Genomic DNA, 176,951 nt, shown 5'->3' on the forward strand with positions numbered 1-176,951 from the left:
AGTCGATCGCCGCGGCCGGCCTTCACGTCGGTAATGAACTGCTCATGGGTCGACGAGAGGACCGATTCCCAGAAGGCTCGTTGATCCTCTGTCACCGGGGAGAACGGGTCCATGAACGCCTTGTTTTCGCCGGCAGTGAAGACCCGACGCTCGACACCGAGCTTGTCGATGGCATCACGGAAGCCGAAGCCGGACGAGATGACCCCGATCGAGCCTACCAGGCTGGAAGGCGCCGCGTAGATCTCGCGGGCGGCGGAGGCGACGTAGTAGGCGCCGCTGGCGCCCATGTCCTCGATCCAGGCGAGAATCGGGGTGTCGGGGTGCTGCTCTTCCAGGAAACGGATCTCTTCATAGACGCGCTGGGACTGCACCGGACTGCCGCCGGGGCTATTGATGCGGAGCACCACGGCCGCGATCTTGTCTGCCTCCAGGGCCCGGCGAAGTCCCTCGTTGATGCGTGAGGCGGTGGCCTCTTCATCAGCATCGATCACCCCCTTCACGTCGACGATCCCCAGGTGGCGTTCCACGAGCTCGTCCTTGCCCGCGGCAGCGAAGTGAAGAAAGTAGACCGTATTGGCCAGTGAGGCGAACAGGAAGGTGATGAAGAGCAGGCGGAAGAAGATCTTCCAACGCCTGGAACGCCGGCGCTCGGTGATGGTGCTCTCCATCCACTTGTCGAAGGTCTGCCACTGCTGCTGGCGCAATGCCTCATCGGGACCGACCATCTGGCTGTCGCCAGTACCATGGTTCATTTGGTTCATCTCTCGTTCCTTGTGCAGGGGATCTATCCGGTGCTGACGAGGTGTCATGCAGTCGTGGTGCGCTTGCGCTTGTAGGGCAGCCGGCCCTTGCACTCTGGGTAGCCGGAGCATCCCCAGAACTTCGTGGCACGCGTTTTGCCGGGGGCCTTGCCGCTACGCAGGCGCATGGTCTTCCCGCAGTCAGGACAATCGGGCCCATCCTCGGGCTCGGTGCGTTGCTGCGGCTTGCCGCGGTTGTCAGGGAAGGTCTTCTTGCAGCTCGGGCTCTGGCAGCCCCAGAAGAAGCCGTTCTTGCCCTTGATCCGCTTGAGCGGACTGCCGCAGGTGAAGCAGGGGTGGGTCGTGCCCTTGGCGTCGGCGAAGGCCGCCTTGAGGCCGCTGTCCTGTTGAGTAAGCTGCTCGGCGTTGGTCTTGACCGTGGTCACCATGGTCGAGACCCAGCCGGTGATCTGCTCCATGAAGGTGGTCATGCGTGCCTCGCCGGCAGCGATCTTCTCGAGCTGCTGCTCCCAGGCGGCCGTCATGCCCGGGGACTTCACGGCCTCGGGCAGGATGGTCACCAGGGCGTGGGCCTTGTCGGTGGCGTGCAGGGTCTTCTTCTTTCGCTGCAGGTAGCCCCGGTCCACGGCGCCCTGGATGGTGCCGGCACGTGTGGCTGGCGTCCCCAGGCCGGCGGTGTCCTTGAGGATCTGCTTGAAGCGCGGCTCGGTGACGAAGCGTGCGATGTTCTCCATGGCCGCCAGCAGTGTGGCTTCGGTGAAGTGGGGCGGGGGCGGGTGAGCTTGTCGGCGAGCTCGGCCCCGTTGATCACCGCCGGCTCGCCCTGGCGCATCGGTGGCAGCTGGTCCTGTTCGGGGTTCTCATCCTTCGTCTCGCCCTCATCCTCGGGGGCGGACTCCAGATCCGAGTTGAAGATCACCTTCCAGCCCTGCTTGAGCGGCGTCTTGCCGCGGGCATTGAAGAGGTGCTGGCCGGCCGTTACCTGGATCTTGGTGCGGTTGAACTCGCAGGGGGCATAGAACTGGGCCACGTAGAAGCGGCGGATGCAGTCGTAGAGGTTGAACTCGAGCTCCGACATCTTGGAAATGTCGGTGCGGGCCGGCGTCGGGATGATCGCGTGGTGGGCGGTGACCTTGCTGTCGTTGTAGGCCCTGGAGCTGCGCTGGGGATCGGCGCCGGCCACCAGGCCCGAGAAGGACTGGTCGGTCAGCATCAGGCCCTGCAGGGTGTCGGCAATGTCCTCGCGCTGAGACTCGGGCAGGTAGCGTGAGTCGGTACGCGGGTAGGTGGTGGCCTTGTGGGTCTCGTAGAGCGCCTGGGCGCCATCGAGGACCTGCTGCGCCGTGTAGCCCCAGCGCTTGGCGGCATACTGCTGCAGCGAGGTCAGGTCGAAGGGCAGGGGGCGGACTCCTTTCCGGCCTTGGTCTCGGCCGTACTGATGACGGCACTGACCCCGCGCACCTGCTGCGCCACTTGCTCGGCGAAAGCCTTGTTGATACAGCGGCCCTGGTCGTCGGCCAGCTCTTCCGGCACTTCCCAGACGGCGCGGAACGCCCCGCTCTGTACCGACACGTCAACGCTCAGCACGTAGTAGGGCGCCGGGGTGAAGTTGGCGATCTCCTTGTCACGTTGACACACCAGCGCCACGGTCGGGGTGATGACCCGGCCGACGTGCAGTGTCTCGTCGTAACCGATCTTCCGCGCCAGCACGGTGTACAGACGTGACATGTTCATGCCGATCAACCAGTCTGCCCGGGAGCGGGCCATGGCCGCGTGATACAGGGCACGGTCTCGTCGCCGGGGCGGATGTCGGCCAGGGCCTTACGGATGCTGGTCTCGTCGAGGGCTCGGAGGCACACGCGCTTGACGGCACCGCGGTAACGGCACCGGTCCATCAGCGACCGGGCAATGGCTTCTCCTCCCGGTCATGGTCGGTGGCGATGAAGACCTGATTGGCCTTGCCGAGCAGCTCCTTGATCACCTTGAACTGCTTGGCCCCGGACTTCTTCACGTGGTAGCGCCACTGGTCGGGGGCGATCGGCAGCGTCTCCATGTTCCAAGACTTCAGCGCGGGGTCGTAGGCGTCGGGCATGTCGAGCTCGAGCAGATGGCCGAAGGCCCAGGTCACCATCCGGTCGCCGCCATCATGGAGGTACCCCTCGGCTCGCTTGGAGATGCGCAGTACCTGTGCCAGGTCTTTGGCCTGACTGGGCTTCTCGCAGATGTAAAGGTCCATTGGTTCCTCCTGTGGCGGTCGGCCACGTCATGATGATGACGGTCGGCCGAAGGTCAGCTGGAATCGCTGAAGCAGGCCGCGTGAGTGTTCCGAGACCTCCTGGATCTCGGTGAAGGGCTGCGCACGCTCGACGGCACGACGTACCGAGGCGTCGAACTCGCGATTACCCGATGAGGCGGTGATGTCGATACCGCGAACCTCGCCCCGGGCATCGAGCTCGACGCGGACCTTGGCACCTCGCGACACCTGCACCGGTGATGCCCACCGCCAGTGCTCCCCGGTTCTGGCGCCGATCCGGCGCATGGCGGACTGGAAATCGGCCCGGCTACGCACCTCTACCTCGCTGACACAGCCAGACGTCGTGCAGATCGATGCCGTGACGTGACAGGAGGCATCATCTTCGTCCTGTGCCGGGAGGCGCCCCAGCGGGTCAACCAGACCGCCATCGCACTCTTTGATGTCCTGCCGGTACACCGAGCAGTCTGCCGACAGGCAGGTCTTGGGGCCCTCACTGGCGCCTCGAGTCACGAGCCGCTGGGGGTGGGCGTTTCGCCATCCAGCGACTCGTCATCACCAAGGCGTGTCCCCTGGAAGACGATGAACAACCCCACGAGGGTGCCAATAGCAATGAAGGTGGTGACGGGCACGTTGTTGCTCTGGTCGCTGGCCATCAGGGTTCTCCCTCTGTAGCCGAGGCGGCGGCCACGCCGCCGAACGACAAGTTGATGCGAGTCAGCAGAACCCGCATCTCTGGGGCCATCTGCCGAATCTCGTGATAGGGGGCGCTCCGCTCAATGGCGGCCAGAGCCTGGCTGTCGAAGGTGCTGCTTCCCGACGACCGCAGGATTTCGGTCCCGCGTAGCTCGCCCTCTTCGGTGAGCGTGACGCGGACACGCGCCCCACGATGGCTCGACATCCGGCCTTCCCAGTTCCGCCAGGTGCGATCACCGATCTGGTCCACGGTGGCGGTGAACTCATCAGAATTGCGAATCTCGCGCTCCGTCGCACAGTCCTTCACGACGCAGATGTAAGCCTCCTGGCGACACCTCGCGTTCTCGAGGTCCCCCTGAGCATGGCGTCTCGCATCGGCGGCACTGGCACAGTGCAGCTGATGGGTCCGGTAGACCCAGCAATCGTCGCTCAAGCACTCCTCGTCCTCCTGAGTAGGGAGAGGGAGATCGATCGGGGCAGGGCCGGCTCGTCCCGATCCGCTTCCGCCGAGTTCAGGATGTAGTAGCCGGCGGCACCTAGGCCGCCGAGCACGACACAGGATGTGATGAAGGTCCGAATCAGTGACATCTGTCCCCCGTCTTCGTCCGGTGGACGTCATGCCACGCGGCATGTCCTGGTGGTCATCTGGGCCCACTGCGCAGCCAGCTGCTTCAGCTCCTCTCGCTGATCGGCGATATCTGCCAGTGTCCCGGCGATCACCACGGCAGCATCTTCCGGATTGCCACGTGAGGCGGCTTCCTCCAGCACGATCAGGAGGTCCTGGCCCAGCCGGTCCTTGCCTTCGGTGTCTGCCGCCATCATCGAATCCCCTCTGCTCGGAAATGCAGGTTGAACTGCTGCAGCTCCTGCTGCTCCTTCAGTGACAGCTGGCGAATCCCGTCAAACGGTGAGGCTGAACGGATCGCATCGCTGATGCTGTCGTTGATCGCCTCATCGTCGCTGGGGCGCAGATAGTTGATAGCCAGCACGTTGCCGAACGGGACGGCCAGGCGAATCTGGACGGAGACTTCGCTGTCCGCGTCGAAACTGTCGGGGCGGTCCCATTCGGCCTCGATCATCCGTCTCACCTGCGCCGCATAGCTGGGGTCCTCTTCGACGACCTCTTCCTGTACCTCAGCAGGCTCATGCACGGTCCACTGGGCTTCCCACGCCTCGATGGCGTCTCGCGACCCGAAGGTCAGGGAGAAGTCCGTCAACAGCGCCTGGGCTGTCTCGTCGAGCTCCAGCACTTCCTGGAAGGGGCTGAGGCCTGTGCCGCGGCAAGCACCGATGCATCGTAGGCGTCGTTGCCGGAAGAGCGTGAGATGGTGATGTCAGCGGCCTCACCCGCGTTTTCGAGGTGCACCTTGACGATGGCGCCATGCTCGGAGTAGTCATCCCCCTCATAGCGCCATGACTGGCCGACGCGACGCCCGATGGCCACGATGGTGTCAGTGAACTCGGGGGACTCGATGATCTGCTGGCGCTCTTCCGGGCTCAGCGTTGCAGCATCGCCCGAGGCTGCCGGAATGGAATCGCCAGCCTCACTGCCCTCGATGGCGGTTGGCGTGTCGCGTTCCGACATGATGCGGGCCAGCTCTGCTTCCATCTCCTCAGGCTCGGGGATCGATGCCGAGCCCTCATCGGATTCTTGGGGCTCCGAGGGGGATGTCGGCACGGTTGTCGAAACATCGGCGGTGTCACCACTTGCGGCAGAACTTGCCGTGCTACGGCCACCCCCGAAGTCGAGCTGGTAGTCGTCAGTGGCGCCGCCGGCATCTGCGGTCTCATCACCGGCGCCCCCGTAGTAGGGCTCTTGAGAGGAGCCGCGACTCAGATCGTCGAGGTAGCGGGAGCTGCCCGTGACGGTCCCCGGAGCCTCTTCAACGGCGTTGCCGGGCGCGTCGTCCAGCGCCAGCGGGGATGCTGATGTGTCAGCACGGTGTTCTGGCGATGGCACGTCGTACCCCGTTGCCTCGGTGTCGGGGTAAGTCGGCTCATAGTCATCGGGGAATAGGTTGGGCGTCGCGCCGTTGCGACGTTCTGTCGGCTCCAGCTCGCTCGATGATGAAGCAAAGAGCTCGGTGGGATTGCCCACCTTATCGATCCCCTGGCCCACCCAGTCGGTCACACTGCCGGTATAGATGCCATAGGCCCCCACGCCGGCCAGGCCGAGAACGAGGGCTGTGGGCACCAGGCTCTTTTTCTTGCTAGCCGTGGGCTCCTGGGGGGTGGGGGTGTTTTTTCACTCATGAGTCGTTATTCCTGAGCTCGTGTCACTGGAGGGCGCGGCAAGGGTTGACCACTGACCGAGGGCGGACGGAGTCGCTCACGATGTCCCGATCTGCCCGAGAGGGATTGTCGGACTCGCAGAAACGGGTCCAGGCACGCAGGTAGTCCTGATAGTCGTAGCTGGGTGGCCGGCAGTGGCTGACAAGCGCGTCAGGGATGTTGCGGCGGCCACCGGCGCGGGTCACGAAAGTCCAGTCGGGCTCGTCCATTCCCTTGCCGGCATTGCAGAAACGCTCCCAGCGCTCCATCTCGTAGAGGGAATAGCCCTGGCTCCAGGGGAGTCATCCTTGCGCAGCTCGCCAAGCCGGGCCAGCGCTTCGCGGACGGTGTCCTCGTCTGTGCCGGTCTGGTCGGCGATGTCCGCCGTGCTGGCATAGCGGTCGTTGAACGGTTCGCCCAGCACGTGGATGTAGGCCGGCTGTCGAATCGCCGCCCCGCCACGCCCCATGTTGTCCCATGCGAGGGTGAGCTGACGGTCAACTTGAAGCATCTTGGCCTGGGCCCGCCCCTGGTGGTCAGCCCAGGCCTCGAGGCGTTCCACGGCTTCGCGGTTCTCCTTCGAGGGATGACGCTCCGCCTCGGCCCGAAACTCGGGCAAATGCTCGTTGACCCACTCCGCGGTGGGGTACTCAGGAATTTCAGGCAGTGTGCTCCCCACTGCGCACCCGGCCAGCGCGATGGCGGCAGCCAGAGGTAGAAGTTGTTTCATCATTGCGCCTTCTCCGTTTCCGAGAGGGAGTGCTGTCGACCAGGGCGATGTGGGGTCGTGGGTCACTGACGCGGCCTGGCATGGGTTCAAAGTGGATGGCACCGCTGACGTGCTGCTGATGGTGCAGGAGCAGCTCGGTGGTCTCCCGGGGCACGTTCATCTCGCCGTTCTCCAGGGCTTTGACGAAGACCGGAGAAACATGGGGTGCAAGCAGCTCGTACAGCCCCTCACGCTCATCAGCCGGGCAGGAGAAGATGTTGCGCATGGTGGCGGGGCCACCACTGACATGCCCGGCCAGCACCCAGAGGCCATCGATCTCGCGCTGCGTCTCGAGCTCGATGCTGACGTGGCCGTTGCTCGTGAGATGAACCTTCATGCCTTGTTCTCTTCTGGTGATGGATGAATTGCGAGCGAGTGTATCGGGTCATGCGCATGTCACTGGGGTGCCAAAGTGACCATGAAGGGCGCGACGAGAGGGGAGTGCTCGGCTGAATCTCTGTCACCATGTCGGCAAATTGAAGAACCAGGACATGACCCGAGATGCTGAGTGCACTGACGCGATGGCTGCCCTTTGCTGGGGTAAAAGTACCGGAGGGGAAGCTACGCCTGACGCCGGCGGGTGACCTGGAGGATGACGAGATTCCGCGCTATCCCCCTTCGCCAAGGGCCTGCCTGCGGCCCCTATTGAGAAGGTGCTGCTGACGCAGCGCGAGTTGATCGCTCGTATTCAGCAGACCCTCGGGCTGTCGAATGAAGAGTTCGAGCGGCTGATGCGCCCGGTGCTGCATAACTACGCGGAGTTCGTCCACCTTCTCCCTGCCTCGGAAGCCCACCACCATCGTGGTGCTGGGGGACTGTTCCGCCATGGCCTGGAGGTTGCCTTCTGGGCGACCCAGGCCTCTGAGGCGGTGATCTTTGTTCGTGATGGCACCCCGCGAGAACGCCGCAACCTGGAGCCGTGCTGGCGCTTGGCCGTGTGCCTGGCCGCCTTGCTCCATGACCTGGGCAAGCCGTTGTCCGATGTCACCGTGACGGACAAGCTCGGCAAGACCGAGTGGAACCCCTACGCCGAATCGCTGATGGATTGGGCCCGTGAGAACGGTATCGAGCGGTATTTCCTGCGCTGGAACAAGGGGCGGCATGAGCGACATGAACGCTTGGCCACGCTGGCGCTGAACATGGTGCTGACCCCGGACGTGCGTCGTTACCTGCGTGCACCGGGACCCGATCTCATGAAGGCGGTGGTAGAGGCGATCTCTGGGACGAGCGCCCTCCATCCGGTGACGCAGCTTGTGCTGAAAGCCGATCAGGAGAGCGTCAAGCGTGACCTGAAGGAGAGCCGACTCAACATCGATGAGCACTCGATTGGCTTGTCTATCGAGCCTTACATCATCGATGCCATTCGCTCTCTGGTCGTCTCCAAGCGCTGGAAGGTCAATGTGGCTGGCGCACAGGTCTGGCACCTGACCCAGGGCGCCTTCATTGCCTGGAAGGCAGCAGCACCCAGTCTGGTCAAGCACCTGCAGGACAACAATGTACCGGCCGTGCCGCATGATCCGGACACCCTGGCGGACTACCTGATTGACCGGGGCTTCGCGGTTCCCCGCCCTGTGCCCAATAGCGATGCCGACAGCGAAGCCTACTATCGGTACTGGGAAGTGGCACCTTCCGCGCTCGAGGAAGGTGAGATTGCCATGAACGCCAAGATCCTCATGCTCCGCATGGAGGACATCTCGCTGGTGTTTGGAAACAGCGAGAATCCGCCTGCACCCATCGAGGCGACGATCACGGGCGAGGATGGGAAAGAGGGTCAGGCCAGCACGACGGTCGGGGCCTCTCCGCAAGAGTCGGTCGCTGAGGCGGGTAACGGCGCGGCGTGTGTTCCGCATGCGGAACGCTCGACAGAAGAGTACAACGGCGACGATGCCGCCGAGGAGCCCTGGCCAATGCCCTAGCAACACTTGGTGGCACGGTGGTGCCAGAGCCAACGGATCAGGCTGATGATGCTGACGTTGACGATCGGACTGCCAACGACCCGGGTTCTGAAGCCGAGGTCCCGAGCAGCGTGCCAACCGTGGCCCCGGTGAAGCAGAGCCCCTCGCCAGGTCTACTCGATCGTAAGGGCCCGCAGAGTGGCGGAGCATCGGCGCCCGTCATCGATCTGGGGCCCTCAAGGTCACCGTCTGCGCGGCGCGATGCTGCTGCCGTTCCCTCCTCAGAGCCCCGGGCCAAGGCCGAGACCACCGCGCCGGAAGTGCAAGCGCCCGCAAAGCCCCCTTGATGCACCCGATGTCGGGGACACGGCTATGAATGTGTCACCGCCATCCGCTGAGCCGCTCGGTGGTGTCGAGGATTTTGCCGCCAAGCTGAGCCAGGGCCTGGGCATGGACCTGCCTTTTGATATGCCGGAGCCTCAAGCTGCGACGCAACAGAACGAAGGCGCTGCACAGGAGAGGAAGAAGCAGGATGATACCCAGCACATCGAGGAAGGCCCCGTCTCATCGCCGGCTGACGCTGAGAGCGATGTGCCACGGCAGACACCGACATCAATGCCGCCGTCGCCACCCCTCGGTTTCCTGGATATGCCGTTCCCTGGGATGAGTGCTGGCGCAAGCGACGATGCGGTGCCGGAGCCAGCACCGGATGTTCAACCGACAGCCTCACCCGCGCCGAAGGCGAAGGTTGAAGAAGTCCAGTTGTCTCCTGAGGTCCGTCCCTCTGCCCCCCAGCCTACGAACCCCGCCCCCGTCACGGCGGACATCGACCTGACGCCGGGTGGAAGTCGGCACCAGAGCGACACCTCAAAGAAAAAGCGTAAGCCGAAGACGAAGCGCACATCCCGACCGGAAGCCCAGCATGAGCGGGTAGCGTCGGTGCCGACATCCGAGGTGGAGACGGTGTCGGAGCCTGCCATCATCAACGAGCCCCTGGCGATGCCTGTGAATTCTGAGTCAGGGACAGCACCCCCTGAACCATCCCCGGCCGACTCAAGCTACGTGAAGGATATCCCGTGGCGCCTCTATGGGGAGGCTGGGGCTGCCCTTCGCCGTTTGGTGAAGCCGGTACTGAAAGGGACGGCCACCCTGGGGAGGCCGTTATCCGGAGCGGGGACGACCTGTGCTTGCTCTGGCCGGCGGCAGCTGAGTCGGCAGGGGTCGGGGCTGAAGCACTGAAGGATCTCCTGGGTGATCAGAGCATGCTGGCAGTCGCCGAGGGGGATCGATCGTGCATGAACGTGATGGGCTCGATGTACTGGTGTTGCAAGGCGACTTGGTCGACGTGATCTGTCAGCGTTTCGCGGCACGCGAAGCCGATCTCGAGGCGGCGCTTGTCGCGGCAGCGCCCGACACCTCTCCTGCTGCTGAGGAAGAAAAGAGCGCGGTGCAAGAGGAGTCAGAACCGAAGGGCAGCGACCCGGAAAAGCTCGAGACTACTCCGCCGGCATCGCTCCCCGGGCAGCTGAGAAGCCATCCACGCCTATCGTGAGGCGGCGTAGCGCTACGGAAAAGCCCCCTGGTGCTGACTATGACGAGCTGACGGCGCCCCTCCACGGGTTCGCCGGCGCTATCCCGGACTTCGATGTCATGACCCCGATCGAGGTGGATGACGAACACGACGCCATGGATGCCTTCTCCGTGGACGACTCGGCAATAGACATCGGGCTCACCCCCGACACGATGACCGCCAAGGAAGCCCTACTGCGGCTCAAGGCCATGATTGTCCAGGGAGAGGGGAGTGGCTGGTGGGCAGCGTTCGTCGGGATGGCGACATGCTGGTGGTCAATGACCACGCCTTGGACAGGATCGGTGTCGACTACCCCGACCTGACCCGCAACCGGTTGAGAACCGTCGTGAAAACCCATGCGTTGGGCATTTCGCTCGTGGGCAAAGAGAACAAGCTGCTGGTGAGGAAGCCAACATGAGTGGTGATCTTGAATATGAAATGCCGTGGCGGCCCAACTATGAGGCCATGGCTATCGGTGGCTGGGCCGGCGCCTCTGTGCTGGCGCTGGGTATCAACCAGCTCAGCCAGATGCCGCCGGAGCCCTTCTACTGGATGACGGGCGTATGCGGGGTCATGGCCATGGCGCGAATCCCCAAAGCCATCAAGCTGCACACCTTGAAAAAGCACCTGGGCGGGCGTGAGCTGGAGTTCCTGAAGATCGACAAGCTCCAGAAGGTCATCGCCAAGCATCCTGATGAGATGTGGTTGGGATACGGCTTCCACTGGGAGGCACGGCATGCGCAGCGTGCCTTCGAGATCCTCAAGCGGGACTGGTCGTCCATTGTGGGTCCACACGGGGGGCGCCATAACGGCAAGGAGATGCCCATTGGTCAGTCGTGGATTCATGGACTGGAACCGAAAGAGCAGAAGATCTACCAGCCCCTCAAGCACAGCGAGGGCCATACGCTGATCGTCGGGACCACGGGGTCAGGCAAGACGAGGATGTTCGACATCCTGATCTCCCAGGCGATCATGCGCGGTGAAGCAGTGATCATCATCGATCCCAAGGGCGACCAGGAGATGCGTGATAACGCACGGCGAGCATGTGAGGCGCTAGGTACCCCCGAGAGGTTCGTGGCCTTCCACCCCGCATTCCCCGAGGAGTCAGCGAGGATCAATCCCCTGCGCAACTACTCACGAGTGACTGAGATCGCCTCGCGGATCGCGGCGCTGATCCCCTCGGAGGCTGGCGCGGACCCCTTCAAGAGCTTCGGTTGGCAGGCACTGAACAACATTGCCCAAGGCCTGGAGCTCGTCTACGAACGGCCGAGCCTGGTGAACCTGAGGCGCTTCCTCGAGGGTGGTGCGGACGGTTTGGTGATCCAGGCCATCAGCTCCTACGCCGCCCGCCACGTCGAGGGCTGGGAGGCAGACGCCAAGCCGTACCTCGAGAAGGCTAGCGGTGGCCCCCGCGAGAAGCGGGCCCGGATGCTCAGCCGCTACTACTTCGAGCGTATTCAGCCGACCAAGCCCTCGACCGAGCTGGAGGGCCTGCTGTCGATGTTCCTCCACGACAACACCCACTTCGGCAAGATGGTGGCCTCGCTGCTGCCGATCATGAACATGCTGACCTCCGGATCGCTGGGGGAGCTGCTTTCCCCGGACCCCTCCGACACCAGCGATTCGCGCCCGATCACGGACTCTGCCAAAATCATCAACAACGCCATGGTGGCCTATATCGGCCTGGACTCACTCACCGATAACATGGTGGCGAGTGCGATCGGCTCGATCTTCCTCAGCGACCTCACGGCGGTGGCGGGGGACCGGTACAACTTTGGCGAGAACAACCAGCAGGTCAACATCTTCGTCGATGAAGCGGCGGAGGTGATCAACGACCCCTTCATCCAGCTCCTGAACAAGGGCCGCGGTGCCAAGCTGCGACTCTTTGTGGCGACGCAGACGTTCGCGGACTTCGCCGCCCGCATGGGGAGCCAGGAGAAAGCGCTGCAGGTGCTGGGCAACATCAATAATACGGTGGCGCTCCGTGTCAAAGATGCGGATACGCAAGAGTACGTCACCAAAGGCGTGCCACCCACACGCGTCAAATATGTGATGCGCACGCAGGGCAAAATACGGATGGTGAACAACCGATCATGCATGGGGGTAACCAGGGCGAGCGCCTCATGGAAGAGGAGAGCGAGCTATTTCCCTCACAGCTGCTCGGCATGCTGCCGAACCTCGAATACATCGCCAATATCTCTGGCGGGCAACTTATCAAGGGGCGGCTTCCCATCCTCACCGGGTGACGGGATGCCATGAACGAAGATAGTTATACGAAAAGAAACCAGGGCACTGACCTGGAGGTCGTCAGAGTGATCACAGAAGAACGCCGTTTTGGCATGACCGAAGCCATCAGGCAGCGAGGTCGGCGCTACGCCGACATCGTGGACCTGCTCTTTTTGATTGGCCCAAGGCCAAGGACGTCATTGAAAACCTGCGTGCCTACGTCTCAGAGCATATCCAGCGTCACGATGATCCAGTGATCTACACCATCATTACCGAGGCGCTGGATGAGTACCACGACGCGGTCTACAACCCCGGCGGCCGGAAGCTGGAAGACCCGTTGCGCCTGGCGGTCTTCATCAATGCGCTTGTAACGGCCACGTGCCGGGAGCTCCAGATTGTCATCACGAATGATGCCGGCAACTCCTGGTCTCTGGCCAGTGGCACCCTTTCGCGTCCTGGCTGATGGCCAACGATGGAGAGCTGACGATCTACAGCCAGGCGCCGTCTGACGAGAGCTCTCTGCGCGAGGTGATCTATTCGCTGCTGACCAGTGAGTCGGTGAAACGGATTTTGAAGAGGGCTGGCCATGAAGACGCCGTTCTGGCTAATCGCGTGGTTACTGATCGCTGAGATGTTCGTGATCCTCGTGTTTGTGCCCGGCCACTGGACGGAGCGTGTCATCGAGAAGGAGTCTGCCATGGTGCAGAGCCAGCTTGGGCGCAACACGGTCGAGTGGATCGATCAGAAGGCGCTCAACTGGTACAACATCTCCATGTGGGAAAGTGGCGTCTACAAGACCCTGCACACATTGCTGATCCCCACCCCCGAGGAACGGGCCTCAAGTCGCGGCATGCAGAACATGGGAAGCCAGATTTTCCCCTGGGTCGAGGACCGCCTAGCGTCTCTGATGCATGTCGTCTACCAGGTCTGCGCTCGTATTGCGCTGCTGGCAGTCTGGGCACCCTACATGCTGATCCTGCTGATCCCCGCCGTCTGGGACGGCTACATGGGCTGGAAGATCAAGCGGACCAACTTCGACTACGCCAGTCCGGTTCTGCATCGCTATGGGATACGGGGGGTATTGCTGGTAGCACAGTGCCTGCTCATCGCCTTCTTCGCCCCCATCGCCCTCAACCCCATCATTATCCCACTGACCATGATGGTGGCGTGCGTCATGTTCGGCTTGGCGCTAGCGAACCTCCAGAAGCGGGTGTAAGCCTCCATCGAAACTCCTGCCTGACCTCAGCGCCCCTCCCGGGGGCGCTCGTCGTTGCCGGGGTGTTCCGCATGCGGAACACCTGCTCCCCTAAAAATCTTGCGAATCCCTGTCGACGTACCCCTCAAGGGCGTTTCTGCGCAGGGGTAATGCTGCCGCGATCAGTGATGATGGCGCCAACTCAGGCATTACCTCCGGAGACGCTTGTATGGAGCCAGTCAAAATCCCCAGTCGTATCGACGACCCGATCCACGTCCTTATGTGGAGCCTCGATGAGATGGCCCCGATCTTTGCCGGCCTGATCCTCGGTATCGCGGTGGGTCAGGCGATGATCGGATTCGGTATCGGCCTGGTCGTGACCAACCAGTACCGCAAGTACCGGGACAACCATCCTGATGGCTACCTCATCCACATTGCCTACTGGGGTGGGCTCATGTTCACCAAGGCTCGCTCCATGGTGAACCCCTACATCCGGAGGTTCCTGCCGTGAAGCTCGATAATTTCCTCAAGACCTGGAACGGCGCCCTCGCTGAAAACCGCTTCTCTCGCATCGTGATGCTGGTGATGGCTGTTGCTCTTGTGCTGGCGCTGATCAAGGCCTTCACCCGCGAGACGGTGGTGACGATCCAGCCCTACACCCTCAAGAGCGAGGCATGGGTCACCCAGAACAAGGCGTCCCAATCCTACAAGGAGTCTTGGGGCATGCTCCTCGCCTCCCTGACGGGGAACGTGACGCCGGGCAGTGTCGGCTTCGTCAAGGAGCGTATCGAGCCACTGCTTTCACCGGAGATCTATCGACCGGTAATGGAGGCCATCGAGATCCAGTCTCAGCGGATTCAGAACGATCGCGTCACCATGCGCTTCGAGCCTCGCTCCGTCGAGTACGAGCCGAGTAGCGACATCGTCTACGTCTATGGGCACTCCTACGTAACGGGTGCCGCCGGTGAGACCTCGCGTGACGAGCGAACCTACGAATACATCATCGACATCAAGGATTACGCCCCCGTGGTAACCCATATCGATACCTATGCTGGCCGCCCCCGGACAGAGCGGATTCGTGAGCAGATGGAGCGTCAGGAGCAGCGTCGTCAGGAGCAGCGTGGTCAGGAGCGAGCAAATGGTTAAGAAAGTACTTGCAGTCGCCTTGGCCGCCGCCTTTGGTGGATTCGGTAGCGCTGGCGCATCCGAAGTCGAAATCCCTGTCGAGCCTGTCAACTTCAGCGTGCCGGCCAACGTGATGAGCAACAACGTGCCACGTCCGACTGGCGCTTCAGGTGGCAGCTCAAGTCAGCGCAACGCCGTGAACGAGAGCCCCCAGCTGACCATGGCACCTGGCGTTAACGAAATCGTGCCGGTGGCAATCGGCCACCTGAACCGGATCGTGACGCCGTTCGGTGAGCCACAGGTCACCACTACCTCGGATGCTACGACTGAGATTCGAGACAACGTTGTGTACGTGGCAACGGATCAGCAAGCCCCCGTCACGATGTTCATTACGCAGAAGGGGAGTGAGGCCAAAGCCCTCTCGCTGACGCTGGTGCCACGACGCATTCCGCCGCGTGAGCTGTTCATCGAGCTGGAAGGTGCAGCCTTTACGCCGGGCCTGGTGAGTAGCCCGAAGGCGGAGCGCTGGGAAACCTCCCAACCCTATATCGACACCCTGCGGTCGCTCATGCGCAGCATCGCGCTCGGCGAGATCCCCCAGGGCTACACGCTGCATGAGACGGACCCCCGGACGACGCTGCCGTCCTGCTCACAGCCCGGTGTCACCTATGACTTCGTCAACGGGCAGACCATGACCGGCCACAAGCTCTCGGTCTCGATCGGTGTGGCACGAAACGTGTCAGGACAGCCGCTTGAGATAAAGGAACAGGCATGTGGCAACTGGAACGTTGCTGCCGTGGCCGCTTGGCCTCGCAACGTCCTGGGCCCCAACCAGAAAACCGAGCTCTATGTGGTGACGAAAATCGGCGAGCGGCCTGAACCCACTAGCCAGCGGCCATCCCTTCTCGGAGGTGTCCAATGATCGGTCAGCACTGGGAGCAGTTGTCACCCCGGAATAAGCGCATCATCGCCGTCGGCGGAGGGCTGGCACTTCTGCTAGGCGTCATTGCCATCTTCTCGAGTGGGGGCGAAGAGCGTGATCGCCGCGGACCCGATCGGGATACGGTGCGCCACGTACTCACCGATCGTGACACCCGAGACGTCTCCATCGATGGCCTGGCGGCCCAAATCCAGATCGCCAAGGGGCAGAACGACGATTTGCGTCAGGAGCTGGACTCCGTGCGACGTGTGCTTGAGCGCACCGAGCGTAGCACTGAAGGCTCTCAGGAGATGCGTAAGGAGATTGAGTCGCTCCAGGCGCAGATCGAGATGCTCATCGACCAGAACATGGACTTGATGAGCATGGCCAACGAACCTCGTCGCACCGGCGCCCAGGGCGGTGGGGTAGAGGATCGCTTCCAGAGCAATGGCACAGCCGCCGTTGACTTCACTGTCGCACAGGAAGAGGAAGAGCAGAACGCCTATGAGGTAGATCCTGAGACGGTATTCAAGAATGCGCCTCTGCCCCGTCGCAATACCGCTGCAGAGGCCGAAGCAGCAGATCCCCGTCGACGCTCTGGCGACGCTGAGGATGCCGGCGAGGAAGCCGGGAGCCCCCAGAACGGGGTGCAGATCATCAGCTCTTACCAAGCCGAGACCGAAGAGGAGCGGAAAGCCCGCGAGGCCGCTGAGAGTGATGATGAGGGCGCGTACCTGCCAGCAGGTTCAATCCTCACGGGGGTGATGCTGAACGGCATGGATGCTCCTACCTCCCAGGGCAGCCGGCGCGACCCGTTCCCGTCGACCCTGCGCATCCAGCATGAGGCGATTCTGCCTAACCGATTCCGGGCCGATGTGAAGGAGTGCTTCCTGATCGTCTCTGGGTACGGCGACCTGAGCTCGGAGAGGGCATACCTGCGCGGCGAGACCATTTCATGCATCCGTGATGATGGCGGTGTCATCGAGGCTCGCGTCGATTCCTATGCCGTCGGCGAGGATGGAAAGGCCGGTGTGCGGGGGCGGCTGGTTTCCAAGCAGGGCGCGATGATCGCCAGATCCATGATGGCCGGTTTCATGTCCGGTGCTGCCAATGCCTTTGATGTCGATGCTGTACCGGTGATTCAGACAGGGACCGTCGGCAATCAGACTCAGTATCAGTCCAACTTCAGCCCCAGCATGTTCCAGGGGCAGCTGCTCAAGGTGCCTCCAACGCGCTCGATCGCATTGCCCAGTTCTACGTCGATATGGCGGAAGGCATCTTCCCGGTCATCGAAGTGGATGCAGGCCGTCAGATCGAGTTGATCCTGACACGTGGTACCAAGCTCCAGATCAAGTAACCAGAAATCAGCGAAACGCCCTTGAAAGGCATTTCGGCGCAAGGAGGTTCCATGACCCGATCCATATCATCACCGCTGAAGCTGGTTGCGAGCCTGGGTATTGCCTCGGTGATCAGCGGGTGTGCCGCTTTCAACATCGGCGAGTCCGAATACAGCTGTTCGGGCATCCCCGAAGGGTCCAGTGCATGTCCACGAAGGACGTCTACAACCTCACCAATAACGGCAATGTGCCGGTGTCCCTGGACGGTGGTTCCGTCGAGAGCGCCAACCAGGTCGCCCAGGGCCAGCGAGGGGCATGCCCAGAGCCGGTGCCAGCCCGAATGATGTCGTGAGCAATTACGTTTCACCCCGGCTCCCGGATCGGCCGGTACCGGTTCGCACCCCGGCGGAGGTGATGCGTATCTGGATCGCGCCTTGGGAGGATGATGCGGGCGACCTGATAGTGACGGGCCATCTGTATACCGAGATTGAGCCCCGGCGCTGGGTAATTGGCGAACCGACCTCGAATACTCAGCCATCGCTGAGACCGCTGCAGAGCATCCAGCGAGACGATGCTCAGTAATCTGCCATCGCAACCCTAGACCACAGAAGGAGCACTACCATGCAGCTTGATTCTCTTATGCAGCGTAAGGGTGCCATCATCTCGATGGCCGCAGTTATCGGCGCTGCCGCACTCGTTATTTCTGATTCCTCGTTCGCTGGCACTGGCGGCGGCGAGTTTGACGACGTCTGGTACCTCCTCGAGGAGTGGACCCAAGGCACCCTCGGACGAATCATTACACTTGCCATCATCCTTGTGGGAGCCGTCATGGGTGTGGTCAGGCAGAGCCTGATGACCTTCGCCGTGGGTTTCGCGATGGGCATGGGGCTCTATAACGCTCCGTTGATCATCGACGCAATTGTGGGGGCAACCCTCACCAACGCTGACGCGGTCATGACGACCGGTCAGCAAATCACCAACGGTCTGGGCCTCTAACGCTCACGGCATATCGACTGGGCAGCGCGGTGTTGCCCCACAAAACAGGACTACGATCATGCAAATGATTACTCTCATGCAACGCAAGGGCACCATCATTTCGATGGCCGCAGTTTTCGGTGCCGCCGCGCTTGTTCTCTCGGATGCCTCGTTCGCTGGTACCGGTGGCGGCGAGTTCGATGACGTTTGGTACCTCCTCGAGGAGTGGACCCAAGGCACCCTCGGACGAATCATTACACTTGCCATCATCCTTGTGGGAGCCGTCATGGGTGTGGTCAGGCAGAGCCTGATGACCTTTGCCGTGGGTTTCGCGATGGGCATGGGGCTCTATAACGCTCCGTTGATCATCGACGCAATTGTGGGGGCAACCCTCACCAACGCTGGCGCGATCATCACGACAGGCCAGCAAATTACCAACGGCCTGGGGCTCTAACCCTCATCACCCTCAGATCCCTGCGTATTTGGGCAGCCTCTTGCTGCCCTTTTTCGAAGACGCAGGACAGGGGGCTAGCGCTTGAGGGGTAGGCTGCGACGTGAAAAGCCCTGCCTCGCGTAGACAGATGCGAACGCTGGACGGTGGACGGAGAGCCCTCTGGGCGCACCGGGTACCGACTGTCGGTCAACAAGCGCGACTGCGAGGCGCTGCCGCAGGTGGCAGTGATCGCGGTAGATGACGCCGGTACCGAGTCCGCACCGGTGCTGGTGCCCTGACCCCAGGCCCCGTGCCTGATCGTTTGCCCGGCCTCGTGCCGGGCTTTTTTGTCCTTCGTTGCGCCCTTGAAGGGCATCTCCTGACCGGGTGACTTACGAAAGTCAGCGGTAGGCTGTCGGGTGAAAAAATCTGTCTCGTGCAGTGAGGAAAGGCACGGATATAGACCATCGGGGGATCAACCATGGGTCACAACCACAAATACAGCGCTGCTCGTCGAGCCCTAATGGCCGCGCTCCTGGGGGTTTCCACCCTTGTCACGGGGTTGGCCAATGCAGAGCTGATCGAATACAGCATTACCACGCGGGAGGGCGAAGCGCGCAAGCTGCCTGCGGATACTCGCTATGCCAACCCTACCGGGGATATCGGGTTCGCTGTCAGTGCTGGTATTGATCGCCGGGTGAGGGTGACGATCCTTCGCCCTGACGGCTCTCAGGTCAGCACGGTTTCCAGTCACCTCCTTGGTGCAGATGATCGGATCACCGCCGCGGATGGGGAATACTATGGGGCGATTCTGAACTTGGCAGCGCCGGGGGATGGTGAGTACCTGATCAAGACGGAGACCCTGGACTCCTCGGGAAATCCCCTAGAAATAGACGAGTATCCACTGTATATCGATACAACAGCGCCCACCACAAATGGCATCGAAGCTATTTCATTAAGTTATGGGCAGTACAAGGACGGATCGATATGGAAACTCGGAAGTGGGGGAGTGGGCCTGGCTATATCCAATATAAGGCCAGTGCTTCAGGAGCCCCGATTGATGAGGTTAGGATGCGGCTTTATCGAGGGGATGGCTCCCTCCACTTTGATCGCAAGATGGATTTCGATATTCCCAAAGGTGAGGGGCTCGTAAACTATGAAGCCGGGTGGTTTTTCCCAAAAACCAACTTGGACGAGGTTTTTGAGCTGCAATTCATCGCCATTGATCGTGCTGGGAATACCCATAAATCTCCTCGCCAGAGATTGATGTACGATAATGTGGTGGACGCGCCTAGCGAACCGTTTGGTGTCTATGATCCAAACGCATCGGGAAGCATTGGTCCCGGGCTCTCTAAATATGTCCCTTATCAGGCTGGGATGACGGTAAAGACGAATCCCATCCGCTTGGCTTATCGAGTGCCGAAAAGCAATTGGCACACATACAATGAGGCTGGCCTGAGAATCGTCAACTCAGTTGGTGATGTCAATGTTGTCGGAACTGACAGCAGTTACGTCTACATCACCATCAGCAAGCCTATGGACTTTAATAACAATAACCAGCTGCGCTGGGTAAACTTCGGTCAATGGGGCGGCGGGACATTCCCATACGACTTGGTGTTGTCTTCCTCTGCCCCCAAGACTCCGGTTCTCCTGGGGGTAGATTACCGATACAGTGACGTTGGCTGGTCAAGTTTCTACCGCATGAACATCCAAAATGATCAGCTCCCGATCGCGATTGATCGTGTCAGGGTCAGAGTTGAGCCCCGCCCCTTCGTGCAGCAGGCCACCCACATGGGGTCATGCAACATACCTGCAGGAGCCAGTTCCTGTGAGTTTGCTATAACGCGTAATCTTGCGAAAGGGACGACTGGCTACCTTCATGATATTGCAAGAGTGTGGAACGAGAACAAGACGCTCGTCTCAACAACAAGATATGCAGAAGTGAATTGGAACGACAAGCACTATCCTGCTATCACTCATCGCTACCATGATGGTGATAAATTCCTCGAGGTGGATATTTATCAAGAAGGTCGAGGGTCCTATTTTGATCGACTGCGTCTTAAAGACTCCTGGCTCGAAGATGCATCTGGAGTCCGGCTGTCCGTGCCTGGGGGTAAATCAGTTGAGAACAACAAGAACTACACCTACGCATGGGATTTGACGGATCTCCCAGAAGAATTCCTGACGCTCTATGCTGTCGCTCAGGAAAATCATGGGCCTAAGACTAGGGTCAAGCTATTTGATTTCCAAGGTGATCGTACACCACCAGAAATTGATATCGTGTCCTCGGACATTATTACATCGTTGGATGACATTAGAATTCATGTCATCGATGCGATCGATGACTCTCCGCGAATCACGAATATCGGTCTTCAGGGCGGGCCCGCGGATGATTCAGTCTCGTTATCCTCCCGACGCCTGGGGGATGGTGAATTCCAGCTGGAATATCCGATCATGTTCCCGTCACTGACCGAGGGCGAGGAGTACACCTTGACGGTGGTGGCGCGTGACGCCCATCGGAACGAGTCGTCTGAAGAAGTGAGCTTCATCTACAGCCCTCCTCAGGTCGCCCTGCAGGGCGGCGTCGACGGCAAGCTGATGATCCCGGCGGTCCAGCACGAGTTCAAGCACCTCGACGGCCGGCGCATCATCGAGACCCAGCCGCTGACCCTGGCCGACGGCAGCACCGTGGCCGGCACCTACGACGTCTTCGCCAGCCTGCGCTCGGATGCCGAGGTGCCGCTGATCGTCAACGGCGTGCGCATCGAGCCGGGCGATACCACCCAGATCATGTCGCGCCATGACTTCGGGGCCAGCGAGGGGCGCCTGTCGCTGCCGCTGCTCGCCGCCGAACAGGGCCTGGAGGGCGTCTCCAGCCTGCTGATCTCCACCGCGGCGCCCAACGCCCCGGTGCTGCTGCTCGACGTGCACACCTGGATGGGCGAGGCCCAGCTCTCCGCCGAGGCCTGGGAGGTGCGCCAGGTGATCGACCCGGTGCGCCTCACCGCCACCCCCAAGAACGGCGCCATGTGCCGCTTCACCGCCGCCGAGTCGGAGGCCCGCAGCGCCGATCCGATCCATGACCCGGTGTGCTACCTGCAGTGGGAGGCGCTGCCCGACGAGACCGAGCCGGTCGCGCTCACCGACGGCGGTGCCAATACGCCCCAGGCCGAGGGCCAAGCGGTGGCGCTGGGCGAGCAGCCCGTGGCCTACAGCCTGTGGCTGTTCTCCGGCGACGGCAGCAAGGTCAAGGTCGGCGAGGGCAGCCGCCCGGTCAACGTCGAGAGCCCCTACGGCAGCGTCACGCTGCGCCCCCGCGAGGACTACTCGGCGGTCGACCGCATCCTGCACGAGTTCGACCTGCGCCTGACCCAAAGCGGCGGGCCGACCTGCTCGCTGACCCTGAGTGCCAGCGAGGCGATCGAGGCCGCGGCCAACCGCAAGCACGATGCGCAGCGCCTGACCTGCCTGCTCGACTGGCAGGAGATGCCCGACGGGCTGTCGCAGAAGGGCGGCACCAACCAGCCCCAGCTCAACGGCCGCCTGGCCGAGAACGGCGAGCACCTGCTGGGCTGGCGGACCAGCGTGTTCTCGAAGAGCGGCACCCGGGTGACCCTCAACCACGAGACCACGCCGCTGGTGGTGGTCGACCCCGAGGCGCCTCGGCTCACCATGACCCCGAGTCGCCACACCACCCAGGTCGACGACGGCCGCTTCGTGGTGCCGATCGCCGGCAGCTACTTCGGTGACGTCGAGATCAACACCCTGCCCACCGAGGTCGACGTGCGCCTCGAGCGCGACGACACCGTGCTCGAGGCCGAGACCTACGGGTCCGGCTGGGCGAGCCGCAACATCCTGACCCGCCGCCTGCAGGCCGAGGGCGCGGCGCTGTGGGAAGAGAGTGAGCACCGCGTGCAGGCCCGCTACCAGCGTGTGCCCGACATCGAGACCACCCAGACCTATCGCACCATCACTGGCCCGGCGGCCAACCTCTATCCGATGATCGCGCTGGACGCCACCGAGGTGCTCGATAACGAGCCGCTGCCGATCGAGGTGACCATCCAGGACATTTACGCGACCGACGCGAGCTACGACCCGTCGGTGATGGGGGAGTGGGACGTGCGACTGGTCAATCAGCACTCGCTCAACGAGCGCGAGGCCCTCAGCGACTGGCAGTACGCCGAGGACGGCACCGCCCGCTTCACCCTCGACCTGGAAGGCCGCGACAACGCCGGTATGCGCCTGCTCGCCGAGGCCCGGCTGCGTTCGTCGATCGCCGGCTATGAGCGCACTGAGTTCAGCCAACGCCCGACCTTCCTCACCGTACTGCGCGGCGGAGCCCTGGACGGCGACGTTGAGATCCGCACCCTGTCAGGGAAGCGCCGTTTATCGCCGTGTTCCAGCTCGGCTTCGAAAGCCGCCTCGACCAGGCCGCCATGGGCGACGTGCACTGGGAGATCAGTGACGACGGCGGGGCCAGCTGGACGACTCATCCGGCCAACGAGCGGCGCAAGACGATGTTCATGCAGACCTTTGAGGAGGGCGTCTACCAGGTGCGGGCGCATGTCACCAACCGCCACTCCGGCCTCGAGTCCTATACCGAGGCGGTGGAAGTGATCGCCTATCCGGTGCCCAAGCTCAGCATCCTGGGGACGCAGACCGTGTTCGTCGGCGACAGCTGGACCTACGAGGTCGACCTGGCGCTGCCCGAGGACACCGCCGCCCAGCCCGACGACGTGGTGATTGAGTGGTCCGAGGACCGGGGCGAGACCTGGCCGCACCGCGGACCGACGCTGACCCTGACCCGCGACCACGAGGACCGCATCGGCCTGCAAGTGCGGGCACGGACCAATATTGCCCCCGAGGACGACCGTGACGCCTACGCCATAGACCGCTTGGGTGTCGAGTTCCGCGACGTGCACCCCCACGGGCCGGCGTGCGCGGCCCCGGCGCGTCGAACCGGGCCAGGCCTACACCTTCACCGCCCGGCTATCGATGCCGTATCGCGGCATGGCCTATGAGATGGATGGCTACTTCACCCTGCCCGACGGCACGGTGGTGGAAGGGGTCACCGAGGTCGAGTACACCCCTACCGCCGAAGACGTCGAGCAGGGGCGTATCGAGGTCTTCTACACCGGCTGGTTCGAGGGCTACCAGGACGAAACGACGGTCGAGGCCAGCCACCGCACCACCGCCTGGGAATACGTGTGGCCCGACTTCTACTTCCTGGAGCGGCTGTCGGCGGATGTCGCGCCGGCAGAGATCTCGCTGACCGTCCGCCACCGCAACGGCGCCCGTCGCCTCGAGGAACCGACCTACGCCTGGACGCTGCCCGATGCAGCGACCCAGGTTGAGGCCAGCGGTGACGCCAAGCGGGTGTTCTGGCTCGAGGAGCCCGGGGTCTACCCGATCGAGGTCATCGTGCGTGATGCCCGTGGCCACGAGACCGTGGTTGAGCAAGAGATCGTGCTGGGCCGGCCCGCCCCCTACGACATCGAGCTCAGCTACACCGCCAGCAACCGCTACGAGCGGGCGCCGCTCGAGGTGCGGGTACGGCCCTCGGTGCGCGGCGGTCACCCACGAGATCGGGTCATCCACCACCGGTACTACAGCAACGGTGAAGTGATCACCGACGGCTCGATGTACGGCACCACCACCCTGGAGGCCGGCACGCACTACCTGATGTACGAGCTGGAGACCCAGATGGGGACCACAGCGCGGCAGATCCTGCCGATCGAGGTGGCCGAGAACCAGGTGCCGGTGTGCGAGCTCGAGGTCAGCGAATCCAGCCGCGACTGGCGCATCAGCGCGGACTGCCAGGACCCGGACGGCCGGGTGCGGGAGTACCGCTGGACGGTGGACGGCGAGCCCACCGGGCGCACCGGGTACCGGCTGTCGGTCAACAAGCGCGACTACGAGGCGCTGCCGCTGGTGGAAGTGATCGCGGTGGATGACGCCGGTGCCGAGTCGGCGCCGGTGCAGGTGCCCTGACCCCAGGCCCCGTGCCTGATCGTTTGCCCGGCCATGTGCCGGGCTTTTTCTGGGTACCTTCTCGTCGTACCCCCCAAGGGCATCTCGACGCAGGGGTGGTTGGTCGCACAGGGGATATCCTGACCCCCATTCCAACGTTCTCCCTGGATGGGGTATCTGATGCGAGCACTACTCACCTCTGGACTGGTAGCCGGGATCTTGGCGGCGCAGCCGACCATGGCGCAAACAAGCTTTGAAGACTTCAACTTTTCGGACCTGGATATCCGCGGGGTCGTGGAGCTCCCGATCTCCGGCATGAGCGCCGTCGATAACGGCGGACAGGTGTTCTTCACCTCAAGCAATGGTCGCTTCGTGATCGTCGGGGAGATCTACGATCTCTGGAAAGGGGGCTCACTGGATACCATGAGCCAGATCCAGGATGCTGCTACCCGAATTCATCTCGATGGATTGGCCATCGATACGGCCAACCTGAACACGGTCTCGTTCGGTAGCGGTGAGCGCACTGTCACCATCTTTACTGATCCGCTCTGCGAGCACTGTCATGCACTGAGCCATGAAGCCAAGCAGTACGCCGATGACTTCACCTTCGAGCTAGTAGTGGTCCCGGCGCTCGGTGATCGCTCTCATGAGCTGGCAAAGCAGCTGTACTGTGCCGAGGCGAAAGAGACGCAAGGCGCGGAAGCGTTGCTGAACGGCACCATCGCCACCATGCCCACGGTCTCCGACTGCGACACCACTGGCTATGATCGCACCCTGATGACGGCCGAGCTGCTGGGCGTCGACGGGGTGCCGTTTGTTATTGCAGACGATGGGAGGGTCAATCGCGGTCGCCCGTCGAATTTTGCCGATTGGCTATATGCCGGGGAGGATCGCTGATGGAAGTCATCATCAACCAGGGCCGTCGTGACAAGCTGATCTCCAAGGAACAGCGGGCTGGGTCGTTGATCCCTGTTCTGGCCTACGACCCTACTAACCAGCTATTCCTGAATGATGATCAGACCCTGGGGTTTGCCTTTCTCTGCGAGCCACTGACATACGGCGACGAGAAGATCCAAGAGCGGGTTTCGGGCCTGCTAAATCAGCAGTTTCCTGCCGAAACCACCCTGCAGTTCATTATGTTCAGGTCACCCGATGTGACCAACAAGCTCAATAACATGCTGACCCTGAGAGACGGGTTCAAGCACCCGCTGCTGAGCAAGGTGGTTGAAGAGCGAGCGGAGTTCCTGCGCAAGCACACCATGGAGAACCTCCATTCAGCCTCGAACAAGGGCGTCTTTGACAACGGGCTGGTGCAAGACCTCAAGCTGATCATTACCTGTAAATGCCCGATCCGCAACCACAAGCCGGACAACGACGAGATTGAGGAGATGGTCCACCTGAGGACCAAGATCGAATCGGCGCTCAAGACAATTGGCACCAACCCGCAGCCCATGACGGCAAAAGGCTTCGTGAGGGTGATGGGTACCATGCTGAATTGGGGACCGGGTGCGTCGTGGAGGTCGGGGCCGGATGGCTGGGATGAGGACAAGCCGCTGTGCGACCAGGTCTTTGATTACGGCACTGACATCACCGTCACGAAAGACAAGCTGACGCTTGGTGACTATCACGTGAAGGTGATGAGTGCTAAGAAGCTTCCGCCCATGTTCTATTTTGGCAATGCCTTGTCCTACGTTGGCGATATCTCAGGGGGGACATCCTCGGTTCGTGAGAACTACATGGTGGTGACCAACGTTTTCTATCCGGTGCCTCAGAAAACAAAGGACAAGCTGGAGCAGAAGCGTAAATTCACCATCAACCAGGCTTACGGACCACTGTTGAAGTTCGTCCCCATCCTGGCGGAGAAAAAGGGAAGCTTCGACATTCTTTATGACTCCATCAACGATGGGGCTACGCCGCTGCAGATTAGCTATTCCGCTGTCATCTTCGCCCCAACAGAAAAGAGAGCGCAGGCCGCCGCTACTTCTTTGGCAGGGTATTGGCGAGAGAATCGCTTCTCGCTGCTTGAGGACAAGTTCGTAAGCCTGCCGATGTTCATCAACTGCCTACCGATGTGCACCGATCGCGCTGCGGTGCGCGACCTGAATCGCTACAAGACCATGACCAGCGAGCAGGCAACGGTGTTGCTGCCGATCTTTGGCGAGTGGAAGGGGACCGGGACGTTCCATGCTGGTTTGTTGTCCCGCAACGGGCAGTTGATGTCGATGTCGCTCCATGACTCGAACACCAACAAGAACCTGGTGATCGCGGCCGAGTCAGGTTCTGGTAAATCTTTTTGGGCTAACGAGCTTCTGCTCTCCTATCTCTCGGAGGGTGCCCAGGTGTGGGTCATCGATGCCGGCAAGTCCTACCAGAACCTCTGTTCGGTCTTGGACGGCGACTTCCTTCAATTCTCGGACGGTGCCGACATCTGTCTGAGCCCCTTTGAGCTGATCCAGAACTACGAGGACGAAGAAGACGCCCTGGTCTCATTGGTCAGTGCCATGGCATCGGCGAAAGGCCAGCTGGATGAGTTTCAGATCGCATCACTGAAGCAGGTCATGTCCCACCTCTGGCTCGAGCATCAACAGCAGCTGAAGGTGGACCATATTGCTGAGCGGTGCCTCGAATCGGACGACCAGCGTATCCGGGATATTGGGGCGCAGCTCTTTGTGTTCACGTCAAAGGGAAGCTACGGCAAGTATTTCGCTCATGCCAACAATGTGAAGTTCAAGAATCAGTTCACGGTCCTCGAACTGGACGAACTTCAGGGGCGTAAGCACCTTCGCCAGGTGGTGCTTCTGCAGCTTATCTACCAGATCCAGCAAGAAGTCTTCCTTGGCGAAAGGGACAAGAAGAAGATTGTGTTCATTGATGAGGCCTGGGACCTACTGAAGGAAGGCGAGGTGTCGGTGTTCATCGAGCATGCCTACCGTAAGTTCCGGAAATATGGCGGCAGCATGATCATTGCCACTCAGAGTATCAATGACCTCTACGAAAATGCGGTCGGTCGAGCCATCGCAGAAAACTCAGCATCGATGCATCTTCTCGGCCAGACGGAGGAAACCGTCGAATCAGTTCGGCGTAGTGGTCGTCTGACGCTGTCCGAGGGTGGTTTCAACATGCTCCGCTCCGTTCATACCGTTGCCGGGGTCTACTCGGAGATATTTGTGAAATCCAAGAGTGGGATGGGTGTTGGCCGCCTGATCGTGGGTGAGTTCCAGAAGCTCCTCTACTCTACCGATCCGGTCGACGTCAACGACATTGCCCGATACAGCCGTCAGGGCATGCCGGTTCCAGATGCCATTAACCAAGTGCTGCGAGACAGGGGCTTGCCCATGACTGATCCCATTAAGACGACCTCCCAGCGTGGACCCGGAGGAATGACGCTGTTTACCCTCTTTGCGCTCGTGGCGATTCTGGTCATGGGTTTCTTCCTGCATCAGCGGCTCAATGATCTGGAAGCAAGTGGCAGCGAATCCGCTCCTCCAGTCCTTATTGTCGATTACGACCAGGTATTTGCGAGCTTCCCCAGTAATGCGACTGATGAGCAGATGGAGGCACTGATCATCAACCTGAATCAGCGGATCATCGGACTCCAACAGGCCGGCTACCTTGTGCTCTCCGCCGATGCGGTCCTGGGCGCACCTAACACCCTGCGTGTATCGACCGACTACCTGCTGAGCGAGGAGGGCGGTGATGAGTAAGCGCGAGCGCCAGTCAACGCCACGTTTCGTTGCCAAGATGGGGGTCGTGGCCACCCTGATCTTCGCTACTGGGTACGCCTTTGTCAGCCGGTACCACTTCGGTATCGATTCCCAGGAAGTGAAGTGCATCGGCGACTACAGCCTTTTCCTCGTTGACCGTCATGACAAGGATCTTCAGCGCGGCAACATCTACGCCTTTTCAGCACAAGGCGTTGAGCCCTACTTCGACGAAGGGACGCAGATGGTGAAGATCCTTCGAGGCCTTCCCGGCGACCATGTGCGCATCACCGAATCGGGTGACGTGTTCGTCAATGACGAGCTCGTTGGGGAAGGGCTGATCCTTGCCGAGGAAGTGGGAGCCAATCCGGCGGACTTCGCTGGTGAGACGATTCTTGAAGAAGGTAGCTACTGGTTCATGGGTGAAACCCCTTACAGCTTCGACTCCCGTTATTGGGGTACCGTCTCTGAGGAGCAGATCATTGGACAAGCACGCCCGATCATTTAAGCCTTCACGCTTGGCCGCTGCCATCCTCCTGGCCATCACCCCTCTGGCTGTTACTGCCGGCGAGCGCGGCGCGGCCAATCCGCTGACGGACGAGGATCTGCGCTGGATCGAGCGCGGGGAGGAGATCATCGAGCAGTCGCAGGAGATTGTGGGGCAGGAGACTCTGTTCCCAGACAACTACGAGCGTGCTGAAGATGATGCTCAGCAGTTCTTCTCTGACCTGCGGCGTACCAACCCCACGCTGAAGGCCATGGATGCCCAGCAGCCCCCGGAGGGCAAGCGATACGCCAACTACAGTACGCTGATCTTCGCTTCTTACTCCCTGGAACGTGAAGGCCTGGAGGACATTCTCGAACTCGCCTCCAAGGATGAGCAGCTTGTCGTCGCTTTCAGGGGCATTCCTGATGACATGGAGGTCGCTGAAGGGGTTCGCTTCCTCCAGGAGCTGGCTCTCCAGTATGACCCCATCCCCAACATCGTCCTTGATCCCACCCTGTTTCAGGAGCATGGCGTAACGTCGGTGCCCACCATCGTTCGGCTTGAGCAGCGGACTACCGTTGAGGGCGGAGACAGGGAGGTTGTGGCGCGGGTCACCGGGCTCTCCGATCCAGCATGGCTGGAGCGCCAGATTGAGTTGGGCGAGAACGGTGACCTTGGGGTGCGTGGACCAGTAGCCGAGATTGCCGAGCGTGACCTGGTAGAGGTCATGCAAGAGCGAGTCATGGCCATTGACTGGGATCTGAAGCGAGAACAAGCGCTCGAGCGGTTCTGGTCCAACCAGAATTTCGAATGGCTACCACCGGCCACGCGGTCGAGGACGCGGCGTCTCGATCCCAGAGTCCATGTTCTCGAAGACATCGTGGGGCCCAACGGAGAGGTCATCGCCGAACAGGGCCAGATCATCAATCCGCTCGATTCTGTCCCCTTTACTCAGGCCATCGTGGTGATGAACGCCACTGATCCTCGTGAAATTGAGTTGGTTCAGGAGGCGCTACACGGCATTTCCAGCCAGCCTGGCGTCGCCCGGGTCACGTTCATCGCTACGGAACTTGATGCTGACGAGGGCTGGGACAGCTACACCGCGGTCTCTGACGCCTTTGATGCCCCGATCTATCTGCTCACCCCGGACGTCAAGGAGCGCTTTGCCCTGGAGTTCACACCATCCGTGATTACCAGTGATGGCGAGGACTTCATCGTTCGGGAGCTCACCTGGGAGGACGTATGATGACTGGAAGCCTCCTTGCACTGCAGCCTATCGTCTGCGGGAAGGCCCGTTCGCACAGAGCCTACGAGGCGCTGGCCCGCTTCCCGGGTCCCAACGGGCTGCGTGGTCCCTACGAAACGCTGGCGGATGGGCAGTGGGCTACCCTGGACCGGGAGATGATTGCCCATCTGCGCGATTGGACTCTGCAGGGCAATCGTCGATTGTCTCCTTTGTTCATCAACCTCTCCGCTGAAACCCTAGCCTGCGACGATAACTTCGACGCCTGGCTGGAAGATTTCAAAGGCTTCCAGGCTGATGCGCCGGCCCCTGTGACGCTAGAGGTAAGCGAGTTCGTCGATGACGACTTGCTCGATAGGCGCTGGCCAAAACTCGCCGCCCTCAGCCATGGCATCGCCCTTGATGACTTCGGGGCCCGCTATGCGTCTCTGGACCGACTCAAGCGCTATCCCTGGGCCATTTGCAAATTTGAATGTGCCTCTCTTGACGCACCGGCGACCCAGGAGGCCATGTCCTTCTGCCGCAGCCATGGCATTCAGCAGGTGGTCGAGCGCATCGAGTCATCCAGTGATGCGGCCCGGGCTAGCGGGGTGGACCTGCACCAAGGGTACTTCTACGGCCGTCCACAGGCGGTCGCCATGGATTTCAGCATTCGCAAGGTGGGGGTGGCATGAAACGACTTCTCAGTGGGGCTCTCCTCGCGATTACCCTTGGCCTGGGCACCAGCAATGCTCTTGCCTCAGATCCCGGCTGCTCCAACTCGAACCTGATCGGTCCCAAGCTCGTGACGGACGTGTGCTGGAATTGCCTATTCCCCATTCGGGTCGCCGGCGTGCCGCTGGGAGGCAGCAGCAACACGGTTCCCGAGGACGCTGCGGATCGCCAGATTTGCGCCTGCCAGGACAACCAAGGCGTGCCCCATCCAGGTGTGGTCACTTCGTTCTGGGAGCCCGCCCGTCTGGTCGAATTCCAGCGGGTACCAGGCTGCTCGTCCGTGCTGAACGGCACAAGATTCCCCATGGATCGCACGTTCCAGGGCATGCACGGTGGGACCGATTACGACGGTGGTGATGGTTCGTTCATGCACTATCACTACTACGCCTTCCCGCTGATGCTGATCATGGACATGTTTGTCTCCGGCAAGTGCAACGCGGACGGCTATACCGACCTGGATCTGATGTATCTCAGCGAGCTCGACCCGACCTGGAACAACTCCGAGCTGGCTTTCTTCACCAATCCCGAAGCCGCGGCTGTGGCTAACCCGATCGCCGCGGCGGCCTGCACCGCTGATGCCGTGTCATCCACTGCCGGGCGTCCGCTGACCTCGATGTTCTGGTGCGCCGGCGCGTGGGGCGCCATCTATCCGATATCGGGCCATCAGACGGGTGGCGATGACGTGATGCGCACCAGCAGCCTGCTCAAGACGCGGGTGATGGCCGCGCTCCATCGCCGGGGCCTGGCGTGGCAGACCATGGGCACCTCTGCCATGTGTGGCGGTGGCCATATCCGCCCGACCCTGCCGAAGAGCCAGTACAAGTTCAGCCTGATCTACCCGCTCCCCGAAACAGAGCGTGCTCATGTGATTGGTGAGTCCACGCTGCGCTGGGGCCTGGGTAGGACGATCCCTGGTATCGGCAACGATCCCATCTACACGATCTGGCGCTGGAATGACTGCTGCAACTGGTGAGGTGTGGGTATGACAGAGCTCTGGATCGCTGGCGGGCTGCTCGTCGCCGTTGTGCTGGGGGTTGCCGGTTGGCGAACGAGATATCCCTACAAGGCTCAGAAACGGCTGTTCACCAATGCCGAGTGGCGTTTCTACCAGCATCTGGAACGGGCGATCGGCGGCAGCCACCTGGTCATGGCCAAGGTGCGCATCGCCGATGTACTGACAGTACATGGTCGCAAGTCCCAGACCCGAGGGTGGTGGCGTGCCTTCACGCGTATCAGCTCCAAGCATATCGACTTCATCATCTGCGATCGTGACAACGGCACCATCCTCTGCGGTATTGAACTGGACGACCGTTCTCACTTCCGTGGGGACCGCCGGCGCCGTGATCGCTTTGTCAACGGCGCCTTTGAGAAAGCCGGTTTGCCTCTTCTCAGGTATCCCGTCCAGCGCCGTGGCTATGACATCCACGGGCTGAGGCGTTCTGTCCTTCAGGCCATCGCTGCGGCTCGCCCTCAAGGAGGTATCGCATGACCCGCCACGGAATGTTCTATCGTGCCATTGCTTGGATGATGGTCATGCTGATGTGCTACATGCCGGTGGCGGCATTCGCGCAATCAGTCGGCAACCTCCCAACTCCCGCCGATACCGCTCGACAAGCCAACGAGGGGCAGGGCTTCGGTGAAACCATAGCCCCGAGCGACATCGGCAGCTTCGACAACGGCAAGGTCACATTCCCGGGCGGTGGGGACATTTCTCTCAACGAGCTTTTTCCGGATGCCCAGAGCGAGGAGGGTGGAAGCTCGAACTTCCCGCACTCGCAGCCAGAGAGCAACCTCAAGTCCGAGGCGTCATCGGACCCGGGCCTGAATGCTATTGGTGGAACAGCGCTTTCCGGCATGCGTTCCGAGGTCACCCGCCCTGGCGGGCCTACCTCCATACAGGGCATGGCCTATGAGGTCATCCATAAGGCCGGCGAGCAGTCCCGTCCGGACTTCTCCAATGACCCCATGCTCAACTCCAGTCGGGACACCTACGACAACATCGACCTGATCACGGAGGGGTTCGCTGACTGCAGCGTCGACGAGCAGATGAAGGAGTCCTCGTTCGAGGCGCACGTCCCTGATTACTACCAGTGCACACGTCGCAACAAGCCGGAAGGCGATTGCACCATCACCCACCATATCGAGATCGACACTGAGCCCACGGACCTGGTGTTCATCATTGACCGTTCGGCATCGATGGATGCCGAGATCGCGGCGCTGCGCGAGGGGTGAGCAACTTCGCCACCCTGCTTAGCCAGGGGCGTAGCGCCAACCTGCGTGTCGGTGGCGTTGCCATGCGCAACGACAACCACCTGACCATGCACCGCAAGCTGACCTACGACATCAATGCCTTCCAGCGCTGGATCAATGGCATTGGTACCGAGGGCGGTCAGACCAGCTCCTGGAACGTGATCAACTGGACAGCCCAGAACTTCAACTGGCGCTCCGATCCAGAGGTCCACAAGGTCATCGTCATCATCGGTAACGACGACGACTGGGGGAGCACGTCGCCGGCCGTGCAGAACCTGATGGCCAAGGGTATCGATCTCTTCGTGTTCCACAACAACTACAAGAAGAGCTGGTACGGCACTCATGTCGATGACACCTTCGACAGCCGTACCTTCATGCGGCTCGCCCAGTTCTTTACGGTGGTTTATGACTACTGGGCTCCGGATGGCTGTATCGACGATGCCGTTGCGACTCTGGAAGAGTTCTGTGATGGCTCCTACTCCCAATACCCGGCGAACCCTCGGAACTGCGTCGACATCGATGGTTTCTATGTCTGCCCAGGAGATCCGATCTACAAGCAGCTGACAGCGCCGCCGATCCCCAATGTTGATCGCCTGGCGGCTCGTGTCGATGTGACGCCCCTGACCTGCGATTACGACCAGGGCACCGAGACCTGCTGGACTGACCAGTATGGTGACACTCAGTGCGTCTCCAGCGGTGAGGCCATCGAGGAGTGCGCACAGTACGAGAATGACCCCCAGTGCGGCTTCGTGAAGTCCGAGTGCGTCGATGGTGCTGAGGGATCGAAGGGTACCTGCTACGTTCACGACGAGACATGGGACTGCGGCGAGAGCTACGAAATCCCCACCCTGGAGAAGGAAGGCGAATATACCTGCGCGGGCCCGATCCGCTGCATGGGTAGCGAGTGTTTCGACTTCCAGCCTGAGCAGAGCCAGGACTTCGCCCGGGCCACGGCCATGATGAATGCGGCCAACAACATGGTCTCCGACATGACCTGCGCCGAGGGGCAGACCGGCCAGGCCTGCACAGTCTTCAAGGGCGATGCCGGCGAGTGCAAGAAGGCCGTCGGTGGAGTGGTGGACTGCTGCGAAAAGCCGTCTGGGGTATCCCTCAAGGACTACCTTACCTTGATCATGGCGGTGCCCAAGATCGACTCGGCCATCATGGGTTTGGAAGACGGCAGCTCGTTCAGTGCCATGAAAGGGGCCTACCAGCTGCTGCGCGATCCGGCCGTGGATAGCTGGTCCACGGTGACCCAGCCCTTTACCTCTCGCCTGGATAGCGTGACAGGTGCCTTCGACACCATGAAAGGCACGGTACAGGATGCCATCCTCGATGCCGTACAGCCGCTCAAGGAAAAGGTCGCCGAGATGACCGGCAAGACTCTGACCAATGCGGCAACATCTGCGGGTGGCAGCGGAGGCGGTGCAGCGGTTGGTGGTGAGGCCGCCACGTCATTCAGCGAGCAGCTCCTCGGCGCCCAGGGCGCCAGCTTCCTCAGCATGGCCATGACCGCCTACCAGATCTACGTCGTGACCATGCTGGTGATCCAGCTGATCTGGAAATGTGAGGAGGAAGAGTTCGAGATGAACGCCAAGCGCCAGCTCAAGTCGGCCCACTACGTCGGCTCCTACTGCAAGACGAAGGTCCTTGGGGCGTGCATCGAGAAGCGCGAGGTCTACTGCACCTTCAACTCTCCTCTGTCGCGCATCATGCAGCAGCAGGTTCGCAGCCAGTTGGGCATGAGCTGGGGTAGCCCGGAAAGCCCCAATTGCGGCGGTATCCCCATCGCCAGCTTGGATCAGGTCAACTGGGACAACGTGAACCTCGATGAATGGCTCGGTATCCTTCAGTCCAACGGGCTTTACAAGGGCACCATGGACTTCGACCTGGAGTCGATCACCGGCACGGGCTCACACCTCGACATCGATGCCAATCGCAACGATGCCATCGATCGGACCCTGGGCCGCTTCGAGGATACCGACCTCGACGAGTTCCGGGCCAACGCTCGCGATGAGCTGAGAATCGAAAACAGTCGCTGATGCAAAGGGGCCGGTCGCCATCGGCGGCCGGCCCCTGTGGGTCAAATTGGGATCGAGCTTATGCTCGCTTGATGAACAGCTCCGGCTCACCCTTTTCGAGGATCATCGGCGGCTGGTCGTCCTCCGGTGACAGGTAGAGGAAGAACCACTCCGGCATGTGTTCGGAGATCTTCACCGCCAATGGCAGTTTGGCCATAGTGGCGTCCTCGTTGGGCAGGAAGAAGAAGCGCATGGATTTCTGGTGGTCCGTGGCGGGGTAGGAGTAGACCTGGCCTTGCACGTTGCTGGCCTCGGGGGCTGCAATTGTCCTCTCGCCTCGCTCTGGAATCTGCAGTGAGACGTAGCAACCGTACGCCTTGGCATCGTCACCACTCTTGATCCGCTCATACCCGTAGCAGCCGTTTTCCTCGTCGACTACTGCAATGCTCATTGCAGTGCGGCCGTGGGCTGCTGGGTGGCGAAGATCATTGCCTTCGTGTTCGATGGTGTAGCCCAGCTCCTCTGCAGCCTGCTGCACAGCCTGGTAGAAGCTGTCCCGCAGCAACTCGTTCGCTTCCTCCCGAGACGCCGCTTCGCTGGTGGGAACGAAGGCAAAGGCGCTGTCCTGCTCCATGTGCCCCGGTGCGGCAAACAGTGCGCCAGCAAGCCCCAGGCCCAGTGAGGCTCCACCGGACAGCCCCAGGCCCGCGGAGCTGTTGAATAGAGCTGCGTCGCTGAATGCGTTGGTGATGTTGGTCATCGCCGAGCTGTATTCATCGTCCCCGAGGGCGGTATCACGCGCCTTGTGCAGACCACCTGCCTGCGCCAGGTTGTAGGCGCGGCTGTTGTCCTCGCTGTACCTAGCGGTCGTGGTGGTGGTGGCACAGCCGGCCATGGTGGTCGCCAGCAGGGCAATCCCGGTTAGCTTGGTGAGAGTCTTCATCGTCCTGTCCCCTTGTTTCTGCCCCGGCGGGGCGTGTTGGTGTCGTCTTCTGGTTCCATTCTACTGATCGACGCGATTACGCAAGCCCTCGATATGGGCAAATAACCAGGCCCAAAAAGCCCCTGCGACCACGGTGGGCGAGGGGCTATGAAGCGTCGTGACGGGCTATCAGGTGCTCGACGCCACTTCGGCAGTGGCCTTGGTGGCATCGTCAGCCTTCTCCCCATCCTTGTCGGCCTTGGTGGCGGAGGCCTTCTTGGCGCCGGCGGCGGGCTTGTCCGCTGCCTTGGCATCTTCCTCGTCGTCGATGTCGCCATCCACCTCGCTGTCATGGCGATACGGCGCGGCGGCGTCCACCTCCTCGTGCTTGCCCTGGTTATGGGCGGCCACGCGGGCACGCTTCTCGACCCCGATGATGCGGGAGGCCAGGCGGTTGAGCAGCTGCTGCCACTCCAGCCCGGCCTGGGTACGCTGCTTGCTGGTCAGCAGGCCATGCAGCCACAGGCTGTCGATCTTGGCCATCAGGCTGTCGAGCTTGCGCACAAGCCGCAGGAACTGGGCCACCTGGGGGAGGTGATCTCGACGTCGAGGCTGATGGGGTTGGTGTAGCTGGGTACGTCCTGGATCTCATGCTGCGTGAACAGGACATCCATCTGCTGGATCTTCTCCTCCAGCTGCTCGTCAGCCTTGGCGATGTGGCCCTGGACGATCTGGGACACTTCGTCGACCTGCTCGCGGACGCCGATGATCTGCAGGATCACGTCCAGAGAGAACAGGCTGTAGCTGACCCGAGTCAGGGAGCGCTCGACCACGCGCTGCGCCTGCAAGGTGTAGACGGTGAGGTTCTGCTTGAAGACCGGACGCGAGTAGACCGGCTTCGGCTCGGACTTCTGGGACTTCCCCGGGTGGGGGCGGTGGTTTGAGCGGCGGCCTGAGCGCTGGGGCTCTGAGCGACGGCGGTGTCAGTCATGGCGAATCCATCCATAGTGACAGGTTTTTGGTAAACGCCCCGTCACCATACCTCCGTGTCAACTCCCGCCCCCTGTCGGGAAACGCCCTTTAAGGGCACGACGAGAGGGGTGTCACCCCGGGAATGATGGTTTATATTGGGGGTGTTAAGTCGCTCTGCGGCTTGCACCTGAAGGTAGCGCTGGCCTTCCCAAACAATCAGCAATTTTCCCCGCCACGTTCTGTGGCACCTCTCGCTCCGGCGAGACCCCTGCGATGATGCTGCTTGCAGCTTTGTCGTGTCCCGTGGAGTCGTGCGCCCTGCGTTCACCTCCCGGCGGCCCGTTGTTCAGGCCGTTACCCCCATGGTTCGCTCAGCACCCCTCAGTCATCTGACTGTGGCGCTGTTGTGTCCGCTACCTGCTCGTTCTCGCTTCGGTGAGTTCGTTCCGGTGCATCCTTGCCAGACCCTCGGACTCGTCTGAGGTCATTACCTACCCACTAGGGAGGCCCACTCCCTATATGGGAGTGCCCTCTGCCAATTGATGAGGAATCTCTCATGAGCAACGTTGAAGCTTTCACCCTGCAAATCCTGATCGGTGGTCTGATCCTGTGTGCAGCCATCCTGTGGCTCACCGTCAAACTGCTGGTCAAGACGGCACGACAGGCCATCCCTGTCATTGCCAAGGGCATTGCTAAGTCGACCCCGGCCGTTTATGCCGGAGTCTCCAAGGGCGTCGTCACCGCAGCCTCTGCGGCTCGTCGCTCCGGGGTTCACCACACGGTAGCTAACGCTGCCAATGTGGCGTCTCTTCGCTGTGTCGCTTCTCTGCAGGCCCTGGCCTGCCAGAAGAAGCAGCAGTCTGAGGAAGCAGCACCTGTCGATCTCGGCAGCTGCTGGGACCAGTACGATGCTCCCGCCTACCAGCGGAAGGGTGTTGTGCTGTCCTTCTGATGCATGTTTGACCCACGCCGGGACACTTCTCCCGGCAGGGGGCGGTGTCCTCCCAACCTGGAGATCGCCCTCATGGATCAACTGCCGACGCTGCTGTTCGGTATCAGCATCGCATCTCTGGCCTGCGCTGCCTTCAGCTACGCCTGGGCAACCGCGGACTGACCTCTGGCCTCTGGCCTTTTCAACCCTCACGGGGAGCACCTCCCGTGATGGGGAGTGCTCCCTGCCTTGCTTGGAGCACTTCCCATGGAACGCTTGACTCGTATCTACGTAGAAATGGACATCCTTACCTGGCTCGCCATGAGCAGCATTCTGATGCTGCTGGTCGGTGCGGTCTTGGTATGGGTGGCTCGCCTCGCGGCTCGGAAAATCTCCTACGCCCTCTGGGAGCGTCGGATTCGTCGCGTCCAGAACGGCCGCCGTGAGCCGATTCTGCGCAGATCTTGAAGAGAAGGACACAGAGGGGGCATCGCCCCTCTGCTGTTCCCTCGCGACACCGGCCCATGCGGGCCCGATGGTCGTATGCCCAAGCGGTGTTGTGCCGTCGTAACAGCACCCCTCGGACATCCGATTCTCGTGATGCTTCGGCATCGCAGAAGGAGGTAGCGCTGGCCTCCCGAAACAATCAGCAACTTTCGTCTGACCTTACCTGCCCTTGCCGGGAGCCCACTCCCGCAAGGGGATGGGTGTCTCTCGGCTCAAGGCCAACTTGACTGGAGATCTACCCATGACCGTTTCAGCCCCTTACCAGGAGTTCCCCGTTGCCACCACGTTTGGCCTCGAAGTTCCGGCCAAGGTGATGGCGCTCGGCTTTGCCGATGCCAGCAACCCGCATATCCCCGCCAAGAGCGACGGCTATGCGTTCCGCCGAGTGTTCCTTCGGGAGCTCTTGGCCTTCCTGCGAGACCCGTCCGGTGACGCGCTGTATGTCACTGGCCCGACGGGTTCAGGCAAGACCTCCGGGATCTGCGAAGTGGCCGCCAGGCTCAACTGGCCGGTCCAGCAGGTGACCTGCCACGGCCGGATGGAAGTGACGGATCTCATCGGTCATCACACCCTGATGTCCCGTGTCCCTGGAGAGACGCCTGTCATGACCTTCCAGCACGGCCCCCTCGCGGTGGCCATGCGTGAAGGGCACATCCTCCTCCTGAACGAGGTGGACATGATGGACCCCGGCGAGTTGTCCGGCCTCAACGACGTGCTGGAAGGGCGGCCCCTGGTCATCCCCCAGAACGCCGGCGAGGTCATCAAGCCTCACCCGATGTTCCGGGTGGTGGTGACCGGCAACTCGGTCGGCAATGGTGACGCCACGGGCCTGTACCAGGGCATCGCCATGCAGAACCTGGCTGCCATGGACCGCTACCGCATCGTGGAAGTGGACTATGCCAAGCCGGAGGTGGAAGCCAAGATCCTCGCCGCTGTGGCGGGGCGGCTGCCCGAGAACCTTCGTGATCGCATGATCAGCGTTGCCAATGAAATCCGTCGCCTGTTCAAGGGCGAGGAGGGCATGGGTGGCGAAATCGCTATCACGATGTCGACTCGGACACTGGTTCGCTGGGCCAAGCTCTCGATCCGGTTCCACAAGGCGGTCAATCCCCAAGGGAGCGCAACGCGCTGGCCTATGCCCTTGATCAAGCCCTGCTGCGCCGGGCACGCCCTGAGGAGAAGGAGGCCATCGTTCGCATCGCGAGCGATACCTTCGGCGACCAATGGGTGGACGGCGATCAGGGGGACGATTAAGGCCCTGGCCTGCCCTCGGTACACGCTGGGCACTTCGGTGCCCGGCGTGGCCTTCCACCCAGGCTTCCGGCCTGAACGTGTGTCCCGGAAGTGCTGGGTGTCTCACGACCCCTGGCACCGAGGCCATTCTTCCCATCTCATCACCGCCGCGATCCAAGTGGGCAGGTGGTAAACGCAGATGACGTGAGGTTGATATGAGTGACGTTGCACAGGAAATGAATGCCCAGCCGGGCATGGCAGAGTGGAGCTGGCTGCTGTTTCCCCCAAGGATCAGTCAACTATTCCGCTCAGGAAGGGGTTCATTCGCGGTGTGTTCGTTGAGGCAGCCAAGCGGCTGGGCTTCAAACACGGCGAGGATGCCCCTAACGTTGAAAAAAACGATGCTGACGGGTATCTCCCCAACGTCCTGATGGACACCGGTGCGGCCCGTATCGTTGTGGATCGCAAGATGCAGGTCAACGAAGTGAACCCCGACACCCTCGAGGGAGGCGGGTCGTTCACAGCAGTAGCCGGCCACAAGCCGTTCCTGATGCTGTTGTACCTGCAGAAGCGGTGGCGCGAGGAGTTCAATACCAGCGAGGGCGACACGATCGAGATCTGCGATGGGCAGCTTGATCTGATCAACTTCACCAACTGGGAATCCCTCCAGCCGTTCATCGAGAGGTTCGAGTTCGATGCACCATCCATGCGCGTGGACGCTGAGGCCCTGGGCCTGGTGGTGCCCATGCTGGATTACGATGCCATCGGCTGCACCGAGATGGACGCTTACTTCTAACCAACGGCTCCGGCCGTGACCTGCTAGCCGCTACCACCCGGTAGCGGCTCCCCTGGGGGACACCACGCCCCTCGGGGCGTGGTATCTCCGCTTTCTGCATGAGGAGACTGCCATGAGCAATGCAACTGTCCACCAGCATCCCGCCGCTCAGAACGAGAAGCGGAAGCTGCTGACCCGTTTCGCCGAGCGATTCGAGATCGAAGAAAAGGTCCTGCTGGACACGCTGAAGACCACGGTCTTCAAGCAGCGTGATGGCTCAGCCCCGACCAACGAGCAGATGGTGATGCTCATGATCGTGGCCGACCAGTACCAGCTGAACCCCTTCACGAAGGAAATCTACGCCTTCCCTGACCAGCAGAACGGCATCGTGCCAGTGGTTGGGGTCGACGGTTGGGCACGCATCATCAACAACCACCCCCAGTACGCGGGGATGGAGTTCGTCTATTCCGACGAGATGGTGAGGATGCCCGGCGCCAAGGTAGATGGCCATGTGTGGATCGAGTGCGTGATGTACCGCAAGGACATCGACCGCCCGATCCGGGTCCGCGAATACCTCGACGAGGTGTACCGCGAACCCTTCGTGAAGAATGGCTACACCAAGAACGGGCCGTGGCAGACGCACATCAAACGGTTTCATCGCCACAAGGCGATGATCCAGTGCTCTCGCCTGGCCTTTGGCTTCACGGGGATCTACGACAACGACGAGGCAGAACGCATCGTTGGCGGCGAGGTCGACGTGACCCAACAGGGTAGTCATAGCTTCCAGCGCCCCCAGGGCAGCGAGCAGGACGAGGCCCCGCTTCGTGAGCTCACTGATCCTGAGAAGGCAGCGATCGAGCCCATGCTCCAGAAGGCCATCCAGCGTTCCCAGCAGTTGAACAACTGGACGCCGGCAGAGCAGTGGGTAAGGGAGAGCTTCCCGAGTGCCGAGCAGAAGGCGTATGCCCTGTCTCGCCTCGAGCAGGCCAAGGCCGCCACCCAGGCGGATCAACCTCCCCAGGAACCCCAAGACGCCACGGCGCGGCAGGGTTCTGCCACACCGGAACAGCAAGCGGCACCTGCTGAACCGGCCAAGCACCACGCCCCTGGTCACGATGAGTTCCCTCGTCCCGAGGATCGCTTCGATGATGAGGATGGCGTTGGTTTCTGACCCCGCCCCGGGTGGAGCTCCCGCCTGACGGCGGGGCTCTGCCCTCTGATCCAGAGAGGAGGGCTACATGAAGATCGTCGATCTGACCCAAGGCGATGACGCCTGGTTGGCATGGCGGAAGGGCGGTATCACCGCCACCGACGCGGCCATCCTGCTGGACCGCTCGCCCTACAAGACGCGCTGGCGCTTGTGGGCCGAGAAGTCCGGCTTCGCCCGGGAAGTCGATCTCAGCCTCAATCCTCTGGTTCGCCGGGGAGAGAGAACGAGGCGCTTGCCCGCAAGGCGTACGAGGAGCATGCCGACGACATCGTGTTCCCGGTCTGTGTCGAGTCATCCGTGCACCCTCTGATGAGGGCCTCACTGGACGGCTTGAACTCAGCCAACGAACCGGTGGAGTTGAAGTGCCCCAGCGACAAGGTGTGGGCCGAAGTGATGGCCGACGGCCGGCAGAGCCGAGCGTTCAAGCTCTACTACTGCCAGGTCCAGCACCAGATTTTGGTGACAGGGGCCAAGCGTGGCTGGCTGGTGTTCTGGCATCAGCAGCATGGCCTTGAGGTCTTCGAGATCCAGCTGAACGAGCTCCTGCTCAGGAAGCTGATCCAGGCTGCCGCCGAGTTCTGGCGGCAGGTGCTCGACCACAAGGAGCCACCCAAGGACCCGGAGCGCGACCTGTTCATCCCCGAGGGGACGTGGCGAAGGAGTGGATCTACGCCGCGGAGCAGTATCGCTCTTATCAGACGGAGCTGGATGAGCTCGAGGCACGCATCAAGGTGCTCAAGGGCCATCAGGCACCGCATCTGGACCGTCTCAAGGAGTTGATGGGGGAATACTTCTACGCCGACTACGCCGGCGTGATGGTGACCCGCTACAAGGCCAAGGGACGTATCAACTACTCCCGGCTGCTCAACGAGCAAGCCGGCAACCTCCAGGAGGGTGATGTAGAGCAGTACCGGAGCCCGCCGTCAGAGCGCTACCGTGTCACCGTCACGGAGTCGCTGGCGCCACGTAACATCGTCGATGAAGAGGCGCTCGCGCCACTTGACGAGGCAATAGAAGACGTGGACTCTTGTTTCTGGTAACTTCAAGGAAGGGGCGAGCAATGCTCGCCTTTTTCCAGAACCGCTTCGCCGCTGAGGCGATTCTGGAAAAAGGTTTCCTCTCCTCTGGAGAGCGAAAAACGTGGTAGCGCTGGCCACGTTCAACTAAACAATCAGCAATATACCTTCCATGACCTAGCCCATCGGGTGCCACCACCCGACAGGGCAGGTGCATCTGGTGGGCTTCTTTCGTTAAGGAGCACCACCATGATCTCTCCCTCTACTACCACTACCGCGTCTCAGATCCAGCATCTGGACCAGGTGTGCGTGATCCATGCCGACTTCGATATCTGGAGCGGCCAAACCCGTCTTGATCCGAAGGACCTGAAGTTGGGTGTCGGAGGTGAAATTCCTCCGGAGAAGCTGGCGCTGTTGGGTAGCAAGAAGATCTGCGACCCCGCTCGCCTCAAGGGCTTCTCTCGACTCAAGACCAAGGCTCGCCGCGTGCTGGCGCACTATGGCTTGCCTTTCATGAGCGGATGGGCGGTACCGGCCGAGCGGCTGGATACCATCATGAAGCAGCTCGACCAGATCAAGGACGAGTTCGAGGAGGTCCGCCAGACCTTCCTGACGCAGTACGACACCGCCGTTGAGGCGTGGATTGCCGACAACCCGGGCTACGAGGACATCATCCGCGCAGGCGCGATGCCCCGTAGCGTGGTAGAGAAGCGGATCGGGTTCGATTACGCGGTCTACCACATCCGGCCCGCCGGCGCTGCCTCTGAGCAACAGCTCGGCCGGCAGGTGGAAAGCCTTGGCAATGATCTCTTCTCGGAGATCGTCAAGGAGGCCAACACCTTCTACGAAGAGAAGCTTCGCGGTGCGTCAGAACTGCTGACATCCACGCGGCCGACCCTTCAGAAGCTGTACGACAAGGTGGATGGCCTGTCCTTCCTCAACGCAGCGTTCGACCCGCTTGCCCGTCTGCTGAACGAGACGATCAAGGGGTACGCGACGTATGCCTCTGGAGGTCGCATCCTGGCGCCCTACCTGTACCAGGTGGTGGCGGCAGTGTTGATCTGCTGTGACCGGCAAAAGATCGAGGGCTATGCCAACGGCACCGTCCAGGTGCAGGACATGGCGCCTGATCCCAGCAGCCTCGCTGCAGACCAGGCTCCGGCCCCGTCTGCTGCCGATGTTGCACCGGCCACCACGGCTACCGAGCCGACCCCCGAACCGTCTGCCCCCGACGTTGCTGGCGCTGATGCTCAGCCCCAGTCGCCGGACCAGCCGGCACAGGGTTCAAGCCCGGTGGAAACGCCGCAACAGGCGGAGTCGCCAAGCTCGCATCGCGCCAGCGATGAGAAGGAGGTGGCGTCCGAGGCTCCCGCCCAGGAGGCAGAGCCCACCATGCCTGTGACGGAAGCCGAGCCGGCGCTGGATGCCTCACCTGAGGCGCTCCAGGCGTCGATGGATCGCTTCTTCGCTGATTTCGAGACCGACGATTCCCCTGCGCCCGACGCAGAGGAGGAAGCGGTCGAGAGCAGCGCAGTCGCGCTCCCCACGCCGGCCCCGGCGCCTGTCCAGCCAGCTGCACCGGCCATGCCGATGCAGGCGGCTCCCGCTCCTGAACCGGTCCCGGTCCCGGAGCTGGATGATGACGACGACTGGGCCTGGTAAGGCCCGCTCACGCGCCACCTTCGGGTGGCGCAGTCATCACCTTTCTTGCCACCCAGGCGGGGCGTCGTTCCCGCCTGGGGACGTGGCCTCGCACGCCTTGGAGACGTGCCATGCGCTACGTGCACTACTACACCCAGAAGGCCTCTGTTCCCGAGGAGCAGTGGGCCGACTTCAAGAGCAAGCTGAAACTCGCCTTCAACAACCTCCCGGACAGCTCGACCAGTGCCGGAGGGTTCTACAAGGACCGCCCGTTGGTTCTGTGCTCCGGCACGGGGCAGCAGGGGGTCCAGGAGGCAGACAAGCTGTTCGTCACCGGGCAGGGGGATGACTTCGAGGGTGAGGCCGTCTGGATCAACGGGTCCCGGCTGCTGGACCTCGATGCCGAAACCTTCATCCTGCCCAACGTGCTCGACCCCGATAACCAGGAGTGGATGCACTGCAATACCGAGTGCAAGCCCTACGACTGGTTCGTGGTCACCGCACTGATCCTCATCCACCACGAAGCCCCGGGCTGTTTCGAGATCTCCTCGGACGGTGGCAGGGAGCACTGGGAACCGGTCATTCGCTGGCTGGTCCCGGTCGTGGGGCGTGTGTTGTCGCTGCCTCCGGCAGTGGATGGCATCGGGAAGCGGTACTACCCCGATGATCAGAGTGCTTTCGACAAATTCGGAAGCGCCCTGGCAGAAGAGCCGGAGCCGAAGCCCCGGCCGGTCGTCGATCCGTTCGAGAACCGGCTGGTCGGCATTCCGAGCTTCTATTTCTAAACCCTTGAGGGGCACCACACCCTCCGGGGGTGGTCTGTCCCGCCTTTGATGCAGGAGCACCACCATGAAACCCATGAAGCGACGCACTATCGAGAATGCCCTTCCCATCGTGGCTGCCGCCTACGGGCGCAAGTTCGGCGTGAAGGTCAAGATCGGTCAGGACATGGCGTACACCGATGGCAAGAGCATCGTGGTACCCAACATTCCTGAAGACTGGCCCCACAAGGATGCCCTGTGGGGTTACCTGGCGCATGAGGCGGCCCACATCCGGTTCACCGACTTCTCGGTGGACATGGGCAAGGGGACGCTGAAGCACCTGCTCAACATCGTCGAGGATGCCCGGATCGAGCGCGAGATGATCGCGATCTATCCCGGCACCGCCCGTTCCCTGAACGAGGTGGCGCGGTACATGGCGGCAGCAGGCCATTACCAGATCCCCAACGATGACTCCCCGGCGGCCTCCATCCTGGAGGGTTTCTGTCTCTACCACCTGCAATGCCGCGTGGTGGGGCAGGACGCCATCTCGGACATCCTCGAGGCCACCCGCGTGGTGTTCGAGAGGAAGTTCCCGAGGGGGTGCAAGTACGGCTCCATGCGCTTCTGCGCAAGGTGCCGGCCCTGAGCAACACGGCTGATGCGATGGACCTGGCCCGTGAAATCCTGAAGATGATTCAGGAGGAAGCGGAGAAGGAACGCCAGCAACAGCAGCAGGGCGATCAAGGTGATTCGCAGCAGGCACAGCAACATGCCGGCGGCGGTGATCCTGATGACAGTGCTTCCCAGGGCTCTGGGTCACCCGGTCAGGATGATCAGGGTGATCAGGATGACGGCGACGACAGCCAGAAGGCCGGCGGTAACGGCCAGCAGGGTGACGACGCCGATGACCAGGATGGTCAGGCTGGGAAGGGCGGTGACGATGCCTCTCAGGGTGACGACGCTTCGCAACAGCGAGGTGCTGGCGCCGGTGAGGGGGATGGTGATGATGCGAACGGCCAACAGGCCTCTGGCGATGACCAGGGGCAGGGCGGTCAAGCGGACGCCTCGAAAGGGGATGATGCGAGTTCGCAGCCGGCAGGCAGCCGCGGCGCCGGGGCAAAGGATGCCCCATCTGGCGACGATGCTGCTCAGGTCTTGCAGCAGGTGCTTGCGGCAGGAGACGGCGACCACATCGGCGATGCTCATCAGTCGCTCCGTGAGGAGCTGGATGGTGTCGCACGACGTGGTGGAGATGCGAGTTACCGGACCGTGCGGGAAGCAACCGACATCATCTCTCGAGATGCTGCCGGGAATGCGCTGCGCGATGAGGTGAAGCGCACCACCAGTCGTATCCGCACGCAGCTGCAGGGGATGGTGCAGGCCAGCCAACGGGTGGCCCGGCGCACCGTTCGCCACGGCAAGCGGGTCGATGCCAGTCGTCTTCATCGCCTGCAGTCCGGCGATACCCGAGTGTTCCAGCGCAACACGACCAAGCGGCGTCCGAACACCGCGGTCCACCTCCTGGTGGATGCCAGCGGATCGATGAACCGTCAGGCCGACTGTGGCGATCGCATGTACCAGGTGGCCAGCAAGGCGGCCATGGCGATCGGCATGGCGCTGGAGGCGATCAACGGGGTCAACCCGGCGGTCACCTACTTCGGGGGCGATGGACACCAGCCGGTGTTCAGCGCTGTGCGACATGGTGAGAGGGTGGCGCCCAACGCGGGAAAGTTCACCTTCGCGCCGACCGGCACCACGCCCATGGCAGAAGCGCTCTGGTACTCCGCCTTCGAGCTGGTTCAGACGAAGGAGGAGCGCAAGATGCTGATCATCGTGACGGACGGCGACCCGGATGACCCGGAAGCCACCCAGGCGGTGATCGATCTTTGCACCGCCAGCGGCGTGGAGGTCATCGGCATCGGTGTCGTGTCCGGTGCCATCGCGAGGTTCGTCTCGAACCACGTGGTGATCGACCAGGTCGAGGACTTGCAGAAGACCCTGTTCCGGCTGATGGAGCAGACCCTGACGGCAGAATTGGCTGCCTGATGGGTGTTCCGCCCTAGTGGCGATCAGGCTGTCTCCCGCGCAAGCGGGGGCAGCCTCTCTTTTCACGCGCCCTTGAGGGGCACGTCGGCAGGGTGTCATCAGGTCGACGACGCGCTAGAGTCATGATGTCTTTGGTTGCCCTTGCCGGTTGTCGAGAGCCGGCAACGGCAACCCCAGATTCACTCTCCTCTTGGAGAGAGATCAGTGGAAGCGCTGGCCACTGTCAAAACAATCAGCATTTTCCCAACCCACTGCGGGCGCCAGCTGGCGCTCGAGCAGTTCCCAGCCTGGCGGGCACCTTCCCGTCAGGGAGGGCGTGCGCCTGGCCACAACCAAGGAGCACACCCATGTCCGCTTTCACCCCCGCCCCGACGCTCGTCCATGGTGCACTGACGCCGTTCCCGATCATGTGCCTGACTGTCGGCGCGGCAACGCTGCTGGAGGTCGTCGATCAGTACGAGGTGCTGGATAACCTCTTCGGCCCCTCGGAAGGTCTGGTGGTCGATTTCGTGGCGTCAGGAGAGGACGAGGCCAGCGAGCTGGCAGAACTCGTCGGCTACCCCGGCGCTCCGAGCGATCTTCAAGGTCACTGGCTGGTGCTGGAATGCGCCATGCCACACTGCGAGACCGAGCTGGAGACCCTGGCCTACGCCAGTGCCATCGCCCCCTTGGCCTCGTTCGAGAGCTACGGCCGCAAGATGTCCCCCGGGAAGCCATTGAGCTTTTCGAGACTGGCATCAAGGGGCTGCCCCTGCTGGTCAAGGCTGGGATGCTCTCAGGCGCCATCGGCGAGGCTGAGCGTACCTACGCGGCCATGCAGCACGTCCTGGGCCTGGCCGAGGATGCGCTGAAGACCGATAAGCGTGACGACGGCAACCGTGCACAGCATGGGACCCTGTCGGCGCGTCTCGAGGCGTTCCTGGTGGAGCGCCACAACAAGGCGGCGTGATCGCTGCTTGACCCCCGGAGGGCCCTACCCTTCGGGGTAGGCCTCTTCGCATTTCGATGAAGGAGAGTCCCATGACCAAGCAAGACTATGTTCCCCGCCCGCAGCTGTGCGAGGCCGTGGCGCTAGGCATCCCCGCCGATCGCCTCGAGGCCCTCCAAGAGCACTTCGAGGTTTATACCTCCAGTGACACGAAGGAGATAATCCTCGACATGAGCGCGATCGGTGTCGAGCGGATGGCTGAGCTGGAAGAGGCCCTGGGCTTCGATGCTGCCGTCCTCGGGTCGGGCCTGGTGAATCTGTGGGCCGAGTCCCCGCAGCCACTCCAGCCCTATGCGGTGCTCTACCGTGACCCCGAGCAGTCCGTGCTCGACCCGCCCGCCATGTTCCGCTGCCTGGCGGAAGATGCCGACCATGCGGAGGAGCAGTGCCTGTTCGACAATCCCGACGCAGACGTTGTCTGGCTCGTGGATGTTCATGATCCGGCAAAGTCGGATCTCGAGGTCATCGAGCATGCCCTGATGATGTACTACACAGCCGATATCGGAGGAGGCCTTGATGTCGCTGCTAACCAATGAGCACCTTGCCCTGGGAAGGGTAAAGCGCATGGGCGTGGAGGCGGCCCGAGTACGTCTCGACCGACTCTGCGCCGATGCCGAGGCCCGCATGCAGCAGGCCCTGGAGAATGCGCCCATCGGTGCGGTGCCGAGCGGGTATACCCTGCTGAACTACATGAGCGATGCCGAGCTGGTGCTTCGCCACGAGCTCATCCTCGGGCTCTCTCTCTGCACCGATGAACAGCAGGAGGCCTCGCGCCGAGTGTCCGCCCGCCTGATGGCGCGGCGCCAGCAACGCCAGAGCCTACGGTCCCGCCGCCAGGCCTGAGCGTTCCAGCACACGACTTGTGTGCTCCACCCACCCTGACGGGGACTTCCCCGTCAGGGGCGGCCTCCGAGCAGGTAACCGAGAGGAGGCCGGTTATGGCGACTGACCCGATGTTGGGCAAGCTGGTGCCCGCCTGTGGCGGTGCAGAGCAGCCCTTCACAGTGAAAGGTCGGCGTTGGCTCTACTGCTGGCACCCCAGCTCGGGGCGTCACGCCTACCTGGATGTCGATAATGATCGCGTGGTCTGGAACCGGAGCTTTCATCCGGTGACGGCACCACATCTCGAGTTCGAGGAGGAGGCCATGCCACCCCTCGACCTGCACCACGGGTCGAGCCTGAGCCTGACCCGTTCTACTGGTAGCCCGCCGGGCTGCTGGATTACCCCCACGGGGCCACGCGCCCCTGGGGGAGCTGTGGCCCTTCTTCATGAAAGGAGGCTGTCATGGCTGCCAAGCGTCGTATTCGCGTGCTACGCGAGGAGGTCCAGCTTTCCTGGACCTGAGTGCCCCGGCACCCGATGAGCGGTCATCACCGCCATCGGCCCGGGTCGTCCCGTTCCCTAAGCCAGTCGCGGTACCCGACGTACCGGCAACGCCAAAAGAGCCCGAGGCTCGACAGGCTGCGCCACTCGTCGAGGAAAAACCGTTCTGGTCGGAGCAGGACATCCGAGTGCTCCGCGAAGAGCTGCTGCACCACACCCTGCATCAGCTGGGTGACCCCCGCGTGACCGAGGCCACCAAGGCTGAGATCAGGCTGTGGGTGGCGTCAGACGAAGTGGGACCTTTCTCCTTCGCCGTCTGCGCGGGTGCCTGTGGCTATGACCACGAGGACCTTCGCGAGCGTCTCCACGACCTGCTGGATCTTATCCGGTCGTGATGCGAAAGTAGCCAGGAGGGGGCATTGCCCCCTCCCGGCTTTCCCCGCTGCCTCTGGCTGTTCCGCATGCGGAACAGGGGTACCGAGGAAAGCCGAGATTCACTCTCCTCTGGAGAGCGAACAGTGGAAGCGCTGGCCACTGTCAAAATAATCAGCATTTTTCCCACCCTCACCGGGGTACTGCCCCGGACAGGGGCGTGCCTCGTCTCAATGGAGACGCTTATGTATTCCCGCACGACCCCTCACTCGATGCAGCAGCTGGTGCTTTGCCCAGCGCAGCCTGCACCGCATGTCCTGCGCATCACCTTCGCCGAGAACGACGAGCTGTGGTGCTACGAGATCCTGCGAACCCCGCCCTCCGGGCTCAGCAGTCATCGGCTCACCGAGTGGATCGATGACCTGACCTACGCGCTCAATGCACGGCATCGCGTCGCATTGGCCAGGGAAGCCAGCGCCAAGCTCTATCAATCGGTAGAGGAGCGCCAGGTCCACGCGGCATGGCTACATGCGCATGCCGATGCCTTGACCCGCGAGGCCAAGCTGGCTCGCACCCTGGCCACTCGCCTGGGTGCGGCATGCGAGGCGGCGTAACGTCGGCACGCCGACGCTGATCAGTACATTTTCTCCCCTATCGGGGCCGCGTCCCCGATACCGGGGCCGGCTCCTGTCTTCACGAAAGGAGCACGATGATGAAATCCAACCAGAACTCTCTCGCACAGCGGGTAATGGCCCCTGGTGGGTATGCGGTGACGCCTGACCTTGCCGAGGCACTGAATTGGGCTCGGAAAAGCGTCGCCTGTTTCATGGAGAGCACCGATGAGGCGCGTATCGACAACTACCTAGGGGCGCGTATGGCGGTCAGCAAGCTGGTCTTCAGCTCGCGTGCCGTACAGCTTCTCGAAGGTGTTGAGGTGCCTGTACCGGATGACCTTGTGTCTTGGGGTGGCCCCGATCCGTCCTCGACATGGCAACAGGTGCAGACCTGGTGCAGTTGGCGCCTTGGTAACTTTGCCGGGGTGACCTACCCCGAGTGGCAAGCAGCACTGTCCGCCACCGACGGCCTGACGCGGCTGGCGGGGCTGATGGCGCTGATTGATGAGCTGCCGGAGGAGATGTTGGACCTCAAGCAGTTCGACGGTGACCACAGCGGAATCGAGACGCTTCGCAAGGCGATGCGTCGAGAGGCCGTGTCACTGGTGGCAAGTGAGCAGCATCTCGTGCACATCCTGGAGCTCTGGGATGCCGCGGTGACCGCTCTTCCGGGTGACGACGCGATCGCGGCGTAACCCTCACAACGTTTGTTCCCCACGGGGGCTGTCTTGGCCCCTGGGGTCATGCGGCCCTCGCTATCCCAGGAGAATCGCATGAACCATCAAACGCCTCACCGTGTTGTCGTGACCGTGACCGAGACCCGCACCTATGAGCGTGTCCTCGAGATCTCCGACGAACAGTACGACGCCCTGTGCGTTCGTGACACCGATGATCAGCTGATGGAGCTGATGGACGGGGTTCAGCCGCAGTGCTGCATCTCGGACACCTCCATCAACCTGGTCTCTCCCCTGTGTCCGTTGACGCCGGTCGATGATTCGCCGGTCGAGGCGACACTGACCTTGCTGATGGAAGGCGGGGTCATCCAGAACATGTCGGCGGACAAGCCGCTGCGTGTCTTGGTGGCCGATCTCGATCTGGACGAGGACAGCCTTGCCGAATACCGCGAACCCGCAGACGGGACAGTGGTCATCGGCGATGCCCTTGTCACCGATCATCGCCCCCAGGTAACTCGGGAGGCGGTGAGCAGCGAAGTGCTGGCCTACCGTGTCGCCATGAAGCATGGCGGTGCGGTAGTCGATGCCCTGGAGAAGCTTGGCCTTTCGGAAACCGAGCTCGCTCGGGAGCTGGAGGCCTCCGCCGCTCGAGGCGCCTTGCACCACTGGCAGGGAATGGACCTGGAGAAGCCCGCCGTGCGCCAGCTACTGGTGGACGAGCTTCTGCAGGTGGCCATGTCGCTTCCGGTCCAGGAGGGATTGGACTGGAAAGACGTGTGGCGTGAACTGGAGCAGGCCAACCGCGCCTCCGCGGCGGCGTAGCCCCAGGAGCTGGACCTTGCATCATCATTCAACCCGACAGGGGGACGCTCTCCCTGTCGGGGGAGGTCTCCCGTGCACCGCAATGGAGATCCACCATGACGATGTCATCACGCAACACCGAGCCTCAGCAGGCTGATCATCCCCACTACGCCTGGCTGCGTGAGCAGCTGGACGAAGCACGGCGGGACGGGGATCAAGGCCTGATTCTGCTGCTCTCCGATGGGCTCGAGTTTGCCCAGGCATGCAATGCCGCCTGGCACCGCATCCTCGAGGCCGCCCAGGGCAACCTGGTCGGCATGGAGGTCGTCGACAAGACGCTGTCTCGTTACGCCGCCATCCTGCAGGACGCCTCGGAGCCGGGTCGGTTTCGGGCACAGTTCTTCGATGCCAATGGCTTCAGTGGCCATGCCACCTACGACACGCCGGAAGATGTCCTCGAGCGCCTCGTCCAAGACGGGTATCGGGAGCCGGCAGCAGGCGCCATGAATACGCTGAGCCAGACGCGAGAATGGTCCTGGGGACCCTCATGGCCCATCTCATTGCCAAGGTGAACGCTGGCAAAATGACCTACCGCGAGATGCAGGACGAAATGCACGCGGCAGACGCCAGACTCACCTGACCCAACAGGGGCTCCTCCGCCGGCCGGCGGCGGGGCTCCTGCCTACCATGGAGAATCCCATGTCTTACATGACGAACGTACCGCCACAACCTGCCGTAGAGGATCACTCCTACGGGCTCTACGAGGTGACCCTCCCGGGGTTCGATGGCGGCACCGATCAGACCGATGACCTCGTGCTCTGGATGGTGCTGTCCGACGAAGAGGCGGTGGCCATCAAGCGGATGTGCTGCTGGACGCCCAACGCCTTCGGCAAGATGCCGGGCATCGAGCTCGACGCTGCTGGCATTGACTTCGATACCCGCAAGCCTGGGCAATGGGACGCCCTGAAGGAACGGCTGTCACCGGCGCGACTCGAGCGTGACCGGCTGGCGCAGGCAGTGTGACGCCTGCGACCTATCGGTAAAACTACGGTACTACGGAAATATCAATGTACCGTAGTTGCTGCCTAGCCCTCGCGAGGGGCTTTCCCTTCCGGGGCGGCCGTCGCCGGCCCTGAGCGGAAAGCCAAGTTTCTCTCTCCACTGGAGAGTGATCAGTGGAAGCGCTGGCCACTGTCAAAACAATCAGCATTTTACCCAACCCACTGCGGGCGCCAGCTGGCGCTTGAGCAGTACCCCAGCCTGGCGGGCGACCTTCCCGTCAGGGATGGCGTGCGCCTGGCGATCACCATGGAGCACGACCATGACCACAACGCATCGAGACGACCACGCATCGGCCCAGGACCTTGAGACACTGAAAAGGCTCTGGAAGGCATTGGGGGAGACCCTGCGGATGCCGACGGCTGCCTGGAGGAGGCGTTTCAGCACTTCCCGGCAGGCACTCAGCGTGAGGAGGTCTGGCACTGGTTCGAGGCTCAGAACCCAGCGTTCTGCGTCGGCGAGCTGATGAATCCAGGCCAAGGCACCTGACCGAGTGATCGCTGCTCCCACCTCACCTGGGAGGCGGCTTGTCTTACCCATTGAACTGCCACCTCCCTGGAGGCAGTGACCTGCCTGGCGGGCGACCTTCCCGTCAGGGATGGCGTGCGCCTGGCTCCTACCAAGGAGTACATCCATGACTGCTGTGTATTTGACCGACCTCGACTGGGTAGGCATTGATGCCTTCGATCGTCCGGTGTGGAAGCGCGGATCGGACGGCCAGCATTTCTGTCTCGTCGACACGTTGCTTGATGACACGCCCCAGGCGCGTCACCAGGCAATGGAAGCGCTGATGCTCAACCCGTTCACTGAGCTCTATGCCAAGGGCGGGAAACGAGATGGCGAGCCGTCGCATCCCGTGGACTTCCGCCACCGTCCCTCGGCGCTTCGGTGTGTCTACGCACCGCAGGGGCAGGGGATGTTCTCTGCTGGCCGGACCTATGAGCTGCATCCGCCTATCCACACCGGCGTCCAGCCTCATGATCCCCGCAACGCAGAGGTCCATGACGATCTGGGCCATCCGCGGATGATCCGGCTTGAGCCGGATTTACCCAGAACCTTCCACACCGGAGTCTCCGCGCCCGGAGGGCGCAGCTTGCCGTGTTGGAGGAGGTGCGCCATGACGACTAAGTGGCACTACAACGTCATCGCCAGCGCCACTGCCAAGGCGCTGGCCCACCTGCCCGCCGCAGTGGGTGCCGAGACGGGGTGGCAGCCGGCGTCGAGCCTCACCAGAGCCAAGCGATCGGCCGCCAGCATTGCCCACGCCTTTGCCCAGCTTACGGGTGACATGGGGTTTGAGCCTTGCTGGCGCCGGGTCAGCCCGGATCGTTACGAAGCGTCCTCGTCGAGTGGCGAGGTACACGTGATCGTAGCGCGTGCCGGGTCCTGTGCCGGAGAAACCGACGCTACCCACGGGTTTCGCCGAGGTGTCGCCTCGAAATGAGACGGCCGAATCGGACCTGTGGCGTGACGTGACAGTGATCTCGATCGGCTTCACGCCCTTCGGGGTCACGACTAGCCAGTGGCACCCCCGCCCGGGGGTGCTATTGTCCCTTCAAGCCCTCGCGAGGGGCTTTCCCTTCTGGGGCGGTCGGTACCGGCCCTGAGCGGAAAGCCGAGTTTCTCTCTCCCTGGAGAGCGATCAGTGGAAGCGCTGGCCACTGCATAAACAATCAGCATTTTCCCAACCCACTGCGGGCGCCAGCTGGCGCTTGAGCAGTTCCCCAGCCTGGCGGGCGACCTTCCCGTCAGGGATGGCGTGCGCCTGGCGATCACAAAGGAGCACGACCATGATCAATGATCCCACCACCCTCGCGTTTCTGGCGGCTGGCTTCCTCGGCAGCGAACAGGCAGATGCTGCCAGCAAGCTTGGCTTGTCCCGAATCGATGTGGTTGAACGACTGACCGCTCTCGCCCCGGCCCTGGATGCCCTCTACGAGCAGCACGGGGAGGACTATGAAGGCTGCTTCGCCTACGACGTGGCGGAGCCGATGGGCGGTTGGTATGCCCTCTACATGGACGAGCATGGCCAGCTTCCCAACGAGGAGGAATTCCTCGAGGAGGGCTGCCGTTACCTCGGCCTTGAGCCACGCAGCCCGGAAGCCAAGGCACTCGATGCCATCCAGGCAGTGCTGAGTGGCCAAGAGTGGAACCCCGATCACCTGGACGCCGTGGCAGCGATCGTCCGCGGCACTGGCCGTGAGATCAAGGACTGCGACGACACCCTGGATGATGCCGCTTAACCCCCGACCCGCTCGGGTTACCCGCCGGCTGTGCCGGCTTCGGTGGTCCCCGCCCCTGGGCGGGGCCACTGCCCATGACCAAGGAGACATGACCATGTCCTTTTCCCAAGTGACCCTCTCGCAGGTAGAGCTTGATACCGTGCTGGCCGCCCTTCGCCTGTTCCAGGCCACACCCCGGAACCAGGTCCCGGAGGCCATCATGGAGATCGCCACGGACCACAGCGCCTCGGCGCTTCACCCCGAGGAGATCGACGAGCTCTGCGAGCGCCTGAACGTCTCCCCGGAGGAGCCGGCAGGTGCAGGGCAGGGCGACTACCACCTGGTGAGCTATGGCCACGGTGAGCATGGCGAGGAAAGCCTGGCGGTAGTGGATAGCCAGCAGTTGCCGATCCTTGAAGGATTGTGCGCTGACCAGTCCATGCCGTGCGGGGTGGTAGCCGCTGGGTTGAACGTCGCGCCCGACGGCCTGGAGCGCCTCCACGCGGGGCTGGATCACGCGGTGATCCAGCTGATCGGGATGCAGACGCTCTTCCGCTATGCCTGCGGTCGCTGTGACCACGCATGGACACAGCTGCTGACCGGCGAGCGCTGGCGCCAGCAGTGTCCCATCGAGGACTGTGAAGGTGAGGCCGTGGCGGCATCGCCCACCGATGCCGGTCTCGCGCCACCTGAGGGTGTGCGGGTCGAAGAGGTCCCCGCCTCAGGTGGTGACGGCGTTCGGTACCGCTGGGTCTCACCCTGTGGCGAGACAACGGGCCAACCCGAGCGCACCCTCGCCAGGCGCATTACGACGCCTGGGCGTGGTTCCTCAGGGCGGATGCCTACCCGGGCGTTGGTTGAGGCTGGCCGCACATTCCCGGCAGCGGTATGCTGGGGCTATTCGATGCACGTTCAAGCTCACCCCTCGGGGTGGGCTTTCCCCAGCGGGTTGGTGCTCAAGGCGCCAGCTCGATGCGGAAAGCCAAGTTTCTCTCTCCTCTGGAGAGCGATCAGTGGAAGCGCTGGCCACTGCATAAACAATCAGCATTTTCCCTTCCGGCAACGTTCGCCTGCGTGTGAACCGAGCTTCCCTCGATGCTTCGGCATCTTCCCCTTGTGGGCCATCGCGCCCATGAGGGTGCATGGCCCCATGAATCCTCATGGAGCTTTCTTATGTGTGATGACTTCAAGTGCCCGAAATGTGGCGCCACTGATGACTTCGAAATCACTGTCGAGGCGTTCGCCTCTGTCAGTGGTGATCAGGTAGTTGACCTGACGGCCGGTGAGAACGATTGGTATCCGGCAAGCAGCATTGCCTGCAGTGCCTGTCGTCACGCTGGTTTAGTCTGTGACTTCCTTGGCGACCGTGTCCCCGGAGAAGAACTTCCCCCTCCGGCTACGGCATCGAGTCGAACGGCAAGATGGGGCCTGAGCGTCTCTGGCGCTGGTTTCATCCCGCGCCGCACTGTGGCCATGGCAACTGGTTGCCGACGGACATCGAGGCTTGCGTCGATGCCCACTGCAACGCTGGCTGGCCGTGCCGCACGACTGAATAGCGTTACCCCAGGCTGCTGAATGGCAGCTTCCAACCCTATCGGGGCCCTCTCGCCCCTGGGGTGATGGCCTCTCTCGCAAGGAGAAAGACCATGTCTGCTGAAAACACCAACTGCCTGGAAGGAATGGCCTGTCCGGAGTGTGGTTACACCGAGCGCTTCAAGATCATTGCGCTCACCACGGCCACCATCGCCGATGATGGCTGTGAGGACCATGCCGATTTCGAGTATGACGAAAGTGCTCGTTGTGAATGCGTCGGCTGTGGCCATGTTGCCACGGTGGGCGCCTTCTACGGCCGGCCGCCTAAGCTTGCCTTCCCTGAGGAGCAACGCATGGCGGTGATCTCCACCGGGCATGTGACCGAGGAGGACAGCGAAGCGATACCTCGGCTGATCCGCAACGGCACCATCAACGGGATGACCCGCGAGCATGGCTGGATGATCTCTGTCAGCAGCAACGACGGCGATCTGCCCAGGCTCCACGCGATCCTGAACGCCGCTCGCGAGAGTGGCTTCCACTGGGTGCTGCTGGACTGTGACGGCGACACTGTCGATGGCCTCGAGGTCTTTGACTGGTAGCCGGGGCAGTCCCTTCCCCCTTGGTCCACTGATCTGCTACTGCCGCCCAGTCGCCCTTCGCGGCGGCCGGGCGGCTTCCAGGAGGCATATCCATGGCTCGCTATGTGATGAATGAACACGGCCATTTCTTCGTCGTTGAACTCTGCATCGATGAGGCAAAGCTGAGCGGCTGCGAGCTCTACGCCACCTACGACGACCTGATGGACGCAGTTTGCCGGCGTCACTCGCTGAGTCGAGAGGAAGTGGAGGCGTGTGAATACGTGGTGAAGGACACGAAAGATGGCCCGGCCATCTTCGAGGATCGAGGTTTCAGCGAACCGGTGACGGGTAGCGTCGAGGCCGCGATCAGTCAGTACATCATGTGATGTCAGAAAGCCGTCGTTCGATGATCACGAGCGACGGGCGATGACCCACAGTCCCGGCGATCGGGACTTTCCCCCGGGGGCACACCACGCCCTCGGGGGTGGTGTGCTCCTCTCTACCCGAAGGAGCAACACCATGACCAAGCCAATCGGTTTCTACGTGACCTTCCAGCGCTTCACCCCTGAGTCCATCGATATGGGCGACGCGGAGAGCCGCGGCTGGTGGGACAGAGGCAACTGGATGACCGATGACAAGCCGGAGGCACCCGCCTTCATCTTCGACCCTGTCCTCGACTTCGATGAAGACGAGCATCAGAGCGTCGATGACGCCGCGGTGCAATGGGCCGTCGACCGCCTCAAGCGGGAGGGCGCCACTCAACCGTCTTCCACGGAAGACCCGGAGTGGTGGTCCACCGAGTCAGAGGTGGAGGACTTCGGCACCGGCGCCACACTGGTTCGCAGCTTCCACTTCGAAGGGTTCACCCCGGAGCAGCAGGAGGCGATCAACCGGACGATGTTCGGACAGGACACCAAGCCGATGGCGACCCGCAAGGTCGAGATCACGCTGCGTGCCCTGACGGCCATGGAGTACACCGTCACAGTGGACGTGCCTGAAGATGCCGAAGATGAGGATCTCCAGGAGATCGCTCGGGAGCTCTACAGCAACACTGACGGCAGTGAGTTCCATGACGATGAGGTGACCTGGGACGAGGGCACGCACACCTGGCAGGAGGTCGACGACGATACGTCCGAGACCCAATCCAGCGTGCTGCACCTGACCTTCCGGATCACCGTGCCAGAGCCGGTGGAGGAAGACTTCGAGACCCTGATCAACGAGGCGGACTACACGGTCAGCCACGACCTGATCGAGGGAACGGAGATCACCGAGGTGGACGAGTCGTCACAGCGTGTCATCGTGGCGGCGTCCCTCCACCACACGGTAACGGAGCAGGGGGCCCAGGAGATCGCTCATGGGCTACACCACCTGTTCCAGGCTGCGGATGCGAGCCTCCAGTATGCATCGGAGCTCGTTGACGTGGACTTCCCGGCATGGGTCTGACCCTGTCCTGGTAGTGGCCTGCCAAGGGCACTACCCCATGGGGCCTTCGGCCCCCTCAACACCTTCTGGAGGCCATCCGGCCTCTTCCCCGGCGGGCCCACTTCCCGTCAGGGGTGGTGCCCGCCTCATCCATGAGGAGCAGCACCATGAAGCGTGATTTCATCACTGAGCGTCAGTTCATCACCGTGACCCTGCGCAGTAATGAGTGGGCGGACATTGAACGCCTGCTGGAAAGGGGCATGACGACCTGTCGCACTACCTCGAGCACGGTGACCCCGTCGAGGATGACATCGAGCCGGAAGCGGTTGAGGAGCTTGAGCGTCTGAGCCAGGGCAGCGTCTCCAGCGAACTGGAGCGCCGCCTGTCCGCAGCCCGCCAGGGGAGCCCTTGGTCTGTGGATGATGAGGCTGCCGCAAGCAGGGAGGGGTGGAATCTCTTCCGTGCCGATGGCAGCCAACTCGCGTCGTCCTTCTGGGACATCGAGCGCGAGGACGAGCAGGACCCTGCGGTGTTCCAAGATGACACCGAGGCCCTCAAGCACGTCATGCAACAGGCGGATGCCGGCAGCGAGCTTCATTGCCGCGCTCTCGGTCTGTACATGACGATTGCTGACTGACCACTTCCCATCGGGGCTCTCTCCCGCTGGGGAGCTGAGCCCCTTCTGACTGCAGAAGGAGTTTGACCAATGACTACCGACATCAGCTGGATTCGCGGTGCCAACTACGAGTTCTCGGTGCAGGCCGTTGTGGTGGAGGAGGGCGAAGCCCACCGTCTTGCCATGGCTGGCCAGGACGCGCCGGATGGCTGGGTGATCTATCGCCGCTTGCGCGGTGCCGAGGTTGAGGGCCGCCCCTTGCTTGAGTCCCATGGCGTCTATCGCGATGAGACCCAGGCGCTGCTCAACGCCTCAGCGCTGGCGCTCGAGGAGTACCACGTCCAGGAGGCCTCACCCGAGGAAGAGGACGACGAGCATCCGCATGACGAGCGATTCCGACAGGTTGCCGCGGAGATGTACGAGGAGGAAGGAAGCCTCGAGATCGATGCCAATGCCCCGGTAAGCCGTGGTGACGACCCTGGAGCCTACGTTCAGGCGTGGGTCTGGGTCGCCTACAGCGATGTCCCGGATCTTGAGTTCGACGACGCCGAAGACGACGCCGCCTGACCAAGATCACTGCCGGCCGCCATGGTGGCGGCCGGTCATTCAACCCCGCGGGGTCTCACCCCGCTGGGGGTGAGCCCTGCTTATCTACCTGCTGAAGGAGATGAAGCATGGCCTATCGCACTTATACCGGTGTCTCACACCATTTCGAGGTGGAAGCCATCGTGCTGGAGGGTCCCGGCAATGACGTGACCGTCGTCGATCCTGACGTCACCACGCCGACGGAGTGGGCGGTCTACCGCCGTCCCATCGAGCCGGACGCCGATGGCTTCCGTCGCGCTGAGCACCACAGTGATGCCGCCAGCAGTGAGGAAGCTAGCCGCATTGCGGCCGAGCTGGCGCTGGAGGAGCTGTCCCAGCCGGTGGTTCCGCAGGTGCTGACCGAGCAGGAACGGCAGCGATACCTCCAGGCTCACGGCGCCCATTGCCCGATCTGCCAAGCCTCTGAGATCGAGAGCGGGGCGGCAGAGTTCCAGGGGCATCAGGTCGTCCAGGAGGTCTCCTGCCGCCGCTGCAAGAGTGAGTGGATCGACGAGTTCCGCTTGGACGATGTCTCGCTGCAGCGCCGTCGTGCTGCACGCTAACCCTTAAACCCTCTCGGGGCACGATCCCCGAGAGGGGATGCGTGCCCTCCCTGACTGTTGGGAGATACGCATGAAAGACATGATCTACTTCAACTGCTGTGTGGACTGGGACCCGAAGGATGTTCACGTGGATGGCGGCCTCTGCGACATGATCGATGAGGAAGTCTCCATCACGCGCCGGACGTTCCTGGCCCATGTTGACCCCACCGATCTCCACCACGTGGAATCGATGCTGGGTTATGCCAAGCACCCTCGCCAGGGGCTGACGATGGCTGGGGACTTCCATGTCTCCTACCACCGCTCCCGGCTCCATGGCGAGTGTGTCTACTACTTCAAGCATTCGGCGATCGAGTATGTCTTCATCGATCCCGAAAGCCGCTTGAGGCCCCGCTGGCTGAATCACTACGAGTGCTCCGAATGCGGCAACGAATGGAGCGACGAGTGGAGCTGCCAGTGTGATGACCGCTGTCCTGCCTGCGACACGAGCTGCTCCCCCATCGAATCCGATGATCTACGGGAAGCGGCATAGCGGGGCAGCCATGGTCGGCCTGGGGGTGACCCCGGGCTGCACCGTGCTACGCTAGGCTTGGCTCCGCATCGCGGAGCCGGGCTTTCCTTCCGGGTTGGCTAGCGCCAGCCTGGAACGGAAAGCCGAGTTTCTCTCCCTCTGGGAGCGAATCAGTGGAAGCGCTGGCCACTGTCAAAACAATCAGCATTTTTCCCATCCCACTGCGGGCGCCAGCTGGCGCTTGAGCAGTCCTCAGCCTGGCGGGCGTCCTTCCCGTCAGGGGCGGCGTGCGTCTGGGCTATCTGCCTGGAGGCATTATGAATACCGCAATCCATACCATTCCCACCGTGGAAATCGCCCAATGGCCGAGCGTCGATTATGCACCGCACTTCGCGGGCATCGTCGAGAAGGCAGAAGTAGCGATCCGTCGCATCGGCGAGATCATTGACGCTGGCTACACCCTGTCCGGGGCGATCAGCTTCGGTAAGGACAGCTCGGTGATCCTCGTGTTGATGCTCGAGGCCATCAAGCGCCGTATCGACGCGGGCATTCAGGTACCCACCTGCTATGTCTCGCACAGCAACACCCTCGTGGAGAATCCCGCCATGGATACCTACACGGAAGGAATGCTGGTGGAACTGGAGGCCTACACGCAACGCCATGGCCTGCCAGTCGAGGTGGTGAAGGTGACCCCTTCGATCACTTCGTCCTTTGCGTATAGCACCATCGGCCGCGGCAAGCTGCCGGTGTTTGCCGGCGCATCACGTGCCTGCTCCATCGACTGGAAGCTGCGTCCACAGCAGAAGGCGTTGAAGCAGATCCTGACCACCCTGCAGAACCCGGGTGACCTGGTGACCCTGCTGGGTACGCGCTTCTCGGAATCCGCAACACGTGGCAACAACATGCGTGGCCGCGGCGAGAATGCGACAGACCTGGTGCCGACAGAAGGAGGTGGCTACACCTGTTCGGTGATCGCCGAATGGGAGGTCACCGACGTCTGGGAGCTTCTGATGGCCTGTGAGGGGCGCCGCAACGGCCCCTACCGGACCTATGTGGAGGACTTCTCCTGGTGTCTTGAGCTGTACAAGGATGCCAATGAGGGGCTCTGCGCGATCATCACCGGCGACGGTGGCAATCGTGCGTCGTGCGGTAGCCGGCATGGCTGCTGGAACTGCACGTCCACCGGCGATCGTGACAAGAGCATGGAGGCGATGATCGACTCGGCGCCGGAAAAGCACGGGCACCTGGATGGGGTGAACCAGCTGCGTAACTTCCTGATCCAGACCCGCTGGGACATGTCCCGTCGGGAGATCCTGGGCAGGAAGGTGTCGGAGGCGGGGCACTTTGGCGTAGGGCCGACGAACTACTCGGCCGATATGCGCCGCGAGTTGCTGCGCTACCTGCTGACCCTGGATGTGCTCGAGGAGGAGCGTGCCGAAGCGCATGATGCGGCGATGTTCCGAGGTGACATCACGGATGGCGGCCTGGAGATGATCCAGAGCCTTCGTGGTATAACGTTCCAGCACATCACGCCCAAGCAGTTGATCGCGATCGACTTCGCCTGGAGCCTGAGCCACGGGTTCGGACATGCCTTCCCCGCACTGCGGGAATGGTATGAGATCCGTGTCCTGGGTAAGCGCTATCCCATCCCGCCGCTTAACGCGGTGCAGAAGTCGGGGGTGCCGGCCATGTGCTGGTATCCGATCCCTGAAGGTGAGGGGCCGGCTTACGAGGAAGGCTTGCAGGATGCCTTCATTGCCGCGGCCAACCGTGAGCAGTACCCGTCACGTCCGCCCATGCGGACCATCCGGGACCGCTACCAGGGAAGCCCCGGCAGGTCGTGTACTACGAAGAAGCCGATGAAATGGAGATCGATGCGGCGGAGGCCACGCTGTTCGTCGAGGCCTTTGACGAAGAGCGCTACCTGGTGTCGCAGTCGTTCCCAGCCTGGGACTCAGCCAAGATCTACCTGAACCATGGGCTGATTAAGCTAGGCCGGGGCAAGGCGGCTGACTACGACGAGCTGGCACGCCGGGCGCAGTATTGGTCTCGTGTGCAGCGACGTCTGGGTGGTGATGACCTGGGGGAATACCTCATGGCCAACGCCATCACCGATGCCGAGCACAAGCGCCTGCTCGAGGCGCTGGCGCCGGCGCAAGCCGAGGAGCCTCAGGGCGGGCAGGTCTACGATCTGTTCGCATGACCCTTTGCGGGGACTCTGAGTGACGGCTTTCGCGGCTGAAACGCCCTTGAAGGGTGCCACGGGGCCTGCCCCTGCTGGTATCACTTGGGTAAACTTCAACCTGTCCAGCCCCCCACCGGGGGCTTTCCCTGCGGGTTGCCGGTGGATCATCCAGCCTGCAGCGGAAAGCATGGTTTCTCTCCCTCCGGGAGTGAATCAGTGGAAGCGCTGGCCACTGTCAAAACAATCAGCATTTTCCCAACCCACTGCGGGCGCCAGCTGGCGCTTGAGCAGTTCCCCAGCCTGGCGGGCGACCTTCCCGTCAGGGATGGCGTGCGCCTGGCGATCACCGAGGAGCACGACCATGCCGAACTACGTTGCCATCAACTTGAACGTTACCTGCAAGAACGCCGAGCAGCTCAACACCTTCCTGGAAGCTATCCAGCAAGACCCTGTCCCTGAGGGCCATGAGCGTGCTGTTCTTTGTTTCAACCGCATCATCCCGATGCCGGAATGCCTGCGTGACACCGTTGAGGGGGCATCACCGGCGTTGGATACGATGCTTGGTACGGTGATCCCTCAAGCGTCCGCTCTTACCTCTGGGTGAAAGAGGCTGGCGTGACTACGCGAGAAGAGCTCCAGGCCTTCCTGGATAAGCTGAGTCCCGACTACCGTCACCAAGCTGACCAGGCGAAGGCGGCGGAGGATGCTACCGGGGCGCGGTCGTGGTACCACTGGCGTTTGAATCACTGGAACACCAAGTGGAATGCCGTAGGCCCACGCATCACGGACAAAAGTGACACGTCTGTGATTATCAAGTTCGACGCTGCTGACTCGGTGCCTATACCGATCTTTTCCGCTCTTGCTGTGCGCTTTCCGGACCTCGAGTTCAAAGGCGAATTTCTCGAAGAGTGCTTGAATTTCCAAGGAACATTTGAAAAAACCCCCGATGGGGTTAGTTTTAAAATCGAGGAGGTGGAGTTCGACTTTAATGAGGTCGAGACGTCCATTCTCCCATCCGATGAGTAAACTAAAGCCGTGCCAGCCCCCACCGGGGGCTTTCCCTGCGGGTTGACGATGGACCATCCAGCCTGCAGCGGAAAGCAAGGTTTCTCTCCCTCCGGGAGCGAATCAGTGGAAGCGCTGGCCACTGTCAAAACAATCAGCATTTTCCCAACCCACTGCGGGCGCCAGCTGGCGCTTGAGCAGTTCCCCAGCCTGGCGGGCGACCTTCCCGTCAGGGATGGCGTGCGCCTGGCAATCATCAAGGAGCACGACCATGCAAACTACCCAACTCGACCAGACCGCCTCCACCCGCGCTGCCGCTTCTTACCAGCTGCTGCGCATCCATGGGCCGGAGCAGGTCTCAGACGACAACCTCACCGCTAGTGGCCTCACCCAGCTGACGCTGGTGGACCGCTCCCTCGAGAGTCGTCGAGGCACGCTGGCGGATCTCCAACAGCATGTCTTCCCATCCGAGGGCCAGGCCATTGCCTATGCGCGTGACTGGGCCATTGAAAAGCTCAGTGAGCAGATCGCCGGGGACGACCTGGTAGCCTGCGACATACTGCACCCCATCGTCGCTACCCTTAGCGATGTCAGCGAGGAGGACTTCCTCCGCCAGCTGTCGATGCAGAGCTCTGACGAGCCCCATGCCCTGGGCATTGAGCGCGTCATGAAGCGCCATGCAGAAGTGGCGTCGCGGGACTCGATCCTCGAGTTCATCGATGCTGCCCTGATGTTCCTGGAGGACGACCTGACCGAGGTGAGGGCAGCGATCACGCCGGTGATGGTGGCCGACACGTCGGCCGCCGATAGCCTGCCGGTTGACCCCGCCGCCGTGGCCGACTGGCTGGTGCACTGTCTCGCGCCTTCCGACTGCTTCCACCTCACCCACGAGCGGGTTGAGGCTGAGCAGCTGCTCATCGAGGCCTTCGACGAGCTGGTCTTCCAGCACATCGGCACCAGCAGAAGCGTCTCTGATGGCATCAACAACCGGGGCCTGGAGGCCCAAGTGGAGGCGCTCTTGCGCTCTGGCGTTTATGGTGAGGCCCCGCTGGGGTCACTCGTCGCCGAGCTGTCCCAAGAGCTTGAGGGATTCCAGGCCGACGCTTCGACGTTCGATGCCTGGGTCTCAACGGCTCGTGAGACGCTGGTGCAGAGTGTGTGTGCCGACGAGGCGGATAACATGGCCAGTGTGGTCCTGAGTTCCAGCCCCGGAGAACTGCGCGGCTATGCACGCAGTGATCTCGGCCTCAGCGAGAAGTCCTACGCCGAGGTGCGTGAGATGGCCATGGATCGTGGCCTGCTCGATGGCTAAGGGCGAGAGTCCTTGCCGTGCCTACCGTTGCTCCGGCGTCATGCCGGAGCAGCGTCCTGCCCTGTGGTGGCCGTCTGGTCGCCCAGGGTTCTTCCAAGGAGCCATCACATGATGGCCATGAACGACCTCACCCCGCAGGAAGCGCTTCTCACGGCAATACCATTCGGTATACTGGTTGCATGGTGAGCCCCTCTGCGAAGGGAGCTTTCCTTCAGGACTGGCCCGCGCCAGCCCAGAACGGAAAGCCGAGTTTCTCTCTCCACTGGAGAGCGATCAGTGGAAGCGCTGGCCACTGCTTAAACAATCAGCATATTACCTTCCGCAGCGAGCGGCCCTGCCGTGCTCTGCGTTACCACCGGTGCGACAGCACCTCTCATGGTCGAGCGTGTCCCTACGCGAGACCTGAACCTCAGCCTTCACGGGAAGACATCTTCCCGGCGGGGGTGTCCTTCCTGTGACTCACCAGGAGGGCACCATGGGCATGAAGCGAGCTCGCGAGCTGATGCTGCGTGCTATGCTGGATGTGGTGGATAGATCGGCTGCGACGATGTCGGCAGCCTGCTTGGTGGCGGCACTGCTGGGTACGGTCATCCGTCCCGACAAGCAGGCCACCGCCTACGCGGGATCTGTCCTGTTCTTCCTGCTGGCCTGTGCGGCAAGCACCATCAAGGCCATGCTCGACATGGATACGGAGGAGGAGTCATGAATGACCTGCTTGAGTTCCTGGTCGGCGTGTCTCCCATTCTGCTGATCATGTTCGGCACCCTGGGTGCAGGGCTCTATGTCCTGATCCGGCGCAGGAAACACCACCACTGAATTTCCTACCACAGTGATCGGCTCTGCCGTGATCTGACCTTTCCCCTGGCGCTGAGCGCCAATCCCATCGCTCATGGAGCGATTTGACCCTGCCCGGCGGGCGTTGCCCCCGCTGGGGCGACGTGTGCTTGGGCGTTACCCAAGGAGCATGTCATGACTACCACCCTTACTTCCGATCAGGCCCAGCGCATCCTCGAGATCCTCAGTGATGTCCATGATGAGCAGCAGCCTGACAACCCGGAGTATGCGGCAGAGGTCGACGCCCTGTGTGCTGCCTTGCAGCCACAGACGTCGCATCTCTACACCGTCGTCTACCAGAACGAGGAGGGCTACTTCTTCGAGTTCACCGCTCGAGCGGAGAAGCACGACGACGTTCTGGCGATGCTGGAGGATCACCCCCATCTTCCGCAGGTGGAAGGTAAGCCGATCACCATCGTGGTTCACCACGCCGAGTACCTGCTCCCAACGGTGGATGCAGAGCACCCGGCCATGGTGGGCGAGCACCTCTACTACCGTGATCCCGATGACGATGCTTCCTCCGGTCTGTACCGGGTGGCCTCGGCGCCGGAGCTGGTGGAGGAGGAGTGCAGCGACGAGGAGTATGCCGGAAGCGTGATCCGGCTCGTCAATGATGCCGGTGCCGAGCTCGAGGCCTATCCCAACGAGCTGCGCCGTATCGCCTGACACCTCTGCCTTGCCCATTGCGGGCATTCTGAACTTTGCCCTATCGGGACACCGAGCCCGACAGGGCAGGTGTCCCCATGTCCAGGAGACACCTCATGACTACCCAGCCCCAAGAGCTGTACCTGATTGACGCCCATGAGTTCAATGGGACCAATATCAATCCGTTAACCCCTGATCATCGAGTCGCCTACACCGGCTATCTCTACAACGACAAGGGGCCGAACCTGACCGTTGAGGAGTATCTGGCCCACCCCAGGACCACGGCGTTCGAATCGCCAAAGGTGGTCACCTGGGATGAGCTGGAGCCCTTGATCAAGGCGGCACACCGTCGCCTGTACACCGACAAGCCGGCACAGCCCGTCAGCGACGACACTTACGTGGAGATGCTGTCTGCCTTGCCGCCGGCGAAGATGGGTACCCGTGAGGGCATGGAGTTCTTCCTGATGTCCGAACGCCTCACGGGTTCGATCACGGCCATGTACGCCCGCAAGGGCGAGCATTGCCTGACCAAGTCGGTCGATCTCTACGATCGCTCGACCTGGATCACACCGGCCGACTTCGCGTCGGACCACGCCGCTGCTTGACCCACCCCGCCGGGAGCCCTCTCCCGCCGGGGGAGGCTCCCTCATCGATGAGAGAGGAAGCCATGAAGAAGCGACTGACCATTACCTACCAGGTGGCGGATGATGCCACTGGCAAGGCGCCCCACCCGGATCATGAGGAGTTCCTCGAGGAGCACGCCCAGGCGTGTCTCGCCGAGATGATCCAGGAGGGCTACCGAGAAGGGCAGCTTTTCAACTCGCTGCGCGTGACCACGGGCGACGAGGGTGAAGAGGTGTCGCGTTGCTACAGCGCGACATGGCAGTGCCTCTACGAGGACGTCGATGATGAGATGTCCGAGGAAGGCCCTGCCGAGGTCGCCCCGGGAGACGACGAGCAACCGCTCGAGTTCAACCAGGACACCGACTACTCCCTGAAGGATGGCCACCCCAGCTGTTGGATCACAGTGCTGGATGCCGCCAGCGTCTACGTCAGGACCGATGGCGAAGCGGTTGCTGTGGAAATCTATCCGCGCAACCACGAGGACGGTCCCTCCGTTGCGGAGGCCTGCGCGACCATCGCCGAGATCGACGCTGTGGCCGATGCCACTGACGACACAACTGACCAGGAGTGATTGCCATGCCCCGTGTACTGAAGAAAGCCTTGAAGGCTGCCCGTCGCCGCTTCCGTGATTCACTGCCCTACGCCTATGCGCAGGGGTGCTGGGAGCGAGCACGCTGGGGGGACGGTTACGGCCGCACCCACGAGACGAACGCAAGCTGGTCTGACGCCTATGACTATGGCGCCAACCTGGCGGATCGTCTGATGTTCTGGCGGGCTGTCTAGCCTTGCCTGACGGCTCCCTCTTCTCAGGAAGAGGGGCTTTCCCTTGCTGGCGCTGATGCCGGCAGCGGAAAGCCTGCGTCGTCATGCCCTCCAAGCGCACCACCGGTCAGGTGAGGCGCGAGGTGAGGACGTAGGATGACCCTATCAGACTGGCATTGCCGGTCTCGATGAAGGTAGCGCTGGCCTTCTCAAACAAGCAGCAGATTTCACCCACTACAAGCCGCAAGCACCGTTGTGCCCCGGGCCGGCGTCTGCGGCATTGCCAGCAGGAGATTCCCATGACTCACGACCCCTCATTCATTGGGTTCGGTTCCCTCGATGCAGCCCTGGAGTACCAGGTCGACCATGGCGGCTGGGTGTTCGATGCCCAGGATGTGGAGGAGGCCATCTGGTTTCCGCCGTCCACACCGCCCAGCAAGATCATGCTGCATCCCGCCACCCGGGGCTTCTCGGGTCGGTTGCTCAGTGACCCCGCTGACTCCTCGGCGTTGTCGTTCCAGCCGGCGTCCGAAGCGGCATAACCCCATCACGCTGTAATGAGCGGTCATCGTGCGATGGCCGACTTCCAACCCCGGGGGCCATGTCCTCCGGGGATGGCCCTGTCATGACAGAGAGGTGATCCACCATGACCGACCACGTGCTGAAGCTGGTCGAGCATCAACGCGACAGCAACCAGGAAGAACTGGAACGGGCCCTGCACCGTGTAGGGCAGCTGGAGCGCGAGCTCGATGAGGCCAGACTGCAACATCGTCAGCATGTCGAGCCGCTCATCGAGGCCCTGAAGCCCTTCGCCACTGCCTGGGAGGGCACCAAGCCGACCCCGGACTGTACCGAGCGGGCCTATTGGCGCCGGCTTGAGCGGGCGCTTGCGGGGTTCCACTCGGTGAGGACGCCGTCAGGAGAGCGATTCGTGCTGACCGGCGAGCACCTTCGCCAGGCGGCGGACGCCCTGGAAGGCGCTGCACTGTCCGATGCCGAATAGCCCAGTTCATGCCTTCGGCACCAGGCCGATTCGGTGACCTTCGCACTCGACGAGAGCGTTCACGCCCTTGAAGGGTGCGACGGCCCCTTTCCCCCACCCACCCCGTGGGTATACTGACTGCAGAACCAGCCCCTTCTGCGAGGGGGCTTTCCCTTACAGGTTGCCGTCGTTCAGCCTGCAGCGGAAAGCAAGGTTTCTCTCCTCCGGGAGCGAATCAGTGGAAGCGCTGGCCACTGTCAAAACAATCAGCATTTTCCTGTACTGCCTCTGGGCGCACCTGCCCAGGCGGCATGGTGCGTCCCCTAATCGATGGAGATGACCCATGTCGCACGCAGAATCCCTCGTGGATTATTCAGAAAGCTTCCAGGCGGCGCTTATTGCGCAGGGCAAGGGCAGCAACTTCCTTTCCCTGACCCGCCTCGATGAACCCTATGAGCGCTTTGACGGTAAGCGAGCCTCCTATGAGCTCAACTACCGTTGGCTCAGCACTGACTGCCAGGAAGAGGATGATCAGGCTTGGGCCTGTGTCCAGGGTGCCGAGTGCACCTACTGGCAGCACAAGGAGATCACCAAGCTCCTTCGCCAGCTGAAGCGCCATGACGACGTCGACCTGTTCGAGCACTTCGACCTGTTCGGCTGATCGTTCCTTCCCCCACCCCGCTGATCGGGCCACCGCGCCCGGGAGGGTAGGTGGCTCCGCTCGATAAGGAGACACCTCATGACCACTGCAGTGACCCGCGTGTCGGTTCGCCACACCGGGGCCCCTAGCATCAAGCTGCAATTCCATCCCAGGGCGACCATGCCCGAGCGGTTGGAGGCGCGAGCAAGCCAGCTCGGTATCACCACCGAGCAGCTGATCCATCGCTTCATCAGCGATGGGATGCGTGAACACAGAGACGACTTTTCACCGGCTGCGCTGGGAACCTCGATCGAGGACTTCCTGGTGCAGAACGGTGTGCTGAAGGCCGCGTGATCTCGCCTTAACCACAACTGTGCCCACTGGGCAGGAGGACGCTATGGCTAGCCCCTCTCTGCCCTTGTGGGCGGAGTGCTGCTGGTCTGGTGGCCAGAGGACGAAAATCCTCGCCATCCAGGCCCCAAGTTCCGCCCGGGATATGTGATGGATCTCGACGTCGCCAATCGACGCGTTCGGATCGCGTATGGCACCAGCCAGCGTACCGAGTGCCAAGGCGCCGGAGAGATCGTGATCACCCATGCGGAAATGCCGACGCTCAAGCTGGATACGAAGTTCTGCCTGCGGCGATCCAAGTGGATTCCGCTGGCGCCTGAGTTCCTGTCGAAGAGCCAATCTGGTGCTGACGTCGTGTACCTCGGGCCACCGCCCGTGGCTCGTGCTGATGACTTCCTCAATGCGCTTGCGGAGGCGGGTCAGCTGGACGACTGACGCATGACTGAACCAGCCGGACCCTAGGGTCCGGCTTTCCCCTGCGGGGCCTCCACCCCGCCATGGGGCGGTTGTGGCCCTGCACTCTCTGATGGAGTAGACCCATGACCACAATCGTCAACACCAAGCTGGGCGAGACCCGCGGCAAGCGCCGCATCTACCTGGACGGCGCCAAGCTGGCTCGTGAAGGGTACCAACCTGGCGACCGGTATGACCTGGCCCTCGAGGATGCACGCGTCGTCATCAAGCTCCACGATGACGGCAAGTACATGGTCTCGAAGCGCCAACGCAACGGCACCCTTTATCCCGTTATCGACATCACCCGCGCTGAACTGGCGGAGCTGTTCGATGGCGTGGCCATGCTGCGAGTGCTGATTGCCAAGGGCAAGATCGTTGTCACGGCCCACCACCAGGAAGGCAAGGTGGCTGAGCGGGTGGAGCGACTGCTCTCGAAGATCAGGACCGGGGAGCCCCTGCGCGTAGCGAGCCTCTTCCACGGTGCGGGGGCCTGGATGCAGGGCTTCACTCCGGGTTGGATCGTGTCGGCGTCGCGTCAAAGATCGGCGTTGCCGTCGAAATCGAATCGACCTACCTGAACGCGAGCCTGGAGAACAATCCCGAGCTCTGGGATGACACTTCCATCCCGATCGAGTCTCCCGTGCAGCATGTCGACCTTGGTAGAAACCCACCGCAGATGGATGTTCTGTGCGGCGGGGTGCCATGCACCGGAGCCAGCCGGAGCGGGCGTTCGAAGAACAAGCTCGAGCATGCAGAGGATCATCAAGCCGCCGGCGCGATGTTCTTTTCGTTCCTCGAGTTCATCAAGGTGCTCAACCCTGCCGTGGTGATTGGCGAGAACGTACCGGAATATCAGAGCTCTGCCAGCATGTCCGTGATTCGCTCTGTCCTGAATGACCTGGGATATGAGCTTCAAGAGCGGGTGCTGAACGGCAATGAGTTCGGCGTTCTCGAAGATCGCAATCGCCTGTGCTTCGTGGCGATATCGAAGGGGCTGGAAGGTGCCTTTGATCTGGATGCGGTGACACCACACAGGGCCAAGGAAGCCTGCCTCGACGATATTCTGGAGCCATTCGAGCGCATCGCTGAGGACCGCTGGAAGTCTTTCGACTACCTGGCCGACAAGGCGAAGCGGGACGAAGCGGCTGGCAAGGGCTTCAAGCGCCAATTGCTGACCGGCGCCGAGGCCTCCTGTGGCACCGTGGGGCGCGGCTACGCCAAGGCCCGCAGCACGGAGCCGTTCCTGGTGCATCCGCACGATAGCTCACTGTCACGTCTGTTCACTCCCCGCGAGCACGCTCGCATCAAGGGAGTGCCGGAGACGCTGATTCGTGGCCTGTCGGATACCCGAGCCCATGAGGTGCTGGGCCAATCCGTCTGCTTCCCGAAGTTCGAAGCTGTCGGTATGGCTCTGGGAAGGTCGCTGCGAGCTGCAGCCGGTCTTCCTCATGACCACCTCCTGGAGGTCGAGGTGCAGGTGTTGGACCCTGAGAACGACGGCACGATTGGTGGCGAAGACCTGGACTGGGTCCCCGCCACCCTGGATGTCCTCTCAGGACGGCTGGCGCTGGTTGGCGAGGGTCGCCGCCAGGGTTGGCCGATGGCCGTCTCGCAGCATGGCGTTGAGCTCCGTCTGCAAGGACAGGTCTTCGCGTTGCCTGTGATCAGCGGTGGTCCCGAGCCTGAATGTCCTGGCGCCCCAGTGGGCGTCTACGACGCGGATCACATCCGTGAGCATGGCGAGTCGGTCATTACCGATCTCGCCAGCGTTCCTGCCCGGCACGTGCTGGGGAAGGGCGCTTCGTCGATCGCCGGCCAGGCCTTGTCCTGTGCTGCGTGATCTCAGCCGTCGTCCCCGAGAGGGGGCGGCGGTTTTCTTCCACCCTGTCGGGGGCCACTCCCGCCAGGGAATGCCTCGACATCCACGTTAGGAGAAAGGCCATGTGGATCGAGACGGTTGTCCGCCTGCCGCCGGAAGATTCCGGTCTGCAACACTCCATCATCCGGCTGCACAACAGCTGGGTGGACTCGAAGCGGATCGACAAGCGTCGATTCTTTCGGCGTGAGCCGGTGGTCATCATCAACCCGGAGACGGGCGACAAGGTGATGCGCTACGTCATGGGCTCTGCGGGGCTGCCGGGGGTAGGGCGCACCTCTGTGGCACTTGACTACGATGCCGTGGATTCGCTGAACATCAAGTTCAAGGAGCTCGTGCGGCTCGAAGTCCGTCGTGCTCGCATGCATGAGGTGTATCTCTGGTTCTGGAATCATCAGGATCTCAGTGTCCGCCACTCCCTGCGCTTGGGGCTCATCGGTGCAGGACTGGGTGTGCTGGGTTTCCTGGTGGGCACAGTGCCCTTGCTCTTCTAGTGGCCTTGGCCACATACCTCAACCCCCGCTGGTCGCTATGACCGGCGGGGGTTTTTCTTTGCCTGGCCTTTCTCTGGCCATCGCTGAATGGCCTGGGGGCATACGGGAAACCTGCTCCGTAGACACTCCTGCACCGAAACGCCCTTGAAGGTCACTACCCGACCCGGGTCACAGTCGCCATCGGCTCGATACTGTGCCGACCCTCGGTCGGCATTCAAGGAGCCATCATGTCCCGTTTCCCACGTCGCGCCACGCTGGCGATGCTGCTGCTGGCGCCGGTGCCGGCCATGGCCAACTGGTACATCACCGGGGTCAGCACCGAGGTCCGGGACCTGCGCTTCGCCACGCCTGAGCTCGCTCAGGACTATGTAGTGGACTACCGCTCCATCGCCGAGTCGCTGACCGGTACCTACCTGAACGACTGGATCGAGGAGACGCCGTACTCCGACGGCCGCCTGGTGTCCCGGGTGTGCTTCCTGTACCTGGACAACAGCGGTGGGGACTACGACCCCGCCACCTGCACTGGCGATCCCTCGATGGTTTACCAACGCACGGCGCAGCTGCGCCCGGACACCGGGACCATGGCGGACTCGCCGTTCCTCAACCGCGATCTGGGCCGGCCCGACGATGGCCTGTGCGTCGGCAACCCGATCCACGCCGGTACCGGCAACCAGTTCGAGGCGGCGGTGGACGTGGCCACCGCCGGCGCCGAGCCGCTGGTCTTCGAGCGCGTCTACAACAGCCAGGACACTGACGGCGGCCAGGACCTGGGCCTGTGGCGCCATTCGTTCGAGCGCACCCTCGAGGTCGACCCCGAGCGCTACGGCGACTACATGGTGGTGCTGGTGCGCCAGGACGGCCAGCGCCTGGCGTTCTACCAGGCCGGCGACGCCTGGCTGCCCACCTGGCACTCGGGCGACCGGCTCATTCAGGGTGAGTCAGACGGCGGGGCGCCCCGGTGGCACTACCACCGCGCCGACGGCCACACCGAGACCTATGACGCCGAGGGCCGGCTGCTGCGGATCGAGCGCTCCAGCGGCAATGTCCTCAGCCTGAGCTACCAGGGCGACCAGCTGCAGGCGGTCGACGATGCCTATGGCCGCGCCCTGACCTTCCAGTGGGCGAGCGACCAGCTGGTGGGCGTGATCGACCCCGCCGGCGAGCTCACCCAGTACGGCTACACCGGCGAGGCCCTGACCCAGGTCACCTTCCCCGACGGCACCGCGCAGCAGTATGTCTATGACGATCCCCGCGACCCGGCGCTGCTGACCGGCTGGATCGACGAGCGCGGCATCCGTGTTGCCACCTGGGCCTATGACGACCAGGGCAGGGCGGTGCTCAGCGAGCACGCCGACGGCGCCAACCGCACCACCCTCGAGTACAGCGCCCCGGGCCAGACCGTTGTCACCAACGCCCTGGGTCACGAGCAGACCCTGACCTACGCCCGTCACAATGGCCGGCTCTCGCCCGAGGCCATCGAGGGCGCCCCCTGCACCGGCTTCGACGGCGGGATTCGCACCTTCGAGTACGATAGCCGCGGCCTCGTCTCGCGCATCACCGACGAGGAAGGCCAGCGTCGCGATTTCCAGCACAACGACCGCGGCCTCGAGACCCGTGCCCCCAATGCCCACGGCGGCACCGTGACCACCAGCTGGCACCCCGAGGTGGCGCTGCCGATCGCCATCACCGAGCCCCAGCGGGTCACCACCCTGGGCTACGACGATCGCTACCGCCTCACCAGCCGCCGCGTGGCCGAGCGCTACGGCGACGACGAGCGCACCTGGACCTACACCTACCATCCCGACGACGTCGATGGCACGCCCGGGCAGCTGGCCAGCATCGACGGCCCGCGCAGCGACGTCACCGACCTGACCACCCTCGTCTACGACGGCCAGGGCAACCTGACCACCCTCACCAACGCCCTGGGCCATGTCACCCAACTCGCCGGCCACGACGCCCATGGCCGTCCCCAGACCCTCACCGACGCCAACGACGTCACCTGGACCCTGGCCTACGACGATCGCCAGCGGCTCATCAGCCTCACCGGCCCGACAGGCACCACCAGCTTCACCTTCGACCCTGCCGGCCTGCTGATCGGCGAGACCCTGCCCAACGGCGCCACGCTGACCCATCACTACGACGACGCCCAGCGGCGGGTGGCCACCACCGATGCCAGCGGCAATCGCCTCGAGCACGACCTCAACGATCTGGGCGATCCCGAGCTCTCCCGCCTGCTCGATGCGCAGGACGCCGTGCACTGGCAGGAAACGCGCCAGTACGGCGAGAACGGCTGGCTGCTGGCCATCACCAATGCCCTGGGCCACACCACTCAGCGTGATCATGACCGCGTGGCCAACCTGATCCGCCAGGAAGATCCCGCCGGGGATGCCTACGGTGTCGACTACGACGGCTTCCACCAGCCGACTCGGGTCACCAACCCGCTCGGCCGCCGCGCCGACCTGCGCTACGACGACGCCGGCAACCTCATCCAGGTCAGTGACTACCGGCTGCGCAGCACCAGCTACTACCACAACGGCTTCGGCGACGTGACCCGGCTGGTCAGCCCCGACAGCGGCGAGACGCTGTTCACCGTTGACGAAGCCGGCAACCCGGCCACCCGCACCGATGCCCTGGGCCAGGTCACCACCTACAGCCATGACGCCCTCAACCGGCTCACCCGCATCGCCACCGACGACCCGGCCGAGCCTGACGTCATCCTCGGTTACGACGATCCCAGCGCCGAATACGGCATCGGCCGTCTCACCTCGGTCACCGACGGGGCAGGGGTCACCACCTACGACTACCACCCCAGCGGCGAGGTGAAGCGCGAGACCCGCAGCGTCGACGGCGAGACCCACATCCTGAGCTACAGCTACGACGGGGCAGGGCAGATCGACACCATCACCTACCCCAGCGGGCGAGTGGTGACCTACCAGCGCGACAGCGCCGGCCGGGTGGAGCAGGTCACCACCGAGAAGGACGGTACCAGCACCACACTGGCCAGCCAGATTGAGCGGGCCCCGTTCGGCCCGATCACCCGCTTGACCCGCGGCAACGGCCTCACCGAGACCCGGACGCTGGATCAGGCCTACCAGGTCGACGCCATCACCGTGCCCGGTATCCTGGAGCGGGACTACGGGCACACCGTGGACGCCAACGTCGCCACCATCGACGACCTGCTGGCCTCGGCCCGGCATCAGGCATTCGGCTACGACGCCGCCGATCGGCTCGCCTCGGCCACCGGCGGCTACGGCGCCCTGGGCTTCGAGTACGACCACAACGCTAACCGCACGGCACGGCTCAGCGACGGCCAGCGGCACGGCTACCAGGTCAACCGCAGCAACAACTGGCTGCTCGAGGCCGAAACCCAGAGCTACCAGCATGACGCCGCCGGCAACCTCGTGCAGCGTGGCCAGGACAGCTTCGTCTATGACAGCCACCACCGGCTGATCGAGGCCACGGTGGACGGCACCACGGCGACCTACGCCTACAACGTCCACCACCAGCGCACCGAGAAGCGCGTGGGTGGAACCACGACCCGCTTCTTCTACGGCCCCGGGGGCGAGCTGCTCAGCGAAATGGTGGTCGGCACCGGCCTCGGCCCCAACGAGATCGTGTGGCTGGACGGCACCCCGCTGGCCTACCTCACCGACGACGCGATCTATCACATCCACGTCGACCACCTGGGCACGCCCCAGGTGCTGACCGATGCCACCGGCGCCATCGCCTGGCAAGCCCACTACCGGCCCTTCGGTGAGGCCATCACCAGCGGCAGCCTGACGTTCAACCTGCGCTTCCCGGGCCAGTACCACGACGCCGAGACCGGCCTGCACTACAACTGGCACCGCTATTACGACCCGCAGACCGGGCGGTACTTGACCAGTGATCCGATCGGGTTGGTGGGTGGGCTGAACCCCTACGCCTACGCGCACGGCAACCCGATCGCCAACACCGATCCGACTGGGGAGATCGTCCCAGCCCTGGTGGGTGCCTATGTGGCCGTCGACATGGCTCTGACCGCCTGGGACCTCTACGACACCTACCGCATCTTCACCGATGAATGTGCTACAACGAATGAGAAGTGGGTTTCGGGTGGGATGCTCGCGGCTGGTATTGTTCTACCAGGGCGGTATGGGTGGGCTGATGATTTAGTCAGATCCACCGGATCACACAGGCAACTGAGAAACGCTGGATTAGCCGATTCACATCATATAATCCAGGACGCAGCGATGAAAAATATCCCAGGATATAATCGTATGAATGCTCCAGCCGTACAGCTAAGAGGCCCTTCTACTTTAAAAGGATCTGAGCATTACATTGCAACACAGATTCAAAGGCAGCGTGGCGGAGGAACTTATGGATCTGAGCGAAGAATTGCATATAAAGCTCTTAGGAAGGCAGGGGTTGGAAATGTTGACGCTAGGCGCTACATCGAGCAGGCAGACAACTATTTCCTAGAAGAGCTTGGAATTTCCCCAAGCACTCCTGTCCGCACAGTTAGGAATAGAAGGTGATTGAGGTCATGGATAAAAAAGAAATTCAATTGTTAAGAGCGTTGGTTGAAAGATTGTCTAAAAATGAAGTGGATGAAATTGTGCGGTTAGGTCAGAACGGGGCGCTTTCTAAAGTTGAAATTGAAGGAGCGATTAATGATTACCCAGGGGCAATCGCGCCTCCTCCCGCCGAAGCTTACGATAATATTGTTGAGTATGACATCTACGACATGTGCAGTGGTGCCCGAAAAGTGGAGTTCGATCTATGGTACGATGGTGAAGAAAGTGATCTGACACTTTTGGTTGATATTAGCAGGAGCTGTAATGGTGGTTATGTTATCAGAATAGACGACATTCATGTGCTCTAGGTTATGCTGTAAGCACGACTTAGAAACCCGTTTTCCGGCCCTGGTGGGTGCCTATGGGACCGTCGATAATGTCATGCAGCGGGGCCGGGACACCTTCGGCGACGACAGCCACCACCGGCTGATCGAGGCCAGCGTGGACAACACCACCACCGCGACCTACGCCTACAACGTCCACCACCAGCGCACCAGCAAGACCGTGGGTGCAACCACGACCCGATTCTTCTACGGCCCGGGCGGCGAGCTGCTGGCGGAGGTCGACGCCGATAGCGGCGCCACCCTGGCGGAGTATGCCTGGCTGGATGGCACCCCGCTGGCCTACCTCAGCGGCGGCGAGATCTACCACATCCACGTCGACCACCTGGGCACGCCCCAGGTCCTGACTGATGACACCGGCGCCATCGCCTGGGAAGCGCACGACCGGCCCTTCGGCGAGGCCATCACCACCGGTAGCCTGACGTTCAACCTGCGCTTCCCGGGGCAGTATCACGACGCCGAGACCGGGCTGCACTACAACTGGCACCGCTACTACGACCCGCAGACCGGGCGCTATCTATCTGACCAGTGATCCGATTGGGCTGGCGGGCGGGCTGAATCCCTATCTGTATGCCGAGGCGAACCCCCTGTACTTCACTGACCCTGAGGGGCTTTGCCCGTGGTGTCTGTACGGAGCAGTGATTGGAGGCGGTCTCAATGTGCTAGCTCAGCTGAGTTCAGACGAAGCCTTTAGTTGGAGTTCGCTCGCTGCGTCAACGGCTACCGGCGCGGCTGGGGGAGGGCTCGGCACAATCACCAGCGGGTTGGTCTGGCGCACGAACATCATCGTCAATACCGTAGGCAGTGGGGCCATTGGCGCGGGGGTGGCAGCGGCTAAAAATGAGCTCACCGGAAGCTGTGATGACCCATGGGCCGCTGCGCACACTGCTATCTTGCTAGGTGGTGCGGGGTCTCTGGCAGGCACAGGGATTGGGGGAATTATTAGAGGTGCCGGACGTGCTAAATATGAAAGACTTCCTGAGGAAGTCAAAAGCTTACTCAATTCGAACGCGATACACGAACTGCCTAAAAACCCATACCAAAAATTTGGGGTTACGCTTGGTGATGCACTTGGCGGGGCGGTAAGTAATCTGCCGTCAGATTTATGGGGTCAGGAATGAAGCTATTAAAAATATTTGCCTTGTATTTGATAGCGATCCCTTTTGTTGGGTTTGCTACAGGGCTTGTGTCTTATAGTGCGCTTAGGCTCACGGGGTATCCAGAATCTAGCTTTATGCTAAAAATGATGCTGGGTGTATGGGGTGGCGGATGTATTGTCATAGGCGTGTATGAGTCCGCGAAAACGATAAGAGAAATTAGAGCAGTTCAGAGGATTTCGAAGGAGAAATAGAGCATCACTGTATATGAGGCAAGGATAAGGCTCAGAGATGGCCAGTGCCATCGCTACCAGCACGACGACGCCGGCAACCTCGTGCAGCGTGGCCAGGACAGCTTCGTCTACGACAGCCACCACCGGCTGATCAAGGCCACGGTGGACGGCACCACGGCGACCTACGCCTACAACGTCCACCACCAGCGCACCCGCAAGACCGTCAACGGCACCACGACCCAGTTTTTCTACGGCCCGGACGGCGATCTGCTGGCGGAGATCGAAGCCGCCAGCGGCGCCACCCAGGCCGAATATGTCTGGCTGGATGGCACCCCGCTGGCCTATCTCGCAGACGGCGATATCTACCATGTCCACGTCGACCACCTGGGCACGCCCCAGGTGCTGACCGATGCCACCGGCGCCATCGCCTGGGAAGCGCACGACCGGCCCTTCGGCGAGGCCATCACCAGCGGCAGCCTGACGTTCAACCTGCGCTTCCCGGGCCAATACCACGACGCCGAGACGGGGCTTCACTACAACTGGCACCGCTACTACGACCCGCAGACCGGGCGCTATCTGACCAGTGATCCGATCGGGTTGGTGGGTGGGCTGAATCCCTATCTGTATGCCGAGGCTAACCCGCTCTATTTCACTGATCCTGAGGGGCTGATGGCGCCTCAGCTAATTGGGGGAGGTGTAGGGTTCATCGTTGGGTATGCCACTACCTCAGGCAGTACCTACGAAGCTATCATGAACGGTGTACAAGCTGGAGCTGCAGGTTTTATTAGTGGCGGAGGTTCCCTTGCTCTTGGGTTTACTGCTTCTGCAGGAGCCTCTTTGTTTAGGTCTCAGTTTGAGTGCAGAGAGGTTGGTGTAAACCAAATTGTTGATGCTGGAGTCATGGGAGGTGCTGCTGTAGTCGGTGGAGTTGCTGGAAGAGGTCTTTCGACAATGCTAGTAAGACCTAAATGGCAATATGAAGAGCGGCGAGGAATTTCAAGCGTGGTTGCAAAAATATTACGCCTCGCCCCCAAAAGGGTAGATGCAAATGCATCAGCCAGGACAAATACTGCAGCTTTTTTTGGTGCCGGAACCGAAAACTACATCGCTAGCAAGTATGATGCCTGCGTTTGCATGAGGGGCGAATGATGCCGAGGATGTTCAAGTATGGGTATAGGCTGGCATCATTATCGGTTGTTATTTTAGGCGTCATGGTCGCTGGGGATCTATTAGATAAATTTTTGCTTGTATGTATCGATATTGGGTGGGTGATGACCCCTAGGAAGTTCTTTATAAACACATTCTACCTAGGGCTTGCCATGATGGTATGTGGTGGTCTCATCGATCGATTTCGGAATAGGCAGTGACGACCCCAGTGCCGAGCATGGCATCGGCCGTCTCACCTCGGAAAGCTGGGCTATCCCAAGTTGAAGCCAGGGCGGCAATTAGAAGGGCGGATAAATATTTTGAAACGATAGGTGTGAGCATGACTACGCCTACGCGTGTACCGCGCCGTTACTTGCCAAGGGAGTGAAAGATAATGGAGCTGGAACCCAAGGTGAAAGCAGCGGTGAAGCATGTGGTAAAACTGCTTGCGGACCATGATTATGATGGACTTGTAGAGTTCACTAAAGGGGTTCGGCTACCCAAGACTGAAATTGAGTACGCAATTGATGACTACGGCTGTGAAGTGGTAATGCCACCTGATTATATATTCGATGAATTAGATGTTATCGAGGTAGAGGGCGGGAGCCAAAATGAGTGGTCGGTTAGGCTCCCGCTTTGGACTGAAGAGGAAGGTAGGTCTGATCTTAGTGTCGAGCTTTCAGTTATTGACGCTGGTGAAAAAGGCCTTGTCGTGGAATTAGACAATATAATCGTCTTTTGATCGGCTGGCTGTGCGCACCACCGTGCTCGCCACCCATATCGACCGGGCCCCGTTCGGCCCGGTGACATCGCTGACCCGTGGCAATGGCCTCACCGAGACCCGGACCCTCGATCAGGCCTATCAGGTCGACGCCATCACCGTGCCCGGTATCCTGGAGCGCGACTACGGCCACACCGTGGACGCCAACGTCGCCAGCATCGACGACCTGCTGGCCTCAGCCCGGCACCAGGCCTTCGGCTACGACGCCGCCGATCGGCTCACCTCGGCCACCGGCGGCTACGGCGCCCTGGGCTTTGATCACCGAAAATCACCTCCCCGCCCTTAAAGGTCACTACCTGACGGTAGCCCCTACCGCAGATGCTCTACCCTGAAGCCATCTCGTCCCTCCGTGGACTTGATGAAGGTAGCGCTGGCCTTCCCAAACAATCAGCATTTTCCGACCCGCCCTGCGGCACACCTGCCGCTAGGCAATGGTGTGTCGCCTCTATGATGGAGATACACCATGTCCTACGGATTCATTGGCTTGGCCATGCGCCAGCACCTGATCCGCCGCTGGTCCCTGATGCGTTGCGTGTCCCCGGAATCTGTTCTGGAGCACACCGCGTCCGTGACCATGCTCACCCTCATCGCCGGCACCATTGCTCGTGAACGCGGCAAGGTCATCGACCTTGAACGCCTCATGGGACACGCCGTGGTCCACGATCTCTCCGAAGTGCTGTGTTCAGACATCGTGACCCCGGTGAAAAATGCCACGCCGGCCCTTCGAGCTGAGTTCCGCAAGCTCGAGGACGCTGCTGAGAAGCAGCTTATCGGCACGCTGCCGGACAGCCTCCAGGACCCCATCCAGAGCTACTTCGAGCTGGAAGGGTACGAGGAGACCCTGTTCAAGGCGTGTGACGTCTATGCCGCGTTCATCAAGTGCAAGCTTGAGATCGCTGCAGGCAACTCCGCTGAGTTCCAGCAGGCATTCGACACCCTGTCGAGCACGCTGGAGGCGCTCAAGGGGAGTGCGAGGAAATCGAGATCTTGGACGACTGGTTCGGAGGCTCGATCGGCGTATCCGTCGATCAGCTCATGGCCCGTCCCGAGATGACCTTCTGACCACACAACCCAACCAGCCAACCCCCAGCCTCATCAGGAGAAACACCCATGTCTGTCGCTCAGTTCGGAATTCCAGCCCTGCAGGACAACGGCGCCACCGCGGTGGTGCTCAACGAAGAAGGTCGACCGGCCATCTTCATCGAGGAAGTCGAGGTTGATGCCTCTGTGTTCGATCCTCGTGGAGAGAACTGGCAGGCCCGCGTGACCGAACGGGAGCTCGAGGAGGCCGTCAATGCGCTCTTCCTCTGAGGTGGCGTTCACCATCAAGGCCTTCGGGAATGATCGGTCCTGCCACGATGTGGCAGGGCTCGAGAAGACCCTCAGGGCCGAGTATGCCGATCAGTCGGTGGCGATCCATTACCGCAGCGGCAGGACAGGCCTGACCAAGGTGCTGTTCGTCGACGTCGATGTGGACGCTGTCCGGCAGAGCTACGGGGAGCGCCCTGTAGTCGATTTTTCCCATCTCGCCTGTGACGCCCAGCAGTAATGGCGACGCTTGCGTTCTACCTACCCCGTGGGGGCACCAGCCCCGACAGGGGAGGTGCCTCCAGTCCCGCTATTGGAGGTTGTCATGACAGCAATTGCTCAATTCGGTATGCCCGCAGTTCGTGTTGCACCCGTTCCTCGGGAGCGTGGTGTCACCTTTCACACTTACTGCCCGCGAGGTGAGCTGAAAATGGAGACCACTGCCGTGGAGCTCGATGCGAAGGAACTGAAGGCCTTCCAGGACTTCAACAACGACCGCATCTGCCGCGCTGAACTGGACCAGATCCTCAGCACACTGCAGCTCTGACCCAGCCCCGGCAATGCCGGGGCTCTTTGTCTTCCCTACCGGGGCACTCACCCCGCTAGGGGATGGTGCCCCATCATGCAGATGGAGCCTGACCATGACTCACTACCAGACCTATATGCGGAACCGCCTACAGGCCTTCAGCTACCCGGCGGAGGAGTTGGACCTCAACGAGTGTTCCGGTTTCTGCCAGGGTGACGGGATCGCCTGGTACGGCATCCTCGACTCGGCTGCGCTGCGGGCCCTGTCCCAACGGCAGCAGAGTGGCATTGAGGGCAATGAGGCTCAGCAGTCCGCCTTCCAGCGCCTGCGTAGCCGGATCAACAGCAAGCACCTCGCTGAGCTGTTCGATCTCTATGACGGCCTTGGCCAGGAGCTCTCGCTCGAGATCTACCTCAAGGGCGACGGCCGCTACCACCACTGGAACTCCATGGGGGTGGCTTACCCCGAGAACGCTCTGGACATGGAGCAGCTGAAGGAGTTGGTCGAAGAGGACACCACGGAGCCTGATCTTCACCTGACGCGCTGGACTGCCTATGAGCGGGCTTGGGACCACTTCTTCGCCTGGCTGGAAGAGGACCTGAAGCGCACCTCGCGAGCCATCGAGGGGGAGCTTCAGAACATCAAGCTGGCGGAGTATGTCGAGGAGGCAGAGGTGTGGTCCTTCGAGACGGCACGTTATCGCTTCGAGCTCCACGAGTTCAACGATGACGACCTGGTCGGCATCGGCCCCAGCGAATGGGACGAAGAAGCGATGATGGACTTCCTCGCCACCCTGGCGGCCGACGAAGGGCGCGTCACCAACCTGAAGGCGGTGATCCTCGATCGAGAAACCGGCGATGAGCTTGCCTCCGACTGCATCTGGTACTGGTTCGTGCCCAAGAACGAGAAGGGCATGGGCTTCAACCAGGGCCGGCGTTCGGTCTTTGCCGATGCGATCGATGAAGTGCGCCGTCAAGTGTCTGCTGCCGAGGTTGGCAGCTTCGACGAAGCGGCGTGATGTAGCAGCGGGTGCTCAGCCGAGCCCTTGCTTATTCGAGGGTCCTGCTCCCGTCAGGGGTAGGGCCCTCCTGGATGACAGGAGGTCCCATGGGACATTACTCGTACTATCTGAAATGCCGGCTCCAGGAGCTGGGCTACCCGGCACTGAGCCTGGAACTGCATGAGTGCTCGGGGTTTGTGCAGGGTAGTGGGGTGGCCTGGTATGGGCGCCTCGCTGCCATGGATCTGCATGCCCTTGCCAGGCGCATGATCAGCGAGCAGGCCCGTTCGCCTCACGACTCTTTCTTTGCACGCCTTCTCGGGCGCAAGGAGGGGAAGAGGCTGCTGGAGCTGCTGACCTTCATGGACACCTTGAAGACCGGCACGGTCGAGATCTACACCAAGGGTGAGAAGGGGGGCGACCACCACGCCTACTCGATGGGGATCGATGATCAGCTGGACTGGGATCAAATCTCCGCCATGACAACCCAAGGCCAAGGGGAGCTCGAGATCTACCAACGCCAGTGGCAACGCCTTATCGAATGGCTGCAGGAGGATCTTGAGCGCAGCTCCTCGCCATCGACTCCGAGCTTCGCAACATCAAGCTCTCGGAAGGTGATGAGGGGACCGTGGTCTGGGTGCGACACACCGCCCGCTTCAAGGTGGAGGTCATCAAGACGCGCATCGCCGATTTCGACCTCGAGTATGAAGAGGGCGAATCCGTGATGGAGCTGCTCACTGAGGTGGCTAAGGGACAGAGGGAGCTGTTCGGGCTGAGTGCCTACGTGGAGACGCTTGACACTAAGCTGGAGCTGGCAGGGGTGCATTCCGCGCCATTCACTCGATCGCTGACCGACCGCTTCTTCGACGGCGTGCTGTCGGATGTGGTCTACGAGGCGATCGACGAGGCCCGTGATGTACTGAACGAACTGGAAGCTGCCTAAGCAGCTTGATACCGGCCGGCTCCTCTGGGGCCGTTCACTCAGGAGCCTTGCCCCCACCGGGGGCTGGCTCTTTCTATGTCCAAGGAGGCTTTCCATGACGCTCACGATCAATGTCCCAGCGGAACGCTGGAAGAGCTCGCGAACATCAACTCCTGCATGGCCGCGTCCAGCTTCGATCCGAAGAAGGGCAAGCCACTGGCAGTGAAGTCGGATGTCTTTCAGGGCCGCCGCTATACGGCCTTCGGCAATGTCTTCGGCCCCTGGGGTGTGAAGCACAAGCCGACCATCTGGGCCTATCGGCTGGTGCCGGAAGCCCTGTATGACGGTGAGACGACTCTGGTCTACCACGACGAGGCTGCGATTGCCGAGGGCCGGCGAGCCCGCGGCGATCATGCAGGCCTGGTGGTAACCGTGAATGGTCACCGCATGGTGTGTGGCGAGAGGGTAAACCTGGTGTCCGGCTTGCCGGGCACGCCGCCGCTGTCACTGCCTGAAGCACAGGCATGGCGGGAGCGGGTCATGGCCACAGCATTCGCCGATGACCGAGAGGCCACCTGGCATGCCTATGCGGGACACCCGGTCATCCGGTACCACACAGGACGTGGCATCTCATCGGCACTGCTCTGGTCGATCGACGGCCGGCAGGTCACCGAGATGTGGCTGGAGAAGGAGCTCGAGCTGGACTCACCCGATAGCCTCGCGGCGGTTCCTTCGGTCCCTGCTGGGGCCCAAGGGCAGCTGGGGATGCTGTTCTGACGTAGCGCCGATTGGCGCTGACCACCTATCGGGCCTCCCTCCCTACGGGGAGAGGGCCCGAAGCCGATGATGAGGAGACTCACATGACTGCAAGCACAGCGACAGGGTTCATCCGTCGCCAGATGGAAGCGCGTGGCTACCCGATGGCCAGCATCTTCTGCTCCGTCGCTTACGAGCCAGAGGAGGTGGCGGGAATGGCCCTGGAGGGCAAGTTCTACCATATCGATCTCATCCCGCTGCTGGAGATCTGTTATCCCAGCCAGGGATATGATGAAACGCCCCAGGTGAGGATCAGGAACCGGTTCCGGCAAGCCCGGGTCCGCCAGGCCCTGGATCTCATCGATCAGGCGTATCGCGGACTGTGTCTTGACGTCTGGGTCGACCCTTCGAAGGGGCCGCTCCTGACCGACCAGACCACAGTGAACGATGACTACGACTTCGTCACGTGGGCCAAGGAGACCGAGGAGGGCAAGAAGCTGCTTAGCGCCTCGCTGGCCGAGGCTCGCAGCCAGTTCGTCAAGGATCTGCGCCGACGTGTCGTTGCCGACTGTGGCGAGGTGTTCAAGGAGCTGATGGCGGTGAGTAAAGCCTGAAGGTGCTGGACGCATCGTCCATCGCCGCTGTTCCTTTTCACCCACCGCGTTATACTGACCCAAGCTCACCCCTCGGGGTGGGCTTTCCTCAGCGGGTTGTCGCCCAAGGCGCCAGCTCGATGCGGAAAGCCAAGTTTCTCTCTCCTCTGGAGAGCGAATCAGTGGAAGCGCTGGCCACTGTCAAAACAATCAGCATTTTCCTCACCATGACCCCAGGCCAGGCCTGCCAGGTCATTCTCAAGCGACCCCTGTCGCCCCGGCACCATCGTGTCGTTCCCCTGTCGGTGACGCTCTGAGCTCTCCACGGCCATCCGGCCGCGGCGTCCTTGGCGTGTTCCCCAACCACGACCCGCATTCGCGGTGTCGTTCTCTATGGTACTGGCTCCCCTTGTGGGGTGACCGGCCCCATGCTGCTATCCAGGAGGTAGTTCCATGTTCGATATCAGCACCGATGACAGCCTCTTCATCCGTCAGCGCCTTCGGGAGCTCGGATACCCGGATGGGTTGGCGTTCGGCGCAGAGCCATATTCCTTCCAAGAACCCGACGGCCCGCCGTTGGTCACGCTACAGGGGAACCTGCAGCGAGAACGACTGCTGGCGCTGGTTCAACTACCGGTGACGGCAGGAGGGGCGCCCACGGCCTTCCGGGAGCTCGCTGCGAAGCGACGCCGGCGGGACATGGCGCTGGCATGCGATGCCTATGAGCTGTTTCATGACAGAGATGTTCGGGTCCATATCGAAGCCGATATGTCGGCCCCTCCCCGGAGCCCCGAGGAGATCGCCTTTCGTGACACGGATCTTCTACTGATCGCCACCATGGCGAAGAGCCTCAAGATCGGTATCAGGAGTGACCTGGCCTCGGAAGAGCGCCTGTCTCTCACCACGCTGCAACGACTTGACCGAGTCTGGCAGCAGTCCCTCCAAGCTCTTGCCGAGCAGATGCGCCACGATGCGCGAATGCTGACGGAGGAGCTTTGGTCGCGTCTCGACGTGGCTGCCTGAAGCCACCTGCCCTGGGCAGGTTCCAACCCCCATGGGGCGACTCGCCCCTCGGGGCGGTCGTGCCCCTTTGATCGAAAGGAGCATCACCATGACGAATCCAGCCCGGAATCATGACGGACAGCGCCCCTCGAGCACCCGATATGTGGTGCTGCATGAACACACCCTGGGGTACCTGTCCGGCTCGATGGTGGGTGTGCTGCGCTCGTCCATCCTGCGCGGCGCCCCTACACGCTCGAGCCGGGTGTTGTCCCGCTTCCTCGTGATCCCGCTGCTATACGAGACGCCACTCTCAAGGACTTCGAGGACTTCCGGGTCGCCGTGCCACCGGACTTCGGCAATGCCGAGGCCGGATGCGCGGCGCACGAGATCCAGCCTGGGACCTGAGATACCGGCATGTCTTGCCCGAGCCTCCCACTGGGGGCTCTTACCCCCATGGGGCGACTCGCCCCTGGGGCGGTCGTGTCCCTTCTGCTGAAAGGAGCACCACCATGATCCAAGAGACCGTAGCGGTCGAAAAACCGCCACTGCAGGCGCACCTAGAGCTCTGCCTGAGCCAGCTGCATCACTTCCCGACGCATCTGGTGAAGGTGTTTCCCGTGTTTGACGGAGGGGATCGGTTCGACCCCGGCGCAGGCTCCGAGACCTTCCTCGGTCTGGAGCTTGCCGGCGATCTGGATCTGACCTCGATCGAGCAAAAGCTGCAGCAACTCCTGCATCCCAATAACCAGCCCGCGGAGCTTTCCGGCTTTCAGTCGGTCTTGCTGGCTCGGCGTCGCCGGATGCTGGAGAAACTGCACATCATCGTCAAAGGAATCGATGACGATGATGCCGAGCTGATCGTGCCGATCATACCTTTCGTCGAGCCAACCTACGGGCCCGGCTCGTGCAGCCTGCTAGTGCCATACAAGCTACCGGAATGGACGGCCCACTGGCTGTCCTGGTGTGATGACCCGGGTGAGCTGACGCCAGAGGCGATGCTTGAGGCCATCCGCTTCTGCATCGACCTGATGAGCAATGAGCTCTCCGGCATCCTGGCGGATCTGGAGACCCATGCCAGAGCCTTCCTCGATAATCTGCCCACGCCGGCGTCTATCGCGGCCTGACGCTCTTGCCCACCCCAGCCGGGGCTCTCTCCCCGGCTGGGGCGAGGGTCCCTCCTATCCCTGGAGGACACCATGACCGAGAGCCAACGACACGACGAGTGGGGCGCCCTGCAGCGCTACGCCGAGCAGGTGCTCACTCGACGCGGATTGCCTCGCATAAAGCTTGAACTGACCTGTGATGGAGATGGCCTGCCTTGTGGCATCCGTTCTGTCGGAGGGCAGTTGACGATTCCAACCCTTCGTCACCAGCTGGATCGGCTGACCGAAGAGAAGGTCCATGACATGGGCATCAGCTCCTTCCGCCGTATCCACGCGAGACGGATGCGCAAGGAGGTCAGTGCCATCCTCCACCGTGTCGAAGCAGCGGAGCCATCGATGGCCATGGAGGTCAAGACGCCCTCGCTGCCTCAAGAGCGCCCCACGCTGTCCCGTCGGTTCACTCTGTCCGGGGTGCTACCCATCGTCGAAGCTGCCGGTGGGGCTTCGATGCCGGCAGCGCAGGAGCGGCTTCTGATCCAGTTCCTGGATGAGGTTCATGAACGGCTGGCGCTGGACGTTGAGGAGATCACCGGTGTGTGCCGCAGGGTCGTGCCGGCAAAAGCTGACTCAGGCGCTTGGCGCACCGTGCGGGTCTATCGGACACCTCGCTACACGGTGGAGATCCGATGCTACACGTCGCACCTCGACTTCCTTGCTGAAGACAGGCTGAAATCATGGTCCCTTGAGCAGTTGGTCGATGACATCGATGCCATTGCAGATGGGCAGAAGCAGTTGCGCAGTCTGCAGTGCCTTATCTCACGACGTGACACCGGAGAAGGCCTGGAAGACGCCATGCTCTTCGCCTATGTCGACTCCCCTGGAGAGCGCTCACGCGAGCGTAGGGTGGTTGCCAGGGCGATCCGGCAACTCCGTAGGGAACATGGTGGCAGGGACGGCCTTCGTCCTCAGGCTTCCATTAGCGCAAGCGCGGCCTGAGGCCGCCTCGTTGTCTCAATCCTTCCCGGGGTGCTTCCCCGTAAGGGGAGGCCTCCTGGAATCCATCTCTCAGGAGGTATCCATGACCAACGCCTTCGACATTCCGGCGGTAACGCGAGAGCTGATGATCGCTGCGGGGCTCCCCGTGGACATCGGCTATGTGAAGTCCGGTGTTGAGTGCCAGGCGTCTGGCCGGCTGTATCCCGATGAAGCAAGAATTTGCTTCCATGGGGTCCTGTCCTGGGCGGCTGTCTGCACGCTTGCGACTGAGTTGTACCAGGGTGGAACTTATACCGGTATCTACCCTGTCAGGGCTCAGCGACAGAACCGATTGCTGCTCGGACTGGCAAATGCCTTGGCCGCCAGAGACAGCAGCATTTCGATCACGCTCACCGAGGATGGTGATCTCCGATCGTCGGTCAGCCCCAAGGGGCTGGGCGTTGTGCTCGAGCAATCGACCATCAAGGGGCCAATGCCTCCGGGGCCAGGGATCACACCCCATGAGGCGACTCGCTTCCTGGCGGCCCTGGAGAACGACATCCGTCGCTATCTGTGGCACCTCTCTGTCGCCATCCTGGCACAGCTGGAGCGGCGCTATGCGGCCTGGCGGTTGGAATCAATCGCCAAGGCATGAGGAAGGGTAGTAGCCAGCGGATGTCTCGCTGGCGCGTACCTTCACTGACAAGGCGCCGAATCCCTTCTCGGGATGCTGGCGCTTACAACCAAAGGAGGTTGCCATGACACACGATGACGCCGTCAGGCGCATGAAGAACCGACTTCGCCTGTGGGGCTTCCCCGCGGATGCGAAGACAACACGGCTGCACTACCACCTGACGCTCGATGACCCTGATCAGGAGCCCTTCGTGAGTATGCAGTTCCAGTGCCACTCAGCGGCGGTTCTCCGACCCCTCATGGCTCGGATTTACCGGCCACGTCGTGAGACGTCCGCCTTCCGTCGCTTGTACGTAGCTCAGCAGGAACGGGGCATGTTGAGCCTGCTCGGGATCTTTGACCAGGACCATGCCGCCGCGTGGGAGCTGGGCATCTTCGTCAGCCATGCACCGGGTATCTTCACCGGGAAGGGGAAGGCGGAGACGGCTCAACCCCTGATGGAGCTGGTGCCGACCCAGACCGCCGGCACCATCGAGGTGCTCGTCAACAAGGCCTACCGGTCTATTGGCGTCAGCTACCCTGAACGCGCCCGCACACTCGGGGTTGTCTGGGGGCGCTTCCTACGTGATCTCGAAAGTGAACTCGAGGACACCGCGGAGGCCCTGGTGAGAGAGCTGGTGGAGAGCCTGGAGCGCTCTGGAGAAACGGCCGTCACCGACGAGCCGATGACCGCCGCCGCTTAGGTAGGCGAGTAGGGAAGGGGCTCGACGAGCCCCTATTTCCCCACCCGAGGCCTCTTTACCATGGCTCGAGATCGTGCCATGCTAATAGGGCTTCTCTGCCTCTGGCAGTGAAATGAAGGTAGCGCTGGCCTTCCCAAACAATCAGCATTTTTCCTACCACCCTACTGCGGGCACATGCCCAGTAGGGAGTGTGCTCTTCTTCATTGGAGGCACACTGATGAATTCTCATACCCCCTATCGTCTTCGTTACCAGGCTGGCCTCGTTGCCCCCGGCGAGTATCTTTTCGTCCGTTGGCTGAACGAGCACCAGCGCGTAGCGATTGTGCGATCTGTGGAGCGGCGTACCGAGCATGTGCTCAATGCTGCTCATCTTGCTTGATCTCTGACCAGGTGTCCTGACGCCATCCTGCGCTTCTGCGTAGGCGTCATTTTGGGCACCCATTCTGACCCCACCCCTGCCGGGAGGCACTCTCCCGACAGGGGGAGTCCTCCTTGGTTCCGGTGTCGGGGTTTCCCTGAATCCCGCACCGTGCCGGGCTTCAGGGAAGCCTCGATCCCGGCTTCTTCGCCAAGGAGACTGTCATGAACGACAACACCTACTTCAAGACCGACGACGTGCGCGAAGCAGCCACTGGTCGCTGGCCCCTGATTCTTGGGGCGCTGGCGCCTCAGCTGGAAACTGCTATGCGCAAGGTCGGCCGTCATGTGTCCTGTCCGGTCCATGGTGGCAAAGACGGCTTTCGTCTCTTCAAGAAAGACTTCGCCGAGCACGGCGGGGGCATCTGCAACACCTGCGGTCCCAAGAAAGATGGCTTCGAGCTGCTGATGTGGCTCAACCACTGGGACTTTCGGATGGCCGTCGAGGAGGTGGGCAAGACTCTTGGAGTCGAACCCCGCCATCGCCGGCCGACTGGGAATGCCTCTGGCCCGTCTCGCGGCAAGTCCTTCAAGCAGCAGCATGCTGATCGCTCGAACAGCCCGGCACCGGCAATCGCCAGGCCTACCTCGAGTGCTCCATCAGCAGCTGGCGCTGTACAGGCGACCTCAGATCCTCGCATGGCCTCGGCCGAGAGCAGGGAGCCTGAGGTATCCACCTCCCCGGCCTCTAAGGTGGTCTCCCTCGAGGAGCGCTCACCCGAGTGGCTCAGGGAGCTTCAGGAACGGATGTCGAAGCAGTCCCAGGTCGACAACGCCAAGATCCAGGAGCGTATCGAGCGCGTCTGGTACGAGGCAGTTCCCATTACCAGCCCGAGTGCACAGCCGGCCATGAAGTACCTGGCCAGCAGGAAGATCGTACTCCGCAACCTGAGCGTCCTCGTTGATGGCGACTGTGTGCGGTTCCATCCCGGCCTCCCGTACTTCGAGGAAGTCGAGGAAACGATCACTCAGGAAGGCAATGAAACCACCATCACGAAGTGGAAGAAGAAGGGCGACTACCCCGCAATCATCTGCGCAATTCGTAACGTGGATGGCGAGATCGTCACGCTTCACCGCACCTACCTCTCCCAGTCTGGCAACAAGGCCAGGGTGGAGAGCGCTCGAAAGATGATGAGCGTGCCGGACAACAAGTCCGTTGTAGGTGGGGCCATTCGGATGGGTACCCCGGTGGATGGTGTCCTCGGCGTTGCCGAAGGCCTCGAGACCGCTCTCAGCGGCTTTCGTGCCACGGGCATGCCGACCTGGAGTTTGGTCAATACGACCCTTCTCGAAGGGTTCGAGCCTCCCCAGGACGTCCATACGGTCATTATCTGGGCCGACAAGGACAAGAGCCACGCAGGGGAGCGCTCAGCCAATGTGCTGAAGTCTCGCCTCGAGGCTCAAGGCCTTAACGTCGTGGTCCTGATTCCGCAGCAGCCCATCCCGGCTCGCGCCAAGGGCGTCGACTGGAATGATGTGATGCGGACCCAGGGTTTGCTCGGGTTCCCTAACCCCAGGCTCCTGCGTCAGCAGGTCAACCCACAAGCGCTGGTGAACAGCTGAAGTTGTCACTGGCGACTGACATGCCTCCTTTCTCTGCCGATCGGCAGAGGAGGGAGGTCCACTATGGAGATTGATATGAATACCCACGCTTTTCCCCGAGGATTCGGGTCCTATCGCGAGGTACATACTCAACCAGGTGCATGCCTCGATGATCCCTTCTGCCCGCCAACAGGCTGGGATGGAGGGCGTCAGGAGTACGTAGCGCTCATGCAGGAGCGCTGGAACGATATGGATTGGGGGCAATGCCTACGTTTAAACGTGGCCATCGCCATGAACAATGCTGTGACTGCAGATGGGCCGTTCGCCGATGTGGCGGCCGACCTGCTCAGCCAACTTCTTACCCAGCGGGGTGGGATAGCTGATATCAAGGTCATCAAGCACTGAAAATTATCCGCACGATTGCGGTTAATCCACCAGCAGCGATGGAATTCCCCATGGTGCTGAGTTATCTGGGTATTACGTTGAGTACCCATACAGCTGCGATCGGTTCGCAGTTCAACCCTCGGAGGGGCCTGACCCCTCACGGGGAAGGCTTCTCCTTAATTATGAAAAAGGAGACGCCTATGTTGCTCAAAATGAAACGAAAGTTACTTCGCTGGTTAAAAGCTCGCCCTCCAAAAGTCGGCGCAGGCACTATCAAGGTAGTTGCAGGAGACCTTCGCAAGATGGGTCTTGGTGCAATGTCCGCAGGGCTTGTCGCAGTCTTCAACCCGACCGGAAGCTTCACCATAGCTGGTGCAGCCTTCTTGTTCGGGGTGGGGTTCGCCATTTGGGCTGTAGCCGTTGTGCTGCATGCCCTGGCAGAAAGAGTTAAACCCAAGGAGTAATACCATGAGCTCCGCATTCTATCTTACGGTAGGAACATGCGCTTTACTGATTCTAACGGTGGGAGGCTACTTCATTATTCAGGCGTTACGTCTGTTGGTGAGAGGTGACTGCCATGACGAAGAACAGTGACTCAGTGGTTGTTACAAAACGCCAGGGGATACCCCCTGGCGTTTTTTATTTCTAGTCCTCGACTCGGACAAGCCAAGACTCCACAGTTTCGTCGCCGAACTCATCCTTCCAAGCCTTTAATGTTTTCTGATTACCTCCACGGGTTTCAACCACCTCGCCAGTGTTCGGGTTCTTGTATACCTTCAACTTCCTCTTGCGACGCTGAGTCTGATTGCTAGACCCGCTCTTTCTCGAAGCGGCACCGCAGGGATCAAGAAGAGCAAAAACATCAGCTGCGGACTTGTCGAATTCCTTCATCAGGCTGACAAGCCTGTCCTTGAACTCAAGCTCCTTCTGAAGACGTTGGTCGGACTCCAACTTTGCCATTTCTTCCTTGAGGTGCTGAATCTCCTGCTCCATCGCAGTATACTTGGTGATCAGTGAGCTCATGGTGTCATACCTGTCTGAATGAATTGAAAGCCGGCGCAACTGTTATACAACAGATGCTCGTATTAGGGAACAGCGTGGGATGCCAGGCACGCTTACAGCCGGCACTTGCATCCTCAGGCATCCCGGTATACTGGAACCGTACCATCAATCACGGGTGGCTGGAGGAAACTCGACCCCACCTGAAATAACAGAGGAATATCAACATGATGCAGATAGAAACCCGAGCCATCGACCATTCCGGACAAACCGTCACCGTTGCCTGGTGGACCGGTTACTCACGACATGGTGTCTTGAATGTGACACTCCCTGACATCTCTCAAGATCTCGAGATCGCCGCAGAGCTGGTAGCCCTAAGGCACTTGCTGTTTGAGGAGCAGGTCTTCGACAGGGTGCCTTCGTCTAGCAAAGGATATGCCTTGAAGGTGTCGAAAGGGGCCATAAAAAAACTTGTTCAGGGGAAGTCCTCCAAGAAGCACTTACTTCCCTATGCAGCTTTCCTGAGACAAAGAATGGAAGGCGTTATCATTGACGTTAGCCGAAACTCTGAATGGGTAGAAATGGCCTGTGAAGGTAGCCGTCGAGACATAACTGTCAGTATCGATGATTTAGATATCCATGAGTATCTCGACACTCCCGCGCTGGGGCGGATTTACATTACACGGCACGCAGTGAAACGCTATGAAGAGCGCCACCCAGGTGAGGAGATGAGCAATCCCTGGCGCAGTCTTACAACCAGGCTTATGAACCCGAACCTGGGAGGAGTCGAGATCCCCAGGAAGGCTCTTCTGCATAAAGCCATGCGCCATGGTAGAGCTGATAATGTCGAGGCATGGGGGCATCCTGACAGCCGGTTTGTATATCTGGTTGTCGCTGATCATGGCCGCAAGACACTCGTTACCGTATTCCGAAAAGCCCCTAGTAAGGGCAAGTAGTAATCAGATATATACCGTTAGCTCAACTCCACACGAGCTGGAGGCTACCGAAATAACCCGGGCATAACTGGCACATCCTGGTCAGCACAAAGCATGGGTTCCGATCGATGGCGAGGAGCGGTCATGACCGACGCCGCCTGGCATAAGCCTCCGTAGACGCGGTCAACGGCCACCAAAAACGCGCTTCTACGCGAAATCCGGGGCACCACACCCCTGGCGGCGGCTCAGATTTGGCGTAGCGCCGTCAGAATATTGGCGGAAAAACGCCTAAGCCACTGATCAGGAATACGAAAACCGGACAGGAGCCGCCAAGATACCATGACAGTCGAATCCGGCCGCACGAAGGACCTGGCAGGATGAAAGTCCCGCCAGCCACGAAGTGAGGCGCCAGACGCGTCCAGGCGGGTAGGTGACAGGCATGGAGGGTTTCGTCTACCCTGTATTCAATATTGATATAATACCTCTTATAGATAGTTTGAAAGGCAGTAAGGCAGGGCGGTTGGCAGCCACTGCCTTGGTAACCACAAGGGCTCGCTCCATGGATGACACTGATCACCCGCTCGTTCCGACACCGAACCGACCGCCGGCTCATGCTGGTCAGCCTGCCCACCAGGTGGATCATCAGGTCGTCGACTATTCTGAAGTGCCGATCCGGATCTCGCCGGTCCCGCTGCCGCGGGCTACGAACCCGGCTTTTCGACACCTTCGCTCCCAGGCCGCGCACACCTCACGGGTCAGCAAGCGCTCCCAGCTCAATCGCATCGCCGAGATGCTCGGTGCCCCGATTCCTCCGAGGCTCGAGGTCGCCGGCGACTCACGAAAGCTCCACCCCCAGCAGCTCTTCCCGATGGACTATGTCCACTGGGAGGATCTCACCCAGGATGTGGTCAGCGAAATCATCTTCAACCTGGAGCGCAAGCCCACCCGGGATGGCGAGCAGGTTCGTGATCTGTCCCCCGCCACCAGGAACACCTACCGCGCACTGCTACGCGGCGTTGCCCAAGAGGCATGGGGTCTCAAGAAGATGTCCTATGAGGATGTGGAGCGCATCCGGGCTCTCAAGGCTCAGAAGTTCAAGCGCCTGCCAGGTGGACGAGCACACCCGGAGGACGTCATCAAGGCCCTCCTCGAGGAATGCGATTCCGAGGATACCGCTCTACACTGTCGAGACGGCCTGATGATTGCCATGCTGGTCACCACCGGCATGCGCCGGGCTGAACTCGTCGGTATCCAGCTCGAGGACATCGATGAGCGGACACACGAAGTGAAGATCACCGGCAAGGGGAGCAAGGAGCGGGTGATCGAGATTCCCGAGGGGGTCTGGGAGCGGCTGATTGACTATCTCGACCGCTACCGCGGCTACGAGCCAGGCGCCCTCCTCACTCCTATCTGGAACAACCGCAACACCCCGAAAGTGACAAAAAAGGGCTCAGCGAAGCCACCATTAATCAGCGCCTAGAGGTTGTCAGGCTGCGAGCCAACAGCATCAATGGTACCACCATTGCGCCACACGATATGCGACGGACTTTCGCCACCGACCTGTACAATCTGGGGATGACAATCCGGGAAATTCAGACCCTATTAGGCCACGCTTCTGCCACAACAACTGAAACCTACCTGTTCGATGACAGCAAGGAGTACCGCCAGAAAGCGGCCAAGTTGAACGCGAATAGGTTCGGAATGACGCAACGCAGTGAGGGGAATCATGAAGATGGAAGCTAGCTTTGATGTCCTGCTTGAGACGGACATGTTCATCATCATCGCCGACCGTGATGACGGGGGTCGATCGGTAACCAATGACGCCATTAACGTGGTAGATAGAGTTAGCCACCTGGTTGGCGGGATTGGTAAGCGCCACCTCTACTACCGCGATTCTACCGGTCATTACGATGAAATAGCTGTCCTGGATGAAGCCTTCAAATGCTTCTCTCCTTGCACCGATAATCAACAAAAGGCTCTGAGCAACTGGGTCTCGTTTCGCCCACAAAACTTGGTTGCCGGCTGCCTCTGATCCCGGGGCAAAACGAACCCTGTCGATACGCTCGATGTCACGACGATACATCGAGCGTCGCTGCCAGTATTTCCACAACAATTCAAGCAAAATGTGGTGTCATTGTCGCCCCTACAGCTATACTGTTTAGAAATCCAGTCTTCTGGTGACGGCAATGAACAGACAGTACAAGCTGCTCCATGACATTGAGGAGGCGTTCGACCAGGTGGTTGATGCCTCCGGACGCCTGGTGGAACAGCTTCGCCACGATCCCACCCAAGCATGGGCCCTGGATACCCCTAGGCCTGATGCCGACTGGCTGGGCGCTGCCCTCATGGACTTCTGGTACACCGATGGTCAAGACGGACGCACTACCCGTCCCTACGTTGGACTGGTGGCTGCGCTCCCCTGTCATGGACGCGGTTACGATCGCGAATTCGGCAAAACGTCACTTTGCCGAGACCCTTGCCGCGATCAAGGAGGAGGACCAGCGACTGGTGGCCGAGCTGAAGGCCTCCCTCCCCTTCCGCCACTCCTATCTCCACGCCCACATGAAGGGATCTGGACTGGCGCGTTTGCACCTGAAGCAGTGCTGGCGACACATTCCTGTCGCGGAGCAGGCGCTGCAGCGTGTGCGGTTCGCCTGGTACACCAGCGGCCGGTCGATCCGGCGAGTTACCGTGCGCGAAGCTGAGCAAATGCTCGTTGCCCTCGGCGACGATCAGCCACACATCCAGATTCAACTCCGTTCCCTCGCCGGACTGCCCTCCAGCGAGCCGCTGGCCCAAGTCCAGCAGCAAGCCCCGCTGATGCGGGCCAACCTTTTCTACGAGGAACCTCTCCCGGATGGGCGCATGCGCCGGGCAATGAACCTAGCTCTCCCGCTGTTCATTCCGAGTGAAAGTGGGCTGCTCCCACATCACAATCAACCGCCGCCCTTCCCGCCTGAGTCCCGTACTCGCAAGGTTCGCAGCGATGAGCGCCTCGAGCAGGTGCCATTCCTGCCATCGCTCAGAATCTTCCGCTACAAGACCATAGCAGCCTGAACGCCACCACTAGCCACGCCATGCCGACAGACTGCGTCATAACTGCCCGCTATTCGCACCTTTGTTGACGTGATTCTCGTGGTTTCATGGATGACCCTAGGCAGTAGTGGTCAACCCGGAGACTCACAATGCTCTTAGGCACAGCGGCCCTCGCCGTGTTCACATTCGCAATGCTATGTTTGAGCGCAGTGCTCATCGTGCTGCTCCGGCGAGAAAGTGCGAGCCTGGTGCTCCAGGAGGGTGAGCGCGGTTGCGCTGTAGATGGTCCAGATACTGAGAAGTTCGACTAGCGGGTTATTTCGCCGCGTCTTCGATCGCGGCTTCGCTTTCTGCGGCCCTTTTGGATCTCTCCCGTGCTCGTTCGGTCAGCACGGCATCCACCGCGGCCTTCCTCATAGCGAGCCCCTCCGGCAAGCCACGGCAGATCCACCTCAGCGCCTTGCGCATATCGGCCTCCGGGAACGAGGAAATGGCACTCGGTACTGACTCGAGGTTCAGCGAGACCAAGAGATCGTCCACCGAGGCGCGAGAATACTGATCCCGACCCGATCTCAGCTTCGCAAAGTCCTGAAAGCGAGCTTTCCCTTGGAGGCTTCGCTTAATCAGCTCTCGCACTTCCGGTGAGCGTTCTGTCGCTCTGCGTACCGTAGGTAACGGTATCAAGTTGCTCGACTGCAATGCCTGTTGCCACCCCGCGTAGTGAGAGCCCGCCTCGAGCTGGCCTTTGCTCCAATCATCCAGCATTCGGCAGAATGCAGCTGAGGCTGCTTCAGCTGCGCGTGGCTGGGTCATCTGGACCGCGACGCGGATTTCACCGCACGACACCCTGAAGCCAGCGCTGCCGGCAACAGCCTCAAGCTCAGGAGGGAGATGATCCGCGGTCACGTAGGCTCGCGATGCCGCGCCGCCTGAACACGCCGCTTTGGTACGAAAACCCTGTGCATTCAAAGTCCATATCGCCTCAGCGATGGGCTTGGCCACTACAACCTGGTCACCCTCCCCCGGCACGGGGATCACCACCGTATCGTGATGCTGAACGGCGTTGCCGATTTTGTAGAAATCATCGGCCGCTGATCGGAAGTCTCGGTCATTCTGATATTGCCCCCAGAAACGACGAAGCCAGCCTGAATCAAAGTCCCGCAGGGGCAAGACGAAAGTGCCGATCGGTGCCAACGGTGCTCCTTCCTCGTCGCAGTAGTAGAGATGCACGTCGACCTCGCCTTCGCCATCAGCAAGGTTCACTGCGTACACCGCATAATCGAGGCAGGCTCGCATACCCTCGACTATGCCCTCAATCTTACATGCTGCTAGAAGCGACAAAGCTGTCTCCCAGGAGATGCCACTTTATGTTAACGGTATAACAGCAACTGGTTGGTTGCGGTCACGACTTGTGTTGATCACTCGCCAGCCGGTTTCCCGGGCTAACGCCATCCGAGCGGCCTGGTGTTCCGCATGCGGAACACCCTTGTGATTGGCTCCAGTTCATATCAACCAAGGTAAGAGATGACTTGGGTGGTGTTCGTCGCGAAGCCATGGAGCCTTGCTAGGCGTCGGACAGTGGCTGTCGCGGTCTTGCCGGGTGTCTCCTCGAGGGCCTGGTGGAATCTCTCCGACAATGCGTCCGCGTTATCATCGATAGCGCGGCGAAGCCGCGTTCCCTTGACCGGGTAGCCAAGACCCTGTTCACGGATGAACTGGTCAAGCTCGCGGCCAATGGCGCTTGAACGTGCCCCTGTTCCTCTGAATCGACGGACCTGAGGTCACTCACGCCCTCACCCTCGGCTGCATCATGTCGGCCGCGAGCCTTGTAAACTGTTACGCTGGCCGGCTTACTTTCGTGCAGTGGCAAGTACCCAAGGGTTCTGACACGGAAGCTCTGAAGGCATGAGAGCAACGCCTGGAGGGTCTGGTCCTGGGTGATGACCAGCCATGGGACGTGGCGCAACTCCGGTCTCTGCGCTAGCAGAGCGCCAGCATGGAAAACCAGTGCCGTATCGGTCGCCAACTCCTCCTCCGGCGCCACTAGGCACTGGAGCGTTGCCTGGGGATGCTGGTAATGCCCCCATCGATGCATGGAGGTCAGTTGCCCGCACACAACCACATGGTCATTTCGCAGCCCCAGCAGATCGAGCACTCTGGGGCTGCGGTAACAGTCGGCGTTCACAATAAGCACTCGCTCCGGAAGCTCCCCTCAAGTGGGCAAGCCTCGTTGGCGGCGGCAGATCCGATGCATCTCGATTGAAGGTTGGACATGGGCTCTCCTCCGTAGATGGCCGTAGATTACCCTTCCCCAATCGACTGACCACTGCTCCGGAACGCCCTTGGGGGCTGTTTCGCCTGTTTGATAACCGAGCCCACCCTGGTTGACGCCTACTTCCTCGCCGATCTATGCTTCTTCGCGAGCGTCCCCTCGGGGGCGAGGCCCACGCGGGGGATGAACCCAAAGCGGTCTCTGGCACTTCAACCGATCGACAAACACCATTCTCTGATGCCGGCAGAGTTCCGGGCAGCGTTAATTCATCCCTGTGCCCTGGAGCGACGATGCCGCTCATACAGAGGATTATCCGATGTCTGTCGATTTCCTGAAGACCGCAGCCAAGGCCCTTCGACTCCGCCTCCCCGGGCCCAATACACCCTGCCACTCCCACTGTCGCCAGCTTGTCGCCGCTGGCTTTGGCAGAAAGACAGCCGAATCCACCTACCCCCTCGACGAGCTCTTTGGCCTCACGAGAGCACCGCGTGGCGTGACGACGACAACTCCATGCTATTTGCTGAGGCCATCATTCTTGATCGCGACACCCTGCTCGAACGCTGTGTAGGGCTTGGGCTGTCTCACCTGGTTGGGGTCATCCTTCAGACCACGCGTGACGCAGTATCCCAAGCTGCCCTGGAGCTCAACCCTTCCTCGCCGCCCGGGGTGTACTTCCGCCTCAAGGACTTCATGGCAGTTCGAACGCAAGGCGCCCTCTGGCACGTCCCAGGGTCTCTGCTCGTCGGCACCTGGCAGGGGCCGGGCTTCTTCCTGCACTACCCTTACGCCTCCCTCGATGCCGACACCGCCCCTGAAATGCCAGCAGGCTATGCGCCAGGGGATGACGGCCAATTCCATGATTGGCATTTCCCAGCTCTCATGAGAATCGGAGATGAGTATTGGCCCCACCTTACTCCAGAGGCACAGCAGCGCTTCCCGAACCAGCGCTACTCCACTGAGGTCGTTGTCACCGTGGCAGGGGCGCGAGGAGTGAGTTTCGGCGACTGCATTGAGCCCCAAGGGCATCGCCGCAGTTGGAAGACGATTGGGATGACGAGGAGCATGAGGAAGACGAAGGTCCGGACGATATGATCCCAGCGCCCGGTGCCACGTGCGAGAACCACCCTGACCGACCGGCGGTTATCGATGTCGAGTATGGGCCTCTGTGCGATGACTGTGCCGAGCACTACCTCTCGGGTTACATCCGCGACTGATCCACCCCGCCTTACTCCGGGCTCATGGTGAGCCCGGTTTCGGTGCCGCCTAGTGGTGGTCGAGTGGTAAATCACACTGGATCTGACCTCGCCAGACTCCCTCCACCAGGCCTTCTCGATCCAACCCTCGGCGATACGCCTGAGGCGTCGCTGTCACCTCAGCACAACGCTTTGCGCCCCACTCGAGATCCAACTCTGTCGGGCATATTCTCACCGTGACTCCATCGAAACCGGCGTACCCGATGTGAGTAAAGCGCCCATCCCGAGACGTCACAGCCACTTCATCCCTCCATCCGGCGACGATATCCACCCAGGCTGGACTGGCATCGCGCCATTGGCCGCCAGCTCTGACCTCGCCCGTCAACAAGCATTGCACTCGACTGCCGGGACTGGCTGTCGACCTTGCCATTGACTGGAACGCTTCATAGCGCCTCCGCTCTTCGGCACGAGCTTGAACCTCGGCAGCCCGACGCAGCGCTCGCGCCTCATCTATCTCTGCCTGCTGCTTGCGGGCATCCAGCTTCTCTTCAGCCGACAGAGCAAGCCACTCGGCCTCATCCATTCCGAGTGGATACTTGCTCGCACAGCCCGCAAGCATGATGGCCATTACGGTAGCGGCCAGGAGCATGTTGTAGCGCATATCACCTCCAAAACTATCCTCTACGCCGTCGGGCGAGGTTGTAATCTACAATATACCGTACTACAGTATACGCAACTACGATACATTGAGGAATTCAGGCCATGGCTCGCAAACTGGTCAACCGAGAAGACGTTTACTCCATCGCAGATGCACTTTCTGCCGAAGGGGTCACACCAAGCTCAACTAGCATCTATAAGCGGCTCGGCCATGGGTCCCTTTCGACCATTACCCGCTACCTCCGCACCTGGGAGCTCGAGCGGGCAACAGACGAGCGTCTTGACGCAGCAACGAACAGCGTTCCCTCCAGCATCTTCAGCGCTTCATCGCGACTCGCTACCAAGCTGTGGCAGACAGCACGCGAAGAAGCAGACAACGCACTTTCCGAGCAGAGACGGTCCCTCGAGGAACGAGAGGCAGGCTGGCGCCAGGAGATCGAGTCCGCACAAGCCCTCGCTGATCAAGCCCTCGAGGCTCGAGCTAAGGCAGAGGAAGAGGCCTTTGAGGACCGCCAGAAACTGGAGAGCATGCAACAGGCATTCAGCGAGCTCATGGAGAGTTACGACAGCCTTGCTGCTGAGCGAGTCCGGCTGAGGCACAAGACCGAGACGCAAGGTGAGAAGCTCGCCACGCTTCAGCGGGACCTCGCGGAAAGCGAAAGACAGAGCCAAGAGCGGCTCTGGCAGAATAATCAGCAGGTGAAGGAGCTCGAGGCGCTGACCTCCCGGGCTGAGCAGCTCGATCGTCAACTACGTGACGCTCAGAACCATCTGGCAAAGGTAAGCCAGCACCGTGATGACCTTCAGCAGCACGCTGACGATCTCAGCCAACGACTGGTCGCGTGTCAGGACCACAGCAACCAGCTGGAACACGAGGCCAAAGAGACCAAGCTGGCCCTTGCCGAGTCTCAGCATGCCGCCCGGACTGCTGAGCAAGCTTCAGCATCCAACGCGGCTGCACTGCAGGAAGCACAGCGGTCGGTTGCTCGCCTGGAGGCCACTCTGTCACACCGTGACGAAGCCTTGCAGGAGGCTCGAGCAGAGAAGGAAGAACTCACCACCCGTCTTCGGGACACCGAGCAAGCTGCCTCCGAGCTCAATGGCCGCTTGCTGGCGCAACAGGACCAGGTGCGCCAGCTCTATCGCGAGCTGGGGAAGTGCCAGCGCCAGCTGAGGCCTACAGGATGGTGATGAGGGAGTCGACTGAGGCTACCCCATTAGGGAGTCACCCTTTGATTGAGCCGCCCTGCCCGCTCCAAGTGTTAGGATGCATGAACAACGAAAATCGTACTGCTCAGGAGCCCCGCATGGATGCCGCCGTCAAACCATTCGCTGCGCCTGCTGCTGTAACCGAGTTCGTCGCCCGCTGGAAGGGCAACACCGGCAGCGAGCGGGCCAACTTCCAGTCGTTCATGCGCGAGCTGTGCGAGCTGCTAGAGCTGCCGCTGCCCGATCCGGGCAAGGCCGAGAACGACCACAACGCCTACGTCTTCGAGCGCTTCATTGCCCCGCAGCGGGCCGACTCCACCACCGAGAAGCGCTACATCGACCTCTATCGCCGCGACTGCTTCGTGCTCGAGGGCAAGCAGACCGGCAAGACGCTAGCCACCCAGAGCCACCAAAACGCCATCAATGCGGCGGTGAGCCAGGCCGAGCGCTACGTGCGCGGCCTGCCCCTGGAGGAGGTCGAGCACGGCCGGCCGCCCTTCGTGGTGGTGGTCGACGTGGGCAACGCCATCTACCTGTTCGCGGAGTTCTCGCGCACCGGCGGCAACTACGTCGCCTACCCCGATCCGCGGCACCACGAGATCCGTCTGGACGACCTGCACAAGCCCGAGGTGCAGGACCGCCTGCGCCGGCTGTGGCTCGACCCGCACAGTCTGGACCCCAGCAAGCACGCGGCGCGGGTCACCAAGCAGGTGAGTGCCACCCTGGCGCAGCTGGCCAAGTCCCTGGAACAGGGTGGCTTCGAGGTGGAGCGAGTGGCCAACTTCCTCAAGCGCTGCCTGTTCACCATGTTCGCCGAGGACGTGGAGCTGCTGCCCAAGGGCTCTTTCCATGACCTGCTGGTCGACATCAAGGACCGCAACCCCGAAGCCTTCCCCCACGCAGTAAAGGATCTTTGGGAGCGGATGAATGCCGGCGGCTACGACAGTCGTCTGATGCGCCAGGTCAAGCGCTTCAACGGAGGCCTGTTCAAGGGCATTGACCCTATCCCGCTGACCGTCGAGCAGATCCAGCTACTCATCGATGCCTCCAAGGCTGACTGGCGATTCGTGGAGCCGGCGATCTTCGGCACGTTGCTGGAACGCGCCTTGGACCCACGGGAGCGCCACAAGCTTGGTGCCCACTACACACCACGGGCTTACGTTGAGCGCCTGGTCATGCCGACCCTGATCGAGCCGCTTCGTGAGGAGTGGGGCGATGTGCGCGGCGCTGCCGAGACCTTGCTGCGCCAGGGCAGGTCCGACAAGGCCCTGCAGGAGGTCGAGGGCTTCCACTACCGGTTGTGCCAGACCCGGGTGCTCGACCCAGCCTGCGGCAGTGCCAACTTCCTCTACGTCGCCCTGGAGCACATGAAGCGCCTGGAGGGCGAGGTGCTGGCTTTCATCGCCGAGCAGAGCCAGGGCCAGGGAATGCTCGAGACCGAGGGCCTGACCGTCGACCCCCACCAGTTCCTGGGCATGGAGATCAACCCGCGGGCCGCGGCCATCGCCGAACTGGTGCTGTGGATCGGCTACCTGCAGTGGCACTACCGGCTAAACGACCGCCTCGATCTGCCCGAGCCGATCCTGCGCGACTTCAAGAACATCGAGTGTCGGGATGCACTGATCGACTACGACAGCCGTGAGCCGGAGCTGGACGAGAACGGCGACCCAGTGACCATCTGGGACGGCATCGCCATGAAGGTGAGCCCGACCACCGGCGAACTGATCCCCGACGAGACCAGTCGCACCACCGTCTACCGCTACCACAATCCGCGGCGGGCCGAATGGCCGGAGGCGGACTACATCGTCGGCAACCCGCCGTTCATCGGTGCCTCGACCATGCGCCGTTCCCTCGGGGATGGCTACGTCGATGCCGTGCGGCAGGTGTTCAAGGGCGTGGTACCGGACTCTGCAGACTTCGTGATGTACTGGTGGCACACCGCCGCCGAGAAAGTGCGTCACGGCCAGGCTCAGCGCTTTGGCTTCATTACCACCAACAGCCTGCGACAGACCTTTAACCGCCGTGTCCTGGAGCCCCACCTGGGGGATACCAAGAAGCCCCTCTCACTGGCCTACGCCGTGCCTGACCACCCCTGGGTTGACGTCAATGACGGGGCGGCCGTGCGTATTGCCATGACCGTGGGTGTAGCTGGCGATCAGCCGGGGCTCCTGCGTCAGGTAACCAAAGAGGTTTCCAGCGAGGACCGTGAAGCACGCGAGGTCCAGCTGAGCCAGCGTGGCGGTAAAGTGTTTGCCGATCTGTCGATTGGTGCCGATGTGACAGGCGCCACCAAGCTCCAGGCCAACTCCCAACTCTCACATGAAGGGGTTAAGCTCCATGGCAAAGGGTTCATCGTCTCGAACAAAGATGCTGCCAATCTTGGCCTAGGATTCACCCAAGGCCTAGAGGACCATATCCGACCTTTCCGTAATGGTCGCGACCTCACAGGCAAGCCACGCGGCGATTTCGTCATCGACCTTTTCGGTCTTGAGGCGGAGGAAGTGCGAGAGCGGTTTCCCGAGCTTTATCAGTGGGTGAGCGAACGCGTAAAGCCAGAGCGTGACGCAAAAGCCCATACGAAAGATGGTGCTGGCTACGCTAAGCGGTGGTGGCAGTTCGGAAAGCCCAGGCAAGAACTGAGAAAAGTGCTTGTAGGTCTGCCCCGTTACATCGCTACCGTGAAGACAGCGAAGCACCGGCTCTTTCAGTTCCTGGATGCCGATATCCTGCCGGAAAGCAAGCTGATCGCCATTGCCCATGACGGAGCATCCTGCCATGGCGTCCTGTCCTCCCGTGTGCATGTGTCATGGGCAACTGCTGCCGGCAGTGCTTTAGGGGTTGGAAATGACCCCACCTATGTGAAGACGAAAAGCTTTGAAGCATTCCCTTCCCAGCTCTCACCCTGGATCAGGCCACCAAGATCGGCACGCTTGCCGAGCGCATTGACGCCCACCGCAAGCGCCAGCAGGAGGCTCATCCCTCGCTGACACTGACGGGCATGTACAACGTGCTGGAGAAGCTTCGTGCCGGCGTGGAGTTGACCGACAAGGAGAAGACCATCAATCAGCAGGGCCTGGTCAGCACTCTCCTCGAGGACCATGACCAGCTGGATCATGCCGTCTTTGAGGCCTATGGCTGGCAAGACCTCGCCGACCAGCTGGTTGGCCGCCCTGGAGCGACAACGCCGCTGCCTGACAAGCCCGACGATCAGGCAGAGGCTGAGGAGGAGCTGCTGATGCGGTTGGTTTCGCTCAACAAGCAGCGCGCAGCCGAAGAAGCGCAGGGCAATGTCCGCTGGCTGCGTCCGGAGTACCAGGCCCTGATGCAACTCAGATCGATGCTGAGTTGACCACTGAGCCTGTGGTGGCACCGAAGGCTATTGCGCCGGCCAAGGGGAAGCCCATCTTTCCCAAATCGCATCCCGATCAGCTCAAGGTACTCCGCGAGGCCTTGGCCGAGCGACCTCACACTACCGAGAGCTTGGCCGAGCTGTTCAAGCACAAGCCGCGAAAGTCTGTCGAAGAGGGGCTGCTATCGCTCGTCGCCGTTGGACGTGCGGAACACGAGCGTGAGACCAATATCTGGTACGCGATGGGCTAGGAGTATGGACCGTCCAAGGGCTTGGGGAGCGGAGCCTATCAGCCCTCTGGCTCGGTCAAGGGGAGGAGCGTGAGCTGGGCTGATGCCAGATCAGCATCATTGGCGCTGATACGTTGCTGCATAGCCCGGGTACGCATCTCCTGTCGCTTGATCAGCGCTATGGTCTCGTCACTGTGCCAGGCCTCGATCACCAGTGCAGACTTGTGCCGATCCGTCGGCTCAACGACCAGGTCGAGGTCATAAAGGCGCAGGGCGGTTCGTTCCTCGAGAACCGCGGGCAGCATCATCCCGCTTCTTGCCGCTCGCTCCCGAAGCTGCTGCCACAGCTTCTCGCAGAATTCGATCCTGGCTCGCCGACGGTTACTCCCCTGGCCCAGATTCAGGATGTCCAGGAGGTCCTCAGCGTGGATGCGGTACCCATGGCGACTGCCCGCATGGAGGCGCAAATGGTGGTAGATCTTGTGGACCACACCACTTCGCTCGAACAGTAGTGCCGGGTGTACCAGCAGCCCCTGGCCCGCCACCAGGCCCTGCCACAGCAGGGGTGAAGACTGAAGGCGAAGTACCTCATGCCCGTGCTGGGCTCCCAGCCATCCTCATGAACAGGAACTTCATCTCGGCCTTCCACCGGATTCTCCACGAGCTGGAACCGGATGCGCTCTGAGGGCTGGCCACCGGCCGCAGCTGATAAGCGGCGAGCAAGCTGGCCAGTTGGATGGAGGTTGAGCACGAACTGGGTGTTCAGGATGCGAGCCATGCCCTTCTGCATGGCCTGATAGGCTGACCTTCCCCCTCTGGCGCCAGCATGTTGCTCAAATCCAGCAGGTCGAAAGTCAGGCGATTCTGTGGAAGACGCCCAGCCGCCTGGTCTGTTGTGATCTGCTGCATGGCGTAGGTCAAGATGGCCAGGATCAACTGCGAGTCATCCGCCGCTATGACGCCATACTCAGGCCCCTTCTCCCAGGCATGGTGAATTCGGCTTACCGACACGTCGACCGGCTCTCCCCCAGCTGAATCGTTGCCTGCAGCTGCTCGACACGCTCACGTGGGCTGGTCCTCGAGCATCGTTCGAGTAACTGGCCGATCAGGTGGAGGGTCCAGGATTCGTCATTTTGGCTGCTGGCGCTGATCTGGGAGAAAAACCCATGACGCTGCAGGTGACGATAGGTCGCTTCCACATAATCGATATGCTTGGAAAAACCCAGGGGTTCTGGGCGCGGCGCCTCGTCCTTGCTGCGACTCTTGCGGGGCACTCGCCATACCTCTGGGTTGTCCTGGCTATCCCTAGGGCTCCCACGCCAGCCTATGGCCGCTTCACTAGGGCTCCTCAGCGTGTAAACCATGGCCCTTCCCATTCCCGGCCCCATCATCGTGGCCTTCTCGCGCAAGATGATGCCGCTATGCCCCAAACGTGCGGTATACAGGCTTAGTCGGGCAATGAAGGTCTTGTAGCTTCGGACTCCGCCTAGGTGGGTCTGGATCTCGGCAAAGAGCTGATCGGCTCCGAACACCTTTCCTCTTGCACTAAGGCGGTCCCATGCCTGCAGCAGCTCGTGCTCGAAATCAGCCACCTCCCTCATCTTGGGCCCCTTTTCACGCAGCCCCATGCCAAGCCATATCCCTGCAATGCCATCTGGTGACGGCCGGAAGAATGGTGGCGTCGGGGGAGCGGCGGGATCAACGAGATGGCTCATGCGTACACTCAAAGGCAGTTTTAGGCATGATCGTCGCCAAGTCCCATTCGCATAAAAACGTAAGTTGTTGATTTTCTGTGACTGCGACTGACGATCATAGCTAAGCGTACATCAAACCCATGGGAGAGCACCACAAAGAGGCGACACAGCTATAATCGTTGCCTATCCCGGGGAACCCCTGCTAGCATGTTCTCCGACCACTAATACTCGAATGAACTGCACCTATGCTCTCGAGCCGCGATAACAACAACCATCAGCTCGACCTCCCTTGTGGCACAGGGGCGGTCGCGGCTACTGCCGGTGGCACGGGAGCAGGTAGACAGCATCAGTCAGCGGGCAACTGGCTGATGAACGGGCATAGAAAAGGGGCGACCAGCATTGCTGATCGCCCCCGAGAGTATTCTGGCCGCTCAGGAGGCGGGCAACCTCCTGAAGCAGCCCTGGCAAGCGTTGTGAGAGACGCATTGCCAGTCACGCGTGTTGACCGAAAGGGTTGGCTCGCAACGGAACAGAAGGAACGGCCTCAGGTCTCCACGGCTTCATTTTATGCCGTAGTCCCTGGTCGTTCAAGGAATATGGACACCTCCTTGGATGAACAAGCAGCACACGGCAGGGGACAGTGCCTCACAGGCAGCCCCGAAGCCGGCAGATTCTGAAGCACTCGTCACGTCGAGAGCGATCTGCCGCATTCCAAGCTACACAGGGTTGGCGCATCGGCGCGTCCCTCTTGATGCTGGCGTCCTTCCGAAGGCGCTGGTCCACTGGTGCAGCGCCACTCCTAAGCCCGCCCAGCGCAGCACCCAATACGCCCCCGTCCACTACCTGGTGATGGGGGAGCACGGTGGTCGCCTGGTCCCTGACAACCACTCTGATCCCTCAACGTTTGCCCAATCACGGCGGCGCCTACGCCTGACCGAACGCCGCCCCGGCGAGCCTGGTGAAGGGGTGGGACAGCCACAATCACTGTTATCCCCGCGCCAGCTGGCCGCCCTCGGGCACGTACTCACCGGGATCAAGTATTCGACCTGGGGCTTCGATGTCCATGAACATCATCGCCTGAGTGACCGATGCGAGATCCATGTGCGCCCCGCGGCTCTGGTCCATCACCGCCTCGGCTATCAGATCTGTGGTACCGCCTATCAACAGCTGGAAGACGATCTGGCCAAGCTCGCTCGCACCTGGGTCGTAATGGAGCGGCGTGTCGGCAACGATTGGCAGGCGCTGCGCAGTGAGCCTCTCCTGCAGTTCTTCAACAGCGGGCGCATCCACATCAACGACGGCACGGACATTTCCCCAGAGCCGGCTGAAGACGGCAAGCCAGTGAGGCGGCATCGCTCCTGGTCCCTGGCCCTGGGTCATGGCCTTGTCGCCATGCTCAAGACCCAGCCCAGTGACCTCTTCGTCATATCGCCGGCCCTCTGGCGATCCGCGCAGCGCTCCCCTTTCACAATGGCTCGCGCTGTTCTTCTCCGGCCATGGCTTCGATGGCAACCGCATCCACCCACACCGTCTCTCGACGCTGGTCGCTCGGATGCGACTTTGCCCAGATGAGACTTACCGCGCCCTGACGGAAAGCGGCGTGCTGGGGCAACATGCCGAGCACGTCACTGTTGCTTCGGATGAAGCCGGCTCATGGGAGGAGCGCCCTGCCCCGCCCCTGAAGCGTCCCAAGACCAAGCGCCAGCCAAAGAATCTCCGGAAGGAGACCCGCGTGCTGCGACTGGCCATGAACCAGATCGTCCAGGCATTTCATCGGCTCAAGCGGCGATCCGGTCTGGCGGATTTCCAGGTCATCCCAGCTGACGCTCCCAGCGACATTCCCCCAAGCCTTATTGGCAAGCGTCGCAGCCGGTTCGACAAGGTAGGACTCAAGCGCTGGTCAGCAGAGATCGAGTCACTGGTGCCTTCCCTGCCCTCCTGGGTGCTGAAGCGCCACGAGATCCTCCCCAGGCTCGACCGGCTGACAACCCGCACGAACGGATCGACCGAGACCCCGGCGGTGCAAGCTGTCGCTGCATGCCAGGCAACCCTCGAGTATGCCCGGCAGCAGCTGGACATCCTCACGCGCCACTCGATCGCTGACTGGCGCTCCAGGGTTGTTCGATTCGTCACTCATACCGCGCTCGCGCTTGCTGAGATCCGCCAGGGACTGGTTGGCCCCCTGATGCGGGCTCATTCGCCACCCACCGCCCTCACCATCCCTACCTAACCGAGACCTGCCCTCGCAGCTCGGCGACTCTGACCAGGCCACTGCCTGGCATTTTTGCTGCCTGAAGCTCCGTCTGCCCTGGCCTGAGAGCCAGGCTACGCGCTCCTTACACCCCGCATGACCCTAGAGCCGGCACAGTCCGGCGAGGATCTGTCCACAGCGATGCTTATCCCCAGCGTATTTTGAGATTGTCATTCCTGTTATGTGGATTGGTTTCCCTAGCAGGAGAATCTAGTCTTGTTGACCGTGGTTATCTCCACGACATCAGTGAGTAGTCATCCCCGAGACGAGCCAGAGCTTCATCCAGTAGAGACACGAGGTCGCCACCGCACGGGAAGACCGCTCGTGGCGGGGCGCAGGGCGTCGGTAAAGGAATTTAAAGGTTGTGTAAGCTAGAGATAGCGAGTGAATGGGATTGGCGCTCTGGCGCGAACCCCTTTCCCTCTTGTGATCCTGTTGTCATGACCGTGACTGCGCCTCTAAGGGCAACTCCTCGCCGTGGTGAAGAGAATCGGGGGTGGTACCGTGATGAAGCCACCCATAGCGACCAGGAGTGAAGGATGACGGCAGTGCCTGTCCCCAGGCCCGTGAGACTGACCAGCGAGCAGTCTCAGATTGTCGGCTTCAAGGGGAAACAGCTGGTGGTGAAGGCGTACGCAGGGACCGGAAAGACCTTCACCCTTGTCCAGTACACTCTGGCCAATCGTGACAAGCGCTTCCTCTACCTGGCCTACAACCGCGCCATTCGTGATGAGGCGGTCGGCAAGTTTCCCGATAACGTCGACTGCAAGACGTCACATCAACTGGCCTACGCCGAAATCGGTCGCCTGTACCAACACAAGCTGGTGCCCAACCTACGAGTGAAGGAAGTGGCTGACATGCTGCAGGCGCCAAACTGGCGCGTGGCCGCAGATGTCATCGCGACCCTCAACAACTTCATGGTCAGTGCGGAACGAGCCATCGGCCCGGCGCTGTTCTGTGCCGCTGACGACAACAGCCCAGGGGGAGAGATAGGGCGCAGTACGCTCGGATGGTGAGCCAGTTGGCCCGGTCACTCTGGGAGAAGATGATCGACACCGAGCACGCCTGCCCCATGACCCATGACGCTTACTTCAAGCTCTACCAGCTCCAGCAGCCCGACCTGTCCCGCCGATACGACATTATCCTCTATGACGAGGGTCAGGACGGCACCGCGGTGACAACAGCGCTTGTCACGAGTCAGGCATGCGGGCTCTTGATCTGTGGTGATCCAGCGCAACAAATCTATGCCTTCCGTGGTGCTCGTGACGCTCTGGACGATGCGGCCCTGGCCGGCGCCGAGCGGCGTCACCTCACGCAAAGCTTTCGCTTTGGCCCCCAGGTTGCCGCCGTCGCCAATGCGCTGCTGATGCTGAAGGGTGAGACGCTGCCGGTCCAGGGGCTCGGCAAGGCGGATCGGGTTACTTCCTCCCGTGACTTCCGACTCAGCTCATGTCCCGGGCCTATCACGTTCCTGGCGCGTACCGTCATGGGCGTGATCCAGATGGCCATGTTCTTCAGCAAGAAAGGAATCCCCCTTGCACTCATCGGCGGCGAGGACGCGTACGCCCTGGCTCCGCTGGAGAACGCCTACTGGTTGTCACGGGGCGAGCGAGCCCGGATCACCGATAGGCGGCTCGCCCGAGAGTTTTCCTCCTTCCGGGACTATGTCGAGATGGCGGAGGCTGCAAAGGACCCGGAGATGCTGCGCACCATCAAGATCCTGGACACATCCCGAAACCTCCCCCAGGACCTTGCCCGTCTCCGCCAGAACCTGGCTGCAGCAGATGCACCCCTGGTGACACTCTGCACTGCTCACAGAGCCAAGGGGCTGGAATGGCCGAGGGTCTATCTCATGGATGACTTCCCAGACGTGCTGAGTCCGGAGCTTGATGCAGAAGCCCGTGACCAGGAGATCAACCTGCTCTACGTGGCCGCCACCCGCGCTCAGGAGCACCTGGTGCTCAACGAACAGGCCGAGGCCGTCGTGCGCCACATGGCCCGACAGCGCCGGTGCGTCCCAGCATAGCGCTCACCCACCACCCAGACGACGCCCCTACAGGTGTTCCGCATGCGGAACACCCATTGACTGGTTGTGCCCTTTATGGGCACGTCGGCGCAGGGGTGCTGGCGCCTTACCGGCCTACCATGGCTCAAATCGGAAAATCCGTGCGAGTCGCCCATGAACACGAACCTTAAACCGATCGCTGTGGCACTCATTGCTGCCTCACTGACAGCGATGGGAACGCATGCCTTGGCTGACCCCCAGGAGCGCTTCATCGAGCGCAAGGCCGAGGGTGGTTCTTCTACAACGAAGAGTTCGATAAGGAGCCTGAGGAGCAACCCGAGCCGGAGCCGGCCCCGCCGTCACAGAACGTGACTACGACGACGCCTCCGCCGCAATCCACGTCACCATCGCCTTCGGAGTCGGCTAAGGCCCAGCCTCCGGCGCCGCTCTCGGCCAAGTGGCTCAGGGAAAACATGCAGAAGTACATGGACGCGGCATTCGACAACCCCACCGTCGAGAATGTCCAAGCGTTCCTGTACCTGCAGCGCTACGCCATGGACCAGAGCTCCGAGTTTGCCCAGGTGGCAGAACGCGCACGCTTGGGCAATCCGATGCTTGATGAGACCACTCGTCGCCCCTTGGCGACGTTCGCCTCTCAAGACCTCGATCGGCAGGCCGGTAGAGCGCGGACAGAAATCCTTGCCAGCCTCGCCGAACGTGTCGGCGTGTTCTTCTTCTATGAAAGTGACTGCGGGCTGTGTCGCACCATGTCACCGATCCTGGCTCAGCTGAACCGGCAGTTCGTCACTACGCCCATCAGCATGGATGGGAAGGACTTGCCTGGGGACCCCTTCCCCAACATGCGCCCCGATGCCGGGCATGCGGAGCAGCTCGGGGTACAGGTCCTGCCTGCCGTGTATCTCGCCTCCCCAGAAGGAGAGTTCGTACCTGTCGCACAAGGGGCCGTATCACTCACCGACCTCCAAGAGCGAATCGTCCTCGGTGCCCTCCAGCAGGGGTGGATCTCTCCTGATGACTTCAACAGAACGCGCCCGATCACGAATGCCGATATGAGCCTGGCGAATTCAGCTCCTTTCTCGGCTCTCGAGAACATGGGGATCACTGATGAAACGGGCTTCATACCACCTGAAGTGCTTCTCCAGCACATGGCCAACGCACAGCGAGGGATGCAGCAATGACAAAACAGATGACTCTTCGAAAGACCCTGCTGGCTACATGCATCAGCGCTGCGCTGATGGGTGCCTCGCTTTCCGCGTCGGCCAGTGGCCTCCAGAACCAGCTGGATCGGGTATTTGACGGCATGTCGAATGTCACCCCGCCCGGTGTCTGGGAATCCCAACGCCGAGGGGTGATCACCGGCGGCCGGATCACTGCCAAGTCGCCGATCATGACGGAATCCTTGGTCCGTGTGACCCCCGTCCTGGAAAGGAGGGTGTGGTGGCGTGGATATGCATTTAGGGAGTTTCAGCTTCATTAACAGTGAGCAGATGGTTCAGCTGCTCCGTTCGGTAGCTGCAAACGCTCAGGGCTATGTGTTCCAGCTGGCGCTCGACAACGTGTTCCCGCAAGGGGCGAAATGGATCGAGAACTTCCAGAAGAAGATCCAGGCACTGAACCGCGCCATGCTCAACTCCTGCGAGGCAGCTCAGGGTGTGGTCAACGACACGATCTCTGCAATGGGGTTCAGCTCCGAGGTCAAGGGGATGACCGAGGCCTCAGCCACCGGCATGGTCGATGACTTCTTCAGTGGTTTCTCAGAGTCCAGTGGCAAACCCACCGTCAATCTGCTGGAAGAGGTGGATGCCCCGCGGCGGAAGGAAATGCTCGGGAACGTGGTCTGGAAAGAACTTCGTCGCCATGGTGTGCAGAGCTGGTTCCACGGCGGTGATGTCCAGTTGCTGGAGGCCATCATGTCAATCAGTGGTACCGTGATCGTGGGCAATGCCACCGACGAGGGGAAACCCCCATCACTACAATCGCTGGCAACAAGCTGACTCTCTCCGACCTGATCGACGGGGGCACGGTGCAGATGTACTCCTGCGGTGGTGATACCGCGGAATGCATGATGGACTCTGGAGCCACAACAAGCCCTGTTGATATCAAGGGCTTTGGCCAGCACATTCAGGACATGCTGCTCGGCAACGCCACTAGCCCGGGTATCATCGGGAAAATGAGTGTCAACACTGGGGCGCTCACGAATGAAGAAGAAGCCTTTATGGCCAACCTCCCGGGTAGCGCCGCGACCTTCCTGCGTAACCTTGTGATCGCCAACCCCAGCACCGCCCGCCTCTTCGCTGAAGAGAGCTCCAAGGCTCTCGCTCTCAACATCACCTACAGCATCGCGTCTGAGATGCTCAGATCCGCAGAGCAAGCCATTGGCTCAAGTAACAACGACTGGGCTGCTAAGGCAGCTACCTCACTTCACCAGTCGTCGGCAAGGCTCAGCCAGGAATACACCATGCTGGCCAACGAATACGGCACCATGAACGACCTGGTCCGGGACTACTCTGCCCTGATCGAAAATACTCGCGTCGCTCGCTATACCCTGCGGGAGATGTCGAAGGGAGGAGGCCAGTAACATGTTCACCATCTACTCCATCGGTGACTCCGCCTTCCTCGAGCAGATCCTCATCGCCATTTCGATGATCACCGGAACCGGAGATTTTGAACAGATGGTGGCGGTGGGTCTGTTGATCGGTGTGCTGATCATGGCCTTCCAGTCACTGTTTCAGGGCGGCCAGAAGATCCCCTTCCAGCAGATCCTCGTCTGCTGGATCATCTATGCCTGTGCATTCGGCCCTTCGACCACGGTGGTGGTCGAGGACGCCTATACCGGTGATGCAAGGGTTGTCGCCAACGTTCCCGTTGGAGTTGGTGCTGCCGGGGGAATCATCTCGAACGTCGGCTACAGCATCACGAGGATGTTCGAGACCGGGTATGGGGCGATCGCCCCGGGGATCACGACCACCTACTTCGCGGATGCATTGAAGCTCCTCAACGACGCTCGGCGGTCCCTGGCTGACCCTGAGGTCTTCCAGGCCATCAATGAGGCTAATGGTGGCGGGCACGTCAATGTCCGCCAGTCGATCACGAACTATATTCAGGAGTGCACCCTGCTCAAGATCGATCGTGGTGAGGTCTCGATCGACGAGCTAATGCGCACCCACATCACACCCGCCATGCGGTTCAACTCTGCCGTCTATGGTACCCAGCTTTATGACACCCCCGGGAATCCCAATGGCTCCTACTACAATTGCAGCGATGGCCACATGGTCCTGGAGGCGATGCTCGACCAGCTTGGCGATAATCAGGCGCAACAAGCCGTTGCCACCGTTCTAAGTCGTGACCCAACCTTCATGTCTGTCAGTGGACAGATTACCGATGCCATGCAGGCCCTCGGCATTGCCGCGAGCCAAGCACAGAATTACATGAAGACAGCTATCATCGAGCCCCTCTACTACGATGCCGCTTCCGGGAAGTATCAGGAAATGCGGGACTACACGTCGGCGATAATGGTCAACCAGGCAATTCAGCAACGCAACACGCAATGGGCGGCTGAACAGTCGATGTTCATGAGCATTGTGAGGCCGATGCTGACTTTCATCGAGGGCTTCGTCTACGCCATCACGCCCTTCATGGCGTTCCTGATCGTGCTCGGCGGGTTCGGTATCAAGCTTGTGTCGAAATATGGCCAAATGCTGCTCTGGACTCAGCTCTGGATGCCTGTGCTCTCCATCGTCAACCTCTTCCTTTACATGTCGGCCTCCAACGAGATGGCCTCCTACAGCATGGATACCATGGGGCTGTACTCTTTCTACGCCCTCGATCGCTCAAGCGACATACTTGAGAGCTGGATCGCCACAGGCGGCATGCTCGCTGCGGCGACGCCGATTCTTACCCTAGTGTTGGTCACCGGTTCGTCCTATGCCATGACCAGCCTGGCGGGCCGGATGCAAGGTGCTGACCATGTGAACGAGCGTCAGTCGACCCCGGATATGATGACCAATGGCGCCGTCATGGCCAACATGCCGAGTGCTACTCAGGACCCCACTAGCGGCCTTCGTGCGACAGGCGCTGACCAGGCAGTGGGGTCATTGAAAATTGGTTCCCAGCTAAGCTCCAACCTGCAGTCCGCTGAGCAACACATGGAATCCGCGCAGCAGAAGTTCGGTTCCTCACTGTCGAATGCCATCACTGCCGGCGGCAACCAGACACAGTCTTACGAGCGGATGTCTTCACTGGGTAGCCAGGTCTCCAGCATGGGCGGGCAGTCATCCACGGCTGTGAGCGAGGCTGCGGCAGATTTCCGTCAACAGTATGGGATCGACGCCAAACACCAGCGTGCCATCGAGGGCGCCTTCGCGGTCAGTGGATCTATGGGGGCGGCCTGAGCCTCCCGGCCGGCCTTTTCAAGGCGGGCGCTGATGTCTCCAACATGACGAAGGATGCCGATACCAACAGCTACACCATGTCGCAGGATCAGGTAGACGGGTTCCTGAACAAGGCCGGTTTCTCAGAGCAGAACCGCGCCGAGCTGACCCAGGGCCTGACGGACAGCTTCGCACAGGCGAATAAGGACCAGCTGACGGCCACCTGGGGCGCTCAAAATGCCTCGCAGATCCAGACCAGTGCCGAAGAGGCCTCGTCTGCCAGCCAGTCCTACACCGAGATGAAGTCGCTGGGCATGAATTTCAGTAGCGACGAGTCACACGGGTATATGTACCTGTCCAACAATATCCTCGACCAGAACAACCCTGGGGGCGCGAAGCCATGGAGCAGCTTCAGACCTCGATGATGCATGCACCGAGCAGTGTTCGTGCTGAGGCCGCCCAGCGAGCTGATGTCCTCGAGGATGTACATGGTATGCCGAGCGCTAACGCACAGGTCGTGGCACAGCTCGAGGCCTTGAGCAATCAGAGCAACTACGACACCCCGCAGGAGTACATGGGTGCCTTCAATGACACCCTCCGCATCGTCGGTTCCGCCACCGGCCGTGATTTCGGTGCCGCGGCCGATGCCACCGAGAATCAGGGGCTAAGCAACTCGACGCCAGCAATGGACGGGCGCATCACGGACGAGGTTGGTTCTCGCATCCAGGGAGTTGGCGCCAGTCCGACGGGTCAGTCATCCGTCGGGGGCTTCCAGGGTCAGGCCATTAGCGCCAGACCCGATGAAGGCGCCGCTGCAGACCATAACGCCGACGTGCCACCGGTTATCCAGGATCACTTCGACGCGAGAACGGCACAGGTCGAGGGAGCGGCCGATGGCTTCTATCAAGATAAGGTTGAGCAACGCTTGCCAGAGGCGGAGCGTGTTCTGAACGCTGATGCCGGCGATCCCGGCAAGGCCGTTGCTCGCCAGGACAGGCTTGGACAGCTTATCGACAAGGCTGGCGAGGTTGGGGCCGACTTCATGATGAATCTGTCAGGCACCAACCCGATGGTGATGAACTCGATCCAGGAGAGGCTTGAAAATGGTGAGTCGCTGGAGAATATCCCGCAACTCAGTGATTACTCTGGCAGCGTCAGTGAAAAGGTGGCTCTCGCTGCCGTCGGTAGAGCCAATGGCGATAACTCGCACTTCGACGCCCTCCCCGCGAGGATCAGGCGCGTGTAATGCTTGCCGAGGCCGCCACGAACCTACAGGGTGCTGACTACCGTGAAGTCACGTCTGAGCAGCAGCAGATGGCCTACGAAGCGATGGAAGCGCATGCACGCCATGAACTCGGCATGACTCCCGCCGCTGCCCAACACTACGCGGCGCAGTTCGTGGATGGAGAGGAGCCGAGCGATACCGCGAACACGGTGAAGCGGCGATCCGAGATGAGTACATGCACAACACTGGGAAGACGCCCGAGCAGCTCACGGAGCAGGATCACCGAAACATCGAGAGCATCGGGGCCCGTGTGGCGAACGCCAGTCAAGCCGGTGCACAAGCCGCTTCCGTTATGGCCCCTGTTGACCGTTTCTATGACCTCCACTCCGGTGGCGCCGCTTTTGGTCAGGGTCACTCGGACATTCCAATTCAGCCGCTGGCTCCGCCACCAGCACAGGCTCCCGCAGAAACACCAGCCCCTTCAAACCCCAGCCCTGAGACGGCCTCGCCGCCGCGAAGCGCCGGTCCAGCGGAGCCGACACAACCCAGGTATGTTGATCCCGACGCGCCGACCACCGGCTACGGTGACAATGAACTGGTTCTGCCGACAGCCTCGACACGAAATGGAGCTAGCGCTCAAGACCATGGCGACCCCGATCAGATGATGGCGAGCCGTGACACCAACAAGTCCGGCGGAGGCAAGCCACCCGGTTTCGCCTGATCATCCATCCAGCAATGCAAATGGGAGGCCTCTGGCCTCCGCATTTGTGTTTAGGGGTGCTATCGCCCGTTGCTATGCCGTTTAGTCAAGCCCGCGACGCAGGGCCTTGGCTGTTGGATAGCCGCTGTAATGGAAGCCTTCAGAATACCCTTCCTCATCGAACGGCGAGCTCGCCATGCCCTTCCCACGCTTCGGGGCACCAGCCTCCTGTTGGTAGGTGACGATGAACAGCGATCCTACAGCCAGGAGCGCTGTGATGCCCCAGCCCAGCCAACCGATCTGACTGAACCCAAGCACCGGAAAGGTGTAAGTCAGGGTGCCAAGCATCCCAACCCAGAAGATGACAGCTCCCCACCTGCTGTAGTGGATGATCTTGGCAAGGGCGAGAAAGCCGTGGACGAAGGCCACCAGACCGACGACCACCGCCATCAGCATCAGGCCAGAGTCGTGATTTGAGGCGGAGTCCCAGAGAAACCAGGACATCGCACCGAAACCGGCCGCCCCGAACATCAGCTTGATAATGAGTTCCATGATGAATTCCTCGTGTGCTTGCCCTACCCTGTTGACTCCAGTATACCCAGATCACACACGACGCAAGCCCCCACGCTCGCCGAGGCACGCATTGGGCCTTGCACACTAGCGAAAAATCGCATACGGTTTCCTCCAAGCATGATTCCAGAAGCACACGCGGTTCGTCCGTGGTCATGCTCCACCGACTCAGATCGGTTCCTTCCGACGTTATACCTTGGTCGAATACTCTGTATAGGCCTTGTCCCTCTTTTGCCGCGCCCTGCGGCTACCTTGATCATTTCCATTTACAGGCATTCTACGCGGCTTGTTTGCGCGTACAGGTTTACCACCTGTTACAAATGTGGGGTTGTTGCCGCCCTTGCGATTCCGATAATCCATGTAAGAACGAGAGTTGGTGCTGCATTCCCGCCCCACTTCCCGTCCTTTTTGCACCGTGCGATTCCTGCACATCCAGCCGTAGGCTTAATAACTAAAATATAACCCGCTGCTGTCGGGCTAGGTAGGTATTGCCTTGAAAACAGCATTACGATCAGGCACTGAAGGGATACACACATGGCCTATTCCCAGATAGGCAGTCAGGCTTTTGCCTTGCTGCAACAAGCAGTTAGCGCCCCTTTGCGAGTGGGCAAAATGGGTAGCCTAAACAACGGCTATCCTCGTATGTCGATGGCTATTGGGCTCGCGCTTACCCTCACGGTGGCACCGGCAGCGAATAACCAGGCTGAAGCGTCTCTGGCCGGCACCATGTATGAGGCTCCTGCCCTTGAATACGACCTCGATCCGGTACTGCTCTACTCTGTCGCACTGGCTGAATCGGCACGGGGTGCTGACAGCCAACTGCAGCCGTGGCCCTACACGCTGAGGGTTTTGAGTGAGGCCGGGTTTTATGGTCAATCGCATGATGAGGCGGTGGAGCAACTCCAGCGGTATCTGCAAGACCATGGATCTGTGGATATCGGCATCATGCAGGTCAATACTCGCTGGCATGGGCATCGAGTAGAAGATGTCACACAGCTTCTCGACCCAGCAGTTGGGCTTCGAGTTGGCGCCGAGATTCTGCGTGAAGCCATCGATTCTGCCCCGGGTGACCTGGTCCTAGCCCGGATGTTGCACCGGGTCAGTCAGAAGTCCCCAGATGCCAGGCTCGGTGGGGATAAAAGGGATCTGGGGTGGAGTTTGGCTGCTTTTTGATCAAGTTCCTGTGCTCAGGGCGCACCTCCCCCACCCCCATGTCTTTTCTGTGCCGGGGACAGCACGCCGCGACGCTATCCCGGCACCAGCTTGCTGGCCAACATCAGGAAGAGGTCCTGCTCCGGATACTGGCTGTTCAACATCAGCCGAATGGTCCGTGTGTTGCGAGTGATGACGGCGCCGATCTTCAGCAGCTTCAGGCGGATGGTGTTGACCTGGGCTTGGGCGAAGGCGGTGCGCTTAAGGTAAATCCGACGCAGCCGCTCCAGGAGCAGGTAGGCCAGCCCCGAGAGCAGCAGTCGGTACTGATTGGACCACCATTGGTGGCAGCTGGTGCGGTCTGAGAACAGGAGCTGCTGCTCCTTGATGCGGTTCTCCATCTCGCCTCGGGCGCAGTAGCGGTGGTCGTAGAGCCACTCTGCGCTGCAGCCGCGCAGGTTGGTCACCACGTAGCGGGTGTTGAAGCCACGCCAACTGGTCTCGGATTTGACGACCACCTTTCGTCGGCGCTTCTTCCAGCTCTTGGCGGCGTACTCGATGAAGCCGAAGACTCGCTGCTTCTCACGGGTCTTCTCGAAGCGGATAGCTGACTCGTAGTCGATATCCAGGGCTAGCTTGGCCAGCCGCGGGTTGCCGGCGAGGCCGACGATGTAGTCGACACCGTGGCGCTCGCACCAACTGAGGATCAGCGGGCGGCAGAAGCCGCTGTCGCCGCGGAATACGACCTTTACCTCAGGCCACGCCTGGCGCAGCCGCCGAACCAGCAGGGCAAGAATGGCGCCGGCGTGGTGGGCGGCATCTCGGTAGGCCGGGCGAAGGTAGCTGACCAGCAGCTGATCGCCACAGAACACGAACAGCGGCAGAAAGATGTAGTGGTTGTAGTAGCCGTTGAAGTGCCGCCCGAGCTGCTGGCCGTGCACCCGGTCGTCGGTGGCATCGAAGTCGAGGTAGAGCGGCTTCTTGGGTGGCCGCCGGAACGAGCGGATGAACTGCTCGATCATTTCCTCGTGGATGGTGACCGCCCAGTCCCGATCGGCTTGCTGCTCGAAGCGACACAGCGTGGACTGGCTGGCCAGCACGCCGTCGGTATCGACGGCGGTCTGCAGGGCGATGTCGTGACGCAGCGCCTGGTGGTCGTTGAGATCCTCGTAGCCCAGCGCCAGGCCAAACACGCGCTGCCGAACCAGGGTTTCGGTGCGATGCAGGCAGCGTTGAGGATCGCGGTCATCACTCAGCCGGCGAGCGATAGCGCGGGTCAGGCCCATCTCGCGGTCGAGCTGCCGCAGCAGCAGGATGCCACCGTCAGAGGTGACCTCGCCGCCATCGAAGCTGGCGGTGATCTGACGGCCTTTGCAGCGTGGAAAGGTGGCGGTGGGCGTGGTACATTTTGTCATGGCGGCTGTGTCGGCTAATTCTTGGTTAGGCTCTTGAATTATAACCGATTTTCAGCCGCTTTTTTCATGCCTGGTGCAATATTCGGGCTAGGCCTCGGGCGCTACCATAACTGGGCTGACGAGGAACGAGCCCGCAATTATGGCCAGCGAATTCTGGCTATCTACAGGAACATCCGGGATGTGTTGGGGGAGCAGAATGAGCGGCCTCTCCATGTTCGGATACGATCAAGATCTCTGGGAGTGGGACCATACTCTCTGGCACCTGGTCCAGCAGTGCGCAAACCGCTCACCAGAGGAGACCATTCAGACCTTTGGTATTCAGCGCGAATACGCTTCTTTGGTAGCCGGCCTCTCACCCCGACAGGTAGAGCGTCTGTCTTCTGGGGTCATCGCCTCGTTCCAGCCAGTTTTCGATGAGGACAGCTTCATCGCACTGCTGGCGGAGCCGTATGACCCCTATCACTCCTTTCACGCCACTCACATGGCCAGCTCGAAGCCCATTTTTGGCTGTTAGTCAGCAAGGGCTCCCGGACCAGTCCGGATACGGCAATGCTCCGCTATGGAGTCAGTCGGCGTGTTGCCAAGGCTGCCGGCACAGCATCATCCAACCAGCTCAGACAAATCGCATCAAAACTTGGAACCGATTTCCAACTTCGGTTTGCCTCCAGCATTATCGAGGAGGTCGCAAATGCCAGCCCGCGCCTGGCACTTACAAAGCGGATGGCATACGCCATGACAAAATCCGCAGCAGTAACAGGATAACGCAGTAAAAACGCAGATAACCGAAAGATGCCGCTCGAACGGCACGACTGAAGGGTAAGAATCATGCAGCTAGGAACAGAACAGTTCGATCAGGTGGCCATGGCGCGGGACATGATCATGCGCGGCTACATCAACAATGCCGTAAAGCTTGAGACCCAGCTCTCAATGAAAACGATTCGCACGTTGCGTTCCAAGCTGACGGCCGAGGGGTTGGCGAAAAATCCACGGGGCAGGCAGATTCGTCAGGGTCAAAGCATCATCAAGCGTTCTGAGGATCGTGAAGATGTCACGATCCTGATGCTTGCATACCGGAACTACGGAGGAGAGGACATACTGCTGTCCGTCAATATCAACGCCCTCAACCTCGCATACGATACCTATGTCCTTGTGAAGTCAGAAATCAACCGTCATCCCGTAGATTTCGTCACTATCAACGACGCCTATGGCCTCGCCCAGGAGCTGCGTTCGGATGATGCAATGTTCGAGAAATGCGACTGCTGCGATCTCGAATTCTTTATTTCCATTCGCCAGGAGTGCTCAACCAAGTGTCCTTTCTGTGCTGGTCATCCGCCTCACCCGAGCGCTCGCGTAGAGACAGTCGTTGCATGATCTAAACGATTTCCGCGATATGGATCATGAGAAAGGGGCGCTACCTAGCGATACAGGTAGCGCCCCTTTTTAACGTCCGTAGGTGCCATCAACTACCGCGATTGTCGCCCTGGCTATTGTCCGGGGCAAGCATCCCTGCCTTACCCATCAGTCGATGAGAGCTACTGCGTAGAGGGTCTGGCCTGTCACCTCCTGCCGGCCCCGTCGCATTCAGATCATTCCCTGCAGCTGCTCCTGAAGGCCCTGCAGGTTCGGAGGATGGACTAGACCCCATGGCCTCGCCCCTATCATCCGATGCCGAGAGAGGTACATCTGATGCCTGGCCGGTAGGCATGACCTGTGACTCCTGGGCGGAAGAGGCCTCTGCTTGTCTGCCCTGTTGTGAAACCTTCCGCTTGGCTCGTTTCGGCCTTGAGGTGCCTCCTGTTGCCGCCGCGGCAACTACATCAACCCCAAAGCCTCAGCAAGCAGGCCTTGCTGAGCCAGGAATCTGAGCCGCTCGCAGCGATCTCTTCTACCAAGACTCTCGAGTTCCTGGTACAAGCTCGGGTGGACCTTCTTGTCTATGCGGACGCGACAATTTAAGGCCATAGAGTCTTCTTGAGCCATGATCGTCTCCGGGTGGTCAGCTACGGTCAAAGTGCGCTAGTTCCAGCAATGAAATATCCATCAGCAACGGCATGGACATGATCTTGCGGGACAAAAATGCGTGCCTTGTTGAACGCCTCCTTGGCAGCCTCACGATAAAACTCGGCACCGCCTCCCGCAATAATTACGACATCGGCAGTAACACCATCGAGACGAATAGTATTCTTGAGCTTCTGAATGGCAGTCGAACCAGATTCATATCCTGCACGTCGCAGATACTCTTCTAACACAACCTTTTCAGACATGTGCATGATAAAACCCCGACCAAGCCGGACTGCCTTCTCAAGATTATGAATCTGAGGAGGTGTCGAATAGTCCTTATGGATTTCATCAGCGACCCGCTGGAGGATTCGTGACATGGCTTCCAGAGAGGTTCCAGCGGACCCGTAGCGAATTGCGCCTTCATCAAACGTCACGTAATCCACTGAATAGAATCCTGGATCAATTACTATGCAACGCCCGAACTCGATGCGCTCCATGATCTCTGGATCATCGATGGTATTGATCGCATGGTAATACGCCCCACCCGGTTGGGGTAAGACAGTAACCTTTTTAACATTTACAGTCTTCCTAGGTGCGATCTGGTGCTCGCCCTCCATTATCTTGCTAAGACGATTCCTATATTTTACGTCCATGAAGTGATTGACCGGGAGCCCAGTCACGAGATGATCTATTTCGCTCATCCCGGTTTTTGCAAGCGCTGCAAAGAAAAGTGCCTTATAGGGTTTGGAGTCGATGTAATCATCCCCGAGGATGCGCTCCCAGGAATCGAGAGAAGCAGGCTCAACTCCTGCAAAGTATGATTCACCATCAATAACGACCTGGATTGGCTTGGCAGCCCCTGCTGCTCCACCCGCCATGTTTCCTCCAGGGTTATTAGAAAACTGAGCCGTCGGAGCGGCACCTGCTGGCATTATGACGCTTTTCTTAACACCACCCTCCTGGTAAACCATCTTGACGTTAGAGTAGCCAATATCAAGACCGACGACGCTACCTTGTGACATGTTCGCTCTCCTCATGGGAAGTTATGCATCTACATCATTTCGAGTGCCATGCACTCGCGCTCTCACACCAACAACTATATAGCACCCGATGAATTTAGCAACATCATAGAGCCGCTACAGCATCCCTGTGGAGACCATCGAAGCACGCAAAAGCCTGCTTCCACGTACGCCTCAGCGTCCATTCAGAGCACATTGTACTGCCTGTCCAGAGCTCATACCCTGCAGCACAGCGTCCTTTAAGAGCCGTTCCAGGGTGAATGCCTGTGTGCGATGACAGCTGTGCTTCCTGGTGGCTGCCCCGTCTCCAGGGTGTGATCCGGGCCATCGCGACGCTTGCCAGCCCCCTTGCCAGCCAGCCACCTAAAAGCCCGCCCCACACGACTTCAAGCCCCTGTTCCGGCAGCTTCTGCCTTGCATACCTACCAATTTGGTGGATATACCTGGAGGTAGTGGCAAGTCTACCAATTGTTGGTAGACTGCTTGCGAATTAGTCGGCGCTGCATTGCTCCGCTCTTGAGGTAGACATGAGTCGTCTACCAAGAGATAGGTATGGGTGGGAAATGGGCGACAGCGGCCACAGCCAAAGAGGGGGTGGAGTGTGGTAAGGACTGAGGTGTTGCGACGCGTCACTGAGGAGGGTTCGTCCTTAGAGGACAGCGCGCTGAAGCTACCGGACATCGGGGCATCGTCTACCACGGCGATCCAGCAGCTTGAGCAGCTGCTCGAGCACGAGTTCTATGCGGCGGCAGCACATGCCCGCCTGATCTGCGATGCGTACTGGAGCAACATGCAGGACGAGCTTGCATCAGGTGCTGAAGACGCAACGCTGCAGACGCGTGTACGTGTCATCGACGGGACGCTGCAGGCGGTATGGATGCGAGCGACAGGGCCGGCACGCTCGGGTCCGTCGAAGGGACGGTATTACGCGAAGCAGCTACCGAAGGGTACGGCCAGTAATAATCCCAACTACAGCAAGGCAACATTCACACGCTGCCCGTCGTGGGAGAAGGAACTTGCAGAGTATGTTGAAGGTCATTATGCGAAGCAGCGAGAGCGAGCGATGATCCTCACCCAGATGCGCAGATTGATGCGACGCTACAAGAAGGTGGTTGATCAAAGCTACGAAGATTATAAGTAACCTGGGGAGTGCCTGACATGACGAAACATCACGTTGCATCATCGCGACATAGCGTTTCTGCGACAGCGCTTTCTAACTCTTCGGCTAATGCAGGTGACATGTCGATCCAGAGGGCTATGAATATTGAAGCCGGTAATCGAGAGCATGCTCGATTCGACGCAGAGGTTCGTCGCCACATGCAGGATGGGGTCTCATCCAACCTCAAGTATCATCGTTTCATGGCACTTGTTACCGGCGCTGCTGCCTGCATCCTGGGCTTTGCTTTTGTCACCACCATGCTTTGATCTTCGAATCATAGCCGCGAAACACCGCACTGAAGCGTAATGACATCAAGGGGCTATCGTGTTGCCCCTTTTGCTATTCCCCTCTTACGCCTGACTGAGTTGATGGTTACCTGACACTTAGTGCCTCACTTCTAGCAAGACCGCCCTCCCCTCCTCTTGTATTTGATATCGCCGCGGTCTTTATGATCGGTGCTGTTCAGGAGCCACCTTATCCCAGCCCTAAGACCACAGACTGATAATTTCGAGTGCCTTCGTGTGGAACAAGGACACCATGATAGCTGTTTTGGTGCTCTAAAAGCCTTAGCGGGCATATATAACAAGGAGCCAACTACGCCTGAGGCAACATAGACGCAGGGCACCGGCATCGTCAGGGGAATACGCAGGGACACTGATCTAAATAGCACCGGTGAGACATTACCCGTCATTAGCAGAGGTTGCCCGAATAATGATTTACTCTCGTTGCCATGACGTGACGTTGAGCGGGTATGTAGGGTTTCACGGGATTCATCTACTTGTTGATTTTATAAAGAGCGCGGAGTGGGTGATTGATATTTCCCGAATGAGCGCGACGGGAAAGCACACTCCCCAGGTGAGTCGTCAGTCACCGATCGCGATAAGGATCTGGCACTCCGCCGCGGTGGCAAATTCCCCACTCAGCTCTCGAATCCGGCCTTCAGGAAGGCGCCTGTGAGCGACGATCTCCACTGCAGCCGACCTCTGCCCTACCCTACCGCCAGGAACGCTCCTACGGGCCTTGTAGCGCGAATACGCGGCCTCCGGCGTTAACACGGTTCACTGACGGTTCGAACACGGCTTATCGCCCCTCCTCATGGTTCTCCCTGGTCGTCTGGGCCTGTCTCGTCGGCACCTCCAGCAGGTCCGTTCGTATCGCAACCGAGCACTTCCTGTCCTGACCGGTCATCGAGGTGACAGCGATCAGCGCAGGGCCTTTGGGCCATGCTGGCGCCAACAGCCATGTGTCGGCGCTCCATCGAGCACTGCGGCACCCCTCCCTGTCGACCACCGTCGTTCCGATGCGCCATCGGCACACCGCAGCGCCGATGCAATCCACCACCCTTCGCGACGACGTACCGCGACATCGCACCCGGCGTCACACCAGGACAACGCAGAGGACGTCACGAAGTGCCGCCGCATGCGGCCCCAGCGACCACACGAGGCCTGTACCCGCGCATGGGTCGGTCGCGTCATCGCACCTCAGGCCCACGGCAACGAGCGATCGCTGCAGGTGCTTCACGCTTGAGTCGAATTCGTGAGGCGCCGGCACTCCCCGGGATGGGATCAGATCAACGAACCCGGCAGCACTGTTCGCCCAGGTACCGACACTGGCCCCTGCCTGAGGAGGCCGACTGCAGCTCGTGTACTGATCGGGGTGAGACAGGAGCTGCTTCGCGCTCAGCAGCGACGTCCAGTGGCAAGGGTGGTCACCCGCGACACCAGCTCGCACTGGCCCGGACATTGGCACGTCGGCACAATTCGCATCGCCACCCAAACCTCTGCCGCTGTAACGACGGAGCACCTCAGCTTCAGGGAATGTTCTCACGAGACGCAGCGTTATCACCTTGAGCCCCTTCCCCGCCAAGGCTATCCACAGATTGCGTGGACAAGGCTGTGGAATACGCTGTCACGACAGACCGGTAAGCCTTTGCTGCTGCATGGACAATCCAGGCACGCTGCATTCTCGTGACACGCTGGTCAAATATTGATCGCTTTTCTTCCCTAGTAGCCACCACGCTCACTGGCGGCGAGCCTGTCATCACTTCGTTCGCAGTCACCATGTAGTCGATCGCGACGCGCCTCCTCCCACGCTCCCGATCACGGTTTCACCGTGTGTTTCGATGGGCCTTCAAAAGCCGCTGTAGCATCCATAGCTACTTGCCAAAGCGCCCTTCTGTCACGTGCCGGCATTGGCACGCCGCGCCAGCAACCTAGAGAGCCGCTGTAGCGTCCATCCAAAGCCGTTATGCGTCGTCGGAACAAGCCGGCATACGCCCACGCGCTTCTCTCTGTGCGAGATTCGAAAGATAGAGCCGTTGTAAAGCCGTCAGGGAATCACCCCTCGCGTCGATTTGCGTGTTTCGGGATACCTCGTAAGGTGCAGCAATGGAGCGTAGCGGCGCAGTAACGTCTTTAGAAAGCCGCCAAGAGGACAATAGTGAGTGATACTGGCGGTGGAGCCATGGAAGGGCGGTGATAACCCTTCACCACTGAGTTGGTCGGCCATAACAAGACCGTCAGAGCCGCTACATCATCCATGCAGAGCCGACAATAGCACCATGGAGTCGCCGGACTCCCGCTCCACACGAATACGAACCAAAGACACCGTCTTGTGTGTCCCTACAACGTCCCCTTAGCGGCCCTAGAGAGCCCCGGGAGGAAGCCTATATGAATGCATCTATGACCCACACTGATCGCCAGTCCGACTGGCTCGACGAGCTCGAGTGTGCCCTGCTGGCGCTCGATGACGCGCCAGTTGAATGCGACGGCATGACCTACGCCCTCAGTCTTCTGCTCACGGACGCGGGCATCCCTCACCGCGCCTACTGTGGCTATGTTCGCGACAGCCGACGCCAGGCGGTCGTGAGCCCCCACTGCTGGATTGCCCTCGACAGCGGAGACATCCTCGATCTACGCCTGCGCATGTGGCTGGGCGACCACGACGAGATTCCGCATGGGGTGGTTCCGGTGCGTGACCAAGCCTGGCTGGAGTACCAGGGCCACCGTATCCATGGAGCACCGCTGAGCCGCTCGATCCTCAGCGTCATGACGGATGGGCGCATCGACCAGGTACGCCTGCCACCGCCGCCACAGGAGAATCGCCATGGGACCTGAACTGTTCACCCTGTTCCTGGTGCTGGCGCTGGGAGTCACGCTGATCGACGCGATCAGTCGCCGCGTATTCGGCAAGCGCGTCCACTGGACCGCCAGGGAACGCATGCCGCGGGAGCTCCAGCTGAGCCAGCTGGTGATGTCGGAGTCGCCAATCCGTACCCAGACCCCGGTCGCGCTGCATGGCACGCCAGACCAGGTGTTCCTCAACCACAAGGGCATGCTTATCCCGGTGGACACCAAGCTACGCCGCGACGCCCGGACGACGTCCGCAGATCGGCTGCAGCTCTCCGTCTACGGCACGATTCTGGCGCATACCCGCCCCGAGCCCGTCGCCGGCTACGGCTATGTCCGCATCATCACCGCCGGGAACCGCCCCGGTACCGCAAGGTATGGCTGCTCCCCGAAAGCAAGGTCATCGCCAAGCAACGGGCCATGCAGCAAGCGGCGGCTAGGACATGAGCGCCCTCCCGGTACTTACGTGTCACAGAGCCCTTCAAGGGCACGTCCAGACCCCTTGCGTATTGGTGGATATCCGTATCATCGAGGACAAGAACCCAACAAGCGGATCGACACCTGAAATGCGGCTACTGAACACATTGCTGGAGGATCAGGGGCCGGAGGTGCTGGAGTTTGTTGACGAACTCCTGGAGCGCAAGAACGGGCTGCTCGACTACCGAGTTCAGCAGGCATCGTTCACCGACATGGCGCTGTGGGGTGTCGATGCAGAGCAGTGGAGCCTGGCCAAGCGAGCCGTCGCCGTACAGCGGCTACACGAGCGACTCACCGCGGCGTTTCCCTACGTCACCCTGAGTCACCAGAAAGGCCTGCAGGCGACGACGTCGGGCCAGTGGTTCTGCATCGAGGCCGGCGAGAGGCTTCGCCCCATGGTGATCACCACCTGGCTTGGCCGAGACGTCGACCTGATCGACGAAATGACCTTCAGCCAGATGGTCCAGGCGCTCCCCAAGGGGTGGACGCTGATCCTGCAAGGCCGGAGAACGACACAGAACATGATCGCCAGCGCGGCTGGCCGGAGGGTAGAGCAATGAGCACCAAGGACACTGCCAGCGACGAGCGTCTGGAATTCACCGAAGCCGAGCAGGAGGCCTTCAGCCGCTGCGCGACGCTGACCCTGCTCGCCATCGCGCTGCAGGTGCTGTTCTTTCCGGACCTCGGGATGTGGGCGGCAGCCGTGATCGGCGCCTGCGGCACCGTGCCGGTCATGCTGGCCTATGGCCGTAACAAGCCCCTGCTGTTCGGCGTAGCGATCGCCACAATGGCCGGCATCGGGGTCCTCGCCCAAGTCATCTACGGCCTGTTCTACCGTGCCGCGTTTGGCGTTTTTGAAAGCCTGCTGGCGCTTACCTGAACCCATGAAGAAGGAAGACCTCGTGTCCGAGTCAACTACCACCACCAGCAAGACCCTACCGCTCGCCCTGGGAGCCGCGGTGGGGTCGGCCTTATTGCCGCCATCGGCTACACCGCCTGGAGTGCCAATCTGAAGGCCGATGACACTCAGCAGGCTGTTGCGCAGCTGACTGATGCCGTCACCACCCTGGTCGAGTCACAGTCCAGAGCCCAGCAGTTCTCCAGCCAGGAAGCGTTCCAGGAAGCGGTAAGCGCCTCCATCCGCGCTCATGCCGAAGAAGCTCGGCAAGCGGAAGTGGATGCCCGGTACGCCCCCTATGAAGCCGCTGCCGAGGAGACGCCCGAGGGACAGTGGATCTACGGCAACCTCGACGCACGCTTCACTCTCGTCGAGTACGCCGATACCGAGTGCGGCTACTGCAAGCGGTTCCATGGGACGCCCAAGTCCATCGTCGACGGCAGCAATGGCAACGTGAACTGGGAGTACAAGCATCTGACCGTGCTGGGGGAGACCTCGGTGATTCAGGCCCAGGCCGCCGAGTGCATCGGCGAGCAGCTCGGCAACAAGGGGTTCTGGGTCGCGGTACAGGAGATCTATGACAAGACTGGCAGCAACGGCACGGGTGCCGGCAACCTCACCAAGCTCGCGGCTAGCGTCGGAGCTGACGAAAGCACGTTCCAGAGCTGCATGGCAGAAGGGCGGCACCGCGACCTCATTGACCAGGAGACGCAAATGGCGCGTTCCCAGGGCATTACGGGTACGCCGGCAACCATCGTGGTCGACAACCAGACTGGCCAGATGCAGCTGCTGGCTGGCGCCCAGCCGGCTCAAGCCTTCATCGCGGCCATGAAGGGGTTGGTCGCCAGAGCCGCTGAAGAAGGGGAGGGCTGATCATGGCCCTGCCTATCCCGCCCGTCGGTCTAGCCATTGCAGTAGGGGTATTTCTGATGCGCTCTTCACTCAGCGGTGTCGTGCTCGGCGCGATCTTCACCATGGCGGCGTTCCATCTATGGCCGGAGATGATGCAGACGCCTTTCGCTTGGGTCGGCCAGGGGCTTCAGGCTATCGGCCTCCAGTAGTGATCGCTGTCTCACTTCATCTACCGAACACCTCTCGGCAGTCCCGGGAGGTGTTCCGCATGCGGAACACCTCATCGCCACGATGGGATAGTGCGAAACGGGTGACGGCCCGCTTCCGGTGTTCCGCATGCGGAACACCTCAACGTCACGATCGCAGGGTAAAGGGGCGGGAGAGGACCTGCCTCTGATGTTCCGCATGCGGAACACCTATGCCACGTGAAAACACCACGATCCCTGGCCACCGCGCCAGGGGCCATGACATGTCGTGTTCCGCATGCGGAACACCTGGGATTCATCCATGTGCGCAATGGTCTCGCCCATATCGCATCGCCACCAGAGGCTTACGATCATGACTATCCATAGCCCTTCACCCCTCAGATGGGTCGCTGCTGCCTTGCTGGCGCTGGCGGCCTCTCCCGCACTCAGCCAGACCTACGAGGGGCGAGTCACCCATGTGCTGTCGGCAGATAGCATCCGAATCACGGTCGTCACCACCTGCCTCGAAGCGGGCTGCCCCGAGCTGGGAGACTCGCTACGGGTCGAGATGTCCGAGATCGATGCGCCTGAGTCGGGACAGCCACACGGAGACACCGCCAGCGACGCGTTGCTGACGCGGCTCCACGAAACCGTGGTGACAGTCATTCAGGAAGGGACGAGCGAGCAGGGACGACCGATCGGGCATCTGTACCTGGATGGCGAATGGCTGAATGGCTGGGCCGTCAGCGAAGGCCATGCCTGGGTCCATGCTCCTTCCGCCCAGACCAAGGCGCTGCATGACCTACAGAATGAAGCGCGGAGACAGGGCCGAGGCCTGTGGGCGGGCCAGGCCCCGGTTCCACCGTGGCAGTGGCGTGAGGGGACCAGAACAGCCGCCGGCAATGCCGCATCGCCCGAACCGCCGAAGGAGGGTTTCAGCCAGATAGCCCCCGGAGCGGTGGATGGCACTCAAGACCTGATGCATGGCGCGACGCGTGCCGAACCCAACGGATAAGGAGCCAGTTGCCATGTCGCGCCTCCGCCTGCTCTACCTGGGCCATCGTTATATGCCGATGCGACCCGATACTCTCCTGATCATGACGGTCATGCTCGTCATCATTGGGGCCGGTGCCATTACCCTGTACATGGACATCGAGCAGCCAGCACTGCTGACGGTGGGGGTTGGCCTCGTCGTGACAGCGCTCCAGGTTGCGGTCATGATCCGTTTCCCGGGTATTGCCGACGGCCTTTCCTGGAGCGGTCTAATCATCGAAGAGCTCAAGTCCACCCGAGGCGTGATGCCCGGTGGCGACAGGGGGCTACCCGACGCCGCATCGTTCGGCATCTCCAGGAGCACGGCGATGTTCCTGATGAGATTGTGCGACGCTGGTTGAGCGCCTCGCGAGCGTAACCGCTCGGCGCCGCTCCCCGCAGCGCCTGTGTCAACAACTGTCACACCGTTGACGGGCAAGTTTCCGATCCCACCGATTAATACTATGATAACTAAGTGACAAGTCAGATCTGACTAATATTATTTCAAAAACGCCCATGAAGGGCATCAGTGAAAGGCACGTCAAGCGTCAGCGCTGCTAGCGTGGTAGATACCTGCGACCGATGGTCGCGCACGCCAGGAGTGCAGGCATGAGCCTTTCAGCAAAACATCGTGTACTGGACAACTTCATCCGCGCCTACCGCCTTCACCACGGCCGCGAGCCGAGCATCAGTGAATCGAAGGGCTACCTCTGGGTAGATGGCCGTGGCGGCTATCTACTCGAGGAAGTTGAGGATATGACCGCGGCCCTTCAGAGGGACGCATCAGGAAGTGCTGCTGCCAGCATCTCAGCTGGGGCACACTGAACCAAGGATGGCAGCCAGTGCCTAAAGCCGCGGAGACGGCCTATGAAGAACGAACGCCCCGATAGAGCGCGTCGATCATCGACAATCGAGAGAGCCACCATGCCCGCTAGTTTCTTACAGGAAATGGCCTATCAGTACCTGACCGATAAGGAAACGCGTGATCGCGTTCAGGTATGGCAAGCCTTCCGGCAACACAGCGATGCAGAGCTGGCTGCTCAATGCAAAGAGCGCCTGGGCCTGGAACGTTCACCATTCTCGACCCAGGAGCTCACAGAGGCTTTCGCCCAGCTGCGCGTCGCGAATGCCGGCGACCTGGGCGTCTATGCCCTGAAGCTACTAGGAGGAGGCAACCTACCTCTTCGTCCTAGGATCTCACCGAGGCCAAGCGCGTCCAGCTGGCCCTGCTTGAGGTGTTCGCAGCCCGAAGCCTCGCCGCAACCCAGAAGCAGGGGCTGACCAACACCAGTTCCGCCATGACCGAGCTGATGGGCATCTTCCCCGACACTCCAGCGCCAGCACCGGCGCTCTCGTTGGCCGATATCGCCGACAAGTACAGCATGTCACCGGATGAGCTGGAGCAGGCAGTGGCTGCAGAGGAAAGGGCGCTTGCACGGCGTCGCGATGACATCCATGACGCCCACTACCCGGTATTTCAGCGGTCTTCGGTCGTTTCACTGCATTGATGCTGCTGATCAGGTGTTCCGCATGCGGAACACCTCTCCTCGTACCTGAAATCCCGTATTGCGGCTCGAAAGAACAACTCATTTGATGCTGACTTGAGCCATCATCCCAGCTTCGCCCTCACATCCCTCCGTCCCCACAGGTGTTCCGCATGCGGAACACCTGTGGGGCTTGGCAGTGCCTTTCGTGAAATTCATGCCTTCAGGCCTTTAAAGGCATTACCACCCCCTTGCATCTCTGCCGATATCCGTAAAGTAGGGCTGACGCCCACCATGAGTGGCCCTGATCTGTGCGGAGGCTTAGGTGAACCGAGACGTGCCCATCGCTGAGCGTGACCCGGTCGTGCATGTGCCGTGCTCCTGGCAGATGCCCGATCCCGAGTGGTCCCCCTATCCGCCTGACGTCGATGCCATACGCGCCGCCGGCGGACAGGCCTATTACTGGGTGCGTGGCTGGAACTTCGTAACGCCGGTCATGGCTGAGGTGGTGCTGATCACGCACAGCGATCCACCCGAGCAAAGCGTTATCGTCCGCCGCGTGGGGGAGCAAACCCTGGATGAGCCGGCCAGAAGCCCGCGGTTCACCAACCTGGAGCTGCTCCCCAACTGGCATCCCCTGGAGTGGGCAGGCCCTGTCGCCGGCGCCAGCTGCCGCCAAGCGGCAAGGCATCCAGACGTTCCATCGTGTCACCAGAACGCGGGAGGTGAAGCATGATCGATTGGTTGAGTCCCATCCGCCTCACCGGGACCGGTGACGAAGAGGGCGCCTTCGACAACGCCATGACGGAAACCGAGATCGCGGCGGTGGCGGATCAGTGGCTTCGGCAACACCACTGGGAGACCTACCCTGAGGTGGTCATCGAGACCTTCCCGGGACGGCCTGACATCATCGCCACTCGCGCCAGCATCTGCCAGGTGATCGAGTGCAAGCGCTCCCTGACCCTGGGTGTCGTCGAACAGGCCTCTCGCTGGCGCAGGCAGGATCGCCCGGATCAGACGGGCATGCCGCATCTGATCTGGATCGTTGTTCAGCGCAGCCGAGGGCGTCGCAACGACCTACTCTGCCATCTGATCCGCGAGTTCGGCCTAGGCCTCATGACCATCGAGAAGACTCCTGCGCTGCACTTTCGGTATAGCGACGAGGAGGAAGTGCGCCCCCAGGAGTACCGGCTCCATCAAGAGATCTGCCCCAGGCTCCAGCCCGGATCTCGACGTGCTGCCAAGACGCTGATGGCCCACCTCAACCCCGACATGCGCATTGCCACGCCCGGGGCCGGGGCGGCGAAACGACCTTCATGACCCCCTTCAAGCGGACCATGGCCGCCATCGAGCAGCTCATGGCTGACGGCAAGGAACACCACATCGACCACATCCTCGAGTGGCTCAATACCCGCGGGGGACACCATTACGCCACCGACCGCAGTGCCAAGTCGGCATTGCCCGCCCATCTGGACCGCCTCGGGTACCGCCGCACTCGCGACTATGGCCCCTGGTTCGCACACCCTGAAACCAAGAAGGAAGCACTCGCATGAGCAAGCCGATCCCCAAGCCGCTGGTGACGTTCGACCTGGACGCCTGCCCCGACAACCTCCGCACGCAGCTGGAGGCTTGCATGCTGGGCTCACCGGAGGGAGCCATTGTCACGCTAAGCCCCACCCTCGACGCATCGAACCGGAAGATCGCCCAGATCGAAGAGAGCCGTCGGGCCATGTCGGTCCTGCTTTGTCAGTGGCGCGATGCGTATCGCCAGTTGCTGGATGCCGAATCGGAGGAGTGCGGAGGCCTGGCGCCCATCGACACCGTCCCGGCAGCACTTCGCAAGCAGCTCGACGACCTGGATCGCGCCACCGCCCAGGGGTATCCGTTGCCTTGAGGAGCATTCCCAATGAAGGTCTCGACCAAGCACTGCTGGGACTGTGGAAGTGATGTTCTCCGACTGTTCCGGAGCACCAACGAGAAGGTCTGCCACGCATGCGGCACGGTGATGCCCTGGTACATCGAGGAAGGGCAGAAGCCGTTGCTGAGCGCGTCGCGGGATGGCGAGCCGGTGCTCCGAATGCCGCCAAAGGCCGTTCAGCGACACGGGAGGGCGTCATGAACTCGCGCCGCCGACGCAACAAGAAGGATGATTATGTCGTGCTGGCGCTGTTCACCTTGGCGCGGCACACCCCTTGGTGGGGCAATGTGCTGGTCGCGATCGGGGTCTACCTGGGGCTCACCTGGGCCGCATCGTCGCTGAACAACGCCGATGGGCTAATGGTGAGCTTCTACACGCTGCTCGCCCGGCTGGCACAATACGGCAGCTACCTGATTCCCGCGCTCTATGGGATGTATGCCCTGGTTCAGTTGATCCATGGCGCAACCGCTGCACGCCGGCAGCAGGCCTATGACGTCCATCTAGCATCATATCTCAAGTCACCCCAACAGCATTGCGCCTCAGGGGACTCGCCGCGCCAACAGGCCATTCTGGCGGCGACCAAGTCAGCCCAAGAGCGAGTGGGCCAGTTGATCCATGGCGCAACCGCTGCACGCCAGCAGCAGGCCTCGGATCTTGCGTCATCCCTCACGACGACCAACCAGGGGCCAGGACCCTCAGGGGACTCGCTGCGCCAGCAAGCCATTCGGGCGGGGACCAAGTCCGCCCAGGAGCGAGAGGCGGATGATGCCGTCAGCCGGGTAGGGCTCGAGTCCATTTTCGGGACACCCTCGACCCTGCTGCCCGGCGATGGCCGCAACCTGTCCGAGACGCTGATGGAGCAGGGGGACGCCTATCTCCCCCAGGCGACCCTGCTCACCGACGCCGAACGGCGGGCCTACACCCAGCTGCGTCAGCTCTACGGGGAGTCGGTCCTCATCTGTCCCAAGGTACGCGTTGTCGATGTCATCACCCCGAACACCGCCATCCACCCGCAGCGGTCGCGCACCTTCACGTCGCTGTTCCGGCAGCTGTCCCAGTGGCATCTGGACTTCGTGCTGGTCGACCCCGCGACCTTTCAGATCCTCTGCGCCCTGGAGCTCGATGACAGCAGCCATCAACGCGCCGACCGCATGAAGCGCGACCGCATCCTGAATAGCGCCTTTCTCAGTGCAGGTGTCCGCCTGGAACGCCTGACCTTCCGTAACGCCGAACTGCACGCCACACCTGTCACGCAATGAAGGAGAACCCCATGTGGTTCAAGACAGCCATCCTCTATCGTATTCACCAGCCGCCCCAACTGGCGGCCGACGCCCTCGCATCCGCCCTCGAGGAGCATGTGAGCCACCCCCTGGAGGGGAACAACCCCAAGCGCATGGGCTGGACGGCACCGGCAGGTCGCAAGAGCGACATGCTGCTGCACGAACTCCAGGGCCACCGCTTGATGACCGCCCTGCGCCAGGAGCGCCTGCTGCCGGCCAGTGTCGTTCGTGAAGAGGTCGAAGAGCGTTGCGACGAGATCGAGGAGCGCGAAGGTCGCAAGCTGCGCCGTCAGGAGCGCCTCACCATCAAGGAACAGGTCATCGAGGAACTGTTGCCTCGGGCCTTCGTGCGCTCCAAGAAGGTAGATCTTTGGTGGGACACCCGCCGCGACCTGCTCTGCGTGAATGCCGGCAGCCGCAAGGCCGCCGAGGAGGTACTGGACCTGCTGCGTGAGACCCTGGGCAGCCTCAAGGTGACCCTGCTCGCCACCCAGGAGCTCCCGGTCAGGGCGATGACCCGTTGGCTCAGCGAGCCCGACAGCCGTCCTGCGTGGCTGCTCCTGGGCGACCAGGCCCAGCTCAAGTCAAAGGGCGACGACGCCAGCTTCACGGCGCGTCAGGCCGATCTGGAGGGCGACGAGGTGCGCTCCATGGTCGAGGCCGGCAGGCAGGCCACCAAGATCGCCATCACCCTGGAGGGGCAGGCCTCACTGGTGCTGCAGGACGACTTCACCTTCAAGAGCCTGCGCTTCGATGATGCGCTGCTCGAGGAGGCCAACAACGCCGAGGATGACGACGACGCGATCATCCGCCTGGAGACCGACTTCGTGCTCATGGCGGACGCCCTGGCCCACCTCATTGAGCAGATGCTTGCCGCCCTGGGGGTGAAGCCAAGGCCACGCCGGCAACGGCTGAGGCGTCGCAGGAGAGTACGGCAGGGGAGGGTGATCCCAGCGACTCCCGGGGCGCTGCTGACGAACAGGCGCCAGCGGGCAGCGGCGACGATGCGGTAGCCACTGAGCACGCAGAGGTGTCCGCATCTGCCTCCTTGCCCAGTGATGACGCCGTCGGTCGAGTAGGCGGCGAGACCGGTCCTCGAGACGCGCTCGATGCCACGTCAGAACAAGACGAGGAAGCGACCACGCACGCCTGAGCAGAGGGCCGGCCCGGCGCCGTGCGGGACCGGCCCTCGAACCCGGCGCGAGGCGGCGCGGCAGGACACCACGACACAGGGAACCGAGGACTTCATGACATGGCATCGAGGTCATCCCGGCAGCGGGCAGGGTGTTCGATCCGCATTGGCACGAGGCCGAGGCCCTGGACACCGAGGCGGAAGCGCCCAAGAACCGGGTGACCCGAGTGCTGCAGACCGGGTACCGCCATGGGCAACGTCTGCTGCGGCCGGCGAGGGTATAGAATCGAGACTGCGTGGCCCCACAGCCAGTGCCGAGACTGCCGACACTCTGCTGAGAGCTCACCTGGTTCTTCATGCCCCCCAAGGGCACTCCCCATCCCTCCTTGATGCCGTTGCCGCTGGCATGATGGCGCCAGCCGAATCTAAGGAGACTGATATGCCAGACGCTTGTACCTCTGACAGACCCCTTCGCTGGCACCGGGGAAAACTGATCAGCTACGAGGTGAGCGGGGACATCCAGCACGACATTCCCTACGTTGAACATATCACCAGCCTCAGAGCTGCCGTCGCCATCGCCAAGGAGTATGCCGGGATGGTCCCTTGGCAGAGTTGCCGGGTGGCCAGGCGCATCAGCCTCCGGCAGCACAACGGCACGACGGAACAGAGCGCCAGCATGCCAGAGAGCTCCAGGCTGACACACTTCTGGGAGGTCCTCAGCGATGGGTCAGTACACCTTGATCGCGAGTTCCCGATGCTCCCGTCGGGACGTCAGCGTCAGCTTGTGCGCCAGGGGCTCAGCCTCTGGTTAGATGCGGTGCCCGATTACACGGCCATGCGCCGGGGTAGGGCAGGGGCAGAAGAGCAGCTGTACGCCCTCTACCGGCTCGCCCAGTGCCAGGGCTGGTATGCGGCCAGCGAGGCGCTCGAGGGTCTGCTGGGAGGCACTAGGGTGCCAGTCGACCGCCGCCAGGAAGGGTGGTGACCTGGCCTGCGCTTGCAAAAGCGGCGCGAGGGGGCAGAGTAGGCACCGCCTTCGAGGCCATCGGGCCTCGAGGAGCCCTTCGTATCGACCGGACAACAAGGAGTTGTGATGTCTGACTTTCGCAAGACCCGAATCGGCGTGACCAATGCCGCCCGCCTGATGGACGTCCGCGTCACCGAGCTCAAGCAGGCGGTGCGCACCGAACAGCCGCTCCATGGCGTCATGCCGCCGCGTCCGATCGGCCACCTCGGCAAATCGGCGACCGAGATGTACTTCAACGCCGGCGACGTCATGGATGCCGCCGAGGCCATCAAGGCGGCTCGACGCCGCTGACGGGTGTGCCCCGGCCAAGCTCACTCCCTGAGACAAGGACCCCAGCCATGCATGACCTCCTGTTCACTGCCGCCCCGGTGGTACACCGCGAAACGGCACCGCTCGTTCGCCGTACGGCCGACCCGGTTGCCGAGACCGTCCGCCTCGAACCCTTCGAGGCAACCCTGGTGTGGCTGCGCGACACCGAAGCCACCCTGCGGCTGGTGCACCGTGGCGCCACGGTGAAGGAGCTGGCCACCTACAACGACTACTACGGCTTCTTGCGCAGCGTGGACGGCGCCCTGGAGGACGCCCCTGGGTTCTGTGACAGCTACCGGGTCACCTCGGACAGCGAGCTGGCGCTGCAACTGGATCTGGTGGTGATCGACACCTGCGTACTGCCAGCGATCGAGGAGAAGGCCTGGGGCCACAAGGCCGCCTACCGTCGCCTGAACTGGAACGACACCTGGTGGCGCCACGATGCCGAGCTGCTGATGGCCTGGGAGTCCACCCTGCCGGAAGAGCGACCCCGGCTGCTGGGGCAGCTCGAGGTGGTGTCACCTGAGCCCAAGCGCGTCGCCACGCACATCGGGCTGTGGCACAGCCTCCGTGACGGCGCCGAGCCCGCGCTGAATCAAGAGGCCCTCGCCATCCTGAGCGCCCTGCGACAGGACGCACAGAACCTGGCCGAGGCGGGCTAGTCGATGTTCGCCAAGGGTCCCATGCCAGGCGCGACGGCCAAGCGCGATGCCCTGCGCTATCTCCCCGACGGCGTCTACTGCCGGCGCAGCGAGGCCATGGGGATCACCGGCTATGTCGTCTACCTCCCGGATGGCACGCCGATCGTGTCGGCCGGCAATGCCCAGCAGGCCTGGCTGAAAGCCGAAGCCTGGGGCCAACGTCACCTTGCACCCTCAGAGCCCACCAGGAGCTGACCATGGACCGCCGAGCCCTCGACAAGATCAAGAAGTGCCTGCGCCTGGCCAAGAGCGACAACGCCAACGAGGCTGCCGCCGCCCTGCGGCAGGCTCAGAAGCTGATGGCCAAGCACGGCCTCAATGACGTCGACGTGCAGCTCGCCGACGTGACGCGCCATCGCGCCAAGAGCGGTGCTGTTACCCATCCCCCGCGCTGGATGTGGCTGCTGATGAGCCTGATCAAGGAGGCCTTCGGGGTCGAATACGTCTATCACTCCGAACGCGGCCCGCAGACCCGCTGGCGCATGGAGGGCAGTGCCGACTTCATCGGGGTAGGGGAGGCCCCGAGGTCGCTGCCTACGCCTTCTCGATCCTGCACCGCCAGCTCAAGAAGGACCGCAGCGCCTACCTCAAGGAACTCCCGCCCCGGATGCGCAAGAGCCTCAAGACGCGACGCGCCGATCTCTTCGCCGAAGCCTGGCTGAGCGCGGTGTATCAGAAAGTCAAAGACCTCACGGTACCGGTTAAGGAGTCGCAGCTGGTGGCGACCTGGATGGAGCGTGAGTACGGCGAGGCAGGCATCGAGGCGGCCCGAGACCGTCGCCACAAGGGCGCCCTGCTCGGGGATGCCGAGGCGATCCGCGAGGGCATCGAGAAGGGTAAGCAGGTCCAGCTGCACCACGGCGTCGCCGGCAGCGCCGCCCCGAGGCGTTGCCCGGCAGAGTGGCCGAGGCAGAGGCCCTTGCATGATCACAGCAATCCGTATCCTGACAGCACCCGGAGAGGCCGCCGACGCGGCCTTCATCCACGCCGCCAGGAGACGCTGTCCCCATGACCCAGCCCGCTGCCCAGCTCGACATGTTTGGCCATGTGCTTGGCGCCTACGCCGCCACCGCCGAGCGCCCCATGGACAATGCCAGCTTGTACCAGGCGGTGGCCCAGCGTGCCGGCCTCGACCAGGCCGCGGTAACGCGGGTGGAGCCCATCGGCGAGGCCGCGACGCCTCGCAACGTCTTCCATCGCCAGGTGCGCTGGTACCAGCAGTCGCTCAAGGCCCTGGGCCTGATCGAACGCGTCGAGGGCAAGCGTGGCGTCTGGCAGCTGACCGACAAGGCCCGGCGCGACCTGCACCCGATTCGCCGGCCCCTCAAGGTGATCGCCTTTTCGACGGATCTGGGCGTGGCCATGTGGTCCGCCGCCGAGGACGTCTTCAGCGCCCTCGAGGTGCCCATTACCCTGTGCTTCACCTCGCCGCCGTACCCCTGCGCGTGTCGCGTGCCTACGGCAACGTCGATGCCCGGGCGATCGTCGACTTCGTGTGTCAGGCGCTGGCGCCGATCATCGAGCGCATGGCCCCCGAAGCCTCGCTGGTCCTGAACATGAGCAATGAGATCTTCCACGAGCGCTCGCCGGCGCGATCGACCTATCTCGAGCGGCTGACGCTGGCGCTGGAGGACCAGTTCGGCCTCGCCCTCATGGACCGGATAGTGTGGCACAACCCCTCGAAGCCCCCGGGGCCGATTCAGTGGGCCAGCAAGACGCGCCAGCAGCTCAACGTCGCCTGGGAGCCGATCCTGTGGTTCGCCAAGGACCCGGCCCGGGTGAAGAGCGACAACCGCCGTGTCCTCGAGGCCCACACCCCGCGCCAGCAGGCCCTGATCGGCAGGAGGGGAGCAGCGCACGGCCAGCTACGGCGACGGTGCCTACCGCCTGCGCCCGGGTGACTTCGGCGCCGAGACCCCGGGGCGGATTCCCCGCAACGTGCTGCGCCGCGGCCACCGCTGTCCCTGGGGAGATCGCTATCGCCAGGCGGCCCAGGCGCTGGGGCTGCCGCTGCACGGCGCGGCCATGCCCTACAGCCTCCCCGAGTTCTTCATCCGCTACCTGACCACCGAGGGAGACCTGGTCGTCGATCCCTTTGCCGGGCGCTCGATGACCGGACGTGCCGCCGAGAGCCTGGGCCGGCGCTGGATGTGCACCGAGATGATGCTCGAGTACGCCAGCGGCGGAGCCGAGCTGTTCCGCGACGCCCCGGGGTTCGACGCCCCTCTCGATCCCCGCCGGCTGTTTGCCGCCTGACCCAAGGAGACCCTGATGCCTCGCTCCTTTGCCGCCTCGCCCTGGTACTGCTGCTGGCGCTGATCCCTGTCACCGCGCTCGCGGACATCGTCATCGGCTCCTGGAACATCCGTCATCTCGGCTACGACAATGGCAAGCGCTTCGACCAGGTCGCCCAGATCGCCCAGACCATGGACATCATCGCCATCCAGGAGGTGATGGACCCGGCGGCCGTGGATCATCTCGAGCAACTCCTCGAGAGGCAGACCGGTGAGCTCTGGCAGTCCATGACCAGCCACCTGATAGGCCGGGGCTCCTATCGAGAGGCCTACTCGTTCCTCTACCGCGACGCGAGCGTGGAGTATGTGGATGGCGCCGTGGTGTTCCTGGACCACCGTGACACCTTCTCCCGGGAACCCTACTCGGCTCGCTTCCGCAGCCGGCACAGCGGGACCGAGTTCGTGCTGGCCAACATCCACGTGCTCTACGGCAACTCGGTCAGCGACCGCCTGCCGGAGATCCATGCCCTGGCGGACTACTGGGACTGGCTCGAGGAGGTCTACGGCGACACCCCCGGGTGCTGGCCTGCGACTGCAATCTGGCCTCGGAGCATCGTGGCTGGCGCCCGCTGCGCGATCGCGGCGTGGACTCGGTGGCCAATGATGGCGCCACCACCCTGAGCAGCCACCATGGCGTCTACGCCAACGAGTACGACCACCTGTGGCTGGTCCCCGGCCGGCTGCCGGTCAGCGACGCCGGCAAGCTGCGCTTCCCCGAGCTGCTCGGCATCAGCCATGAACAGGCCCGGGCCACCGTGTCCGACCATGCCCCGGTGTGGATCACCCTCGGCGACGCCCAACGCCCCCTCGACGCCTTCCAGGGCGCGGTATCCAGCACCCAGGCACCCGTGGCGGCCAATGATCCGGTCTACGACTGCGTTGACCTCAACCGCAGCCCTCGTGACGTCCTGGAGCGCCTGCCCCATATCGGCGAGGCTCGCTCAGGGCTCGTGATGGATGGCCGCCCGTGGGACGCCCCGGAGAGCCTGCAGCGCATCCGTGGCCTGGGGCCCTCGCGAGTGGGAGACATCATCGACAGCGGCCTGCTGTGCCGCTCCTGAGCCAGCTCATCATCGGAGACGCAAGGTATGCGGAAGCACCTCAAGCAAGGGCTGTCGTGGCTCAGGGTCGCGGTGGTCACCGTGGTGATTCTGGGCGGGGCGGGCTTCGCCCTGTGGACGATGCTCACCTCGCCGGCACCCTCAGACGTGGCGGCACAGCAACGGGCCGAGCGCTGGACGGCTGAGCTGCCCACCCGGGAGGAGATGGATGAGGCCCCTAGGGCACTCGGACGCTATTGCCTGGGAGGTGTCGAGTACCGTCGGTACGCCGCACATCGGAGCTATTCCTACACCCCACACTACGAGGATGGCCAACTGAAGGGCTGTGACGAAGAAGAGCTCGTGCCCAACCTCTCGCTGCGCTGTATCGATGGGACCGTCTACTACAAGTTCCCTTCTCGCAGCTGGGGCCGATGCTCCGCCCAGACGCCACGGTCGTGGCCTGTCCCAGCCAATAGGCTGCCCACAAGGAAACCGACACCCGATGCACACACCGGCCCCCTTGCCCCATCGGAAGACCCCACGGAGACCCGCCAGGTCGTCTTCCTCAGCCAGCGCGAGGCCTGCGAGCTGGCGCCGGTCGCCGGCGCCGCGATGATCTCCATCACCGATCCGGACAAACCGGACGCGCCGCTGCAACCCGGCTGGGACCGCCTGCTGCGTACCGCCTTCTACGACGGCACCTACAGCGAGGACACCATCCACCGGGTGAAGCATGACTTCGAACTGCTCTATCAGAGCTACATCACCCCGGAACAGGCGACGGAGCTCAAGCGTTTCGTCGATGACCTCGCCGCCGAGGGGTCGAGCAGATCTACGTGCACTGCTACTTCGGCCGCTCGCGCAGCGCCGCCGTGGCCGACTACCTGGGAGATACCCACGGTTATGCCGTGGCCCCGGCCGTCGAGAAGCCGAACGCCACGGTGCGCACGCTGCTGGATGACCCTGACCACTTCACGCCGCTGATTCGCCATTACCGGAAGCCGATGGAGGAGGAGACGGCCCCCAGAGGCTGGAGGCGCTGGTGGCGGCAGTTTTTCGATTGAGGGCCGGCACCCGCTGGCTTGGTACCGATGGGACATCATGGCACCGCCATACCCTTGCATGATGACCGCTTGGTGAGACGCTACCGGTACATCCCGCGACCCGACACCCGTGGAGGAGCCCATGCACATTCCGAAGCACCAGCGCGTGCCGCTTATCAGGCGGCGTCAGAAGGCCGGCGGTCGCCCCGCTGATCCCGACGGCGAGCTTGCCACCGCTCGCCGGCTGGGGTTCAACCCCAGCACCTGGCGCCACCGGATGCGCAAGGTGAAGGCCGGCAAGATGACCCTCGAGGAAGCCATGACCAAGCCCATCATGGCCCGCGACCAGTACAGCCGCCTGGGTGGCCGTAAGAAGGCACCCTAGCCGGGCTCCCAGCCCCAACGACACACCGACAAGGATCACACGCATGCCAAGCTACCGTGCACAGACCGACAAGCGCGTCATCCACTTCCACGGCGACCTGGGCGAGCATTGCGCCGACTGCAGCGACGTGGCGGGCTGGCTGTGTGACTTCCCGATTGGTGGCGACCTGACGTGTGATCGCCGTCTCTGCGAACGGCATGGCCGGGTGGTGGGTGACAACGCCCACTACTGCCTCACCCATTACCGGCAATGGCGAGCCATGAACCCGGGCGAGCCCGACTACCAGATGACGCATCTGCGTCGCGACACCCTACCGGCCATGGCACAGGTAGCCCTGGGCTTTCTCAAGGAAGCCTTCGATCGCCGCGACCAGGGGCACCGGGGAGGGCATCACACCCTTCCTTCGCAACAGCGCGATCCCGCTGGGTGCCGATGGCGTCAGGGTCGGCCAGGGTGACGTGGACGATGCCCCCTACGAGTCGCTGGCGGGCGGCCTGCACTGGTGCCTCGAGCATGACCTGATCGAGGTCTGCTGGCGCAAGCCACCGGGGCGCGACCCCCAACCGTGGTTCGCCATGACCCGAAGCGGTCTGGCCGTGATGGAAGGCGAAACGGTGGAACGGGGCTGACGCCCGTCGCCACCGGCCCAGATAACCGGACGTCACGAGGAGACCCTGACGTGAAGATGACCAAGGGCGACTACGTCGCTTTCCTGAACGACGACACCTTCTGGCCCGACGGCTGGTGTCACGACGAGACGCTGTTCCGCATCGATGGCCAGGAGGTCGAGGAGGTCGGCACTTCGCTCCCTGACAGCACCGTGATGGTCATCGTCGACGGCGTCGTGGCCGATGCCGACCTCAACCCGATCCGCTCGCTCAAGGCTCATGCACGCCGCTGGCAGAAGACCCAGCGCATTCGCCAGGTGGTCATCGAGGTCCCCCGCGAGGTCAACGACAAGGCCCTGCGCCAGCACCTCAAGGCTATCGGCGCCAGCCTCCACACGCCCAGCACCTGAACGGAGCTCATCATGACCGATACCACTTTCCCGCTGGACATGGTCCCCACGATCCAGGCCGCCCCTCAGGACTTCCGGCTCCTGCAACGAGTGCCGCTGACGCGTCAGGACACCACCTTCCCTGCGGCGATCAATGCCCCGGTGGGTGATGAAGCCCCGCTGGTGATCGTCGACGTCGAGACAACCGGCCTCGAGGCGGAGACAGACCGCATCATCGAGCTGGGGCTGGTACGCGCCAGCTACAGCCCCTCGGCCAAGCGGCTGACCACGATCCATGACGCCTACTCCCGCTACGAGGACCCGGGACGCCCGATCCCCGAGCTGATCACCCGCATCACCGGCATCACCGATGACGACGTAGCTGGCCGCCACATCGACGACGCCTGGGTAGGGATGATGATGGCCGGCGACCCACTGGTGCTGGCGCACAACGCCCCGTTCGACTGCGGCTTCCTGGAGGCCCGCTTCCCCGCCTTCGATGGCCAGCGATGGGGCTGCACCGCCAGCGAGATCCCTGGAGCGAGCTGGGCTTCGAGAGCCGCAAGCTCGAGTACCTGCTGCTCAAGCACAACAGCTTCTACGAGGGCCATCGCGCCAGCATCGACTGCCTCGCCACCGCCTGGCTGCTGGCGCTACGCCCCGATGGCTTTGCCCAGCTGCTGGACAACGTGGCGCAGCAGACCGTCGTGGTGCAGGCCTTCGGCGCCCCCTTCGAGGTCAAGGATCTGCTCAAGGCCCGGGGTTACCGCTGGCATCCCGGCGATGCCGGCAGCAACAAGTGCTGGTGGTGCGAGATCCCCGAGACGTCGCTCGCCGCCGAGCGCGAGTTTCTGGACGCCACCTACTACCAGGGCGCTGAACGTGCCGCCTACGAATTCCGTGACGCCCGTCGTCGCCATCGCAACGCCGTCGCCTGAGGAGACCCCGATGGAATGGAGCATCACCTACCTGTGGCTGATCCTGGCGCTGGCGCTTGGGCTTGCCGAGCTCACCATTGGCAGCCTGGTGTTGCTGGCGCTGGCGATCGCCGCCGGGCTCACAGGGCTGACGGCAGGCCTCGGCGCCTCCTTCGTCTGGCAACTGGTGGCCATGGGCCTGCTGTCCGGCGTGCTGGTCCCGATCATGGTGTGGAAGGTGCGCCCGTGGTTTTCCCCACGGGGTGTGGCTTACGGCACCACCGGGACCGGGGTTGAGAAGGGCCAGCTCTACACCACGCAGCGCCGTGACTTCGACGACGCCAGCGGCATCAAGATCAACGGTGACTTCTATCGACTGCGCGTCGAGGACACCGGCGAGACCGAGCTCCCTGCGGACACCTCGGTCGTCTTCCAGCATTTCGACGGCACCACCGCCGTGGTGTCCCGTCACTCACTCGCCCCTACCGGGGGCACCCATCGCGACAAGGAGCACTGACCCATGGACAGCATCTTCTCCCTCAGCCCGGGATTCTTCATCGCCGGACTCATCCTGGCCATCGGCATCTCGGTCATCATCAAAGGCCTGGTCGTCGTGCGCCAGTCGGAAGTGATGGTCATCGAGCGCCTCGGCTCATACCACCGCCTGCTGGAGAGTGGCATCAACCTCATCATTCCCTTCATCGAACAGCCCCGTGCCATCACCATGGTGCGCTATCGCAAGATGGGCGAGGAGTACCAGGCCGTCACCAGCCACGAGGCACGCATCGACCGGAGGGAGACCGTGATGGATTTCCCGGGCCAACCCGTGGTCACCACGGACAACGTCACGGTGCGCATCAACGGCGCCCTGTACTATCAGATCATCGACCCCAAACGGGCCGTCTATGAGGTCGAGAACATGAGTCAGGCCGTGGAGGTACTGGCCAAGACCACCCTCAGGAGCGTCGTGGGCAAAATGGAACTGGATCGCCTTTTCGAATCCCGGGCGGAAGTGAACAACGAGATCCAGGCCGCCATGGAGGAGCCGGCATCGAAGTGGGGGGTGAAGATCTCCCGCGTCGAGGTGCAGGACATCGCCATGCCCGGTGAGGTGGAAGAGGCCATGCGCCTGCAGATGGCGGCCGAACGCAAGCGGCGGGCCACCGTGACCGAGGCCGAAGGGGAGAAGGCCGCCGCCATCGCCATGGCCCAGGGCCAGCGGGAGTCGGCGATCCTCAATGCCCAGGGGACAAGGAGTCAGCGATCCTGCGTGCCCAGGGCGAGCAGGAGTCCATCAAGCTGGTGCTCAGCGCCATCGGCGAAGAAGAAGAGCACAAGCGCACCGTGGTCGGCTACCTGCTGGGTCAGAGCTACATCAAGGCGCTGCCGAACCTCGCCAAGGACGGAGAGCGGGTCTTCATCCCCTACGAGAGCTCCGCACTGCTCGGCTCCATGGGCATGTTCCGCGAGCTCGCCGGCTCGCCGGAGGACACCGTGGCCAGCCACCTGACCACCTCGACCAACCGTGCGGCCATGCGCAGCGGCATGGCCGCCGGCGCCGGGGCGAGCGCCAGCGCCAGCTGATCCCCTCATCGCACCATCGTGACACCGGGACGCGAGCGCCGCTTGCGTCCCGGTGTTTTTGTGCAAGGGTATCCCTGACCGACGCCCCCCATGCCCAGAGCACGAGGAGACCCCATGGCCCTACCCGACGGCTGGAGCGAAGCCGCCCCCGGCGGCATGCTGATCAACCCGGACCCGACGACCGGCGGCATCATCGACCACGAGATCCTCAGCGGTCGCTGGTTCGTGGTCTTCAACGACGAGGGCCGGGCCACGATCAGCAACCTGCACACCCGTCAGGAAGCCATCGAGGCCATGGACGTCGCGCTGCGGCCGGCGCCGGCCGACACCCCCGACACCGGCAGGCAATAACATGTGGTACGCACAGCGCCAGCTGCACGGCAGCGACGACACCAGCACCGACTGGCAGCGTCTCCCCGGGGCCCCTGGCCGCGGCAGGAGCGGGCCAAGGCGGCATGCAAGGCCGACCTCGAGGCCCATCGCCACAACGGCCATCGCCTCGCCTACCGGATCGTCAGGGCCCATGCGCCGACGCAGGTGGATGCCGAGAGCCATCCCCCACACGGCTGGCGCCTGCGCTGGCGCATCCCCGACACCTCTCAGACCCCACGCCCCAAGGAGGCATGACCCATGGCCACAGTGACCACCGCCGAGGACGCCCAGGTCCTGCGAGAGCAGGCCTCTCGCACCATCCGCGACCACCTGCCCGAGTTCGCCGCCGAGCTGCTCGACTGGGACCAGACCGCGGTCCTGCGCAACGGCCGTGTCCGTGACACCGCTAACCTGATGCGCGAGGTCATCCCCGGGCCCCATGCGCTGTCGTTCGTGCGTGGACTGGTGGAGGTCGAGGCGTACCGACAGGTCATCGCCGGCGTCGCCGACCGCCTGACCCCGGCGCAGCACCGCTTCCTGGCGTCCATGGCCGATGACCCCGCGACCGGCACCCGCATCGAATGCGAACGCAGCGAGCTGCGCGTCGCCCGCAGCGCCGCGCCCTGGGCCTGCTGCGCGGCGTGCCGACAGACCTGGGCACCGAGCAGACCCACTTCGAGGTGATCATCACCCCGTTGGGCGAAGCCGTGATCCAGGCCATCGCCCCGCACACTGCCGCCACGGGAGGTGCCTCATGAGCCGCTCACTGGATGGCCTGCTGGCTTCCCACGAGCTGGCGGAGCAGCGCCGCGCCGGCGGCAAGCCGGTCTGGGACCGGCGCCTCAGGCTCAAGGATCTGCTGGCGGACTCGCCGGACGCCACCAGCGACGAACGCGCCGCCTGGGTGGCCAACCGCATCGCCGAGCGCCTCCGGCGCCAGCTGCCGGCCGCATGGCTCGAGACCGGCGAGGAGATGGACTTCGAGCTCCTGGAGGTGGTCGACGGCATGGAGGCCCTGACGCCGACCAGCTACGACGACGATGAGGACTTCAGCGTCCTCGAGGATCTCAACAACATGCTGGGCCAGCTCTACGACTGGGCCGACCGGCGCCGGGTCTGGATCGGCTGAAGGGGAGAGCGATGATCACCTTGAACAAGGCTCGCGATGCGGTGAAGCTGGCCCATCCCCGGGCCTACGCGTCGAAGCACAACAACCAGCTCGGCCAGCACAGTCACTGGTGCGTCTGGACCCGGCTCGCCAACGGCCTGCGCCTGGCGACGGGGAAGACCGAGCGCGAGGCGTGGAACAAGGCGCTGGCCACGGTCGAGAAGCACGCCCGGGACACTTCAGGAGGTGAGCATGGCAACGCCTGAACGCCACTCTCGCGACCGTGAGCTCCACGCCATCATCCGGCCCATGACCGAGCCCGTGTATGAGGTGGACAGCTTCTGGCACATGGCGCCGAAGCAGCTCGATGACCTCGCCGAGGGCTACGGGGGCATTGACATGGTCCCTGACTACCAGCGTGGCCACGTCTGGACCACCCAGCAGCAGGAGCGCTACATCGAGGCGGCGATGCGCGGTACCCTGCCGAGCTCAGGCCGCCTGCTGCAGTTCAACTGCCCCAACTGGCACCTCGACGGTACCGCCACGGACCTTCCGAACGGCCTCCAGTGCCTGGATGGCCTGCAGCGCTACACCGCCGTGCAGCGCCTGCTGGCCGGCGAGCTGCGCCCGTTCGGGCTGCCCCTGGCGCGTTTCCGGGGCACCTCCTACGATCCCAAGCGCTTTCGCTTCCGCATCGCCGTGTTCCACTACACGTCCCGCGCCGCGGTCCTCCAGCACTACCTGGCGCTCAACGCCGGCGGCACGCCGCACAGCGATGACGAGCTGCGCCGGGTGAGGGGACTGCTGATGGCCTGTCACGCCAGCGAGGAGTAGCCCATGGACAAGCGCGAGTTCAGCGAACAGATTGCCGCTGCGATCACGGAGCTGGGCGCCGAGGCCGCCGCCGGGTGCATGGCCCGGTCGCTGCTGTGTCTTGCCCACGGCGCCGGCAGCGACCTCGAGTTCACCTGTGACCAGGGGGTGGTGGCCATCGAGCGCCAGCAGATCCCTGAGCATGACAAGCACTGACCAAGGAGTCCGTATGCTGCTTCACCTCCTGATCGGACAGCGTCACCAGGCCTATCCCGGGCAATACGGCATCGAGGACCTGGGCGCGATGACCGAGTACGACGCCGAGAGCAACCCGGCGTTCCTTCGGGACAGAGAGGCCGAGATGCGCGGCAGTGGCGAGTTCGACCGCCTTGCCTGGATCAGCGCCGAGGTCGACGAGGATGCCGTGGATGCCCGGCTGGCGCGTGCCGATGCTCTGGAGCCCGGCGGGCTTGACGCGCCGGCGGGCGGGGTCGGCTTCCGGGTCCTGTTCGGTCGGCGCCGTGGCAGCTACCCCGGCGAGTTTGGGCTGGAGGCCGTGGCCTCGATGGACGAGTATGGCCTCGACGGCAACTCCGACTACCTCGCCGAGCAGGCCGATGCCGCCGTGGACAGCGGGGAGTTCGCGGTGCTGGGGTTCGTCGACCTGTCCCTCGAGCTGGCGGCGGTGCGGGGGATTCTCTACCCCGAGGCACGCCCCTGGCCGCCGCCCTCATCGACGCAGGAGTCAGCGCATGAAGGCGATCGACAAGGTCCGTCAGGTCTACCCGCAGGCGGTCTGTCGCCGCGAGACGGGCACCTTCGCGGGAGGCACCACGCGCTTCTCGGTGCTGCCACGACCCAATGCCCGCAAGCCGCTCGCCATGGACAACCAGGAGCGCCGCGCCTGGGCCGAGGCGTGGCGGGTGATCGAGCGCGACGGCATCCCGTTCACCTGCCCCTACTGCCATGCGCCCCTGAGCCCCTTCATGGGCGAGGAGGGCGGCCCCGTGACGTCCTGGGCCCATCCCCGGCGCCACAACGGCTGCCGCTGGGACGAATGGGAGGGGCTGACCCAGCGCCAGATTCGCGCTGCTCAGGCACGACGTGACACTGCGACCAGGAGAACCACCGGATGACGAAGCACCCTGAGAATGCCGGCGATGCCCTGTCATCGACCCTACGCATCCCCCGGCTTCCCGACGCGGTCGACAGGCACCGCAAGGCGATCAGGAAAGGGCTGGCCGATTCCGGCGCCCTGAAGGAGATCCCCGCCTTCAAGTGGCTCGCCATCGTCGACACCGGGCTGCGCAGCTATTGCGACCACCTACTCGTGCAGAAGCTCCTGCGCTTCCTGCATGAGCTGCGCGACATCCCGGATCACGAGCGAGAGGCCTTCAGCGCCCAACTCGACGAGGACCCGGTAGAGCGTGAGCGCATCGGCGAGCAGCTCTTCCTGCTGCTCGAGCGCCACGACGACATGGAGAAGCCTTCGCTACTGGGACTCGCCTGGCGGGAGTACCTCCGTGGCAATGTCTCCCTGGATCAGTACGAGCGGCTGGCGCGAGCGATCGATCGGGTGCACCTGCCGCATATTCGCCAGGTGGCCGACATCAGCATGGGCGCCGGTCAACCCAGCCGCGAGGAGGCTGCCGTCCTCACCGACCTGCTCCAGGCGGGATTGATCTACCCCGCGTCGGTCACCGGACAGCTGGCGGATGAACTCGACTCTCGGCCCAGTGAGGCTTATCACAGCACGGACATTGCCCATGTCCTGCTCGAACTGTACGCCGAGCACCGGGGGCAGCCCGTATGACGTCCTCGGCCTACCTGTACCTGGCGGTCCCCGAGGAGGACGAACGCTTCAAGATCGGCCGCTCGGTGTCGCCCGCCAGCCGTTTCCGCGCCCTGGGCCTCGATACATTGGACCTGGAGCGCACCCGGGTGCTGACCGGGTCGCCAGGCCATATCGCCAAGGCCGAGTCGGTCCTGCACTTCATGCTTGAATCGTGGCGTTCCCCGCACCCCCACGGGGGATGGGCACACCGAATGGTTTGACCGCCAGGCCCTGGTCACGGCCACTGACTACGTGACGGATCTGGCACGTCGTGACGACAGGTTCGCCCTGGCCGACCCCCGCGAGCTGCTGCATCCCCTCGCTCTACACCGGCGTCGCGCCGTGATACCCGGGCATCCGCCAAGGCCCGGTTCCTGGAAGGCATCAACGAGCGGACCCAGGCGCTCCCCGGGGAGCTCGCCGGTATGAGAGGGCACCTCGAGCGGCTCTGTGGCTCCGCCTGTGGGGTCATGGAAAGACCCCAGAAAGGGGATGTTTCACTGTGCTACGACCGCCTCAACCGCGTGACACTACGAACCCTGTCGTCGATCACCACTGAGGCCAACCTCCGTGGCGAGAACCTGATCATGGTGCCGGGCATGTCCCTCTCGGTGATCGCCTGTGGCCGGTGGTGCTACCACGACGGGCATGGTGTCGGCATACAGACCCTTCACTATGGTGAGTTGCCACGGATGACCGAAACCCTGGCAAGCTACCGCAACGAGCCCGATATCGACGTGCCCCAGCTTGATGCCGCCGTCGCGGCCATGCAGGAGACTCGCGACGCGATCGAGCGACTCCTCGGGGCGTTGCCCAGGATGCCGGCACGATGGAAGGAATCGTTCGAGGCACATTACAGTGCCGCGGTGGCCTCGATCTGATCACCGCGGCTCTTGCCACAACCCGCGCTCACTCACCGCCCCCGGGCGTCACGTTCCGTCAGGACACCGCATCCGCCACCCCCGTTGCGTCTTTCGCTGGCCATGAGACCTTGGACGTGTTCCCACCGCCAGCGGAGACACGCCATGACCAGCAAGCCCCGGCTCATTCCCAGCCACCAGATCGACGATCAGGTGGTGATTCCCGGCCTGCGCCAGCAGCTGGACATGCTGGGCGGTACCGAGCCCACCGCCAACGATGAACCCAAGGGGCGCTACTTCTCGGCGGAGGAGATCGACTTGTCGAGCTACGAGGCCATCGTCGTCTGCATGAGCGGCGGCAAGGACTCGATCGCCTGCCTGCTGCACCTGATCGAGCAGGGCGTCGACATGCGCAAGGTCGAGCTCTGGCACCACGATGTCGACGGTCGCGAGGGCAGCACCCTCATGGACTGGACCTTCATGGCGGATTACAACCGGCAGCTAGCGCACGCCTTCGAGGTGCCGCTCTTTTTCAGTTGGCTCAAGCACGGTTTCGAAGGGGAAATGTTGAAGGAGAACGACTACAGTCATCCTCAGTGCGTCGAAACGCCCGATGGCCTGCTCACCCTGGAGCGCGATACCCGCCGCAGCAAGCCGGGCACCCGCCTGCGCTTCCCCCAGGTCAGCGCCAGCCTTTCGACCCGTTGGTGTTCCAGTTCGCTCAAGATCGATCTGGGTCGCCGGGCCCTGAACAACCAGTCGCGCTTCCTGGGCACCAGGACACTCTTCATCACCGGCGAGCGTCGGGAAGAGAGCGCCAACCGCGCCCGCTATTTCCAGCTGGAGCGACATGCCAGCGACACCCGCTTTGGCCGCAAGGCTCGCCATGTCGACGCGTGGCGGCCGGTGCTGGACTGGGACGAGAACCGCGTGTGGGAAACCTTCGAGCGCCATGGTGTGCTGGCGCCGGTTCCCTACCGCTTAGGCTGGTCACGCAGTTCATGCCAGGCATGTGTGTTCAACAGCGATGCGATCTGGGCGACCATCGCCCACTACTTTCCCGAGAAGGCCCAGCGCATCGCCGATTACGAGCAGCAGTTCGGCACCACCATCAGCCGCGACAAGCTCACCGTGCTCGAGCGGGCCCGCCGGTCACGTCCCTTCGAGATCGAGGACCTCGCCGCCCTCGAACAGGCCACCCGGCCCGACTACACCCTCCCGGTGTTCGCCGCGCCCGGCACCCCTGGGTACTGCCGGCGGGCGCCTTCCGCAGCGAGGGCTGCGGCGCCTCCTAGCCATCGGCATCGCCCGGGTCATTGCCCGGGCCATCTTCGCTTCATCCCGCCCTGTCATCCGCAGGGCGCTTTCTTCGCGCAGCGTTTTTCTCCGTCGTGCCCCTCAAGAGCTTTTCCCGACTGAGGGTCGTAGAGAGGGAGCCGTACGCTTGCCTCAGATTCCACCGCTGGCGCCAGCCCAGCCTACCCAGGAGCCCACATGTCGACCTGCCACATCCCCGCGCCCCGCGCCGACCGCATCATCAGCGACTACCGCAGCCTCTACGCCAAGGCCAATGGCCAGCCCCCGCGCCTCACGCGCCGCGGTGACCGCGTCATCGTCAACGACGGCGTCGGTTACACCCTGGCCGCCCTGGTCACCATGACCAACAACCTGCGCTGGCGTTTGACTGGGGAACTCAGCTGGTAGGACCTTCGATCCTCTTCGGAACAGCGACAGAGCTCTTCGCCGCTTTCTACCGTCGCGGGATACCTCGACGGCATTTCTTTGAATCCACGCCCATGAAGGGGCTTCCCGCCCCTTGCATCATCTGAAATATCCGTAATCTGGGCATCGACACGACACCCACGGATACCAGGAGATGCCGGTGCTGTGCCGCCAGGCCATCGCCGCATACCGCCCATGACCAAGCCCCGTTACGCGACCCTGCTGGCGCTGCCAGCCATCGCCTTCCTGCTCACCGGCTGCCTCGGCGGTGGTGGTGGCTCGACGAAGTCCAACGACCCTGACGGCGTCCACGAGCCAGCGCCAGCGCCCGAGAGCACTGCCCCAAGCGACAATGCCCAAACGCCTACCCCGGATGGCGCCGTGGTTGTCGGCATCGCCGATTCCGGCTTTCGCCTGACCCACGAGACGATCAAGCCCCACCTGCTCTCGGCAACCAACCTCATCGACGGCAGCACCGACGTCAGTGGCGACGAGGATCATGGGACCGCCATCGGCTCCCTGGTCACCCAGGCGCCGAGCCACACCGGCCTGTTGCTGGCCAAAGTGTCCGAAGACGACAACGCCGGCCTCGCCGCCACCAATGTGCTCGATTACAGCGTGGGCTATCTGGCCACCGAGGGCGCCCGGGTCATCAACCACAGCTGGAGTGGGCGTATCGATGCCCCGGACCCGGCGGCGTCGTACCGAGGGGTCAACGCCCTGACCTCGCTTGAGCAGATCATCATCAGCAACGACGGCCTGGGGAGCGTCTACGTCATCGCCGCCGGCAATGACGGCCAGCCCCTGCAGTCCTCGAACCCGATCCACCAGCACGCGGAGATCTTCGAGCGCATGCTGATCGTCGGGGATCGACCCGGGACGCCAACGACGAGCTCATCCTCGACCCCCAGAGCAATCACCCCGGTGACGATGCGAACTGGCAGTCACGCTTCCTGACGGCACCTTGGAATGCCGTGGCCGCGACTGCTGACGGCGACGACACCTACGCCTACTGGGGCGGGACGTCCATCTCGGCACCACAGGTCGCCGAATACGCCGCCGCCATCATCGAGCGCTGGCCCCACCTGGATGCCGCGACGGTCATCCAGCACCTGCTGGACACCGCCGACCAGAGCTCGCCGCTGTTCCAGAGCAACACCTGTGGCGCCAGCGGCACCGCCAACTGCGGCACCTACTACCTGGGGCAGGGGAAGCCGACATCCTCGAGGCCCTGGCGCCGGCCGGCACCCTGTCCGTGCCCACCGGCAGCCAGGTCGATGGCGCCTCGGTGGAGGCGCACCAGAGCATGGCCGAACTGTCCGGCGCTTACGGCGACAGCCTCGCTACCAGTGGTGCCCTGGCCGGCGTGGCAGCCTTCGACGACCTGGGCCGGGATTACCTCGTTGACCTGTCGGGACAGAGCCAGCCCCGCCATGCCCGGGACCGGACCATGCGCGACCACATGGCACGACTCTCGGCGGCATCGCCCGAGCAGCGCCAGCGGTTCGACGGCACCTTCAGGGCATTCCGCTTCAGTGCTACCCACAACGGCCATGGCGAAACCCTGGCCAGTCGTCTCGATGGACGCATGGGCGCCAGCCAGTGGACCGCCTTTCACTTCGCCGGTGGCGAGACGGACCCACTGAGCGCCTATGGCCAGTCGGGCATGATGCCGATGCTCTCGTACCAGGGCGGCTCCGCGCTGACCGAAGGGCTCGACGCCGTGAACGGCCTGCGCACGGAAGTCCCGCTGAGCGGCCAGCTGGCGCTTGTCGCCAAGCACTGGGCCGGCGACGGCCGCGACGAGACCTCAGCGCTCGACAATCGCTACAAGGCCAGCCGTACCGATCTGGGGCTGCACATGGCGCTCACCGACGACATCGGCCTGACCAGCACCGTCGGGGTGCTCAACGAGTCACAGGGGCTGCTGGGGGCCCAGGGCCACGGTGCCCTGTCTCTCGGAGAGCGCAACCGCATGACGTTCGGCAGCGTGACCCTCGACGCCACCTTGGCTCCCCGGCTGCACGCCTTCGTCCACTATGACCAGGGCCGTGGGGATGCCCGCCCCAGCGGCCTGATTCAGCGCATCGAGGGCATCCAGGCCGAGGAGTTCGGCATGGGGCTCCAGTGGACCGGGGATCGCCATCTCGCTGCACTGGGCTACCGCCAGCCGATGCGCCTCGATAGCGCCACCGCGACGCTGTCGGTCCCGGTCGGACGCACCCTCGACGGCACGGTGCTCCGAGAGTCGCGTAGCGCCTCGCTGTCGCCTTCCGGGCGCCAGCAGGATATCGAGCTCGGCTACACCTACCTGCCCAGCGAACGCAGCGCCCTGCAGGTCAATCTCGTGCACACCCTCGAGCCCGGCCACGACCGTGATGCCTCGCCCGATACCGCCGCCATGGTGAACTATCGTGTCGACTTCTAGGCCTCGCCCGGCTCGCGCCGGCCTGACGCGGCTGGCGCCCTGGTGCCTCCTGATCGCGACCTTGCCGGCCGCGGCCAGCCCGTCCCCGGATAGCCACCCCGACGGAGCGCCTACCACCGTACGCAACGCAGCCGGCGAGGTGCTGACTCGCTGGGAGCGGGTCGGGGTCACCCCAGAGGGCTGTGCCGCGTACCAGCAGGTGCCCGTAGCCTCCGGCATCGCCGTGACCCAGGTGCTCCACTACTGGACGGGAGACGGATTTCGCATGACACCCGCTGGCTGCCTGCCGCTGCCGCGCTGAACCGCGACTCGCCGTTGCGTCGTGACAGCGTGTGCTGGCGCCGGACACCATCGATACCGAGAAGCCCTTGCGTAATCAGCGGAATCGGTAAGCTGGACCCACGGGCTTACGCCCAACGACACGACAGACCAGAGGACGCTCGAGACGCCCCATGAGTCACCAGCAGAAGAAACGCGCATCCCGGCTGCGTCGCGCCAGCCGGTTCTGCCAGCAGGCCTACTGCTGGCGCTACGTCGACCACGCCCAGGTCGAAGCCGGCGGCGAAGTCACCGAACGCGGCTACGGGGTGCTCGCCATGGTTCCGCCACACCAGGTCGACGCCATCTATGGCGATGCTCAGCGTCTGGCCATGCACTGGCAGGTGATCCTGATCGCCTATGCCCGCAACGCGGCAGGGAAGGAGTACCGCGAGTGGGGCTGGGTCCACAGTCGAAACGCCTTTCGGGCCGAGGGGACCGCATCACCCCGCTGATCGAGGTGGCCAACCAGCAGGCGATGGCCGGCGTCGATGAAGGCGACGAGGTCTTCGCCCGGGGCGTCATCATGGCGCCCTGGACCGCCGGCGGCGGCGTCACGCCCGATCGCCTGGCGGCTCGCCTCAAGACGCGGCTGCGCCTCGAGGACCATGAGATTCAGGCCATTCGTTGCTGGGAGGCGCCGACCGGCAGTGACGTGCTCACCCTCGACCATCCCGACAACGAGCAGGGCAAGCGCCATGAGCACACGTGACCCGAAACCCGTGCTGGGGGCCTACCGCGACGCCTACATGGCCGCCATGGGGACCGAGCCCACCATCATCGAGGGTCGCGGTGGGTGGTACACCGTGGACCTGCCCGGCGGTGCCGGGGTCGGCCGACGGCGGCTCCACCAGCTGGAAGCCCTGACGGAGCAGCTGCACGAGGGGAGGTGCAGGGCGTCCAGCCATGGCACCACCGCTGACGTCGTCACGACAGAACAGGAGGCCTTCGACAGCAAATCCTCGCATCCGCGGGTAGGTCAGCCGCCAGGCGGTCTATCTGCGCGAGGTGCCCGGCAGGACGCCGCGCCATGTAACAGCCTCGATCACCGAGGCCTGTGGATGTCAGAAAAGGAAACCGACATGCGCAAAGTCATGATGTTGCCGGCGCTGGCGCTGGTACCGGTCCTGCTGATGGGCTGCTCGTCATCCCCTATCGACAAGGCGCTCAAACAAGAGGCCAAGATCCACGAGCGCCTGCAGGAGAGGGAAGTGGAGCTCGCCAAGCTGCGGATCAGGGCCGGCGAGGAGCAGCTCGACAGCCTGCCGGCCTGGGTGCTGAGCAAGCCGCGTCCCGACGGGAGCGGAATGTACGGAGTGGGGATCGGCGAGAGTCCGGATCTCACCAACGCGATTCGAAAGTCCAACCTCCAGGCCCGCTACGACGTCGCCAAGGAAGTGAACATGGAGCTGTCCGCCGAGGACACCATGGTCGGCTCCAGCGACTCGCAGTACCGCTACATCATCAATTCCTTCATTGACCGGGTGAACCTGGCCGGCGTCGACGACATTTCACGCGAGATACAGGCGGGCCCTCGTGGTTACCGGGTCTACACCCTGGTCAAGCTCCCCTACCGGGAGTTCAACCGTGCGCTGGATGCCTTCGGGCCATCCAATGAGCTCGACGAGGCCTACGAACGGTTGATGGACCGGGTGGCGGGCCAGCCAGCCTATGACCCGGAGAGCGTCACCGGAGAGAAGACCACCGCCGCCCGCGCCACGCCGTCCCGTGACGCTACCGCGCTGTGAACCGGGCAAGGTGGCGACAGGCGGCCTGCGGGGTGGTGATCCTCGCTCTCGCCGCCTGTGGCAGCACCGCCAGCAGGCCCGAAGGGGATGCCCCTCTGGTGGATGGCTGGGATGCCCAGGGTCGCTACTGCGTTGCTGGCATGGGGCGCCAGGCCGAGTTCGCCGCACGCACCGGGGTGATGCTGGCGCGTGTGGCCCCACAGGATGTGCTGACCGGGGGCTGGGAGGACGCTGACGCCCAGCGCTACCGCTATCGGATCGCCCAGTTGGAGGGTGGCCGTGGTATGCCCGAGGCGCTCCTGCACACGGCGGTCATTGATCGAGCGGGTGAGCGATACACCTGCGCCTGGGAGGAATCGCGTTGATGAGTGTTGTCACGGAACAACGGCACAAGGAGTGGGGAGGTCGACTCCTGCGCGGTGCCGCCATCGGGGCCTGTTGCCTGCCTCTGGTGTTCGGCGCGGCTGCTCGTGCTTTCGAGACGGTGCTCGAGGACCGCTACGTCCTGCACGATGATGACACCGTCAATCAGGCCAGGGAGCTGCTCCACACGCGGCTGCGTGAGGAGGGCGCTCGCCAGGCAGGCAGCTATGTGGCCCGGGAAACCACGCTCACCGAGGCCGGGGATCTCGCGGAGTCCGTCACGGTGCTGACTGCCGCCATGATCGAGGCTGAGACCCTCGAGGAGACCCTGTCCGTGAACGAGGAGGGCCGGCCCGCGCTGACCCTGCGGGTTCGGCTGGCCGTTGACGACAAGGTGCTCCAGGAGCGTATCGCGGCGCTACACCGCGACCACGAGCAGCAGCTGGCGCTCGAGCACCTCACCCAACAGAACCAGCGCCTGCAGGATGAGCTGCGCACGCTGATCGACGCCACCTACGATGCCGCCGACGCCTCCCGGCGGGCGCGTCGGGCCGAGGACCTGTTGGCATCGCTCTCGCGTCATCGCCGGGCCGTGTCCGAGCTGATCGACCCAGAGACACTGGCCGAACAGGTCGATGCCTCGATGGAACGCCGAGCCTCCCTCCAGCAGGTCATCCTTGCCCAGGGTGCCGAGCTGGCCATGGCCATGAATGAGCGGATGCAGGTCGCGGTGGACCGGGTCACCCATCGCGGGGACATGCTCCAGCTCGAGATCCTGGTGAGCGGTCTGGGGGACTATCGGCGCGAGCTGGCGCAGATGGTGGGGCTGCCGTTCGACCAGAACGGGATGATCGATCGGTTTGACCTGGAGAGGATGTCACGACAGGACGCCGAGCGATTCTTCGCCGGCTTCGAGACGCTGGCCAGCTTCCCACTGTTCCTCAAGGTCGAAGCCGCGCAGCGCGGTTCGCACGATCGTCGGTTCGCCGTGGCCAGCCAGCTGCTCCTCGGGACGACCTGGGTCCGCGACACCATGCAGGGCCCCGAAGTGGGCGCCGCGGCGGAAGTCCTGCCCGACGAGGCGGCCCGCATCGCCCAGAGCAATACCCTGCCGCGCAACATGGCGCTGGCGGTGGTGACCGAGCCGACCAGTGATGCGGTAGAGGTGCTCGGTACCGGCGACCTGCGCGTCACCCTGCAGCTGGCAGCGGAGGGCGGGGTACCCGACAGGCTGGAGGCCAAGGTCCTGCACCTGCCCTGGGGGTTCTACCGGAACACCGTGGCGCATGCGTGGTAGGCGGCGCCTTGCATAACCTCGATAATCTGGATAATCGGCATGCTGCCGGCACCACAACGCCGGCCAAGGAGAAACGCCATGCAGTGCCCATGCGGCGGCGCGACGGACAGAGGCAAGGCCCGCAACGGCCCACTCAAGGCAGACCTCGAGTATCAGGTCTGTCAGGGCTGTGGCCGCGTCAGCGATGCCGAGCTCTACATCCAGGGGCGCTGGGTCTCCAGCGACCTCCCCGGCGATGCGATCGCCAGGCGCTGGTTCAATGAGCTCACCGAGGAGAGCGCCGAGCAGCTCCTCACCGTCGTCACGGCGCTGCAGGACGCGCTCGAGGACGATCCCGCGCCCCGGGAGCCGGAGCAGGCCGAGCTGTTCTGACCTGCATCACACACCGGGCGCAAAGGGGTAGGCTGAGCCCTACACCACTCGCCGAAAGGAGACGTACCGTGCCAACCCCCGACTGGCGATACGAGAAAGCGGCAAGCACCGTCAAGGCCCTCTGCCGAGTCTTGCAAACTGACCTGGACGATGAGCAGCGCTCGGCCTTGTCGATCGCCCTGCACGATGGGCTGAAGCTGGTCTGCGATGCCATCACCGAGGGCGACCCCTCCCGGGGCGACCTCTGGACACCAGGCTTGGTGAAACTGTTCATGGAGCAACCGGACCAGTGCAAGCGTTGGCTTGAGCTGCTCGATGAGCCCGAGTTCAAACCGGACTACTACCAGTAAGGCCTCTTCCGGTCTCTCGCTCCCTGTAGCTGGCGCCGGCCACACCTGGCAGCAGGAGGGTATCGACGCCCTTGCCATCTGGCGCTATTCTAGTGACAGTTGGCACTGAAGGAGGGCCTCACCATGACCGTCGCCGAAGACCACACCGACCAGGAGACCAGCCTCCTGGAGCGCACCCTGAAGCGCTTGCTGGGCAACCAGGCCGCCAAGACACGGAGCGCCTTCGAGGTCCACGAGATGATCGAGAAGGGCCTGCCGTCCAAGGAGGTCATCCACTTCATCGAGTCGGTCAACCTCTTCCATGACAAGCTGATCGTGTCCAAGGTGATCGGCATGTCCGAGCGCACCCTGTACCGTCGCGTCAACAAGCCAGAGCCCCTCAGCGCAGAGCAGAGCAGCCGCACCTGGCGGTTCGCCGAAATCCTGACCAAGGCGGAGGATGTGTTCGGTGATCCCGAGGAGGCCCAGCGCTGGATGACCACGCCGGCCATGGGGCTCGAGGGGCGCAAGCCGATCGACCTGATCACCACACAGGTCGGCTATGAGTTGGTCGATGACTTCCTGACCCGGCTGGACTACGGGGTCTACACCTGATGGCGTGGACCTTGACCAGCACCGAACTCTGTCTGTGGCGCCTCGAGCGCAAGCGTCACGTGGCGACCTGGGATAGCGGGATCGGCGCCGAGCTCGGTGGCGGTCGCTGGAATTCGAAGGGGAGAGCGGCGGTCTATGGCTCGCTCGACCCTTCGACCGCAATCCTGGAGGTGGCAGCACACAAGGGCTTCAAGGCGCTGGACACGGTTCCTCATGTGCTCCTCTGCGTTCGCATTCTTGACCCGTCCCGGGTCTTCGAGGTGACGGCGGAATCGCTGCCCAACCCCAACTGGCTCGTGCCCGGCTCACCCGGACAGGGACAACAAGCCCACGGCGACAAGCTCCTCTCCCAGCATCCCTTCATCATCGTGCCCTCAACCGTGTCACGGTACAGTCGCAACATCGTGATGAACCCGGTCACCGCTGAGGGGCTCTTCGAGCTCGTCATCGAGGAGCCTTTCGCCCTCGATACGCGGCTCAATCCGCCCCAGAGTTAGCGCCACGACAGGGACGGCCAGTGCGGAAACCCGGCCCTACTCCCTTCCAAACGCCCTTGAAGGGCACTGCACGACCTGAGACATGGTCCGGTTTTCGGGATACTGGGCCTTGGGAAGAGTGACCATCGCGCCATCTCCGGGTTCATGAAGCGTCTCGCAGGGTGCAGCAGCCAAACGTAAGGGAGCTGGTCCCGAGTCCGGTCCAGTGCTCGCAACGCTGATCCTCTCATCAGCTCCCTTACCTTTGTCCCGTTGATCCTCTATCGCGTGGCGGGTGCGCGATGGCCGATTCTGGCAATCACAGCTCCGATTGAGGGGAGTCACCATGGCCATCGATGACCGGGACTATCTCCACGAAGACCGGAAGGCGAAGATTCGGCGCGGCCAGATGGCCGACATCTACTACAACCCGAAGGAATTCCGGGGCGATCGTGGGCACGTGCACGGCAGTGTGACGATGCCTCCTGCTCAAGGAACAGCCCCCACCCCACGGGGCGTGGGCCGACCGATTATCGCCAGCACCATTCACCACGCTCCCCCAGTGGGCATCCCTCGAGGTTGCTGTGGTTCACGCTGGGAATCGTGTCCGGGTTCCTCGCCACCCTGGCGGTACTGGTCATGGAGCGCGACCTGCTGAGAGCCCCCTACCTGTACATGCTCCACTTCCTACAGCCCTTCCTGTCCTGATGATTGCGCTCATTCGCTGGACTGGGGCCCTGTTGGGCCTAGGCACCGCCATGGCCACCGTCGTCATGTTGCCGCTATGGCTGTATCGCGAGGCATGGTCCTGGCTGTGGAGGTTCCTGGGCGGGGTCATTCCTGAGGTGCCGCTGCCTGATGATCTCGCCGGACTCGCCGCGTACCCACCGCTGTCCTGGGCGGGGACGACGATCCCGCCGCCACCAGAGAGCGGCTGGGTCCTGTCGACCTCGCTCTGGATCTTGGTGCCCTGCATGGCCTTGCTGGCGCTGGGACACATGGCGGTCACGATGAACGCACGCCTGCGCAGCGTGTGTGGCCAGACAGGGCAGCGGTTTGAGAAGGACCACCCCCACCAGGTGTTCGTCGACTCGCTGGCACGACGCTACAAGGTCGGCCGCATCGAGTTGCGCCGGCTCCCGGTGGGCGGGATCGTCGCCTTCATCCTCAGCAGCCCCTGGCGACGCCACTCCATCATGATCAGCGACGGCATCCTGTTTCAGCCCACCCCCGTGGTCCAGTGGGTGCTGGCGCATGAGGTGGCCCATGCACGCTATGGCGACACCCAGAGCCAGTCGGTCTGGCTGTTGGCACTGCGCAGCATCGTGCTGTTCGATCGGCTGCGTCACGCGGCCATGAACGCCACGCTCAGGCTGGTGCAGATTCTCCCGTTGCTGACCTTGCTGACCCGACCGCTCCTCTTCCTCTTCCGGTGTCTGAGCCTGATCGGCAGGGTAGGGCGCCGCGTCGGTTTCTGGATCTTCGTGCTCTTTGATCGTTGGGCCTCACGGCGCATGGAGTACCGGGCCGACCGGTTCGCTGCTGAGCATGTCGGTACCGCGCCAGGCATCACCCTGTTCGCGCACCTGGTGGGCCAATTCGAGCCCACGTTCGATCTCTTCGCCACACATCCGCCAGCCGCCAAGCGGCGACGCGCCCTGGAGGACTTGAGCGAGAGGGTGGCCGCTGCCGTGTCGTCGCACCCTTCAAGGGAACTTCAGGACCGGGGGTCTGGTGCTGACACGACGTAAGCTCGTCGTCAGTTTCTACAGGAGATCCGTCATGCGTATTCTTCCCCGCGCCCTCACCACGGTTGGCGCCCTGATGATCGCCGGCACAGGCATCGCCCACGCTTCGATCCCTGACGAAGCCGTCATGTTCAAGGACCCCAACTGCGGTTGCTGTGCCGGTCATGCCGAGCATCTGCGGGCCAATGGCATCAAGGTCAAGGTCGTACCCACCGAGCAGATGGCCAAGATCAAGCAAAAAGCAGGAATCCCTGCCGGCGAAACCTCATGCCATACCCTCTCGATCGGAGGCTACGCGGTGGAGGGACATGTCCCCTTCAAGGCGATCGAGAAGTTCTTCAAGGAGAAGCCCAAGGTGAGTGGGCTCACTCTGGCGGGTATGCCGTCCGGCTCCCCGGGTATGCCGGGGCCGAAGACAGAAGCCTTCAAGGTCAAGTCCTTCAAGGACGGTAAATCGAAGCTTTACGGCACCTTCTAGCCGTCCCTGTGCCTTGCCCAGGGGGCTCACTCATCACGCCAAGGCCCGCTCATGCGGGCCTGGCGCGTCAGGGCGCTGGTTTTCTCTCATTGCGCTCTTGAAGGGCACGTCAAGGCAGGTGGCTGGCGCCTGAGCGACGTAAAGTGCGCCATGAAAAGCTCCGTCTCGCGTAGACAGCAAGAGAACAACGGTCGTCGTCTAGGAGGAACATCCATGGCAAGCCGACACTTAATACGGTCACCCCTCAGGGCCCTGCTTACCGCCATGGCAGGGGCAACGGCAATGGCATCAGGCCAGGCCGTCGCAGACCTAGTCGAATACAGTTTCGCGACCCCGCCGGGAAGCAACGCACCCTGTCGCATGGTGAGAGGTTCGCCAATCCGACAGGCGACATCGAATTTACCCTCCGGGCGGGTATTGACCGCCGAATCCGTGTTTCTCTCCTTCATCAGGACGGCTCACAGATCGACAGTGCCACGAGTGGTTTGCTGGGGGCCGATGATCGGATTTCCGCCGGTGGCGACGACTTCTATGGGACTCGCCTGTCGCTCCCGGCGCCCGGTGAGGGGGAATACCTGATCCGCTCCGAGATCCTCTCTTCGACTGGCGAGGTCATTCAGTCGCGGGACTACCCCTTGATGGTCGATGTCACGGCCCCGACAGCGAACCAGACCATCTACATCTCGTCGGACTCCCGGGTGGTACATGACGACGGGAACGGCAACCGCATAGCCGGCCCCGGTGACGGTCCAGACTCCTGGACCAACTTCGGTTCTTTCTACATCGATGGCATCACGACCGCCGGCGCTCAACTCGATCGTGTCGATTTCATCGCCAGGGATGCTCAAGGAACGGAGCGGCTCATCGAAGGCATCAACATCAGTGCTGGCGCCGCCTCGGTAGACCTGGAGCAGGTGCAGAGCGTTATGGTGCACCCCGAGGCCATGTACGACGTCACGTTCCGCCTGGTCGACAGGGCGGGTAACTATCGGGACATCACCGACCGAATTGGCTGGGACCAGTCCCCCGATCATGGCGGGAAGCCCGAACCTGTCGCGGTTTACTCGCCGAGCAGCTCGGGTAGCTGGAACAACATGGCAGGGTATGTCCCGTTCACCGACGGCATGGAGGTTCGAGATAACCCCGTGCAGCTGGTGTTTCGCATCCCCCTAGCCAACTACGCAGACTACACCCCCTATGGCCTGCGTCCGCGCTCGCTCAACCGTGGTGTGCTGACGAACGATATTGCCGGTGACAAGAAGCTCTTCGAGGACAGCGAGTACGCCTACTACCTGTCAGGAAAGCATGAGCTTGTTCAGCACGGGCTCAATGAATTGGAGTGGTGGTACGGCGATAATTTCGCCAACACCGGCTCCATGATGGCGAACATCTCTCTCTCAACGTCCACCGCGCCTGCCCCCGTTGTCGTGGATGCTGTGCATATCACGGAGACCGGCCACCGTGTGGAGCTCGACCCGCTGGGGCGCCTGATCCTCAACAACAGCACCGGCCGACGCATCACCAAGGTGGAGTATGAGGTGGAGCCAAGACCTTACCGTCAGCGGCTGTCCCCAATGTATGCCTCCAAGGACTATTACATCGAGCCCGGACAGAGTCGTGTCACCGTCGCCATTGATCGACCCTGGGGTGACGGGAAGGACCAAGGCCGCCTACCTGGGAACATAACGTACAGCTATCACGCCAGCAACAGCGGCCTCGTCTCGCGGCGCCACGCGTCAAACATCTTCTACGATTTCACAGATCCGGAGATCATCTCCCACGCGATCGACCCTGCAAGCCACCAGCTGACGCTGCATGCCCGTGAGCCCAGCAGCGACACGGGGATGTTCTATAACTGGTTCTACCTCCAGGACGCCAACCTGGCGCTCCAGGGGGCGGATGGCGGCACGGTAGAGCTGGCGCCGGTCCGCACCGACCGACCCACCGCCAACGATTTCTACTTCACCTTCGATCTCAAGGAGCTCGATGAGGGTCAGTACACCAATGCCACCGTTACGGTGGTGGACCGCAATTGGAACGAGACCAGCAAGTCCCTGAACACTTCGTTCTATCGGGTATCCGGATTATCTGGTTGGTATGCGAGAGCGAAAGGTGGCCGACAAACTCAACCCACAACGGATTAGCTGGTTGATGGCTCGCTGAGTACGCTCACTTGCTAGAGAGCAGATACTTCACCAAACAGGCGATGCCCAGGACCAGTAGCAATAGTAGGGCAATTCCGATCACTGGCATTATCCAGCCCATCGCCCCCATCATCCCGCAATCTGGTAGTGTCGTGTTCATCGTGACAGGGCTCCCTGTGGTGTCCATGCCCAAAACCCGTGGTGCCGCCGCCCAGTGGCACCACGGTCGCGCTCATATCGTTCACCCGGCACAGCAGGACAACTGCGTCACATCCTTGGTGAAAGTCTGGGCACAGAGCTTGAGCCCTTCCACCATGGTCAGGTAGGGAAACAGCTCATTGGCGATGTCGTGTACGGTCATGCGTGCGCGTAGCGCCATCACCGCCGTCTGGATCAGCTCACCGGCTTCCCCGCCACCGCCTGCACCCCCAGCAACCGGCCCGAGTCGCGTTCGGCCACCAGCTTGATGAAACCACCGGTGTCGAAATTCACCAGCGCACGCGGCACGTTTTCCAGGTCCAGCTCACGGGTATCGACGCTGAAGCCTTGCTCGATGGCCTCGGCTTCCGTCAGGCCGACGGTGGCCACCTGGGGGTCGGTGAAGATCACCGCCGGCATGGCGCTCAGGTCCAGGGTGGCTTCGCCCCCGGTCATGTTGACGGCAGCCCGGCTGCCCCCGGCGGCGGCGACATAGACGAACTCCGGCTGATCGGTGCAGTCACCGGCGGCATAGAGCCCCGGCACCGTGGTGTGCAGATGCTCATCGACCAGAATAGCCCCATGTGCGGTTTCCACGCCGAGGCTCGCCAGGTTCAGGGCCTCGGTATTGGGTGTCCGTCCGGTGGCCACCAGCAGTTGATCCGCCCGCAAGGTGCCGGCGTTGGTGTCGACAATGAATTCATTGTCGGTGTAGTCCACACGGCTCGCCTGGGTCTGCTTGAGGACCTCGATGCCCTCGCGGCGAAACGCCGCCTCCACCGCATCCCCTACCGCCGGGTCTTCCTGGGAGAGCAGGCGGCTGCGGGCCAGCACCGTGACCCGGCTGCCCAGCCTGGCGAAGGCCTGGGCCAGTTCCAGGGCCACCACCGAGGCGCCGATCACAATCAGCCGCTCGGGAAGAGTGTCCAGGGCCAGAGCACTGGTAGAGGTCAGGTAGGGGGTGTCGGCAAGACCCGGGATCGGCGGTACTGCCGGTCGGGCGCCAGTACCGATGAAGGCGCGGTCGAAGTGGACGACCTGCTCGCCGCCCTCGTTCAGCTTGACCATCAGGCTATGGGCATCGATAAACCGGGCCTCGCCGTGCAGGACAGTGATGGCCGGGTGGTCGCGCAGAATCCCTCGTACTTGGCGTCACGCAGTTCCTCGACACGTCGCTGCTGCTGCTCGAGCAGCTTGGCCCGATCCACCACCGGCGCCTGGGCGCTCAGGCCTGCATCGAAGGGACTTTCCGTACGCAAGTGGGCAATATGGGCCGCGCGAATCATGATCTTCGAAGGCACACAGCCTGTATTGACACAGGTACCGCCGACGGTGCCGCGTTCGATCAGGGTGATCCGGGCGCCGCGCTCGGCGGCCTTCAGGGCCGCCGCCATGGCGGCGCCGCCGCTGCCGATCACGCTCACGCGCAGCAGGGTCTTGGGATTCTTCATGATCACTCTCGATCCGCTTGCGAGGATGTCGGGGTTGATGGATACCCAGCGTTGGTGGTGGCCTCGGTCAATGCCTCCACCGACGTTCGGGCGTCGTCAAAGGTGACCACGGCCTCGAGATCCGCGTAGCTCACGTCGACTTGCGAGACGCCGTCCACCTTGTTGAGGGCGGCCTTGACGGTGATCGGGCAGGCGGCACAGGTCATGCCCGGCACCGACAGCTTCACGGTCTGCAAGGCCGCTAAGGCGGGCGTGCTGAGCAGGGCGAGTAGCGCGATGAAGGCGAAACGAGCTTTCATGGTAGATCTCCTTTTAATAGAACAAGGGCAAGACGTAGGGGAATACCAGGGCGATTAGCACCAGCAGCGATACGAGCCAGAAGATCGCCTTGTAGCCCGTCCTGACCCGTGGCACGGCACACACCTCTCCCGGCTGGCACTTTTCCACTGGCCGAAAGACGCGACGCCAGGCGAAGAACATCGCCACCAGCGCGACGCCGATAAAGAGCGGGCGATAGGGCTCCAGCGACGCCAGATTGCTGATCCAGGCGCCGGAAACGCCCAGCGTGATCAGAACCAGCGGGCCGAGGCAACACGCCGAGGCCAGGAGGGCCGCGACTCCTCCGGCGGCCAGGGGCCCTCGCCCCGTTTTAGGTGTCCGCATTGACGATTCTCCTTTCGGGATGGGGGAGCTACGATAAGGTTACTTCCGTAGCTTGGTACGGAGTCAAGCATCATGAAGAGACATGCAGATAAAGTGGCGGACACCATGACCATTGGCGGCCTGGCCAAGGCGGCCGGCGTCAATGTCGAGACAATCCGCTATTACCAGCGACGAGGGCTATTATCGGAGCCCGAACGACCTCCCGGAGGTATTCGACGCTATAGTGCCGCCGATATCGACAGGTTGACGTTCGTGAAAACGGCGCAGCAGCTGGGCTTTAGTCTGGATGAGATCAGTGACCTACTTCGGCTGGAAGATGGCGCCCACTGTCAAGAAGCCAGTGCTCTCGCAGAGCACAAGTTAGGGGACGTTCGCGAGAAGATCGACAGGCTTGAAAGAATTGAGAAGGTGCTGAGCGAAATGGTCGACCGATGCCATGCACAACAAGGCAATATCACTTGCCCGCTAATTGCGTCATTGCATGAAGGGCTCAGAGAAGCAGAAGACCCAAGGGAGTAAATCACCTTCAGTTCGTAGAAAACAACGCGGTCAAAGAGTCGCAATCATCTATGGACCATGTCGACAAGGAAAGTTTGCATGACCAGCTTGCCTGACAACATCCTGCACCTTCCCGAGTACCACGTCCTAGCCACCAAGATGGAAGAGCATGATCTCCACTACCAGGTCGAAGCTCCTGAGCCTCTAGCTTGCGAGGAATGCGGCGTTGAGAGTGAGTTTGTCAGGTTCGGCAAGCGCGATGTGGCCTATCGCGACCTACCCATCCACGGAAGGCGGGTCACCCTCTGGGTGGTCCGTCGCCGCTACACCTGCCGGGCGTGTGGAAGGACGTTCCGGCCAGCTCTTCCGGAAATGGTAGACGATCACCGCATGACGCGGAGGCTTTACAACCACGTCGAGAAGGAAGCCTTCAATCACCCCTACGCCTACGTGGCTGATACCACGGGCCTCGACGAGAAGACTGTCCGCGAGATATTCAAGAAGAAGGCTGAGTTCCTGGCAGCCTGGCATCGCTTCGAGACACCCCGCTGCCTGGGGATCGACGAGCTGTACCTGAACCGCCGCTACCGCTGCATCCTGACCAACCTGGAGGAGCGTACCCTACTGGACCTGCTGCCCGGTCGCCAGCAGGACGCGGTGACGAGGCGCCTCATGAGCATGACCGAGCGCCACCAGGTCGAGATCGTCAGCATGGATATGTGGAAACCCTACCGCCGTGCTGTCCAGGCGGTGCTGCCGCAGGCTCGCATTGTGGTCGATAAGTTCCACGTCGTGCGAATGGCCAACGAGGCCTTGGAAAAGGTCCGCAAGGGGCTCAGGAAAAAGCTGACGTCCAACCAGCGCCGAACCCTCAAGGGTGACCGGAAGATCCTGCTGAAGCGCGCTCACGATGTCTCAGATCGCGAACGGCTCATCATGGAGACCTGGACAGGGGCATTCCCCCAGCTCTTGGCGGCCTACGAGCACAAGGAGCGGTTCTTCCACATCTGGGACGCCACAACCCGGCGTGACGCCGAGAAGGCGCTGACTGCCTGGATTGACGACATCCCACAGGGGCAAAAGGAGGTCTGGAAAGATCTCGTCAGTGCTATCAGTGGCTGGCATGAGGAGATGCTGACCTACTTCGAGACCGACATCCCGATCACCAACGCCTTCACGGAGTCAATCAACCGGCTGGCCAAGGATAAGAACCGCGATGGCCGTGGCTACTCATTCGAGGTGATGCGGGCCCGGATGCTCTACACCACCAAGCACAAGAAGAAGGTGCCGCAGACCAAGGAATCCCCCTTCCTGGGCAAGGCCACCATGACCTACAGCATGGGTCTTCCCGAGCCTGAGAAAAACTACGGCGTCGATCTATCAACCTTCTGGAAGAGTTAAGGGTTCGAAGGAGCAAGGGGCTCCATCTACCACTTAATCCGGATACCCGTTCTATCGTGACACCACGCCGCCTTCAATCACCATCAACAGAGGTGATGACACCTCCATCACGTCCCTTGATGCGATCGAGATCCTGGTGTCCGACGACCGAGATAACGATCCCCAAGTGACCACGGTGCGCCTGTCAGGGGGACCAACGGATGAGAACATCTCGCTGTCGGCCAGGCAGGCAGGCGAAGGGCGCTTCCAGCTCGAATATCCGATCATGTTCCCGTCTCTCGAGGAGGGCGACTACCAGCTGATCGTGGAGGCCACCGACTGGCAGGCCAACACGTCGACTGAGATGCTGGAATTCACCTTTTCCCCGCGCCAAGTCGCCCTCCAGGGCGGCGTCGACGGCAAGCTGATGATCCCGGCGGTCCAGCACGAGTTCAAGCACCTCGACGGCCGGCGCATCATCGAGACCCAGCCGCTGACCCTGGCCGACGGCAGCACCGTGGCCGGCACCTACGACGTCTTCGCCAGCCTGCGCTCGGATGCCGAGGTGCCGCTGATCGTCAACGGCGTGCGCATCGAGCCGGGCGATACCACCCAGATCATGTCGCGCCATGACTTCGGGGCCAGCGAGGGGCGCCTGTCGCTGCCGCTGCTCGCCGCCGAACAGGGCCTGGAGGGCGTCTCCAGCCTGCTGATCTCCACCGCGGCGCCCAACGCCCCGGTGCTGCTGCTCGACGTGCACACCTGGATGGGCGAGGCCCAGCTCTCCGCCGAGGCCTGGGAGGTGCGCCAGGTGATCGACCCGGTGCGCCTCACCGCCACCCCCAAGAACGGCGCCATGTGCCGCTTCACCGCCGCCGAGTCGGAGGCCCGCAGCGCCGATCCGATCCATGACCCGGTGTGCTACCTGCAGTGGGAGGCGCTGCCCGACGAGACCGAGCCGGTCGCGCTCACCGACGGCGGTGCCAATACGCCCCAGGCCGAGGGCCAAGCGGTGGCGCTGGGCGAGCAGCCCGTGGCCTACAGCCTGTGGCTGTTCTCCGGCGACGGCAGCAAGGTCAAGGTCGGCGAGGGCAGCCGCCCGGTCAACGTCGAGAGCCCCTACGGCAGCGTCACGCTGCGCCCCCGCGAGGACTACTCGGCGGTCGACCGCATCCTGCACGAGTTCGACCTGCGCCTGACCCAAAGCGGCGGGCCGACCTGCTCGCTGACCCTGAGTGCCAGCGAGGCGATCGAGGCCGCGGCCAACCGCAAGCACGATGCGCAGCGCCTGACCTGCCTGCTCGACTGGCAGGAGATGCCCGACGGGCTGTCGCAGAAGGGCGGCACCAACCAGCCCCAGCTCAACGGCCGCCTGGCCGAGAACGGCGAGCACCTGCTGGGCTGGCGGACCAGCGTGTTCTCGAAGAGCGGCACCCGGGTGACCCTCAACCACGAGACCACGCCGCTGGTGGTGGTCGACCCCGAGGCGCCTCGGCTCACCATGACCCCGAGTCGCCACACCACCCAGGTCGACGACGGCCGCTTCGTGGTGCCGATCGCCGGCAGCTACTTCGGTGACGTCGAGATCAACACCCTGCCCACCGAGGTCGACGTGCGCCTCGAGCGCGACGACACCGTGCTCGAGGCCGAGACCTACGGGTCCGGCTGGGCGAGCCGCAACATCCTGACCCGCCGCCTGCAGGCCGAGGGCGCGGCGCTGTGGGAAGAGAGTGAGCACCGCGTGCAGGCCCGCTACCAGCGTGTGCCCGACATCGAGACCACCCAGACCTATCGCACCATCACTGGCCCGGCGGCCAACCTCTATCCGATGATCGCGCTGGACGCCACCGAGGTGCTCGATAACGAGCCGCTGCCGATCGAGGTGACCATCCAGGACATTTACGCGACCGACGCGAGCTACGACCCGTCGGTGATGGGGGAGTGGGACGTGCGACTGGTCAATCAGCACTCGCTCAACGAGCGCGAGGCCCTCAGCGACTGGCAGTACGCCGAGGACGGCACCGCCCGCTTCACCCTCGACCTGGAAGGCCGCGACAACGCCGGTATGCGCCTGCTCGCCGAGGCCCGGCTGCGTTCGTCGATCGCCGGCTATGAGCGCACTGAGTTCAGCCAACGCCCGACCTTCCTCACCGTACTGCGCGGCGGAGCCCTGGACGGCGACGTTGAGATCCGCACCCTGTCAGGGGAAGCGCCGTTTATCGCCGTGTTCCAGCTCGGCTTCGAAAGCCGCCTCGACCAGGCCGCCATGGGCGACGTGCACTGGGAGATCAGTGACGACGGCGGGGCCAGCTGGACGACTCATCCGGCCAACGAGCGGCGCAAGACGATGTTCATGCAGACCTTTGAGGAGGGCGTCTACCAGGTGCGGGCGCATGTCACCAACCGCCACTCCGGCCTCGAGTCCTATACCGAGGCGGTGGAAGTGATCGCCTATCCGGTGCCCAAGCTCAGCATCCTGGGGACGCAGACCGTGTTCGTCGGCGACAGCTGGACCTACGAGGTCGACCTGGCGCTGCCCGAGGACACCGCCGCCCAGCCCGACGACGTGGTGATTGAGTGGTCCGAGGACCGGGGCGAGACCTGGCCGCACCGCGGACCGACGCTGACCCTGACCCGCGACCACGAGGACCGCATCGGCCTGCAAGTGCGGGCACGGACCAATATTGCCCCCGAGGACGACCGTGACGCCTACGCCATAGACCGCTTGGGTGTCGAGTTCCGCGACGTGCACCCCCACGGGCCGGCGTGCGCGGCCCCGGCGCGTCGAACCGGGCCAGGCCTACACCTTCACCGCCCGGCTATCGATGCCGTATCGCGGCATGGCCTATGAGATGGATGGCTACTTCACCCTGCCCGACGGCACGGTGGTGGAAGGGGTCACCGAGGTCGAGTACACCCCTACCGCCGAAGACGTCGAGCAGGGGCGTATCGAGGTCTTCTACACCGGCTGGTTCGAGGGCTACCAGGACGAAACGACGGTCGAGGCCAGCCACCGCACCACCGCCTGGGAATACGTGTGGCCCGACTTCTACTTCCTGGAGCGGCTGTCGGCGGATGTCGCGCCGGCAGAGATCTCGCTGACCGTCCGCCACCGCAACGGCGCCCGTCGCCTCGAGGAACCGACCTACGCCTGGACGCTGCCCGATGCAGCGACCCAGGTTGAGGCCAGCGGTGACGCCAAGCGGGTGTTCTGGCTCGAGGAGCCCGGGGTCTACCCGATCGAGGTCATCGTGCGTGATGCCCGTGGCCACGAGACCGTGGTTGAGCAAGAGATCGTGCTGGGCCGGCCCGCCCCCTACGACATCGAGCTCAGCTACACCGCCAGCAACCGCTACGAGCGGGCGCCGCTCGAGGTGCGGGTACGGCCCTCGGTGCGCGGCGGTCACCCACGAGATCGGGTCATCCACCACCGGTACTACAGCAACGGTGAAGTGATCACCGACGGCTCGATGTACGGCACCACCACCCTGGAGGCCGGCACGCACTACCTGATGTACGAGCTGGAGACCCAGATGGGGACCACAGCGCGGCAGATCCTGCCGATCGAGGTGGCCGAGAACCAGGTGCCGGTGTGCGAGCTCGAGGTCAGCGAATCCAGCCGCGACTGGCGCATCAGCGCGGACTGCCAGGACCCGGACGGCCGGGTGCGGGAGTACCGCTGGACGGTGGACGGCGAGCCCACCGGGCGCACCGGGTACCGGCTGTCGGTCAACAAGCGCGACTACGAGGCGCTGCCGCTGGTGGAAGTGATCGCGGTGGATGACGCCGGTGCCGAGTCGGCGCCGGTGCAGGTGCCCTGACCCAGGCCCCGAGCCTGATCGTTTGCCCGGCCATGTGCCGGGCTTTTTCTGGGTACCGTGCCGGCAGTGGATGTCAGCCTGTTCCGCATGCGGAACATGGCGAAGAAAAACCGGCGCCAAAGGCGCCGGTTCTCGTTCGAGCGAAGGGGAGGGGCTTAGAAGTGGTAACGCAGCCCAGCGGAGAAGGAGTCCGCCTCGATACTGCCCCAGCCCGGAGATTCGGTGTTGATGTTGTGAACGCGCTCCCAACGGGCATAGCCGGCAATCGCGGGGGTGAATGCATAGCTGGCACCCAGACCATAGGTAGCGGACCACCCAGTCTCTTTCTCATCGTAGGAGTCGGAGTAGGTCAGCAGGCCGTAACCACCCAGCGAATCGACTTCGAAGCCCTCATTGACTTCGCCACCGCTGTACTTGGTGCGGACATGGGCCACGCCCAGCAGCGCTTCCAGGGTCAGATTCTCGGTGACCGGCAGCATACCCACGCCACGGAGGATGAACGCCCTCGATTCGTATTCGTTGTGGAAATCGGATACGCCGACATAGGTCTCGCCGTCATGGTTGAAGGTGACGGTATTGGTAGTCTCGTAGCGAGCGCTGCCGAGATCACGATAGGCGAGCTCCAGGGCAAGATTCGGTGTCAGCTGATATCCGACGCCGAAGCCGAACTCCTGGTTGGTGTCGTCGTAGTCGCTGCTCCCCTCGGTCACAAAGGGCTCGAGGCCATTCGGGATGTTGACCAGGAGGTTCGCCTCATCCATCCGGGCGGCACCGGCTGACTGCTGGGCGATGACGTCACGCTTGGCTGCGTCACTGCCGATGTCGTTGTGGCTGTACTCACCGAATACGTAGATGCCGGTGTCCGCC

At 62.2% G+C, this 176,951-nt stretch carries 219 protein-coding genes and 11 pseudogenes (1 of these 230 cut by a window edge); 196 read left to right on the plus strand and 34 right to left on the minus strand.

Features of this window, described 5'->3' with window-relative positions; translation table 11 throughout:
• The 13 genes and pseudogenes from sppA to ACUDAL_RS19545 all read right to left on the minus strand — a co-directional run.
• A protein-coding gene (sppA, locus tag ACUDAL_RS19485; RefSeq protein ID WP_444679512.1) for a signal peptide peptidase SppA crosses the window boundary here: on the minus strand, positions 1-761 show its 5' portion. The gene continues 178 nt to the left of window position 1, outside the view; only the first 761 of its 939 coding nucleotides appear in the window; its start codon is at positions 759-761; the stop codon falls past the left edge of the window.
• 44 nt (positions 762-805) lie between these two features.
• Entirely contained in the window at positions 806-1,285 is a 480-nt protein-coding gene (locus ACUDAL_RS19490; protein ID WP_444679702.1) for a DNA topoisomerase family protein, read from the minus strand.
• Positions 1,277-2,528: pseudogene (locus ACUDAL_RS19495) on the minus strand (DNA topoisomerase); the annotation flags it as partial. The pseudogene ACUDAL_RS19495 and the gene ACUDAL_RS19490, both read right to left, overlap by 9 nt.
• A 127-nt stretch (positions 2,529-2,655) precedes the next feature.
• Entirely contained in the window at positions 2,656-2,997 is a 342-nt protein-coding gene (locus ACUDAL_RS19500; protein WP_444679513.1) for a toprim domain-containing protein, read from the minus strand.
• A 27-nt stretch (positions 2,998-3,024) separates the two neighbouring features.
• Complete coding sequence (locus ACUDAL_RS19505; protein WP_444679514.1) at positions 3,025-3,471, minus strand: TonB family protein; 447 nt, start codon at positions 3,469-3,471, stop codon at positions 3,025-3,027.
• Between the two features lie 50 nt (positions 3,472-3,521).
• Complete coding sequence (locus ACUDAL_RS19510; RefSeq protein WP_444679515.1) at positions 3,522-3,668, minus strand: hypothetical protein; 147 nt, start codon at positions 3,666-3,668, stop codon at positions 3,522-3,524.
• Positions 3,668-4,141: a TonB family protein gene (locus ACUDAL_RS19515; RefSeq protein ID WP_444679516.1), complete on the minus strand. Its 474-nt coding sequence runs from the start codon at positions 4,139-4,141 to the stop codon at positions 3,668-3,670. Before ACUDAL_RS19515 ends, ACUDAL_RS19510 begins: the two co-directional genes overlap by 1 nt.
• Entirely contained in the window at positions 4,138-4,296 is a 159-nt protein-coding gene (locus ACUDAL_RS19520) for a hypothetical protein (protein WP_444679517.1), read from the minus strand. Before ACUDAL_RS19520 ends, ACUDAL_RS19515 begins: the two co-directional genes overlap by 4 nt.
• 27 nt (positions 4,297-4,323) lie before the next feature.
• Positions 4,324-4,530, minus strand: a complete 207-nt coding sequence (locus ACUDAL_RS19525) for a hypothetical protein (protein WP_421417643.1) — start codon at positions 4,528-4,530, stop codon at positions 4,324-4,326.
• On the minus strand, positions 4,527-4,958 hold the full coding sequence (locus ACUDAL_RS19530; RefSeq protein ID WP_444679518.1) for a TonB C-terminal domain-containing protein: 432 nt from the start codon (positions 4,956-4,958) through the stop codon (positions 4,527-4,529). The genes ACUDAL_RS19525 and ACUDAL_RS19530 overlap by 4 nt, the downstream gene beginning before the upstream one ends.
• Complete coding sequence (locus tag ACUDAL_RS19535; RefSeq protein ID WP_444679519.1) at positions 4,922-5,902, minus strand: TonB C-terminal domain-containing protein; 981 nt, start codon at positions 5,900-5,902, stop codon at positions 4,922-4,924. Before ACUDAL_RS19535 ends, ACUDAL_RS19530 begins: the two co-directional genes overlap by 37 nt.
• 279 nt (positions 5,903-6,181) lie before the next feature.
• Positions 6,182-6,658, minus strand: coding sequence for a hypothetical protein (locus ACUDAL_RS19540; RefSeq protein ID WP_444679520.1), 477 nt, complete (start codon positions 6,656-6,658; stop codon positions 6,182-6,184).
• Positions 6,639-7,085, minus strand: coding sequence for a hypothetical protein (locus tag ACUDAL_RS19545; protein WP_444679521.1), 447 nt, complete (start codon positions 7,083-7,085; stop codon positions 6,639-6,641). Before ACUDAL_RS19545 ends, ACUDAL_RS19540 begins: the two co-directional genes overlap by 20 nt.
• 292 nt (positions 7,086-7,377) lie before the next feature.
• Here ACUDAL_RS19545 and mobH point away from each other — a divergent pair, with 292 nt between their 5' ends.
• Entirely contained in the window at positions 7,378-8,664 is a 1,287-nt protein-coding gene (gene mobH, locus ACUDAL_RS19550) for a MobH family relaxase (RefSeq protein ID WP_444679703.1), read from the plus strand.
• A gap of 360 nt (positions 8,665-9,024) precedes the next feature.
• Here mobH and ACUDAL_RS19555 read toward each other — a convergent pair whose 3' ends face one another.
• On the minus strand, positions 9,025-9,189 hold the full coding sequence (locus ACUDAL_RS19555; protein ID WP_444679522.1) for a hypothetical protein: 165 nt from the start codon (positions 9,187-9,189) through the stop codon (positions 9,025-9,027).
• A gap of 745 nt (positions 9,190-9,934) precedes the next feature.
• Between ACUDAL_RS19555 and ACUDAL_RS19560 the strand changes: the two genes are divergently transcribed.
• The 12 genes and pseudogenes from ACUDAL_RS19560 to ACUDAL_RS19615 all read left to right on the plus strand — a co-directional run.
• Positions 9,935-10,195, plus strand: coding sequence for a hypothetical protein (locus ACUDAL_RS19560; RefSeq protein ID WP_444679523.1), 261 nt, complete (start codon positions 9,935-9,937; stop codon positions 10,193-10,195).
• A 98-nt stretch (positions 10,196-10,293) separates the two neighbouring features.
• Complete coding sequence (locus ACUDAL_RS19565; RefSeq protein ID WP_444679524.1) at positions 10,294-10,536, plus strand: hypothetical protein; 243 nt, start codon at positions 10,294-10,296, stop codon at positions 10,534-10,536.
• A 91-nt stretch (positions 10,537-10,627) separates the two neighbouring features.
• Complete coding sequence (traD, locus tag ACUDAL_RS19570; protein WP_444679525.1) at positions 10,628-12,472, plus strand: conjugative transfer system coupling protein TraD; 1,845 nt, start codon at positions 10,628-10,630, stop codon at positions 12,470-12,472.
• On the plus strand, positions 12,469-12,696 hold the full coding sequence (locus tag ACUDAL_RS19575) for a hypothetical protein (RefSeq protein WP_444679526.1): 228 nt from the start codon (positions 12,469-12,471) through the stop codon (positions 12,694-12,696). The genes traD and ACUDAL_RS19575 overlap by 4 nt, the downstream gene beginning before the upstream one ends.
• Positions 12,693-12,902 (plus strand): hypothetical protein, encoded by a 210-nt coding sequence (locus tag ACUDAL_RS19580; protein WP_444679527.1) that lies wholly within the window; start codon positions 12,693-12,695, stop codon positions 12,900-12,902. The genes ACUDAL_RS19575 and ACUDAL_RS19580 overlap by 4 nt, the downstream gene beginning before the upstream one ends.
• Entirely contained in the window at positions 12,902-13,069 is a 168-nt protein-coding gene (locus tag ACUDAL_RS19585; protein WP_444679528.1) for a hypothetical protein, read from the plus strand. Before ACUDAL_RS19580 ends, ACUDAL_RS19585 begins: the two co-directional genes overlap by 1 nt.
• Before the next feature lie 7 nt (positions 13,070-13,076).
• A complete protein-coding gene (locus tag ACUDAL_RS19590; RefSeq protein WP_444679529.1) occupies positions 13,077-13,655 on the plus strand; it encodes a DUF4400 domain-containing protein in 579 nt (192 codons plus the stop codon).
• Positions 13,656-13,863: 208 nt separating this feature from the next.
• Positions 13,864-14,145, plus strand: a complete 282-nt coding sequence (traL, locus tag ACUDAL_RS19595) for a type IV conjugative transfer system protein TraL (protein ID WP_444679530.1) — start codon at positions 13,864-13,866, stop codon at positions 14,143-14,145.
• Positions 14,142-14,780, plus strand: coding sequence for a TraE/TraK family type IV conjugative transfer system protein (locus ACUDAL_RS19600; RefSeq protein ID WP_444679531.1), 639 nt, complete (start codon positions 14,142-14,144; stop codon positions 14,778-14,780). Before traL ends, ACUDAL_RS19600 begins: the two co-directional genes overlap by 4 nt.
• Positions 14,773-15,681: a hypothetical protein gene (locus ACUDAL_RS19605; protein WP_444679532.1), complete on the plus strand. Its 909-nt coding sequence runs from the start codon at positions 14,773-14,775 to the stop codon at positions 15,679-15,681. Before ACUDAL_RS19600 ends, ACUDAL_RS19605 begins: the two co-directional genes overlap by 8 nt.
• Before the next feature lie 380 nt (positions 15,682-16,061).
• A pseudogene (locus tag ACUDAL_RS19610) lies at positions 16,062-16,769 on the plus strand (TraB/VirB10 family protein); the annotation flags it as partial.
• 128 nt (positions 16,770-16,897) lie between these two features.
• Positions 16,898-17,035: pseudogene (locus tag ACUDAL_RS19615) on the plus strand (hypothetical protein); the annotation flags it as partial.
• Here ACUDAL_RS19615 and ACUDAL_RS19620 read toward each other — a convergent pair.
• Positions 16,987-17,202 carry a hypothetical protein gene (locus tag ACUDAL_RS19620; protein ID WP_444679533.1) on the minus strand — a complete coding sequence of 72 codons (216 nt, stop codon included), beginning with the start codon at positions 17,200-17,202 and terminating at the stop codon, positions 16,987-16,989. The pseudogene ACUDAL_RS19615 and the gene ACUDAL_RS19620 overlap by 49 nt on opposite strands.
• An 18-nt stretch (positions 17,203-17,220) precedes the next feature.
• Here ACUDAL_RS19620 and ACUDAL_RS19625 point away from each other — a divergent pair, with 18 nt between their 5' ends.
• The 18 genes from ACUDAL_RS19625 to traN all read left to right on the plus strand — a co-directional run bounded on the left by ACUDAL_RS19625 (position 17,221) and on the right by traN (position 34,830).
• Complete coding sequence (locus ACUDAL_RS19625) at positions 17,221-17,367, plus strand: hypothetical protein (RefSeq protein WP_444679534.1); 147 nt, start codon at positions 17,221-17,223, stop codon at positions 17,365-17,367.
• Positions 17,331-17,597, plus strand: coding sequence for a TraV family lipoprotein (locus ACUDAL_RS19630; RefSeq protein WP_444679535.1), 267 nt, complete (start codon positions 17,331-17,333; stop codon positions 17,595-17,597). Before ACUDAL_RS19625 ends, ACUDAL_RS19630 begins: the two co-directional genes overlap by 37 nt.
• A 39-nt stretch (positions 17,598-17,636) precedes the next feature.
• Positions 17,637-18,011 carry a TraA family conjugative transfer protein gene (gene traA / locus ACUDAL_RS19635; RefSeq protein ID WP_444679536.1) on the plus strand — a complete coding sequence of 125 codons (375 nt, stop codon included), beginning with the start codon at positions 17,637-17,639 and terminating at the stop codon, positions 18,009-18,011.
• A 58-nt stretch (positions 18,012-18,069) separates the two neighbouring features.
• Positions 18,070-18,444: a TraA family conjugative transfer protein gene (gene traA, locus ACUDAL_RS19640; RefSeq protein ID WP_444679537.1), complete on the plus strand. Its 375-nt coding sequence runs from the start codon at positions 18,070-18,072 to the stop codon at positions 18,442-18,444.
• 143 nt (positions 18,445-18,587) lie between these two features.
• Entirely contained in the window at positions 18,588-18,722 is a 135-nt protein-coding gene (locus tag ACUDAL_RS19645; RefSeq protein ID WP_444679538.1) for a hypothetical protein, read from the plus strand.
• A 182-nt stretch (positions 18,723-18,904) separates the two neighbouring features.
• Positions 18,905-19,576 carry a DUF4165 domain-containing protein gene (locus ACUDAL_RS19650; RefSeq protein ID WP_444679539.1) on the plus strand — a complete coding sequence of 224 codons (672 nt, stop codon included), beginning with the start codon at positions 18,905-18,907 and terminating at the stop codon, positions 19,574-19,576.
• Positions 19,495-23,040, plus strand: a complete 3,546-nt coding sequence (locus tag ACUDAL_RS19655) for an Ig-like domain-containing protein (protein ID WP_444679540.1) — start codon at positions 19,495-19,497, stop codon at positions 23,038-23,040. The genes ACUDAL_RS19650 and ACUDAL_RS19655 overlap by 82 nt, the downstream gene beginning before the upstream one ends.
• Positions 22,947-23,444 (plus strand): hypothetical protein, encoded by a 498-nt coding sequence (locus tag ACUDAL_RS19660; protein ID WP_444679541.1) that lies wholly within the window; start codon positions 22,947-22,949, stop codon positions 23,442-23,444. The genes ACUDAL_RS19655 and ACUDAL_RS19660 overlap by 94 nt, the downstream gene beginning before the upstream one ends.
• A complete protein-coding gene (locus tag ACUDAL_RS19665; protein WP_444679542.1) occupies positions 23,419-24,414 on the plus strand; it encodes a hypothetical protein in 996 nt (331 codons plus the stop codon). The genes ACUDAL_RS19660 and ACUDAL_RS19665 overlap by 26 nt, the downstream gene beginning before the upstream one ends.
• A gap of 159 nt (positions 24,415-24,573) precedes the next feature.
• The gene (locus tag ACUDAL_RS19670; protein ID WP_444679543.1) at positions 24,574-25,290 is read left to right on the plus strand and encodes a DsbC family protein; all 717 of its coding nucleotides are present in this window, start codon (positions 24,574-24,576) and stop codon (positions 25,288-25,290) included.
• Positions 25,290-28,097 carry a type IV secretion system protein TraC gene (gene traC, locus ACUDAL_RS19675; RefSeq protein WP_444679544.1) on the plus strand — a complete coding sequence of 936 codons (2,808 nt, stop codon included), beginning with the start codon at positions 25,290-25,292 and terminating at the stop codon, positions 28,095-28,097. The genes ACUDAL_RS19670 and traC overlap by 1 nt, the downstream gene beginning before the upstream one ends.
• The gene (gene lepB, locus ACUDAL_RS19680) at positions 28,090-28,602 is read left to right on the plus strand and encodes a signal peptidase I (RefSeq protein ID WP_444679545.1); all 513 of its coding nucleotides are present in this window, start codon (positions 28,090-28,092) and stop codon (positions 28,600-28,602) included. Before traC ends, lepB begins: the two co-directional genes overlap by 8 nt.
• Positions 28,577-29,827, plus strand: a complete 1,251-nt coding sequence (locus ACUDAL_RS19685) for a TrbC family F-type conjugative pilus assembly protein (protein WP_444679546.1) — start codon at positions 28,577-28,579, stop codon at positions 29,825-29,827. Before lepB ends, ACUDAL_RS19685 begins: the two co-directional genes overlap by 26 nt.
• Positions 29,827-30,498 (plus strand): EAL domain-containing protein, encoded by a 672-nt coding sequence (locus tag ACUDAL_RS19690; RefSeq protein ID WP_444679547.1) that lies wholly within the window; start codon positions 29,827-29,829, stop codon positions 30,496-30,498. Before ACUDAL_RS19685 ends, ACUDAL_RS19690 begins: the two co-directional genes overlap by 1 nt.
• Positions 30,495-31,511, plus strand: coding sequence for a TraU family protein (locus ACUDAL_RS19695; protein WP_421414765.1), 1,017 nt, complete (start codon positions 30,495-30,497; stop codon positions 31,509-31,511). The genes ACUDAL_RS19690 and ACUDAL_RS19695 overlap by 4 nt, the downstream gene beginning before the upstream one ends.
• Before the next feature lie 9 nt (positions 31,512-31,520).
• Positions 31,521-32,027: a DUF2726 domain-containing protein gene (locus ACUDAL_RS19700; RefSeq protein ID WP_444679548.1), complete on the plus strand. Its 507-nt coding sequence runs from the start codon at positions 31,521-31,523 to the stop codon at positions 32,025-32,027.
• Positions 32,024-32,770, plus strand: a complete 747-nt coding sequence (locus ACUDAL_RS19705) for a hypothetical protein (protein ID WP_444679549.1) — start codon at positions 32,024-32,026, stop codon at positions 32,768-32,770. The genes ACUDAL_RS19700 and ACUDAL_RS19705 overlap by 4 nt, the downstream gene beginning before the upstream one ends.
• Positions 32,767-34,830 (plus strand): conjugal transfer mating pair stabilization protein TraN, encoded by a 2,064-nt coding sequence (traN, locus tag ACUDAL_RS19710; protein ID WP_444679550.1) that lies wholly within the window; start codon positions 32,767-32,769, stop codon positions 34,828-34,830. The genes ACUDAL_RS19705 and traN overlap by 4 nt, the downstream gene beginning before the upstream one ends.
• 58 nt (positions 34,831-34,888) lie before the next feature.
• Here the strand turns inward: traN and ACUDAL_RS19715 are convergent, their stop codons facing one another.
• The 3 genes from ACUDAL_RS19715 to ACUDAL_RS19725 all read right to left on the minus strand — a co-directional run bounded on the left by ACUDAL_RS19715 (position 34,889) and on the right by ACUDAL_RS19725 (position 36,564).
• Entirely contained in the window at positions 34,889-35,704 is an 816-nt protein-coding gene (locus tag ACUDAL_RS19715; RefSeq protein WP_444679551.1) for a hypothetical protein, read from the minus strand.
• Between the two features lie 216 nt (positions 35,705-35,920).
• Positions 35,921-36,316: a hypothetical protein gene (locus ACUDAL_RS19720; protein WP_444679552.1), complete on the minus strand. Its 396-nt coding sequence runs from the start codon at positions 36,314-36,316 to the stop codon at positions 35,921-35,923.
• Positions 36,274-36,564, minus strand: coding sequence for a hypothetical protein (locus ACUDAL_RS19725; RefSeq protein WP_444679553.1), 291 nt, complete (start codon positions 36,562-36,564; stop codon positions 36,274-36,276). The genes ACUDAL_RS19720 and ACUDAL_RS19725 overlap by 43 nt, the downstream gene beginning before the upstream one ends.
• 695 nt (positions 36,565-37,259) lie before the next feature.
• Between ACUDAL_RS19725 and ACUDAL_RS19730 the strand changes: the two genes are divergently transcribed.
• The 6 genes and pseudogenes from ACUDAL_RS19730 to ACUDAL_RS19755 all read left to right on the plus strand — a co-directional run.
• Complete coding sequence (locus ACUDAL_RS19730; RefSeq protein WP_444679554.1) at positions 37,260-37,655, plus strand: hypothetical protein; 396 nt, start codon at positions 37,260-37,262, stop codon at positions 37,653-37,655.
• 246 nt (positions 37,656-37,901) lie between these two features.
• On the plus strand, positions 37,902-38,102 hold the full coding sequence (locus ACUDAL_RS19735; RefSeq protein WP_421414753.1) for a hypothetical protein: 201 nt from the start codon (positions 37,902-37,904) through the stop codon (positions 38,100-38,102).
• Between the two features lie 280 nt (positions 38,103-38,382).
• Positions 38,383-39,567, plus strand: a complete 1,185-nt coding sequence (locus ACUDAL_RS19740; RefSeq protein ID WP_444679555.1) for an AAA family ATPase — start codon at positions 38,383-38,385, stop codon at positions 39,565-39,567.
• A gap of 69 nt (positions 39,568-39,636) precedes the next feature.
• Positions 39,637-40,170: a hypothetical protein gene (locus tag ACUDAL_RS19745; protein ID WP_444679556.1), complete on the plus strand. Its 534-nt coding sequence runs from the start codon at positions 39,637-39,639 to the stop codon at positions 40,168-40,170.
• A 112-nt stretch (positions 40,171-40,282) separates the two neighbouring features.
• Positions 40,283-41,320, plus strand: a complete 1,038-nt coding sequence (bet, locus tag ACUDAL_RS19750) for a phage recombination protein Bet (RefSeq protein ID WP_444679557.1) — start codon at positions 40,283-40,285, stop codon at positions 41,318-41,320.
• Between the two features lie 67 nt (positions 41,321-41,387).
• Positions 41,388-41,770 (plus strand): annotated as a pseudogene (locus ACUDAL_RS19755) (lambda-exonuclease family protein); the annotation flags it as partial.
• On the opposite strand, the gene ACUDAL_RS19760 reads toward ACUDAL_RS19755, so the two are convergent.
• Positions 41,696-41,959, minus strand: coding sequence for a hypothetical protein (locus ACUDAL_RS19760; protein WP_444679710.1), 264 nt, complete (start codon positions 41,957-41,959; stop codon positions 41,696-41,698). The pseudogene ACUDAL_RS19755 and the gene ACUDAL_RS19760 sit on opposite strands and share 75 nt — an antisense overlap.
• 50 nt (positions 41,960-42,009) lie before the next feature.
• On the opposite strand from ACUDAL_RS19760, the gene ACUDAL_RS19765 reads away from it, so the two are divergent.
• The 66 genes from ACUDAL_RS19765 (at position 42,010) to ACUDAL_RS20090 (ending at position 93,364) form a co-directional block, all read left to right on the plus strand.
• Positions 42,010-42,399, plus strand: coding sequence for a hypothetical protein (locus tag ACUDAL_RS19765; protein ID WP_444679711.1), 390 nt, complete (start codon positions 42,010-42,012; stop codon positions 42,397-42,399).
• A 225-nt stretch (positions 42,400-42,624) separates the two neighbouring features.
• Positions 42,625-44,037, plus strand: a complete 1,413-nt coding sequence (locus ACUDAL_RS19770) for a DUF3150 domain-containing protein (protein ID WP_444679558.1) — start codon at positions 42,625-42,627, stop codon at positions 44,035-44,037.
• A 110-nt stretch (positions 44,038-44,147) separates the two neighbouring features.
• Positions 44,148-44,801 carry a hypothetical protein gene (locus tag ACUDAL_RS19775; protein WP_444679559.1) on the plus strand — a complete coding sequence of 218 codons (654 nt, stop codon included), beginning with the start codon at positions 44,148-44,150 and terminating at the stop codon, positions 44,799-44,801.
• A 64-nt stretch (positions 44,802-44,865) separates the two neighbouring features.
• The gene (locus tag ACUDAL_RS19780) at positions 44,866-45,423 is read left to right on the plus strand and encodes a hypothetical protein (RefSeq protein WP_444679560.1); all 558 of its coding nucleotides are present in this window, start codon (positions 44,866-44,868) and stop codon (positions 45,421-45,423) included.
• Complete coding sequence (locus ACUDAL_RS19785; RefSeq protein ID WP_444679561.1) at positions 45,378-46,823, plus strand: VWA domain-containing protein; 1,446 nt, start codon at positions 45,378-45,380, stop codon at positions 46,821-46,823. Before ACUDAL_RS19780 ends, ACUDAL_RS19785 begins: the two co-directional genes overlap by 46 nt.
• Positions 46,824-47,170: 347 nt before the next feature.
• Positions 47,171-47,674: a hypothetical protein gene (locus ACUDAL_RS19790; protein ID WP_444679562.1), complete on the plus strand. Its 504-nt coding sequence runs from the start codon at positions 47,171-47,173 to the stop codon at positions 47,672-47,674.
• Positions 47,638-47,772 (plus strand): hypothetical protein, encoded by a 135-nt coding sequence (locus tag ACUDAL_RS19795; RefSeq protein ID WP_444679563.1) that lies wholly within the window; start codon positions 47,638-47,640, stop codon positions 47,770-47,772. The genes ACUDAL_RS19790 and ACUDAL_RS19795 overlap by 37 nt, the downstream gene beginning before the upstream one ends.
• A 71-nt stretch (positions 47,773-47,843) precedes the next feature.
• Positions 47,844-48,347: a hypothetical protein gene (locus ACUDAL_RS19800; protein WP_444679564.1), complete on the plus strand. Its 504-nt coding sequence runs from the start codon at positions 47,844-47,846 to the stop codon at positions 48,345-48,347.
• Positions 48,328-48,654: a hypothetical protein gene (locus ACUDAL_RS19805; protein WP_444679565.1), complete on the plus strand. Its 327-nt coding sequence runs from the start codon at positions 48,328-48,330 to the stop codon at positions 48,652-48,654. Before ACUDAL_RS19800 ends, ACUDAL_RS19805 begins: the two co-directional genes overlap by 20 nt.
• A 669-nt stretch (positions 48,655-49,323) precedes the next feature.
• Positions 49,324-49,530 carry a hypothetical protein gene (locus tag ACUDAL_RS19810; RefSeq protein ID WP_444679566.1) on the plus strand — a complete coding sequence of 69 codons (207 nt, stop codon included), beginning with the start codon at positions 49,324-49,326 and terminating at the stop codon, positions 49,528-49,530.
• Between the two features lie 222 nt (positions 49,531-49,752).
• The gene (locus ACUDAL_RS19815) at positions 49,753-50,121 is read left to right on the plus strand and encodes a hypothetical protein (RefSeq protein ID WP_110284698.1); all 369 of its coding nucleotides are present in this window, start codon (positions 49,753-49,755) and stop codon (positions 50,119-50,121) included.
• Positions 50,122-50,219: 98 nt separating this feature from the next.
• On the plus strand, positions 50,220-50,816 hold the full coding sequence (locus tag ACUDAL_RS19820; protein ID WP_444679567.1) for a hypothetical protein: 597 nt from the start codon (positions 50,220-50,222) through the stop codon (positions 50,814-50,816).
• A 78-nt stretch (positions 50,817-50,894) separates the two neighbouring features.
• Positions 50,895-51,617, plus strand: coding sequence for a hypothetical protein (locus tag ACUDAL_RS19825; RefSeq protein ID WP_444679568.1), 723 nt, complete (start codon positions 50,895-50,897; stop codon positions 51,615-51,617).
• A 95-nt stretch (positions 51,618-51,712) separates the two neighbouring features.
• Entirely contained in the window at positions 51,713-52,168 is a 456-nt protein-coding gene (locus tag ACUDAL_RS19830) for a hypothetical protein (RefSeq protein ID WP_444679569.1), read from the plus strand.
• A gap of 127 nt (positions 52,169-52,295) precedes the next feature.
• The gene (locus ACUDAL_RS19835) at positions 52,296-52,619 is read left to right on the plus strand and encodes a hypothetical protein (protein ID WP_444679570.1); all 324 of its coding nucleotides are present in this window, start codon (positions 52,296-52,298) and stop codon (positions 52,617-52,619) included.
• A gap of 670 nt (positions 52,620-53,289) precedes the next feature.
• Positions 53,290-54,099, plus strand: coding sequence for a hypothetical protein (locus tag ACUDAL_RS19840; protein ID WP_444679571.1), 810 nt, complete (start codon positions 53,290-53,292; stop codon positions 54,097-54,099).
• A 346-nt stretch (positions 54,100-54,445) separates the two neighbouring features.
• Positions 54,446-54,898, plus strand: a complete 453-nt coding sequence (locus ACUDAL_RS19845) for a hypothetical protein (RefSeq protein WP_444679572.1) — start codon at positions 54,446-54,448, stop codon at positions 54,896-54,898.
• Between the two features lie 94 nt (positions 54,899-54,992).
• A complete protein-coding gene (locus ACUDAL_RS19850) occupies positions 54,993-56,144 on the plus strand; it encodes a hypothetical protein (protein WP_444679573.1) in 1,152 nt (383 codons plus the stop codon).
• A gap of 379 nt (positions 56,145-56,523) precedes the next feature.
• Positions 56,524-57,009, plus strand: coding sequence for a DUF5983 family protein (locus ACUDAL_RS19855; protein WP_444679574.1), 486 nt, complete (start codon positions 56,524-56,526; stop codon positions 57,007-57,009).
• A 92-nt stretch (positions 57,010-57,101) separates the two neighbouring features.
• Positions 57,102-57,374, plus strand: coding sequence for a hypothetical protein (locus ACUDAL_RS19860; RefSeq protein ID WP_444679575.1), 273 nt, complete (start codon positions 57,102-57,104; stop codon positions 57,372-57,374).
• 133 nt (positions 57,375-57,507) lie between these two features.
• Positions 57,508-58,431: a hypothetical protein gene (locus tag ACUDAL_RS19865; protein ID WP_444679576.1), complete on the plus strand. Its 924-nt coding sequence runs from the start codon at positions 57,508-57,510 to the stop codon at positions 58,429-58,431.
• Between the two features lie 146 nt (positions 58,432-58,577).
• A complete protein-coding gene (locus ACUDAL_RS19870) occupies positions 58,578-58,757 on the plus strand; it encodes a hypothetical protein (RefSeq protein WP_444679577.1) in 180 nt (59 codons plus the stop codon).
• A gap of 68 nt (positions 58,758-58,825) precedes the next feature.
• A complete protein-coding gene (locus tag ACUDAL_RS19875) occupies positions 58,826-59,047 on the plus strand; it encodes a hypothetical protein (RefSeq protein ID WP_444679578.1) in 222 nt (73 codons plus the stop codon).
• Positions 59,048-59,116: 69 nt separating this feature from the next.
• Positions 59,117-59,593: a hypothetical protein gene (locus ACUDAL_RS19880; protein ID WP_444679579.1), complete on the plus strand. Its 477-nt coding sequence runs from the start codon at positions 59,117-59,119 to the stop codon at positions 59,591-59,593.
• Between the two features lie 107 nt (positions 59,594-59,700).
• The gene (locus ACUDAL_RS19885; protein ID WP_444679580.1) at positions 59,701-60,174 is read left to right on the plus strand and encodes a hypothetical protein; all 474 of its coding nucleotides are present in this window, start codon (positions 59,701-59,703) and stop codon (positions 60,172-60,174) included.
• A gap of 70 nt (positions 60,175-60,244) precedes the next feature.
• Positions 60,245-60,703, plus strand: a complete 459-nt coding sequence (locus tag ACUDAL_RS19890) for a hypothetical protein (protein WP_444679581.1) — start codon at positions 60,245-60,247, stop codon at positions 60,701-60,703.
• A gap of 296 nt (positions 60,704-60,999) precedes the next feature.
• Positions 61,000-62,655 carry a hypothetical protein gene (locus ACUDAL_RS19895; RefSeq protein ID WP_444679582.1) on the plus strand — a complete coding sequence of 552 codons (1,656 nt, stop codon included), beginning with the start codon at positions 61,000-61,002 and terminating at the stop codon, positions 62,653-62,655.
• Positions 62,610-62,885, plus strand: a complete 276-nt coding sequence (locus ACUDAL_RS19900; RefSeq protein ID WP_444679583.1) for a hypothetical protein — start codon at positions 62,610-62,612, stop codon at positions 62,883-62,885. Before ACUDAL_RS19895 ends, ACUDAL_RS19900 begins: the two co-directional genes overlap by 46 nt.
• A gap of 343 nt (positions 62,886-63,228) precedes the next feature.
• The gene (locus ACUDAL_RS19905; RefSeq protein WP_444679584.1) at positions 63,229-63,471 is read left to right on the plus strand and encodes a hypothetical protein; all 243 of its coding nucleotides are present in this window, start codon (positions 63,229-63,231) and stop codon (positions 63,469-63,471) included.
• An 11-nt stretch (positions 63,472-63,482) separates the two neighbouring features.
• Positions 63,483-63,893, plus strand: coding sequence for a DUF1281 family ferredoxin-like fold protein (locus ACUDAL_RS19910; RefSeq protein ID WP_444679585.1), 411 nt, complete (start codon positions 63,483-63,485; stop codon positions 63,891-63,893).
• A 250-nt stretch (positions 63,894-64,143) separates the two neighbouring features.
• Entirely contained in the window at positions 64,144-65,184 is a 1,041-nt protein-coding gene (locus tag ACUDAL_RS19915) for a hypothetical protein (protein ID WP_444679586.1), read from the plus strand.
• Between the two features lie 475 nt (positions 65,185-65,659).
• Positions 65,660-65,890, plus strand: coding sequence for a hypothetical protein (locus tag ACUDAL_RS19920; protein WP_421414682.1), 231 nt, complete (start codon positions 65,660-65,662; stop codon positions 65,888-65,890).
• Between the two features lie 263 nt (positions 65,891-66,153).
• Positions 66,154-66,684 carry a hypothetical protein gene (locus ACUDAL_RS19925; RefSeq protein ID WP_444679587.1) on the plus strand — a complete coding sequence of 177 codons (531 nt, stop codon included), beginning with the start codon at positions 66,154-66,156 and terminating at the stop codon, positions 66,682-66,684.
• A 95-nt stretch (positions 66,685-66,779) separates the two neighbouring features.
• Positions 66,780-67,268, plus strand: a complete 489-nt coding sequence (locus tag ACUDAL_RS19930; RefSeq protein ID WP_444679588.1) for a hypothetical protein — start codon at positions 66,780-66,782, stop codon at positions 67,266-67,268.
• Positions 67,269-67,330: 62 nt separating this feature from the next.
• Positions 67,331-67,858, plus strand: a complete 528-nt coding sequence (locus tag ACUDAL_RS19935) for a hypothetical protein (RefSeq protein ID WP_444679589.1) — start codon at positions 67,331-67,333, stop codon at positions 67,856-67,858.
• Positions 67,859-67,863: 5 nt separating this feature from the next.
• Positions 67,864-68,070, plus strand: a complete 207-nt coding sequence (locus ACUDAL_RS19940) for a hypothetical protein (protein WP_444679590.1) — start codon at positions 67,864-67,866, stop codon at positions 68,068-68,070.
• A 278-nt stretch (positions 68,071-68,348) separates the two neighbouring features.
• Positions 68,349-68,591, plus strand: coding sequence for a hypothetical protein (locus ACUDAL_RS19945; protein ID WP_444679591.1), 243 nt, complete (start codon positions 68,349-68,351; stop codon positions 68,589-68,591).
• A 104-nt stretch (positions 68,592-68,695) separates the two neighbouring features.
• Positions 68,696-69,052, plus strand: a complete 357-nt coding sequence (locus tag ACUDAL_RS19950; protein WP_444679592.1) for a hypothetical protein — start codon at positions 68,696-68,698, stop codon at positions 69,050-69,052.
• 343 nt (positions 69,053-69,395) lie between these two features.
• On the plus strand, positions 69,396-69,692 hold the full coding sequence (locus ACUDAL_RS19955) for a hypothetical protein (RefSeq protein ID WP_444679593.1): 297 nt from the start codon (positions 69,396-69,398) through the stop codon (positions 69,690-69,692).
• Between the two features lie 78 nt (positions 69,693-69,770).
• Positions 69,771-70,025: a hypothetical protein gene (locus tag ACUDAL_RS19960; protein WP_444679594.1), complete on the plus strand. Its 255-nt coding sequence runs from the start codon at positions 69,771-69,773 to the stop codon at positions 70,023-70,025.
• Positions 70,026-70,172: 147 nt separating this feature from the next.
• Positions 70,173-70,457 (plus strand): hypothetical protein, encoded by a 285-nt coding sequence (locus ACUDAL_RS19965; protein WP_421414665.1) that lies wholly within the window; start codon positions 70,173-70,175, stop codon positions 70,455-70,457.
• Positions 70,458-70,561: 104 nt separating this feature from the next.
• Positions 70,562-71,053, plus strand: coding sequence for a hypothetical protein (locus tag ACUDAL_RS19970; RefSeq protein WP_444679595.1), 492 nt, complete (start codon positions 70,562-70,564; stop codon positions 71,051-71,053).
• Complete coding sequence (locus tag ACUDAL_RS19975; RefSeq protein WP_444679596.1) at positions 70,990-72,315, plus strand: DNA cytosine methyltransferase; 1,326 nt, start codon at positions 70,990-70,992, stop codon at positions 72,313-72,315. The genes ACUDAL_RS19970 and ACUDAL_RS19975 overlap by 64 nt, the downstream gene beginning before the upstream one ends.
• Positions 72,316-72,416: 101 nt before the next feature.
• The gene (locus ACUDAL_RS19980; protein ID WP_444679597.1) at positions 72,417-72,845 is read left to right on the plus strand and encodes a hypothetical protein; all 429 of its coding nucleotides are present in this window, start codon (positions 72,417-72,419) and stop codon (positions 72,843-72,845) included.
• Between the two features lie 227 nt (positions 72,846-73,072).
• Positions 73,073-77,359 carry an RHS repeat-associated core domain-containing protein gene (locus ACUDAL_RS19985; RefSeq protein ID WP_444679598.1) on the plus strand — a complete coding sequence of 1,429 codons (4,287 nt, stop codon included), beginning with the start codon at positions 73,073-73,075 and terminating at the stop codon, positions 77,357-77,359.
• Positions 77,356-77,706 (plus strand): DUF7668 domain-containing protein, encoded by a 351-nt coding sequence (locus tag ACUDAL_RS19990; RefSeq protein WP_444679599.1) that lies wholly within the window; start codon positions 77,356-77,358, stop codon positions 77,704-77,706. The genes ACUDAL_RS19985 and ACUDAL_RS19990 overlap by 4 nt, the downstream gene beginning before the upstream one ends.
• Before the next feature lie 73 nt (positions 77,707-77,779).
• A complete protein-coding gene (locus ACUDAL_RS19995) occupies positions 77,780-78,271 on the plus strand; it encodes an RHS repeat-associated core domain-containing protein (protein WP_444679600.1) in 492 nt (163 codons plus the stop codon).
• A gap of 22 nt (positions 78,272-78,293) precedes the next feature.
• Positions 78,294-78,860, plus strand: coding sequence for a hypothetical protein (locus ACUDAL_RS20000; RefSeq protein ID WP_444679704.1), 567 nt, complete (start codon positions 78,294-78,296; stop codon positions 78,858-78,860).
• Between the two features lie 311 nt (positions 78,861-79,171).
• Positions 79,172-80,218, plus strand: a complete 1,047-nt coding sequence (locus ACUDAL_RS20005; protein ID WP_444679601.1) for an RHS repeat domain-containing protein — start codon at positions 79,172-79,174, stop codon at positions 80,216-80,218.
• Between the two features lie 391 nt (positions 80,219-80,609).
• On the plus strand, positions 80,610-80,957 hold the full coding sequence (locus tag ACUDAL_RS20010; RefSeq protein WP_444679602.1) for a DUF7668 domain-containing protein: 348 nt from the start codon (positions 80,610-80,612) through the stop codon (positions 80,955-80,957).
• 10 nt (positions 80,958-80,967) lie between these two features.
• The gene (locus tag ACUDAL_RS20015) at positions 80,968-81,282 is read left to right on the plus strand and encodes a hypothetical protein (protein ID WP_444679603.1); all 315 of its coding nucleotides are present in this window, start codon (positions 80,968-80,970) and stop codon (positions 81,280-81,282) included.
• Between the two features lie 177 nt (positions 81,283-81,459).
• Entirely contained in the window at positions 81,460-82,050 is a 591-nt protein-coding gene (locus ACUDAL_RS20020; RefSeq protein WP_444679604.1) for a YfbR-like 5'-deoxynucleotidase, read from the plus strand.
• 56 nt (positions 82,051-82,106) lie between these two features.
• Positions 82,107-82,307: a hypothetical protein gene (locus ACUDAL_RS20025; protein WP_421414652.1), complete on the plus strand. Its 201-nt coding sequence runs from the start codon at positions 82,107-82,109 to the stop codon at positions 82,305-82,307.
• Positions 82,291-82,545 carry a hypothetical protein gene (locus ACUDAL_RS20030; RefSeq protein WP_444679605.1) on the plus strand — a complete coding sequence of 85 codons (255 nt, stop codon included), beginning with the start codon at positions 82,291-82,293 and terminating at the stop codon, positions 82,543-82,545. The genes ACUDAL_RS20025 and ACUDAL_RS20030 overlap by 17 nt, the downstream gene beginning before the upstream one ends.
• Positions 82,546-82,945: 400 nt before the next feature.
• Entirely contained in the window at positions 82,946-83,848 is a 903-nt protein-coding gene (locus tag ACUDAL_RS20035; protein WP_444679606.1) for a hypothetical protein, read from the plus strand.
• A 610-nt stretch (positions 83,849-84,458) separates the two neighbouring features.
• Complete coding sequence (locus tag ACUDAL_RS20040) at positions 84,459-84,773, plus strand: hypothetical protein (RefSeq protein WP_444679607.1); 315 nt, start codon at positions 84,459-84,461, stop codon at positions 84,771-84,773.
• A gap of 156 nt (positions 84,774-84,929) precedes the next feature.
• On the plus strand, positions 84,930-85,529 hold the full coding sequence (locus ACUDAL_RS20045; protein ID WP_444679608.1) for a hypothetical protein: 600 nt from the start codon (positions 84,930-84,932) through the stop codon (positions 85,527-85,529).
• Positions 85,530-85,612: 83 nt separating this feature from the next.
• Positions 85,613-86,122 (plus strand): hypothetical protein, encoded by a 510-nt coding sequence (locus ACUDAL_RS20050; RefSeq protein WP_444679609.1) that lies wholly within the window; start codon positions 85,613-85,615, stop codon positions 86,120-86,122.
• A 432-nt stretch (positions 86,123-86,554) separates the two neighbouring features.
• Positions 86,555-87,124, plus strand: a complete 570-nt coding sequence (locus tag ACUDAL_RS20055; RefSeq protein WP_444679610.1) for a hypothetical protein — start codon at positions 86,555-86,557, stop codon at positions 87,122-87,124.
• Positions 87,125-87,612: 488 nt separating this feature from the next.
• The gene (locus tag ACUDAL_RS20060; RefSeq protein WP_421414637.1) at positions 87,613-88,227 is read left to right on the plus strand and encodes a hypothetical protein; all 615 of its coding nucleotides are present in this window, start codon (positions 87,613-87,615) and stop codon (positions 88,225-88,227) included.
• 72 nt (positions 88,228-88,299) lie between these two features.
• Positions 88,300-89,202 carry a hypothetical protein gene (locus tag ACUDAL_RS20065; protein ID WP_444679611.1) on the plus strand — a complete coding sequence of 301 codons (903 nt, stop codon included), beginning with the start codon at positions 88,300-88,302 and terminating at the stop codon, positions 89,200-89,202.
• An 82-nt stretch (positions 89,203-89,284) separates the two neighbouring features.
• Complete coding sequence (locus tag ACUDAL_RS20070) at positions 89,285-89,836, plus strand: hypothetical protein (protein WP_421414633.1); 552 nt, start codon at positions 89,285-89,287, stop codon at positions 89,834-89,836.
• Between the two features lie 103 nt (positions 89,837-89,939).
• Positions 89,940-90,557 (plus strand): hypothetical protein, encoded by a 618-nt coding sequence (locus tag ACUDAL_RS20075; RefSeq protein WP_444679612.1) that lies wholly within the window; start codon positions 89,940-89,942, stop codon positions 90,555-90,557.
• A 582-nt stretch (positions 90,558-91,139) separates the two neighbouring features.
• On the plus strand, positions 91,140-92,537 hold the full coding sequence (locus ACUDAL_RS20080; RefSeq protein WP_421414629.1) for a DUF7146 domain-containing protein: 1,398 nt from the start codon (positions 91,140-91,142) through the stop codon (positions 92,535-92,537).
• A gap of 63 nt (positions 92,538-92,600) precedes the next feature.
• Complete coding sequence (locus tag ACUDAL_RS20085; protein ID WP_421414628.1) at positions 92,601-92,921, plus strand: hypothetical protein; 321 nt, start codon at positions 92,601-92,603, stop codon at positions 92,919-92,921.
• A 50-nt stretch (positions 92,922-92,971) separates the two neighbouring features.
• Positions 92,972-93,364, plus strand: a complete 393-nt coding sequence (locus ACUDAL_RS20090) for a hypothetical protein (RefSeq protein WP_444679613.1) — start codon at positions 92,972-92,974, stop codon at positions 93,362-93,364.
• Positions 93,365-93,545: 181 nt separating this feature from the next.
• Here the strand turns inward: ACUDAL_RS20090 and ACUDAL_RS20095 are convergent, their stop codons facing one another.
• The gene (locus ACUDAL_RS20095; RefSeq protein WP_444679614.1) at positions 93,546-93,923 is read right to left on the minus strand and encodes a histone-like nucleoid-structuring protein, MvaT/MvaU family; all 378 of its coding nucleotides are present in this window, start codon (positions 93,921-93,923) and stop codon (positions 93,546-93,548) included.
• Positions 93,924-94,126: 203 nt separating this feature from the next.
• Here ACUDAL_RS20095 and ACUDAL_RS20100 point away from each other — a divergent pair, with 203 nt between their 5' ends.
• From ACUDAL_RS20100 to ACUDAL_RS20120, 5 genes are all read left to right on the plus strand, one after another.
• On the plus strand, positions 94,127-94,855 hold the full coding sequence (locus ACUDAL_RS20100) for a hypothetical protein (RefSeq protein WP_444679615.1): 729 nt from the start codon (positions 94,127-94,129) through the stop codon (positions 94,853-94,855).
• A gap of 613 nt (positions 94,856-95,468) precedes the next feature.
• Entirely contained in the window at positions 95,469-96,314 is an 846-nt protein-coding gene (locus ACUDAL_RS20105) for a site-specific integrase (RefSeq protein ID WP_444679616.1), read from the plus strand.
• 11 nt (positions 96,315-96,325) lie between these two features.
• The gene (locus ACUDAL_RS20110) at positions 96,326-96,577 is read left to right on the plus strand and encodes a tyrosine-type recombinase/integrase (protein ID WP_444679705.1); all 252 of its coding nucleotides are present in this window, start codon (positions 96,326-96,328) and stop codon (positions 96,575-96,577) included.
• On the plus strand, positions 96,561-96,866 hold the full coding sequence (locus ACUDAL_RS20115) for a hypothetical protein (RefSeq protein WP_444679617.1): 306 nt from the start codon (positions 96,561-96,563) through the stop codon (positions 96,864-96,866). Before ACUDAL_RS20110 ends, ACUDAL_RS20115 begins: the two co-directional genes overlap by 17 nt.
• A 332-nt stretch (positions 96,867-97,198) precedes the next feature.
• Complete coding sequence (locus tag ACUDAL_RS20120; RefSeq protein WP_444679618.1) at positions 97,199-97,891, plus strand: DNA replication terminus site-binding protein; 693 nt, start codon at positions 97,199-97,201, stop codon at positions 97,889-97,891.
• A gap of 294 nt (positions 97,892-98,185) precedes the next feature.
• Here the strand turns inward: ACUDAL_RS20120 and ACUDAL_RS20125 are convergent, their stop codons facing one another.
• On the minus strand, positions 98,186-99,142 hold the full coding sequence (locus ACUDAL_RS20125; protein WP_444679619.1) for a hypothetical protein: 957 nt from the start codon (positions 99,140-99,142) through the stop codon (positions 98,186-98,188).
• A 1,510-nt stretch (positions 99,143-100,652) separates the two neighbouring features.
• On the opposite strand from ACUDAL_RS20125, the gene ACUDAL_RS20130 reads away from it, so the two are divergent.
• The 5 genes from ACUDAL_RS20130 to ACUDAL_RS20150 all read left to right on the plus strand — a co-directional run bounded on the left by ACUDAL_RS20130 (position 100,653) and on the right by ACUDAL_RS20150 (position 106,801).
• Positions 100,653-101,234 (plus strand): hypothetical protein, encoded by a 582-nt coding sequence (locus ACUDAL_RS20130; RefSeq protein ID WP_444679620.1) that lies wholly within the window; start codon positions 100,653-100,655, stop codon positions 101,232-101,234.
• An 863-nt stretch (positions 101,235-102,097) separates the two neighbouring features.
• Positions 102,098-103,183 carry a DNA-binding protein gene (locus ACUDAL_RS20135; protein ID WP_444679621.1) on the plus strand — a complete coding sequence of 362 codons (1,086 nt, stop codon included), beginning with the start codon at positions 102,098-102,100 and terminating at the stop codon, positions 103,181-103,183.
• Between the two features lie 116 nt (positions 103,184-103,299).
• Complete coding sequence (locus ACUDAL_RS20140) at positions 103,300-106,188, plus strand: class I SAM-dependent DNA methyltransferase (protein WP_444679622.1); 2,889 nt, start codon at positions 103,300-103,302, stop codon at positions 106,186-106,188.
• Positions 106,189-106,199: 11 nt separating this feature from the next.
• Positions 106,200-106,550, plus strand: a complete 351-nt coding sequence (locus tag ACUDAL_RS20145) for a hypothetical protein (RefSeq protein WP_444679623.1) — start codon at positions 106,200-106,202, stop codon at positions 106,548-106,550.
• 14 nt (positions 106,551-106,564) lie between these two features.
• A complete protein-coding gene (locus ACUDAL_RS20150) occupies positions 106,565-106,801 on the plus strand; it encodes a hypothetical protein (protein ID WP_444679624.1) in 237 nt (78 codons plus the stop codon).
• Between the two features lie 38 nt (positions 106,802-106,839).
• Here the strand turns inward: ACUDAL_RS20150 and ACUDAL_RS20155 are convergent, their stop codons facing one another.
• The 4 genes from ACUDAL_RS20155 to ACUDAL_RS20170 all read right to left on the minus strand — a co-directional run bounded on the left by ACUDAL_RS20155 (position 106,840) and on the right by ACUDAL_RS20170 (position 110,098).
• A complete protein-coding gene (locus tag ACUDAL_RS20155) occupies positions 106,840-107,271 on the minus strand; it encodes a hypothetical protein (protein WP_444679625.1) in 432 nt (143 codons plus the stop codon).
• A 510-nt stretch (positions 107,272-107,781) separates the two neighbouring features.
• The gene (locus tag ACUDAL_RS20160) at positions 107,782-108,495 is read right to left on the minus strand and encodes a hypothetical protein (protein WP_444679626.1); all 714 of its coding nucleotides are present in this window, start codon (positions 108,493-108,495) and stop codon (positions 107,782-107,784) included.
• A gap of 966 nt (positions 108,496-109,461) precedes the next feature.
• Positions 109,462-109,854, minus strand: a complete 393-nt coding sequence (locus ACUDAL_RS20165) for a hypothetical protein (protein ID WP_444679627.1) — start codon at positions 109,852-109,854, stop codon at positions 109,462-109,464.
• A gap of 85 nt (positions 109,855-109,939) precedes the next feature.
• Entirely contained in the window at positions 109,940-110,098 is a 159-nt protein-coding gene (locus ACUDAL_RS20170) for a hypothetical protein (RefSeq protein WP_444679628.1), read from the minus strand.
• 108 nt (positions 110,099-110,206) lie between these two features.
• On the opposite strand from ACUDAL_RS20170, the gene ACUDAL_RS20175 reads away from it, so the two are divergent.
• The 8 genes and pseudogenes from ACUDAL_RS20175 to ACUDAL_RS20210 all read left to right on the plus strand — a co-directional run bounded on the left by ACUDAL_RS20175 (position 110,207) and on the right by ACUDAL_RS20210 (position 118,367).
• Positions 110,207-110,704: a hypothetical protein gene (locus ACUDAL_RS20175; RefSeq protein WP_444679629.1), complete on the plus strand. Its 498-nt coding sequence runs from the start codon at positions 110,207-110,209 to the stop codon at positions 110,702-110,704.
• Positions 110,705-111,264: 560 nt separating this feature from the next.
• Complete coding sequence (locus tag ACUDAL_RS20180) at positions 111,265-111,741, plus strand: hypothetical protein (RefSeq protein ID WP_444679630.1); 477 nt, start codon at positions 111,265-111,267, stop codon at positions 111,739-111,741.
• Positions 111,742-111,770: 29 nt separating this feature from the next.
• Entirely contained in the window at positions 111,771-112,751 is a 981-nt protein-coding gene (locus tag ACUDAL_RS20185) for a 3'-5' exonuclease (RefSeq protein ID WP_444679631.1), read from the plus strand.
• 260 nt (positions 112,752-113,011) lie between these two features.
• Positions 113,012-113,929, plus strand: a pseudogene (traF, locus tag ACUDAL_RS20190) (conjugal transfer protein TraF); the annotation flags it as partial.
• Positions 113,930-114,051: 122 nt separating this feature from the next.
• Positions 114,052-115,329, plus strand: a pseudogene (locus ACUDAL_RS20195) (conjugal transfer protein TraH).
• 1 nt (position 115,330) lies between these two features.
• The gene (locus tag ACUDAL_RS20200; protein WP_444679632.1) at positions 115,331-117,142 is read left to right on the plus strand and encodes a conjugal transfer protein TraG N-terminal domain-containing protein; all 1,812 of its coding nucleotides are present in this window, start codon (positions 115,331-115,333) and stop codon (positions 117,140-117,142) included.
• 44 nt (positions 117,143-117,186) lie between these two features.
• Positions 117,187-117,546 (plus strand): hypothetical protein, encoded by a 360-nt coding sequence (locus tag ACUDAL_RS20205; protein ID WP_444679633.1) that lies wholly within the window; start codon positions 117,187-117,189, stop codon positions 117,544-117,546.
• Complete coding sequence (locus tag ACUDAL_RS20210; RefSeq protein ID WP_444679634.1) at positions 117,522-118,367, plus strand: hypothetical protein; 846 nt, start codon at positions 117,522-117,524, stop codon at positions 118,365-118,367. Before ACUDAL_RS20205 ends, ACUDAL_RS20210 begins: the two co-directional genes overlap by 25 nt.
• 136 nt (positions 118,368-118,503) lie before the next feature.
• On the opposite strand, the gene ACUDAL_RS20215 is transcribed toward ACUDAL_RS20210, so the two are convergent.
• Entirely contained in the window at positions 118,504-118,761 is a 258-nt protein-coding gene (locus ACUDAL_RS20215) for a hypothetical protein (RefSeq protein ID WP_444679635.1), read from the minus strand.
• Positions 118,762-119,148: 387 nt separating this feature from the next.
• On the minus strand, positions 119,149-119,598 hold the full coding sequence (locus tag ACUDAL_RS20220; protein ID WP_444679636.1) for a hypothetical protein: 450 nt from the start codon (positions 119,596-119,598) through the stop codon (positions 119,149-119,151).
• 552 nt (positions 119,599-120,150) lie between these two features.
• On the opposite strand from ACUDAL_RS20220, the gene ACUDAL_RS20225 reads away from it, so the two are divergent.
• Positions 120,151-120,789: a hypothetical protein gene (locus tag ACUDAL_RS20225; protein WP_444679637.1), complete on the plus strand. Its 639-nt coding sequence runs from the start codon at positions 120,151-120,153 to the stop codon at positions 120,787-120,789.
• A gap of 74 nt (positions 120,790-120,863) precedes the next feature.
• On the opposite strand, the gene ACUDAL_RS20230 is transcribed toward ACUDAL_RS20225, so the two are convergent.
• Entirely contained in the window at positions 120,864-122,183 is a 1,320-nt protein-coding gene (locus ACUDAL_RS20230) for an IS1380 family transposase (protein WP_444677628.1), read from the minus strand.
• 196 nt (positions 122,184-122,379) lie between these two features.
• Here ACUDAL_RS20230 and ACUDAL_RS20235 point away from each other — a divergent pair, with 196 nt between their 5' ends.
• Complete coding sequence (locus tag ACUDAL_RS20235) at positions 122,380-122,697, plus strand: hypothetical protein (protein WP_444679638.1); 318 nt, start codon at positions 122,380-122,382, stop codon at positions 122,695-122,697.
• Between the two features lie 311 nt (positions 122,698-123,008).
• Positions 123,009-123,554, plus strand: coding sequence for a hypothetical protein (locus ACUDAL_RS20240; RefSeq protein WP_421414589.1), 546 nt, complete (start codon positions 123,009-123,011; stop codon positions 123,552-123,554).
• Positions 123,555-124,189: 635 nt separating this feature from the next.
• Here ACUDAL_RS20240 and ACUDAL_RS20245 read toward each other — a convergent pair.
• A complete protein-coding gene (locus tag ACUDAL_RS20245; RefSeq protein ID WP_444679639.1) occupies positions 124,190-125,206 on the minus strand; it encodes a ParM/StbA family protein in 1,017 nt (338 codons plus the stop codon).
• 616 nt (positions 125,207-125,822) lie between these two features.
• On the opposite strand from ACUDAL_RS20245, the gene mobI reads away from it, so the two are divergent.
• The 68 genes and pseudogenes from mobI to ACUDAL_RS20585 all read left to right on the plus strand — a co-directional run bounded on the left by mobI (position 125,823) and on the right by ACUDAL_RS20585 (position 168,073).
• A complete protein-coding gene (gene mobI / locus ACUDAL_RS20250; RefSeq protein WP_444679640.1) occupies positions 125,823-126,344 on the plus strand; it encodes a conjugative transfer protein MobI(A/C) in 522 nt (173 codons plus the stop codon).
• A 17-nt stretch (positions 126,345-126,361) separates the two neighbouring features.
• The gene (locus ACUDAL_RS20255) at positions 126,362-126,628 is read left to right on the plus strand and encodes a hypothetical protein (protein WP_444679641.1); all 267 of its coding nucleotides are present in this window, start codon (positions 126,362-126,364) and stop codon (positions 126,626-126,628) included.
• A gap of 2,403 nt (positions 126,629-129,031) precedes the next feature.
• Positions 129,032-129,478 carry a hypothetical protein gene (locus ACUDAL_RS20260; RefSeq protein ID WP_444679642.1) on the plus strand — a complete coding sequence of 149 codons (447 nt, stop codon included), beginning with the start codon at positions 129,032-129,034 and terminating at the stop codon, positions 129,476-129,478.
• The gene (locus ACUDAL_RS20265; RefSeq protein WP_444679643.1) at positions 129,468-130,055 is read left to right on the plus strand and encodes a PD-(D/E)XK nuclease family protein; all 588 of its coding nucleotides are present in this window, start codon (positions 129,468-129,470) and stop codon (positions 130,053-130,055) included. Before ACUDAL_RS20260 ends, ACUDAL_RS20265 begins: the two co-directional genes overlap by 11 nt.
• A 1-nt stretch (position 130,056) precedes the next feature.
• A complete protein-coding gene (locus ACUDAL_RS20270) occupies positions 130,057-130,527 on the plus strand; it encodes a hypothetical protein (RefSeq protein WP_444679644.1) in 471 nt (156 codons plus the stop codon).
• Positions 130,524-130,847: a hypothetical protein gene (locus ACUDAL_RS20275; RefSeq protein WP_444679645.1), complete on the plus strand. Its 324-nt coding sequence runs from the start codon at positions 130,524-130,526 to the stop codon at positions 130,845-130,847. Before ACUDAL_RS20270 ends, ACUDAL_RS20275 begins: the two co-directional genes overlap by 4 nt.
• Before the next feature lie 294 nt (positions 130,848-131,141).
• Positions 131,142-131,738, plus strand: a complete 597-nt coding sequence (locus tag ACUDAL_RS20280) for a DsbA family protein (RefSeq protein WP_444679646.1) — start codon at positions 131,142-131,144, stop codon at positions 131,736-131,738.
• 2 nt (positions 131,739-131,740) lie between these two features.
• Positions 131,741-131,926, plus strand: a complete 186-nt coding sequence (locus ACUDAL_RS20285; RefSeq protein WP_444679647.1) for a hypothetical protein — start codon at positions 131,741-131,743, stop codon at positions 131,924-131,926.
• A 394-nt stretch (positions 131,927-132,320) separates the two neighbouring features.
• On the plus strand, positions 132,321-132,917 hold the full coding sequence (locus ACUDAL_RS20290; RefSeq protein ID WP_444679648.1) for a thermonuclease family protein: 597 nt from the start codon (positions 132,321-132,323) through the stop codon (positions 132,915-132,917).
• 13 nt (positions 132,918-132,930) lie between these two features.
• Positions 132,931-133,296 carry a hypothetical protein gene (locus ACUDAL_RS20295; protein ID WP_444679649.1) on the plus strand — a complete coding sequence of 122 codons (366 nt, stop codon included), beginning with the start codon at positions 132,931-132,933 and terminating at the stop codon, positions 133,294-133,296.
• 247 nt (positions 133,297-133,543) lie between these two features.
• Entirely contained in the window at positions 133,544-133,759 is a 216-nt protein-coding gene (locus ACUDAL_RS20300) for a hypothetical protein (RefSeq protein WP_444679650.1), read from the plus strand.
• 410 nt (positions 133,760-134,169) lie between these two features.
• Positions 134,170-134,442 carry a hypothetical protein gene (locus ACUDAL_RS20305; protein ID WP_444679651.1) on the plus strand — a complete coding sequence of 91 codons (273 nt, stop codon included), beginning with the start codon at positions 134,170-134,172 and terminating at the stop codon, positions 134,440-134,442.
• A 301-nt stretch (positions 134,443-134,743) separates the two neighbouring features.
• A complete protein-coding gene (locus tag ACUDAL_RS20310; protein ID WP_444679652.1) occupies positions 134,744-135,154 on the plus strand; it encodes a hypothetical protein in 411 nt (136 codons plus the stop codon).
• A complete protein-coding gene (locus tag ACUDAL_RS20315) occupies positions 135,151-135,738 on the plus strand; it encodes a hypothetical protein (RefSeq protein WP_444679653.1) in 588 nt (195 codons plus the stop codon). Before ACUDAL_RS20310 ends, ACUDAL_RS20315 begins: the two co-directional genes overlap by 4 nt.
• Positions 135,735-135,971, plus strand: a complete 237-nt coding sequence (locus ACUDAL_RS20320) for a hypothetical protein (RefSeq protein ID WP_444679654.1) — start codon at positions 135,735-135,737, stop codon at positions 135,969-135,971. The genes ACUDAL_RS20315 and ACUDAL_RS20320 overlap by 4 nt, the downstream gene beginning before the upstream one ends.
• A complete protein-coding gene (locus ACUDAL_RS20325; protein WP_444679655.1) occupies positions 135,968-136,312 on the plus strand; it encodes a hypothetical protein in 345 nt (114 codons plus the stop codon). Before ACUDAL_RS20320 ends, ACUDAL_RS20325 begins: the two co-directional genes overlap by 4 nt.
• Before the next feature lie 221 nt (positions 136,313-136,533).
• Positions 136,534-137,595: a DUF2726 domain-containing protein gene (locus ACUDAL_RS20330; protein WP_444679656.1), complete on the plus strand. Its 1,062-nt coding sequence runs from the start codon at positions 136,534-136,536 to the stop codon at positions 137,593-137,595.
• 11 nt (positions 137,596-137,606) lie between these two features.
• Positions 137,607-138,629, plus strand: a complete 1,023-nt coding sequence (locus ACUDAL_RS20335; RefSeq protein WP_444679657.1) for a recombination-associated protein RdgC — start codon at positions 137,607-137,609, stop codon at positions 138,627-138,629.
• A gap of 244 nt (positions 138,630-138,873) precedes the next feature.
• Positions 138,874-139,032 carry a nucleotide exchange factor GrpE gene (locus ACUDAL_RS20340; protein WP_444679706.1) on the plus strand — a complete coding sequence of 53 codons (159 nt, stop codon included), beginning with the start codon at positions 138,874-138,876 and terminating at the stop codon, positions 139,030-139,032.
• A gap of 470 nt (positions 139,033-139,502) precedes the next feature.
• Positions 139,503-139,733, plus strand: a complete 231-nt coding sequence (locus ACUDAL_RS20345) for a hypothetical protein (protein ID WP_444679658.1) — start codon at positions 139,503-139,505, stop codon at positions 139,731-139,733.
• 108 nt (positions 139,734-139,841) lie between these two features.
• A complete protein-coding gene (locus tag ACUDAL_RS20350) occupies positions 139,842-140,066 on the plus strand; it encodes a hypothetical protein (RefSeq protein ID WP_444679659.1) in 225 nt (74 codons plus the stop codon).
• Between the two features lie 47 nt (positions 140,067-140,113).
• Positions 140,114-140,746, plus strand: coding sequence for a hypothetical protein (locus ACUDAL_RS20355; RefSeq protein WP_444679660.1), 633 nt, complete (start codon positions 140,114-140,116; stop codon positions 140,744-140,746).
• Positions 140,747-140,767: 21 nt separating this feature from the next.
• Complete coding sequence (locus tag ACUDAL_RS20360) at positions 140,768-140,980, plus strand: hypothetical protein (protein WP_444679661.1); 213 nt, start codon at positions 140,768-140,770, stop codon at positions 140,978-140,980.
• A gap of 2 nt (positions 140,981-140,982) precedes the next feature.
• Entirely contained in the window at positions 140,983-141,447 is a 465-nt protein-coding gene (locus ACUDAL_RS20365; protein WP_444679662.1) for a DUF2786 domain-containing protein, read from the plus strand.
• Positions 141,336-141,797 (plus strand): DUF7168 domain-containing protein, encoded by a 462-nt coding sequence (locus ACUDAL_RS20370; protein WP_444679707.1) that lies wholly within the window; start codon positions 141,336-141,338, stop codon positions 141,795-141,797. Before ACUDAL_RS20365 ends, ACUDAL_RS20370 begins: the two co-directional genes overlap by 112 nt.
• Positions 141,794-142,339: a winged helix-turn-helix domain-containing protein gene (locus ACUDAL_RS20375; protein ID WP_444679663.1), complete on the plus strand. Its 546-nt coding sequence runs from the start codon at positions 141,794-141,796 to the stop codon at positions 142,337-142,339. The genes ACUDAL_RS20370 and ACUDAL_RS20375 overlap by 4 nt, the downstream gene beginning before the upstream one ends.
• Positions 142,340-142,341: 2 nt before the next feature.
• On the plus strand, positions 142,342-142,686 hold the full coding sequence (locus ACUDAL_RS20380) for a hypothetical protein (RefSeq protein ID WP_444679664.1): 345 nt from the start codon (positions 142,342-142,344) through the stop codon (positions 142,684-142,686).
• A gap of 37 nt (positions 142,687-142,723) precedes the next feature.
• On the plus strand, positions 142,724-143,041 hold the full coding sequence (locus tag ACUDAL_RS20385) for a DNA methyltransferase (RefSeq protein ID WP_444679665.1): 318 nt from the start codon (positions 142,724-142,726) through the stop codon (positions 143,039-143,041).
• Positions 142,936-143,700 (plus strand): hypothetical protein, encoded by a 765-nt coding sequence (locus ACUDAL_RS20390; RefSeq protein WP_444679666.1) that lies wholly within the window; start codon positions 142,936-142,938, stop codon positions 143,698-143,700. Before ACUDAL_RS20385 ends, ACUDAL_RS20390 begins: the two co-directional genes overlap by 106 nt.
• Positions 143,673-144,140: a hypothetical protein gene (locus ACUDAL_RS20395; protein ID WP_444679667.1), complete on the plus strand. Its 468-nt coding sequence runs from the start codon at positions 143,673-143,675 to the stop codon at positions 144,138-144,140. The genes ACUDAL_RS20390 and ACUDAL_RS20395 overlap by 28 nt, the downstream gene beginning before the upstream one ends.
• Before the next feature lie 27 nt (positions 144,141-144,167).
• Entirely contained in the window at positions 144,168-145,106 is a 939-nt protein-coding gene (locus ACUDAL_RS20400; RefSeq protein ID WP_444679668.1) for a hypothetical protein, read from the plus strand.
• A gap of 201 nt (positions 145,107-145,307) precedes the next feature.
• On the plus strand, positions 145,308-145,550 hold the full coding sequence (locus tag ACUDAL_RS20405; protein ID WP_444679669.1) for a hypothetical protein: 243 nt from the start codon (positions 145,308-145,310) through the stop codon (positions 145,548-145,550).
• A gap of 43 nt (positions 145,551-145,593) precedes the next feature.
• Positions 145,594-146,007, plus strand: coding sequence for a hypothetical protein (locus tag ACUDAL_RS20410; protein WP_444679670.1), 414 nt, complete (start codon positions 145,594-145,596; stop codon positions 146,005-146,007).
• Position 146,008: 1 nt separating this feature from the next.
• Complete coding sequence (locus ACUDAL_RS20415) at positions 146,009-146,179, plus strand: hypothetical protein (protein WP_444679671.1); 171 nt, start codon at positions 146,009-146,011, stop codon at positions 146,177-146,179.
• Between the two features lie 50 nt (positions 146,180-146,229).
• Positions 146,230-146,568 carry a hypothetical protein gene (locus ACUDAL_RS20420; protein ID WP_444679672.1) on the plus strand — a complete coding sequence of 113 codons (339 nt, stop codon included), beginning with the start codon at positions 146,230-146,232 and terminating at the stop codon, positions 146,566-146,568.
• A 39-nt stretch (positions 146,569-146,607) separates the two neighbouring features.
• Positions 146,608-147,024 (plus strand): annotated as a pseudogene (locus tag ACUDAL_RS20425) (exonuclease domain-containing protein); the annotation flags it as partial.
• 32 nt (positions 147,025-147,056) lie between these two features.
• Entirely contained in the window at positions 147,057-147,485 is a 429-nt protein-coding gene (locus ACUDAL_RS20430) for a hypothetical protein (protein WP_444679712.1), read from the plus strand.
• A 10-nt stretch (positions 147,486-147,495) separates the two neighbouring features.
• On the plus strand, positions 147,496-147,981 hold the full coding sequence (locus ACUDAL_RS20435; RefSeq protein WP_444679708.1) for a nodulation efficiency, NfeD-like protein: 486 nt from the start codon (positions 147,496-147,498) through the stop codon (positions 147,979-147,981).
• Positions 147,982-147,984: 3 nt separating this feature from the next.
• A pseudogene (locus ACUDAL_RS20440) lies at positions 147,985-149,048 on the plus strand (SPFH domain-containing protein).
• A 114-nt stretch (positions 149,049-149,162) separates the two neighbouring features.
• Entirely contained in the window at positions 149,163-149,399 is a 237-nt protein-coding gene (locus ACUDAL_RS20445) for a hypothetical protein (protein WP_421414521.1), read from the plus strand.
• A gap of 3 nt (positions 149,400-149,402) precedes the next feature.
• Entirely contained in the window at positions 149,403-149,675 is a 273-nt protein-coding gene (locus tag ACUDAL_RS20450) for a hypothetical protein (RefSeq protein WP_444679673.1), read from the plus strand.
• A gap of 3 nt (positions 149,676-149,678) precedes the next feature.
• Positions 149,679-150,104 (plus strand): hypothetical protein, encoded by a 426-nt coding sequence (locus tag ACUDAL_RS20455; RefSeq protein WP_444679674.1) that lies wholly within the window; start codon positions 149,679-149,681, stop codon positions 150,102-150,104.
• 70 nt (positions 150,105-150,174) lie between these two features.
• Complete coding sequence (locus ACUDAL_RS20460) at positions 150,175-150,549, plus strand: hypothetical protein (protein ID WP_444679675.1); 375 nt, start codon at positions 150,175-150,177, stop codon at positions 150,547-150,549.
• A gap of 11 nt (positions 150,550-150,560) precedes the next feature.
• Complete coding sequence (locus ACUDAL_RS20465) at positions 150,561-150,794, plus strand: hypothetical protein (RefSeq protein ID WP_444679676.1); 234 nt, start codon at positions 150,561-150,563, stop codon at positions 150,792-150,794.
• On the plus strand, positions 150,781-151,362 hold the full coding sequence (locus ACUDAL_RS20470; protein WP_444679677.1) for a DUF262 domain-containing protein: 582 nt from the start codon (positions 150,781-150,783) through the stop codon (positions 151,360-151,362). The genes ACUDAL_RS20465 and ACUDAL_RS20470 overlap by 14 nt, the downstream gene beginning before the upstream one ends.
• A gap of 3 nt (positions 151,363-151,365) precedes the next feature.
• Positions 151,366-151,557 carry a hypothetical protein gene (locus ACUDAL_RS20475; RefSeq protein WP_421414513.1) on the plus strand — a complete coding sequence of 64 codons (192 nt, stop codon included), beginning with the start codon at positions 151,366-151,368 and terminating at the stop codon, positions 151,555-151,557.
• Positions 151,558-151,570: 13 nt separating this feature from the next.
• Positions 151,571-152,449: a hypothetical protein gene (locus ACUDAL_RS20480; RefSeq protein ID WP_444679678.1), complete on the plus strand. Its 879-nt coding sequence runs from the start codon at positions 151,571-151,573 to the stop codon at positions 152,447-152,449.
• Between the two features lie 24 nt (positions 152,450-152,473).
• Positions 152,474-153,154, plus strand: coding sequence for a hypothetical protein (locus ACUDAL_RS20485; RefSeq protein WP_444679679.1), 681 nt, complete (start codon positions 152,474-152,476; stop codon positions 153,152-153,154).
• Entirely contained in the window at positions 153,151-153,396 is a 246-nt protein-coding gene (locus tag ACUDAL_RS20490; RefSeq protein ID WP_444679680.1) for a hypothetical protein, read from the plus strand. Before ACUDAL_RS20485 ends, ACUDAL_RS20490 begins: the two co-directional genes overlap by 4 nt.
• Positions 153,397-153,645: 249 nt before the next feature.
• On the plus strand, positions 153,646-154,056 hold the full coding sequence (locus ACUDAL_RS20495; RefSeq protein WP_444679681.1) for a hypothetical protein: 411 nt from the start codon (positions 153,646-153,648) through the stop codon (positions 154,054-154,056).
• 144 nt (positions 154,057-154,200) lie between these two features.
• Positions 154,201-155,454, plus strand: a complete 1,254-nt coding sequence (locus ACUDAL_RS20500; RefSeq protein WP_444679682.1) for a hypothetical protein — start codon at positions 154,201-154,203, stop codon at positions 155,452-155,454.
• Positions 155,455-155,529: 75 nt separating this feature from the next.
• Positions 155,530-155,739 carry a hypothetical protein gene (locus ACUDAL_RS20505; protein WP_444679683.1) on the plus strand — a complete coding sequence of 70 codons (210 nt, stop codon included), beginning with the start codon at positions 155,530-155,532 and terminating at the stop codon, positions 155,737-155,739.
• 213 nt (positions 155,740-155,952) lie between these two features.
• Positions 155,953-156,714, plus strand: coding sequence for a S8 family serine peptidase (locus ACUDAL_RS20510; RefSeq protein ID WP_444679684.1), 762 nt, complete (start codon positions 155,953-155,955; stop codon positions 156,712-156,714).
• Between the two features lie 17 nt (positions 156,715-156,731).
• Positions 156,732-156,863: pseudogene (locus tag ACUDAL_RS20515) on the plus strand (hypothetical protein); the annotation flags it as partial.
• Between the two features lie 149 nt (positions 156,864-157,012).
• Positions 157,013-158,185 carry a hypothetical protein gene (locus ACUDAL_RS20520; RefSeq protein ID WP_444679713.1) on the plus strand — a complete coding sequence of 391 codons (1,173 nt, stop codon included), beginning with the start codon at positions 157,013-157,015 and terminating at the stop codon, positions 158,183-158,185.
• The gene (locus tag ACUDAL_RS20525) at positions 158,172-158,486 is read left to right on the plus strand and encodes a hypothetical protein (RefSeq protein ID WP_444679685.1); all 315 of its coding nucleotides are present in this window, start codon (positions 158,172-158,174) and stop codon (positions 158,484-158,486) included. The genes ACUDAL_RS20520 and ACUDAL_RS20525 overlap by 14 nt, the downstream gene beginning before the upstream one ends.
• Positions 158,487-158,637: 151 nt before the next feature.
• Positions 158,638-158,958: a hypothetical protein gene (locus tag ACUDAL_RS20530; RefSeq protein ID WP_444679686.1), complete on the plus strand. Its 321-nt coding sequence runs from the start codon at positions 158,638-158,640 to the stop codon at positions 158,956-158,958.
• 5 nt (positions 158,959-158,963) lie between these two features.
• Positions 158,964-159,215, plus strand: coding sequence for a hypothetical protein (locus ACUDAL_RS20535; RefSeq protein ID WP_444679687.1), 252 nt, complete (start codon positions 158,964-158,966; stop codon positions 159,213-159,215).
• Complete coding sequence (locus ACUDAL_RS20540; protein WP_444679688.1) at positions 159,202-160,251, plus strand: hypothetical protein; 1,050 nt, start codon at positions 159,202-159,204, stop codon at positions 160,249-160,251. Before ACUDAL_RS20535 ends, ACUDAL_RS20540 begins: the two co-directional genes overlap by 14 nt.
• A gap of 32 nt (positions 160,252-160,283) precedes the next feature.
• Positions 160,284-160,616, plus strand: a complete 333-nt coding sequence (locus ACUDAL_RS20545; RefSeq protein ID WP_444679689.1) for a hypothetical protein — start codon at positions 160,284-160,286, stop codon at positions 160,614-160,616.
• The gene (locus ACUDAL_RS20550; protein WP_444679690.1) at positions 160,616-161,911 is read left to right on the plus strand and encodes a hypothetical protein; all 1,296 of its coding nucleotides are present in this window, start codon (positions 160,616-160,618) and stop codon (positions 161,909-161,911) included. Before ACUDAL_RS20545 ends, ACUDAL_RS20550 begins: the two co-directional genes overlap by 1 nt.
• Positions 161,912-161,989: 78 nt before the next feature.
• The gene (locus ACUDAL_RS20555) at positions 161,990-162,283 is read left to right on the plus strand and encodes a hypothetical protein (protein WP_444679691.1); all 294 of its coding nucleotides are present in this window, start codon (positions 161,990-161,992) and stop codon (positions 162,281-162,283) included.
• A 68-nt stretch (positions 162,284-162,351) separates the two neighbouring features.
• The gene (locus ACUDAL_RS20560; protein WP_444679692.1) at positions 162,352-162,633 is read left to right on the plus strand and encodes a hypothetical protein; all 282 of its coding nucleotides are present in this window, start codon (positions 162,352-162,354) and stop codon (positions 162,631-162,633) included.
• Between the two features lie 123 nt (positions 162,634-162,756).
• The gene (gene parS / locus ACUDAL_RS20565) at positions 162,757-163,227 is read left to right on the plus strand and encodes a type II RES/Xre toxin-antitoxin system antitoxin (protein WP_444679693.1); all 471 of its coding nucleotides are present in this window, start codon (positions 162,757-162,759) and stop codon (positions 163,225-163,227) included.
• Between the two features lie 11 nt (positions 163,228-163,238).
• Positions 163,239-163,724: an RES family NAD+ phosphorylase gene (locus ACUDAL_RS20570; protein ID WP_444679694.1), complete on the plus strand. Its 486-nt coding sequence runs from the start codon at positions 163,239-163,241 to the stop codon at positions 163,722-163,724.
• 737 nt (positions 163,725-164,461) lie between these two features.
• The gene (locus ACUDAL_RS20575; RefSeq protein ID WP_444679695.1) at positions 164,462-165,454 is read left to right on the plus strand and encodes a M48 family metalloprotease; all 993 of its coding nucleotides are present in this window, start codon (positions 164,462-164,464) and stop codon (positions 165,452-165,454) included.
• Positions 165,438-165,929: a DUF411 domain-containing protein gene (locus ACUDAL_RS20580; protein ID WP_444679696.1), complete on the plus strand. Its 492-nt coding sequence runs from the start codon at positions 165,438-165,440 to the stop codon at positions 165,927-165,929. The genes ACUDAL_RS20575 and ACUDAL_RS20580 overlap by 17 nt, the downstream gene beginning before the upstream one ends.
• Positions 165,930-166,246: 317 nt before the next feature.
• Positions 166,247-168,073, plus strand: a complete 1,827-nt coding sequence (locus ACUDAL_RS20585; RefSeq protein WP_444679709.1) for a DUF4165 domain-containing protein — start codon at positions 166,247-166,249, stop codon at positions 168,071-168,073.
• Between the two features lie 241 nt (positions 168,074-168,314).
• On the opposite strand, the pseudogene ACUDAL_RS20590 reads toward ACUDAL_RS20585, so the two are convergent.
• From ACUDAL_RS20590 to merT, 4 genes and pseudogenes are all read right to left on the minus strand, one after another.
• Positions 168,315-169,339 (minus strand): annotated as a pseudogene (locus tag ACUDAL_RS20590) (FAD-dependent oxidoreductase).
• Complete coding sequence (locus ACUDAL_RS20595; protein ID WP_444679697.1) at positions 169,339-169,722, minus strand: FAD-dependent oxidoreductase; 384 nt, start codon at positions 169,720-169,722, stop codon at positions 169,339-169,341. Before ACUDAL_RS20595 ends, ACUDAL_RS20590 begins: the two are co-directional and overlap by 1 nt.
• A gap of 2 nt (positions 169,723-169,724) precedes the next feature.
• The gene (gene merP / locus ACUDAL_RS20600) at positions 169,725-170,021 is read right to left on the minus strand and encodes a mercury resistance system periplasmic binding protein MerP (RefSeq protein WP_006911918.1); all 297 of its coding nucleotides are present in this window, start codon (positions 170,019-170,021) and stop codon (positions 169,725-169,727) included.
• A 13-nt stretch (positions 170,022-170,034) separates the two neighbouring features.
• Positions 170,035-170,385: a mercuric ion transporter MerT gene (gene merT, locus ACUDAL_RS20605; protein WP_008957404.1), complete on the minus strand. Its 351-nt coding sequence runs from the start codon at positions 170,383-170,385 to the stop codon at positions 170,035-170,037.
• 72 nt (positions 170,386-170,457) lie between these two features.
• Between merT and merR the strand changes: the two genes are divergently transcribed.
• From merR to ACUDAL_RS20625, 4 genes and pseudogenes are all read left to right on the plus strand, one after another.
• Positions 170,458-170,904, plus strand: a complete 447-nt coding sequence (gene merR, locus ACUDAL_RS20610; RefSeq protein WP_006911920.1) for an Hg(II)-responsive transcriptional regulator — start codon at positions 170,458-170,460, stop codon at positions 170,902-170,904.
• 78 nt (positions 170,905-170,982) lie between these two features.
• Entirely contained in the window at positions 170,983-172,284 is a 1,302-nt protein-coding gene (locus tag ACUDAL_RS20615) for an ISL3 family transposase (RefSeq protein ID WP_008957405.1), read from the plus strand.
• Between the two features lie 61 nt (positions 172,285-172,345).
• Positions 172,346-175,114, plus strand: a pseudogene (locus ACUDAL_RS20620) (Ig-like domain-containing protein); the annotation flags it as partial.
• On the plus strand, positions 175,089-176,084 hold the full coding sequence (locus ACUDAL_RS20625; RefSeq protein WP_444679542.1) for a hypothetical protein: 996 nt from the start codon (positions 175,089-175,091) through the stop codon (positions 176,082-176,084). The pseudogene ACUDAL_RS20620 and the gene ACUDAL_RS20625, both read left to right, overlap by 26 nt.
• Before the next feature lie 155 nt (positions 176,085-176,239).
• On the opposite strand, the gene ACUDAL_RS20630 is transcribed toward ACUDAL_RS20625, so the two are convergent.
• The coding region (locus ACUDAL_RS20630; protein WP_444679698.1) for an outer membrane beta-barrel protein at positions 176,240-176,951 on the minus strand (712 nt) is incomplete at its 5' end.

The organism is Halomonas sp. E19 (genome assembly GCF_052439355.1).
Taxonomy (GTDB): domain Bacteria; phylum Pseudomonadota; class Gammaproteobacteria; order Pseudomonadales; family Halomonadaceae; genus Halomonas.

Bases quoted from the DNA above. Each gene is read 5' to 3' on its own strand.
- ACUDAL_RS20135 (WP_444679621.1), top strand. From the start codon at position 102,098: ATGGCTCGCAAACTGGTCAACCGAGAAGACGTTTACTCCATCGCAGAT.
- ACUDAL_RS19670 (WP_444679543.1), top strand. From the start codon at position 24,574: ATGCGAGCACTACTCACCTCTGGACTGGTAGCCGGGATCTTGGCGGCG.
- ACUDAL_RS20270 (WP_444679644.1), top strand. From the start codon at position 130,057: ATGCGGCTACTGAACACATTGCTGGAGGATCAGGGGCCGGAGGTGCTG.
- ACUDAL_RS20530 (WP_444679686.1), top strand. From the start codon at position 158,638: ATGAGTCACCAGCAGAAGAAACGCGCATCCCGGCTGCGTCGCGCCAGC.
- ACUDAL_RS20470 (WP_444679677.1), top strand. From the start codon at position 150,781: ATGGCAACGCCTGAACGCCACTCTCGCGACCGTGAGCTCCACGCCATC.
- ACUDAL_RS19945 (WP_444679591.1), top strand. From the start codon at position 68,349: ATGACTCACGACCCCTCATTCATTGGGTTCGGTTCCCTCGATGCAGCC.
- traA (WP_444679537.1), top strand. From the start codon at position 18,070: ATGCAAATGATTACTCTCATGCAACGCAAGGGCACCATCATTTCGATG.
- ACUDAL_RS20550 (WP_444679690.1), top strand. From the start codon at position 160,616: ATGAGTGTTGTCACGGAACAACGGCACAAGGAGTGGGGAGGTCGACTC.
- ACUDAL_RS19605 (WP_444679532.1), top strand. From the start codon at position 14,773: ATGGTTAAGAAAGTACTTGCAGTCGCCTTGGCCGCCGCCTTTGGTGGA.
- ACUDAL_RS19650 (WP_444679539.1), top strand. From the start codon at position 18,905: ATGGGTCACAACCACAAATACAGCGCTGCTCGTCGAGCCCTAATGGCC.
- ACUDAL_RS19630 (WP_444679535.1), top strand. From the start codon at position 17,331: ATGCCCAGAGCCGGTGCCAGCCCGAATGATGTCGTGAGCAATTACGTT.
- ACUDAL_RS20050 (WP_444679609.1), top strand. From the start codon at position 85,613: ATGACTGCAAGCACAGCGACAGGGTTCATCCGTCGCCAGATGGAAGCG.
- ACUDAL_RS19730 (WP_444679554.1), top strand. From the start codon at position 37,260: ATGAGCAACGTTGAAGCTTTCACCCTGCAAATCCTGATCGGTGGTCTG.
- ACUDAL_RS19865 (WP_444679576.1), top strand. From the start codon at position 57,508: ATGACCAAGCCAATCGGTTTCTACGTGACCTTCCAGCGCTTCACCCCT.
- ACUDAL_RS20185 (WP_444679631.1), top strand. From the start codon at position 111,771: ATGATCGACACCGAGCACGCCTGCCCCATGACCCATGACGCTTACTTC.
- ACUDAL_RS20475 (WP_421414513.1), top strand. From the start codon at position 151,366: ATGGACAAGCGCGAGTTCAGCGAACAGATTGCCGCTGCGATCACGGAG.
- ACUDAL_RS19740 (WP_444679555.1), top strand. From the start codon at position 38,383: ATGACCGTTTCAGCCCCTTACCAGGAGTTCCCCGTTGCCACCACGTTT.
- ACUDAL_RS19835 (WP_444679570.1), top strand. From the start codon at position 52,296: ATGTCTTACATGACGAACGTACCGCCACAACCTGCCGTAGAGGATCAC.
- ACUDAL_RS20100 (WP_444679615.1), top strand. From the start codon at position 94,127: ATGATGCAGATAGAAACCCGAGCCATCGACCATTCCGGACAAACCGTC.
- ACUDAL_RS19870 (WP_444679577.1), top strand. From the start codon at position 58,578: ATGAAGCGTGATTTCATCACTGAGCGTCAGTTCATCACCGTGACCCTG.
- ACUDAL_RS20255 (WP_444679641.1), top strand. From the start codon at position 126,362: ATGACGAAACATCACGTTGCATCATCGCGACATAGCGTTTCTGCGACA.
- ACUDAL_RS20320 (WP_444679654.1), top strand. From the start codon at position 135,735: ATGACCCCCTTCAAGCGGACCATGGCCGCCATCGAGCAGCTCATGGCT.
- ACUDAL_RS19905 (WP_444679584.1), top strand. From the start codon at position 63,229: ATGCCGAACTACGTTGCCATCAACTTGAACGTTACCTGCAAGAACGCC.
- ACUDAL_RS20330 (WP_444679656.1), top strand. From the start codon at position 136,534: ATGAACTCGCGCCGCCGACGCAACAAGAAGGATGATTATGTCGTGCTG.
- ACUDAL_RS20205 (WP_444679633.1), top strand. From the start codon at position 117,187: ATGACGAAGGATGCCGATACCAACAGCTACACCATGTCGCAGGATCAG.
- merP (WP_006911918.1), bottom strand. From the start codon at position 170,021: ATGAAAGCTCGTTTCGCCTTCATCGCGCTACTCGCCCTGCTCAGCACG.
- traL (WP_444679530.1), top strand. From the start codon at position 13,864: ATGGAGCCAGTCAAAATCCCCAGTCGTATCGACGACCCGATCCACGTC.
- parS (WP_444679693.1), top strand. From the start codon at position 162,757: ATGACCGTCGCCGAAGACCACACCGACCAGGAGACCAGCCTCCTGGAG.
- ACUDAL_RS20075 (WP_444679612.1), top strand. From the start codon at position 89,940: ATGACACACGATGACGCCGTCAGGCGCATGAAGAACCGACTTCGCCTG.
- ACUDAL_RS20595 (WP_444679697.1), bottom strand. From the start codon at position 169,722: ATGAAGAATCCCAAGACCCTGCTGCGCGTGAGCGTGATCGGCAGCGGC.
- ACUDAL_RS19890 (WP_444679581.1), top strand. From the start codon at position 60,245: ATGAAAGACATGATCTACTTCAACTGCTGTGTGGACTGGGACCCGAAG.
- merT (WP_008957404.1), bottom strand. From the start codon at position 170,385: ATGCGGACACCTAAAACGGGGCGAGGGCCCCTGGCCGCCGGAGGAGTC.
- ACUDAL_RS20010 (WP_444679602.1), top strand. From the start codon at position 80,610: ATGGAGCTGGAACCCAAGGTGAAAGCAGCGGTGAAGCATGTGGTAAAA.
- ACUDAL_RS20260 (WP_444679642.1), top strand. From the start codon at position 129,032: ATGAATGCATCTATGACCCACACTGATCGCCAGTCCGACTGGCTCGAC.
- ACUDAL_RS20460 (WP_444679675.1), top strand. From the start codon at position 150,175: ATGAGCCGCTCACTGGATGGCCTGCTGGCTTCCCACGAGCTGGCGGAG.
- ACUDAL_RS20480 (WP_444679678.1), top strand. From the start codon at position 151,571: ATGCTGCTTCACCTCCTGATCGGACAGCGTCACCAGGCCTATCCCGGG.
- ACUDAL_RS20245 (WP_444679639.1), bottom strand. From the start codon at position 125,206: ATGTCACAAGGTAGCGTCGTCGGTCTTGATATTGGCTACTCTAACGTC.
- ACUDAL_RS20445 (WP_421414521.1), top strand. From the start codon at position 149,163: ATGGCCCTACCCGACGGCTGGAGCGAAGCCGCCCCCGGCGGCATGCTG.
- ACUDAL_RS19845 (WP_444679572.1), top strand. From the start codon at position 54,446: ATGATCAATGATCCCACCACCCTCGCGTTTCTGGCGGCTGGCTTCCTC.
- ACUDAL_RS19960 (WP_444679594.1), top strand. From the start codon at position 69,771: ATGACCACTGCAGTGACCCGCGTGTCGGTTCGCCACACCGGGGCCCCT.
- merR (WP_006911920.1), top strand. From the start codon at position 170,458: ATGAAGAGACATGCAGATAAAGTGGCGGACACCATGACCATTGGCGGC.
- ACUDAL_RS19985 (WP_444679598.1), top strand. From the start codon at position 73,073: ATGTCCCGTTTCCCACGTCGCGCCACGCTGGCGATGCTGCTGCTGGCG.
- ACUDAL_RS19915 (WP_444679586.1), top strand. From the start codon at position 64,144: ATGCAAACTACCCAACTCGACCAGACCGCCTCCACCCGCGCTGCCGCT.
- ACUDAL_RS19775 (WP_444679559.1), top strand. From the start codon at position 44,148: ATGCGCTACGTGCACTACTACACCCAGAAGGCCTCTGTTCCCGAGGAG.
- ACUDAL_RS19820 (WP_444679567.1), top strand. From the start codon at position 50,220: ATGAAATCCAACCAGAACTCTCTCGCACAGCGGGTAATGGCCCCTGGT.
- ACUDAL_RS20265 (WP_444679643.1), top strand. From the start codon at position 129,468: ATGGGACCTGAACTGTTCACCCTGTTCCTGGTGCTGGCGCTGGGAGTC.
- ACUDAL_RS19950 (WP_444679592.1), top strand. From the start codon at position 68,696: ATGACCGACCACGTGCTGAAGCTGGTCGAGCATCAACGCGACAGCAAC.
- ACUDAL_RS20490 (WP_444679680.1), top strand. From the start codon at position 153,151: ATGACGTCCTCGGCCTACCTGTACCTGGCGGTCCCCGAGGAGGACGAA.
- traA (WP_444679536.1), top strand. From the start codon at position 17,637: ATGCAGCTTGATTCTCTTATGCAGCGTAAGGGTGCCATCATCTCGATG.
- ACUDAL_RS19770 (WP_444679558.1), top strand. From the start codon at position 42,625: ATGATCTCTCCCTCTACTACCACTACCGCGTCTCAGATCCAGCATCTG.
- ACUDAL_RS19995 (WP_444679600.1), top strand. From the start codon at position 77,780: ATGCAGCGGGGCCGGGACACCTTCGGCGACGACAGCCACCACCGGCTG.
- ACUDAL_RS19815 (WP_110284698.1), top strand. From the start codon at position 49,753: ATGTATTCCCGCACGACCCCTCACTCGATGCAGCAGCTGGTGCTTTGC.
- ACUDAL_RS19920 (WP_421414682.1), top strand. From the start codon at position 65,660: ATGGGCATGAAGCGAGCTCGCGAGCTGATGCTGCGTGCTATGCTGGAT.
- ACUDAL_RS20485 (WP_444679679.1), top strand. From the start codon at position 152,474: ATGACGAAGCACCCTGAGAATGCCGGCGATGCCCTGTCATCGACCCTA.
- ACUDAL_RS19510 (WP_444679515.1), bottom strand. From the start codon at position 3,668: ATGGCCAGCGACCAGAGCAACAACGTGCCCGTCACCACCTTCATTGCT.
- ACUDAL_RS20555 (WP_444679691.1), top strand. From the start codon at position 161,990: ATGCAGTGCCCATGCGGCGGCGCGACGGACAGAGGCAAGGCCCGCAAC.
- ACUDAL_RS20430 (WP_444679712.1), top strand. From the start codon at position 147,057: ATGGGGCTGCACCGCCAGCGAGATCCCTGGAGCGAGCTGGGCTTCGAG.
- ACUDAL_RS19735 (WP_421414753.1), top strand. From the start codon at position 37,902: ATGGAACGCTTGACTCGTATCTACGTAGAAATGGACATCCTTACCTGG.
- ACUDAL_RS19880 (WP_444679579.1), top strand. From the start codon at position 59,117: ATGACTACCGACATCAGCTGGATTCGCGGTGCCAACTACGAGTTCTCG.
- ACUDAL_RS19660 (WP_444679541.1), top strand. From the start codon at position 22,947: ATGCAGACCTTTGAGGAGGGCGTCTACCAGGTGCGGGCGCATGTCACC.
- ACUDAL_RS20355 (WP_444679660.1), top strand. From the start codon at position 140,114: ATGCATGACCTCCTGTTCACTGCCGCCCCGGTGGTACACCGCGAAACG.
- ACUDAL_RS19930 (WP_444679588.1), top strand. From the start codon at position 66,780: ATGACTACCCAGCCCCAAGAGCTGTACCTGATTGACGCCCATGAGTTC.
- ACUDAL_RS19885 (WP_444679580.1), top strand. From the start codon at position 59,701: ATGGCCTATCGCACTTATACCGGTGTCTCACACCATTTCGAGGTGGAA.
- ACUDAL_RS19625 (WP_444679534.1), top strand. From the start codon at position 17,221: ATGTCCACGAAGGACGTCTACAACCTCACCAATAACGGCAATGTGCCG.
- ACUDAL_RS20345 (WP_444679658.1), top strand. From the start codon at position 139,503: ATGCTCCCGTCGGGACGTCAGCGTCAGCTTGTGCGCCAGGGGCTCAGC.
- ACUDAL_RS20165 (WP_444679627.1), bottom strand. From the start codon at position 109,854: ATGACCCAGGGCCAGGGACCAGGAGCGATGCCGCCTCACTGGCTTGCC.
- ACUDAL_RS20140 (WP_444679622.1), top strand. From the start codon at position 103,300: ATGGATGCCGCCGTCAAACCATTCGCTGCGCCTGCTGCTGTAACCGAG.
- ACUDAL_RS20200 (WP_444679632.1), top strand. From the start codon at position 115,331: ATGTTCACCATCTACTCCATCGGTGACTCCGCCTTCCTCGAGCAGATC.
- ACUDAL_RS19575 (WP_444679526.1), top strand. From the start codon at position 12,469: ATGAACGAAGATAGTTATACGAAAAGAAACCAGGGCACTGACCTGGAG.
- ACUDAL_RS19620 (WP_444679533.1), bottom strand. From the start codon at position 17,202: ATGCCCGAACAGCTGTATTCGGACTCGCCGATGTTGAAAGCGGCACAC.
- ACUDAL_RS19665 (WP_444679542.1), top strand. From the start codon at position 23,419: ATGCCGTATCGCGGCATGGCCTATGAGATGGATGGCTACTTCACCCTG.
- ACUDAL_RS20360 (WP_444679661.1), top strand. From the start codon at position 140,768: ATGCCAGGCGCGACGGCCAAGCGCGATGCCCTGCGCTATCTCCCCGAC.
- ACUDAL_RS20035 (WP_444679606.1), top strand. From the start codon at position 82,946: ATGACTCACTACCAGACCTATATGCGGAACCGCCTACAGGCCTTCAGC.
- ACUDAL_RS19830 (WP_444679569.1), top strand. From the start codon at position 51,713: ATGACGATGTCATCACGCAACACCGAGCCTCAGCAGGCTGATCATCCC.
- ACUDAL_RS20495 (WP_444679681.1), top strand. From the start codon at position 153,646: ATGGAAAGACCCCAGAAAGGGGATGTTTCACTGTGCTACGACCGCCTC.
- traD (WP_444679525.1), top strand. From the start codon at position 10,628: ATGAGTGGTGATCTTGAATATGAAATGCCGTGGCGGCCCAACTATGAG.
- ACUDAL_RS19585 (WP_444679528.1), top strand. From the start codon at position 12,902: ATGGCCAACGATGGAGAGCTGACGATCTACAGCCAGGCGCCGTCTGAC.
- ACUDAL_RS20180 (WP_444679630.1), top strand. From the start codon at position 111,265: ATGACGGCAGTGCCTGTCCCCAGGCCCGTGAGACTGACCAGCGAGCAG.
- ACUDAL_RS20095 (WP_444679614.1), bottom strand. From the start codon at position 93,923: ATGAGCTCACTGATCACCAAGTATACTGCGATGGAGCAGGAGATTCAG.
- ACUDAL_RS20375 (WP_444679663.1), top strand. From the start codon at position 141,794: ATGACCCAGCCCGCTGCCCAGCTCGACATGTTTGGCCATGTGCTTGGC.
- ACUDAL_RS19970 (WP_444679595.1), top strand. From the start codon at position 70,562: ATGACCACAATCGTCAACACCAAGCTGGGCGAGACCCGCGGCAAGCGC.
- bet (WP_444679557.1), top strand. From the start codon at position 40,283: ATGAGCAATGCAACTGTCCACCAGCATCCCGCCGCTCAGAACGAGAAG.
- ACUDAL_RS20235 (WP_444679638.1), top strand. From the start codon at position 122,380: ATGAGCGGCCTCTCCATGTTCGGATACGATCAAGATCTCTGGGAGTGG.
- ACUDAL_RS20275 (WP_444679645.1), top strand. From the start codon at position 130,524: ATGAGCACCAAGGACACTGCCAGCGACGAGCGTCTGGAATTCACCGAA.
- ACUDAL_RS19690 (WP_444679547.1), top strand. From the start codon at position 29,827: ATGACTGGAAGCCTCCTTGCACTGCAGCCTATCGTCTGCGGGAAGGCC.
- ACUDAL_RS20435 (WP_444679708.1), top strand. From the start codon at position 147,496: ATGGAATGGAGCATCACCTACCTGTGGCTGATCCTGGCGCTGGCGCTT.
- ACUDAL_RS19695 (WP_421414765.1), top strand. From the start codon at position 30,495: ATGAAACGACTTCTCAGTGGGGCTCTCCTCGCGATTACCCTTGGCCTG.
- ACUDAL_RS20285 (WP_444679647.1), top strand. From the start codon at position 131,741: ATGGCCCTGCCTATCCCGCCCGTCGGTCTAGCCATTGCAGTAGGGGTA.
- ACUDAL_RS20145 (WP_444679623.1), top strand. From the start codon at position 106,200: ATGTACAACGTGCTGGAGAAGCTTCGTGCCGGCGTGGAGTTGACCGAC.
- ACUDAL_RS20505 (WP_444679683.1), top strand. From the start codon at position 155,530: ATGTCGACCTGCCACATCCCCGCGCCCCGCGCCGACCGCATCATCAGC.
- ACUDAL_RS20295 (WP_444679649.1), top strand. From the start codon at position 132,931: ATGTCGCGCCTCCGCCTGCTCTACCTGGGCCATCGTTATATGCCGATG.
- ACUDAL_RS19825 (WP_444679568.1), top strand. From the start codon at position 50,895: ATGAACCATCAAACGCCTCACCGTGTTGTCGTGACCGTGACCGAGACC.
- ACUDAL_RS19700 (WP_444679548.1), top strand. From the start codon at position 31,521: ATGACAGAGCTCTGGATCGCTGGCGGGCTGCTCGTCGCCGTTGTGCTG.
- ACUDAL_RS19565 (WP_444679524.1), top strand. From the start codon at position 10,294: ATGACCCCGATCGAGGTGGATGACGAACACGACGCCATGGATGCCTTC.
- ACUDAL_RS20575 (WP_444679695.1), top strand. From the start codon at position 164,462: ATGGCCACCGTCGTCATGTTGCCGCTATGGCTGTATCGCGAGGCATGG.
- ACUDAL_RS20380 (WP_444679664.1), top strand. From the start codon at position 142,342: ATGAGCAATGAGATCTTCCACGAGCGCTCGCCGGCGCGATCGACCTAT.
- ACUDAL_RS20230 (WP_444677628.1), bottom strand. From the start codon at position 122,183: ATGACAAAATGTACCACGCCCACCGCCACCTTTCCACGCTGCAAAGGC.
- ACUDAL_RS20540 (WP_444679688.1), top strand. From the start codon at position 159,202: ATGAGCACACGTGACCCGAAACCCGTGCTGGGGGCCTACCGCGACGCC.
- ACUDAL_RS19855 (WP_444679574.1), top strand. From the start codon at position 56,524: ATGTCTGCTGAAAACACCAACTGCCTGGAAGGAATGGCCTGTCCGGAG.
- ACUDAL_RS19500 (WP_444679513.1), bottom strand. From the start codon at position 2,997: ATGGACCTTTACATCTGCGAGAAGCCCAGTCAGGCCAAAGACCTGGCA.
- ACUDAL_RS19795 (WP_444679563.1), top strand. From the start codon at position 47,638: ATGCAGCACGTCCTGGGCCTGGCCGAGGATGCGCTGAAGACCGATAAG.
- ACUDAL_RS19800 (WP_444679564.1), top strand. From the start codon at position 47,844: ATGACCAAGCAAGACTATGTTCCCCGCCCGCAGCTGTGCGAGGCCGTG.
- ACUDAL_RS20300 (WP_444679650.1), top strand. From the start codon at position 133,544: ATGAGCCTTTCAGCAAAACATCGTGTACTGGACAACTTCATCCGCGCC.
- ACUDAL_RS19965 (WP_421414665.1), top strand. From the start codon at position 70,173: ATGGATCTCGACGTCGCCAATCGACGCGTTCGGATCGCGTATGGCACC.
- ACUDAL_RS20400 (WP_444679668.1), top strand. From the start codon at position 144,168: ATGCGGAAGCACCTCAAGCAAGGGCTGTCGTGGCTCAGGGTCGCGGTG.
- ACUDAL_RS20080 (WP_421414629.1), top strand. From the start codon at position 91,140: ATGAACGACAACACCTACTTCAAGACCGACGACGTGCGCGAAGCAGCC.
- ACUDAL_RS20615 (WP_008957405.1), top strand. From the start codon at position 170,983: ATGACCAGCTTGCCTGACAACATCCTGCACCTTCCCGAGTACCACGTC.
- ACUDAL_RS19925 (WP_444679587.1), top strand. From the start codon at position 66,154: ATGACTACCACCCTTACTTCCGATCAGGCCCAGCGCATCCTCGAGATC.
- ACUDAL_RS20220 (WP_444679636.1), bottom strand. From the start codon at position 119,598: ATGGAACTCATTATCAAGCTGATGTTCGGGGCGGCCGGTTTCGGTGCG.
- ACUDAL_RS19525 (WP_421417643.1), bottom strand. From the start codon at position 4,530: ATGATGGCGGCAGACACCGAAGGCAAGGACCGGCTGGGCCAGGACCTC.
- ACUDAL_RS20365 (WP_444679662.1), top strand. From the start codon at position 140,983: ATGGACCGCCGAGCCCTCGACAAGATCAAGAAGTGCCTGCGCCTGGCC.
- ACUDAL_RS20055 (WP_444679610.1), top strand. From the start codon at position 86,555: ATGTTCGATATCAGCACCGATGACAGCCTCTTCATCCGTCAGCGCCTT.
- ACUDAL_RS20090 (WP_444679613.1), top strand. From the start codon at position 92,972: ATGGTGCTGAGTTATCTGGGTATTACGTTGAGTACCCATACAGCTGCG.
- ACUDAL_RS19790 (WP_444679562.1), top strand. From the start codon at position 47,171: ATGTCCGCTTTCACCCCCGCCCCGACGCTCGTCCATGGTGCACTGACG.
- ACUDAL_RS20045 (WP_444679608.1), top strand. From the start codon at position 84,930: ATGGCCGCGTCCAGCTTCGATCCGAAGAAGGGCAAGCCACTGGCAGTG.
- ACUDAL_RS20070 (WP_421414633.1), top strand. From the start codon at position 89,285: ATGACCAACGCCTTCGACATTCCGGCGGTAACGCGAGAGCTGATGATC.
- ACUDAL_RS20115 (WP_444679617.1), top strand. From the start codon at position 96,561: ATGAAGATGGAAGCTAGCTTTGATGTCCTGCTTGAGACGGACATGTTC.
- ACUDAL_RS19655 (WP_444679540.1), top strand. From the start codon at position 19,495: ATGCGGCTTTATCGAGGGGATGGCTCCCTCCACTTTGATCGCAAGATG.
- ACUDAL_RS19940 (WP_444679590.1), top strand. From the start codon at position 67,864: ATGCCCCGTGTACTGAAGAAAGCCTTGAAGGCTGCCCGTCGCCGCTTC.
- ACUDAL_RS20325 (WP_444679655.1), top strand. From the start codon at position 135,968: ATGAGCAAGCCGATCCCCAAGCCGCTGGTGACGTTCGACCTGGACGCC.
- ACUDAL_RS20405 (WP_444679669.1), top strand. From the start codon at position 145,308: ATGCACATTCCGAAGCACCAGCGCGTGCCGCTTATCAGGCGGCGTCAG.
- ACUDAL_RS20225 (WP_444679637.1), top strand. From the start codon at position 120,151: ATGGCCTATTCCCAGATAGGCAGTCAGGCTTTTGCCTTGCTGCAACAA.
- ACUDAL_RS19520 (WP_444679517.1), bottom strand. From the start codon at position 4,296: ATGTCACTGATTCGGACCTTCATCACATCCTGTGTCGTGCTCGGCGGC.
- ACUDAL_RS19860 (WP_444679575.1), top strand. From the start codon at position 57,102: ATGGCTCGCTATGTGATGAATGAACACGGCCATTTCTTCGTCGTTGAA.
- ACUDAL_RS20160 (WP_444679626.1), bottom strand. From the start codon at position 108,495: ATGAGCCATCTCGTTGATCCCGCCGCTCCCCCGACGCCACCATTCTTC.
- ACUDAL_RS20240 (WP_421414589.1), top strand. From the start codon at position 123,009: ATGCAGCTAGGAACAGAACAGTTCGATCAGGTGGCCATGGCGCGGGAC.
- ACUDAL_RS19490 (WP_444679702.1), bottom strand. From the start codon at position 1,285: ATGACGGCCGCCTGGGAGCAGCAGCTCGAGAAGATCGCTGCCGGCGAG.
- ACUDAL_RS19980 (WP_444679597.1), top strand. From the start codon at position 72,417: ATGTGGATCGAGACGGTTGTCCGCCTGCCGCCGGAAGATTCCGGTCTG.
- ACUDAL_RS20130 (WP_444679620.1), top strand. From the start codon at position 100,653: ATGCTATTTGCTGAGGCCATCATTCTTGATCGCGACACCCTGCTCGAA.
- traC (WP_444679544.1), top strand. From the start codon at position 25,290: ATGGAAGTCATCATCAACCAGGGCCGTCGTGACAAGCTGATCTCCAAG.
- ACUDAL_RS20085 (WP_421414628.1), top strand. From the start codon at position 92,601: ATGGAGATTGATATGAATACCCACGCTTTTCCCCGAGGATTCGGGTCC.
- ACUDAL_RS20060 (WP_421414637.1), top strand. From the start codon at position 87,613: ATGATCCAAGAGACCGTAGCGGTCGAAAAACCGCCACTGCAGGCGCAC.
- ACUDAL_RS20025 (WP_421414652.1), top strand. From the start codon at position 82,107: ATGTCTGTCGCTCAGTTCGGAATTCCAGCCCTGCAGGACAACGGCGCC.
- ACUDAL_RS19850 (WP_444679573.1), top strand. From the start codon at position 54,993: ATGTCCTTTTCCCAAGTGACCCTCTCGCAGGTAGAGCTTGATACCGTG.
- ACUDAL_RS20210 (WP_444679634.1), top strand. From the start codon at position 117,522: ATGGAGCAGCTTCAGACCTCGATGATGCATGCACCGAGCAGTGTTCGT.
- ACUDAL_RS20350 (WP_444679659.1), top strand. From the start codon at position 139,842: ATGTCTGACTTTCGCAAGACCCGAATCGGCGTGACCAATGCCGCCCGC.
- ACUDAL_RS19545 (WP_444679521.1), bottom strand. From the start codon at position 7,085: ATGAAGGTTCATCTCACGAGCAACGGCCACGTCAGCATCGAGCTCGAG.
- ACUDAL_RS19805 (WP_444679565.1), top strand. From the start codon at position 48,328: ATGTCGCTGCTAACCAATGAGCACCTTGCCCTGGGAAGGGTAAAGCGC.
- ACUDAL_RS20315 (WP_444679653.1), top strand. From the start codon at position 135,151: ATGATCGATTGGTTGAGTCCCATCCGCCTCACCGGGACCGGTGACGAA.
- ACUDAL_RS20410 (WP_444679670.1), top strand. From the start codon at position 145,594: ATGCCAAGCTACCGTGCACAGACCGACAAGCGCGTCATCCACTTCCAC.
- ACUDAL_RS19715 (WP_444679551.1), bottom strand. From the start codon at position 35,704: ATGGCCGGCTGTGCCACCACCACCACGACCGCTAGGTACAGCGAGGAC.
- ACUDAL_RS20065 (WP_444679611.1), top strand. From the start codon at position 88,300: ATGACCGAGAGCCAACGACACGACGAGTGGGGCGCCCTGCAGCGCTAC.
- ACUDAL_RS20510 (WP_444679684.1), top strand. From the start codon at position 155,953: ATGACCAAGCCCCGTTACGCGACCCTGCTGGCGCTGCCAGCCATCGCC.
- lepB (WP_444679545.1), top strand. From the start codon at position 28,090: ATGAGTAAGCGCGAGCGCCAGTCAACGCCACGTTTCGTTGCCAAGATG.
- ACUDAL_RS19895 (WP_444679582.1), top strand. From the start codon at position 61,000: ATGAATACCGCAATCCATACCATTCCCACCGTGGAAATCGCCCAATGG.
- ACUDAL_RS20625 (WP_444679542.1), top strand. From the start codon at position 175,089: ATGCCGTATCGCGGCATGGCCTATGAGATGGATGGCTACTTCACCCTG.
- ACUDAL_RS20030 (WP_444679605.1), top strand. From the start codon at position 82,291: ATGCGCTCTTCCTCTGAGGTGGCGTTCACCATCAAGGCCTTCGGGAAT.
- ACUDAL_RS19780 (WP_444679560.1), top strand. From the start codon at position 44,866: ATGAAACCCATGAAGCGACGCACTATCGAGAATGCCCTTCCCATCGTG.
- ACUDAL_RS20020 (WP_444679604.1), top strand. From the start codon at position 81,460: ATGTCCTACGGATTCATTGGCTTGGCCATGCGCCAGCACCTGATCCGC.
- ACUDAL_RS19935 (WP_444679589.1), top strand. From the start codon at position 67,331: ATGAAGAAGCGACTGACCATTACCTACCAGGTGGCGGATGATGCCACT.
- ACUDAL_RS20455 (WP_444679674.1), top strand. From the start codon at position 149,679: ATGGCCACAGTGACCACCGCCGAGGACGCCCAGGTCCTGCGAGAGCAG.
- ACUDAL_RS20335 (WP_444679657.1), top strand. From the start codon at position 137,607: ATGTGGTTCAAGACAGCCATCCTCTATCGTATTCACCAGCCGCCCCAA.
- ACUDAL_RS19840 (WP_444679571.1), top strand. From the start codon at position 53,290: ATGACTGCTGTGTATTTGACCGACCTCGACTGGGTAGGCATTGATGCC.
- ACUDAL_RS20500 (WP_444679682.1), top strand. From the start codon at position 154,201: ATGACCAGCAAGCCCCGGCTCATTCCCAGCCACCAGATCGACGATCAG.
- ACUDAL_RS20465 (WP_444679676.1), top strand. From the start codon at position 150,561: ATGATCACCTTGAACAAGGCTCGCGATGCGGTGAAGCTGGCCCATCCC.
- ACUDAL_RS20120 (WP_444679618.1), top strand. From the start codon at position 97,199: ATGGTCAAGACGGACGCACTACCCGTCCCTACGTTGGACTGGTGGCTG.
- ACUDAL_RS19705 (WP_444679549.1), top strand. From the start codon at position 32,024: ATGACCCGCCACGGAATGTTCTATCGTGCCATTGCTTGGATGATGGTC.